Annotated in this window: 216 protein-coding genes, 1 tRNA gene and 1 pseudogene (2 of these 218 only partly in view); 115 read left to right on the forward strand and 103 right to left on the reverse strand. The window is 70.5% G+C overall.

Features of this window, described 5'->3' with window-relative positions:
* On the reverse strand, window positions 1–330 hold the 5' portion of the coding sequence (locus Hbl1158_RS11360) for a nascent polypeptide-associated complex protein (RefSeq protein WP_234297367.1). It extends 72 nt beyond the left edge of the window; 330 of the gene's 402 nt are visible here — the first part of the coding sequence; the start codon lies at window positions 328–330; the stop codon falls past the left edge of the window.
* Between the two features lie 113 nt (window positions 331–443).
* Here Hbl1158_RS11360 and Hbl1158_RS11365 point away from each other — a divergent pair, with 113 nt between their 5' ends.
* Both Hbl1158_RS11365 and Hbl1158_RS11370 read left to right on the forward strand, forming a co-directional pair.
* Complete coding sequence (locus tag Hbl1158_RS11365; protein WP_234297368.1) at window positions 444–1,238, forward strand: creatininase family protein; 795 nt, start codon at window positions 444–446, stop codon at window positions 1,236–1,238.
* Complete coding sequence (locus Hbl1158_RS11370; protein WP_234297369.1) at window positions 1,235–2,017, forward strand: fumarylacetoacetate hydrolase family protein; 783 nt, start codon at window positions 1,235–1,237, stop codon at window positions 2,015–2,017. Before Hbl1158_RS11365 ends, Hbl1158_RS11370 begins: the two co-directional genes overlap by 4 nt.
* A 193-nt stretch (window positions 2,018–2,210) precedes the next feature.
* Here the strand turns inward: Hbl1158_RS11370 and Hbl1158_RS11375 are convergent, their stop codons facing one another.
* The 4 genes from Hbl1158_RS11375 to Hbl1158_RS11390 all read right to left on the reverse strand — a co-directional run bounded on the left by Hbl1158_RS11375 (window position 2,211) and on the right by Hbl1158_RS11390 (window position 5,699).
* Complete coding sequence (locus Hbl1158_RS11375) at window positions 2,211–2,909, reverse strand: O-methyltransferase (protein WP_234297370.1); 699 nt, start codon at window positions 2,907–2,909, stop codon at window positions 2,211–2,213.
* A gap of 58 nt (window positions 2,910–2,967) precedes the next feature.
* Window positions 2,968–3,909 carry a hypothetical protein gene (locus Hbl1158_RS11380; protein ID WP_234297371.1) on the reverse strand — a complete coding sequence of 314 codons (942 nt, stop codon included), beginning with the start codon at window positions 3,907–3,909 and terminating at the stop codon, window positions 2,968–2,970.
* 2 nt (window positions 3,910–3,911) lie between these two features.
* Window positions 3,912–5,054 carry a hypothetical protein gene (locus Hbl1158_RS11385; protein WP_234297372.1) on the reverse strand — a complete coding sequence of 381 codons (1,143 nt, stop codon included), beginning with the start codon at window positions 5,052–5,054 and terminating at the stop codon, window positions 3,912–3,914.
* A 174-nt stretch (window positions 5,055–5,228) separates the two neighbouring features.
* Window positions 5,229–5,699 carry a CopD family protein gene (locus Hbl1158_RS11390; protein ID WP_234297373.1) on the reverse strand — a complete coding sequence of 157 codons (471 nt, stop codon included), beginning with the start codon at window positions 5,697–5,699 and terminating at the stop codon, window positions 5,229–5,231.
* Between the two features lie 142 nt (window positions 5,700–5,841).
* Between Hbl1158_RS11390 and Hbl1158_RS11395 the strand changes: the two genes are divergently transcribed.
* The gene (locus Hbl1158_RS11395; RefSeq protein ID WP_234297374.1) at window positions 5,842–7,521 is read left to right on the forward strand and encodes a methylmalonyl-CoA mutase family protein; all 1,680 of its coding nucleotides are present in this window, start codon (window positions 5,842–5,844) and stop codon (window positions 7,519–7,521) included.
* A 75-nt stretch (window positions 7,522–7,596) separates the two neighbouring features.
* On the opposite strand, the gene Hbl1158_RS11400 is transcribed toward Hbl1158_RS11395, so the two are convergent.
* Window positions 7,597–9,237: a hypothetical protein gene (locus tag Hbl1158_RS11400; RefSeq protein ID WP_234297375.1), complete on the reverse strand. Its 1,641-nt coding sequence runs from the start codon at window positions 9,235–9,237 to the stop codon at window positions 7,597–7,599.
* Window positions 9,234–9,725: a DUF4112 domain-containing protein gene (locus tag Hbl1158_RS11405; RefSeq protein ID WP_234297376.1), complete on the reverse strand. Its 492-nt coding sequence runs from the start codon at window positions 9,723–9,725 to the stop codon at window positions 9,234–9,236. Before Hbl1158_RS11405 ends, Hbl1158_RS11400 begins: the two co-directional genes overlap by 4 nt.
* A 207-nt stretch (window positions 9,726–9,932) precedes the next feature.
* Between Hbl1158_RS11405 and mce the strand changes: the two genes are divergently transcribed.
* The 6 genes from mce to Hbl1158_RS11435 all read left to right on the forward strand — a co-directional run bounded on the left by mce (window position 9,933) and on the right by Hbl1158_RS11435 (window position 18,290).
* Window positions 9,933–10,319, forward strand: coding sequence for a methylmalonyl-CoA epimerase (gene mce, locus Hbl1158_RS11410; protein ID WP_234297377.1), 387 nt, complete (start codon window positions 9,933–9,935; stop codon window positions 10,317–10,319).
* Window positions 10,320–10,414: 95 nt separating this feature from the next.
* On the forward strand, window positions 10,415–12,616 hold the full coding sequence (locus Hbl1158_RS11415; protein ID WP_234297378.1) for a DUF4350 domain-containing protein: 2,202 nt from the start codon (window positions 10,415–10,417) through the stop codon (window positions 12,614–12,616).
* A gap of 58 nt (window positions 12,617–12,674) precedes the next feature.
* On the forward strand, window positions 12,675–14,570 hold the full coding sequence (locus Hbl1158_RS11420) for an AMP-binding protein (RefSeq protein ID WP_234297379.1): 1,896 nt from the start codon (window positions 12,675–12,677) through the stop codon (window positions 14,568–14,570).
* A gap of 108 nt (window positions 14,571–14,678) precedes the next feature.
* Window positions 14,679–15,839 carry an acyl-CoA dehydrogenase family protein gene (locus Hbl1158_RS11425; RefSeq protein WP_234297380.1) on the forward strand — a complete coding sequence of 387 codons (1,161 nt, stop codon included), beginning with the start codon at window positions 14,679–14,681 and terminating at the stop codon, window positions 15,837–15,839.
* A gap of 162 nt (window positions 15,840–16,001) precedes the next feature.
* Window positions 16,002–17,066 (forward strand): glycosyltransferase family 4 protein, encoded by a 1,065-nt coding sequence (locus Hbl1158_RS11430; RefSeq protein WP_234297381.1) that lies wholly within the window; start codon window positions 16,002–16,004, stop codon window positions 17,064–17,066.
* A 96-nt stretch (window positions 17,067–17,162) separates the two neighbouring features.
* Entirely contained in the window at window positions 17,163–18,290 is a 1,128-nt protein-coding gene (locus Hbl1158_RS11435; RefSeq protein ID WP_234297382.1) for a glycosyltransferase, read from the forward strand.
* Between the two features lie 43 nt (window positions 18,291–18,333).
* On the opposite strand, the gene Hbl1158_RS11440 is transcribed toward Hbl1158_RS11435, so the two are convergent.
* Window positions 18,334–18,642 carry an antibiotic biosynthesis monooxygenase gene (locus tag Hbl1158_RS11440; RefSeq protein ID WP_234297383.1) on the reverse strand — a complete coding sequence of 103 codons (309 nt, stop codon included), beginning with the start codon at window positions 18,640–18,642 and terminating at the stop codon, window positions 18,334–18,336.
* A gap of 294 nt (window positions 18,643–18,936) precedes the next feature.
* Window positions 18,937–19,359 (reverse strand): hypothetical protein, encoded by a 423-nt coding sequence (locus Hbl1158_RS11445; RefSeq protein ID WP_234297384.1) that lies wholly within the window; start codon window positions 19,357–19,359, stop codon window positions 18,937–18,939.
* Between the two features lie 89 nt (window positions 19,360–19,448).
* On the opposite strand from Hbl1158_RS11445, the gene Hbl1158_RS11450 reads away from it, so the two are divergent.
* The gene (locus Hbl1158_RS11450; protein ID WP_234297385.1) at window positions 19,449–20,987 is read left to right on the forward strand and encodes a CRTAC1 family protein; all 1,539 of its coding nucleotides are present in this window, start codon (window positions 19,449–19,451) and stop codon (window positions 20,985–20,987) included.
* A gap of 134 nt (window positions 20,988–21,121) precedes the next feature.
* Window positions 21,122–22,240, forward strand: a complete 1,119-nt coding sequence (locus Hbl1158_RS11455) for an AIR synthase family protein (RefSeq protein ID WP_234297386.1) — start codon at window positions 21,122–21,124, stop codon at window positions 22,238–22,240.
* Between the two features lie 2 nt (window positions 22,241–22,242).
* On the opposite strand, the gene Hbl1158_RS11460 is transcribed toward Hbl1158_RS11455, so the two are convergent.
* On the reverse strand, window positions 22,243–23,256 hold the full coding sequence (locus Hbl1158_RS11460) for an alpha/beta hydrolase (RefSeq protein ID WP_234297387.1): 1,014 nt from the start codon (window positions 23,254–23,256) through the stop codon (window positions 22,243–22,245).
* A gap of 130 nt (window positions 23,257–23,386) precedes the next feature.
* On the opposite strand from Hbl1158_RS11460, the gene Hbl1158_RS11465 reads away from it, so the two are divergent.
* Together Hbl1158_RS11465 and kynU are read left to right on the forward strand one after the other, a co-directional pair.
* On the forward strand, window positions 23,387–24,697 hold the full coding sequence (locus tag Hbl1158_RS11465; RefSeq protein ID WP_234297388.1) for an MFS transporter: 1,311 nt from the start codon (window positions 23,387–23,389) through the stop codon (window positions 24,695–24,697).
* 122 nt (window positions 24,698–24,819) lie between these two features.
* On the forward strand, window positions 24,820–26,208 hold the full coding sequence (gene kynU, locus Hbl1158_RS11470; RefSeq protein ID WP_234297389.1) for a kynureninase: 1,389 nt from the start codon (window positions 24,820–24,822) through the stop codon (window positions 26,206–26,208).
* Window positions 26,209–26,276: 68 nt separating this feature from the next.
* Here kynU and Hbl1158_RS17180 read toward each other — a convergent pair whose 3' ends face one another.
* From Hbl1158_RS17180 to Hbl1158_RS11485, 4 genes are all read right to left on the reverse strand, one after another.
* A complete protein-coding gene (locus tag Hbl1158_RS17180) occupies window positions 26,277–26,402 on the reverse strand; it encodes a hypothetical protein (protein ID WP_255764078.1) in 126 nt (41 codons plus the stop codon).
* A 135-nt stretch (window positions 26,403–26,537) separates the two neighbouring features.
* The gene (locus Hbl1158_RS11475) at window positions 26,538–27,416 is read right to left on the reverse strand and encodes an SDR family oxidoreductase (RefSeq protein ID WP_234299522.1); all 879 of its coding nucleotides are present in this window, start codon (window positions 27,414–27,416) and stop codon (window positions 26,538–26,540) included.
* Between the two features lie 200 nt (window positions 27,417–27,616).
* A complete protein-coding gene (locus Hbl1158_RS11480) occupies window positions 27,617–29,251 on the reverse strand; it encodes a lipopolysaccharide biosynthesis protein (protein WP_234297390.1) in 1,635 nt (544 codons plus the stop codon).
* Window positions 29,252–29,308: 57 nt separating this feature from the next.
* Window positions 29,309–30,220 carry a diacylglycerol kinase family protein gene (locus tag Hbl1158_RS11485; RefSeq protein WP_234297391.1) on the reverse strand — a complete coding sequence of 304 codons (912 nt, stop codon included), beginning with the start codon at window positions 30,218–30,220 and terminating at the stop codon, window positions 29,309–29,311.
* A 185-nt stretch (window positions 30,221–30,405) separates the two neighbouring features.
* Between Hbl1158_RS11485 and Hbl1158_RS11490 the strand changes: the two genes are divergently transcribed.
* Complete coding sequence (locus tag Hbl1158_RS11490; protein WP_234297392.1) at window positions 30,406–31,962, forward strand: ATPase domain-containing protein; 1,557 nt, start codon at window positions 30,406–30,408, stop codon at window positions 31,960–31,962.
* A gap of 61 nt (window positions 31,963–32,023) precedes the next feature.
* Here the strand turns inward: Hbl1158_RS11490 and Hbl1158_RS11495 are convergent, their stop codons facing one another.
* The gene (locus Hbl1158_RS11495) at window positions 32,024–32,629 is read right to left on the reverse strand and encodes a class I SAM-dependent methyltransferase (RefSeq protein ID WP_234297393.1); all 606 of its coding nucleotides are present in this window, start codon (window positions 32,627–32,629) and stop codon (window positions 32,024–32,026) included.
* 193 nt (window positions 32,630–32,822) lie between these two features.
* On the opposite strand from Hbl1158_RS11495, the gene Hbl1158_RS11500 reads away from it, so the two are divergent.
* The 4 genes from Hbl1158_RS11500 to Hbl1158_RS11515 all read left to right on the forward strand — a co-directional run bounded on the left by Hbl1158_RS11500 (window position 32,823) and on the right by Hbl1158_RS11515 (window position 36,717).
* Entirely contained in the window at window positions 32,823–33,281 is a 459-nt protein-coding gene (locus Hbl1158_RS11500; protein WP_234297394.1) for a hypothetical protein, read from the forward strand.
* A 125-nt stretch (window positions 33,282–33,406) separates the two neighbouring features.
* The gene (locus tag Hbl1158_RS11505) at window positions 33,407–34,831 is read left to right on the forward strand and encodes an MATE family efflux transporter (protein ID WP_234297395.1); all 1,425 of its coding nucleotides are present in this window, start codon (window positions 33,407–33,409) and stop codon (window positions 34,829–34,831) included.
* 87 nt (window positions 34,832–34,918) lie between these two features.
* Entirely contained in the window at window positions 34,919–35,890 is a 972-nt protein-coding gene (locus Hbl1158_RS11510) for a 3-hydroxyacyl-CoA dehydrogenase family protein (protein ID WP_234297396.1), read from the forward strand.
* Window positions 35,887–36,717: an enoyl-CoA hydratase-related protein gene (locus Hbl1158_RS11515; protein ID WP_234297397.1), complete on the forward strand. Its 831-nt coding sequence runs from the start codon at window positions 35,887–35,889 to the stop codon at window positions 36,715–36,717. Before Hbl1158_RS11510 ends, Hbl1158_RS11515 begins: the two co-directional genes overlap by 4 nt.
* Before the next feature lie 104 nt (window positions 36,718–36,821).
* On the opposite strand, the gene Hbl1158_RS11520 is transcribed toward Hbl1158_RS11515, so the two are convergent.
* The 3 genes from Hbl1158_RS11520 to Hbl1158_RS11530 form a co-directional block, all read right to left on the reverse strand.
* Entirely contained in the window at window positions 36,822–37,337 is a 516-nt protein-coding gene (locus Hbl1158_RS11520; protein ID WP_234297398.1) for a hypothetical protein, read from the reverse strand.
* A gap of 39 nt (window positions 37,338–37,376) precedes the next feature.
* Window positions 37,377–37,847: a hypothetical protein gene (locus tag Hbl1158_RS11525; RefSeq protein ID WP_234297399.1), complete on the reverse strand. Its 471-nt coding sequence runs from the start codon at window positions 37,845–37,847 to the stop codon at window positions 37,377–37,379.
* Window positions 37,848–37,945: 98 nt separating this feature from the next.
* Window positions 37,946–38,434: a dihydrofolate reductase gene (locus tag Hbl1158_RS11530; RefSeq protein WP_234297400.1), complete on the reverse strand. Its 489-nt coding sequence runs from the start codon at window positions 38,432–38,434 to the stop codon at window positions 37,946–37,948.
* Between the two features lie 185 nt (window positions 38,435–38,619).
* Here Hbl1158_RS11530 and Hbl1158_RS11535 point away from each other — a divergent pair, with 185 nt between their 5' ends.
* The 4 genes from Hbl1158_RS11535 to Hbl1158_RS11550 all read left to right on the forward strand — a co-directional run bounded on the left by Hbl1158_RS11535 (window position 38,620) and on the right by Hbl1158_RS11550 (window position 41,142).
* Window positions 38,620–39,795, forward strand: a complete 1,176-nt coding sequence (locus Hbl1158_RS11535; protein WP_234297401.1) for a hypothetical protein — start codon at window positions 38,620–38,622, stop codon at window positions 39,793–39,795.
* A 46-nt stretch (window positions 39,796–39,841) separates the two neighbouring features.
* A complete protein-coding gene (locus tag Hbl1158_RS11540; RefSeq protein WP_234297402.1) occupies window positions 39,842–40,111 on the forward strand; it encodes a hypothetical protein in 270 nt (89 codons plus the stop codon).
* Between the two features lie 374 nt (window positions 40,112–40,485).
* Window positions 40,486–40,716 carry a hypothetical protein gene (locus tag Hbl1158_RS11545; RefSeq protein ID WP_234297403.1) on the forward strand — a complete coding sequence of 77 codons (231 nt, stop codon included), beginning with the start codon at window positions 40,486–40,488 and terminating at the stop codon, window positions 40,714–40,716.
* 9 nt (window positions 40,717–40,725) lie between these two features.
* The gene (locus tag Hbl1158_RS11550) at window positions 40,726–41,142 is read left to right on the forward strand and encodes a PIN domain-containing protein (RefSeq protein WP_234297404.1); all 417 of its coding nucleotides are present in this window, start codon (window positions 40,726–40,728) and stop codon (window positions 41,140–41,142) included.
* A 154-nt stretch (window positions 41,143–41,296) separates the two neighbouring features.
* Here Hbl1158_RS11550 and Hbl1158_RS11555 read toward each other — a convergent pair.
* Window positions 41,297–41,371 (reverse strand) — tRNA-Arg (locus Hbl1158_RS11555).
* 350 nt (window positions 41,372–41,721) lie between these two features.
* Between Hbl1158_RS11555 and Hbl1158_RS11560 the strand changes: the two genes are divergently transcribed.
* From Hbl1158_RS11560 to Hbl1158_RS11570, 3 genes are all read left to right on the forward strand, one after another.
* Window positions 41,722–42,567 carry a geranylgeranylglycerol-phosphate geranylgeranyltransferase gene (locus Hbl1158_RS11560; protein WP_234297405.1) on the forward strand — a complete coding sequence of 282 codons (846 nt, stop codon included), beginning with the start codon at window positions 41,722–41,724 and terminating at the stop codon, window positions 42,565–42,567.
* 153 nt (window positions 42,568–42,720) lie between these two features.
* A complete protein-coding gene (locus Hbl1158_RS11565; protein WP_234297406.1) occupies window positions 42,721–43,329 on the forward strand; it encodes a recombinase RecA in 609 nt (202 codons plus the stop codon).
* A gap of 329 nt (window positions 43,330–43,658) precedes the next feature.
* On the forward strand, window positions 43,659–44,081 hold the full coding sequence (locus Hbl1158_RS11570; protein WP_234297407.1) for a CoA-binding protein: 423 nt from the start codon (window positions 43,659–43,661) through the stop codon (window positions 44,079–44,081).
* A 30-nt stretch (window positions 44,082–44,111) separates the two neighbouring features.
* Here the strand turns inward: Hbl1158_RS11570 and Hbl1158_RS11575 are convergent, their stop codons facing one another.
* The gene (locus Hbl1158_RS11575) at window positions 44,112–44,396 is read right to left on the reverse strand and encodes a hypothetical protein (protein ID WP_234297408.1); all 285 of its coding nucleotides are present in this window, start codon (window positions 44,394–44,396) and stop codon (window positions 44,112–44,114) included.
* A gap of 162 nt (window positions 44,397–44,558) precedes the next feature.
* Between Hbl1158_RS11575 and menD the strand changes: the two genes are divergently transcribed.
* The 4 genes from menD to Hbl1158_RS11595 all read left to right on the forward strand — a co-directional run bounded on the left by menD (window position 44,559) and on the right by Hbl1158_RS11595 (window position 50,360).
* The gene (gene menD, locus Hbl1158_RS11580) at window positions 44,559–46,367 is read left to right on the forward strand and encodes a 2-succinyl-5-enolpyruvyl-6-hydroxy-3-cyclohexene-1-carboxylic-acid synthase (RefSeq protein ID WP_234297409.1); all 1,809 of its coding nucleotides are present in this window, start codon (window positions 44,559–44,561) and stop codon (window positions 46,365–46,367) included.
* A 125-nt stretch (window positions 46,368–46,492) separates the two neighbouring features.
* Window positions 46,493–47,512: a 1,4-dihydroxy-2-naphthoyl-CoA synthase gene (locus Hbl1158_RS11585; RefSeq protein ID WP_234297410.1), complete on the forward strand. Its 1,020-nt coding sequence runs from the start codon at window positions 46,493–46,495 to the stop codon at window positions 47,510–47,512.
* 788 nt (window positions 47,513–48,300) lie between these two features.
* Window positions 48,301–49,248: a 1,4-dihydroxy-2-naphthoate polyprenyltransferase gene (locus Hbl1158_RS11590; protein WP_234297411.1), complete on the forward strand. Its 948-nt coding sequence runs from the start codon at window positions 48,301–48,303 to the stop codon at window positions 49,246–49,248.
* On the forward strand, window positions 49,245–50,360 hold the full coding sequence (locus Hbl1158_RS11595; RefSeq protein ID WP_234297412.1) for an enolase C-terminal domain-like protein: 1,116 nt from the start codon (window positions 49,245–49,247) through the stop codon (window positions 50,358–50,360). Before Hbl1158_RS11590 ends, Hbl1158_RS11595 begins: the two co-directional genes overlap by 4 nt.
* A gap of 82 nt (window positions 50,361–50,442) precedes the next feature.
* Here Hbl1158_RS11595 and Hbl1158_RS11600 read toward each other — a convergent pair whose 3' ends face one another.
* Window positions 50,443–50,958 (reverse strand): halocyanin domain-containing protein, encoded by a 516-nt coding sequence (locus Hbl1158_RS11600; RefSeq protein ID WP_234297413.1) that lies wholly within the window; start codon window positions 50,956–50,958, stop codon window positions 50,443–50,445.
* Window positions 50,959–51,118: 160 nt separating this feature from the next.
* Here Hbl1158_RS11600 and Hbl1158_RS11605 point away from each other — a divergent pair, with 160 nt between their 5' ends.
* The 4 genes from Hbl1158_RS11605 to Hbl1158_RS11620 all read left to right on the forward strand — a co-directional run bounded on the left by Hbl1158_RS11605 (window position 51,119) and on the right by Hbl1158_RS11620 (window position 55,206).
* Window positions 51,119–52,675 carry a long-chain fatty acid--CoA ligase gene (locus Hbl1158_RS11605; protein WP_234297414.1) on the forward strand — a complete coding sequence of 519 codons (1,557 nt, stop codon included), beginning with the start codon at window positions 51,119–51,121 and terminating at the stop codon, window positions 52,673–52,675.
* Window positions 52,676–52,762: 87 nt separating this feature from the next.
* The gene (locus Hbl1158_RS11610; RefSeq protein WP_234297415.1) at window positions 52,763–53,572 is read left to right on the forward strand and encodes an enoyl-CoA hydratase-related protein; all 810 of its coding nucleotides are present in this window, start codon (window positions 52,763–52,765) and stop codon (window positions 53,570–53,572) included.
* A 100-nt stretch (window positions 53,573–53,672) separates the two neighbouring features.
* A complete protein-coding gene (locus tag Hbl1158_RS11615; protein WP_234297416.1) occupies window positions 53,673–54,017 on the forward strand; it encodes a 2Fe-2S iron-sulfur cluster-binding protein in 345 nt (114 codons plus the stop codon).
* Window positions 54,018–54,135: 118 nt separating this feature from the next.
* Window positions 54,136–55,206, forward strand: coding sequence for a HAMP domain-containing sensor histidine kinase (locus Hbl1158_RS11620; protein WP_234297417.1), 1,071 nt, complete (start codon window positions 54,136–54,138; stop codon window positions 55,204–55,206).
* Window positions 55,207–55,228: 22 nt separating this feature from the next.
* Here Hbl1158_RS11620 and Hbl1158_RS11625 read toward each other — a convergent pair whose 3' ends face one another.
* From Hbl1158_RS11625 to Hbl1158_RS11635, 3 genes are all read right to left on the reverse strand, one after another.
* A complete protein-coding gene (locus Hbl1158_RS11625; RefSeq protein WP_234297418.1) occupies window positions 55,229–56,032 on the reverse strand; it encodes an AAC(3) family N-acetyltransferase in 804 nt (267 codons plus the stop codon).
* A 44-nt stretch (window positions 56,033–56,076) separates the two neighbouring features.
* Window positions 56,077–57,228 carry an MBL fold metallo-hydrolase gene (locus Hbl1158_RS11630; protein WP_234299523.1) on the reverse strand — a complete coding sequence of 384 codons (1,152 nt, stop codon included), beginning with the start codon at window positions 57,226–57,228 and terminating at the stop codon, window positions 56,077–56,079.
* A gap of 123 nt (window positions 57,229–57,351) precedes the next feature.
* Window positions 57,352–57,666, reverse strand: coding sequence for an ASCH domain-containing protein (locus Hbl1158_RS11635; protein WP_234297419.1), 315 nt, complete (start codon window positions 57,664–57,666; stop codon window positions 57,352–57,354).
* Between the two features lie 59 nt (window positions 57,667–57,725).
* Here Hbl1158_RS11635 and Hbl1158_RS11640 point away from each other — a divergent pair, with 59 nt between their 5' ends.
* The 4 genes and pseudogenes from Hbl1158_RS11640 (at window position 57,726) to Hbl1158_RS11655 (ending at window position 61,364) form a co-directional block, all read left to right on the forward strand.
* The gene (locus tag Hbl1158_RS11640) at window positions 57,726–58,406 is read left to right on the forward strand and encodes a rubrerythrin family protein (RefSeq protein ID WP_234297420.1); all 681 of its coding nucleotides are present in this window, start codon (window positions 57,726–57,728) and stop codon (window positions 58,404–58,406) included.
* A gap of 294 nt (window positions 58,407–58,700) precedes the next feature.
* Window positions 58,701–59,600: pseudogene (gene pyrB / locus Hbl1158_RS11645) on the forward strand (aspartate carbamoyltransferase); the annotation flags it as partial.
* 146 nt (window positions 59,601–59,746) lie between these two features.
* Window positions 59,747–60,217: an aspartate carbamoyltransferase regulatory subunit gene (gene pyrI, locus Hbl1158_RS11650; protein ID WP_234297421.1), complete on the forward strand. Its 471-nt coding sequence runs from the start codon at window positions 59,747–59,749 to the stop codon at window positions 60,215–60,217.
* Window positions 60,218–60,512: 295 nt separating this feature from the next.
* Complete coding sequence (locus Hbl1158_RS11655) at window positions 60,513–61,364, forward strand: hypothetical protein (RefSeq protein WP_234297422.1); 852 nt, start codon at window positions 60,513–60,515, stop codon at window positions 61,362–61,364.
* Window positions 61,365–61,554: 190 nt separating this feature from the next.
* On the opposite strand, the gene Hbl1158_RS17185 is transcribed toward Hbl1158_RS11655, so the two are convergent.
* On the reverse strand, window positions 61,555–61,680 hold the full coding sequence (locus tag Hbl1158_RS17185) for a hypothetical protein (RefSeq protein WP_255764080.1): 126 nt from the start codon (window positions 61,678–61,680) through the stop codon (window positions 61,555–61,557).
* Window positions 61,681–61,754: 74 nt separating this feature from the next.
* On the opposite strand from Hbl1158_RS17185, the gene Hbl1158_RS11660 reads away from it, so the two are divergent.
* From Hbl1158_RS11660 to Hbl1158_RS11675, 4 genes are all read left to right on the forward strand, one after another.
* On the forward strand, window positions 61,755–62,111 hold the full coding sequence (locus Hbl1158_RS11660; RefSeq protein ID WP_234297423.1) for a hypothetical protein: 357 nt from the start codon (window positions 61,755–61,757) through the stop codon (window positions 62,109–62,111).
* A gap of 31 nt (window positions 62,112–62,142) precedes the next feature.
* Window positions 62,143–63,549 carry an HAD family hydrolase gene (locus Hbl1158_RS11665; RefSeq protein WP_234297424.1) on the forward strand — a complete coding sequence of 469 codons (1,407 nt, stop codon included), beginning with the start codon at window positions 62,143–62,145 and terminating at the stop codon, window positions 63,547–63,549.
* 156 nt (window positions 63,550–63,705) lie between these two features.
* Window positions 63,706–64,890 carry a cell division protein gene (locus Hbl1158_RS11670; protein WP_234297425.1) on the forward strand — a complete coding sequence of 395 codons (1,185 nt, stop codon included), beginning with the start codon at window positions 63,706–63,708 and terminating at the stop codon, window positions 64,888–64,890.
* A 136-nt stretch (window positions 64,891–65,026) separates the two neighbouring features.
* On the forward strand, window positions 65,027–65,362 hold the full coding sequence (locus Hbl1158_RS11675; RefSeq protein ID WP_234299524.1) for a hypothetical protein: 336 nt from the start codon (window positions 65,027–65,029) through the stop codon (window positions 65,360–65,362).
* Window positions 65,363–65,470: 108 nt separating this feature from the next.
* Here Hbl1158_RS11675 and Hbl1158_RS11680 read toward each other — a convergent pair whose 3' ends face one another.
* From Hbl1158_RS11680 to Hbl1158_RS11705, 6 genes are all read right to left on the reverse strand, one after another.
* On the reverse strand, window positions 65,471–66,811 hold the full coding sequence (locus Hbl1158_RS11680) for a hypothetical protein (protein ID WP_234297426.1): 1,341 nt from the start codon (window positions 66,809–66,811) through the stop codon (window positions 65,471–65,473).
* Window positions 66,812–66,813: 2 nt separating this feature from the next.
* Complete coding sequence (locus tag Hbl1158_RS11685; protein WP_234297427.1) at window positions 66,814–67,461, reverse strand: hypothetical protein; 648 nt, start codon at window positions 67,459–67,461, stop codon at window positions 66,814–66,816.
* The gene (locus Hbl1158_RS11690; protein ID WP_234297428.1) at window positions 67,462–67,983 is read right to left on the reverse strand and encodes a signal peptidase I; all 522 of its coding nucleotides are present in this window, start codon (window positions 67,981–67,983) and stop codon (window positions 67,462–67,464) included.
* A gap of 49 nt (window positions 67,984–68,032) precedes the next feature.
* Window positions 68,033–69,064, reverse strand: coding sequence for a TasA family protein (locus tag Hbl1158_RS11695; RefSeq protein ID WP_234297429.1), 1,032 nt, complete (start codon window positions 69,062–69,064; stop codon window positions 68,033–68,035).
* An 82-nt stretch (window positions 69,065–69,146) separates the two neighbouring features.
* Window positions 69,147–70,316, reverse strand: coding sequence for a TasA family protein (locus Hbl1158_RS11700; RefSeq protein ID WP_234297430.1), 1,170 nt, complete (start codon window positions 70,314–70,316; stop codon window positions 69,147–69,149).
* A 15-nt stretch (window positions 70,317–70,331) separates the two neighbouring features.
* The gene (locus Hbl1158_RS11705) at window positions 70,332–71,552 is read right to left on the reverse strand and encodes a TasA family protein (protein ID WP_234297431.1); all 1,221 of its coding nucleotides are present in this window, start codon (window positions 71,550–71,552) and stop codon (window positions 70,332–70,334) included.
* 457 nt (window positions 71,553–72,009) lie between these two features.
* Here Hbl1158_RS11705 and Hbl1158_RS11710 point away from each other — a divergent pair, with 457 nt between their 5' ends.
* Together Hbl1158_RS11710 and Hbl1158_RS11715 are read left to right on the forward strand one after the other, a co-directional pair.
* Window positions 72,010–72,468 carry a hypothetical protein gene (locus tag Hbl1158_RS11710; protein ID WP_234297432.1) on the forward strand — a complete coding sequence of 153 codons (459 nt, stop codon included), beginning with the start codon at window positions 72,010–72,012 and terminating at the stop codon, window positions 72,466–72,468.
* Between the two features lie 151 nt (window positions 72,469–72,619).
* Window positions 72,620–73,858, forward strand: coding sequence for a mandelate racemase/muconate lactonizing enzyme family protein (locus Hbl1158_RS11715; RefSeq protein WP_234297433.1), 1,239 nt, complete (start codon window positions 72,620–72,622; stop codon window positions 73,856–73,858).
* 91 nt (window positions 73,859–73,949) lie between these two features.
* Here Hbl1158_RS11715 and Hbl1158_RS11720 read toward each other — a convergent pair whose 3' ends face one another.
* Window positions 73,950–75,059, reverse strand: coding sequence for an ATP-binding protein (locus tag Hbl1158_RS11720; protein WP_234297434.1), 1,110 nt, complete (start codon window positions 75,057–75,059; stop codon window positions 73,950–73,952).
* A gap of 177 nt (window positions 75,060–75,236) precedes the next feature.
* On the opposite strand from Hbl1158_RS11720, the gene Hbl1158_RS11725 reads away from it, so the two are divergent.
* Window positions 75,237–76,226, forward strand: a complete 990-nt coding sequence (locus Hbl1158_RS11725) for an acetamidase/formamidase family protein (protein WP_234297435.1) — start codon at window positions 75,237–75,239, stop codon at window positions 76,224–76,226.
* Here the strand turns inward: Hbl1158_RS11725 and Hbl1158_RS11730 are convergent.
* The 8 genes from Hbl1158_RS11730 to Hbl1158_RS11765 all read right to left on the reverse strand — a co-directional run bounded on the left by Hbl1158_RS11730 (window position 76,184) and on the right by Hbl1158_RS11765 (window position 85,097).
* Window positions 76,184–76,837, reverse strand: a complete 654-nt coding sequence (locus Hbl1158_RS11730) for a hypothetical protein (protein WP_234297436.1) — start codon at window positions 76,835–76,837, stop codon at window positions 76,184–76,186. The genes Hbl1158_RS11725 and Hbl1158_RS11730 overlap by 43 nt on opposite strands.
* On the reverse strand, window positions 76,827–77,906 hold the full coding sequence (locus Hbl1158_RS11735) for a DUF3179 domain-containing protein (RefSeq protein WP_234297437.1): 1,080 nt from the start codon (window positions 77,904–77,906) through the stop codon (window positions 76,827–76,829). Before Hbl1158_RS11735 ends, Hbl1158_RS11730 begins: the two co-directional genes overlap by 11 nt.
* Window positions 77,907–78,004: 98 nt before the next feature.
* The gene (locus Hbl1158_RS11740) at window positions 78,005–78,589 is read right to left on the reverse strand and encodes an MOSC domain-containing protein (protein WP_234299525.1); all 585 of its coding nucleotides are present in this window, start codon (window positions 78,587–78,589) and stop codon (window positions 78,005–78,007) included.
* Window positions 78,590–78,845: 256 nt separating this feature from the next.
* Window positions 78,846–80,006 (reverse strand): Brp/Blh family beta-carotene 15,15'-dioxygenase, encoded by a 1,161-nt coding sequence (locus Hbl1158_RS11745; protein ID WP_234297438.1) that lies wholly within the window; start codon window positions 80,004–80,006, stop codon window positions 78,846–78,848.
* A gap of 4 nt (window positions 80,007–80,010) precedes the next feature.
* Window positions 80,011–80,829, reverse strand: a complete 819-nt coding sequence (locus tag Hbl1158_RS11750; protein ID WP_234297439.1) for a lycopene cyclase domain-containing protein — start codon at window positions 80,827–80,829, stop codon at window positions 80,011–80,013.
* A gap of 248 nt (window positions 80,830–81,077) precedes the next feature.
* Complete coding sequence (locus Hbl1158_RS11755) at window positions 81,078–81,824, reverse strand: bacteriorhodopsin (RefSeq protein ID WP_234297440.1); 747 nt, start codon at window positions 81,822–81,824, stop codon at window positions 81,078–81,080.
* Between the two features lie 47 nt (window positions 81,825–81,871).
* Window positions 81,872–83,656, reverse strand: coding sequence for a PAS domain-containing protein (locus Hbl1158_RS11760; RefSeq protein ID WP_234297441.1), 1,785 nt, complete (start codon window positions 83,654–83,656; stop codon window positions 81,872–81,874).
* A gap of 181 nt (window positions 83,657–83,837) precedes the next feature.
* The gene (locus Hbl1158_RS11765) at window positions 83,838–85,097 is read right to left on the reverse strand and encodes a Glu/Leu/Phe/Val dehydrogenase (protein WP_234297442.1); all 1,260 of its coding nucleotides are present in this window, start codon (window positions 85,095–85,097) and stop codon (window positions 83,838–83,840) included.
* Between the two features lie 404 nt (window positions 85,098–85,501).
* Between Hbl1158_RS11765 and gdhB the strand changes: the two genes are divergently transcribed.
* Complete coding sequence (gdhB, locus tag Hbl1158_RS11770) at window positions 85,502–86,818, forward strand: glutamate dehydrogenase GdhB (RefSeq protein WP_234297443.1); 1,317 nt, start codon at window positions 85,502–85,504, stop codon at window positions 86,816–86,818.
* A gap of 43 nt (window positions 86,819–86,861) precedes the next feature.
* Here the strand turns inward: gdhB and Hbl1158_RS11775 are convergent, their stop codons facing one another.
* Entirely contained in the window at window positions 86,862–87,728 is an 867-nt protein-coding gene (locus tag Hbl1158_RS11775; protein ID WP_234297444.1) for a CoA ester lyase, read from the reverse strand.
* Between the two features lie 224 nt (window positions 87,729–87,952).
* On the opposite strand from Hbl1158_RS11775, the gene Hbl1158_RS11780 reads away from it, so the two are divergent.
* From Hbl1158_RS11780 to Hbl1158_RS11795, 4 genes are all read left to right on the forward strand, one after another.
* The gene (locus Hbl1158_RS11780; RefSeq protein WP_234297445.1) at window positions 87,953–88,432 is read left to right on the forward strand and encodes a MaoC family dehydratase; all 480 of its coding nucleotides are present in this window, start codon (window positions 87,953–87,955) and stop codon (window positions 88,430–88,432) included.
* Between the two features lie 157 nt (window positions 88,433–88,589).
* On the forward strand, window positions 88,590–89,297 hold the full coding sequence (locus Hbl1158_RS11785; RefSeq protein WP_234297446.1) for a hypothetical protein: 708 nt from the start codon (window positions 88,590–88,592) through the stop codon (window positions 89,295–89,297).
* A 49-nt stretch (window positions 89,298–89,346) separates the two neighbouring features.
* Window positions 89,347–90,027, forward strand: a complete 681-nt coding sequence (locus tag Hbl1158_RS11790; protein WP_234297447.1) for a PH domain-containing protein — start codon at window positions 89,347–89,349, stop codon at window positions 90,025–90,027.
* Complete coding sequence (locus Hbl1158_RS11795) at window positions 90,024–90,608, forward strand: PH domain-containing protein (protein ID WP_234297448.1); 585 nt, start codon at window positions 90,024–90,026, stop codon at window positions 90,606–90,608. The genes Hbl1158_RS11790 and Hbl1158_RS11795 overlap by 4 nt, the downstream gene beginning before the upstream one ends.
* A gap of 164 nt (window positions 90,609–90,772) precedes the next feature.
* Here Hbl1158_RS11795 and Hbl1158_RS11800 read toward each other — a convergent pair whose 3' ends face one another.
* Window positions 90,773–92,569, reverse strand: coding sequence for an acyl-CoA carboxylase subunit beta (locus Hbl1158_RS11800; RefSeq protein ID WP_234297449.1), 1,797 nt, complete (start codon window positions 92,567–92,569; stop codon window positions 90,773–90,775).
* A 130-nt stretch (window positions 92,570–92,699) separates the two neighbouring features.
* Between Hbl1158_RS11800 and Hbl1158_RS11805 the strand changes: the two genes are divergently transcribed.
* On the forward strand, window positions 92,700–94,631 hold the full coding sequence (locus tag Hbl1158_RS11805; RefSeq protein WP_234297450.1) for a prolyl oligopeptidase family serine peptidase: 1,932 nt from the start codon (window positions 92,700–92,702) through the stop codon (window positions 94,629–94,631).
* A gap of 253 nt (window positions 94,632–94,884) precedes the next feature.
* Here the strand turns inward: Hbl1158_RS11805 and Hbl1158_RS11810 are convergent, their stop codons facing one another.
* From Hbl1158_RS11810 to Hbl1158_RS11825, 4 genes are all read right to left on the reverse strand, one after another.
* Window positions 94,885–95,112, reverse strand: coding sequence for a hypothetical protein (locus Hbl1158_RS11810; RefSeq protein WP_234297451.1), 228 nt, complete (start codon window positions 95,110–95,112; stop codon window positions 94,885–94,887).
* A gap of 48 nt (window positions 95,113–95,160) precedes the next feature.
* A complete protein-coding gene (locus Hbl1158_RS11815) occupies window positions 95,161–96,036 on the reverse strand; it encodes a class 1 fructose-bisphosphatase (protein ID WP_234297452.1) in 876 nt (291 codons plus the stop codon).
* Entirely contained in the window at window positions 96,036–96,851 is an 816-nt protein-coding gene (locus Hbl1158_RS11820; RefSeq protein WP_234297453.1) for an aldolase, read from the reverse strand. The genes Hbl1158_RS11815 and Hbl1158_RS11820 overlap by 1 nt, the downstream gene beginning before the upstream one ends.
* A gap of 88 nt (window positions 96,852–96,939) precedes the next feature.
* Window positions 96,940–97,674 carry a helix-hairpin-helix domain-containing protein gene (locus Hbl1158_RS11825; protein ID WP_234297454.1) on the reverse strand — a complete coding sequence of 245 codons (735 nt, stop codon included), beginning with the start codon at window positions 97,672–97,674 and terminating at the stop codon, window positions 96,940–96,942.
* A gap of 159 nt (window positions 97,675–97,833) precedes the next feature.
* On the opposite strand from Hbl1158_RS11825, the gene Hbl1158_RS11830 reads away from it, so the two are divergent.
* From Hbl1158_RS11830 to Hbl1158_RS11850, 5 genes are all read left to right on the forward strand, one after another.
* The gene (locus Hbl1158_RS11830) at window positions 97,834–98,691 is read left to right on the forward strand and encodes a 3-hydroxyacyl-CoA dehydrogenase NAD-binding domain-containing protein (protein WP_234297455.1); all 858 of its coding nucleotides are present in this window, start codon (window positions 97,834–97,836) and stop codon (window positions 98,689–98,691) included.
* Between the two features lie 94 nt (window positions 98,692–98,785).
* Window positions 98,786–99,787 carry a phosphomevalonate decarboxylase MvaD gene (gene mvaD, locus Hbl1158_RS11835; RefSeq protein ID WP_234297456.1) on the forward strand — a complete coding sequence of 334 codons (1,002 nt, stop codon included), beginning with the start codon at window positions 98,786–98,788 and terminating at the stop codon, window positions 99,785–99,787.
* Between the two features lie 307 nt (window positions 99,788–100,094).
* Window positions 100,095–101,234 (forward strand): FAD-dependent oxidoreductase, encoded by a 1,140-nt coding sequence (locus tag Hbl1158_RS11840; RefSeq protein WP_234297457.1) that lies wholly within the window; start codon window positions 100,095–100,097, stop codon window positions 101,232–101,234.
* Window positions 101,235–101,399: 165 nt separating this feature from the next.
* Window positions 101,400–101,549 carry a rubrerythrin-like domain-containing protein gene (locus Hbl1158_RS11845; protein ID WP_234297458.1) on the forward strand — a complete coding sequence of 50 codons (150 nt, stop codon included), beginning with the start codon at window positions 101,400–101,402 and terminating at the stop codon, window positions 101,547–101,549.
* A gap of 235 nt (window positions 101,550–101,784) precedes the next feature.
* Entirely contained in the window at window positions 101,785–104,622 is a 2,838-nt protein-coding gene (locus Hbl1158_RS11850; RefSeq protein WP_234297459.1) for a DEAD/DEAH box helicase, read from the forward strand.
* Window positions 104,623–104,649: 27 nt separating this feature from the next.
* On the opposite strand, the gene Hbl1158_RS11855 is transcribed toward Hbl1158_RS11850, so the two are convergent.
* Window positions 104,650–105,039 carry a hypothetical protein gene (locus tag Hbl1158_RS11855; protein ID WP_234297460.1) on the reverse strand — a complete coding sequence of 130 codons (390 nt, stop codon included), beginning with the start codon at window positions 105,037–105,039 and terminating at the stop codon, window positions 104,650–104,652.
* 127 nt (window positions 105,040–105,166) lie between these two features.
* Here Hbl1158_RS11855 and Hbl1158_RS11860 point away from each other — a divergent pair, with 127 nt between their 5' ends.
* Both Hbl1158_RS11860 and Hbl1158_RS11865 read left to right on the forward strand, forming a co-directional pair.
* Entirely contained in the window at window positions 105,167–105,922 is a 756-nt protein-coding gene (locus Hbl1158_RS11860) for a class I SAM-dependent methyltransferase (RefSeq protein WP_234297461.1), read from the forward strand.
* A gap of 72 nt (window positions 105,923–105,994) precedes the next feature.
* A complete protein-coding gene (locus Hbl1158_RS11865) occupies window positions 105,995–106,504 on the forward strand; it encodes an NUDIX domain-containing protein (RefSeq protein WP_234297462.1) in 510 nt (169 codons plus the stop codon).
* A 75-nt stretch (window positions 106,505–106,579) separates the two neighbouring features.
* Here the strand turns inward: Hbl1158_RS11865 and Hbl1158_RS11870 are convergent, their stop codons facing one another.
* Window positions 106,580–108,895, reverse strand: coding sequence for an AAA family ATPase (locus Hbl1158_RS11870; protein WP_234297463.1), 2,316 nt, complete (start codon window positions 108,893–108,895; stop codon window positions 106,580–106,582).
* A 193-nt stretch (window positions 108,896–109,088) separates the two neighbouring features.
* Here Hbl1158_RS11870 and Hbl1158_RS11875 point away from each other — a divergent pair, with 193 nt between their 5' ends.
* Window positions 109,089–109,502 carry a hypothetical protein gene (locus Hbl1158_RS11875; protein WP_234297464.1) on the forward strand — a complete coding sequence of 138 codons (414 nt, stop codon included), beginning with the start codon at window positions 109,089–109,091 and terminating at the stop codon, window positions 109,500–109,502.
* A 125-nt stretch (window positions 109,503–109,627) separates the two neighbouring features.
* Window positions 109,628–109,828 carry a hypothetical protein gene (locus tag Hbl1158_RS11880; RefSeq protein ID WP_234297465.1) on the forward strand — a complete coding sequence of 67 codons (201 nt, stop codon included), beginning with the start codon at window positions 109,628–109,630 and terminating at the stop codon, window positions 109,826–109,828.
* On the opposite strand, the gene Hbl1158_RS11885 is transcribed toward Hbl1158_RS11880, so the two are convergent.
* Complete coding sequence (locus tag Hbl1158_RS11885; RefSeq protein ID WP_234297466.1) at window positions 109,829–110,461, reverse strand: hypothetical protein; 633 nt, start codon at window positions 110,459–110,461, stop codon at window positions 109,829–109,831.
* A gap of 257 nt (window positions 110,462–110,718) precedes the next feature.
* On the opposite strand from Hbl1158_RS11885, the gene ileS reads away from it, so the two are divergent.
* The 3 genes from ileS to Hbl1158_RS11900 all read left to right on the forward strand — a co-directional run bounded on the left by ileS (window position 110,719) and on the right by Hbl1158_RS11900 (window position 115,018).
* On the forward strand, window positions 110,719–113,892 hold the full coding sequence (ileS, locus tag Hbl1158_RS11890) for an isoleucine--tRNA ligase (protein ID WP_234297467.1): 3,174 nt from the start codon (window positions 110,719–110,721) through the stop codon (window positions 113,890–113,892).
* Between the two features lie 179 nt (window positions 113,893–114,071).
* Entirely contained in the window at window positions 114,072–114,476 is a 405-nt protein-coding gene (locus Hbl1158_RS11895; RefSeq protein WP_234297468.1) for a metalloregulator ArsR/SmtB family transcription factor, read from the forward strand.
* Window positions 114,477–114,562: 86 nt separating this feature from the next.
* The gene (locus Hbl1158_RS11900; protein ID WP_255764211.1) at window positions 114,563–115,018 is read left to right on the forward strand and encodes a low molecular weight phosphatase family protein; all 456 of its coding nucleotides are present in this window, start codon (window positions 114,563–114,565) and stop codon (window positions 115,016–115,018) included.
* A 76-nt stretch (window positions 115,019–115,094) separates the two neighbouring features.
* Here Hbl1158_RS11900 and Hbl1158_RS11905 read toward each other — a convergent pair whose 3' ends face one another.
* The 5 genes from Hbl1158_RS11905 to Hbl1158_RS11925 all read right to left on the reverse strand — a co-directional run bounded on the left by Hbl1158_RS11905 (window position 115,095) and on the right by Hbl1158_RS11925 (window position 121,418).
* Window positions 115,095–115,535 carry an acyl-CoA thioesterase gene (locus Hbl1158_RS11905; protein WP_234297469.1) on the reverse strand — a complete coding sequence of 147 codons (441 nt, stop codon included), beginning with the start codon at window positions 115,533–115,535 and terminating at the stop codon, window positions 115,095–115,097.
* A 136-nt stretch (window positions 115,536–115,671) separates the two neighbouring features.
* Window positions 115,672–116,913, reverse strand: coding sequence for an anaerobic glycerol-3-phosphate dehydrogenase subunit C (locus Hbl1158_RS11910; RefSeq protein ID WP_234299527.1), 1,242 nt, complete (start codon window positions 116,911–116,913; stop codon window positions 115,672–115,674).
* Between the two features lie 164 nt (window positions 116,914–117,077).
* Complete coding sequence (glpB, locus tag Hbl1158_RS11915) at window positions 117,078–118,355, reverse strand: glycerol-3-phosphate dehydrogenase subunit GlpB (protein ID WP_234297470.1); 1,278 nt, start codon at window positions 118,353–118,355, stop codon at window positions 117,078–117,080.
* A complete protein-coding gene (gene glpA / locus Hbl1158_RS11920) occupies window positions 118,345–120,138 on the reverse strand; it encodes an anaerobic glycerol-3-phosphate dehydrogenase subunit GlpA (protein ID WP_234297471.1) in 1,794 nt (597 codons plus the stop codon). The genes glpB and glpA overlap by 11 nt, the downstream gene beginning before the upstream one ends.
* A 101-nt stretch (window positions 120,139–120,239) precedes the next feature.
* On the reverse strand, window positions 120,240–121,418 hold the full coding sequence (locus tag Hbl1158_RS11925) for an AAA family ATPase (RefSeq protein WP_234297472.1): 1,179 nt from the start codon (window positions 121,416–121,418) through the stop codon (window positions 120,240–120,242).
* Window positions 121,419–121,636: 218 nt separating this feature from the next.
* Here Hbl1158_RS11925 and glpK point away from each other — a divergent pair, with 218 nt between their 5' ends.
* The 3 genes from glpK (at window position 121,637) to Hbl1158_RS11940 (ending at window position 125,175) form a co-directional block, all read left to right on the forward strand.
* On the forward strand, window positions 121,637–123,169 hold the full coding sequence (gene glpK / locus Hbl1158_RS11930; RefSeq protein ID WP_234297474.1) for a glycerol kinase GlpK: 1,533 nt from the start codon (window positions 121,637–121,639) through the stop codon (window positions 123,167–123,169).
* Window positions 123,170–123,172: 3 nt separating this feature from the next.
* On the forward strand, window positions 123,173–124,249 hold the full coding sequence (locus Hbl1158_RS11935; protein WP_234297475.1) for a hypothetical protein: 1,077 nt from the start codon (window positions 123,173–123,175) through the stop codon (window positions 124,247–124,249).
* Between the two features lie 206 nt (window positions 124,250–124,455).
* On the forward strand, window positions 124,456–125,175 hold the full coding sequence (locus tag Hbl1158_RS11940) for a molybdopterin-binding protein (protein ID WP_234297476.1): 720 nt from the start codon (window positions 124,456–124,458) through the stop codon (window positions 125,173–125,175).
* 18 nt (window positions 125,176–125,193) lie between these two features.
* On the opposite strand, the gene Hbl1158_RS17190 is transcribed toward Hbl1158_RS11940, so the two are convergent.
* The 5 genes from Hbl1158_RS17190 to Hbl1158_RS11960 form a co-directional block, all read right to left on the reverse strand.
* Window positions 125,194–125,322 (reverse strand): hypothetical protein, encoded by a 129-nt coding sequence (locus Hbl1158_RS17190; protein ID WP_255764083.1) that lies wholly within the window; start codon window positions 125,320–125,322, stop codon window positions 125,194–125,196.
* 132 nt (window positions 125,323–125,454) lie between these two features.
* Window positions 125,455–126,252 carry a 5'/3'-nucleotidase SurE gene (locus Hbl1158_RS11945; RefSeq protein ID WP_234297477.1) on the reverse strand — a complete coding sequence of 266 codons (798 nt, stop codon included), beginning with the start codon at window positions 126,250–126,252 and terminating at the stop codon, window positions 125,455–125,457.
* Between the two features lie 100 nt (window positions 126,253–126,352).
* Window positions 126,353–126,781, reverse strand: coding sequence for a PRC-barrel domain-containing protein (locus tag Hbl1158_RS11950; protein WP_234297478.1), 429 nt, complete (start codon window positions 126,779–126,781; stop codon window positions 126,353–126,355).
* A 48-nt stretch (window positions 126,782–126,829) separates the two neighbouring features.
* Entirely contained in the window at window positions 126,830–127,819 is a 990-nt protein-coding gene (locus Hbl1158_RS11955; RefSeq protein WP_234297479.1) for a hypothetical protein, read from the reverse strand.
* Entirely contained in the window at window positions 127,816–128,340 is a 525-nt protein-coding gene (locus Hbl1158_RS11960) for a hypothetical protein (protein WP_234297480.1), read from the reverse strand. The genes Hbl1158_RS11955 and Hbl1158_RS11960 overlap by 4 nt, the downstream gene beginning before the upstream one ends.
* Window positions 128,341–128,440: 100 nt before the next feature.
* On the opposite strand from Hbl1158_RS11960, the gene Hbl1158_RS11965 reads away from it, so the two are divergent.
* The 3 genes from Hbl1158_RS11965 (at window position 128,441) to Hbl1158_RS11975 (ending at window position 130,754) form a co-directional block, all read left to right on the forward strand.
* Window positions 128,441–128,782, forward strand: coding sequence for a DUF5798 family protein (locus Hbl1158_RS11965; RefSeq protein ID WP_234297481.1), 342 nt, complete (start codon window positions 128,441–128,443; stop codon window positions 128,780–128,782).
* Window positions 128,783–128,859: 77 nt separating this feature from the next.
* Window positions 128,860–129,840, forward strand: a complete 981-nt coding sequence (locus Hbl1158_RS11970; RefSeq protein ID WP_234297482.1) for a PLP-dependent cysteine synthase family protein — start codon at window positions 128,860–128,862, stop codon at window positions 129,838–129,840.
* Between the two features lie 89 nt (window positions 129,841–129,929).
* Window positions 129,930–130,754, forward strand: a complete 825-nt coding sequence (locus tag Hbl1158_RS11975; RefSeq protein ID WP_234297483.1) for a hypothetical protein — start codon at window positions 129,930–129,932, stop codon at window positions 130,752–130,754.
* 20 nt (window positions 130,755–130,774) lie between these two features.
* Here the strand turns inward: Hbl1158_RS11975 and Hbl1158_RS11980 are convergent, their stop codons facing one another.
* The 3 genes from Hbl1158_RS11980 to Hbl1158_RS11990 form a co-directional block, all read right to left on the reverse strand.
* The gene (locus tag Hbl1158_RS11980; protein ID WP_234297484.1) at window positions 130,775–131,176 is read right to left on the reverse strand and encodes a DUF4112 domain-containing protein; all 402 of its coding nucleotides are present in this window, start codon (window positions 131,174–131,176) and stop codon (window positions 130,775–130,777) included.
* Entirely contained in the window at window positions 131,176–131,454 is a 279-nt protein-coding gene (locus tag Hbl1158_RS11985) for a UPF0058 family protein (protein ID WP_234297485.1), read from the reverse strand. Before Hbl1158_RS11985 ends, Hbl1158_RS11980 begins: the two co-directional genes overlap by 1 nt.
* Window positions 131,455–131,568: 114 nt before the next feature.
* Window positions 131,569–131,784 (reverse strand): ribbon-helix-helix domain-containing protein, encoded by a 216-nt coding sequence (locus Hbl1158_RS11990; RefSeq protein ID WP_234297486.1) that lies wholly within the window; start codon window positions 131,782–131,784, stop codon window positions 131,569–131,571.
* Between the two features lie 198 nt (window positions 131,785–131,982).
* On the opposite strand from Hbl1158_RS11990, the gene Hbl1158_RS11995 reads away from it, so the two are divergent.
* From Hbl1158_RS11995 to Hbl1158_RS12010, 4 genes are all read left to right on the forward strand, one after another.
* Entirely contained in the window at window positions 131,983–132,585 is a 603-nt protein-coding gene (locus Hbl1158_RS11995) for a sulfite oxidase-like oxidoreductase (protein WP_234297487.1), read from the forward strand.
* A gap of 343 nt (window positions 132,586–132,928) precedes the next feature.
* Complete coding sequence (locus tag Hbl1158_RS12000) at window positions 132,929–134,281, forward strand: isochorismate synthase (RefSeq protein WP_234297488.1); 1,353 nt, start codon at window positions 132,929–132,931, stop codon at window positions 134,279–134,281.
* Window positions 134,282–134,384: 103 nt separating this feature from the next.
* The gene (locus Hbl1158_RS12005; RefSeq protein WP_234297489.1) at window positions 134,385–135,563 is read left to right on the forward strand and encodes a M24 family metallopeptidase; all 1,179 of its coding nucleotides are present in this window, start codon (window positions 134,385–134,387) and stop codon (window positions 135,561–135,563) included.
* Between the two features lie 107 nt (window positions 135,564–135,670).
* The gene (locus tag Hbl1158_RS12010; RefSeq protein ID WP_234297490.1) at window positions 135,671–137,371 is read left to right on the forward strand and encodes a rhomboid family intramembrane serine protease; all 1,701 of its coding nucleotides are present in this window, start codon (window positions 135,671–135,673) and stop codon (window positions 137,369–137,371) included.
* Window positions 137,372–137,392: 21 nt separating this feature from the next.
* Here Hbl1158_RS12010 and Hbl1158_RS12015 read toward each other — a convergent pair whose 3' ends face one another.
* Window positions 137,393–138,115: an METTL5 family protein gene (locus Hbl1158_RS12015; RefSeq protein WP_234297491.1), complete on the reverse strand. Its 723-nt coding sequence runs from the start codon at window positions 138,113–138,115 to the stop codon at window positions 137,393–137,395.
* 4 nt (window positions 138,116–138,119) lie between these two features.
* Window positions 138,120–138,578 carry a hypothetical protein gene (locus tag Hbl1158_RS12020; protein WP_234297492.1) on the reverse strand — a complete coding sequence of 153 codons (459 nt, stop codon included), beginning with the start codon at window positions 138,576–138,578 and terminating at the stop codon, window positions 138,120–138,122.
* Between the two features lie 273 nt (window positions 138,579–138,851).
* Between Hbl1158_RS12020 and Hbl1158_RS12025 the strand changes: the two genes are divergently transcribed.
* Window positions 138,852–139,808: a transcription initiation factor IIB gene (locus tag Hbl1158_RS12025; RefSeq protein WP_234297493.1), complete on the forward strand. Its 957-nt coding sequence runs from the start codon at window positions 138,852–138,854 to the stop codon at window positions 139,806–139,808.
* A 235-nt stretch (window positions 139,809–140,043) separates the two neighbouring features.
* Here the strand turns inward: Hbl1158_RS12025 and Hbl1158_RS12030 are convergent, their stop codons facing one another.
* Entirely contained in the window at window positions 140,044–141,714 is a 1,671-nt protein-coding gene (locus Hbl1158_RS12030; protein WP_234297495.1) for a flippase activity-associated protein Agl23, read from the reverse strand.
* A 143-nt stretch (window positions 141,715–141,857) separates the two neighbouring features.
* On the opposite strand from Hbl1158_RS12030, the gene Hbl1158_RS12035 reads away from it, so the two are divergent.
* The 3 genes from Hbl1158_RS12035 to Hbl1158_RS12045 all read left to right on the forward strand — a co-directional run bounded on the left by Hbl1158_RS12035 (window position 141,858) and on the right by Hbl1158_RS12045 (window position 144,248).
* The gene (locus tag Hbl1158_RS12035; RefSeq protein ID WP_234297496.1) at window positions 141,858–142,169 is read left to right on the forward strand and encodes a hypothetical protein; all 312 of its coding nucleotides are present in this window, start codon (window positions 141,858–141,860) and stop codon (window positions 142,167–142,169) included.
* Window positions 142,170–142,293: 124 nt separating this feature from the next.
* A complete protein-coding gene (locus Hbl1158_RS12040) occupies window positions 142,294–142,728 on the forward strand; it encodes a universal stress protein (protein WP_234297497.1) in 435 nt (144 codons plus the stop codon).
* Window positions 142,729–142,967: 239 nt separating this feature from the next.
* The gene (locus tag Hbl1158_RS12045) at window positions 142,968–144,248 is read left to right on the forward strand and encodes an amidohydrolase (protein ID WP_234297498.1); all 1,281 of its coding nucleotides are present in this window, start codon (window positions 142,968–142,970) and stop codon (window positions 144,246–144,248) included.
* A gap of 127 nt (window positions 144,249–144,375) precedes the next feature.
* On the opposite strand, the gene Hbl1158_RS12050 is transcribed toward Hbl1158_RS12045, so the two are convergent.
* The 3 genes from Hbl1158_RS12050 to Hbl1158_RS12060 all read right to left on the reverse strand — a co-directional run bounded on the left by Hbl1158_RS12050 (window position 144,376) and on the right by Hbl1158_RS12060 (window position 147,185).
* Window positions 144,376–145,407 (reverse strand): phosphate uptake regulator PhoU, encoded by a 1,032-nt coding sequence (locus tag Hbl1158_RS12050; protein ID WP_234297499.1) that lies wholly within the window; start codon window positions 145,405–145,407, stop codon window positions 144,376–144,378.
* A gap of 112 nt (window positions 145,408–145,519) precedes the next feature.
* Window positions 145,520–146,614, reverse strand: a complete 1,095-nt coding sequence (locus tag Hbl1158_RS12055; RefSeq protein WP_234297500.1) for an ATP-NAD kinase family protein — start codon at window positions 146,612–146,614, stop codon at window positions 145,520–145,522.
* Window positions 146,615–146,738: 124 nt separating this feature from the next.
* A complete protein-coding gene (locus Hbl1158_RS12060) occupies window positions 146,739–147,185 on the reverse strand; it encodes a DoxX family membrane protein (protein ID WP_234297501.1) in 447 nt (148 codons plus the stop codon).
* Window positions 147,186–147,454: 269 nt separating this feature from the next.
* Between Hbl1158_RS12060 and Hbl1158_RS12065 the strand changes: the two genes are divergently transcribed.
* From Hbl1158_RS12065 to Hbl1158_RS12080, 4 genes are all read left to right on the forward strand, one after another.
* Entirely contained in the window at window positions 147,455–147,895 is a 441-nt protein-coding gene (locus Hbl1158_RS12065; protein WP_234297502.1) for a hypothetical protein, read from the forward strand.
* A gap of 236 nt (window positions 147,896–148,131) precedes the next feature.
* A complete protein-coding gene (locus Hbl1158_RS12070; protein WP_234297503.1) occupies window positions 148,132–148,851 on the forward strand; it encodes a DICT sensory domain-containing protein in 720 nt (239 codons plus the stop codon).
* 123 nt (window positions 148,852–148,974) lie between these two features.
* Window positions 148,975–150,525, forward strand: a complete 1,551-nt coding sequence (locus Hbl1158_RS12075; RefSeq protein ID WP_234297504.1) for a COG1361 S-layer family protein — start codon at window positions 148,975–148,977, stop codon at window positions 150,523–150,525.
* Window positions 150,522–153,068: an MMPL family transporter gene (locus Hbl1158_RS12080; RefSeq protein ID WP_234297505.1), complete on the forward strand. Its 2,547-nt coding sequence runs from the start codon at window positions 150,522–150,524 to the stop codon at window positions 153,066–153,068. The genes Hbl1158_RS12075 and Hbl1158_RS12080 overlap by 4 nt, the downstream gene beginning before the upstream one ends.
* Window positions 153,069–153,140: 72 nt before the next feature.
* Here the strand turns inward: Hbl1158_RS12080 and Hbl1158_RS12085 are convergent, their stop codons facing one another.
* Window positions 153,141–153,446, reverse strand: coding sequence for an acylphosphatase (locus Hbl1158_RS12085; RefSeq protein ID WP_234297507.1), 306 nt, complete (start codon window positions 153,444–153,446; stop codon window positions 153,141–153,143).
* 263 nt (window positions 153,447–153,709) lie between these two features.
* On the opposite strand from Hbl1158_RS12085, the gene Hbl1158_RS12090 reads away from it, so the two are divergent.
* The 7 genes from Hbl1158_RS12090 (at window position 153,710) to Hbl1158_RS12120 (ending at window position 163,017) form a co-directional block, all read left to right on the forward strand.
* Window positions 153,710–155,080, forward strand: coding sequence for a phosphomannomutase (locus Hbl1158_RS12090; RefSeq protein ID WP_234297508.1), 1,371 nt, complete (start codon window positions 153,710–153,712; stop codon window positions 155,078–155,080).
* Window positions 155,081–155,163: 83 nt separating this feature from the next.
* Window positions 155,164–156,348, forward strand: a complete 1,185-nt coding sequence (locus Hbl1158_RS12095; RefSeq protein ID WP_234297510.1) for a BMP family protein — start codon at window positions 155,164–155,166, stop codon at window positions 156,346–156,348.
* Window positions 156,349–156,493: 145 nt separating this feature from the next.
* Complete coding sequence (locus Hbl1158_RS12100; protein WP_234297512.1) at window positions 156,494–158,203, forward strand: ABC transporter ATP-binding protein; 1,710 nt, start codon at window positions 156,494–156,496, stop codon at window positions 158,201–158,203.
* Window positions 158,196–159,434 carry an ABC transporter permease gene (locus tag Hbl1158_RS12105; RefSeq protein WP_234297514.1) on the forward strand — a complete coding sequence of 413 codons (1,239 nt, stop codon included), beginning with the start codon at window positions 158,196–158,198 and terminating at the stop codon, window positions 159,432–159,434. Before Hbl1158_RS12100 ends, Hbl1158_RS12105 begins: the two co-directional genes overlap by 8 nt.
* An 80-nt stretch (window positions 159,435–159,514) precedes the next feature.
* Entirely contained in the window at window positions 159,515–160,552 is a 1,038-nt protein-coding gene (locus Hbl1158_RS12110; protein WP_234299528.1) for an ABC transporter permease, read from the forward strand.
* A 69-nt stretch (window positions 160,553–160,621) separates the two neighbouring features.
* Window positions 160,622–161,392 carry a nucleoside phosphorylase gene (locus Hbl1158_RS12115; RefSeq protein ID WP_234297515.1) on the forward strand — a complete coding sequence of 257 codons (771 nt, stop codon included), beginning with the start codon at window positions 160,622–160,624 and terminating at the stop codon, window positions 161,390–161,392.
* A gap of 254 nt (window positions 161,393–161,646) precedes the next feature.
* Window positions 161,647–163,017, forward strand: coding sequence for a geranylgeranyl reductase family protein (locus Hbl1158_RS12120; RefSeq protein ID WP_234297517.1), 1,371 nt, complete (start codon window positions 161,647–161,649; stop codon window positions 163,015–163,017).
* A gap of 107 nt (window positions 163,018–163,124) precedes the next feature.
* Here Hbl1158_RS12120 and Hbl1158_RS12125 read toward each other — a convergent pair whose 3' ends face one another.
* Both Hbl1158_RS12125 and Hbl1158_RS12130 read right to left on the reverse strand, forming a co-directional pair.
* The gene (locus Hbl1158_RS12125; protein ID WP_234299529.1) at window positions 163,125–163,523 is read right to left on the reverse strand and encodes a hypothetical protein; all 399 of its coding nucleotides are present in this window, start codon (window positions 163,521–163,523) and stop codon (window positions 163,125–163,127) included.
* A 152-nt stretch (window positions 163,524–163,675) separates the two neighbouring features.
* Window positions 163,676–164,941, reverse strand: coding sequence for an LEA type 2 family protein (locus tag Hbl1158_RS12130; RefSeq protein WP_234297519.1), 1,266 nt, complete (start codon window positions 164,939–164,941; stop codon window positions 163,676–163,678).
* Between the two features lie 144 nt (window positions 164,942–165,085).
* On the opposite strand from Hbl1158_RS12130, the gene Hbl1158_RS12135 reads away from it, so the two are divergent.
* The 4 genes from Hbl1158_RS12135 (at window position 165,086) to Hbl1158_RS12150 (ending at window position 167,005) form a co-directional block, all read left to right on the forward strand.
* Window positions 165,086–165,271 (forward strand): hypothetical protein, encoded by a 186-nt coding sequence (locus tag Hbl1158_RS12135; RefSeq protein WP_234297520.1) that lies wholly within the window; start codon window positions 165,086–165,088, stop codon window positions 165,269–165,271.
* Window positions 165,272–165,371: 100 nt separating this feature from the next.
* Window positions 165,372–165,596, forward strand: coding sequence for a FaeA/PapI family transcriptional regulator (locus Hbl1158_RS12140; protein WP_234297521.1), 225 nt, complete (start codon window positions 165,372–165,374; stop codon window positions 165,594–165,596).
* 165 nt (window positions 165,597–165,761) lie between these two features.
* A complete protein-coding gene (locus Hbl1158_RS12145; RefSeq protein ID WP_234297522.1) occupies window positions 165,762–166,190 on the forward strand; it encodes an SRPBCC family protein in 429 nt (142 codons plus the stop codon).
* On the forward strand, window positions 166,187–167,005 hold the full coding sequence (locus tag Hbl1158_RS12150) for a nitrilase-related carbon-nitrogen hydrolase (RefSeq protein WP_234297523.1): 819 nt from the start codon (window positions 166,187–166,189) through the stop codon (window positions 167,003–167,005). Before Hbl1158_RS12145 ends, Hbl1158_RS12150 begins: the two co-directional genes overlap by 4 nt.
* A gap of 30 nt (window positions 167,006–167,035) precedes the next feature.
* On the opposite strand, the gene Hbl1158_RS12155 is transcribed toward Hbl1158_RS12150, so the two are convergent.
* From Hbl1158_RS12155 to Hbl1158_RS12165, 3 genes are all read right to left on the reverse strand, one after another.
* Entirely contained in the window at window positions 167,036–167,290 is a 255-nt protein-coding gene (locus Hbl1158_RS12155; RefSeq protein WP_234297524.1) for a hypothetical protein, read from the reverse strand.
* A 317-nt stretch (window positions 167,291–167,607) separates the two neighbouring features.
* Window positions 167,608–168,666 carry a D-xylose 1-dehydrogenase Gfo6 gene (gene gfo6 / locus Hbl1158_RS12160; RefSeq protein ID WP_234297525.1) on the reverse strand — a complete coding sequence of 353 codons (1,059 nt, stop codon included), beginning with the start codon at window positions 168,664–168,666 and terminating at the stop codon, window positions 167,608–167,610.
* Between the two features lie 513 nt (window positions 168,667–169,179).
* A complete protein-coding gene (locus tag Hbl1158_RS12165; RefSeq protein ID WP_234297526.1) occupies window positions 169,180–170,709 on the reverse strand; it encodes an aldehyde dehydrogenase family protein in 1,530 nt (509 codons plus the stop codon).
* A gap of 180 nt (window positions 170,710–170,889) precedes the next feature.
* Here Hbl1158_RS12165 and Hbl1158_RS12170 point away from each other — a divergent pair, with 180 nt between their 5' ends.
* Window positions 170,890–171,351, forward strand: coding sequence for a DUF4112 domain-containing protein (locus tag Hbl1158_RS12170; protein WP_234297527.1), 462 nt, complete (start codon window positions 170,890–170,892; stop codon window positions 171,349–171,351).
* Window positions 171,352–171,473: 122 nt separating this feature from the next.
* Here Hbl1158_RS12170 and Hbl1158_RS12175 read toward each other — a convergent pair whose 3' ends face one another.
* Window positions 171,474–172,325 carry an RIO1 family regulatory kinase/ATPase gene (locus tag Hbl1158_RS12175; RefSeq protein ID WP_234297528.1) on the reverse strand — a complete coding sequence of 284 codons (852 nt, stop codon included), beginning with the start codon at window positions 172,323–172,325 and terminating at the stop codon, window positions 171,474–171,476.
* A gap of 132 nt (window positions 172,326–172,457) precedes the next feature.
* Here Hbl1158_RS12175 and Hbl1158_RS12180 point away from each other — a divergent pair, with 132 nt between their 5' ends.
* Both Hbl1158_RS12180 and Hbl1158_RS12185 read left to right on the forward strand, forming a co-directional pair.
* Window positions 172,458–173,597: an acyl-CoA dehydrogenase family protein gene (locus tag Hbl1158_RS12180; RefSeq protein ID WP_234297529.1), complete on the forward strand. Its 1,140-nt coding sequence runs from the start codon at window positions 172,458–172,460 to the stop codon at window positions 173,595–173,597.
* Between the two features lie 135 nt (window positions 173,598–173,732).
* Window positions 173,733–176,006 carry a histidine kinase N-terminal 7TM domain-containing protein gene (locus Hbl1158_RS12185; protein WP_234297530.1) on the forward strand — a complete coding sequence of 758 codons (2,274 nt, stop codon included), beginning with the start codon at window positions 173,733–173,735 and terminating at the stop codon, window positions 176,004–176,006.
* A 35-nt stretch (window positions 176,007–176,041) separates the two neighbouring features.
* Here the strand turns inward: Hbl1158_RS12185 and Hbl1158_RS12190 are convergent, their stop codons facing one another.
* Window positions 176,042–176,419 carry a hypothetical protein gene (locus tag Hbl1158_RS12190; RefSeq protein ID WP_234297531.1) on the reverse strand — a complete coding sequence of 126 codons (378 nt, stop codon included), beginning with the start codon at window positions 176,417–176,419 and terminating at the stop codon, window positions 176,042–176,044.
* Between the two features lie 183 nt (window positions 176,420–176,602).
* On the opposite strand from Hbl1158_RS12190, the gene Hbl1158_RS12195 reads away from it, so the two are divergent.
* Window positions 176,603–177,550, forward strand: coding sequence for a carbohydrate kinase (locus Hbl1158_RS12195; RefSeq protein ID WP_234297532.1), 948 nt, complete (start codon window positions 176,603–176,605; stop codon window positions 177,548–177,550).
* A 24-nt stretch (window positions 177,551–177,574) separates the two neighbouring features.
* Here the strand turns inward: Hbl1158_RS12195 and Hbl1158_RS12200 are convergent, their stop codons facing one another.
* Window positions 177,575–178,933 carry an MFS transporter gene (locus Hbl1158_RS12200; protein ID WP_234297533.1) on the reverse strand — a complete coding sequence of 453 codons (1,359 nt, stop codon included), beginning with the start codon at window positions 178,931–178,933 and terminating at the stop codon, window positions 177,575–177,577.
* A 274-nt stretch (window positions 178,934–179,207) separates the two neighbouring features.
* On the opposite strand from Hbl1158_RS12200, the gene Hbl1158_RS12205 reads away from it, so the two are divergent.
* Together Hbl1158_RS12205 and Hbl1158_RS12210 are read left to right on the forward strand one after the other, a co-directional pair.
* The gene (locus Hbl1158_RS12205; RefSeq protein ID WP_234299530.1) at window positions 179,208–180,329 is read left to right on the forward strand and encodes a Xaa-Pro peptidase family protein; all 1,122 of its coding nucleotides are present in this window, start codon (window positions 179,208–179,210) and stop codon (window positions 180,327–180,329) included.
* A gap of 145 nt (window positions 180,330–180,474) precedes the next feature.
* Entirely contained in the window at window positions 180,475–181,287 is an 813-nt protein-coding gene (locus tag Hbl1158_RS12210; protein ID WP_234297534.1) for a ZIP family metal transporter, read from the forward strand.
* A 169-nt stretch (window positions 181,288–181,456) separates the two neighbouring features.
* Here the strand turns inward: Hbl1158_RS12210 and Hbl1158_RS12215 are convergent, their stop codons facing one another.
* Window positions 181,457–181,741, reverse strand: a complete 285-nt coding sequence (locus Hbl1158_RS12215; protein WP_234297535.1) for a hypothetical protein — start codon at window positions 181,739–181,741, stop codon at window positions 181,457–181,459.
* Window positions 181,742–181,823: 82 nt separating this feature from the next.
* Window positions 181,824–182,876 (reverse strand): FAD-dependent oxidoreductase, encoded by a 1,053-nt coding sequence (locus Hbl1158_RS12220; protein ID WP_234297536.1) that lies wholly within the window; start codon window positions 182,874–182,876, stop codon window positions 181,824–181,826.
* A gap of 107 nt (window positions 182,877–182,983) precedes the next feature.
* Between Hbl1158_RS12220 and Hbl1158_RS12225 the strand changes: the two genes are divergently transcribed.
* Window positions 182,984–183,271 carry a DUF357 domain-containing protein gene (locus tag Hbl1158_RS12225; RefSeq protein WP_234297537.1) on the forward strand — a complete coding sequence of 96 codons (288 nt, stop codon included), beginning with the start codon at window positions 182,984–182,986 and terminating at the stop codon, window positions 183,269–183,271.
* 56 nt (window positions 183,272–183,327) lie between these two features.
* Window positions 183,328–184,254: a universal stress protein gene (locus Hbl1158_RS12230; protein ID WP_234297538.1), complete on the forward strand. Its 927-nt coding sequence runs from the start codon at window positions 183,328–183,330 to the stop codon at window positions 184,252–184,254.
* Between the two features lie 44 nt (window positions 184,255–184,298).
* Here Hbl1158_RS12230 and cysS read toward each other — a convergent pair whose 3' ends face one another.
* Window positions 184,299–185,822, reverse strand: a complete 1,524-nt coding sequence (gene cysS, locus Hbl1158_RS12235; protein WP_234297539.1) for a cysteine--tRNA ligase — start codon at window positions 185,820–185,822, stop codon at window positions 184,299–184,301.
* Window positions 185,823–185,912: 90 nt separating this feature from the next.
* Window positions 185,913–186,488, reverse strand: coding sequence for a hypothetical protein (locus Hbl1158_RS12240; RefSeq protein ID WP_234297540.1), 576 nt, complete (start codon window positions 186,486–186,488; stop codon window positions 185,913–185,915).
* Window positions 186,489–186,738: 250 nt separating this feature from the next.
* On the opposite strand from Hbl1158_RS12240, the gene Hbl1158_RS12245 reads away from it, so the two are divergent.
* The 3 genes from Hbl1158_RS12245 (at window position 186,739) to Hbl1158_RS12255 (ending at window position 189,371) form a co-directional block, all read left to right on the forward strand.
* On the forward strand, window positions 186,739–186,999 hold the full coding sequence (locus Hbl1158_RS12245; protein ID WP_234297541.1) for a hypothetical protein: 261 nt from the start codon (window positions 186,739–186,741) through the stop codon (window positions 186,997–186,999).
* A gap of 158 nt (window positions 187,000–187,157) precedes the next feature.
* Entirely contained in the window at window positions 187,158–188,036 is an 879-nt protein-coding gene (locus Hbl1158_RS12250; RefSeq protein WP_234297542.1) for a CbiX/SirB N-terminal domain-containing protein, read from the forward strand.
* On the forward strand, window positions 188,037–189,371 hold the full coding sequence (locus tag Hbl1158_RS12255; protein ID WP_321169939.1) for a DR2241 family protein: 1,335 nt from the start codon (window positions 188,037–188,039) through the stop codon (window positions 189,369–189,371).
* Between the two features lie 72 nt (window positions 189,372–189,443).
* Here the strand turns inward: Hbl1158_RS12255 and Hbl1158_RS12260 are convergent, their stop codons facing one another.
* The 3 genes from Hbl1158_RS12260 to Hbl1158_RS12270 form a co-directional block, all read right to left on the reverse strand.
* On the reverse strand, window positions 189,444–190,064 hold the full coding sequence (locus tag Hbl1158_RS12260; RefSeq protein WP_234297543.1) for a hypothetical protein: 621 nt from the start codon (window positions 190,062–190,064) through the stop codon (window positions 189,444–189,446).
* 202 nt (window positions 190,065–190,266) lie between these two features.
* On the reverse strand, window positions 190,267–190,458 hold the full coding sequence (locus Hbl1158_RS12265) for a methytransferase partner Trm112 (protein WP_234297544.1): 192 nt from the start codon (window positions 190,456–190,458) through the stop codon (window positions 190,267–190,269).
* A 78-nt stretch (window positions 190,459–190,536) separates the two neighbouring features.
* Window positions 190,537–191,871, reverse strand: a complete 1,335-nt coding sequence (locus Hbl1158_RS12270; protein WP_234297545.1) for an adenylosuccinate synthase — start codon at window positions 191,869–191,871, stop codon at window positions 190,537–190,539.
* 260 nt (window positions 191,872–192,131) lie between these two features.
* On the opposite strand from Hbl1158_RS12270, the gene Hbl1158_RS12275 reads away from it, so the two are divergent.
* Window positions 192,132–192,437 (forward strand): hypothetical protein, encoded by a 306-nt coding sequence (locus tag Hbl1158_RS12275; RefSeq protein WP_234297546.1) that lies wholly within the window; start codon window positions 192,132–192,134, stop codon window positions 192,435–192,437.
* A 225-nt stretch (window positions 192,438–192,662) separates the two neighbouring features.
* On the opposite strand, the gene Hbl1158_RS12280 is transcribed toward Hbl1158_RS12275, so the two are convergent.
* The 4 genes from Hbl1158_RS12280 to Hbl1158_RS12295 all read right to left on the reverse strand — a co-directional run bounded on the left by Hbl1158_RS12280 (window position 192,663) and on the right by Hbl1158_RS12295 (window position 197,509).
* Complete coding sequence (locus tag Hbl1158_RS12280; RefSeq protein ID WP_234297547.1) at window positions 192,663–195,101, reverse strand: hypothetical protein; 2,439 nt, start codon at window positions 195,099–195,101, stop codon at window positions 192,663–192,665.
* 105 nt (window positions 195,102–195,206) lie between these two features.
* Complete coding sequence (locus Hbl1158_RS12285) at window positions 195,207–195,563, reverse strand: hypothetical protein (protein WP_234297548.1); 357 nt, start codon at window positions 195,561–195,563, stop codon at window positions 195,207–195,209.
* Window positions 195,560–196,954 carry a hypothetical protein gene (locus Hbl1158_RS12290; RefSeq protein ID WP_234297549.1) on the reverse strand — a complete coding sequence of 465 codons (1,395 nt, stop codon included), beginning with the start codon at window positions 196,952–196,954 and terminating at the stop codon, window positions 195,560–195,562. Before Hbl1158_RS12290 ends, Hbl1158_RS12285 begins: the two co-directional genes overlap by 4 nt.
* Before the next feature lie 63 nt (window positions 196,955–197,017).
* Window positions 197,018–197,509: a DUF488 family protein gene (locus tag Hbl1158_RS12295; protein WP_234297550.1), complete on the reverse strand. Its 492-nt coding sequence runs from the start codon at window positions 197,507–197,509 to the stop codon at window positions 197,018–197,020.
* A 132-nt stretch (window positions 197,510–197,641) separates the two neighbouring features.
* Between Hbl1158_RS12295 and Hbl1158_RS12300 the strand changes: the two genes are divergently transcribed.
* Window positions 197,642–198,508 carry a heme-copper oxidase subunit III gene (locus Hbl1158_RS12300; protein ID WP_234297551.1) on the forward strand — a complete coding sequence of 289 codons (867 nt, stop codon included), beginning with the start codon at window positions 197,642–197,644 and terminating at the stop codon, window positions 198,506–198,508.
* A 15-nt stretch (window positions 198,509–198,523) separates the two neighbouring features.
* On the opposite strand, the gene Hbl1158_RS12305 is transcribed toward Hbl1158_RS12300, so the two are convergent.
* On the reverse strand, window positions 198,524–198,835 hold the full coding sequence (locus Hbl1158_RS12305; RefSeq protein ID WP_321169940.1) for a CDGSH iron-sulfur domain-containing protein: 312 nt from the start codon (window positions 198,833–198,835) through the stop codon (window positions 198,524–198,526).
* 105 nt (window positions 198,836–198,940) lie between these two features.
* Between Hbl1158_RS12305 and Hbl1158_RS12310 the strand changes: the two genes are divergently transcribed.
* A complete protein-coding gene (locus Hbl1158_RS12310) occupies window positions 198,941–200,578 on the forward strand; it encodes an NAD-binding protein (protein ID WP_234297552.1) in 1,638 nt (545 codons plus the stop codon).
* Between the two features lie 39 nt (window positions 200,579–200,617).
* On the opposite strand, the gene Hbl1158_RS12315 is transcribed toward Hbl1158_RS12310, so the two are convergent.
* Window positions 200,618–201,217, reverse strand: a complete 600-nt coding sequence (locus Hbl1158_RS12315) for a DUF998 domain-containing protein (RefSeq protein ID WP_234297553.1) — start codon at window positions 201,215–201,217, stop codon at window positions 200,618–200,620.
* Between the two features lie 108 nt (window positions 201,218–201,325).
* Here Hbl1158_RS12315 and Hbl1158_RS12320 point away from each other — a divergent pair, with 108 nt between their 5' ends.
* The 5 genes from Hbl1158_RS12320 to Hbl1158_RS12340 all read left to right on the forward strand — a co-directional run bounded on the left by Hbl1158_RS12320 (window position 201,326) and on the right by Hbl1158_RS12340 (window position 204,354).
* Complete coding sequence (locus Hbl1158_RS12320; RefSeq protein WP_234297554.1) at window positions 201,326–202,129, forward strand: aldo/keto reductase; 804 nt, start codon at window positions 201,326–201,328, stop codon at window positions 202,127–202,129.
* A 107-nt stretch (window positions 202,130–202,236) separates the two neighbouring features.
* Entirely contained in the window at window positions 202,237–202,737 is a 501-nt protein-coding gene (locus tag Hbl1158_RS12325) for a metal-dependent hydrolase (protein ID WP_234297555.1), read from the forward strand.
* A gap of 61 nt (window positions 202,738–202,798) precedes the next feature.
* A complete protein-coding gene (locus tag Hbl1158_RS12330; RefSeq protein WP_234297556.1) occupies window positions 202,799–202,999 on the forward strand; it encodes a PLDc N-terminal domain-containing protein in 201 nt (66 codons plus the stop codon).
* A 91-nt stretch (window positions 203,000–203,090) separates the two neighbouring features.
* Window positions 203,091–203,657 carry a peroxidase-related enzyme gene (locus Hbl1158_RS12335; protein ID WP_234299531.1) on the forward strand — a complete coding sequence of 189 codons (567 nt, stop codon included), beginning with the start codon at window positions 203,091–203,093 and terminating at the stop codon, window positions 203,655–203,657.
* Window positions 203,658–204,153: 496 nt separating this feature from the next.
* Window positions 204,154–204,354, forward strand: coding sequence for a hypothetical protein (locus tag Hbl1158_RS12340; protein WP_234297557.1), 201 nt, complete (start codon window positions 204,154–204,156; stop codon window positions 204,352–204,354).
* 171 nt (window positions 204,355–204,525) lie between these two features.
* Here Hbl1158_RS12340 and Hbl1158_RS12345 read toward each other — a convergent pair whose 3' ends face one another.
* A complete protein-coding gene (locus Hbl1158_RS12345; protein ID WP_234297558.1) occupies window positions 204,526–204,723 on the reverse strand; it encodes a heavy metal-associated domain-containing protein in 198 nt (65 codons plus the stop codon).
* Window positions 204,724–204,898: 175 nt separating this feature from the next.
* Here Hbl1158_RS12345 and Hbl1158_RS12350 point away from each other — a divergent pair, with 175 nt between their 5' ends.
* The gene (locus tag Hbl1158_RS12350; RefSeq protein ID WP_234297559.1) at window positions 204,899–207,499 is read left to right on the forward strand and encodes a heavy metal translocating P-type ATPase; all 2,601 of its coding nucleotides are present in this window, start codon (window positions 204,899–204,901) and stop codon (window positions 207,497–207,499) included.
* 64 nt (window positions 207,500–207,563) lie between these two features.
* On the opposite strand, the gene Hbl1158_RS12355 is transcribed toward Hbl1158_RS12350, so the two are convergent.
* Window positions 207,564–208,556 (reverse strand): hypothetical protein, encoded by a 993-nt coding sequence (locus tag Hbl1158_RS12355; RefSeq protein ID WP_234297560.1) that lies wholly within the window; start codon window positions 208,554–208,556, stop codon window positions 207,564–207,566.
* A 100-nt stretch (window positions 208,557–208,656) separates the two neighbouring features.
* Here Hbl1158_RS12355 and Hbl1158_RS12360 point away from each other — a divergent pair, with 100 nt between their 5' ends.
* Entirely contained in the window at window positions 208,657–209,055 is a 399-nt protein-coding gene (locus Hbl1158_RS12360; protein WP_234297561.1) for a ribbon-helix-helix protein, CopG family, read from the forward strand.
* A gap of 10 nt (window positions 209,056–209,065) precedes the next feature.
* Here Hbl1158_RS12360 and Hbl1158_RS12365 read toward each other — a convergent pair whose 3' ends face one another.
* The 4 genes from Hbl1158_RS12365 to Hbl1158_RS12380 all read right to left on the reverse strand — a co-directional run bounded on the left by Hbl1158_RS12365 (window position 209,066) and on the right by Hbl1158_RS12380 (window position 212,913).
* Window positions 209,066–210,607 carry a cryptochrome/photolyase family protein gene (locus tag Hbl1158_RS12365; protein ID WP_234297562.1) on the reverse strand — a complete coding sequence of 514 codons (1,542 nt, stop codon included), beginning with the start codon at window positions 210,605–210,607 and terminating at the stop codon, window positions 209,066–209,068.
* 156 nt (window positions 210,608–210,763) lie between these two features.
* The gene (locus Hbl1158_RS12370) at window positions 210,764–210,931 is read right to left on the reverse strand and encodes a hypothetical protein (protein ID WP_234297563.1); all 168 of its coding nucleotides are present in this window, start codon (window positions 210,929–210,931) and stop codon (window positions 210,764–210,766) included.
* Entirely contained in the window at window positions 210,932–211,156 is a 225-nt protein-coding gene (locus Hbl1158_RS12375; RefSeq protein ID WP_234297564.1) for a zinc ribbon domain-containing protein, read from the reverse strand.
* A gap of 104 nt (window positions 211,157–211,260) precedes the next feature.
* The gene (locus Hbl1158_RS12380; protein WP_234297565.1) at window positions 211,261–212,913 is read right to left on the reverse strand and encodes an AMP-binding protein; all 1,653 of its coding nucleotides are present in this window, start codon (window positions 212,911–212,913) and stop codon (window positions 211,261–211,263) included.
* 188 nt (window positions 212,914–213,101) lie between these two features.
* Between Hbl1158_RS12380 and Hbl1158_RS12385 the strand changes: the two genes are divergently transcribed.
* The 3 genes from Hbl1158_RS12385 to Hbl1158_RS12395 all read left to right on the forward strand — a co-directional run bounded on the left by Hbl1158_RS12385 (window position 213,102) and on the right by Hbl1158_RS12395 (window position 216,298).
* Window positions 213,102–214,079 (forward strand): aldo/keto reductase, encoded by a 978-nt coding sequence (locus tag Hbl1158_RS12385; protein ID WP_234297566.1) that lies wholly within the window; start codon window positions 213,102–213,104, stop codon window positions 214,077–214,079.
* Window positions 214,080–214,247: 168 nt separating this feature from the next.
* Entirely contained in the window at window positions 214,248–215,594 is a 1,347-nt protein-coding gene (locus Hbl1158_RS12390) for a S8 family serine peptidase (RefSeq protein ID WP_234297567.1), read from the forward strand.
* 458 nt (window positions 215,595–216,052) lie between these two features.
* Window positions 216,053–216,298: a hypothetical protein gene (locus tag Hbl1158_RS12395; RefSeq protein WP_234297568.1), complete on the forward strand. Its 246-nt coding sequence runs from the start codon at window positions 216,053–216,055 to the stop codon at window positions 216,296–216,298.
* Window positions 216,299–216,387: 89 nt separating this feature from the next.
* Here Hbl1158_RS12395 and Hbl1158_RS12400 read toward each other — a convergent pair whose 3' ends face one another.
* The 7 genes from Hbl1158_RS12400 to Hbl1158_RS12430 all read right to left on the reverse strand — a co-directional run.
* Window positions 216,388–217,218, reverse strand: coding sequence for a CBS domain-containing protein (locus Hbl1158_RS12400; protein ID WP_234297569.1), 831 nt, complete (start codon window positions 217,216–217,218; stop codon window positions 216,388–216,390).
* Between the two features lie 115 nt (window positions 217,219–217,333).
* Window positions 217,334–218,791 carry a DHH family phosphoesterase gene (locus tag Hbl1158_RS12405; protein ID WP_234299532.1) on the reverse strand — a complete coding sequence of 486 codons (1,458 nt, stop codon included), beginning with the start codon at window positions 218,789–218,791 and terminating at the stop codon, window positions 217,334–217,336.
* Between the two features lie 117 nt (window positions 218,792–218,908).
* Window positions 218,909–220,417 (reverse strand): NADH-quinone oxidoreductase subunit N, encoded by a 1,509-nt coding sequence (locus Hbl1158_RS12410; protein ID WP_234297570.1) that lies wholly within the window; start codon window positions 220,415–220,417, stop codon window positions 218,909–218,911.
* Window positions 220,417–221,955: a NuoM family protein gene (locus tag Hbl1158_RS12415; protein WP_234297571.1), complete on the reverse strand. Its 1,539-nt coding sequence runs from the start codon at window positions 221,953–221,955 to the stop codon at window positions 220,417–220,419. Before Hbl1158_RS12415 ends, Hbl1158_RS12410 begins: the two co-directional genes overlap by 1 nt.
* The gene (gene nuoL, locus Hbl1158_RS12420; protein WP_234297572.1) at window positions 221,952–224,003 is read right to left on the reverse strand and encodes an NADH-quinone oxidoreductase subunit L; all 2,052 of its coding nucleotides are present in this window, start codon (window positions 224,001–224,003) and stop codon (window positions 221,952–221,954) included. Before nuoL ends, Hbl1158_RS12415 begins: the two co-directional genes overlap by 4 nt.
* Window positions 224,004–224,006: 3 nt before the next feature.
* Window positions 224,007–224,312, reverse strand: a complete 306-nt coding sequence (gene nuoK / locus Hbl1158_RS12425) for an NADH-quinone oxidoreductase subunit NuoK (protein ID WP_234297573.1) — start codon at window positions 224,310–224,312, stop codon at window positions 224,007–224,009.
* On the reverse strand, window positions 224,312–224,344 hold the final stretch of the coding sequence (locus Hbl1158_RS12430; RefSeq protein WP_234297574.1) for a proton-conducting membrane transporter. Its footprint extends 348 nt past the window's final position; 33 of the gene's 381 nt are visible here — the last part of the coding sequence; the start codon falls outside the window, past its right edge; it ends in the stop codon at window positions 224,312–224,314. Before Hbl1158_RS12430 ends, nuoK begins: the two co-directional genes overlap by 1 nt.

A 224,344-nucleotide genomic window follows, 5' to 3' on the forward strand; every position in this document is an offset into this window, starting at 1 on the left:
GCTCACGCCGGCGCGGGTCGCGACCAACTGCACGTCGTCGTCCGGGACGCCGTCGTCGTCGCCGGCGGCATCGTCGCTCCCGCCGGCGTCGCCAGCGGACGCGTCCGCGTCGTCGCCCTCGCCGAGCGCTCGCGTCGTCGGCTCCCCGACGATCTGATACGTCTCCTGGCCCTGGGCGTCCATGCGCGTGACCTGCGCGCCGTCGAACACGAGCTCCTCGTCGTCCGTGCGGATGACGACCTCCTCGGCGTCGATCTCGGTCACGTCGATTCCCATCTGCTTCATCATCTGCTGCATCTTGCGCGGGTTCATCCCGCCGCCTCCGAACATACCCGAGGCGTCGCTCGCGGCGAGCAAAAGCGTGGCGAACGGCGTCTCGACCCGGTCGGGCCGCGTCGCCGCGATCCCGGCGTTTCATCACGCCGCCGGCCCTCCGAGTCGGCGTGTATCTCTCCCATCAGACCTGGCCGGAACTCGGCGAGTACGTCGCCGAGGAGTCGCTGGCGGTCGTCCCGCTCGGGTCGACCGAACAGCACGGCCCGCACCTGCCGCTGGCGACGGACCACCTCATCGCCGAGGCGCTCGCGCGCGAGGCGACCGACCGAACCGGATTCCTCTGTACGCCCCCCGTCAGGATCGCCGTCTCCGAACATCACCGGCAGTTCCACGGCACGATGTGGGTCGACTCCGGGGTCTTTCGCGACTACGTCGAGAGCCTCTCGCGCAACCTCGCGTACCACGGCGTCGACCGGATCGTGTACGTGAACGCCCACGGCGGCAACGCTCAACACCTCCGCGAGGTGGGTCGTCGCCTCCGACGCGACGAGACGGCGTACGCCATCGAGTGGATGTGGGACGAGTCCGTCCCGGATCTCGTCTCGGAGCTCTTCGAGCACAACGGCCCTCACGGCGGCCCGAAGGAGACGGCGATGGTTATGCACATCGCAGAGGTGCTCGTGCGGACCGACCGGTTGGAGTCGGCCCGAGACGGCGGCGTCGTCGACCTCGCGGACGCCGATCCTCGGGCGTACGGAGCACGGACCTTCTACGACTCCGCTGACAACTCCGAAAACGGCGTCTTCGGCGACCAAACGGACGCCACGCCCGAGGCGGGCGCGGAGCTGTTCGAGGCGGCCACCGATCAGCTCGTCCACCTGTTGGAGTGGCTCGACGACCAGCCGTTCGCGGACCTCATGCCCGAGTCGCACGTCGACCCGCAGCCGGGCAGCCGGCGATGAGCGACCGCGACGGCGGCGACTTGGCGGCGGCGCTCGCGGCGGCACACGCGAACGCGTCGGCGGTCGACCCCGCGGCGCTCGGCGGGTCCGGCCCGCCGGCGACGCTCGCCGAGGGGTACCGCGTGCAGACACGGCTCGTCGACCGCCTCGCCGCCGACCGCGGCAACCCGGTCGGATACAAGATCGGGTTCACAAACGAGCGCGTTCGTGCGGATCTCGCGGTCGGCGAACCGGGATACGGCCGTCTGCTCGGGGGAACGGTCCGCGACGCGACCGCCGTCGACGGCCCCGTCTCGGTCGCCTCCGAGGAGTTCGTCGGCCTCCGGATCGAACCGGAGATCGCGTTCCGACTCGGCGGTGACCTCCCGTCGGACGCCGACCGCGACCGCGCCCGCGACGCGGTCGCGACGGTTCACCCCGCGATCGAGTTGGTCGACAGCCGAACCGGGTGGGAGTTCGACGCGCCGCTGGCGGTCGCGGACAACTGCCTCGACGCGGGACTCGTCCTCGGCGACGGAACCGACCCCGACGGGCTACCGCTGGGCGAGGAGTCGGTGACGCTCCGGATCGACGGCGAGCGAGTCGACTCGGGCGTCGGTGCCGACGTACTCGGCCATCCACTTGCGGCGCTGGCGTGGCTGGCGGACGCCGTCGACGGGCTCCCGGCGGGCGCGCTCGTCTCCACCGGATCGCTGACAGCGCCGCGGTCGGTCGCCCCGGGGGAGACGGCGACCGCGACGTTCGCGTCGCTCGGGCGCGTCGGACTGCGCGTCCGGTAGTGGCGAACAGGCGACCCCGCTCTCGGCGTCGCGTCCGGCGTGTGCCGGGCGCTTGCTGCGGTCTCCTCGGTCGACCGCGCGCGCCGTCGGGTCGCACACCCGCGTCCCGGCGCGCCGTCGTCGTCAGTACACACCGCGGGTGGTCCCGCCTTCGGGTATAAACTCTCGTCTCGTGTGACTCACTCGACGCGACTCACTCGACGCGCGTGCTCACCGCCAGCCCGGAGCCGACGGGCAGCACCGCCGTCTCGAACGCGTCGTCGTCGCGAACGGTGTCGAGGTAGTCGGCGATACCCCGGGTCTGATCGTTCGCCGTCGCCAGCGCGGCCCCGGGGTTCTCGGCGTCCTCGGCCGTGTCGTCGCCGGCGGCGACGCCCTCGGCGTGCGCCAGCAGCGCGTCGAAGTCGATCGGCCCTCGCATGACGTTGTCCGCGGCGACGACGCCGCCGGGCGAGAGTTTGTCGCGGACGGCGCGAAAGGCGTCGGCGTAGCGCTCCTTCTGGTGGTCGATCAGGACGGCGTCGAACGGCCCGTCGTAGCGGTCGATCGTCTCCATGGCGTCGCCGTCCTCGAAGACGCACCGGTCCGCCAGCCCCGCTTCGGTCATGAACTCCCGGCCCTGGTCGAGTTCGTCGGCGTCGAACTCGGTGAGGATCACGCGGTCCGCGCCGCCGCGGAGGAACCACGACGCGGAGTAGCCGAACCCCGATCCGAACTCGAAGACGGTGTCGGCGTCGGTGAGTCGCGCGAGCAGTCGGAGCACGGCTCCCGATTCGGGGCCGATGTTCGGGAAGTCGTGGTCGGCGGCGAACGCGGCCATCCGTTCTTGTACCTCGATGTGTCCGGGTCCGGACGCGCGGACGAATCGGGAGACATCCTCGGGGAGCACCATGCCGACAGGTGGTGTTGCCGACACGGTATGTCTTCGGGAGGGCCGATCCAGTTTCTCGTCAGGGCCTCCGTGGGTTGGTCTTGTTCACGTGACCCGGTCTCGTACCTTGAAACAGGAGATCGACCGGACTAGCCGTGAACGGGACGAGCCCGCGCGTTACCACGCCGGAGAAGGCCGCGATCGTCACGAGCGACTCGCTCGCGTCGAACGGCGCGAACAGCAGCACGATCACGGACACCGGGAGGAGCCACACGAACATGTGCCGACGGACGGACTGACCGTTCAACGGGTCCGATATCATGACCAGGAGTCCAGTTAGCGGTGTCCACACGCCGGCGTTGGAGACGAACCCCGCGCCGCCGAACAGGGTCGCCACGCCCGCCGGGACAAGGCCGATCGCCGCCCCGAGGAGGAAGAACCCGAACAGGAACGCGCTCGATCCGAGCCGCCAGATCACGATCGCAGGGCCGATCAGCACGGCCGGGAGAAAGAGACTGGAGCCGTACGCGTACGTCTGTGTGATCGCGAGAGCGACGATACCGATGACGACGACATCGATCACCGATCGCGTCGGTGCGGCCGCGAACAGGCGTGGCAACGTCCCAACGAACGCCGCCGCCGCAGCCACGAGCATGACGCCGGCACCGGACCGGATCGCAGGCTGTTCGATCAGGGGAAACAGGACGGCCATGAACGCCGCGACGACGGCGAACAGGACGAACGTCTGAACCGTGACCCGGAGCGGCGGAACGGCGTCGTCGGGAGGAAGCGGATACGTCCGGTACAGCGCGATGGCGAAGACGACGAGCGGAACGACGAGGATCGTCCCCAGGAGCGACGTGTCGTCGAACACGGCCGAGACGGTCGCAGCCGGGGGCGTCCCCGGCAGTCCCGTCGCGACGAGCGCCGCCACGGCGATCGCGACGAATCCGAGGACACGCCCGTACGCCCTCGCCAGTTGGCCGGCGATCCGTTTCCACCCGGGCTGTCTCGAATACATGGTTATCTGAACGCCGGTGGGTGCTGGAACAGGGTGGCAACGAACGCCGCGATCCCGGCCATGACGACCGTCGATACGCCGTGGATCTCCCCCGTCGCGTGGCGACGCTCCTCGAATCCGGCCATGAGCGTCGACTTCCGTTCGCCGCTTCGTTCGCTTGCCCGTGAGAGGGGATCGGTCGTCGCACGGACGCTGTCACGGAACGACGCGATCGGATCGGCGTACGAGACGAGGGTGTCGAGGAGGTCGTCGAATCCGGACTCGACCGTGTCGACGACCTCGACCAGGTCCTCCTCGGGCACTCCGGAGGGTGCCTCCTCGATGAGCGCCTCGATCCCGCCGGCAACCACGTCGATCGCCTCCCGTGTTCGATCCCTCGCCTCGATGATCTCCCCGTAGATCGCTCCCGTCTCGCGTGCGAGTGAGTTGGTCGTCGTCGTCTCCTCCCGGAGCCGACGGGAGAACGACTCCGAAAAGTAGTCGTCCGGCCGTTCGGAGAACGGACCGACTGGACTGAGCAACGACGCCAGCGACGTGAGCGCGTCGATGGCCGCCTCCGCCGCCTCCGTCCACGGTTCGACTCGCTCGTGCACCGCCTCGATCAGTTCGTACGCTCGCTGGACGTTGGGATACGCTCGCGTCAGGAGTTGCCACGCGTCGACGCTCGCGTCTCCGCTTCCGATCCGAAGCGATCGGAGTCGCTCGCGGACGTCGAGGACGGTCTCCAGCGCGGCCTCGACCCGCACGAACACCTCGGCAGTCTCGGCGGTCCGGTCCCGAAATGCGGCGAGGTCTTCGGAGATGTCCGGAGAAAGTTCCGTTTCGACGCCGACGCGCCAGGCTCGACGGTGGATGTACGGCTCGACGGACTCGGCGTCGCGGATCTTCCCGTCCGGGCCGTACAGTTCGATCCCGGCGAGGCCGGTCAGCCCCGTTTCGCTCTCGATCCGATAGATGCTCGCGGTCGTCCCGTCGTGAGTCACGTCGGCGACGTGAACGGGCGAGCGATCGAGGAACTGCTGCTGTGGGGGGTACGCCGGCGTGCTCGACTCGGCGGGCGTGGTCGGTGTCGACCCGCCGTCCTGACTGGCGACCGCCGGGGTGGCAGCTAACGCCCCCACGGCGATGACACCGGTCGTCGTCACGACTCCCCGACGTGTCGTTGCTGGCGGGGAGTTGCCGGCCGCGGAGGGACTGTCCTCGAGAGGCCGGCCTCGGTTACCCTCGCCCTTCGATCCTGTCATTCCGGATCACGTCGACTCGGGTCTGCTCGTCGAGTGTTCGGCACTTGAACGTATCGGGCGAACCGGACGGCGCGGTTACGTCGAGGGACCGACCAAGTATCCACCCAACACGAGCAGGACGAAGCCGATCACGGCGGCGGCGGTGTAGAACGTTCCCGCGTCGCGTCCGGCGGTCCGGACCTTGTTCTGTTCGAGCGCCGACCGGACCTTGCTCCCGGCGACCTCGACGAGCCCGGTCATCACGACCCACAGCGCGAGCATCGTGAGCACGACGTGCCCGCGCGGCGGCGTGAACAGCCCTTCGGCACCGTACACCGTCGCGGCCATGTGGCCGCCGGTGGCGAGGAACACGAGCGCGCCGACCCGCGTGATCGTCGAGACGCCCGAGACGACGCCGCCGAGGAGTTCGGAGCTCACGTCGCCGGCTTTCGCGAGCGGGATCACCTTCCAGGCGGTGAGGACGACCGCGCCGACCCAGAGGCCGGCAAACAGCGTGTGAAAGACGTACGCCGCGGTGAGCGCGGCCTGCATCGGAGCGACTTGCATGGACAGTTCCAGCGGCGGGACCCACATAAATCCCGACACGACGCGGCGTCGCCGCCGCGGCGACGCCGGGTGCGGTGCCGTCCGCCCCGCGGTCGGGGTCGCCTCCAGTCCGCTTAAGCCCGGGGCGCGAGATGTATCGGTCATGTTCGACCCGGACGATCTCGAAGCGATCCGCGAGGGGAAGCGGGAGTGGGAGGAGGAGACCCTCTCCCCGACCCTCGACCGGTTCGGGGAGCGCGAGGAGGAGTTCAGGACCGACACCGGGGGACAGGAGGTAAAGCGGCTGTACACGCCCGACGACGTGTCCGACCTCGAGTACGAGGAGGACGTGGGCTTCCCCGGCGAGGAGCCGTACACCCGCGGCGTCTACCCGACGATGCACCGCGGCCGGCTGTGGACCATGCGGCAGTACGCCGGGATGGGCACCGCCGCCGAGACGAACGAGCGGTTCCAGTACCTCATCGATCAGGGCTCCTCCGGGCTGTCGATGGCGTTCGATCTCCCGACGCAGATGGGCTACGACTCCGACGCCAAGATGGCCGCCGGCGAGGTCGGGAAGTCCGGCGTCGCCATCGACTCGCTGGAGGACTTCGAGCGCGTGTTCGACGACATCCCGCTGGACGAGGTCTCCACGTCGATGACGATCAACGCGCCGGCCGCGGTCCTGCTGGCGATGTACGTCGCCGTCGGGGACCGACAGGGCGTCGACCGCGAGGAGTTGCGCGGCACCATCCAGAACGACATCATGAAGGAGTACATCGCGCGCAACCTCTACATCTACCCCCCCGAAGAGTCCATGCGGCTGATCACCGACATCTTCGCCTTCTGCGCCGAGGAGACGCCGAACTTCAACACCATCTCCATCTCGGGGTACCACATCCGCGAGGCCGGCTCGACCGCGGCCCAGGAGATCGCGTTCACGCTCGGCAACGGCATCGAGTACGTGCAGGCGGCCGTCGACGCCGGCCTCGACGTGGACGAGTTCGCGCCGCAGCTGTCCTTCTTCTTCAACGCCCACAACAACATCCTTGAGGAGGTCGCGAAGTTCCGCGCGGCCCGCCGGATGTGGGCGACGATCATGGAAGAGCGCTTCGGCGCGGAGAACCCCAAGTCGAAGCAGCTGAAGTTCCACACCCAGACCGCCGGCTCGACGCTGACGGCCCAACAGATCGAGAACAACGTCGTCCGCGTCGGCTACCAGGCGCTGGCGGCCGTCCTCGGCGGCACCCAGTCGCTCCACACGAACGGGAAAGACGAGGCGCTGTCGCTGCCGACCGAGGAGTCCGTCCGCACCGCTCTCCGGACCCAGCAGATCCTCGCGCACGAGTCGGGCGCGGCCGACACCATCGATCCCCTCGCCGGGAGCTACTACGTCGAGAGTCTCACCGACGGCATCGAGGAGGACGCCTTCGAGATCCTCGAGGAGGTCGACCGTCGCGGCGGAATGCTCGACGCCGTCGACAGCCAGTGGGTCCAGCGCCAGATCCAGGACACCGCGTTCGAGCGTCAGCGCGAGATCGAGGAGGGCGAACGGATCATCGTCGGCGTCAACGAGTTCGAGGTCGAGGAGGAGGAGAAACACGTCGACCTCGAGGACGTCTCCGAGGAGGAGGAGCAGGCCCAGATCGACCGCGTCGATGCGGTTCGCGACGACCGCGACGACGAGGCCGTCGAGGACGCGCTCGCCTCGCTGCGCGACGCCTGTCGCGGCGACGCGAACGTGATGCCCCCGATCATCGACGCCGTGAAGGCGTACGCCACGGTCGGCGAGATCTGCGACGTGATGCGCGAGGAGTTCGGCGAGTACAAGCCGGGGCAGTAGGTCGGAGACGCCGACGGCGACGACGGTACCGCCGACCGCGACGGCGACGACGCCGCTCGGTCCGGTCGCCCCCGGTCAGTATCCGCCTCTGACCAGCGTGTACAGCCCGTAGATGATGATGCCGACGCCGACGAGGCCCGCGGCGATCCGACCGTTCCAGAGGACGCTCTCCATCGTCGGGCCGATCGCCGAGTCGAACACGGTAACGAGCAGCGCCTGTACGGCGGCCCCGCCGAACCAGACGACGAACCCGAGCAGGCAGATTCCCACGGACGCGAGCCGACTCCCGCCGTCGTCGGTGTCAGCGCTCTCGTCCGTCTTGGTCGTCGCGTCCGCAGTATCCGTCTCCGTCGCCTTCCCCGTCTCCGTCGCCTTCCCCGTCTCCGTCGCCTTCCCCGTCCCGGCGGCTCCGGTAGCCGTACCCGGACCGCTGCCGGTCGCTGTATCGGACGACCACGGATTCGACGTGTCCGTCCCGGTCTCGGCCGCGGCGGCGTCCGCCACCGGGGCGTCGCCCGCGGCGGTATCGCCGACGGCAGCGCCGCCGTCGTCCGTGCTCACGACGGAGTCCATCGCTGCGGTGCCCGCGCCGTTCGCGGTGTCTGCGGTGCCTGCGGTGTCGGCGGTGTCCGCGGCATCCACCGTATCGGCGGTATCTGCGGTGTCGGCGGTGTCGGCGGTCTCCGCGTCGACACCGGCCTCGGATTCGGAGACGCGGATCTCCGCGTCGCTGCCGGCGAGGTACACGACGATGTCGCCGTCGACCGAGGCGGCTCCCTCGAACGATCGGAGCGCGCTCTCGCCGCCGTCGGGGACGACGCCGACCTCGAAGGACTCCTCCGCCGGGAGATCGGTCCACTCCGCGTGCTCGCCGCCCTCGAGGCGGACGTCCTCGCGGAACAGGGCCTCGCCGCCGCTTCGACAGCCGATGCGTGCCTCGACGGGCGAGCGGGTGTGATTTCGGGCGACGAGCGCCGTCTCCTCCGGCTCGTCGTCCACGAGCCAGGCGGGATCCGTATCCTCGCCGGCTCCCTCCTCGACGCCGACGCTTCCGCCCGGATTCGTGTTCGTATTCGTATCCGTATCCGCATTCGAATTCGGATTCGTCTCCGTGTCCGCGTCCGGGGCCACACCGTCGCCCGCTGCCGGCCCGGCCGAGGTCGTCGATCCCGCGGAGGCGGCGACCGGCTCGCGGTCGGCGGGCGAGCTATCGGCCGCCGTCGCGGCGGGCGGACTCCCCTGCCCCCCGGCGTCGGTGTGCGCCGCGATCAGTCGCGCGAGCGCCTCGTGGCGCTCGCGGTCGCTGCCGCGGTTTCGCCACCCCTCCCCGAGCTGGACGAGCAGCGACCCGTCGACCGTCGTCGCCGCGACCCGGACGGCGTACCGGTCGTCGCCGCCGGCGTCGCCGTCCCACGAGACGGCGTCGACGGCGACCACGGCCTCCGGAGACACCTCGACGGTGGCCTCGCGCCCCAGCGCCGCCTCGCGGTCGAACTCCTGGAAGTCGCGCACGCCGCCCAGGAAGCGCCTGACCGTCGATCCCGCGTGGTCGTCGACGCGGGCGACGACGCCCTCGCGGGACGCCGCGTCGCCGGCCCCGCAGGTCAGTCGGTCCTCGTCGAGGAAGATCCGCCCCTCGGTGCAGGCGTCCGCGCTGACGGGCGCGTCGGGGTCGTCGGTGACCGCGAAGTACCCCGGTGCCTCGATCGCCGTCATAGGGCGCTCACCACCGCGAGCACGAACAGGATGAACGGCGACAGCAGGAGGAGCAAGAAGACCCAGTTCATCGACCCGTCGATGGCGTCGCGGTCGGCGCGCAGTCGCTCGACGTTGTTGACGTTGGCCGTCCATACGAGACCCACGGCGTCACCGACGACCGGAATGACGCCCACGATGCCCTCGATGAGCACGATGAGCGACATCCACGCAAGCGTCGTCGTCGACGCCCCGATCCGCATCCCGTGGTAGATGATCGTCGCCGACAGCACCAGCGCCCCGCTGTCGCCCGCCCCCGGAAGGAAGCCGATGATCGACGCGACGCCGACGCGAACGTCCGTGAACGGCAGTCTGAACTCCTCGTCGAGCCACTCCGCGCGGCGCTCCAACATGTCGAGTTTCGCGCCGATCGCCTGAGCGTGCTCGAACTCCGCCCGTGCGGCCGCAGCCTCCACCTGTTCCCCGCTCGGGTCGGCGATGACTGACATGTCCGCAGAGCGTGACTCCCACGTCATAAAACCGATCGTGTCCACGTAGTGAACTGTCAGGCGAGCGGCGTCGAGTCGTCAGGCGACGGCCGCGGAGCAGACGGCTGCGACGCGCCGCCCCGGGCTCGACGACCGAGTCGATCGAATTCGCCGACGCCGTTCGCGACGACTACAACCGTTTTCAGCCCGGCGGGCGACCGACCGAGTATGCACGTCGATCACGCCGGCATCGCGACCGACGACGCCGCCGCCCTCGCCGCGCTGTACGCCGACCTGCTCGAGTGCGAGGTCGCCCACGAAGAGGAGTTCGACGGGATGGACGTGGTCTTCCTCGACGCGGGCGGCTCGTACCTCGAACTGCTCGAGCCGCTCGACGACGAGGGGGCGATCGCGAGCTACCTCGACCGGCACGGACCGGGGATCCACCATCTCGCGTTCGCGACCGCCGACATCGAGGGGACGCTCGAGCGCGCTCGGGGCCTCGGGATCGACCTGATCGACGAGGAGCCGCGACCGGGGGCGTGGGGCCACGAGGTCGCGTTCCTTCACCCGCGGGACACCGGTGGGGTGCTGGTGGAGTTCGTCGAGCACTAACCGCTCGGTGTGAGTCAGTTTGTCACAGTCGAGATGGTGAATATTCTATCGAGATATTCGATAGAATTATGCACCTCCTATCGTGGATCCTCCCCGTGGAACGACGTGACTTCCTGGCCGGCGTCGGTGCGAGCGCGGGGGCGCTCGCCGTCGGTACGACCGGTGTGCGTGCGGAATCGACCGAGAGCGACCGAATCGATCGACTCGCCTTCGACTCGACGGCGAGCCTGTTGGGGGCCGACGGGGAGCCGGCGGCCGCCGACGCCGGCTTCGCGGCGGTGCGCGCGGAGCCGACGGCGACGAACGTCGACGAGGACGGCGAGGGCGACGCCGTCGAGTACCCGGAGGACCGACCGATTCCGCTCGCGGGCCTCGACGGCGACGTGGCGGCGTTCGGCGCGCCGATCGTCCAGAACGGCACCGACTTCGGCTACGGCAACGAGGAGTTCGTCCTGAACGTCCTCGACCGAGTCGCCGGCGGCGGCACCGTGTTGTGGGACGAGGGGCACGGCCAGTTCTACGACGCCGCGGCCCATACGGCGTTCATCGACTACGCCGAGCTCAACGGCTACGACTTCGAGGCGACCGACGACCTCGCGGGCGACCTCGCGGACGCGGACGCCGCCGTGATCACCTCGCCGTCGACCGCCTTCACGGACGGCGAACTGGACGCGTTGGCGTCGTTCGTCGCCGGCGGCGGCGGACTGCTCGTGTTCGACCAGTCCGACTTCCGGAACTTCGACGCCACCGACAACCTCAACGAGATCGCGGCGGCGCTGTCGCTGTCGTTCCGGTTCAACGACGACCAGGTCATCGACGAGACGAGCAACGCCGGGATCGGGTTCGTTCCGACGACCGACCGCTTCGACGACGACTACGCCGACCTGTTCGCCGACCGCCAGGGACTCGGCTTCGAGATCGACCCCTCGCGGACGTACACGGCCGAGGTCGTCGACGTGACCGACGGCGACACCGTCGACGTGCGGATCCTCCGGGAGGGCGCGCCGGACTACTTCGACACCGTGCGCCTGCTCGGCTTCGACACGCCGGAGACGTACGACCCCGAGGAGACCGACCCGATCGAGAGCCCCGAACTCGCCGAGGAGTGGGAGGGTATCGACTCCTACGAGTACCTCTTGGAGAAGGGCCGCGAGTCCGCCGAGTGGGCCGTCGGAGAGCTGGCGGGCGCGACGATCGATCTCTCGTTCGACCCCGAAGAAGGCGTCCGCGGCGACTTCGGCCGGCTGCTGTGTTACGTCCGGTACGACGCCGACGGCGACGGCGGCCGCGACGACCTGTTCAACCGCCGCATTCTCGAGCGCGGGTTCGCCCGGGTGTACGACTCGGGGCTCACCCGTCACGACGAGTTCATCGAACTGGAGCGGAAAGCCCGCAAGCGCGGCCTGGGTCTGTGGGCCGACAGCGACATCGACGCCCGCGAGCCGACTCGGCCCTCGCGGGTCGCGGACGTGCTGTTCCCGCGGGCCGCGCCCGTCGACGCCGGCGACGCGACGGTGCTGGCGCGCGCGGGCGACACCGCCTCGGTCCCCGGCGCGCCGCTCGCGGCCGCCGACCCCGACGCCGGCGTCGCGCTCGTCGGCGCACAGACCGTTCAGGAGGACTACGACGGCCCGGACGCGCCCGTCGACGACCCCGAGGCGTACGACGCCTACCAGTTCACCGCGGGCGTCGTCGACCGGCTGACCGCCCGCTCGGGCGAGGTGCTGATCGACGGCGGGCACGGCCAGTTCGCCGCCGACGAGTCCGCCAGCGCCGAGGACGCCGCCTACTTCAAGCGCTACCTCGAGGGGCTCGACACCGGATTCACCCAGTACAACGACCTCGCGTCGATGGGGAAGCTCGCTCGCGAGCGAGCGATCGTCGTCTCCGCCCCGACCGAGGAGTACACCGACGAGGAACTCGCCACGCTCCGGCGGTTCGCCGGCGGCGGCGGCGCGGTCGTCGTGCTCGCCGGCCGCGCGGCCGACCGCGGGCGGGTGAACGACCTGCTCGACGCGCTCGGCACCGGCCTCCGCCTCGGGGAGGGCGTCGTCGACGACCCCTCGGTGAACGCCGGCCGCCCGGACCTGCCGGTCACGGACGACGTCGCCGTCGACCCGCCCGTCCTCGCGAACGAGAGCGACAACGGACGCGGCAAGGGACGAAGCAACGGCAACGGTACCGCTGGCGAAAACGGAAACGGGAACAGTAACGGAAACGGAAACGGGAACGGCAACGGGAATGCGAACGGAAACGGAAACGGGCCGTCGAGCCTGGTGACGGGCTACCTCGACTGACCTGACTCCCGCTCGGGCGATGGAAAGAGCGTAGTGGGCAGAGGTCGTTCGCTGGGCCATGCGCGATCTGCTCTCTCACCGGATCGCCGCGACGCCCGACGCGGAGGCGCTCGTGCTCGCGGCCACGGGGGAGACGCTGACGTACGCCGACCTCGACGCCAGCGCGGAGGTGCTCGCCTCGCGCCTCGCCGGCGTCGGCGTCCGTCCCGGCGACCACGTCGCGGCCGTCATGTCGAACCGGGGCGAGTACGTCGCCCTGGTCCACGCGGGGATGCGCCTCGGCGTCCGACTCGTGTTGTGCGGCGCGGACCTCACCGCCCCGGAGTTGGCCCCTCGGATCGACGACGCGGACGCGGACGCCGTCGTCTGCGGGAGTGACACCGAGGAGACCGTCGTCGCGGCGACGCTGGACCGCGACGAGCGGACGGACTTCGACTGGACCGGTCCCAGCGAGGGGAAACCCGACGACACCGGGCCGGCCGTCGGCGACGAATCGACTGTCGGCGACGAATCGACTGTCGACGACGAATCGACCGACAGCGACGAACCGGCCGTCGATGAGGAACCGATCGACGGCAACCAGTCACTCGACGGCGATGACGGATCCGCCGACCGCGATCGGCCGCCGAGTCGGATCGTCTCGATGGATCCGCCGGCGGACGACCGCGTCACAGACATCGACGCCGCGCCCGACGGAGCCGTGCCGTCGGTCCGGTGGGGACGCGGGGACCCGCTGGTCATGCTGTTCACGTCCGGGACGACCGGGACGCCGAAGCTCGTCACGCTGACGCTCGGGAACGTCCTCGCGTCGGCGACGGCGTCGGCGTTCCGCCTCGGCGTGCTTCCCGACGACCGCTACCTCGCGACGCTGTCGCTGCACCACACCGGCGGCGTGATGCCGGTCTACCGCGCGGCGCTGTACGGCACGAGCGTCGTCCTCCGGGAGGGATTCGACGCCGGCGGGGCCGTCGACGACATCCGTCGGTACGACGCGACCGGCGTGTCGCTCGTGCCGACGATGCTGCGCCGGATGCTCGACGCCCGCGGGACGCTCCCGAGTTCGCTGCGGGCGGTCCTGCTCGGAGGCGCGCCGGCACCCGACTCGCTGATCGAACGCTGTCGCGACTACTCGGTGCCGGTTCACCCGACGTGGGGGATGACCGAGGCCGCCTCGCAGATCGCCACAGCGACGCCCGAGGAGGCGTTCGAGCGCGTCGGCACCGTGGGTCGGCCGCTGTTCTGGACGGACGTGGCCGTCCTCGGGGACGACGGGGAGCCGCTGCCGCGGGGCGAACGCGGCGAGCTCGTCGTCTCGGGGCCGTCGATCGCGTCCGAGTACTACGGCGATCCCGAGGCGAGCGACGCCGCCTTCACCGACGACGGCGCGCTGCACACCGGCGACGCGGGCTACCGCGACGACGACGGCTACGTGTACGTGTTGAACCGCCTCGACGACCGGATCCTCTCGGGCGGCGAGAACGTCGACCCCGGCGAGGTCGTCGCCGCGCTCCGCGAGCACTCCGGCGTCGCGGACGCCGCCGTCGTCGGGGTCCCGGACGAGGAGTGGGGCGAGCGCGTCGCCGCCCTGGTCGTCCGCTCGGACGAGGACCTCGTGCGCGACGACCTGGAGGCGTTCTGTCGCGACCGCCTCGCCGGCTTCAAGATCCCCCGAACGATCGCGTTCGCGAGCGAGTTGCCCCGGACCGCCTCCGGCACGGTCAGCCGTCCGGACGTGCGCGAGCGCCTCGTCGACGACGAGAGGGAGGACGACGGACGCGAGGCCGTCGGAAGCGACGGGGCCGATACCGAGGGCCGTGGCGAGGTCGCCGAGGACGACGCGGGTGACGACGACACGGACAGCGACCGTGACGGCGACACCGACAATGACCGCGACGGCGACACCGACACCGACGGCGACACCGACACCGACGGCAGGTCGACCGGGGCGCGGTGAATCGCCTCGGGGTCGACTCCGGGGTGCACTCCTCGACCGCCTGTAAACGCGAATCCCGGGGTTCGCGGTTCCACCGACGTTATGGTGTGCGGTTCCCGATACTCGATCATGAACACCGATCTCGGTCTGCTCGACGAGTCGCTGGTTCCCGAACACGCACGCGACGTGAAGCGGGAGGCGAGAGAGTTCGCCGAGGAGCACATCGCCCCGGTCGCACAGGAGCACTTCGAGGCCGACGACTACCCGTGGGAGGTGCTCGAGGCGGGTCAGGAGGCGGGGCTCGTCGGACAGGACATCCCCGAGGAGTACGGCGGCCGCGGCCTCGACATCTACCAGATGCTCGCCATCGCCGAGGAGTTCTACCGCGCGGACGCCGGCATCGGCCTGACGATGATGCTGGCCTCCTTCGGCAACGAACTCGTCTACGACTACGGGACCGACGAGCAGTGCGAGGAGTACGTCCGCCCGGTCGCCGAGGGCGACCAGATATCCGGGCTCGCGGTGTCGGAGCCCCAGACGGGGTCGGACCTCGCGGGCATGACCACGAAGGCGGAGAAGGTCGACGGCGGCTACGAGATCACCGGCGAGAAGTACTGGGTCGGCAACGCCGTCGAGGGCGACTGGCTCACGCTGTACGCGAAGACCGGCGACTCCGAGGACCGCTACGGGAACTACTCGCTGTTCATCGTCGAGACGGACCGCGACGGCTACGAGGCCGAGCACATCCCCGAGAAGATGGGGATGCGCGCCTCGAAGCAGGGCCACATCGTCATGGAGGACTGCTTCGTCCCCGAGGAGAACCTCATCGGCGCGGAGGGCGGCGGCTTCTACATGCTCGCGGACTTCTTCAACCACGGCCGGGTCGTCGTCGGCGGCCACGGCATCGGGCTCGCCGCCGCGGCCATCGAGGAGGCGTGGGAGTTCGTCCACGACCGCGAGGCGTTCAGCCGAAACATCTCTGAGTTCCAGTCGGTCCAGCACGACCTCGCCGACATGCGCACGGAGTTCGAGGCCGCGCGGTCGCTCAACTGGCGCGCCGCCGAGAAGCTCCACGAGGGCGACAACGCCGGCCTCTGGGCCGCGATGGCGAAGCTCAACTCGACGGAGACGGCCGTCGACTGCGCCGAGCGCGGGATGCAACTGCACGGCGGACGCTCGATCCTGACGGAGCGCCGTATCGCACGCGTCTACCGCGACGTGCGCATCCCCGTCATCTACGAGGGGGCCAGCGAGGTCCAGCGCAACCTCGTGTACCGGCAGAGCAACTAACGGGCGCATCCGAGACCCGATGGCGTCAGGTCGCCGTCGCGGTCGCCGATGCCGTCGCGGTCGCGGTCACCGGTGCCGTCGCGGTCGCGGTCGCCGACGCTGTCGCGACGGCGGATCCGGCACGGTGAAAGGCACCCCCGGCGAATCGAACGATGACAGACCGTGCGCGTCCTCGACTACCTCGAACTGTCGTCGCGGCTCGACCGCGCCGGCATCGGTACCGCCCACGACCAGCAGGTCGCGGCGCTGGAACGCGCCCGCGAGGCCGGCGCGGACGTGCGGGTCGTCACCTCCCCGTGGTCCGGCGGCGACCCGGTCGCCGGCGTCGAGTCCGGCCTGCGCGGTCGGGGGTTCCTCGTCGACGCCGACGTGATCCACCTGAACCTCATCGGCCCCGCGAGCGTCGCGCTCGCCCGCCACGCGAGGCGCACGGACACGCCGCTGGTCCTGCATTGTCACGTCACGAGCGAGGACTTCCGCGAGAGCTTCCGGGGGTCGAACGCCGTCGCGCCCGCGCTCCGACGGTACCTCCGGTGGTTCTACTCGCGGGCGGACCTCGTGCTCACGCCCTCGGAGTACACCAAGCGCCGGCTGCTCGAGTACCCGGTCGACGCGCCGATCCGGGCGATATCCAACGGCATCGACCGCGACTCCGTCGCCGACCACGAGGCGTACCGCGAGGCGTACCGCGAGCGGTTCGACCTCGACGGGGTCGTGATGTTCGCGGTCGGCTCCGTCTTCGAGCGCAAGGGCCTCACGGACTTCTGCGAGGTCGCGAGGCGAACCGACCACGACTTCGCCTGGTTCGGCACGGTCGACTCCGGGCCGCAGGCGTCGCCGACGGTGACGCGGTGGACGAGCGACCCGCCCGAGAACGTCACATTCACCGGCTGGGTCGACGACAAGCCCGGCGCGTTCGGCGCGGGCGACGTGTTCTTCTTCCCGTCGAAGGAGGAGAACCAGGGCATCGTCGTGCTGGAAGCGATGGCCTGCGGGAAGCCCTGCGTGCTCCGGGACATCCCGGTGTTCCGCGAGTACTTCGAGCACGGTCACGACTGCCTGCTGTGTGACTCTCGCGAGGAGTTCGTCGGCGCTTTGAACCGCCTCGCGGACGATCCCGACCTCAGAGAGCGACTCGGCGAGAACGCCCGCGAGACGGCCGCCGAACACTCGCTGGACCGCGTGGGCGAGGAGCTCGTCGCGATCTACGATGACCTCCTGGCGTGACCGTCTCACTTCTGGCGTGACCGTCTCACTCGAGCCGACCGGGTCGCGGCCGCGAGACGCAAACGGTTTGAACGCCACCGGAGAAGGCCTCGGCGAGTGACTCCCCGGACCGTCGCCGCGTTCACCGACACGTACCTGCCCACGGTGAACGGCGTCACCTACACGCTGGAGTCGTGGCGCGAGTGCTGGCGTGACCGCGGCGGCCGCATGGACGTGGTGTTCCCCGGCGCGCCCGGCCACGAACCGGGCGACGGCGAGTACACCACACGGAGCGTCGGCTTCCCGTTTTACGACGGGTTCCGACTCGGACTGCCCGGGGTCCCGGACGCCGTCCGCGACGCGGACGTGGTACACGCGCACACGCCGTTCGCGCTCGGCCTCTCGGGGTGGTATCTCGCCCGACGGATCGACGCGCCGCTGGTCGCGTCCTACCACACCCCGACGGCCGAGTACGCCGACTACCTCGCCAACGGCGCGGCCGCGACCGTCGTCGAGGGGGCCGCCCGACGCTACGAGCGCCGGTACATGAACGCCGCCGACGCCGTGGTGGTCCCCAGCGAGCCCGCCGGCGAGCACCTCCGCGACATCGGCGTCCGCTCGCGGATCGAGGTCGTCCCCAACGGGGTCGACACCGAGTTCTTCTCCCGGCCCGGTGAGGACGCGCTCGCGGCCTTCCGCGAGGAGTACGACCTCCCCGAGTGCGGGACGGGGGCCCTCGTCGGGTACACCGGCCGGCACGGCTTCGAGAAGGACCTCCCCGAGATCCCGCCGGCGGTCGCCGCCGCAGACGCCGACGCGACGCTCGTGTTCGGCGGCGACGGCCCCGCCCGCGACGCCCTCGAGGACGCCTGCGAGGAGGCCGGCGTCGACGCGCGCTTCCTCGGGTTCCTCCCCCGTGAGGACCTCCCCGCCTTCTACGCGAGCCTCGACGCCTTCTGTTTCCCCTCGCCCGTCGAGACGCAGGGGCTGGTCGCGCTGGAGGCCAACGCCTGCGGCACGCCCGTCGTCGGCGTCGACGACGGCGCGCTCGCCGACACGGTCCGCGAGGGCGAGACGGGCTACCGCTACCCCCGCGGCGACACCGCCGCCTTCGCCGACGCCATCGACCGAACCCTCGCCGAGCGCGAGGCGCTCTCGGAGGGCTGTCTCGCCCGTCGCGAGGCGACGAGCGTCGAGCACGCGGTCGACCGACTGGCGGAGGTGTACGACGCGGTGGACGACTGAGCCGAGATCGGTTCCGGTGGGTCGCGGTCTGCGTCGGTCCGCGTCAGTCGCCCGTGGCCGCGATCACGTCCACGTTGGCGTCGATGTCGGGCTCTTCGACGAACAGTTCGTCCGCCCGTTCGAGGAGTTCGGTGGCGATCTCCCCCTCCAGGTGCGCCTGTCGCCCCGCCTCGTCGGGGAAGGTGTCGAAGATGCCGAAGCGCGTCTCGTCGAACCGGACGGCGTACCACGTCGTCATCCCCTCCTCGGCCTCGGCGGCCTCGCGCGCGTCGCGGAGGAACTGTGCCACCGTCTCCGCCTCGTCGGGCTTCGCCTCGAACCGTGCCAGGATCGCGAGTTCGGAGTCTCCCATGCGAACGGATTCACGGACGAAACACACAAGTAGTCGCCACAGGCGGCGAGTGCCCCGGATCCGAAGGGACCATACGGCTGCCTCCGCGGTCGCCATCGCCGTCGCGGTCGCAGTCCGCCTCACGGTCGCGGTCGGCGTCGCCATCGCGGGCGACTGGGACCCGGGCGGCTCGGCCCACGGACCTCGCCGTTCACGAGACCCGCGGTCTCGTGAGCTCGAAAATCGCGACGCGATTTTCGAACGCCGACGTTTCGAGGCCTCTCCCGCTTCGCTCGGTCGGCCTCGCTAGCCTCGCTAGTCCTCGAGCGCCTGCGCGATCCGCTGGAGCTGCCGGGTCGCGTCGCGGACCTCGTCGCGGAGCTGTCGGACCTCCCTCACGAGTTCCTCGTTGCCGACCGACTCCTCCTCGCCGCCGGGACCGCCGCCCATGCCGGGCGGACCGCCGCCCATCCCGCCGGGGCCGCCACCGCCGCCCATCATGCCGCCCATCATCTGCGCGAAGGGGTTGCCGCCGCCGCCCATCCCGCCGGGACCGCCGCCACCGCCCATCATCTCCTCCGGGGAGGGCGCGCCGCCCTCGCCCTCCTCGCGCTCCTGCTCGCGTCGCTCGCGGATCTCCTCGACCCGCTCGCGGAAGGACTTCTCTTCGCCGTCGTCCCCGTTGGTGTCACCGCCCTCGGCTCCGTCGCCGGCGTCGGTCGGGTCGTCGTCTGCCATGGACCGCGGTTCGGCCCGCCCGCCGAAAAGGGTTGTTCCTCGGAGGGCGGAACCGAGCCCTCTTATGCGGCGGACCCGGATGGAGGCGCGTGTTCGCGGACCGGTCCGACGCGCTCGTCGACGACGCGCCCCACCGCGGATACGGGGTCGCCGTCACGCCCGGCGTGAGGGGGCCCTGCGCGCTCGTGACGGGCTACGGACCGGCGAACCGGCTGCTGACGTGGCGCGACGGCGCGCTCCGGGACGTCGCCACGCCCGCCGTGGCCGACGAGGGGCGACACGCCATCGGCGTCGTCGCGGCCGACCTCGACGCCGACGGCGACGAGGAGCTGTACGTCCACAACACCGACGCCTACGAGGGGGAGTGCCGGGACACCGACCTCCTGCTCGACCCCGTGGAGGTGCGCCCGGACCACCCCGAGGTTCGCTGGCGCGACCTGTTCGGGCTCGCGGCCAACGCCGACCGCGGCAACTTCCGGGCTGGGCGCTCCGTCGCCGCGCTCGACCGCTACGGCACCGGCCGCTACGGCGTGTTCGTCGCCTGCTACGGCGTCCCCTCGCGCTTCTACGAGCTCGGAGACGACGGTCAGCTCTCGGACATGGCCGAGGCCGTGGGATTAGACCTCGACGCCGGCGCGCGCTCGCTGTACGCCGGCCCCGTCGCGAGCGACCGCATGGACCTGTTCGTCGGCGTCGAACGGGGCCCCAATCGGCTGTTCTACAACGACTCCGGCCACTTCCGGGAGGTCGCCGCCGACGCCGGCGTGGCCGACCCCGAGACGAACGCCCGCGGCGTCGTCCTCGCCGACGGCGACCTCGCCGTCGGCAACTGGGAGACCGAGAGCCGGCTGTACTCCCGGGCGAGCGCGCCGGTCGGATCCGCCGCGACCGCGACCGCGACGGGCGAGGCGACCGAAACCCCCGCGACCGGGGGACCGACCGGCGACGACGCGAACGCGGGCGACCCGGACGCCGTCGCGAACGGCGGGTCGCCGTCTCCGGAGGACGCGACCGCCGCGGGCGACCGGCTCTCGATCGAACGGTTCGTCGACGCCGCGCCCGCGTCGTTCGCCGAGCCCACCCGGATCCGGAACGTCGTCGCCGCCGACTTCGACAACGACGGCCGGATCGAGCTGTTCTGCAACACGATGGGGGCGCGAAACCGCCTGTTCCGACGCGGTGCGGACGGCTGGCGGGCGATCGACCCGGGCGACGCCGCCGAGGCGCGCGGGCTCGGCACGGGCGCGGCGGTCGCCGACTTCGACGGCGACGGCGCGCTGGAACTGCTCGTCGTCCACGGCGAACTCGCCGCCCAGCCGCTGTCGCTGTACGGCGTCGACGACGCGGCCGAGCGCGGCTGGATCCGCGTTCGGCCGACGACCCAGTACGGCGCGCCCGCCCGGGGTGCGACCGTCACCGTCGAGACCGCAGAGCGGAGCCGCACGGCGGTCGTGTGCGCCGGCTCGGGCTACCTCTGTCAGATGGAACCGGTCGCGCACTTCGGCCTCGGCGACGAGCGGCCCGAGCGCCTCACCGTCCGCTGGCCCGACGGTCGCGAGGCGACGCTGGAGCGACCCGCCGAGCGCACCGAACACGAGGTGTCGCACCCGATGGCCCCGCGCTTCTGACCGTCGTCGCCGGCGACGTCCACACCACCGATACCGACGCCGTCGACGACATCGACGACATCCATACCGCGACACCGTCGACACCGACGGATGCAACGACAACCGCTTTCCGACCGCCCGACGGAGTCGACGCCATGAGCGACGACGCCCCCCGCCGCGGCAAGGTCGACCGCGAGGCGTTCGAGTCCGTCGTGCGTCCGAACCTCGGAGCCGACCGGGACGACGTGCGCCTCGGCCCCGCCCACGGCGTCGACTTCGGGCTCCTCGACGTGGGCGGTCGGGCGGTCGTCTGCGCGACTGACCCGATCTCGATGCTGCCGGCGCTGGGGCCCGAGCGCGCCGGGCGCTTCGCCCTCTCGTTCGCCCTCGGCGACGTTGCCGTCTCGGGGATTTCGCCCTCGCACTTTTGCCCCTCGTTCGCCCTCCCGAGCGGCGTGAGCGACGACGAGTTCGCCGCGTTCTGGACGGCGATCGCCGACGAGTGCGAGGACCTCGGCGTCGCGATCCCGACGGGGCACACCGCCCGCTACCCCGAGGCGTCGCTGCCGTGGGTCGGCGCGGCGACCGTGCTCGGCGTCGGCGACCCGGCCGACGTGATCCGACCCGACGGCGCGCGCCCCGGCGACCGCCTGCTCGTGACGAAGGGGCCCGGCATCGAGACCGCGGGGCTGTTCGCGTCGCTGTTCCCCGACGCGCTGGCGGCCGAGGGCGTCGCCGAGGCGACGATCGACGAGGCCGCCGGCCTGCTCGAGGAGACGAGCGTCGTGCGCGACGCGCTCGCGGCCGCCGAGGCCGGACGCGGCCCGGAGAGCGGGGACCCGTCGGAAGTTGCGGGGGCCGCCGACGCCTCCGACGCCACCGACGCCTCCGACGCCACCGACGCCGGCGTCACCGCGATGCACGACGCGACCGAGGGCGGGCTGGCAGGCGCGCTGTGCGAGGTAGCGGCCGCCGGCGGCGTCGGACTCGAGGTCGACGGCGACGCCGTGCCGACCGACTCGGCCGCGCTGGCGACGTGTGCGGCGCTGGGGATCGATCCGTGGGCGTGCACCACCTCGGGGACGCTCCTGCTGGCGGTCGATCCCGCCGCCGTCGACCGCGTCGTCGACGCCGTGCGGTCCCGTGGGACGCCCGCCGGCGTCGTCGGCGACGTGGTCGATGGGTGCGGCGTCAGCGTCGACGGCGAGGCGATCGATCCCCCCGCCGAGGACGCTTCCTGGGCGGTGTACGAGCGACTGGCGAGAGACGGGTAGCGTCAGTCGGCGTCGCGGGGTCCGCCGCGCTCGGCGCTCTCGCCCGCGGCCGCGCTCGCCAACCGCTCGCGCGTCGCCGCCGCGAGGTCGTCGAAGGCCGCGTCGGCGGCGGCGACCTCGTCGGCCAGCGAGAGGAAGCCGTGACACATCCCCTCTCGGTCGAGGTGGTCGACCGCAACGCCGGCGGCTTCGAGGCGCTCAGCGTACGCCGCGCCGTCGTCGCGGAGGGGGTCGCACTCGCCGGTGACGACGACCGCCGGGGCGGCGTCCTCGAGGTCGCCGTCGCGGGCTCGCAACGGCGCGGCGTGGGGGTTGGCCGCGTCCACGTCCGATCGGAGGTACTCGCGCCAGAAGCGACGCATGTCCGCGCGAGTCAACAGCGGGCCGTCGGCGTTCGTCTCGTAGGAGTCGGTCGTGAAGTCGCGGTCGGTGATGGGGTACAGCAGCGTCTGGACCGCGGGCGCGGTGCCGTCGGGCGTCGCGAGCGCGGTCGCGGCCGCGAGGGTGCCCCCGGCCGAGGAGCCGGCGACGCCGACGACGCCGTCGCCGCCGAGGCTCGCGTCGTGCTCGCGGGTCCACCGGAGCGCGCGGACCGCGTCGTCGACGGCGGCGGGGAAGGGGTGTTCGGGCGCGAGTCGGTAGTCGACGGAGACGACGACCGCGCCGACGCGGCGGCACAGTCGGCGCGCGAGGTCGTCGGCCGAGTCGAGCGTCCCCAGGCACCAGCCGCCGCCGTGGAAGAACACCAGCGTCGGCGCTGGCGTGACCTCAGGGCGGTAGATCCGCAGGGGGAGGTCGTCGCCGTCCGGCCCGTCGATCGCGAGGGTCAGCGTCGATCCGACCGGCAGGTCCGCGTCCGAGGAGAACAGGTCGTCCTCGATGCGGCGGGCGCTCTCGACCGAGAGGGCGTGCCACGGCGGTACCCCAAGCGACTCGATGTCGGTGACGGCCTCGCGGAGCTCCGAGTCGAGGTCGGCGAGTCGGCCGGGCAGGTCGCCGCCGTCGGCGTCGCTCATGCGACCCCGGTCGGCCGCCGGTGGTATCAACCCACCGCGGCCGCCTCGACCGCGTCGCTCTCGACGGCGGCGGTTCCGGGACCGCGGCCGAAACCGTGTGGCTCTTGCGGGACCGCCACCCAGCACGGCCGTGTCGCTATCGCTTCGGGGCCTCGTGGGCACCGACGCCGACGTGCTCGACGACCGCGACTTCCGGCTGCTGCTTTTGGCGTCGCTCATCTCACCGATGGGGGCCTCCGTCGTCTCGCCGGTCGTCGAGTCGCTCGCCGCCGGGCCGTACGGCGTCTCCGCGACCGAGGCCGGCCTGCTGCTGTCGGCGTTCACCGCCCCGGGGATCGTCTGTATCCCGCTGTCGGGCGTGCTCGCGGACCGGTACGGCCGCAAGCCGGTGCTCGCCGCAGGGCTGGCGCTGTTCGGGCTCGCGGGGGTCGCGCTGACGCTGACGACGGCGTTCCGGGCCGCGCTCGCGCTGCGGCTGCTGCAGGGCGTCGGCTACACCGGCATCGGACCGATCCTGATCACCGCCACGGGAGACCTCTTCACGGGCCCGCGCGAGTCGACCGCACAGGGCGTTCGCTTCACCGTCGTCGGGGTGTCGCTGACGGTGTTCCCGTTCCTCGCGGGCCTGCTCGTCGCGCTCGCGTGGCAGTTCCCGTACGCGCTGTACGCCGCCGCGCTCCCCGTCGCCGCGGTGGTGTGGCTGCTGTTCGACGAGTCCGCGGACCTGAGCGGTCGCGACGGCGCGGTCGGCGACGGTGCGGCGGCCGCCGACGGGGAGACGGAGGCCGATGGACCTGGCGGCGTGCGCGCGCTGCTGGCGCTCGCGTCCCGCCCGCACGTCGTCGCGACCCTCGTCGGGCGGGCGGTCCCGGGGTTCCTCTGGTTCGCCTTCCTCGCCTACAACTCGATCGTCGTCGTCCGACTGCTGGGCGGGTCCCCCGGTGCCGCGGGGGCGCTCGTCGCGGTCGCGTCCGTCGCCAGCGCGGTCGCGACGACGCAGGCCGGCCGGCTGACCGCGCGGTTCGGCCGCCCCCTCCCGACGTTCGCGGCGCTCGTGGTCGGAGCGGTCGGCCTGACGGCCCTCGCGCTGGCCCCGTCGGTCCCGGTCGCGATCGCCGCCGGAGCGCCGGTCGGCGCGGGCTTTTCGCTCTCGCTGACGCTGTACCGATCGACGATCACCGGCCTCGCGGACGACGACCTCCGGGGCGGCCTCGTCAGCCTCGGCGAGTCGGTCGGCCGCGTCGGCTCGACGGGCGCGCCCGTCGCGATGGGAGCGGCCGTCGCGTTCCTGGCGGGGCCGCTCGGCTACGACGCCGCCGTCCGGAGCGTCTCGATCGCGGTCGCCGCGGGCGTCGTCGTCGCCGGCGGCGCGCTCCTGTTCGTGAGCGCTCGCGGGACCGCAAGCGAGGGCGGACGGACGCGGGCCGCGAGCGACGAGTGACGCGGCGGCGATCCCGGGCGGCGACCCTTCCGGGCGGCGACCCCTCCGGGCGGCGACCCTTCCGGGCGGCGACCGCCATCCGCGAGGCCAACGCCTAACTCCGCGGGCCCGAACCGGCAGTCATGACCGACACGGACGGCGGGGCGGGCCGCAGCCAGAGCGGCGGCGACCGCACGCTCGCGGCGGCGCGCGAGCGCGACGCGGCCGACCCGCTGGCGGAGGCCCGAGAGCGGTTCGCGGTCCCGGACGGCGAGCGCTACATGGACGGCAACTCGCTGGGACTGGCCCCTGACGCCGCGCTGGCGACGCTCGAGCGCGTCGTCGACGAGTGGCGCGAGCTGGCGATCCGGGGGTGGGAGGAGGCCGACCCCGACTGGTTCCACTACGGCGAACGCCTCGGCGACCTGCTCGCCCCGCTGGTGGGCGCGAGGGAGTCGGAGGTGGTGGTCGCCAACTCCACTACGGTCAACATCCACACCCTGATCGGGACGTTCCTCGACACGCTCGCGGGGACCCCGGCGGGGCCGGATCCGGCGGCCGAGTCGCCGGCGGTGCTCGTCAACGACCTGGACTTCCCGACCGATCACTACGCGATCCGCGCGCAACTGCGACAGCGCGGGATCGACCCCGACCAGAAGCTCGTCGCCGTCGAGTCGCGCGACGGAAGGACGATCGACGCGGCCGATATCGAGGCGGTTCTCCGCGAGCGCGACGACGTCGGCATCGTGTTCATGCCCTCGGTTCTCTATCGGTCGGGCCAGTTGCTCGACGTCGACCGGATCACCCGCGCGGCCCACGACCACGGGGCGCTCGTCGGCTTCGACTGCGCGCACTCGATCGGCGCGGTCGACCACGACCTCCGAGGAGCCGGCGCGAGCGACGACGCGGACGACGGCGACGACTCGACCGGCGGCGTCGATTTCGCGGTGTGGTGTTCGTACAAGTACCTCAACGCCGGCCCGGGCGCGACCGCGGGGCTGTACGTCCACGAGCGCCACCACGGGACGACGCCCGCGCTGGCTGGGTGGTGGGGAAACGACAAGGACACCCAGTTCGAGATGCGCCACACCTACGAGCCGGCCGACTCGGCCGGCGCGTGGCAGATCGGCACCGTCCCGATGCTGTCGTCTGCTCCGATCGAGGGGGCCGCCGAGGTGGTCCGCGAGGCGGGCATCGAGCGCGTCCGCGAGAAGTCGCTGGCGCTCACCGACTACCTGATCGGGCTGGTCGACGACCGCCTCGGCGACGACTTCTCGGTCGGGACGCCCCGCGACCCCGAGCGCCGCGGGGGCCACGTCGCGATCGAGCATCCCGAGGGGTATCGCCTGAGCGAGGCGCTGCGCGACCGCGGCGTCGTCGTCGACTTCCGCCCGCCGAACGTCGTCCGAGTGTGTCCCGCACCGCTGTACACCCGCTACGAGGACGTGTGGCACGTCGTCGAGACGCTCCGGGAGATCGAGGCGGCCGACGCCCACCTGGAGTACGATCCGCGCGGCGGCGGCGTCACCTGATTTGCCGGGTCGCGCCTCGCCGGATACCGTCTCGCGGGCGACCGTCGACACCTGGTCCCCCGCGCGAGTCACTCACCGAGGTACCTGAGCGCCCCGCCGATCAGGAGGACGAGACCGCCGGCGATGAACGTCCCCGGGATCGGGAGCACGAACAGTCCGAGTCCGACCAGCAGCACGATCGTCGATAGACGCATGCCGCAGGGTCGACGCCCCAGACGCTTATCTTCGGTGGCGCTTCTCGACCCGTCGGAGACGCACGCGGGCGGCTCTTGCCGATGTGATTCTCGTCGGGGTGGTGCTCGTCGGGGTGATGCTCGCGGAGGCGTCGCTCACGACCGCTCGAACTCGGGGTCGAACATCTGCGCCGACGTGGGACCGGGGTCGCCCTCGGTGAGGTTGTACGCCGAGATGTCGGCGTCGCTCGCGCCGGCCGCCCGCAGGAGGTCCTCGTCGTAGGCGGCGTGGCCGGTGTACTCGTCGGGGTCCCGATCGAGGATCGACAGCACGGCGTCGGCGACGACGTGTGGGGTGCGCCAGTCGTCCTCGGAGCCGAGCCCGAAGTAGCGCGTCGCACGGGTGTCGACCGCCGTCACCGGCCAGAACGTGTTGCAGCCGATCCCGTCGCCCGCGAGCTCCGCCGAGAGCGACAGCGTCACGAACGACATCCCGAGCTTGGACCAGGCGTAGGCGGCCTTGCCGGGCGCGCGGTCGACCGTCACCGGCGGGGCGTTCGTGAGGATCCACCCGCCGTCCCGCTCGCGCAGGTGCGGGAGGAACGCCCGCGAGACGAGGTACGTGCCGCGGACGTTCACGTCGGTCATGAGGTCGAAGCGGTTGGCCGGGAGGTCCGCGACGTTCGCCAGTTGGATCGCGCTGGCGTTGTTGATCACGATGTCGATCTCGCCGAACTCCTCGATGGCCTCCTCGACGGCCGCCTCGACGGCGTCGGCGTCGCGTACGTCCAACTGGATCGCGTGGGCGTCGACGCCCCGCTCCTCGCATTGGGCGGCGGTCGTGTGGATCGTCCCCGGGAGGTCGCCGCCGGGCTCGACGGTCTTGCCCGTCGAGACGACGTCGCAGCCGTGCTCGGCCAGCGTGAGCGCGATCCGCTTGCCGATCCCTCGCGTCGTTCCCGTGACGAACGCCGTCGAGCCCGAGAGGTCGGGGGCGTCGAACGGCGGGTCCGCGCGGTCGGGACCCGCTGGCATCGCGTCGTCGGCGTCGTCCGTCGCGGTGGGTTCGTCTGCGGTCATACCGCACCGTGTGAGCGGGCCGACGTGTAACTACCGCCTCGCGGCGCGAGCGACGGTGCGGCGGCGCGGCGGCGCGGCGGCGCGGCGGCGCGGCGACACCTCGCCGGGCACCCGTCGGTGTCTCCTCCGAGGGACGCCGAGACGCCGCCGAGGGATTATTCGGAGCCGTCGCCGACGCGGTCGCGGAGGCGGACGGCGGCGGCCCGGTAGCGCTCGGCAAGCGACGCGAGCAGGCGTCGTTCGACCGGCGAGACCCCGAGGACGCGAAGGACCGCGACGTACGCAGCGAGGCCGACGGCCGTTCCCGCGAGCGCCCCGGGAAGCCGCGGGAGCAGTTCGCGAGTCGCCAGCGCGAGCGCGAGGAACGGGACGGCCGCGAGGAGGGGCTTGCCGTGCGCGAGCGTGAATGGCTGGAGCCCCTCGACCCGGTACAACACCGCCACCTCGAGTCCGTTGTTCACCCCGAGCATGAGGAGGTAGCTCGCGACGACGCCCGCGAGCCCGAACTCGATCGTGAGCGGGATCGCCGTCACCGCGAGAAACAGCGTGATGACGGTGTTGACGACCAACAGCGCGCGTTGGTGGTCCGTCATGCGTAGCAGGATGCCGACGCTGCCGGCCGCACACGCCAGCACCTGCGCGAGCACGAACCCGGGCAGCAGCGGCGCGTACGCGACGAACGCCGGACCGAACAGCGACATCACCGCCTCGCGGTAGACGATCGCCGGCACCGACAGGCCGACGACGCCGACGAGCACCAGCCGACTCGTGACGTGGTACAGTCGCGAGAGCGCCGCGGGGTGACCGTCGTCGTTGAGCGCGGCCGCCACCGGGGGGATGAACTGGTTGATCGCCATCAGCGGCAGGCGGACGAGGCTCCCCACGAGCACGCCGACGGCGAAGACGCCGCCGGCCGTGCCCGAGAGGAACACCGCGATGAGCGGGTAGAAGCCGAGCCGCTGGGTCGTCGTCGCGAAGCCGCTGAGGAACAGCGGGGCGGTGTAGCGGACGTACCGGCGTCGGATCGCGTCGCCGTCGCCACCGGGCACCCGGATCCGCGGTCGGATGCCCCGCCTGCGGGCCAGCCAGGCGGCACCGCCGACCGCGACCGCGCCCATCGCCAGCGGCACAGCGACGGCGACGCCCGTCAGGTCCGCGAGCGCGACCGCGCCGACGACGCCGACCGCCAGCTGCGCGACCGGGAACGCCACCCGCTGGAGGAGGTTCAGCGCGGTCACCTCCTCGGTGGCGCGCAGGAGCCGCGCGACGCCGAACAGCGCGACCGACGCCGGGAGTCCGGCCGCGAATATCCGGAGGAACAACGCGAACCGGGACCCCTCGCCGGCGACCGCGGCGACCCGCGGGGCGGCGAGAAACAGCGCCGCCGCGAACGAGAGCGACACAGCCGCGAGCAGCGCCGCCGCGACCGTCGCGATGGCGTCGCGCTCGGCCGCGCCGTCGGCGCTGGGGACGAACCGGCTGAGTCCCGCGGCGACGCCCAACGCGAGCCGCCGGAGGAACCGCGCGATCCGCCGGGCCAGCGCGAACAGGCCGTACGGACCCGCCGAGAACGTGTTCGTCAACAGCGCGGTGAACGCGAGCGTCAGCCCGCGCTGGAGGACGATGCTCGGCGTCGAGACGACCGCGCCGTGGGCGACGCGCTCGAGCGCGTCCGCGAGTTCGGCGTCGACGGGGTCCGTCGGTCCGTCGCCTGCGGTGTCGGGGGCGGTGGCGGTGCTGTCGGCGTCGCCGGCGGCGTCCTCGTCGTTCGGTCCCTCCCCGCAGTCCATCGGATCGCCGGAGCCTACTGGCGGGGAAAAGCCCAGCGAACCGCCCCGGTTCGGCGGTCACTCGGGGTGGGGGACGTAGCCGTCGCCGACGCGCACGTCGAGCGCGCCGGAGAGCGTCCGGAGGTCGAGCCGCCGGTGGGACGCGAACTCGCCGTCCCGGCTGAACGCGATCGGCTCGTCGTCCCCGCTCTCGACGTGGAGTTCGCCGGCGCGAAAGTGCGTGACGCCCTCGGTCTCCTCGCCGAGCAGTCGGTGGACCGCGGCCTCGACGGCCAGCCCCGACGCCGGCATCGCCTCGACGACGACCACGTCGAAGCGGCCGTCCTCCATGTCGGCCTGCCCGCCCTCCTCGACGAACTTCCGGGCGTTGCCGACGAGGACGCAGGTGGCCGTGCCGGCCCACGACGACGACGGCGACTCGACGCGCACGTCGAGTCCGTCGAAGGCCATCGTCTCGCGCGCGCCGGCCACGAGGAACGCGAGGGTGCCGAAGCGCTCCTTGAGGTCGTCCGAGGTGGCCGTGCTCGCGTCGGCCGGTAGCCCCGCGATACAGGAGACGAGGAACGGCTCCGTCGACTCGTCGTCGTCGCCGGCGGCGACGCCCACGTCGAGGGCGCGAACCGTTCCCGTGTCCGACAGCTCGATGCCGTGATCCAGGGAGTCGATGCCGAGCGTGCCCGCGAGGAGGTTCGCCGTCCCCGCCGGCAGCACCGCGAGCGTCACGTCGCCGAGGGCGTCCGCCCGGTGGAGGCCGGCGAGCGCGTCGTTGATCGTACCGTCGCCGCCGCAGACCGCGAGCGTGGAGACGCGCTCGCGCCCCGCACGAGCGGCCAGCTCGACGGTGTGGTCGGCGCTGTCGGTCTCGGTGACCGCGAACCCCCGCGCCTCCATGTGACGGCGCACGCGGTCGGCGTGGTCGGCGGTGCCGCTGTGGGGGTTGATCAGACATCGACGCGACCCGATCTGCATGGATCGACGGACGCCGTGGCCGTACTTCAACCCCAGGCGGCCGTCTCCCGCACGCGGATCGGCGACGGCCCGGCGACGCCCCAGCGACGGCGACGGGTCGGTCGGCGCGGCCGACGGCGGCGAGGAATCGGCCGGCGCGGCCGGCGGAGGTACGATTAAGTCGGTCGGGCGACGCGTCACAGTCGATGACCGACGAGCACGCCGAGTCACCCGCGAGCGTCGGCGACGAGGTACTCGACCGGATGCTCCGGGGCGGGCTCCCCCGCGGACAGGCGATGCTGGCCCGCGGCGGACCGGGGACGGGGAAGTCCACGCTCGCCATGCAGTTCCTCGACGCCGGGGTGCGCGCCGGTGAGGAGTGTCTGTACGTCACGACCGAGCAGACGCTCGACGACGTGGGCGACTCCTTCGCGGCGTTCCCCTTCGCCCTCGACGACGACCGGCTCGACGTGCTCTCGCTGCACGCGACGCCCGGGGTGACCCTCGAGGATCCCGACGGGGCGAGCGAGACGCTGACGCTCCAGCGACTCGACGACGACGCCGCCGTCGGCGGCGACCTCACCTTCGGGGAGTACACGCGCGAACTCACGCCGGCGACGCTGCGCGAGGAGTTCGAGCGCTACGCCGAGTACGACCGCGTCGTCGTCGACTCCGCAAACGGCCTCGCGGGGTTCACCGACACCCACACCTACCGGCGTGTACTGCTCGACGTGATCGCCACCCTCACCGACGAGGGGTCGGCGACGGTGCTGTTCACCGCCGAGGAGGGCGGCCAGGACTCCGTCGGCGACCTGCTGCAGTACGCGGCCCACGGCGTGCTCGCGCTGTCGCGCGAACACGTCCGCGACGACGACCACCGCTTCATCGAGATCGCGAAGCTCCGGGGCGTCGACCACGACACCCGGCGGCTGGAGCTCGAGATCGACGCCGAACGGGGCGTGCGCGCGACGCCCGCGCGCCGCAGCCAGCCCCCGGCGGTGAAGACCCACGGCCACCGGCCGATCGGCGTCTCCGGGTTCGACCGGCTCGTCGGCGGCGGCATCGTCGCCGGCGCTGGCGTGCTGTTCGAACACGACGGGATGGCGAACGTCTCGACGTTCCTCGGGTCGTTCCTCGATGCGGCGCTGGCGCGTGGCGACCGCATCGCCGTCGTCCCGACGATCCACCTGCGCCCGCACGGGCTGGACACGATCCTCTCGGGGTTCGGTCACGACGCCGACGATCTGTTGTCGTCGGGTCGCCTCCACGTGGTCGACCTCATCGGGACGTGGGACGGCGACCGCGAGGGCGTCCACGTCCCCGAGTCGGGGGCGGGCGTGCGCGCCGCCTTCGAGTCGATCCGCCCGGCCGACGACGAGGCCGACCTCACCTCGGTCGTGAACGCCGACGCGTACGTGAACGCGCTCTCGTCCGAGGAGGCCCGGGACCTCCGGTACTTCGAGGAGTCCCAGCACATGCGGCCGGCGGACACGCTCGTCCACGTCCACAACCCGCGTATCGCCACCGACCAGGTGTCGGCGTTCTTCGAGAACACCGCAGAGCAGGTGATCGAGACGTGGCTCTCCGAGAGCGGCCTCCAGTACGTGCAGCTTCGCAAGTCGCCGTGCGGCTTCGTCGGCACCACCTCGCTCGTGGAGTACCTCGAGGAGGAGCCGTTCGTCGCCGTCCAGGGACCGCCGACCGACCGCGAGAACCCCATGGCCGACGAGTCCTACCCCGAGGAGTACCCCTCCGGAGAGTAAGCGGCGTCGCGACCGGGTCGTCGCCCGCTCGACCGCCGCGATCGATCGACCGGTGTCGCGATCAGTCGACGCGCCGGAACGTCCGAGCCGTGTCGTTCCCGAGCGTTTCGACGGTCGTCGCGTCGACCCCGCGGGGCTCGAAAACCGCCCCCCAGTCGTGACGGTACAGCGGGAGGTCGTCGTCGACCTCGACGATGCCGCCGCTCCCGTCGCCCTCGAGTTCGACGGTGACGAGCACGTCGCCGGCGACGCGGGCGACCTCGTCGAACGTCGCGGACATCTCCTCGGGGTGGACGTGTTGGAGGGTCTCCACCGAGTAGACCGCGTCGAAGGCGCGGTCGTCGAACCGCGGGAGCACGTCCGCGATCGCGCCGACGTGGAAGGAGCCGGCGTCGGCGAGGTCCGGGTACTCCTCGCGGAGCACGTCGAAGGAGTCGGGGTTGATGTCGACGCCGACGAGGTCAGTGAACCCGTCGTCGTGGAGGTGCGCGAGGTGGCGGCCCGACCCGCAGCCGAGTTCGAGCACGCTCGCGTCGCGGCCGACGGCGTCCGCGAGGCGTTCGGCGAGGTGGCGGCTCACCTCGTTGGGGCCGTAGTGCGCGTAGTACCGCGGGGAGAACTCCCCGGTGCGGTCCGCCCAGGCGTCGCGTAGTTCGTCGGCGTTCACGATCGACGGTGACGGCGCACACGGAGAACCCTTCCGACCCGCGGACGGGCCGTCGTCGGCGGCCGTCGCGGTCGCCTTCCATCCGGGCCGTCGTCGACGCGGACGCCCCCGCACCGGACGCCGAATGACTCCGCACCGGACGCCCCCACACCGGACGCCGAACGCCTATCCCCGTCGGGCGGCTACGTCGACCGTGTCCCCGATCGGACGGGCGCTCGTCGCGGTCGCCGTGCTTCCCCACGAGGCGGCCCACGCCGCCGCCGCCAGAGCGATCGGCCTCGACGCCGAGGTCGAGGTGTTGCCGACGTGGGACGGGCCGGGGCGGCCGCTCGGGCAGTTCGACGCGCGCGTTCCGGAGGCGACGCCGACGGCGGCGATCCGGGCGATCGCGCTCGCGCCGCTGGCGTACGTCGGCGCGGCCGCGGCGCTGGACGCTGTGTTGCCCGCGGAGTCCGGCCTCCGATTCCTCGCCATCGCGCCGCTGGCGTACTGGGCGGCGCTGTCGAGCGGCGACCTCGCGGTCGCGGCCGACCCCCACGCGGTCCGCGAGCGCGGCCGGTTCCTCGTCGACGACGAGGGGTGGAGCGGTCCGACCGCCGACGCGCTGACCGTGCTGACGACCGGCGCGGTCGCGGGGCTGTTGCTCGCGTGAGCGTCGCCGGCGACGCCCGAACGGCCGGACGCGGTCTCACTCTCTCACGGACGGTGCCTCTCACTCCGCGGGCAGGTCCACGAAGTAACGGAACCGATTAGCCGCGGGAGATCATCCGGACAGCCGTGTCACGGCTCCGCCGCGCCGGGTCGGCGCTGGCTCGGGCGCTCGCCAGCGCCGGGGTCATCGACGAGGCGCGGCTGCGCGCGACGACGGACCTCGCCTGGCCGCGCATCGTCACCGGCTTCGCCATCATGTCGAAGCGGACCGTCGACCTGGCGCTCGTCGGGCTGATCATCGGCCCGACCGCGGTGGCGGGACTGACGCTCGCGAACGCCTTCTGGATGCTCGCGAAGTTCCTCGCGATCGGGCTCGCGGGCGGGACGGTCGCGCTCGTCTCCCAGAACTACGGCGGCGGCGAGGGCGACCGCGCGGCCGCGGTCATCCGCCTCAGCGTGCTCATCGCGGTCGCGCTGGCGGTGCCGGCGGTGGCGACGTACGCGTTCGCGGCCGAACCCCTCGTGGGGCTCCTCGGCGACGACCCCGACAGCGTCCGCCACGGCGCGACGTACCTCGCGGTCGTCGCGCCCGGCCTGCTGTTCGAGTTCCTCAACCTCGTCGCCAGCCGAACGTACGCTGGGATCGGCGATACTGTGACGCCGATGGTCGTGCGCGCCGGGGGCGCGCTCGCCAACATCGCGCTGTCGGCGACGTTCGTCCTCGGCTTCGACATGGGCGTCGCGGGCGCGGCGCTGGGCACAGCGCTGGCGACGGGGCTCGTCACGGTCGTCTTCGTGTGGGGAATGACCGGCCACAGCTACCTCCGGGGGCGCGGCGCGAGCCCCGTCCCGTTGCGGCTCCGGGGCTCCGAGGAGGACCGCGAACTGCTGGTCCAGATCGGCCGCGTCTCCGCCCCGCTGGTCGCCCGCCGGGCCGCACAGGGGCTCGTGGTGTTCCCCCTGCTCGCTATCGCGGCGACGTTCGGCCCCGTCGCCGTCGCCGCGATCGGCGTCGGGCGACAGGTGCGCCAGCTGGTCGGCAGCTTCTCGTGGGGCTTCTCTATCGCCGCCTCGACGCTCGTCGGCCAGGAACTGGGCCGGGGCGGCGAGACGGAGGCCGAGGCGTACGGCTGGGGGATCGCCCGCCTGTCGCTGGTGGTGTACGTCGTCGCCGCCGCGGTCGTGCTCGCGCTCGCTGAGCCCGTCGCGGGCGTGTTCGTGGACGACCCCGCGAACCTCGCGCTGTCGGCCGACTTCGTCCGCGTCGCCGCGGTGTCGGTCGTCGCGCTCGGCGTCGACGGCTCGATCACCGGGGCGCTACGCGGGGCCGGCGACACCCGCGTTCCGTTTCTCGCGACGCTCGCGGGGGCGTACCTCGCGGCGCTCCCGCTGGCGTGGGCCGGCACGGTCGTCCCCGCGTTGGGGGTCGCCGGCCTCCTGCTCGCGCTGGTGGCGGAGACGGCCGTGCCGATGGTCGTGAACCTCCGGCGGTTCCGGTCGAACCGCTGGAAGGCGGTGAGTCGCGAGTACCGTCCGAGCACGGGCGACTGAGCACGCTCCGAGCGGGTCCGCGGCAACCGGGACCCCGACTCGGGTCGCACCACCCACCCTTATGCCGCCGGCCGGAACGTTCCAGCCATGCGAGTTACGGTGCTTGGCGCGGGGACGATGGGCGCGGGGATCGCGCGGTCGGCCGCGGCCGCCGGCCACGAGGTCGCGCTCCGGGACATCGAGGAGTCGCGCGTGGCGGACGGTCTCGCCGACATCGAGGCCACCCTCGAGGAGGGCGTCGCCCGCGGGGCGGTGACGGAGGCCGAGCGGACGGCCGCGCTCGACCGGATCACGGGGACGACATCGCTGTCGGAGGCGGCCGGGGGGGCGGCGCTCGTGATCGAGGCGGTGCCCGAGGACGCCGATCTGAAGCGGGACGTGCTCGGCGCGGCGGAGTCCCACGTCGCCGCCGACGCCGTGCTGGCGTCGAACACCTCGGCGCTGTCGGTGACGGGGCTGGCGAGCGCCCTCGAGCGTCCAGAGCGCCTGCTCGGACTGCACTTCTTCAACCCGGTGCACGTGATGGAGTTGGTGGAGGTCGTCGTCGCCGAGCGCACGAGCGAGGCGACGCTCGCGACGGCACGGGAGTTCGTCGACTCGCTGGGGAAGACGGCCGTGGAGGTGCGCGACTCGCCGGGGTTCGCCTCCTCGCGGCTGGGCGTCGCGCTCGGCGCGGAGGCGATCCGGATGTACGAGACCGGCGTCGCGGGCGTCGCCGACATCGACGCCGCGATGGAGTTGGGGTACGACCACCCGATGGGCCCGCTCGAACTGACGGACCTGATCGGGCTGGACGTGCGCCTGGACGTGCTCGAGCACCTCCGCGAGGAGTTAGGCGAGCGGTTCCGGCCGCCACAGGCGCTCAAGCGGAAGGTCCGCGCCGGAAAACTGGGGAAGAAAACCGGCGAGGGCTTCTACGTCTGGGAGGACGGCGAGGCGGTGAGACCGGCGGACGAACCGTCGCCGGCGGCAGACGAGACGCCGGGGTCGGACGACGAGACGCCGAGAACGAACGACGAGACGCCGGGATCGGCAGACGGGGCCGGAGGCGGGCGATGAGCGACGACTGCGGGGACCCCGAGGCCGCGGCCGACGACTGCGAGTTCGTCGACTGCGCGGTCGGCGACCGCGCTGCCGCCGTGGCGACCGTCACGCTGAACCGCCCGGACGCGCGCAACGCGCTGAACGCGCAGCTTCGCGAGGAGCTGATCCGGGTGCTCGCCGCGATCGACGACCGCGAGAGCGGCGTCCGCGTCGTCGTGCTCACGGGTGCCGACGGGGCGGGGGCGTTCGTCGCCGGCGCGGACGTGACGGAGCTTCGCGAGCGCGACGCGCTGGAGCAGCGCCGCGCGAGCGAACGGCCCCGCGTGTACGAGCGCGTCGCCGACCTCCGCCAGCCGGTGATCGCCCGGATCAACGGCCACGCCCTCGGCGGGGGCTGCGAGCTGGCGCAGGCGTGCGACGTGCGGATCGCCCACGAGCGCGCGAAGCTGGGCCAGCCGGAGATCGCGCTGGGACTCATTCCCGGCGGCGGCGGCACGCAGCGACTGGCCAGGCTGGTCGGCGAGGGACAGGCGATGAAGCTGATCTTGTCGGGCGAGGTGATCGACGCCACGGAGGCGGCCGAGATCGGGCTCGTCGAGGAGGTTCACGGCGACGAGGGCTTCGACGAGCGCGTGGACGACCTCGCGGCGGCGATGGCCGACAAGAGCCCGCTGGCGCTGGAGCACGCCAAGACGGCCGTGCGGGCGGCCTCCCGGCTGGACCTCGATGCCGGCCTCGAGTACGAGTCGGAACTGTTCACGGCGCTGTTCGCGAGTCGCGACAAGGACGAGGGGATCGACGCGTTCCTCGAGGACCGCGATCCCGAGTGGGAGGGCCGGTAGCCGAGCGCGGCGGTCGGCGGACACCGGGTCGCCGTCGGGGGTCGAAACGTCGGCTGCGCGGTCCGTCGCCTGCGCGGTCGCTAATCGGCCCCCGCGACCGGTGCTCAGTACCGAACGACCGCGTCGACGATGCCGACGGTCTGGCCGACGCCGACGATCGCGAGCCCCGCGACGGCGACCGCGACGGCCGGGTCGCCGGCGACCACCGCCCCGAGGTACGCGGTCGCCCCCGCGAGCGACAGCGCCGCCGCGACGGCGTTGACCGGGCGCGCCGATCCCGCAGACTCGCGGGCGGTGTACCACAGCGCCGGGGCCGGGAGAAGCGCCCAGCCGACGACCGAAACGAGCAGGGGGATCGGTCCGAGGTCCGCGGCCGCCCCGGCGGCACCGGCCAGCGTGACGGGGATCCCCGCAAGGATCACGAGCCGCCAGGCGCGGAGGACGCCCGAGCGCATGTCGCGCCACGAGAGGACGACGAACGCGACCAGCAGGACCGACATCACGACGTGGGCGATCAGGACGGCGCGGTCGCCGACGCGGTCGAGGTGGCCGGTGATCGCGAAGATCCACGCGAGCGGGACGAGGCCGGCGGGAGCGGTCTCGCGGACGCGTCGGAGCACGGGAGCGAGACGGCGGTCGTGCTGAAAATCGTTTCCCCGCTACAGCGCCGCGATGGCGACGCCTACGAGCGGGACCAGCACGAGCAGATACGCCACCGCTTCGATCGCCCAGGCCCGTCGGATCCGGCGGAGTCGCTGTCGGGCCAGCCCGCGGGACCGCGGAAGGACGACCAGCGCGAAGAAGCCGACCATGAGCGGGTACAGCAGGATCCCGGCGACGCCGACGGCGAGCCAGCCGACGCCGAGGACGGCCCCGACGGCGAACACAAGCCACACGAACAGGGGACCTGTGAGACCCCCGGCGACGTAGTGGACGACCGAGGCGAGCCGGCGCGGGGAGTCGTCTGGATGGACCCCCGTGAGCACGCCGCTGGCGATCCGCGGTGGCGTCTCACCCTCGTCGATTCGGCCCATCACGAGGTCCATCGCGAGCGTTGCGATCACGCCGGCCACGACGCCGACGAGGATCGACGCCGTCACCGTGACCGGGACGGACGTTTGCAGGATCACGGAGGACCGAACGGGCCCGTCCCACCTATCGGTTTCCCCGGTCGGACGGGCGGAACAGGCTGTCGACTCGGCGGCGGTGACCCGGCGTCAGGCCGGTCCTACGACTCCCCGACCCTCACCCACGTCTCCAGCGTGAAGCGGTCGTGCTCGGTGGAGTCCGAGAGCGTCCACTCGTCGGTGTTCCACTCCGGATAGCGGGTGTCACCATCGTACTCGCCGTGGACGCGCGAGAGCACCATCCGATCGAGGTGGGGTTGAAACAGCTCGTAGATCGCCCCGCCGCCGAGGACGTACGCCGTCTCCGCGCCGAGCGACTCGGCGACCGCGACCGCCTCCTCGACGCCGGCGACCGCGTGTGCGGTGTCGGTGTCGACAGAGCTTCGGCTGCGTGAGACGACGATCTGGGCGGCTCCCGGAAGGTCGTCCAGCATCGACTCGAACGTCTTCCGGCCGAGGATGACTGTCTCGCCGGCGACGCGGTCGCGGTACTGGCGCTTGTCCGCCGGGATCGACGGCCACGGGAGTTCGCCGTCGTCGCCGATGACGCCGTTTTCCGAGACAGCCGCGACGGACACGAGTTCGACCATATCGAGGGATCGGGCGGCCGGACAATACCGCTTTCCCCGTACCGAGAATTCCGGGATTCCGAGAGTGCTGAGAGTGCCGAAGATGCCGAGAGTGCTGAGAGTGCCGAGGCTGCCGGGAGTGCCGGTGCCGCGTCGACGACCCGGCGCTCCGCCACGGTTATGAGCCAGCGCTGCGGCCCCGAACTATGGAGATCGGAGTCGTCGGCGTCGGTAGGGGCGGCACAGCGCTGGCGACCGCGCTGGCCGGGGACGAGGCCGACCGCCGCGTCGACTACCTCGCCGGAACGGTCGCCGTCGACACCGACGCGGCCGACCTCGCGGCGGCGACGAGCGTCGCCGAGGACGACCGCCACCTGCTGGGCGCGGTCCACACCGACGGGGCGGGCACCGGCGGCGACGTGGAGTTGGCCGCCGAGATCGCCCGCGAGCAGCGCCCCGAGTTACAGGCGGCCGTCGACGGCCTGCCGGTGGGACGCGTCGACGCGACGCTCGTGTGTGCGGCTCTCGGCGGCGGAACCGGCGCGGGCGTCGCGCCCGCGGTCGCGGACCTGCTGGGGCAGATCACCGGAACGCCGGTGTACGGGGTCGGGATCGTGCCGGGCGTCGCGGAGGTCGGCGGCGACGGCGACGCGGCGGGATCGACGGAACCGCGACGGGATCGCGAAACCCGCGGCGACGCGGACGGCGACCGACCGCTGTCGTCGAACGCGGCCGGCGGGGTACGGGCGCTGTCGGCCGCCTGCGACGACCTCGTGCTCGCGGACCTGGACGTGTGGCGGGCCAACGGCGAGGCGTACGCCCCGGCGTGGGATCGCCTCGACGCCGCCGTCGCCGGGCGACTGGGCGCGCTGTGCGCCGCCGGCGAGGCGACCGACCCGACGCCCGAGCGCGTCCTCGACGCGAGCGAACTGACCAACACGCTCGGTGCAGGGGGCGTGACCGTCGTCGGCACCGCCGGAAGCGGCGTCGACAACGGCCGACGCGAGGGAACGGTCGGCGGCCTGCTCGACCGCCTCACCGGCGAAACGGGGCCGGAAGTGGACGCCGGCGAGGCGGTGTCGATCGCGACCAACGCCTCACGGAAGGCGGTGACACATCGGCTCTCGCTGCCGTGTGCCGTCGACAGCGCTCGCCGCGCGGCGGTCGTCTTTCACGCCCCGCCGGAGTGGCTGAACCGGCGGGGACTCGAACGCGCGCGGGCCCTCATCGAGGAGGAGACCGCGGTTCCGGAGATCCGGTGGGGCGACCGGCCGGACCCCTCAGCCGAGGAGTTCCGCGTGACCGTGGCGCTGTCGGGCGTCGCCGAGAGCGACCGCCTCACGGCCCTGGGCGCGGGGACCGATCCCGGCCGACTCGGGTGAGCCGCCGATCGACCCGTTTACCGCCGTCCCCGATCGAACGGTTGCCATGGCCACCGACGGCGACACGACCGACACCGGCGACGGCGAGGGCGACGACAACCACGCCGGCGACGCCGGCGACGAGCCCTCGGTACCGATCGTCTGTACGGAGTGCGACACCCGAACGCGAGTGCCGCTTTCGAAGGTCGGCGACCTCGTCGACCGCCACAACGACACGCGACACGACGGCGAGTCCGTCGCACAGGTCGACCCGGCGCTCGCCGACCGTATCGCCGACCTCGTCGCGGAGGACATGGGCCTGCTCGAGGGGGAGTAGGCCGGACGCGACGGAGCATCTCCGACGACTGGTCGGGGCGTAGAGGCCGCTCGCGGGAACGAACTACAGCCAACACAGGGCCGATCACCCCTGGTTTGCGAACGCAAACCCCGACTGTAAGGGCCGCAACGGGGTTCCTGTGTAGTTCCTCAGAAAGGGACAGTATCCCGACTCCTGAATCTCTGTTTTTCGGTCGTGAGAAGGTCGCTACGCGGTTGTAGGGGTTGGAACCGATTCGGCCTACAAAAGTATGGGCGCTGCGGGCTCCGGTTCGACTATCGAACGAATTGATCTTTCAGGCGTGAGGCGGCCGAATACGGGAGATCGGAGGTACACCGAAAAGCACAGTAATCTGTGTGATCATAGAATATTATATGCCTAGCATCACCGTCAACGTGGACGACGACCTCAAAGAGCGCATGGAAAAGCACCCGGAAATCAACTGGAGTGAAGTCACCCGACAGGCCATCCAAGAGAAGATCGAGACGCTCGAAGTGATGGACGAACTCACTAGCGAGAGCGAACTTACCGAGAGCGATGTACAGGATATCGCTGACAAAATAAACAAGAGCGGACGCAAGCGCGTTGACGAGGAATCGGCGTAATCACGACGAATGGAGCTGGTCATCGACGCCAACGTCGTCATCTCTGCACTCATCGCTGATTCGAAAACGCGGGAACTCATCGTCACGCTCGAACCGGATTTACTGACACCTGCGTTCGTTTACGACGAAATCGAGAACTACGAGGACCTAATCGTGGAGAAATCTGGAATGAAACCGGCCCGAGTGGCACAGTTCATCGACCTTCTGTTCCAATACGTTGACGTTGTCCCCTCCAGCGAGTTCTATCCGGCTATCGAGAAAGCAGACGAGGCAATCGGTGACACCGATCCGGACGATGTACTGTATCTAGCATGTGCGATAGCCTGCGATGCGGCTATCTGGAGTGACGACTCCGACTTCGACGAACAGGATCTGGTTGAGACGTACCCGACGAGTGAGGTAATCGACTCGTTCGACACGCGCTAACTCAATGTGCGATTGAGTTTTGAACGGGCACCTGTTTGGCCGTACGCGAATCACGGGACACTCACTAGTCAAATCGAGTATCGAACGAAAGCAAGATCTCGACCGTTGGACCGATGACCGCCACGCTGTCTGGCGATTGTTTCACCTGAAATTATGGGCGCTGCAGGATTTGAACCCGCGGCAGCTTGGTCCGAAGCCAAGTACTCTGTCCAGGCTGAGCTAAGCGCCCGTACCCGATTATATCGCCCTCGGTCTCATAAGTCCCGCGTTTCCGGTCGCGATCCAGAGCCGAACCGATCGCGACCACACGCGGTTGTGGCCGACTGGCGACGACGGTCGTAGACGGGCGAGATGGAAGACCGGCAGGTGGCCGGACACGACTTCAGATTCAGGTAGACCCCCATCTCAGGTTGGTCGTGCGTGTCACAGTTCACGGCGGGGACGTAGCATCGGATCATCCGGGCGTTCACCCACTCCCTCGGACAGTTCACCTGAAGGACGCAAGTACAGTACCCTTGGACAGACGGTAGCGCCACCGTCCCGCGTCATTTATGACCGGGCGGGCGGTGGACGGGAACGATGGACCCGACTCGAACGCTCGAGGGGTACCTCGAGCTGGCGCGACCCGGGAACGCGGTCGCCGCGGGCGCGCTGACGTTCGTCGGGTCGTTCGTCGCGGGGGGGCTGGACGCGCCCGTCGCCGTCGTGTTCGCGGTGGTGGCGACGGCCGCGGCGACGGCTGCCGGAAACGCGGTCAACGACTACTTCGACCGCGAGATCGACGCGGTGAACCGACCGGGCCGTCCGATCCCGAGCGGCCGAGTACCGGCGCGGGGAGCGGCGGCGTACGCGGGCGTGCTGTTCGCCGTCGCGACCGCGGCGGCGGTGACGCTGCCGCCGTTGGCGCTCGGGATCGCGGTGGCGAACCTGCTGGCGCTGCTCGCCTACACGCAGGTGTTCAAGGGGTTACCAGCCGTCGGGAACGTCGTGGTCGCGTATCTCACCGGGTCGACGTTCCTGTTCGGAGCGGCCGCCGTCGGCGGGTTGTCGGGACCGACGTGGACGCTGTTCGGGCTGGCGGCGACGGCGACGTTCGCGCGCGAGGTCGTGAAGGACGTCGAGGACGTCGCGGGCGACCGCGAGGAGGGGCTTCGCACGCTGCCGATCGTGGCGGGCGAGCGACCGGCGCTGGCGCTGGCGACGGCCGCGATGGCGGTCGCGGCGCTCGCGAGCGCGCTCCCGTACCTCCGAGGCACCTTCGGAGCGGCGTACCTCGCGGTCGTAGTGCCGGCGGACGCTGCGATGCTCGGGGCGACGGCGTGGGGCTTTCGGGATCCGGCGACGGCGCAGCGATGGATCAAACGCGGGACGTTCCTCGCGGCGATCGCGTTCGTCGCGGGACGCGCCACGGTGGTGGTTGCGTGACAGGAATCCGTCCGCCGGAGGGTAATCCAATCATAAAGAATAATACCGGCTCACGGTAAGGACACGGTAGTTGGATGACCCCCGGCGAGACGGAGGCGAACACGAATCCGCGCGAGCACACCGTCCGCGTCGGGACCGCTGCGGGGGACCCACATGTATGATGTCGAACCGCTCGGGAGCGAGATCGAACCCGGGTCGAACGTTCTCGTCACCGGACCGCCCCTGAGCGGCAAGCGCGAACTCGCGCTCGACGTGCTCGCGGAAGGGACCCGAAACGGCGAGGGGGCGATCATGGTGACGACCAAAGACTCCGCCGACCGACTGCTCAAGCAGTTCGAAAAGCGGGTCTCCTACGAGGGTCGCCCCGTCGCCGTCGTCGACACCGTCACCCGCCAGCAGGGCGTGAGCGACGTGCGTGAAAGCGACCGGATCAAGTACACCTCCTCGCCGGTCGACATGACGGGGATCGGGATCAAGCTCTCGGAGTTCCTGGAGGCGTTCTACAAGGACCGCGGGATCAAGCGCAACCGCGTGATGGTCCACTCGCTGTCCACCCTCCTCATGTACTCGGACCTGCAGACGGTGTTCCGGTTCCTCCACGTGTTCACCGGCCGGATCCAGAGCGTCGAGGGGCTCGGGCTGTACTGCATCGACTCGACGGCCCACGACGATCAGACGATGAACACGCTGAAACAGCTGTTCGACGGCATCATCGAGACGCAGGAGGACGGCGAGCCGACGGTTCGGCTGGCGAACGCGTAGTACGTCGCCTCCGAGGGGTCGGTGGGGTCGCTGCCGCCGGTTCAGTTCGGGTCGTACCACGGCGAGGTCCGCGGCCGCCGCCCGCGGCGATCCCAACGGCGGTCCCCGGGGTCCCTCTCGATCCCGCCCGCGGCGACCGCACCGCTCCTCGTCCTCCCCAACCGGCTCGGTGCTCGCCCCGGCTCGCACCTCGCCCCCTCGCGCGCGTCCGGCGGGCACAGAGGCCCGCCGCCGCGCGCCGACGCGCCTTCCTCGTTCGTCGCATCCCTCTTGTTCGTCTCCCGTCCCTCGCACGAACTCTTTTCCCCGATGACGGTGGACTTCCGGGTATGCCAGTCACCGACGACGACGGCCTGCGCGAACTGCTCTCGATGGACCCCGTCGCGGTCGTCGGCTGCTCGAGCACGCCCGGCAAGGCCGCCCACGACATCCCCGAGTACCTCCAGGAACACGGCTACGAGGTGATCCCAGTGAACCCCTACGCCGACGAGATTCTCGGCCGCGAAGCGTACGACGCGCTGGCGGACGTCGAGGAGGAGATCGGACTCGTCGACGTGTTCCGTCCGAGCGAGGAGGTCGCGGGCATCGTCGACGACGTGCTGGCGCGTCGCGAGGACCGCGGCGACGTGGCGGGACTGTGGCTCCAACTCGGGATCACCGACGACGAGGCGCTCGCTCGCGCCGAGGACGCCGGCCTCCTGACGACGCAGGACACGTGTATGAAAGTCGAACACGGGCGTCTCGTGGGGTGAGCCACCGGTACGTCCGCGGGGCCTCGACAGTCAGAACGACTGTTGGTCGTTCTCCATCCCGGTCTGGCCCCCGCGGTCGTCGTAAAACTTCCGACCGATGAACGCGTCGTCGACCAGGCCGACGAGCGTGTCGTGGAGTTCCTTCGCCGAGTCGAACTCCGCGGTCTCCGCTCTGGCGAGCACCGCCGCCACGGTCGTGTCGTCGCCGTTCGGTGCCTCCAGCGTCACGTCGCCGACGCGTTCGACGGCGGTCTCGCGGTCCGTCGGGAACGACAGTTGACGGCTGAACTCCGCGCGTAGCTCCGAGAGTCGCATGGCTTACTACTCCGGGCCCGGAGAGAAGTGTCTGGTTTCGCGATACGTCCCCGTTGGATACGTGCGTCCGTGCGTTCGTGCGGCGTCGCAGCACGTCGGCGACGACGGCGGTGACAGCCGCGGGACGCGCCGTTTATCCGCGCTCCGGTCGAAGCCGGGCGCATGACTGCCAGCGCGCCCAACCGAAACACGCTGTGGGGTCGCGCCGTCGCCGACGAACTCGCCGCGGCGGGCGTCGACGCCGTCTGCGTCACTCCCGGCTCGCGCTCGACGCCGCTGACCGTCGCGTTCGCCGAGCACCCGGACATCCACGTGTTCTCGCATCTCGACGAACGCGCGTCCGCGTTCTTCGCGCTGGGCCGCGCCCGCCGCACCGGCGCGGTGACGCCGCTGGTGTGCACCTCCGGCACCGCCGCCGCGAACTTCCACCCGGCGGTGATGGAGGCCGCGAACTCGCGGGTGCCGATGCTCCTCCTGACCGCCGACCGGCCGCCCGAACTCCGCGACTCGGGCGCGAACCAGACGGTCGACCAAGAGAAGCTGTACGGCGACGCCGTCCGCTGGTACAGGGACCTCCCCGAGCCGGAGGCCGACGACCGGAAGCTCCGATCGCTTCGCACGGACCTCGCGCGCGCCGTCTCGACGGCCGAGGGCACGCCCGCGGGCCCGGTCCACCTGAACGTCCCGTTCCGCAAGCCGCTGGAGCCCGTCGAGGTCGAGGGCGACGTGCCCGCGGAGCTCCCGGAACTGGCCGCGGAGGGCCGCGACGACGGTCGGCCGTTCGTCTCGACGACCGCGGGCCACCCGATGCCCGACGAGCGCGACCTCCAACGGATCGCGGGGGCGCTCGAGGCCGAACGCGGCCTGATCGTCGCCGGTCCCGCGGATCCGCCGGGTCCGGATCCGCAGGCAGTGACGGCGCTGGCGCACGCGACCGGGTTCCCCGTCCTCGCGGACCCGCTCTCCGGGCTGCGGTTCGGTTCGGCGACCCGAGTCGCGCCCGTCCTCGGCGGCTACGACGGCGTGCTCGCCGGCGGGCCGCCCGACGACTGGCCGGACCCCGAGGTCGTCCTCCGGTTCGGGGCCTCGCCGACCTCGAAGCCGCTGCGCAAGTATCTCGCCGGCACCGACGCCCGCCAGTTCGTCGTCGACCCCGCGGGCGGGTGGCGCGAGGCGGAGTTCGCCGCCACCGACCTCGTGGTCGCCGACCCGTCGCGGCTCTGTGGCGCGCTCTCGCGGCAGGTAGGGCAGGTCGGCGGGGCCGGGGGCGCTTCCGGCTCCGACTCGACGGCGTGGCGCGAACGCTGGGAGGCCGCCGAGGCCGCTTACTGGGGGACGGTCGCCGACGAGGACCGCTTCTTCGAGGGGCGCGTGCTCGCGGACGTGGTCGACCTCGCGCCCGAGCCCTCGACCGTGTTCGTTTCCAACTCCATGCCCGTGCGCGACGCCGACCGCTTCGTCGCGCCCGCCGCCAAGGGACTCACGATGCTCGGCAACCGCGGTGCCTCCGGCATCGATGGCATCGTCTCGACGGCGCTGGGGGCCGGATCGGCCACGACCGACCACCTGACGCTCGTCACCGGCGACCTGGCGTACTACCACGACATGAACGGCCTGCTCGCGCTGGAGCGGTGTGACGTGGACGCGACGGTCGTCCTGATCGACAACGACGGCGGCGGCATCTTCCACATGCTCCCGATCGAGGACTTCGATCCGCCGTTCACGAGCCAGTTCAAGACACCCCACGGTCTCGACTTCGAGCCCACGGGCGACCTCTACGACCTGTCGTTCGCCCGCGTCGCCGGCGAGGACCGCGAGGGCTTTCGCGATCTGTACCGCGAGAGCGTCGCACGCGACGGATCCGACGTGATCGAAGTCGCGAGCGACGCCGAGGCGAGCCATCGCGTGCGCGAGGAAGTGACCGAGGCGGTCGCCGACGCTGTGGCCGAACGCGCGACCGAGGGCGAGTGATCCGGTGTTCGTGACCGGGAGCGAGTGACCTCGCCGGGACGCCCCCGCGATCGACGCCGAACACGAGGGAGTGCGTCGCCGTCGCGACGCGCACCTTTTTGCGCGCGCCGGCCGCCGGTTCGGGTATGAGCGACAGCGACGACGCGGACGACGCCAACGACGCGGACGACGCGGGCGACGCGACCGACGCGGGCGACGCCAACGACGCCGGCGGGGACGACAGCAGCGCTGTCTCCGATATCTTCGACCCCGAGCGCTGGGAGCCGGTCGACGGGAGCGACGCGTTCGACGACATCACCTACCACCGCGCGGTCGACTCCCCGACCGTTCGGATCGCGTTCGACCGCCCGGAGAAGCGCAACGCGTTCCGCCCCGGCACGGTCGACGAACTGTACGCCGCGCTCGACGACGCCCGCAAGCGCGCGAACGTCGGCTGCGTCCTGCTGACGGGGAACGGCCCCTCCCCGAAGGACGGCGGCTGGGCGTTCTGCTCGGGCGGCGACCAGTCCGTCCGCGGCGAGTCGGGGTACGAGTACCGCGACGACGACGAGGCCGACGAGTCCGACGACCGGTTGGTGCGGGAGGCGAAGGCCGGCCGCCTCCACATCCTCGAAGTCCAGCGACTGATTCGATTCATGCCCAAACCGGTCGTCGCGGTCGTCCCGGGCTGGGCCGTCGGCGGCGGCCACTCCCTGCACGTGATCTGCGACCTCACGCTCGCGAGCGACGAGCACGCGAAGTTCCTCCAGACGGACCCCGACGTGGCGAGCTTCGACGGCGGCTTCGGTTCCGCCTACCTCGCCAAGCAGGTCGGCCAGAAGAAGGCCCGCGAGGTGTTCTTCCGCGGGAAGACCTACTCCGCCGAGGAGGCCGTCGACATGGGGATGGCGAACGAGGCGATCCCGCACGAGGAGTTGGAGGACGTGGCGCTGGAGTGGGCCGACGAGATGACGAGCAAGTCGCCGACGGCGATGCGGATGCTGAAGTACGCGTTCAACATGACCGACGACGGCATGGTCGGCCAGCAGGTGTTCGCCGGCGAGGCGACCCGGCTGGCGTACATGACGCCGGAGGCACAGGAGGGTCGCGACGCGTTCTTAGAGGGTCGAGAACCGGATTTCTCCGACCACCCGTGGCACTACTGACCGACCACTTTTCACGGGGCCTCGCGCCCACCGGGCGCTCGACCCCCGCCAAAACCCGTCGATGCTGCAGGAACGCTTCGCGTTCCTGCTGCTAACCAGACGCCTGCGGCGTCTGGTGATGCGGTCGGATTCGAAGAATCCGACTGCTAATCCGAATCGCGAAGCGATTCTGATGATGCTCAAAAGGCCGCTCGCTCGGGCCTTCCGGCCCTCACTCGCGGTACGACCCCCCGGAACTTCCGCACCGCCACCGCGACAGCAACGCTACCGTCACCGCGACAGCAACGCTACCGCCACCGCGACAGCAACGCTACCGCCACCGCGACAGCAACGCTACCGCCACCGCGACAGCAACGCTACCGCCACCGCGACAGCAACGCTACCGCCACCGCGACAGCAACGCTACCGCCACCGCGACAGCAACGCTACCGTCACCGCGACAGCAACGCTACCGCCACCGCGACAGCAACGCTACCGCCACCGCGACAGCAACGCTACCGCCACCGCGACAGCAACGCTACCGCCACCGCGACAGCAACGCTACCGCCACCGCGACAGCAACGCTACCGCCACCGCGACAGCAACGCTACCGCCACCGCGACAGCAACGCTACCGCCACCGCGACAGCAACGCTACCGCCACCGCGACAGCAACGCTACCGCCACCGCGACAGCAACGCTACCGCCACCGCGACGGCGCGGCCACGTTCACGGGCCCGCCGCGGGCGAGGGGAGACGACCCGCGCTCGTAACCCATCCTTCATACTCCGTCCGCTCCGAGTGCCGCCAATGAGCACGGAGACGAGTCAGGCCGACATCTCCAGGCGGCGGGCGTGGGTGATGGCCGCGCGGCCTCAGACCATGCCGGCGGCGCTGGCTCCCGTCCTCGTCGGCACGGGGCTGGCCGTCCGCGACAGCGTGTTCGCGCCCCTGCCGGCGCTGGTGGCGCTGGTGGGCGCAGCGCTGATCCAGATCGGGACGAACTTCGCGAACGACTACTACGACGCCGAGCAAGGCGCTGACACCGAGGACCGCGAGGGATTCACCCGCGTCACGGCGGGCGGGCTCATCGAGCCCGCGGCGGTGAAGCGCGCGATGTGGCTCACGTTCCTCGCGGCCATCCTCGTGGGCGCGTACCTCGTCGCCGTCGCCGGGCTGCCGATCCTGATCGTCGGGCTCGTCTCGGTGGCGATGGGCGTCGCCTACACCGGCGGTCCGTACCCCCTCGCGTACCACGGCCTCGGCGACGTGTTCGTCTTCCTGTTCTTCGGGCTCGTCGCCGTCACGGGCACCTACTACGTGCAGGCGGCGGCGACGGTAGGGGTCGCGTTCGGCACGCTCGTTCCCGGTCCGGACCTCGTCCCGCTCGCGGCCGTCGTCGCCGCCCTTCCGGTGGCGGCCATCGCGACGGACATCCTCGTCGTCAACAACCTCCGCGACCGCGAGGAGGACGCCGCGACCGGCAAGAACACCCTCACGGTCCGCTTCGGCTACGGCTTCTCGCGGGCGCAGTTCGTCCTCCTGCTCGGGATGGCGTACGCGATCCCGCCGGTGTTCTTCGCGTCGACGGGCGATCCCACGGTCCTGCTCCCCCTCCTGACGCTCCCGCTTGCGGTGCCGCTGACGCGGACCGTCCTCACGGAGACCGCCGGCGACGCGCTGAACCCGGCGCTTGAACGGTGCGGAAAGCTCCACGCCGCGTTCGCGGCGCTGTTCGCCGTCGGACTGGCGCTGTGACGGTCCGCGCGCTCCGGGAGTTCGCGCTCGAACTCGCCGCGCCGCTGTCGACGGCCCGCGGCGACATCGAGCGACGCGAGGGGCTGCTCGTCCGGGTCGACCTCGCCGGCACGCCGGGTGTCGGCGAGGCCGCGCCGCTGCCGGGGTGGACCGAGTCGCTCGCCGACTGCCGGCGCGCCCTCGAACGCGCCCGCGACGAGGGGACCCCACCGGGCTCCGATTCGCCCGCCGCGCGCCACGCCGTCGCGCTCGCGTACCGCGACGCGTTCGCCCGCCGGCGCGGGGAGTCGCTCGCGGCGTCGCTGACGCGGGCGGGCGAGGACGACCGGGAGCCGGCGGCGTCGGTCCCGGTCAACGGCACCGTCGGCGACGCCGACCGCGACGAGGCGGTCGCCGCCGCCCGGGAGGCGGTGACGGCCGGCCACCGGTGCGTGAAACTGAAGGTCGGCGCGCGGTCGCTGGAGGCGGACCTCGCGCGGGTCCGGGCGGTCGCCGACGCCGTCGGGGCGGGAGCCGACGGGACCGATCCGGCCGCCGATCGTGATGGGACCGACGGGACCGACGGCACCGGCGGCGTCGCGCTCCGGGTCGACGCCAACGGCGCGTGGGACCGGCCGACCGCCCGGGAGGCGGTGTCGGCGCTGGCGGGCGTCGTCGAGTACGTCGAACAGCCGTTGCCCGCCGGCGACCTCGCGGGACACGCGTCCCTGCGGGGCGTCGGCGCGCCCGTCGCGCTCGACGAGTCGCTGACGCGCCACGGCGTCGGCGACGTGCTCGCGGCCGGTGCCGCCGACGCGGTCGTCCTGAAGCCGATGGCGCTCGGGGGACCGTCCCGGGCGCTCGCGGCGGGCCGGGCGGCGGCCCACGCCGGCGTCGCGCCCGTCGTCACCACCACCGTCGACGCCGCGGTCGCGCGAACCGCGGCCGTTCACGTCGCCGCCGCGCTCCCCCGCGGAGCCGCCCGCGCGCACGGCCTCGCCACCGGCGACCTGCTCGCGCTCGACCTCGCCGGCGACGACCCCGCCCCGGTCGCGGACGGTCGGATCGCCGTGCCGTCCGGGCCGGGTCTCGCCGGCGACGCGTTCGACGACCTGTTCGCGGACGGGACGTGAGCGCCGCCGGCCCGTCGCCCCTCGACGACCGCTCCCGCTCGACGACCGCTCCCGCTCGACGACCGCTCCCGCTCGACGACCGTTACCCCTCGGCGACCTCGATCACGCCCTTCATGCCGAGATTCTGGTGGGGCGTGCAGTAGTACCTCGTGACGCCGGAGTCGGTGAACTTCCGAGAGAACGTCGCTCCCTCGGAAGCGTAGTAGTCGCTCTCGAAGTCGCCGCCGTCGGCGACGACGTTGTGGCGGTTCCCCATGCCCGTCCACTCCCAGACGACCGTCGTGTCCGGAGAGACGCGGACCGCCGGCGGATCGAACGCGTAGCCGCTGCCGCCGGCCCCGACGACGACGGTCACCTCCTCGGCTCCCCTCTCGTCGGCGACGGAGCCGTCGAACCCCCGGGCGTCCGAGAGCCACCCGTCGTACGGTTCGGACTCGCCGTCTCCGTCGGCGTCCGTGTCGTCGCCGCCCGCACCGCCACCCCCGCCGCCGGAACAGCCCGCAAGCGCCGCGACCGTGGCGGCCGCGACTGCCGTGGTAACCCGTCGGCGCGTCGTCGCCCCGCCGGCGTCCGCCGGCGACTCGGTGGGATCGCTCATGTCGACACGAAGGGATGGGTGTGGTTTTACGGCACCGACTTCCGCGCCGGAACCGCGCCAGAACTACGCCGGAACCGCACCGGAACCGCGCCGGCGACTCGGCGAACCTACGTGAACGACCGGGAAAGACTTTAGCCGGGACCGGTCGACTCAACACCGTATGACGAACCTCGTCACGAACGTCGGTTCGACGGTAGAGGAACACCCCGAGGAGACGGCGGTGTCCTACGACGGCACGGACATCTCCTATCGGGAGCTGTGGGGCCAGACCGGGGCGTTCGCCGCCGGGCTGGCGGACGCGGGCGTGGCGACCGGCGGGCGCGTCGGGATCTACCTCCCGAACCTCCCGCAGTTCGTGATCGGCTTCCACGGGACGCTGCGGGCCGGAGGCGTCGTCGTCCCGATGAACCCCCAGTACAAGGCCCGCGAGATCGAGCACATGCTCACCGACTCGGAGGCGGAGGTGGTCGTCACCCTGCCGGACCTGGCCGAGCACGTCGCGGAGGTGCGCGAGGAGACGGACGTTCACACCGTCGTCACGATCGGCCAGGCGGTCGAGGGAACCGTCTCCTTCGAGGAGTTCTGCGGTCCGCCCGAGTACGACACCGTCGACCGCGCGGACGACGACGTGGCCTGCCAGCCGTACACCTCGGGGACGACCGGTACCCCGAAGGGCGTCCTGTTGACCCACGACAACCTCGCGTCGAACGCGGAGATGTCGGCCTCGCTCATGCCCGGCGGGATCACCACAGACGACAAGCAGCTGGGCGTGCTCCCGCTGTTCCACATCTACGGCATGACCGTCGTGATGAACGCGACGCTGTTCGACGGCGGGGGCTACTACCCGCTGCCCGCGTGGGACGCCCAGGAGGCGTTCGATCTGATCGAGACCGAGGAGCTGACGATCATGCACGGGGTGCCCGCGATGTACAACGACGCGATCAACCAGCCCGACGCCGCCGAGCGCGACCTCTCCAGCCTCCGGCTGTGCGGCGTCGGCGGCTCCGGCATCCCCGTCGAGGTGCTCCGGCGCTTCGAGGAGCTGTTCGACGCGACGGTCTACGAGGGGTACGGCCTCACCGAGACCAGCCCGGTGACGCACTTCAACACGCCCGAGAAGGGTCGCCGGGTCGGCTCGATCGGCAAGACGCTTCCCGGCGTCTCGTCGATGATCGTCGACGACGACTTCGAGGAGGTCGCACCGGTCGAGGAGGGACCGGTCGACGAGGAGGAGACGAGCCTTGACGACATCACCGGGGAGGTCGTCGTCAGCGGCCCGAACGTGATGAAGGGGTATCACGACCGCCCCGAGGCGAACGAGGAGGTCTTCACCGAACACGGCGGGAAGCGGTGGTTCCACACCGGCGACATCGGCTATCACGACGCGGACGGCTACTTCTACATCGTCGACCGCGAGAAGCACATGATCAACACCGCCGGGTACAACGTCTACCCGCGCGAGGTCGAGGAGTTGCTCTTCGAACACGAGGCCGTCGCCGACGCCGCCGTCGTCGGCATCCCGGACGACCGCCGGGGGGAGACTGTGAAGGCGTTCATCGTGCCCAAGCCGGGCGCGGACGTGACGCCCGACGAGATCAGGCAGTTCTGCCTCGACAACCTCGCGGAGTACAAACACCCCCGCGAGGTCGAGTTCGTCGAGGAGCTCCCGCGGACGACGACCGGAAAGGTCCAGAAGTTCGAGCTTCGGGGGGAGTAGCGGCCCACTCGAGGCTCGAGGCGCTCGCGTCGCCGCCGGCGACGTGACGGGGGAAACGGCCATACCCCGGGGCTCCGTTACACCGCCATGGCAGACGTAACGGAGTTCTCCGACGGCGTCGTGCGGCTCGAACGCGACGACGGCATCGCCCGGATCGTCCTCGCGGACCCCGACCGGCGCAACGCGCTGTCGACGGCGATGACCGACGGGATCGGGGCCGCCCTCGACCACCTGGAAGGCGGCGACGCCCGGTGTGTGGTGGTCGCGGGCGAGGGTCCCGCCTTCTGCGCCGGCGGCGACGTCGACTCGATGCTGGAGCGCCAGGAGTCGGACGCGCCGACCGACGACGCCGTCCGCCACATCGTCCAGGAGATCGGTCGGTGCGTGAAGCGCGTGTACGAGTGCGAGTTCCCGACGGTCGCGCGCATCGAGGGACCGGCTTTCGGCGCGGGCGCGAACCTCGCCGTCGCCTGCGACGTGACCGCGATGCACGAGGACGCCCGGATCGGCTTCGGCTTCCGAGAGGTCGGGCTCGCGGTCGACTCCGGTACCTCGTATCTCCTGCCGCGACTCGTCGGCGAGAACGTCGCCAAGGAGCTCGTGTACACCGGCGAGCTCCTGACGGCCGAGCGCGCCGAGGAGTTGGGCGTCGTGAACCACGCCGTCGCGGACGACGAGTTCGAGGGGCGGTTCTCGATGCTCGTCGACCGGATCGCCTCGGGGCCGACGGTCGCGCTCAGGACGTCCAAGCGACTCCTGCGCTCGGAGTTCGCGACGCTCGGGGAGGCGATCGAACACGAGGCGGGCGCGCAGGCGGCCGTCCTCGAGTCGGACGACCACGCGGAGGGGGTGGCGGCGTTCACCGAGGACCGGTCGCCGGCGTTCGAGGGGAGATAGACCGGAGCCGTCGCCGGTGTGGCCGGGCTGCCCGCGTCGCCGTCGGGGGCGTCACCCGCGGAGCGAAACGTAGAAGGGAGAACCCGAGAACCGTGGGTGCATGACCGAGTACACGGTGGAGTTCGTCGGCACCGGCGACGAGATCACGGTGTCGGACAAACAGACCATCCTGAACGCCTGCATCGAGGAGGGGATCGCCCAGGAGTACTCCTGCCGCGTCGGGATGTGTCTGGCCTGTACCGCCGAGATCGTCGAGGGCGAGGTGGCCCAACAGGCCGCCGTCGCCCGCGCGCTCACCGAGGAGGAGGCGGAGGACTACGCGCTCACCTGCATGGCGCGCGCGCAGTCGGACCTGAAGCTCGACCGCGGGAAGTACCCCCCGAGCATCGAGGACGAGGCCGCCGCGAGCGGCGACGCCACCGGGGCTGCGGCCGACGACGACTGATCGGCGACCAGCCTCATCCGTCCCACGAACGCAGCGAACGCCGTGAGCGTCGGATCGGCCGCGAGCGATCGGGTCTCTCGCCGCAAACGTTTCAACGGACACGGGCGAACCGGGGGTCGTGAATCGAACGGGGGCGATCCGAGCCCTCCCGGCGCTCCTGACCGGATCGGTCCTCGCGCTCGCCGCCGCCCACGTGGTGTTCGACGACGACCGACTCGTCATCGACCTCGCCGAGGCGTCGATCCTCGTGGTGTTCGCCGTGGCGCTGGGGTTCGTCGCGGTCCGGGTGGCTCGCGACCGGTTCGCGCCCGACCGCGTGAGCCGGGTCGTGCTCACGGGACTGGGATCGGGAATCGTCGTCGGCGCGCTCGCGGCGCTGTATCTCGCCACGCGGATCGCCGACGGCGATCCCACCACCGAGCCGATGATCGTCCTCTCGATCGGGTGGAGTCTCGGTGTCAGCGCCGGCGCGCTCGTCGGCTACTACGTCGAACGGGTTCGCCGCGAGCGCGCCGAGCAGGCGCGGTTGACCGGGCGACTCACCGTCCTCCAGCGGGTGCTCCGGCACAACATCCGCAACGAGGTCGCGATCATTCGCGGGATCGCCGCCACCGCCGCCGAGTCGACCGACGACGAGGCGCTCACGGGGAGGCTGCGGACGATGACCGACCACGTCGACCGAGTCCACGGCCTCTCCGAGAAGGCGAACACGCTGACGGAGCTGTGGAACGACGACGAGACCGTCGAGGCCGACCTCGCGGCCACCGTGCGCGCGGAGGTGTCGCGCTTTCGCGAGACCCACCCCGGAGTCGACGTGACCCTCTCGACGCCAGAGACCGCCCCGGCGACGGCACATCCCTCTGCGGCGCTCGCTGTGCGCGAGGCGCTCGACAACGCCGCCACACACAACGACGCCGGCGAACTCGCGGTCGACGCGTCAGTCTCTACCGGCTCCGAGTGGGTGACCGTCGAGGTCGCCGACGACGGGTCGAGCGTCCCCGAGGAGGACCTGGCGGCGCTTGCGGCCTCCAGGGAGTTCCCGCTTCAGCACGTCACCGGGCTCGGCCTGTGGGTGATATTCTGGGTCGTCGAGCTGTCCGGGGGACGGTTGGACATCGACAACGTCGACCCGGCCGGCGTCCGGGTCCGGATGCGATTCCGGCCGGTCGACGTCGCGACCCGGTCGTGAGCCGTCGCCGTTTGGCGGAGCCTCAGCGGTTCGCCTCCATCCACTCGACGGCGAAGTCGACCAGCGGTCGCATGCGACAGACGACGGCCTCGGCGTCGCCGACGCGTCCGCGCCACACCCGGTCGGGATCGGCCGCCTCGAACGCGGCCTCGACGTCGCGGAAGTCGTCGCGGGAGGTCGGCTCCTCGAAGGTCACCCACCGCGGCTCGCCGTCGACCAGCGCCCGCCCGCCGCTCCGTTCGGGCGGGTCGTCGAGGTCGGCTCGATACTCCGCGAGATGGAGGGAGGTGTTCGCGTCGACGCCGATCCGGACGATCAGCGCGTCTCGCTCGTACAGCCGCGCGAGCGGCGATTCCTCCCCCATCGGGGAGTCGTACGCGTGGTCCGCGACCACAGCCTCGGCCGCCGCACCCCACGCCGAGAACGACGTGGTCGGGTGGCGGCTCCGGACGGCGTCCGGGTAGGTCCGCAGGCACTCGGGGATCGCTCCCATCCCCCGCGACGGCGTCACCGCCGGTCGGTAGGGGGCCGCCTCTGCGCGGATCGTCTCGACCCAGTCGTCGGGGACCGACGGGTTCTCCCACGCCGTCGGCTCGGACAACTGCGTCGAGTGGGTCGGCACCGCGACCGTCCCGGCAGCCGTCACCGCCTCGAGCAGACCGTCGACCGCTGTCGGCGCGCCGCCGGCGACCCACCCCATCGCCGACAGCGACGAGTGCACAAGGGCGGTCTCGCCGGCGTCGACGCCCAGGTCGCGCAGGTCGGCACGGATCCGGTCGGCCGTCAGCGGCTCGTCGGTGCGCTCGACGACGTCGTGTTCGCCCATGCGACGGCGGCGGGTGCCTCGGATAAAACCCCTCGGACGGTGAGTCACTCGATCGCACAGTTGTTCGGGCCCAGCTCCGCCTCGAACGCCGTCTCGTCGTCCATCGTCGCGGTCCCGAGGTTAGCGGCGACGATCCGCTCGTGGTTCGCGGGCCGCGGCGGCAGCGACGAGGCGACCCGGTCGAGGAACGACTCGCGATCGAGCGCGAGCACGTCGAGGTCGCGAACCGCCGACAACGGGGCCGCGTAGACCGCCGGCCGTCCGTCGAGGCCTCCGGCGTCGGCGACGTCCGCAACGTGGCCGGGCGCGAGGATCGTGTCGTCGGGGAGCGCGAGCAGTCGGTCGTGGAGCGTCTCGTAGGCCCGCTCGGCCAGCCCGCGCGCACCGGACTCGCCCGCCTCCAGGTCGGGCCGGCCGACGCTCCCGAGGAACAGCGCGTCTCCGGAGAACAGCACGCTCGGGGCGTCGCCGGCGCGGTCGAGTCGAAGGCAGATCTGCTCGCTCGTGTGTCCCGGCGCGTCGACCGCGGTCAGCGTCGCGTCGCCGACGCGGATCTCGTCGCCGTCGGCGACGAGGTCGGCCGCGAACGCGAGGCCGCGCTCGCGCGCCCCCGCCGGCACGGTCGCGCGTGCGCCGGCCGCGTCCGCGACCGCACGGACGCCCGAGACGTGGTCGGCGTGGACGTGGGTGTCGACGGCGCGAACGATGGTCGCGTCGCGGGCGGCCGCGTCGGCGACGTACCGGTCGGCGAACGCCCGGAGGGGATCGATCACGACCGCGTCGTCGCCGGCGACGACCAGGTACGCGAGACAGCCGGAGGAGGGGCGCTGGTACTGGATCACCGCCAGGTCGTCGTCGTCGACGACCGGCTCGGCGAGGTACGTCTCGGCCCACGCGTCCATGCCGCCCGCGAGGTTCACAGCGTCGACGCCGGCGGCCGCGAGGTCGCTGGCCACCTCGGCGCTGGCCGCGCCGCGGCCGCAGACGACGACGATCGGCTCCGAGAGGTCGTCGGGCAATGGGTCGGTCGCGTCGCCGGTCGCCCCGGCGGCGACGAACTTCACGTGCGGCACCTGTCGGGCGGTCACGCGCCGCCCGTCGACGTGCCACGACTCGAACTCCGGGCGGTCGCGCACGTCCAGCACCGACGCGGCGTCGCCGGCGCGGAGGCGACGCGCGAGCGCCTCGGGGGCCAGTTCTCCCCCCGGCTCGACCCCGTCGAACGCGGGGGGAGCGTCGCCGGTGAGGTCGCCGCCGGGGTCGCCACCGGCGGAGTCGTCGCCGGTAGCGTCGCCTGCGCGGTCGCTCATCGAACTACCTCACTCCCGCGGCTCGAAGGCGTGTCTGACGACCTCGCTGTCGTCGTCCCACTCGAACTCGTCGTGGACGTGCTCCAGTCGGCGCTTGTACGCCTCGAGGTCCTCGGAGCCCTCAGCGCGGGCGTCCTCGTCGGTGAGGTCGCCGAGGGTTCGGCGCTCGATCGCCGTCACCTCGAACGTCGTGCCGTCGATCTCGAAGGTGTCGCCCGCCTCGGCGTAGGCGTGTCCGCGGTGCAGTTGCGTCACCTCGCCCGCGGCGGCCAGCTGCTGGACGTGGTCGTTCGGAAGGATCTCGCCGGCGTCGATGTGTGCCATGGGAGATCGATGGTGTCGCTCGGGGGAAACGTTAACGCCGCCGTGACCGACCGTCGAGTATGGACGGCGAGGCCTTCCGCGAGCGCGTCGAGTCGGCGAAGTCGACCGAGTTGGAGCGACTCGGCTCGAACAAGCTGCTCATCGCGCTCACGGACGCGACGCTGGAGCCCGAGGCCGTGTTGCGGGCGGTCGCCGACTCCGAACACGCCGCGCACGTCACCTTCTCGCAGTGGGCCGACGACGCGACCGAGGCCGGCGGGGAGAACGGCGCGGACGGCGGCGGCGACGCCGCCGCGGAGCTGTTCGGGTGGCTCGCCGACCGCGAGCGCGACCACCGCGAGCGCGTGCTCGACTCGCTGTCGGACCTCGGGGTCGAGCACGATCCGGCCGACGGCGGCACCATGCACGAGTACCTCCGCGCGCGGGAGGATCCGGTAGAACGGATCGCCGCCGGCACGGTCGGCCGCGGGCTCGTCAGCGACCGCTCGCACCTCCAGATCGTCTCCCTGTTCGTCAACGAGGGCGACGAGGCGCGCGCGGACCTCTTTCGCGACCTGCGCGCCGAGACCGAGGAGGAACTGGAGCGCGGACTGGCGCTGCTGGAGGACCTGTGCGGAGACGAGGACGGCGACGACTGGGAGCGCGCCCGGATGGTCGCGGAGTACGTCGTGCAGGTCGCCTACGACGACTACGCCGACGCGCTGACCGGGATGGGGATCGACGTGAAACCGGTGTGTTGAGCGCCGACGCCGACGAGACGCTGGAGGACATCACCGGGGTCGAGATCGCCTCACGGACGGCGACCGTCGCAGCCGGGTGGATCGACCGGTAGACCACCGTGCTGCACGTGACGTTCCGGTTCCAGCGGTGACGGGGCGGGAGCGCTGACACGCCGGTTCCGATCGCTCCCGCCTCGCCGCTTCGAATCTCGAAACCGCGTCGCCCGCGCGGTGCACCTCCGTGCAAAACCGCATGACTGCGGCCGGATAGCCGAGGCGAGCGATTGAAGGGAGGCGGCGACGGCGTATTCGGTGATGCGACACGACCACCTCCTCTCGGCGGGCCAGCTCACCCGGGAGGACATCGAGGCCGTCCTGGACCGAGCGGCCGACCTCGCGGACGACCCGGGCGCGGTCGGCGACCGCCACGCCGACCAGTTGCTCGCGCTGTGCTTCTTCGAGCCGAGCACGCGCACGAAGATGTCGTTCGACACCGCGATGAAGCGGATCGGCGGCGACACCGTCGACATGGGCACCGTCGAGTCGTCGTCGGTGAAGAAGGGCGAGTCGCTGGCGGACACGATGCGCGTCGTCGAGGGGTACGCCGACGGGATCGTCCTCCGGCACCCCAGCGAGGGCGCGGCCAAGCTCGCCTCCCAGTTCGTCGACGTGCCCGTCGTCAACGCCGGCGACGGGGCCGGACAGCACCCCAGTCAGACCCTGTTGGACCTGTACACGATGCGCGAACGCGCCGGCCTCGACGACCTCACCGTCGGGATCATGGGCGACCTGAAGTACGGGCGGACGGTCCACTCGCTGGCGTCGGCGCTCACCAACTTCGACGCGCGGATGCACTTCGTCAGCCCCGAGTCGCTGCGGCTGCCCCGCGGGGTCCAGTTCGACCTCCACGACGCCGGGGCCCGACTCAGGGAACACACCGACCTCGACGAGGTGCTCGGGGAACTGGACGTGCTGTACGTCACGCGGATCCAGCGCGAGCGCTTCCCGGACGAGAACGAGTACCAGCAGGTCGCCGGCGAGTACCAGATCGACGCCGAGACGCTCGAGCGCGCCCGCGACGACCTCACCGTGATGCACCCGCTGCCGCGGGTCGACGAGATCGCTCCGGACGTGGACGCGACCGAACACGCCGCCTACTTCGCGCAGGCGCACAACGGCGTTCCCGTGCGGATGGCGCTGCTCGACGAACTGCTCGGCGGTGATCACGGCGACGGCGACAGCGACCGCTACGGCGACGGCGACAGCGACAGCGACCGCTACGGCGACGGCGACAGCGACAGCGACCGCTACGGCGACGACGAGGACGACGGTCCCGCCGCGGCCGACGGAGGTGAGTCGCGATGAGCGACGCCCCCGACCGGGAGCTTCGCGTCTCGAAGATCCGCGACGGCACGGTCATCGACCACGTCGCCGGCGGGCAGGCCCTGAACGTCCTCGCGGTGCTCGGGATCGACGGCGACGAGGGACTGGGCGTCTCCATCGGCATGAACGTCCCCTCGGACAAACTCGGTAAGAAGGACGTGGTGAAAGTCGAGGGGCGCGAACTGAGCCAGGGAGAGGTCGACATCATCTCGCTGCTCGCGCCGGAGGCGACCGTCAACATCGTTCGGGAGTTCGCGGTGGTCGAGAAGAACCGCGTCGAGCGTCCCGAGCGCGTCGTCGGCCTGCTTGAGTGCCCCAACCACAACTGCATCACGAACGCCGACGAGCCCGTCGAGTCCGCCTTCGAGGTCGTCGAGGACGGCGTCCGCTGCGAGTTCTGCGGAGAGATCGTCCGCGAGGACATCGGCGACCACCTCGCGGTCCACTAACGTCGAGACCGATCGGAGCGACCGACCGGCTTCCGCCGGTGGGTCCCCCGCGGTCGGAAACGATTAGTGCCCGCCCGGAGAACGGACGCCCATGTCCGGAAAGTCCAAGCTGGTCGTGTTGTTCGGCGTCGTCGTCCTCCTGTACGTGCTGTTCAGCTCCGACACCGAACCGGTCGAGGTCGAAGTCGAGAGCGAGGAGTAGCGACCCCCTCCCCCGCTCGCCGGTATCGCCCGTCCGACCGCCCCGCGACCGTTTCTTCGAAACACGTACCCACACGAGCGACCAAGCACGGCCATGACCGCGTACGGCGTCGTCACGCGCAACGCCGAGGAGGTGGAGTGGACCGAGTTCGATCTGGGCTTCTACGAGGTGAAGGACGTGACCGGTCGCTCGGCGGAACCGCTCGCGACGGCCGTGAACATGGTGTCGTGTTTCGGCGACACCGCCGCCGCCGAGTCGAACCCCGATCTCGTCCCGGTCGACGGCGAGGGTCGCCCCGCCACCCGCGACCGCACCTACTTCGACTGGGCCTACATCTGTCCCACCCACGAGGAGTACCGCCGCGGGCTGCTGGAGATCGTCGACGACTGCGCGGCCGTCAACGGGGACGTTCGCCTCGACGACGTGGGGTTCCCTCGACAGGGCTACTGCCGGTGTGACCGGTGTGAACGACGGTTCGGAGACAGCGATCACGACGACTGGGAGGCGTGGCGCGCCGAAGTCATCACCGAGTTCGTCGCCGACGCGGCCGACAGGATCCCCGGCCGCGTCTACCTCACGCTGTACCCGGACCCGTACCCCGGGCACCTGCACGAGCGCGCCGGCCTCGACCTGGAGGCGCTGGCCGAGCACGTCGACGAGTTCGTCGTTCCGCTGTACGACACCCACTACGGGACGACCTACTGGCTGGAGACGATCGCGAAGGGATTCGAGAGTCGGCTTTCGGACCTCGACGTGACGTTCTCCGTCGAGCTGTACGCCGTGGACGTGGACATCGACGACCTGAACCACGCCGCCGAGGTCGCCGCCGAGTACGGGGAGGACGTGTTCTTCGGCTACGACGCGAGCCAGGCCGTGGCGGCCCTTCGGCGGTTGAAGGCCGACGAGCGCGAGGGGAGAGAGTACGGGGCGAGCGAGGACGGGTGAGGAGCGGAGTGAGGAACGAGTCCTCGGGTGGGCGGCAAAGCGGTCCTCGTGCCGCTCCGCCCACGAAGAGCGAGAACGACGACCGGTAGCGAGGCGGACTCGGGCGGTGGTGAGGTGGTCGCGGGCGGTGGTGAGGGGGTCGCGGGCGATCCAGAGAGCCCGTATCGGCATGCGTCGTCCGGGTAGCTGACTACCCGAGCGGCCCGTACGACAGCGCCCAGATCACGACGATCGCGAGGGAGAACACGATCGCGGCGATCCCTCCGAGCACGAACAACAGACGTCCAGTCTCGCGTTTCTGCCCTGCGTCTGCCATACCGCTCACACGGCCTGCGGGCACATATGTCCCTCGGCGGGCCGTTTTTGTCGGTCGAGTCCTCGACGGCCGTCGTGTCCGAGTCGTCGCCGCCGCCGTCGATGCTCCACCCCGAAGACCGGCCCGACCCCGCCGACGAGACCGGCCCGTGGGCCGCGCTCGCGCTCGGGGGGACGCTCGCGTGGGTCGCGCTCGTCGCCGTCGAGTCGACGTACCTCGCCTCGGGGAGTTCCCCCTGGGCGCTCGTCCGGAGCGCGTACACGCTGATCCTGGCCCCCGGAGTCGCCGCGGTCCTCCTGCAGGACGCCCGGGTCAGAGACGCGACCGTCGGCGGGATCGGCGTCGTCCGATGGCTGTACGCGGCGGTCGCGCTCGGGTTCCCGCCGGTGTCGGTGGCGTACTTCACGCATCAGTATTCGCGGCGCGAGTGATCCTTTTGGGGCGTCCCCCTGTATCCTCGGTATGACCCGCTACGATCGCCTCTACGAACTGTACGCGGAGTTCGACACGGAGACGCTTCGCGCGTACCGCGAGTTCGTGGACCTGTTCCCGCCGCTGGACTCCCGTGTCGCGCTCGACCGATGGGACGAGGCCAACGCGGAGTTGTTCCAGCGCCGGGCCCGGATAGAACGGACGTTCATGCTCGAGACGGACACCGACCGCGACGACAACGTCGACCGCGACGCTGACCGCAACAGCAACGTCGACCGCGACCGTGACGCTGACCGCGACGGCAACGCTGACCGCGACAGCAACGTCGACCGCGACGGCGACACCGACCGCGCCGACAGCGAGATCGGGGGTGCGGCGCTGGCGGAGGTAGCGTCGATGGCCGACCGCGAGGCGGCGTTCACGGCGCTGGACCTCCACGGGAAGTACGGTCGCGCGCCGAACGCGCTCGTGCTCGACGTGGACGAGACGCTGCGCTCGGCCGGCGACACGGACAACGAGATCCCCCGCGAGACGCTCCACCTGCTCACCGAGTTCGCCGAGCGCGACGTGCCGCTGGTGATCTGCACCGGGCAGACCCTCGAGAACGTCAAGGGGTTTCTCATCCAGGGGCTCGGGAACGAACTCGTCCACTCGGGCGACGTGTCGGTCGTGTACGAGGCCGGCGCGGGCGTGTTCACGCCCGGCAACGGCGCGGACACCAAGCGCCTGCTGTACGAGGGGCTCGACGACGACGTGCGCGGCGTCGTCGACGACGTCCGTGGGAGCGTGCTCCGCGAGGCCCCCGAGGGCGTCCGACGCGGCTGTCACCTCCAGGGCAACGAGTTCAACGTCACGCTCAAGCCCAACTACGAGACCGGCAGCGACGACGCGGAGGCCGTGATCGACGACGCGATGGTCCACCTCCTGGGGCTGGTGGGGGAGGCGGTCGCCGCGCGCGTCGACGGCCTCGAGAACGGCCCCGCGGCCGCCCGGGCGTTCTACGGCGACGCCGACCCGGAGATCGCGGCCGCGGTCCGCCGGGCCGGGGCGGGCGTCCCCGAGTCGGTTCCGGCGGCGGCCGTCCCGCTGTTCGAGCGGATCGAGGTGGCGCTGTACCGCGCCGACGCGGCGGAGTTGGCCGCCGGCGACCTCCACAAGGCCGCCGGCGTCGAGGCGTCGCTGGACGTGCTCGGCATCGCCGAGCCGTTCGTCTGCGTGATGGGCGACTCCAAGTCCGACCTGCGGGTGATGGAGTGGGCCGCCGACCGCGACGCCGGCGTCGCCGCCGCGCCCGAGCACGCCTCCGAGCGCGTGCTCGAGCACGTCCGCGCGAGCGACGACCTCGTGTTCGCGCCCGGCGACGCGGCGGGCGTCCTCCGGACGGTGTACGCCTGGCGCTGTCTCGCCGGCGCGAACGGCGACGCGCGCGGCGAGTGAGTCGCCGGCGGGGAGAAACGCCGGCATACACCGAGGCCTCGGCCGGTCGACCGGTCCGCTCGGGACCGCGGGCGCAACGGTGCCGTAGTGCGGTAACGTGATCGTGTGGCGCGTACGGAGAGTATTACAAACCGTCGCGGGTCCGGGGGCCGACGCATGGAAGTCACGGCCATCGGCGTCGGGAACGGCGGGAGCAAGATCGTCGACGCGTTGGTGACGGTCGACGAGGAGGTCGGTCGCGGCGTCGTCGCCGACGCGTACGCGCTCAACACGGCCGAGTCCGACTTCCGGGCGCTGGATCACCTGCCCGAATCGAACCGACTTCTGCTCACCTCGCCGGAGATGCGCCCGTCGGGAACGGGGAACAAGCCCGAGTTGGGCGCGGACCTGCTGGGAGAGAATCTAACGCTCGTGAAGAACGCGATCGCGTCCGCGCCGTGGCACGCGACCGACGCCCTGGTCGTGGTGGCCGCGCTGGGCGGCGGCACCGGGAGCGGCGGAGCCCCGATCCTGGCCGATCACCTGCGGGCGTGGTACGACGTGCCGGTGTTCGGGCTCGGGGTCCTCCCGAACGAGCGGGGCCACATGGAACTCAACGCCGCCCGCTCGTTCATGGAGTTCGGCCAGGCGACGGACAACCTGTTTCTCGTCGACAACGCGGTGTACCTCTCGCCCGACGAGTCGATCCGCGAGAACTACGGCCGGATCAACCGCGACATCGCCCGCAAGTGGGTGACGTTCCTGAGCGCCGGCGAGCGAGCCCCAGACAGCGCCGAGATGTACGTCGACGTCGCCGACCTGTTCGCAGTCCTGGAGATGGGCGGCGTCTCCGTGCTCGGATACGCCTCCCGCGAGATCGACGAGCGCCACGACGGCCTCTTGGACCGGTTCCGGACGAACGGGCAACCGGTGGAGCGCGACCGGGCGACGCGCGCGCTCGTCGACACAGTCAAGACCGCCTCGCGGAGCCTCACGATGGACGTCGACCCGGAGACCGCCGAGGGCGTCGCGCTGCTCGTGACCGGTCCCGCCGACCGACTGACCCAGCGCGGCATCGACGAGTCGCGGCAGTTCCTGCAGGACCTCACCGGCGCACAGCGGATCGCCCACGGCGACGACCCTCGCGAGGGCGCGCGAGAGGTCTCGGCGGCGGTGCTGTTCTCGAACGTCGGCGCTGCCCGGCGGATCGACGAGCTGAAACAGCGCGGAAAGGAGGCGAAACGCGAGATGGAACGACGGCGCGAGGAGCGCGCTCGCAAGCAACAGGAGCTGTTCAGCGACCCCGACGGGGAGCTGGGCTCGGTGACCGGGTCGGAGCGACCGCGCCCCGAGGACGGCTGAGTCGCCCCGGCGACGCGGGACGAAAGGGGGATGCGTCGACCGGCGTCTCCGCATCCGGCGGGGTTTTATGCGCGGGGGTTGATCCGCCCCCATGTCTCGGGACGGGGAGGAACGTCGCGACGACGACCCTGGAACGATGGGGTCACTCGCCTCGTTCGATCCGGGTGAGTTCTCCCGGCTGTGGTTTCTCGCGACGCTCACCTACGGTGTCGGCGACATCGTGACGACGCTCGCGCTCATCGGCTACTCCGACCGGATTCGAGAGGCGAACGCGCTCGTCGCCGCCGCCGTCAACGCCTTTGGGGAGTTCGGCCTCGTCGGACTCAAGCTTGCCGTCTTTGGCGTCTGTCTCGGCATCAGCCTCGCCAGCGCCCGCGCCGGCGACCGTCTCGGCTACTACCTCCCCCCCGCAGTCCTCGCGGTCGTCGGGGCATTCACCACCGCGCTGAACCTTCGTCTGCTGGTCGGGTGATCATCCCGTACCGGAGGCACCGAGCGCGCGTGCGCGGCCGAGGCCGTCCGAGCGATCGAGCCTTTGCAACCGAGCGACCGCGTGCAACCGATCCGACGCGTCCAGCGATCAGGCCGTTCCGTCGACGGTTAGGGTCGCCCGGAGATCGAATGTCACGACATCGGTCATGATCTCGTTGCCGGCCGACCGCGGCACGCGCCACTCCACAATTACGGTTCGTTCTCGGCCGGCCTGGAGATCAACGGAGCCCAGAGCGTCGCCGACAGTAGTGTAAGCAATGAACTCATCGGGGCCACCGACGAGGTACGTTCGGCCGCCGTCAGCGTCCGGCGTCGTCACGGAGACCCGAACCGAAAGCTGGCGGCGAAGCTCAACGACGCCCGCGCGGTCGACCGGGCGCTCCGGCTCGGCCAGCCCGTTCTCCGCGGCCGATCGGTTCTCGAACGCGAGTTCGAGGACACCGTCCGCGTCTCCCGGGTTACGGACCGTCAAACGACGTTCGGTGACCACGCCCGGCGCAGCGTCGTCGACGGTGAGTCCCCGGGAGGTCCGCGTCGACGTTTCGAGGTTGACTGGGCCGGTGTTGACCACCTCGAACGAGTAGGTGGCCACGCGGTTCACCTCGCCGACCGGACTCCCGTCCGCGAAGAACACGGCCGTTACCGCGACCGACCCCGTCCGGGTCACGGTCGATCCGTTCTCAGGGTTGTCGAGCGCCGAAGCGTTCGCCGCGTCGACGTAGGTGAACGACGACCGATCCAGCGCCGACGCCAACGTCGCGCTCCCGTCGACCGTCCTCGTCGCGCCCCTGTCGATTTCGACCCAGTTGCCGTCCGGCGTCCGGGCGCTGACGACGAACACGACCGAGTCGACCTCACCGGTCCAGGTCGCCCGCGCGGTCACTACCCCCTCGACGGAGCTGACCGACCCCGTCGGGTTTCGGACGTCCGACGGCGACGAGGCCGACAGCGACATCGTCGGTGACAGCGCCGGGGCGTCGTTCCCGCCGCCGGCGTCGCTCCCGGTGTCACCGTCGGGTTCGCCCGACTCGCCGTCGGTGTCGCTGCCGTCGCCGTCACGGTCGGACGAGTCCGTCGCGTTTGCGGTCCCCGTCGCCGTCAACGGCCCCGGCGTGGCGGTCGTCGCCGACGCGGTCGCGGTCGTCGTCCCCGTCGTCTCCGTTATTCCGTTATTGTCGTCCACCATACCGTCGTCGCCGTCGGCCGTCTCCGCGTCGGGGGCGGACGTGGACGTTGCCGGCGGCGTCACCGTCACCGGCGGGGGGGATGGGCTCTCGGACGGCGTCGCCGAGACGGAATCCGTCGAGTCCTCTAGGGGCGTGAACCCGAGTTCGGGCCCGACGAGGCCCAGTCCCGCGCCGCTGAACGCCAGGAGCGCGACGAGCGCGATGAGGACCGTTCGTCTAGTGATCCGCACGCCGCCGCGCACCGTCAGTCACCTCCGAGTCCGAGGCGGCCGAGTGGATCTGGATCCCACGGAGGGACCGGCGGTTCCGACGCGACGGCCGGCGGCGAATCAGCCGGGTCTTCCGCCGGCCCGCCGGCGAGCGCGCTCGCCCCGTCGCCGTCGTCCGTTTCGTTGCCCGAGACGGGTGGCGTCGCCGTCTCCGTGTCGTTCGGTGTTGCCGTCTCTGTCGGAGTTCCTGTCTCGTTCGGTGTCGCCGTCTCTGTCGGAGTCTCTGTCTCGTTCGGTGTCGCCGTCTCTGTCGGAGTCTCTGTCTCGTTCGGTGTCGCCGTCTCTGTCGGAGTCTCTGTCTCGTTCGGTGTCGCCGTCTCTGTCGGAGTCTCTGTCTCGTTCGGTGTCGCTGTCTCCGTGGGTGTCTCTGCTTCCTTCGGCGTCGACCCGTTCGATGTCGTCTCCGACTCGTTCGGCGGCGGCGTCACGGTGGCTGTCGGCGTCGCGGAGCCGGTGGCGGTCCTCCCGGGCGAGTCGATGCCGTCGGTGCCAGCAGCCTCGACATCGACGGTCACGGGCTCGGAGTCAGAGAGGGCTGCGTCGGTACCGCCGGATGGGACGACGACCATGGCGGCCGCGATCAGAAGCGCCGCGATCGCGACGGCCCGAAGCGCTCCGGCCATTCAGTCGTCACCTCCGTCTCCCGACGTGTCGGCGGTCGCATCGCGGTAGAGGTCGTACACCTCGCCGACCGCGAGCAGGACCGACGGGACGATGACGAACGCGACGATACCGAGGTCCGAGCTCCCGAACGAGATCACGTGCCCGATCAGCGGGATGTGAAACGCGACGACGCCGACGACGTTGTCGGGCGGCACCGGGGCGGGGTCGGGTTCCTCGTTCGCGTCGCCTTTGGTTCGGAACCGCCGCTCGCCGTCGTCGACGACCTCGACGACGCGGTGGGTGATGAGTTGGCTCCCCCCGGGGCGTTCGTAGGTGATCACGTCGCCCTCGCCGATCGTGGCGGGATCGGCGTCGTCGACGATCACGACGTCGCCCGCGCGGATTTCCGGCGACATGCTGTCCGAGAGCACGACGTACGAGTGGCTCGCGCCCGCCGCCTGGGGGACCGCGAAGACGGCGAAGGGCGCGACGGCGACGATCAGCAGTATCGCTCCGATCGTCCGCGCGGCGTCGCGGTTCATTCGTCTCTTCCCTCCGGCGTCGTCAGTTCCGTGTCGAGTCGTGCGTGTGTCACGTGTACACCTCCGGGACCAGCGTGAGACGGGCGGACTCGCCGGCGACCTCGTCGTCGGGGTCATCCTCGACCGACCACGCGACGTACAACACCGCCGTGTCGTCGCCGTCGCCCGCTCCGGCCGGCGCGAGCGTGCGATCGAGGTCGACGGTTCGGGGAGCGTCGATCGATCCAGCCTCGGCGGGACCGATCGCCGGCGACGACGCGTCCACGGGTTCGCTGTCGTCGACGCCGATTCGGAGGGTCAACGCCTCCGCGAGTCCGTCGCCGTCCTCCCCGTTCGAGCCGCCTCCGGCACACGGCGAGGGATTCTCCCACGTACGGCCGCCGACGGTCACGGAGACGACCCGGCCACCCCTCGGCGTGAAGGCAAACGTCGGGCGTGTTCCGTCCGACCCCTCGTCGTTTCCGTCTCCCTTCCCTTTCGACTTGCCCGTTCCGCTCCCGCGGTTCACGTCGTCCGCTCGCACCTTCCGTTGGACCGCTTCGTCGTCGCCGCCGCGGCGAACCGTCGCGACCACGTCGACTGGGAACGAGAAGTCTCGGTCGAAGGTGATTTCGACTCGACCACATCCGTCGAACTCGATTCGGTGGACCCCATCGCCTCGAGACGAGTCGCCGTCATCGCCATCATTCTCCTCGTCGATCTCATTCCCGTCGTCTTCATCGCTGTCTACGTCCTCTTTCGACTTGTTTCCCTCTCTTTCATCGTCGTTCTCGTCCCCCTGCGAGAGGACAACGTCGCGAAGAGTCAGTCTGAGTTGTCCGGGGACGTTGCCCCGATTCGCGATCGGAATCGCGGCAACCCCGGAATCACCGGGGTCGACCGGGCCGACGTCGAGGGTCGCGCCCGACCCGCCGTCGACGACCAGATCGAGCGTGCCCGCCGTGACCCGTCCGCGAGTCGGTTCGGAATCGGAAAACAGCGCCCACGTCCCGACGCCGGCGGCGGCGCTGGCGGCCCCGACGGCCGCGATGCTCGACAGCAGTCGGCGTCGGCCGAGCGTCGGCGTGTCCTCGCGTGTCATGTGGTCGGTCGCGTCCGCGATGGCCCATCGACGGAATCGAACCGCCGCGAGACACCAGTATGGACCGTCGTCGTGGGAGCGCTCAGTCGGGCGTCATCACCAGCGGGATGAACGTCTCCGTTCCGTCCGCCAGCGTCACGTCGAGCGTGACGCGGACCGGTTCGTCGGTCATGTCCTCCTTGTTCCCGCTGCGATTGCGGAACGCGTAGAGGTTGACCGTGGCCGTCTCACCCGCCGGGAGGACGGCCTCCCGGTCGGCGCTGTCGGTCCGACCGTCGTCGCCGAGGTCGACCCACCCCGGCACCGCGAACTCACCGCTGCCGCCGTCGACCCAGCCGTCGGTGCCGGCCGAAGGTGTCTCGACGTGCACGTCCGAGTCGTACGTGAACTCGTCGTAGCTCGTCCCGCCGACTCGGTCGCTAACGAGCGTCAGGTCGGTGTCCTCGGGCTGGATGTGGACGGCCGTGACGGTCGCCTCCTGCCCCAGCGAGTTGGTGTAGTCGAAGCGAACGCCGGCGTCGTTGGTGTCCGCGTCGCGACCGACGGCGCTGGCGTCGACCTCGGTGGTCTCCGGGAGCGTGATCTGCCCGGGCTCCTGGGTGAGGGCGAACCCGGCTTCGATCTCCACGCTGTCGCTTTGGATCTCGTTGCCGGCGTTGAACACCCGGTAGTCAGTCACGAACTCGATCGACTGCCCGGAGGACAGTTCCAGTCCTCCAAGGTCGTACGGACCGAGCCGAATCGCCGCCGCCAAGACGTAGCCGTCGTCGCCGTCGACCGGCTCGTGGCCGATCACGTAGCGGTCGGAGCCGTCGACGACGAGCTTCGCGCGGATCTCCAGGTTCTGTGCGAGTTCACCCGTGTGCGACCCGCCGGCGTCGGGACCGAGCGGATCCGTCTCCTGGGGCGCGTCGCTCTCGGGGTCGTTGACGCCGTTCTCCGGCGTTCGAAAGCCCGTGATTCCGAACGTCAGATACCCCGGAAGCGACCCGGCGTTGGTGAGCGTCGTCGAGTCGCGGCCGGTCTCCTCGGGCACGACGTTCGACACGTCGATGACCGCGTTCGAGCCGCTCCCGTTCACCGTCAGGTCGAGCGTGCCCGCCTGCACCGTGTTGTTCGTGCTGGTCTCCTCGTCGCTGAACAGCGCCACCGTCCCCGCACCCGCGGCTGCCGACGCCGCGCCCATCGTCACGAGGCCGCCGAGCACCCCGCGGCGGGAGAGCTCGAACGAGCGACCGGGGTCGTCGCGCATCGGTGGTGTTCCCGTCTACAGCACACTCTGTCCGCTGTTCTGTGCGAGCCCGAACGTGAACTGGATGTCGACACCGTCGCCCTGGAAGTCGTTGCCCGCGAGCCGGTCGAGTTCGAACTGCGCTTCGAACCTGCTCGTTCCGCTGAGCGATGCGAGAGAGTCGAACTTGCCACGGCTGGCAATGTCGTCCAGGGAGACGGGCCGGAACTCGTAGCTCGTTCCGTTCACGACGAGGTTGTCGTAGTACGTCTCGATGGTATCACCGCCACCAGTCGTACCACGTCCGAACCCAACTGCCTCGATCGTTCCGTCCAGGTCGGATGAGAGTCCACCACTACTGGGATCCGAATACGTGGTATCACTCGGAGCGACCTCAAACCAGTTGAAGTTCTCTCCCGGGATACCCATTGCGCCTGCGATCTCCGCACCCACGTCACGGGTCTCCCACTGTTGCGATGCCGGGGAATCAGTATTTCCGGTGGTGTACACGAGGCGATTCGTTCCCCCGGAGTCGTTCACCACCACGTACACCTCGTCCGGTGCATTGGAGTTCCCTGCACCGCCGTAGTAGTCGAACGTGATATCTCCGGCGGAGATACCGTTGATGTTCGTGCTGGGCACACTCCTCATCGAGATAGCGTAGTCGTCCGTCGAACTCCCGTTGGAGGTCGCGAGCACGACGTCCTCCCGGGATCCGCCCGCCGGATCCGGGACACGGGAGAGTTGCACGTCCGAGACTCCGTCACCTCCGATGTCGATAACTGCTGCTCCCTCCGGTTCGGAGGTGAACGTTTGGAACGCGCTCGGGCCCAGCCCGATTCCGTCTCCAGCGTAGTCAAGCGTCGAGACGAACAGCCGCTCTGCGAACTCCTCGGCCGTGACGTTCGCCGAGAGGCTTCCGTCGCTGGGCTCGGATCCGTCGTTCTGACTGTAATCGACGGACACCTCGACGTGATCACCGGAAACCGTACCGGCGTTGCTGAGGTCGATTTGAATAGGGTTCGTAGAACCACCGGGTGCGAGGTCGGTAGCTGAGGCGTTGAAGCTCTGAGTGCTGGTAGTGGTCAGATTCAGCGTCCCCGCCTGCACGCTGTTCCCACCGCTCGTCTCGGTGTCGCTGAACAGGGCGAACGTTCCCGCGCCCGCACCCGCGGAGGCCACACCGACCGTGCCGAGCGCACCGAGCACCCGGCGGCGATTCAGTTCGATCGTCGAGCCGCTGTTGTCGTCGGACATTGGTTGCACACCGCGCGGCACCTCGCCGCGCACATGATAGGGCAGGGTCTCGGGGGTACTATTCATGATTCGATTACACGTCTGTATCGATGGGCATACACGATCGAACGCTCCGGGAGAACGCTGTATCGCCGACCATACAGACTGTATTGCAGTGCTTACAGCCGGATCGTGGTCGGTGTTTCGCCGGCACTTCTTTGACAGGATGCGGATGCATTGCCGGGTCCATATATTTCAATAGAAATATATTCTAAAACAAAGTCAGACGGATGGCAACCGAGAGACAAGTTTAATGAATGGACAATGAAACTACTATGCGATGTCAACAGGTGTGAGGGGGTCATCGAATTCGGCCGGACCGACAGGGCCGGGGGACGACGAATCCGCGAGACTCACACAAACCGAGGCGTTCGAGTTACTCGGCAACGACCGGCGTCGGTACGCGCTCCATCACCTGATGGACGTCGAGAGCGCCGAGATCGGCGAGCTCGCCGAGCACGTCGCCGCCTGGGAGAACGGTGTCGACCCGGCGGAAGTCGACTCGACACAGCGGCGACGCGCGTACGTCTCGCTCCACCAGACACACCTCCCCAGACTGGACGACGCGGGGGTGCTCACCTACGAGTCTACACGCGAGGAGATCGAGCTCACCGAGACCGGCGAGAACCTCAGCGTCTACATGGACGTGGTCCCCGGAGACGACATCCCGTGGAGCGAGTTCTACCTCGGACTGGCGGGCTTTTCGGCCGCGCTCATGACCGTCGCTTGGCTGAACTACTATCCCTTCTCGATCGGTCCCGACGCCGCCTACGGGCTCGGGATCGTCGCGCTGTTCGCCGTGACCAGCCTCGTTCACGTCGTCCGCGCGCGACGGACACGCCTCGGCACCGGCGACGCTCCGCCGACCACACGGTAGCCCGGGGCTTACACGGCAACGTTGAACCCCTCCCTCGGTGTCCGTCTCAGCCGACTGTACATCGAGAGCGATCTGTCTCCCTCATCGTCGACGATCCCGTCGACTTGAGGGTTCTCACAACCTTTACACCGATTCGAGTAAACGACTCAGTATGAGCAGGAACTACGACTCGCTGCACGATCCCAACGCGGAGTACACGATGCGGGAGCTCTCCGGGGAGACGATGGGCGTGGCGGCGAAGCGCGGCGGCGGCCGCGACGTGGAGATCACGGACGTGCAATGCACGATGGTCGACGGCAACTTCCCGTGGACGCTCGTGCGCGTGTACACCGACGCGGGCGTCGTCGGCACCGGCGAGGCGTACTGGGGCGCGGGCGTTCCCGAACTCATCGAGCGCATGAAGCCGATGATCGTCGGCGAGAACCCCCTCGACATCGACCGGCTGTACGAGCACCTCATCCAGAAGATGTCCGGCGAGGGGTCCGTCGAGGGCGTCACCGTCACCGCAATCTCGGGCATCGAGATCGCGCTGCACGACCTGGCGGGCAAGATCCTGGAGGTCCCGGCCTACCAGCTGCTGGGCGGGAAGTACCGCGACGAGATGCGCGTCTACTGCGACTGCCACACCGAGTCGGAGGCCGACCCCGAGGCGTGCGCCGACGAGGCCGAACGCGTCGTCGACGAGCTGGGCTACGACGCCCTCAAGTTCGACCTCGACGTGCCGTCGGGCCACCAGAAGGACCGCGCGAACCGCCACCTCCGGCCGGGCGAGATCCGCCACAAGGCCGAGATCGTCGAGCGAGTCACCGAGCGCGTGAAGGACAGAGCCGACGTGGCGTTCGACTGCCATTGGACGTTCTCGGGCGGTTCCGCGAAGCGCCTCGCGGACGCCATCGAGGAGTACGACGTGTGGTGGCTGGAGGACCCCGTCCCGCCCGAGAACCTCGACGTGCAGGAGGAAGTCACGAAGTCGACGGTCACGCCGATCACCGTCGGCGAGAACAGGTACAGGGTCACCGAGGAGCGCCGCCTCATCGAGAACCAGGCGGTCGACATCATCGCGCCCGATCTCCCGAAGGTCGGCGGGATGCGCGAGACCCGCAAGATCGCTGACGTGGCGAACCAGTACTACGTCCCGGTCGCGATGCACAACGTCTCCTCGCCGGTCGCGACGGTCGCGAGCGCCCACGTCGGCGCGGCGATCCCGAACTCGCTGGCCGTCGAGTACCACTCCTACGAACTCGGGTGGTGGGAGGACCTCGTCGAGGAGGACGTGATCGAGGACGGCTACATCACCATCCCCGAGGAGCCCGGTCTGGGCGTCACGCTCGACATGGACGCCGTCGAGGCGCACATGGTCGACGGCGAGACCCTGTTTGACGAGGCGTAAGCCGAAGTCAAACTCGAAAATCTCCGATTTTCGTAGTTCGATCCGGCGTAGGCGGATCGAACTCACGGCCCAAAGCGCCGGGGGATTCGACTCAGTCCGTCGCCTCGGCGGCCGGCAGCGACATCGTCACCTGCCCGCCGCCCGTCGCCTCCGACTCGACGGCGAGTCGGCCGCCGTAGTGCTCGACGATCCACTTGGTGAGCCACAAACCGAGCCCGTCGCTGTGGTCGAGTTGCGTCTCAGTACGGTCCTCGTTGATCAGTTCCCGCTCCAGTTCGGGGAGACCGTCGCCGTCGTCGCGGACCGCGATTCGGACGACGTCCCCCCGGCGCTCCCCGCGAACGGTCACGCGGGGGGACTCGCCCGCGTGTTCGAGCGCGTTCTCGATCAACTCCGCCAGCGCCGTGTCGAGGTGATCCCCGGCGGCGACCCGGAGGTCGTCGTCGACCTCGACCGTGAGGCTAGCGTCCGGGTAGTCGCTCTCCCACCGCTGGCGACCGTCCTCGAGGAGGTCCGTCACGTCCACGGTGCGACGCTCGTCGCCGTCGTCGAGCAGGTCGTCGATGACCCCGATGCGCTCGTTCGTCTCGGCCAGTTCCGAGCCGACCTCCATGACCGCGTCACCGACCGCAGCCAGGTCCGTCGAGGTACCGCCGTCGGCGACGGCGGCATCGTCGGCGTCCTCGCGGGCCGCCGCGGTCTCTGTGACCTGTCGGCCGTAGCCGAGCAGCAACTGCGCGTAGTGTTTCAGGTCGTGCCTGACGAACCGATTCACGACCGCGGCCTTCCGTCGCTGTCTGGCGACCGTCCGAGCGCGGATCCGGCGCACGTCGTTGAACCCGATCAGGACGTGCGCGAACGCGCTCACGCCAACGACGACGCCCGCGGTCAACAGCGGCGCTGTGACGCGACCACCGCTTGCGGCCTGGAACGCCGCCACGAGCCCGAGTACGGCGATCGTGACGACGACGCCCAGCGTGTTCCAGCCGGCGACGCGGAGGAGGTGGTCCGAGTCCACGTCCGTCCGGTACATCGCGGGGCCGCCCGCGGCGAAGGCGACGCCGAGCACGAGCGTCGCGCCGGCGACGAGGGAACCGGCGACGCCCGAGACGCCGAGCCACAGCTGTCGTGCGGCGACGGCGACCAGTCCGACGCCGGTCGCGGTGACGATCGCCGCCGCGGTGATCCGTCCGGTGTCCATGCGCGGTGCGAGCCGATCGACGGGTAAAACCGCGCCGGTCGGAGTATCAGCGTCGAGAACGGCCGACTCGTCGGGAGCGGCCGCCTCGACGCGGCGGACGGGTCCGTTCCGACCGGGTACCGGTGCTGTCGACCGGAGGGCTCGTGTTTTTGGGGTGTGCGATTGTACGGTGGTATCATGCCACAGCACGGCCGCGACGACGACGACTACACCGTCGACCACCGGCTCTCGGACGCCGACCGCAACATCCACTCGGCGTGGGACAACTCGCTGGAGCCGGCGCTGACCGTCGAGGACGGCGACGTGGTCCGGTTCGAGTGCCGCGACGCCGTCGACCGCCAGGTCGACGTGGAGACGACCGCCGAGGACGTGATGGACGTGAGTTTCGATCCGGTCCACCCCCTGACGGGACCGGTGTACGTCGAGGACGCCGAACCCGGCGACGTGCTCGAGGTGGAACTGCTCGACCTCCAGCACAAGGGCTGGGGCTACAACCTCTACTTCCCGGGCGAGATGGAACTGGGCCTGCTCCCCGAGGACTTCGACGAGCCCGGCATCCACATCTGGGACCTCGAAGGCGACGTGGGCACGTTCGTGAACGGCATCGAGGTCCCGCTGGACCCGTTCCCGGGAACGATCGGCAACGCCCCCGCCGAGGACGGCGCACACGACACGCTCCCGCCTCGCGACGCGGGCGGCAACATGGACGTGAAACACATGACGGCCGGCTCGACGGTCTACCTCCCGGTGGAAGTGGACGGCGCGATGTTCTCGACGGGCGACTGCCACGCCGCACAGGGCGACGGCGAGGTGTGTGTCACCGGCATCGAGGCCCCGATGTTCGTCACCGCCCGGTTCAACGTCCGAAAGGACATGGACATCGAACAGCCCGAACTCGCCACCTCCGGGCCGTTCACGGCCACAGGCGTCGACGAGCCGATGTACGCGACGACGGGCATCGACTCCGACCTCATGGAGGCGACCAAGAAGGCCACCCGGCACATGATCACCCACCTCTCCGAGCACCGCGGACTGACCCGCGGGGAGGCGTACCTGCTGTGCTCGGCGGCGATGGACCTGAAGGTCAGCGAGGTCGTCGACGCGCCCAACTGGACGGTGACCGCCTACATTCCCGAGAGCATCTTCCCGGACGACGACGGCGACTGAACGTCCAGCCGCCAGGCAGCCCACAGGAGCGAGATGACGAGCAGAGCCGCAGCGACGGGACGAAGCCACGCCACGGCCGTCAGCGCGGCGCTCGACGCCTGCAGTCCGAGCACGATGAACACCAGCGGGCCGCAGCAGGCGGTGCCGGAGAGCAGCGCCGGGACCCCCGCTGCGACCCCCGACGCCGGCGAGACCGAACAGACTCTCGGGCGACGCCACGCCAGCGCCGACAGCGCGAGGTTCGCTCCCACGAGACCCCCGAGAGCGCCCGCAACGGAGAGGGTCGCCGGCGCGAGCAACGTCTCGACCGGACCGACGGTCACGAGCGCGACGGCCTCGCCCGACAACGTCCGGGAGAGCGGTGCGGCCGCGAGCGTCACGTCGACCGCGGGCGTGTCGCCGCCCGCGACCGCCGACCGGGAGCCTCCGAGGTCGCCGGCGGCGACGAGGTAGGCGAGTACGTACAGCACCGCCGACGCGACGCCGACCGCGACGGCGACGCGGTCGCCGAGGGCGGCCGAAAGCGCCCGCCGCGTCCGGCCGGTCGCCTCGACCGCCACCGCCAGCGGCGACGGGACCGACTCGCCGCCGTCGTCGGTCTCACTCGACATACTCGACCTCGGGGTAGAAGCCGCCCACCGCGTGCCACATCGCGTCGAATCCGTACACTCGCTCCAGCGGGAGGTCGGCCGCCGGGTGCGCCTCGCCGTCGACTCGAACGCGGCCGTCGCCGTCGCCGGCCGCCACGTCCGCGCCGTCGGTTCGGTAGGCCCACGCCGTGTCCAGGTCCGGGTCGTGGACGGCGACGACCGCGCCGTCGGCGCTCGCGAGGTGGCCGCGCTCGCGCAGCGCCGGGTCGTCGAACGCCAGCGCGCGGTCGGCGGTCCGGACGCCGAACACGACGCGTTTCGCGTCGGCTCCCGTCTCCTCCCACGCGTCGCCGAGCGGGTCGAACAGCGGTCCCCCGCCGCCGTAGTAGCCGCTTGTCGGGTTGTAGTTGCCGTAGGGGTCCGAGCCGTATCGCTTCGCGTACCCGGTGTCCTCGGTCATGACGAGGGTGTCCGGGTGGGCCGCCCGCCACCGGTCCCAGGTGGTCCACACGAGGCGGAACTCGCGGAGCTGATCGCCCTCCATCGACCCGTCCACGGCGGTCGCGAGCACCTGCGGCCACCGGGAGTCGGTCGCCCGGTCGTACATGACGAGGTTGTTGTTCACGAGCCGACCCGAGACGCCGAAGGTGGTGGTCCCCCGCTCGAACCCCATCGCGGTGCCCGTGAGCGGACAGTAGGTGACGGCGACGGGCGTCCCGTCGAGCACGTCGTTCGTTATCTCGTGCCAGACGAGCACGTGCTGGGGGTACGCCTTCACGTCATCCTCGCCGGCGTAGCCGAACACGACGTCGTCGCCGGCCAGCGAGACCTCCGCCGCCGGCGCGAACTGCGGGTCGTCGACCGAGGGGATGCCGTCCTCGTCGGGTCCGCCGTCGACGGTCGCCTCGCGGACCGCCGAACGGTCCCACGGCTGGTACAGCGGCGCGTCGCGCGTCGGCGGTCCCTCCCCGCCGACCGCGGACGATCCCCCGCCGCTCTCGAGGACGCCGCCGGTGCACCCCGACAGCGCCGCCGCGCCGCCGATCCCGGCCGCTCGGAGCAGGGTCCTGCGCGTGGGATCTGGTGACATAGGATCCGGTACGTCGACCACGGGGAAAGCGGTGGCTCGGTCGTGCGATCCGGTCGCACGGTGTCGGCGACGCCCCGGCGACCGCCTCCGAGCCCGTGTCAGCCCCCGAGTGCATCACGGAGACGGTCGACGATCTTCCGCCCCTCCGAACGGGAATCGCCCTCCACGACGGTGAGGCCGTCGCCGACGGCGACCGCCCCGGGTTCGACCACCTCCGCACAGATCCCGCCGCGTCGGTTCCGGAGGGCCGCCGCGACGCCGTCCTCGCCGGCGACCGCCTCGACGTGCGCACAGGGTGGTCGCGGACGGGTGCCACGCAAGAGCGCGCCGGTACCGTCGTCGCTGCCGCGGGTGCTGTCGCCGCCGGGGGCTCCATCGCTGGCGGGGGTACCGTCGTTGGCAGGCGTACCGTCGCCGGTGGAAGTGTCGTCGCGAGGGACGTCGCCGAGGCGGAACGTCGCGCCCAGCAGGTCGTCGAGGTCGACGCCGCGGACGACGACGTTGCGCCGGTGGCGGCCGTCCGCGAGGTCGATCCCGGTCTCCGCGCGGATCGTCTCCAGCGCCTCGGCGGCGACGAGCGTCACCTCGCACACGTCGAACGGCGAGTAGTACCCCCGCCCGGTCAGGTAGCGGTCCCCCTCGACGCCGCCCTCGACGAGGCGGACGCGGTCGTGCTCGACCATCGGAGCCGAGTCCTCGGGGGCGGTGAACAGCGCCTCGACGCGTGGGGTCACGACTGATCGCCCGATAGTCGGTGCTCGACGCGCTTGAATCCGGCCCCGTCGCGTCGCCGCGGCCGTCGTGTCGGGGGTGTCGCGTGGAGTATTGCGCGGGGTATCGCGTGGAGGTGTCCCGTGGAAGTGTCCCATAGAGGTGTCCCGCGGAAGTGTCCCATGGAGGTATCGCGTGGAGGCATCGCGTCGTGGACCTCCGGGAGAGCTACGTCGGCGGCCCGGCGAGGCCCGCGCCCTGCGCGCGGTCCATCCACGCGACGACCGCCACGTGCGGCAGCGTCAACACCGCGATGAAGACGAGGTACAGCGCCGCCAGCGTCGCCGGGGCCGTGGCGACGCCGACGACGACCGCCACCCCGGCGAGCATCGCGAGCGAGACGAGGGTGAGGGGAAGCGCGTCGCGACCGACCCGCGCCAGCGCGCCCAGGTACTCGCCGTCGGCGGCGCGGCGGCGCGCCCGGGGGTCGACCTCGACCAGCCGGGCGACGTGGCGAAGCGAGTGCCACGCGCAGAAGTAGACGCCGACGGCGAAAAGCGGCGGCACGAGCAGGAAGTACGCCCACAGCAGCAGCGTCTCGGCGGCGTCGCGTCGCCAGCCGGCGCGGCCGCCGGCGTCGGAGTCGTCGCCCGCGGACGCCCGCCGCCACCCCGCGAGCAGGGTGACGACGGTCACGGTCGCGAAGGCGGCGGCAAGACCGCTCCTGACCTGCGTGGAGAGGAGCCACGCCACGCCCGCCTCCCCGCCGAACAGCCCCACCCACGCGTCGACCACCTGTCGGTAGCGCTCGGGAAATCGGAGCAGCGGGACGAGCATCGGGAGTCCGCCCCGGACGAGCACCGTCCCGAGGCGAACGCCCGCGCCGTCGAGGTGTCGGCTCCCGACCGCGTCCAGGGCGTAGAGGTCGCCCTGCCCCCAGTGGAGCCACGTCAGCGCGATGAACAGCGCCGCCGAAGCGACGGGAGCGAGCGCCCAGAGGGCGGCGTACGCGACGCCCAACGCCAGGTACGTCCCCCCGACCGCGAGCAGCCACCGCGGGGTGGGTGGTCGGCCGACCGTCCGTGCGGGCGCGAGGTGGTCGACCGCGCCGTGGGGAAGCCCGAGGACGAGGACGCTGACCGCCAGCGGGGCGTACCGAACCCACGCCGGTACCGCGGGGGCGACCCCGAGTACGGCCGCGAGCGCCGCCGCGGCGGCGATCGTGCCCACGGCGACCCACCCGGGGCGACACCCGAGCGCGAGCATGACGCCGCGAACCGGCGAGTCTCCGGCGGCGGAGGCCGTCGGTCGGGCCCTGACGCCGTCGGTCGTCCGGCTGTCGGTCGTCCGGCCGTCGATCGGCTCGCCGCCGTCGACCTCCCCCGTCATCGCGTCAGTTCCCCCCGTCGTCGGATCCGAGGGCGGAGCGGCCCGGCAGGGACGGGAGAGACGAAGCGGCTCCGCGGCGGTCGAGCACCCACCGGAACAGCACCAGCCCCTGGACGACGAACAGGTTCGTCACGAGGAAGAACACCGCCTCCTCGACCGGGAGGCCGGCGACGTGGATCCCGGTCGTGTACCGCTCGGAGAGGATCCAGATGCCGTACTCGATCGCGATCCGGTCGACGAGACACAGGTACAGCGCCGGGACGAGCGTCCCGAGGGCGACGAGTCGCCGCCGGGCCCACAGTTGGGGTGCACCGACCGCCCACTGGAGCGCCAACACCGGAGCGGCCCACGCCGCGATCGCCCCGAGGTACAGCGTCGCGTCGGTCCCGAGCGCGAGCCACCCGCCGACGCCGATCGCGGCCGCGAGAGCGACGCCCGCCGCCCGGGACGCGACCGGACGGTCGACCGTCGGCCACGTCGACGGGAGCGACAGGTGCGCGAGCCACAGCGCCGTCAGCCACGGCTGGACCAGGATGAACAGGTACTCGCCGACCGGGGCGTAGCCGACGGTGGCGACCGTCGCGTCGGGGCCGTACCACCACACGCCCCTCGCGATGAGGTAGTTGTCCCACGGGATCGTGTACGCCAGCGCGATCCCGGTGACGATCGCGACGCCGGTCCAGTAGCGCCGGTCGGCGAGCGACCCGAGGACCTCCTCTCCCTGGATCCGCGTGCGGCTGACGAAGCCGGTGGCGACCAGGAACAGCACGAGCGGGACGAGGAACGCGAGGTGGAACTGGAGATACGTGAGGACGGTCGTCATCGGGGGGTGGTGTGTGTCGTCGGTCGGATATCGGTTCGGTCGCGGGTCCCGGGAGCGGTCCCGAGGCCTGTCGCGACCGGGCGGTCCGGCGGGGTGCGGGCGACGCGGTCGCCCCGCGGGGCGGTTCCTCGCGGGCACGGCGTCGACACCCTCAGCGAGGGGGTCGAGCGTCGCCGGCGACACCCGTCGGCGGACCGGCCGTCCGCGTCACGCGGGTCGCAAGCGGCGTGGCGAGGCCGCGGCCGAGATCAGTCGGCCGTGGCGGCGTCGCCAGTCGCGCTGCCCGCGGCGTCGAGCACCTCGCGGCTCGACAGCAGGATGATCCCGAAGCCGACCTTGGCTACGAGGTCGAGGACCATGAAGCCCGCCGTCTCGATGTTCAGCGAGACGATGCCGAGGCCCTCGGTGCCGACGATCCACCAGACCGGATACACGAGCCAGACCACGACGATCAGCGTGCGGAGCGTGCTGAACGTCGAAGCGGCGTCGCCGCTGAGCTGGCTGGCCTTCTCTCCGAGGGAGCCGTACAGCATGTACAGCAGCACCAGCAGGAAGCCGGTGGAGACGCCCCACCACACCAGGCGACGGGCCCCCGCGCCGAGCGCGCCGGGACCGGCCGACAGCGTCGCCACGGCACCCGTGCCGATCATCAGCATGTCGAGCCCGACGAGCGAGGACAGCTCGTTACGGTTTGCCCCCGCGAGCAGGCCCAAGTCGATGAGCAGCAGCGGTGTGGTGAAGAACCAGTCCGTGTATCGCGCCCAGTAGATGGGAACCTCTTCGCCGCCGAGTTCCACCATCGTTAGGCCGAACCCGAGTGCCATCGCCAGATAGTTCACGAACGCGATCGCCGTGATGAATATCGTGACGATGTAGAACTCTTGGCGGCGTCTGTCCGTTTCGCCCCAACCCCTGGCGATGAAGTACAACATCCCCAGGAACATTCCGAGCGTCCCGATCCACAGCCAAATGCCTTCGCTGCCAGGTTGTGGCATGATGCATGTGTCCTTTAGGACGTTAAACGGGTAAGTGAACTACACAACTAGTTTGGATCTGCGGGAGCCGTCGGCGATTCTGTCCGGTCGGGATCGACGAACGCACCCACGAGCTTTCGCTGTGCGGCCCGGAGGTGCTGATGGAACGTCGACCGACACACGCCCATGGACTCCGCGAGGTCGTCGCCGTCGACGTCGCGGGACCACTCGAAGTAGCCCGTCGTGTACGCGCGCACGAGGGCGGCGCGCTGGCGCTCGGTCAGGTCGCGCTCGACGGCGGCGACGAACTCCGGCCGGGTCCGACCGCGACGCTCTCGGCGACGGTAGCCGGTCAGCTCGGCCGACTCGAACCGCTCGGTGACGGCCGCCACCAGCGACTGCGCCAGCGCCTCGCGCGCGACGACGACCGTGACGCGGGCGGTGTCGCCGTCGACCGTTACGGCGTCGAGTTCGCCGCCGTGCTCGGCGACCAGCGGCCGGAGCGGCGGCGCTTCGATCGACACCTCGACGACCGAGCTCTCGCCGTCCGTCTCGAGTATCGAGTGGACGGCGACCCCGTCGACTCCCACGGATTCGAGGCTGTCCGCGGTCGAGGCCGACCCGTCGAGCGAGGTCTCGAACAGCATCGACGGCCGAGCGCGGTCGCTGAGGCCGCCGAGATACCGCATCGTGCGGCCCGCGTCGCCGGCGAGTTCGACCAGCGGATGGTCACCGATTCCGAACCGCAGTTCGAACGCCCCCTCCTCCTGCAGCGTCCGCCGGCTCTCGATGGCGTTGATCCCGGTGGCGACCGAGCGTCCCAGCGCCGTCAACACGGCGTGTTCGTCGCTCGCGAAGCCGTCATTGGATCGGGTGTACACCCCGATGGCCCCGTACGTCGCGTCGCCGTAGTGGAGCGGGATCGCCGCGATCGCCGTCGCCTCGGTGTCCGCGTCCTCGACCGACGCCGTCCGGACGAAGCGCTCCTCGAGCGCCGCCGACGCCGCCGCGGAGGTGGGATCGTCGACCGCCTCACCCTCGGTCGCGCTCCCGTCCGTCGCGTCCCCCTCGGTCGGGGCGTTCCCCTCGGTCGGGGCGTTCCCGACGGGGATCCGGTCACGGTCGCCGTCGCCGTCGGATCCCCCGGTGGCGGCGGTGACGGTCAGTTCCTCCGTCCGGGGATCGTACCTGCCGATCCAGGCACCGGCGTACGTCCGCTCGATTCGCTCGACCACGGTCCGTTCGAGCCCCTCCCGCGAGGACGCGCCCGTCACCGCCTCGGTCACGTCGACGACGACCCCGTCGAGCCGCTGGAGCAGGCGGCGCTGGGCGACGCGCTCGCGCTCGATCCGCCCGGCGCGTTCGGTGGCCGCACGCTCGGCGCGCTTGCGTCGGGTCACGTCCTGCTGGAAGCCGACGTAGTTGACGACGCGTCCCTCGTCGTCCCGCAGCGGTGCGATGGTGACCTCGTTCCAGAACAGTTCGCCGTCGCGACGGTAGTTGCGGATCTCGACGGTCGTCGCCTCCCCGTTCCGGATCGCCGTTCGCATGCGCTCGACCGGCTCCTCCCGGGTGGCCTCGCCCTGGAGGAACCGGCAGTTCCGGCCGACCGCATACTCCGGGGGATATCCCGTGATCCGCTCGAACGCGGCGTTGGCGTACACCAGCGGCATCTCGGGTTCGGTCGCGTCGGCTATCGTGATGCCGACGGGGGCCTCGTCCATCGCCCGCGTCTTCAGTAGCTCGTCGACCGCCTCCGTGCTCGCCGGGTTCGAGGGGCGCGACGCCGCCGACTGCGTCGGCTCCGGTGAGTCGGATCCCGCGCTGCCGCGACCGGACCCATGAGATGTCATAGCCATCCAAGGGGACGGAATCATAAAACGACCGGGGCGAATCCGGCCGACGACTCCGGTCAATCCGACCGCCGTGAGCGTCCGTTTCGGGCGTTTTTGGCGACCGCGAGCGGGCGTTCAGGTGTTCAGCGTCCGCGAGCGGGCGTGTCGAACGTCGCGATCGGCCGCGACCGGCCGATCTTCAGGGCCAGTTGCCGTTGTCCATGAACGCGTTCACCACCCGCTGGATGGCGACGACGTACGCGGCCGTTCGGAAGTTCGGCACGTCGAGCGACTCGTAACACTCCGTCAGGTCGTCGAAGGCGTTCACGATGTGACGCTCCAGTTCCTCGTTGACCTTCTGTTCGCTCCAGTAGAAGCGCTGGCGGTTCTGCACCCACTCGAAGTAGCTGACGGTGACGCCGCCGGCGTTCGCGAGGATGTCCGGGAACACGTGCACGTCGGCCTCGGTGAGCACGTCGTCGGCGTCGGGGGTGAGGGGGCCATTCGCGGCCTCGACGATCACGTCGGCCCGCACGTCGCGCGCGAGGTCCTCGTCGATGGCGTTCTCCAGCGCGGCGGGCACGAGCAGGTCCACGTCGAGCGTCAGCAGGTCCTCGTTGGAGAACTCCTCGTCCGCGTCGGGGTATCCCGAGACGGACCCGGTCTCGTTCTTGTGCGCCTTCACGGCTCGGGTGTCGAGTCCGTCCTCGGCGTACACCGCGCCCGAGGAGTCCGAGACGGCGACGACGTTCGCGCCCAGGTCGTCGATGAGGTCGGCGGCGACGTGGCCGGCGTTCCCGTAGCCCTGGACGGCGACGCTGGCGTCCGCAACGTCGGTGCCGAGGTAGTCAAACGCCTCGCGGGCGGTGAGCATCACAGAGCGGCCCGTCGCCTCGACGCGCCCCTCAGAGCCGCCGGCCTCCAGCGACTTTCCGGTGACGACGCCGGGTTCGGTCGTGTGCTCCAGCGTCTCGTAGGTGTCCTTGATCCAGTTCATCTCCCGCTGGCCCGTATTCACGTCGGGTGCGGGGATGTCGCGGTCCTCGCCGATCAGCGGTCTGAGCTCCTCGGCGAACGATCGGGTGACGCGTTCCAGTTCGGCCGCCGAGTACTCCGAGGGGTCGATGACGATCCCGCCCTTGCCGCCGCCGTAGGGGATGTCGACGACCGCGCACTTGTACACCATCCACCCCGACAGCGCCTTCACCTCGTCGCGCGAGACCCCCGGGTGGTACCGGATCCCCCCCTTGTACGGTCCGCGGTCGCCGTTGAACTGCGAGCGGAACGCGCGGAAGCGTTCCAGCGATCCGTCGTCCATATCCACCGAGAGGTTGAGCTCCAGTACCCGTTCGGGGTTCTTGAGACGCTCGACGACGTCGTCGTCCGTGTCGAGATACGCCGCGGCGTCGTCGATCTGCTCCTGGAGGCTCTCGAAGGGATTTGCCTCGTCACCGGACATGCCTGATGCGCCGGCATCACCGCTCTTAATCGCATCGAATCAATACCATTGATATTCCTTATAGTGCATTATATATCTGGATCCGCGACCGTCGCGTCCGGGCGAGCGACCAGTTCCGTGGACCGGGAGATGGCCGATCCGGGACGACGGGGCGTGATCGGTCCGGGGGACGGCGATAGGGGGCGACGACACGCCGACGGCGGACGACCGCGATCGACGACACGCAGACGGCGGACGACAACGCATCGACGGCGAGCGCCGCCGCTCGGAGCGACGGTCGTGTCGTCGTTCACCATGGCGTTGTGATTATATCCCTTAGATCGGTGCATATCATCAATACTATATCGGTCAACGGTCGAGGCGTCGGTATCGACCCCGCCGAATGCGGCGGGCGACACACAATCATGTCTACCGGAACCGCAGACTCCGCCGAGAAGCGCGCGAACTCCGAGCAACAGCAGGAGCCGGAAACAGCGTTGGAGACGGCGCGGCGACAGTTGGAGCACGCCGCGGCGCACCTCGACGTGGACTCGGGCGTTATCAAGCGTCTCAAGCACCCGACGACGGTTCATCGGGTCGCGGTTCCGCTGGAGCGCGACGACGGCTCAGTCGAGGTGTTCACGGGCTACCGTGCCCAACACGACGACGTCCGCGGGCCGTACAAGGGCGGCCTCCGGTTCCACCCCGACGTGAGCGAGGAGGAGTGCGTCGGACTGTCGATGTGGATGACCTGGAAGTGCGCCGTGATGGATCTGCCCTTCGGCGGCGGGAAGGGCGGCGTCGTCGTGAACCCGAAGGAGCTGTCGACCGACGAGAAAGAGCGACTCACCCGGCGGTTCGCCGAGGAACTGCGAAAGTTCGTCGGCCCCAAGAAGGACATCCCCGCGCCCGACATGGGAACGGACGCCCAGACGATGGCGTGGTTCATGGACGCGTACTCGATGCAGGAGGGCGAGACGATTCCGGGCGTCGTCACGGGCAAGCCTCCGGTCGTCGGCGGCTCCGAGGGCCGCGAGGAGGCTCCCGGTCGCTCGGTCGCGATCGTCACGCGCGAGGCGGCGGAGTACTACGACTACGACCTCGACGGCCTCACCGTCGCCGTCCAGGGGTACGGCTCGGTCGGCGCGAACGCGGCGCGCCTGCTCGACGACTGGGGCGCGGACGTGGTCGCCGTCTCCGACACCGGGGGCGCGGTTCACGACCCCACGGGGCTCGACACCCACGCGATCCCGAGCTTCGCCGAGGAGCCGAACGCCGTGACCGACCGCGCCGACGAGGTCGACGGGGTCGACCTGCTCGACGACGGGAGCGACATCCTCGAACTCGACGTGGACGTGCTTATCCCGGCGGCCGTCGGCAACGTCATCACCGTCGACAACGCGAACGACGTGCGCGCCGACGTCGTCGTCGAGGGGGCGAACGGCCCGACGACCTCTGCCGCCGACGGGATCCTCGCCGAGCGCGGCGTCCACGTCATCCCGGACATCCTCGCGAACGCCGGCGGCGTCACCGTCAGCTACTTCGAGTGGCTTCAGGACATCAACCGCCGCACGTGGACGCTGGAGCAGGTCCACTCCGAGTTGGAGTCGGAGATGCTCTCGGCGTGGAACGACGTGCGCGCGGAGGTCGAGGCGAAGGAGATAACCTGGCGCGACGCGGCGTACGTCGTCGCGCTCGACCGCATCGCGGACGCGAAGAGCGTCCGCGGCCTGTGGCCCTGACGCGGTAGCGACGCGCAGAGCGACCGGGATCGACCGCCGACCCTCACTCGTCCGCCCCGTCCTCCCACACGCCCGCCAGCCGCGCGTACTCGCGGATTCGCTCGGCCTGCGCGACCAGCGGCGCGTCGATCATCTCGCCGTCGACCTCGAAGACCCCCCGATCCGCTGCGGCGGCGTCCTCGCGGGCGGCGAGCACTCGCCGAGCCCACGCGATCTCGTCGTCTTCGGGAGTGAACGCGTCGTTGATCACGGGCACCTGCGACGGGTGGATCGCCATCTTTCCGTCGTAGCCGAGCGTCGCCGCGAACCGCGTCTCCTCGGCGAGCCCCGACCCGTCACCGAAATCGGTGTACACGGTGTCGATCGCGTCGACGCCGGCGGCCGCGGCCGCGGCGACGACCGTCTCGCGGGCGTACAACACCTCCGTCCCCTCGTCGGTCCGAGTCGCCCCCAGGTCCGCCGCGAGGTCCTCCGCGCCGAAGGCGACGGCGTCGGTCGGGCCCGCGTCGGCGACGGACTCGGCGTTGAGCACCCCGCGCGCCGTCTCGATCAGCGCGATCACCGGGACCGCGCGGCCGTGCTCGCGGAGTTGAGTTCCGAGGTGTTCGACCGCGTCGCCCGACTCCGCCTTCGGAAGCATCACCGCGTCGAAGGCCGCATCCCCCTGGTCGGCGAGCACCCCGAGGTCGCGATACGTCTCGGTCCCGGTAACGCGGACGCACACCTCCGCGGCGGGATCGAAGTCGGGGTCGGCGAGCACGTCGCGGACGGCCGCCCGCGCCTCCGCCTTGCGGCCGGGGGCGACCGCGTCCTCGAGGTCGAAGACGATCGTGTCCGCGCCGGTTCCGGAGGCCTTCCGCATCAGCTCGGGCCGGTCGCCCGGCGAGAACATGACGCTGCGTCTGGGCATGGCTCGAGGTTCGTTCGACTGGCGTATCAATCCAGCCGACTCCCCGCCGACGGTCACCCGCGGTGTGGACGCGGTCGCTACCCGCGGTGTGGACGCGGTCGCCACTCACGGTGTGGAGGCGGTCGACCCGTCGCGACGGGTCGGACGGTCGCCCCCGACGGACCCGTCGATCCCGCCGCGGCGCTTCCCGTACGGTTTTCATCGACCCCGGCTACGGTCGACCCATGGCCGGCACGTATTACGAGGAGTTCGAGGTCGGCGAGACGATCGCTCACGGGAAGCGCCGAACCGTCTCCGAGCGGGACAACCAGGTGTTCTGCGACATGACGATGAACCAGCAGCCGCTGCACTTAGACGCGGAGTTCGCCGCCGACACGCAGTTCGGCGAGCGCCTGGTGAACGGCATCTACACGATGGCGCTGGCGACCGGGCTGTCCATCCCGGATACCACCGACGGCACCATCGTCGCGAACCTCTCGTACGACGACGTGGAACACCCGAACCCGGTCTTCCACGGAGACACGATCCGGGCGGAGTCGACGGTGCTCGACAAGCGCGAAACCAGCGACGGCGAGCGCGGAATCGTGACGATGCGCGTGGACGCGTACAAGCTCGCGGACGACCGCGAGGGACCGGAGGACGACACGCTCGTGTGCACGTTCGAGCGGACGGTGCTGTCGCAGAAGCGGGCGAACGCCGAGTAGGGTCCGACGGCTCACGCCCGTTTCCCGTCACCGTCGCGACGAACGCCCCGACGTGTCGTTCGCACGGATTCGAATCGTCTGGTGAGACGAAAAATCATCTCCGGAACAGTAGCATACTACTATGTGATCGGGGGACGGAGAGAGCCATGACCCACGCGTGACGACGGACGAGTCGGAAGACGACGGGAGCGACGAGGGACAGATGACGACCGTGGACGGGCGAGCGGACCGGGTCGCTGATGTCGGTCGAGCGGACGAACACGACGACGACGCGCTCGACCGGGTCGCGAACTACATGGCCCGGGAGCTGTGTGCGGGGTTCCGGTACCACGACGAGGGGGAGCGGGACGCAGCCGTCGAGTCGTTCCTGGCGGTCGACCGGCGGCAGTTCGCACACCTCGGGGACGACCGTGCGCGACGAGCGGCCGAGGGGTACGTCGACGCCCTGTGGGCGAAAGACGCCGTCGAGGACGACCACGCCCGTGCGGACACCCTCGACGCCGACGCCGTCGCGTTCGGCGACTGGGTGCCCGTCCGCGAGGCTCTGCTCGACCGGGCCGACGCCGTCGGGATGGACCGCGCGTACGCCGACGCGACGACGCGGGCGTGGCGCGAGCACAAATCCGGCGGCGACTACTGGACGCCGATGCTGCGCGCGCAGGCGATCGAGTACCGGGCCGCCACCGGACGGGAGACGTATCCGGAGAAGCCGAGCGACGGCCAGTCGGGGTACGGTGCAGCGCCGGTCCGATATCTCCTCGGAGTCGAACTTCACGACCTTCACGACGAGTCCCGCTGGGCGGAGGCGCGACGGGTGATGCGCCCCTACTACCGCCGGATCCTCTCGGCACACCGGGAGGAGTGAACTCGCGGCGGGTGCGGGCTTTATTCCATCCCGGGGAGCACTACCGCGCATGGCAACACCCTCCGCGGACGACGCGCTGCCCGACGGCTTCGACTGGCTTTCGTTGGATCCCGAAGAAGAGGTCGTCTGGACCGGCAACCCTCACTCGATGAGTCTCGTCCCCGCGTTCGTCGTCGGGATCCCGCTGTCGCTGGTGCTCGTCGGACTGTTCGTCATCGCTTCCGCGTACCTCTCGCGCGAGAACACGGAGTACGTCATCACCACCGAGGCGCTGTACAAGAAGCGCGGCGTGCTCTCCCGGGACGTGAAGCGCGTCGGCTTCGAGAAGGTGCAGGACACCTCCTACACGCAGGACTTCTTCGGCACGCAGTTCGGCTATGGCACCGTCGAGATCTCGACGGCCGGCGGCTCGGGCGTCGAACTCAGCTTCGACAACGTCGAGGAGCCCAAGCGGATCCAGGAACTCGTCAACGAGCGCATCCGCGCTCGCGACGGCCGTGGCTCGCGCGAGGAGTCGAAAGGCGACGTACTGGACGAGATCCTCGCCGAGTTGCGCGCTATCCGTGCGGCCGTGGAGGCGGATCCGCCGACCGTGACGGCCGGGGCGAGAGACGCCGGTGCGACCGCCGGCGACGACGACGGACCGACCGAGTCACCGCCGACGGAGCCGAGTCCGACGGGAGATGCGGAGCCGACGGCGGACGACGACGCGTCGGCCGACGACCGATGACCGCGCACGCGACCCGCGAGGACGTTCCCGAGGCCGTCACGCTCGCCGACGACGAGACGGTACTGTGGACCGGACGGCCGCGGCTCTCGGCGTCGATACCGGCCGCCGTGGTCGGCGTCGCGGTCGCGGTCGTCGGCCTGGGCGTGGCGGTCGGCCCGGCCGCGACCGCGACGGCCGCCCCGGCGCTGGCCGCGCTCGCCGTGCTGGTCGGCCTCGCGATCCCCGGGCTCGCGGTGCTGTCGCTGGCGAACACCCGATACGTCCTCACAGACCGCGCGGCGTCGGTGAAGCGGGGCGTGGTCGGCCGCCGCGTCGCTCGCGCGCGACTCGCGACCGTCGAGAACTCCGCCTACGAGCAGTCGATCACCGGATCGCTGTTCGGCTACGGAACGGTGACGTTGGAGACCGCCGCCGCCGGCGTCTCCTTTCGTCGCGTCGACGACCCGCAGGCCGTGCGGGCGCTCGTCGACGAGCACGCGGGGAACGACGGGGACTCCCGCGAGTCGATCCCGGGATCGATAGACGCCTGGCGGGCCGTCCGCGAGGAGGTCGGACGGCTTCGAGCGACGATCGAGCGGTGAGTTCCGTCGGCGTCGGCGGCGTCGCTCGGCGGGAGATATGGCTGACAGACGGTGCGGTCGGCCCGGACGGCGGGGCACCGTGCGCCCGCTGACCGCCGTCCGTCGGGTGGTCAGGTCACGGCGATCGTGGCCCCGTTATCGGACTTGAAGCTGATCCCGTCCGATCAGAGAACGGTTCCGTGCTTCTTGTCCGGGATCGACTTCTCGATGCCCTCGTAGAAGTCGAACCGCTGGGTGAGTTCCTCGCGGAGCTTCGAGGGCGGGACGATCTCGTCGATGACGACCTCGCTCGCCATCCGGTGGATGTCGATGTCGCGGCGGTACTCCTCGCGGAGTTCGTCCTCGCGTTCGGCGCGCTCTTCGGGGTCGTCGATCTCCGCGAGCTTGTTCGCGTACACAGCGTTGATCGCGGCCTCGGGGCCCATGATCCCGATCTCGCCCGAGGGGAGGCCGATCACCGACTCCGGCTCGTAGGCCGGCCCGCCCATCGCGTAGATACCTGCGCCGTACGCCTTGCGGACGACGACCGTCTGCTTGGGGACCGTGGCCGAGGACGTCGCGTAGATGAACTTCTTGCCCTTCTCCAGGATCGCGTCCCTTTCGACCTGCGACCCGGCCATGAATCCGGGGGTGTCACAGAGGTAGAGGAGGGGGATCTCGTAGGCGTCGCACGTCCAGATGAACTCCGCTGCCTTCTCGGCGGCGTCGGGAAAGATCGCCCCCGAGCGCTCGGTGGGTTGGTTCGCGACCACGCCGACCGGCCTGCCGTCGATGCGGGCGAACGCCGTAACGATCTCTTTCCCGTACTCCGATTTCAGCTCGAAGACCGACTCCGCGTCGCAGATCCGCTCGAGGAGATCGTGAACGTCGTACGGCCGGTTCGGGGCCTCCGGGATCAGTTCATCGATGCCGTCGGGGGAGTACGTCGGCGGCTTCGGATCGCTTCGGGGGGGCTTCTCGCCGGCCTTGTCCGGGAGGTAGCTCATCAGATCCGCGACGAGATCCCGGGCGTGTTGCTCATCCTCGGCGACGAGGTCTGCGCTCCCGGAGTGCTTCGCGTGCACGTCCGGGCCGCCGAGGTCGTCCATCTCGATCTCCTCGCCGGTGACCATTTTCACCATCCGCGGCGACGCGATCGCCATCGCGGACATCCCCTCGACCATGACCGTGAAGTCGGCGAACACCGGGGTGTACGCCGCGCCGGCGATACAGGGGCCGTAGAGCACGCAGATCTGCGGGACGCGCCCCGAGAGCATCGAGTGGTTGTAGTAGTACTTCCCGATCCCCTCGCGGTTGGCGAAGAAGCCGGTCTGCTGGTCGATCCGGCCGCCCGAGGAGTCCATCAGGTAGAGGACGGGCTTGCCGTTCTTCAGGGCTCGCTGTTGCATCCGGAGGAACTTCTCGACGCCGCGGCCGGCCATCGACCCGGCCTTCACGGTGAAGTCGTTGGCCATGAAGTGCAGGTCGCGCCCCTCGAACTCGGCCGCGCCGGTGATGAGACCGTCCGCGGGGAGGCGGTTCCCCTCGTCGTACTCGTCCACGTCGGGAGAGTTGGGGTGCCACTCGTCGAAGTGCGCGAACTTCCCGTCCTCGAACCGGACGCCGTCGGCGGCGTCATCGGTACTCGCGTCGCCAACGCCGCCGTCGCCGCCGTCACCGAACCACAGGTCGAGCCGGTCCCGAACGAACAGCTTTCCCTGCTCGGAGAGCCGGTCCTTGTACTTCTCCGGCCCGCCCTGGAGGATGTCGTCGATCTCGTCGCGCAGGGCGGCCTCTCGGTCGGTCGGCCCGCGGTCGTCCTCGAGCGGGTACTCGACCTCCGGCGGCTCGGCGCTCGCCAGCGGCTCGTCGGCGTTCTCCCCGGCGTACACGTCGACGGCGACGCCGAAGTGCTCGGCCATCGCCTCGGCGATGGCCGCGGCCTCCTCGTCGGTCGCCGCCGCGCCCACGTGGACTCTCATGGTGAGACGTGCGCAAGAATTGCGGAAAGGGTTTTCCATGATCGACCGGCGGCGAGACGCAACCCCGTTCGCGGCGTCGCGGAACGAACGTTCAGGACAGACTGAAGTCCCCGGGGTCGAACGGACGAACGTGACCGACGACCCCGACGACACCCTCCGAGCCCTCGCCGAGTTGCCGACGATGGCGCACCCGACGCCGACGCCCGACGGCGACGAGGTGGCGCTGTACTACGACATCGACGGCCGTAACGAACTGTACCGCCTCGACCCCGGAACCGGAGACCTCGAACGGTGGTCCGACGGCCAGGTTCCCAAGGACGCCCGCCACGGCTTCGCGTGGGACGCCGACGGCGAGCGCGTGTTCTTCCACCTCGACGAGGCCGGCAACGAGCAGAACGACGTGCACGCCATCGACCGCGACGGCGTCGCCGAACCGGTCGTCGAGATGGACGGGCAGGTGACGCTGCAGTCGGTCGGCGACGACGGCGAGACGCTGCTGGTCGGATCCAACGCCGGCGGCCAGATGAACGTCTACCGGCACGACCTCCCGACCGGCGAGACGACGGCGCTCACCGACTACGACCGCGCCGTCTGGACGGCCGAGCTGTCGCCCGACTGCGAGCGGTTCGCGTTCATGACGAACACCTCGGAGGACTACGACAACGCCGACGTCTTCGTGGCGAGCGTGGCGCGAAGCGCCACGGAAAGCCGGCCGGCGGCCGGCGACGCTGTCGACGGCTCGAACGCCCGGAACCTCGAGGTCGGAGAGACCGGCGCGGAGGCGGCCCCCGCGGACTGGCACCCCGCCGGCGACGCGCTGCTCGTCTCCGACAACACGCCGGATACGGGTCGCTGTGGCGTGTACGACCTCGAAACCGACGAGGTGGCGTGGTACGGCTCCGGGGAGTACGAGGAGACGCCCGGGTTCTTCCTCCCGGACGGGGACCGCTTCCTCGCGACGCGCTCGCGCGACGCCGAGGCCGTCCCCGTCGTCTACGACGTCGAGTCCGGCGACGGTCGCGAACTCGACCTCCCGGGCGGCGTCGCGTCGCTGGCGGACGACACGCCCCTCGACGACGGGCGCGTCCTGATCCAGCACACGACGCCGACACGCCGCCCCGAGCTGATCGCCTACGACATCGACACCGACGACCACGAGACGGTGCTCGAGGCCGAGTACGGCCCGTTCGCTCCCGAGGACTTCGTGGACGCGGAGTACCTCACCGTCGAGTCCGACGGCGTGCCCGAGACGCCCCAGCGCGCCGTCGAGCACGACCCCTACGAGGAACTGGAGATCGGCGCGATCCTCTACGACTCCGGCGAGCGTCCTTCGCCGCTGATCGTCAACCCCCACGGCGGCCCGCGCGCTCGAGACACGCTCTCGTTCGGGTACCGCACGCAGTTTCTGCTCTCTCGCGGCTTCTCCGTGCTGCAGGTGAACTACCGCGGCTCCACGGGTCGCGGCCGCGAGTTCGTCGAGGAACTGTACGACGATTGGGGCGGGGCCGAACAGGGCGACGTGGCGACCGCCGCCGAGCACGTCCTCGCGGAGTACGACTGGCTCGACGAGGACCGCGTCGTCGTCTACGGCGGCTCCTACGGCGGCTACTCCGCGAACTGGCAGCTCGTCCAGTACCCGGACCTCTACGACGCCGGCATCACGTGGGTCGGCGTGAGCGACCTGTTCGACATGGCCGAGAACACGATGCCGCACTTCCGCTCGGAGCTGATGGTGAAGTACCTCGGCGAACCCGAGGAGAACGAGGCGCTGTACGAGGAGCGCTCGCCCGTCACCCACGCCGACAACCTCGCGGCCCCCCTCCTGATCGTCCACGGCGTCAACGACCGCCGTGTTCCGGTGTCGCAGGCGCGGCTCCTCCGCGACGCGCTCGCCGAGACCGGTCTCGAGGAGGGCGAGGACTTCGAGTACGAGGAACTCGGCGAGGAGGGCCACGGCTCCTCGGACATCGAGGACAAGCTCCGGAGCCTCGAACTGCTCGACGACTTCCTCGACCGCCACATCGGCACGGTCGACGCCGCCGTCGCCGCGAGCGACGACTGAACGGGCGGGAGAGAACCATCCGACGCAGGTCGGCTCCACCACCAGTCTTCTCCACCGTCGTCGAATCTCCGCGGTCGCGGTCGGTCACGCACATCTCGCCGCCGCGGTTCCGTCGTCTCACTCGCTCCCGTCGTTCGCTCGTTCGACGACGCTAAGCTTCTGGGCGGCTCGGTCGCTCACTCCGTTCGCTTCCTCGCTTGTGATTGGCTTTGGGCGGCTCGGTCGCTCACTCCGTTCGCTTCCTCGCGCCTCGCTAGTCGAACATCTTGTCGTCGAACTCCGGCACGTCGAAGCCGCCCTCGCCGCCCCAGCCGTCCATCACCCGGCTCTGATACAGCATCACCGCCACCTTCGGCACCGCCTGCGGGGGAACCGGCGAGGAGTCGTCGAAGGCCCCCTCCGCCCAGGTGTTGTACTCGTCGACGATGTCCATGGCGTCCTTGAAGCTCCGCAGCATCAACGCCTTGTACCGGTCTCTCATTACTCGCGTTCGCGGCCGGCGACGTGTGGGTTTATCGGTTCCGAGCGGTCACGACAGCGCCGCCTCCAGCCGCTCGATCAGCGCCGGGTTCCCGACGTGGACCGGCACGCGCTGGTGGAGTTCCGTCGCCGGCACGTCCAACAGCGAGCCGTCGCCGTCGGAGGAGCGCCCGCCCGCCCCCTCGACGAGGTACGCGACGGGATTCCCCTCGAACTGGAGCCGGAGCTTTCCGTCGGGAGCCGACTCCAGGGCGGGGTACGCGAACACGCCGCCGTAGGTGAGCACCTGGCTCACGTCGGCGATCATCGCGCCGCCGTACCGGAGCTTCAGTTCGTCCTCGATCGCGTCGACGTAGGCGGCGAAGTCGGCGGGCCAGTCGGGGACGCGCCCGCCGAAGCCGTACACCGTCGGATCGGTCGGGAGCGACACCGGACCCAGGTCCTCGCGGTCGCCGTCGGCGACGAGGTACTCGCGGACCGTCGCGTCCTCGGGCGACCCCGTCCCGGCGACCATCGTCGTCACCGGCCCGTACAGCACGAACCCCGCGCCGACGAGGTCCCGTCCCGACGCCGGCAGGTCGCCGTCGTAGACCGCGACGACCGTCCCCATCGGGTTGTTCGACGCGAGGTTCGAGGAGCCGTCCAGCGGGTCGACCGCCACCGACACGTCGCCGCCGCCGAGGTCGACCGCCGACTCGCGCTCCTCGCTGGCGTACGCGCCCGCGCCGGGCACGTTCGAGAGCGCCGACTCCACCAACTCGTCGGCGTACACGTCCGCCGCGAGCACGTCCTCGCCCGAGGGGTTCTCGTCGTCGAGATAGCGCCGCCTGCCGGGCAGTCCCTCGCGGATCTCCGGGGCGACCTCGGCCACCGCGTCGAGAACGCGTTCGGCGACGGCGACCGGGTCCCGGTCTCGGTCGCTCATCAGTCGTCCGCGACGGCTGAGGTCGTCGTGTGCTCCAGCGCCTCGTCGACGCTCGCCTCCTCGAAGATGACCGCCTCGAGCGCGTCGAGGATCTCCGTGGGGTTCTCCCGCTGGAAGACGTTCCGACCGACCGCGAGTCCGCGCGCGCCGCCCTCGATGGCACCGGCGACCGTCTCCAGGAACGCCCGGTCGTCGGTCTTCGACCCGCCCGACATCACGACCTTCGTCGGCCCGGCCATCTCGGCGGCGTGGGCCATCGCATCCGGCGATCCGGGGTACTTCACCTTCGCGATGTCCGCGCCCAACTCCAGTCCGAGGCGGGCCGCGTACGCGATGGTGTCCGCGCTGGTGTCGTTCTTCAACCCCTGCCCGCGCGGGTACGACCACATGACGACGCCCATGTCGTGCTCGCGGGCGGCCTCCTGGGCATCGCGGAACTCCTCGGCCATCTCGACTTCGTTGTTCGAGCCGCCGTACAGCGTGAATCCGATCGCGTCCGCGCCCAACTCTGCGGCGTACTCGGGCGACCAGTTCACCGCCGAGTCCGGCTCGCCCATCCAGAGGTTCGAGGTGCCGTTGAGCTTCGCCAGCAGCGACACGTCGTCATCGTACTCGGGGTAGTACGCCTCGGCGACGCCCTTCCCGACGGCGAGCGCCGTCACCGCGTCGTGGGTCGCGAGCTCGAACACCCGCTCGGGGTCGGCCGTCTCTGGGTTCGGTTCGAAGTCCACGGGACCGTGCTCGATGCCGTGGTCGTACGCGAGGATGAGTACCTTGCCGTCCCGGCTGATGGCGTCGACCGCATCGGGGAGCATGTACCAGAATCGGCAACGCCATCGCTCATAAATCGAATGGTGTACGGGAACTGATATTTACTCGGTGGCGAGTATCGGCTTCGTTCAGTCAGTCGACGTGCTCGGCGGCCGCCTCCCGCAGCGCCTCGACGCGGTCGGGGTCGCGGCCGAGCGCGTCGGCGACCGCGTCGGCGTCGGCGCTGGCGAGGCTCCGGGCCGACGTTATACCCGCCTCGGCCAGGTCCGCGGCGTCGGCGGAGGACACTCCGTCGACGGCGTCCAGCGGCGTCGGTCGCGAGCGCTCGCGCCAGGCGGACTCGGCGGCGACCGGGTCGCCCGAGCCGTCGGCCTTCGGTGCCGACTCGTCGGCGTTCGACGGCGAGGCGGCCACCCACGCGGCCTCCGCGTCGGCGGCGTCCTCGCTCGATTCCCCGGCGTCACCGGATCCGCCGGCCTCACCGGATCCGCCGGCCTCACCGGATCCGCCGGCCTCACCGGATCCGTCTGCGTCGTCGGACCGGTCGACTTCGCGGGCGTCCTCTGAGTCGTCGCCGTCCTGCCAGTCGCCGGAAGAGGCCGCCACCCACGCCCGCTCCTCGTCGCCGAGCCCTCGGATCTGTGAGGACCGCCGGCGGAGGTCCTCGCCCTCGGATTCGAACGACCACGCCAGCGAGTGCTCGCGACGGATGCGCGCGGCGACGCCGGGGTTCACTCCCGCGTCGATGAGCATCCGATACGAGACGCTCTTCGCGCGGACGTCCTCGGCACCGAACGGCGCGTCCGCGAGCACCGCCGCGGTCGCCGGCCCCACGAATTTCAGCTCTCTGATCGGTTCATCCCCCACGCGGTCTCACCTGTGGTGAGCCTCGTGACCGAACCCTTTAACGTTTCTGCGGCGATTCTCGACTCTGGATAATTCGTCGCCTCGGCGACGCGTTCGGTCGGCGTCCCCGTCTCGCCGATCTCCGCTAGGCTTACGGTGGGCGACGGGGGAGTCGACCGTATGCGCGAACTCTCCGCGGTGGAAACCGTCGGCGTCGTCGGCGCGGGAACGATGGGCAACGGCATCGCCCAGGTCGCCGCGACCGCCGGCTACGACGTGGTGATGCGCGACATCGAACCCGAGTACGTCGAGAACGGCTTCGATTCGATCGAGTCGTCGCTGTCGCGACTCGACGAGAAGGACGCGCTGGAGGAGGACCCGGAGACGATTCGCGGACGGATCGCCGGCACGACCGATCTCTCGGATCTGGCTGACGCGGACGTGGTCGTTGAGGCGGCGCTCGAGGACATGGAGGTAAAACAGGACATCTTCGGCGACCTCGAGGAGGCCACCGACGACGACGTGGTGCTCGCGACGAACACCTCCACCCTCTCCATCACGACCATCGCGTCGGCGACCGACCGCGAGGACCTCGTGGTCGGACTGCACTTCATGAACCCCGTCCCGATCATGGAGGGCGTCGAGATCGTCACGGGCGAGAAGACCGCCGACGGGACCGCCGACTTCGCCCACGCGTTCGCCGAGGATCTCGGCAAGGAGACGTGGGAGAGCGACGACAAGCCCGGATTCGTGACGAACCGCGTGCTCATGCCGTGGATCAACGAGGGCATCCGCGCGTTCGACGAGGGCGTCGCCACGAAGGAGGACATGGACAAGGGGATGAAGCTCGGCACGAACGTCCCGATGGGCCCCCTCGAACTCGCCGACCATATCGGACTCGACATCTGTCTCGACGCCAGCGAGACGCTACACGAGGAACTCGGCGACCGCTACAAGCCCGCGTACCTCCTGAAGCGGAAGGTCGACGCCGGCGACCTCGGGAAGAAGACCGGGAAGGGGTTCTACGAGTACGAGTGACGCGAGCGGGCCGCCGTCGGCCTTGCTGCCGGCGGCGACGGCCCGGGTACGACCATTCGGAACGACTAACCCCCGGCCCGCCCGTTCGGCGGGTATGAAGGCCACCGCGACGGCCCACCCCATCCAGGGCCTCGTGAAGTACCACGGGATGCGCGACGCCGAGCGTCGGCTCCCGTATCACGACTCGATCAGCCTCTGTACCGCGCCATCGCGGACGACGACGACCGTCGAGTGGGAGCCCGACGCTGCCCCCGCGGACGACGAGTACCGGATCGGGGGCGAGGTCGTCGACGGCCGCGGTGCCGAGCGCATCGAGATGGTCGTCGATCACGTCCGCGAGATCGCGGGACTCGACGCCGCCGTCCGCGTCGAGTCCGAGAACTCCTTCCCGTCGAACGTCGGCTTCGGCTCCTCCTCGTCGGGGTTCGCCGCGCTGGCGACCGCGCTGGTGGAGGCGGCTGGCCTCGAGATGACCCGCCCGGAGATATCGACGGTCGCGCGTCGCGGGTCCTCGTCGGCCGCCCGCGCCGTCACCGGGGCGTATTCGGTGCTGTACGCCGGGATGAACGACGAGGACTGCCGCGCCGAGCGCCTCGACGTCGGCGTCGGTCCCGACGGGTTCGACCCGGAGGAAGACCTCCGCGTGGTGACGGCTCTCGTTCCGGCCTACAAGGAGACCGAAGAGGCCCACCGGGAGGCGGAGGCCAGCCACATGTTCGACGCCCGGATGGCGCACGTCCACGAGCAGCTTCAGCGGATGCGCGACAGCCTCCGAACGGGGAAATTCTCCGGGATCTTCGAGATCGCCGAACACGACTCGCTATCGCTGACGGCGACGACGATGACCGGCCCCGCCGGGTGGGTGTACTGGCAGCCCGAGACGATCGCCGTGTTCAACGCCGTCCGGGAGCTCCGCGAGGAGGAGGACATTCCGGTGTACTTCTCGACGGACACCGGCGCGAGCGTCTACGTCAACACGCCGGCCGAACACGCAGAGCGCGTCGAGGAGCGCGTCTCGGCGGTCGGCGTCGAGACGAACATCTGGGATGTCGGCGGACCGGCACGGGTGCTCGGGGAGTCGAAGTCGCTGTTCTGATCGCCGGAGCGCAGCGCGAACCGACGCGTAGCCGTCGCTGCGCCCGCGATTGACAGGCGGCGCGGGTGCGTCCGCGAGGGAGTCGTCGTCGGCCGGAACACGGCCCGGCGGGTTGCCGCCGGCCGGTCGCCGTCGCGAGCGTCGGATCCCTCGCCGTCCCGAGCGGTGCGCCGCACGCCCGCTTCTCGCTCGGGACCGGGGTCACGTCATCGTGGACGCTGGCCGCGCTTTCGTATATGAACGTTCGCACGTTCCCCGTCGGGGTCGCCGTCACGTCCTTACGCGCGGGCCGCGTAACCGCGATCGAATGCACGTCGCCGTTCTCGGAGCCGGCTACGCCGGCGTCGCCGTGACCCGGAAGCTCGAGTCCCGACTCCCGCCGGAGGTCGACATCACGCTCGTCAACGAGGGAGCGGATCACGTCCTCGTCCACGAGATCCATCGAGCGATCCGCCGACCGGCTGTTGCCGACGCGGTGTCGGTCCCCCTCGTGGATCTGCTGGACCGTGCGGAACTCGTCGTCGACCGCGTCGACGACATAGACGCCGAGGCCGGACGCGCGGAGCTGGCCTCCGGCGACGCCGTCGAGTGGGACTACGGGGCGGTGTGTCTCGGCTCCGAGACTGCGTACTACGGGATCGACGGGCTGCGCGAGCACGGGACGCCGCTGAAGTCCCTGGACGACGCCGCCGCGATCCGCGAGGAGTTCCTCGACGTGGTCGCCGAGGGAGACCGGGCCGTGGTCGGCGGCGCGGGCCTCTCGGGCGTCCAGGTCGCGGGCGAGCTCGCCGCGCTCGCCCGCGAGGAGGGCGCGGCGGGTCCCGACGACGTAGAGGTCAAACTGGTCGAGCAGCTCGAGGAGGTGGCTCCGAACTTCCCCGCGAACTTCCGGCGGGCCGTCCGCGATCAACTGGAGGAGCGCGGCGTCAGCGTCGAGACGGGCACCACCGTCGAACGCGTGACCGACGACAGACTCGTCACCGACGCGGGCGAGATCGCGTACGACCAGCTCGTCTGGACCGGCGGCATCGCCGGCGACGACGCCCTCGATGGCGACCGACCGGTCGTCCGAGCCGACCTGCGCCTGACCGATCGCACGTTCGCGCTGGGGGACGCCGCCCGCGTCGTCGACGCCGACGGCGAGGCCGTGCCGGCCTCGGCGTCGGCGGCGGTCCGCGAGGCCGAGACCGCCGCCGAGAACGTCGCCCGCCTCGTCGAGCACGACCGGGCCGACGACGACGACTTCGCGCCGCGGCTGGCGCGGTATCGGTTCGATGTCCCCGGATGGCTGGTCTCCGTCGGCGACGGCGCGGTCGCGCAGTTGGGACCGACCGTGCTCACCGGGGTGGCCGCGAGGGCGTCGAAGGCGTCCGTCGGCGCGGGGTATCTCACCGGCGTCGGCGCTGTCGACAGGGCCATCGACCTCGTCGAGGAGGAACTGCTGTGACGGCAATCGTCGCGTCCGCCGTGTCACTCGCGTAGCGGGTCGGGGACGCATTTCGAAATAGCGAATAAAACCGATCGATCGGTCACCGCTAGTGTTTAAGGAACTAGGAATATTGTGATGTGTTCGTAGAAAACGCTTACAACGGATACCGCGTCACGTATACACATGCCAGCCATCGACATCGATCCCCACAGCTCGACGGAGGGGCTGTTCGAGTGCATCGGCTGCGGGAGTCGCGTCCGATCGGCGAACCACCCGGGCACCTGTCCGAACTGTGAGGCCGACCTCCGGAACATCGCCGTTCCCCGGGAGTAGCCGACCCGACACGACCGATCGCTGCAGCCGGTCGTGATGCGATCGCCTCGACACCGCGGTCGCCGACGCCGGTTCTGCTCCGGTCCCGCCGCCGACGGCGTTGCCGTCGCTGTCTCCGTTGTCGTCGCTGCCGCCGTCTCTGTCCCCTCGTGTCGCAGCCGAGTTCGTCGTCTCGCGTGGCTTCAGATCCCCCGCGAGCGCGACGCTTAACACGCTCGCACCGCTAGCGACGCCGATGAGCGAACCGCCGCGAGCGACCGGGATGGACGCGTTCGCGGCGCTGGGGGAGGAAGTGCGGTCGGCGCTGTCCGAGCGCGGGTTCTCCACGCCGACGGCCCCGCAGCGCCGGGCGATCCCGCCGATCGCGGACGGCGACGACGCTCTCGTGATCGCACCGACCGGGACGGGCAAGACCGAGACCGCGATGCTCCCGGTGCTGTCTGCGCTCGCGGAGTCCCGCCCCGAGGGGCTGGGGGCGCTGTACGTGACGCCGCTTCGGGCGCTGAACCGCGACATGCGCGAGCGCCTGGAGTGGTGGGGCGAGTACCTCGACCTCGACGTACAGGTCCGCCACGGCGACACCTCCGACTACCAGCGGGGCAAGCAGGCCGACGACCCGCCGGACGTGCTCGTCACGACGCCGGAGACGCTCCAGGCGATGTTGACGGGCGAGAAGCTCCGGGCGGCGCTGTCGGACGTGGAGCACGTCGTCGTCGACGAGGTCCACGAGTTGGCGGCCTCGAAACGGGGCGCACAGTTGACCGTCGGGCTCGAACGGGTCCGGCGGCTCGCCGGCGACTTCCAGCGGATCGGCCTCTCGGCGACCGTCGGCGACCCCGAGGAGGTGGGGAAGTTCCTCACGGGCGACCGCGGCTGTGAGATCGTCGAGGTCGACGCGGGGAGCAAGATCGAGTTCGACGTGGTGTCGCCCGAGGTGACGACGGAGGACGAGCGCCTCGCCGGAAAGCTGGCGACCGATCCCGAGATCGCGAGCCACGTCCGGTTCATCCGTGACCTCGTCCGCGAGCACGAGTCGACCCTGATCTTCGTCAACACTCGCCAGACCGCGGAGGCGCTCGGTTCGCGGTTCAAGACGCTCGACGAGCCGATCGGCGTCCACCACGGCTCGCTGTCGACGGACGCTCGGATCGAGGTCGAGGACGCGTTCAAGTCCGGCGAGATCGACGGCCTCGTGTGCACCTCCTCGATGGAGTTGGGGATCGACGTGGGGAGGGTGGACCACGTCGTGCAGTACAACTCTCCCCGCGAGGTCGCGCGCCTGCTCCAGCGCGTCGGCCGTGCCGGCCACCGCCGCGACGAGGTGAGCCACGGCACCGTCGTCACCGACGCACCGGATGACACGATGGAGGCGCTGGCGATCGCCCGCCGGGCCGTCGCGGGCGAGGTCGAGGAGTCCGGAATCCACCACGGCAGCCTCGACACGCTCGCGAACCAGATCGTCGGCCTCCTCATGGACATGGGCGAGGTCGACGCCCGCGAGGCATACGAGCTGATCACCCGGGCGTACCCCTTCCGCGACCTCCCCGAGGAGACGTTCCGGGAGGTCGCCCGCGAGCTGTCCGGGAACCGGCTGCTGTGGATCGACGAGGAGCGCGACGTGCTGGAGACCTCCGGCGGGACGTGGCAGTACTACTACCGGAACCTCTCGATGATCCCCGACGAGGAGACGTACGAGGTGTACGACATCTCCTCGCGCCGGCAGATCGGCACCCTCGACGAGCGCTTCGTCGTCAACTTCGCCCAGCCGGGCGAGGCGTTCATCCAGCGGGGGGAGCTGTGGCGCATCAACGACATCGACGAGGAGGAGTCGGAGGTGAACGTCGCGCCCATCGAGGACCCCGCCGGCGAGGTGCCCTCTTGGACCGGCCAGGAGATCCCCGTCCCCCGCGCCGTCGCGAGCGAGGTCGGGGAGATGCGGGGCGTCGCGGAGCCGCAGTTAGCGAGCGGTGCCGACGCGACGGCCGTCGGCCGGGAGTTCGCCGGGCGCTATCCCGCCGACGCGGACACGATACGCGTCGGCCTGGAATCCGTCGAGCGCCACGTCGAGGGCGGTCACCCGATGCCGACCGACGACCGGATCGTAGTCGAGGGGAGGGGGCGCTCGATCGCGGTCAACGCGGCCCTCGGCCACCGGATGAATCGGACGCTGGGTCGCCTGCTCTCGGCGCTGATCGGCCAGCGCACCGGATCGTCCGTCGGGATGGAGGCCGACCCCTACCGCGTCGAGTTGGAGGTGCCCAACGGCGTGACGCCGGGGACCGTCATCGAGGTTCTCGAGGAGACCGACCCCGCACACGTCGAGGCGCTGTTGGAGTTGGCACTGAAGAACTCGGACACCCTCAAGTTCACCCTCGCGCACGTCGCCGCGAAGTTCGGCGCGCTCAAGCGCTACCAGGGGAGCGAACGGTTCGGCGGCGACCGCCTCATGGCGGCGCTGGAGGACACTCCCGTCTTCGAGGAGGCCGTGCGGGAGGTGTTCCACACCGAGTTGGCCGTCGAGGAGACGGCGGACCTGCTCGGCGCTATCGACGACGGCGACGTCGAGGTCGTCGCCGCCCGCGAACGCACCCCGCTGGGCACCGACGGCCGCTCGTCGGGCCGGGAGTTCCTCGTGCCCGAGAACGCCGACGCCTCCGTGATCGAGACGATCCGCGACCGGATCATGGACGACCACGTCATCCAGTTGTGCGTCCATTGCGGCGAGTGGAACCAACGGACGAAGGTGCGTCGCGTCCGTGACACGCCGGAGTGTCCCGAGTGCGGGTCCACCCGGATCGCCGCGCTGAATCCGTGGGCCGATGAGGTCGTGAAAGCGGTCCGCGCGAGCGACAAGGACGACGAGCAGGAGAAACTGACCCGCAAGGCGAACCGCGCGGCGAACCTCGTGCAGGCGCACGGCAAGCAGGCGGTGATCGCGCTGGCTGCCAGGGGAGTGGGACCGCACAACGCCGCCCGGATCATCGGGAAGCTTCGCGAGAACGAGGACGACTTCTACCGCGACATTCTCAAACAGGAGCGCCAGTACGCCCGAACCAAGAGCTTCTGGGAGTAGTCGTCGCCGGCGCGGCTCGTTCGCGACTCAGTCCTCTCCCTGCCACTCCTCCAGCGTCGCCGCCACGGCGCTGGCGAGGTGGTTGAAGTCGCGCAGCGCCATCCCGTCGCTGGTGACGAGCACGCCCTTGTCGCCGCCGTCGATGCGGACGGCGTAGCCGTTCTCGAACACCCGAAGCGTGTAGCGGTACTCGCCCAGTTCCGTGCCCGAGTAGCCGTCGCTGGCCATCGCGAAGTCCTGGCGTTCGGTGCCGATGAACGCCATCAGGTCGGCGTCCTGCTCCAGGTCGTCACGGAGGTACAGCTGTTCGTGGTCGGTCCGCGAGAAGTACGTCACCGACCGGGCGTTGTCGCCGACCGTGGTTCGACACGTCGAGACGAGTCGCTCCGCGGCCTCGTCGGGAAGCAGTTGGGACATACTCGCCACGCGCCGTCCGCGTCGGTAGTCGGTGTGGTAGGTGCCATCCTTGCCGGTTCCTGTGCGTCGGTGCGTGCGGTACCATCTCTCACGAACCGTTTTCGGGAGCACCTCCCTCGTGGGCGGTATGTCGACAGGCGATCCCGGCGGCGGCGCGACGGACACCGACGGAACGGACCCATTCGGTCGCGCGATCCGCGACTTCCGCCGGGGCGAGCAGGACGAGCCGCTGTGGTGCGTCGACGGCGACGAGCGGCTCGAACACCCCATCGAGCGCTTCTACTTCGCCGAGCGCGACGAGTCCGTGTACGAGGCGCTCGACGCCGACGGGCTGGCGACGCCGCTGCTCGACCTGGGTGCCGGCGCGGGCCGCGACGCGCTCCGGTTTCAGGAACGCTACGAGGGGGAGGTTGTCGGCCTGGAACCCTCCGCGCACCTCATCGCGACGATGCGCGAGCGCGGCGTCGAGTCGGCCGTCGAGGGCGACATGTTCGCGCTCCGGGAGTCGTTCGAGCGCGACCGCTTTCGCGCCGTCTACGCCCACGGCACCCAACTGGGGCTCGCGCGACCGCCACACCGCCTCCGGGAGTTCCTCGGGGATCTGGCGTTCGTGACCGACGACGACGCCGTCGCCGTGCTGGACAACTACGACCCCGAGGCGGCGGCGGCGCGCGACCTACTGGGCTGGCGGCCGGACCCGACGCCGGGGATGGGCTACCGCGTGATGCACTTCGAGTACGAGGGCGACGTGGGCGAGTCGCTGCTGTTCCGGCCGTTCACGCCCGAGGTGCTGCGGGAGGCGTGCGTGGGGTCGGCGTGGACCGTCGGGGAGGTTCGATACACGAACGCCCACCACTACGAGGTGGTGTTGCAGAAGGCGTGACGCGGCGCGGATCCGGTGTGGGACCCGTCGGACGGCCGACAGAGCTACCCGGGACGGACCGGGGTGATCTGCATGGTCGCCGTCGAGCCGTACTACTGTCATCAGTGCGGTACCGAGTTGATCGAGCGCCGGATACACGGTCGCGATCGGAAGTCGTGTCCCGAGTGCGGCCACCGCCACTTCCGAAACGCCGTCGTGTCCGTCGACGTGATCGTCCGCGACGGCGAGGAGGTCGTCCTGCTCGACCCGGCGGCCGGGGGACCGTGGGAGCTTCCCGGGGGCCATCCCGAATTCGACGAGGGCCCCGAGGTCGCTGCCGTCCGAGAGCTTCGAGAGGAGACCGGGCTGGAGGCGCGGGCCCCCGACTTGGACCTGCTGTCGGTCGTTCACAGCGTCCACGGGGAACGACACTACCACATGGTGACGTACGTGCTCGACCGCGCCGAGACAGCCGGCGAACCGACGCCGGGCGAGGAAGCGACGGCGGTCGAGTGGTGGTCGGTCGACCGGGCGCTCTCGTCCCCAAGCGAGACGAGGGAGATAGACAGAGAGGCGTTGCGTTCCGTGTTCGTCCGGGAATAGAGACCCCATCCGTGAACGGGTACTGACCGGGGGCAGGGAACGGTCTCGTTCCCACGGAACCGACACCTGTCCCAGTCAGTCGGCCGCCTCGGGCGGCGTCACCCGCTTCAGCGCCGCCTCGAAGTCGTCCGCCGTCACCGACAGCGCGTCGGCGTGGTCGTTGGCCGCCTCGCCGAACTCGTCGGCGACGCGCTCGACCGACCGCATGGTCGCCTCGCGCACGACCGCCGTGAGTTCGGCACCCGAGTAGCCCTCGCTGTGCTCGGCCACGTCGTCGAGGTCCACGTCGTCCGCGAGCGGCGTTCGCTCGGTGTGGACGGCGAGGATCTTCCGGCGACCGTCCACGTCCGGGAGGGGGACCTCGACGTGGCTCTCGAGGCGGCCCGGCCGGACGAGCGCGTCGTCGAGCGCCTCCCGGCGGTTCGTGGCGGCGATCACCGCGAGGTTGGGGTTGTCGCCGGCGCGATCCAGCTCCGTCAGGAGTTGGGAGACGACGCGCTCGCCGACGCCCGAGGAGCCGCCCATGCCGTCGCGGTCGGTCGCGATGGCGTCGATCTCGTCGAAGAAGACGATCGACGGAGCCGCCTGGCGGGCGCGCTCGAACACCTCCCGCACAGCTTTCTCGGACTCGCCGACGTAGCGGTCGAGCAGTTCCGGTCCGGCGACCTCGATGAAGTTCACCTCCGACTCGCCGGCGATGGCGCGCGCGAGCAGCGTCTTCCCGGTTCCCGGCGGCCCGTACAGCAGGACGCCCGTCGGCGGGTCCGCCCCGGCGGCGTCGAACAGCGGGGCGTAGGTGAGCGGCCACGTCACCGCCCGCGAGAGCGTCTCCTTCGCGTCCGCGAGTCCGCCCACATCGTCGAAGGTGGTATCGGGCTGTTCGGCGACGTACTCGCGCATCGCCGAGGGCTCGACGGTCGCGAGCGCCGTCTCGAAGTCCGCGCGGGTGACCTCAACGGCGGCGAGGTCGACCGCGCTGTCCTCCCGGCGCGCCCGGCGCAGCGCCGTCAGCGCCGCCTCCGTCGTCAGCGAGTCGATGTCGGCCCCGACGAAGCCGTACGTGCGAGCGGCGAGGCGGTCGACGTCCACGTCGTCGGCGAGGGGCATCCGGCGGGTGTGCACCTCGAGGATCTCCCGGCGGCCCGCCTCGCCCGGCACCCCGATCTCGATCTCGCGGTCGAAGCGACCGCCCCGTCTGAGAGCGGGGTCGATGGCGTCCACGCGGTTGGTCGCGCCGATGACGATCACGTCCTCGCGGGCGTCGAGCCCGTCCATCAGCGAGAGCAGTTGGCCGACGATCCGGTTTTCCATGTCGCCGCCGTCGCCGCGCTGGCCGGCGATGGAGTCGATCTCGTCGAAGAAGACGATGCTGGGTGCCGACTCGTTCGCCTCCGCGAATATCTCCCGGAGCTTCTCCTCGCTTTCCCCCTTGTACTTCGAGGTGATCTCCGGCCCCGACACCGAGATGAAGTTCGCCGCCACCTCGTTGGCGACGGCCTTCGCTATCAGCGTCTTGCCGGTCCCGGGCGGCCCGTGCAGGAGGACGCCCTTCGGCGGGTCGATGCCGAGGCGGGCGAACACCTCCGGCTCCGACAGCGGGAGCTCGATCGTCTCGCGCACGAGCTCGAGCTCCTCGTCGAGGCCGCCGATGTCCTCGTAGGTGACGTCGGCGGCCGTGGGCGTCGGCGTCGCGGGCGCGTCGCCGCCGGCGTCGGGCGCGCCGGTTCCGGGCGCACCGTCGCCGCGGTCGCCGCCGGCGCGTCGATCGCGCGTCGGAAGATCGACCGACGCGCCGGTGCCAGAAGACGTGTTCACCCCTCCCCCGCCGTCAGCGTTGCCGCCGGACTCCGCGCTGGCTCCGTCGGTCGCGTCGCCCGCGCGGTCGGTCGAGTGCCGGACCGTCATCCGGGTACCGTCGTGGACCCGAACCGGGCCCTCCGGCGTCGTCTCGGCGACGACGAACACGTTGCCGCCGAGGTGTGAGAGCCGCACCTGCTCGCCCGCGCTGACGGGGCGGCCGTCGAGGTCGCGCGCGGCGTACCGTTCCAGCGTCTCGGCGTCGATGTCGACGCCGTCGAGCGCCGCCGGCGCGGTCAGCGTCACGGCGTCGGCCTCGTCCACGCGCTCCTTGTGGACGCGGACCCGCTCGCCGATCTTCGCGCCGGCGTTCGATCTGGTCTCGCCGTCGACGAGCACCTCGTCGTCGCCGGCGTCGGTCCCGGCCGGCCACACCTTCGCGGCCGTCTCGCGCTCGCCGGCGATGATCACCGTCTCGCCCGACAGCACGCCGAGGCGATTCATCGTCGCGTCGGACAGGCGGGCGATGCCGCGGCCGGCGTCGCGCTTGGCCGCGCCCCGGACCGTCAGCGGGAGGCCCTCGTCGTCGCTCATGTCACCGGCTTTGGAGTCCCGGGGCTTACCGCTTTCCACGTCCGCCTGCCGAATCTCGTCCCACCCCTATCCCTCGGCTCCCGTCTCCCCGCGCTCGTCTCTCAGCCCCGTCTCTCGTCTCCCGCCCGTCGGCTCGCGACGTGACGGACAGAAACACTTATCAACAACACCGACAGTCGGTGGTGATGAATCTATGACACGTGCGCTGAAAGGATCGGGATTCCTCGGCCTCGCGGTGATGATGGCCGTGGGGCTGCATCAGTTCGTGATACTGTCGGGCGGGAGCGCGGTCCCGCCGTGGATGATCGGGGGTCACGCCCACCTCGGCGTGCTGTCGATCCTCGCGATCGTGATGGGCTTTGCCGTCCCCGCCCTCGGCGTGACCGGGTCGCTGCGGACCGCAGTGACCGGCCTGTTCATCGCCGGCCAATGGGGGATCCCGGGGATCGTCTGGCTGGGCGAGGGGTTCGGCCTCACGTTCCTGATGCCGACAGGGTTCCTCTGGGGCGGCGCGCTGATCGTCTCGATGCTGATCATGCTCTACAAGTCGGTGACGGTGCCCGACGACGACGTCGGCGGTCCCGCGGCCGCGCCCGCCGACGACTGAGCTACCCGGAGATACGGCGTCCGGTCCCGTGAACACGGCGTCTGCTCCCGGAGACGAAGCGCGCGATCCCGGGTGACGGCGTCGGATCGCAATCGGTTTCAGCCGCCTTCTCGTCGCCACGCGCCATGTCAGAAGGGGCGTCCACGGCCTCGGCGGTCGCGTACCGATTCGGCATCCAACTCCCGGCCGTGCTCGTCGCCGCCGGCGCGGTCGGCGTCCTGTCGTTGTATTTCCTGACGGCCACGGCGGTCGTCGTCGGGGCGGCGCTGGGGCTCGCGACCGCCGCGGTCGTCGCCGGCGTCGCCGGCGTGATCGCGACTCGGTAGCTATCCGAGATCGATATCCGAATCCGCCAACAGCGACCGGATCGTCTCCTCCGGCGGCGCGCCCGGATTCACGCGTCGAGCGTACCACCGCAGCGCCGTCTCCAGCGTGTCCGTCGGGTCGCCGGCGGCGACGCGGAGCGTGTCGGTCTCCCCGCCGGCGGCGACCGCGAGCGCGAAGCCGTGGGGAGCCGCGAGCGCGTCGAGTTCCGTCGCGACCGCAGCCAGCGGGTCGTCGTGGTCGGCGTCGACCCCCTCGCCTCCGGTCGACTCCCCCCCGTCGGCCGAGTCGTCGCCGACGGCCGGACCGTCTCCGGTGGCTGACGGCTCCTCGGACCCCGAGATACCCGCGTCGGCGACGGGTCGGTCGTCCGTTCCGTTCGGCGCGGTGGACGACTCTGAGTCGTCGGCGCGTGCGGCGGCCGTGGTGATGACGTATCGGCCGTCGTCGGTCTCGTCGACGCCGTCGCGGTCGCGGATGTCGAGGTCCTCCGGGTCCATCACTCCCTCGCGACCCGGCGGTCCGTCGGCGTCCTCCGCGTCGCCGTCGGTCGGCTCCTCGCCGTCGACGCGGACCACGTCTCGAACCGGATCGTCGTGAGCGTCCTCGGATTCCGGGCCGTCTGCGTCGCTCATCGTCGAGCGGTTTCGGGGCCGGCGGTATCAACGCTCCCCCGTGGTTCTCACGGCTGAGAGCGCGGCGGGGTGGGGCGGCTCGGCCCTTCGGACCTCGCCGCCGTGGTCCGTGTGTCTCAGTCGTTCGCCTCGCTCACTCACGGGTCACTCCGTTCCCCGTTCGCTATCGCGGTCTCACTTCGTTCGACCGCGCACTCCTCCGACACACGCTCTGCCAGACCACCGACTTGATAACCTCCCGCCGGTTTCTCCCGTTCATGGACGACAGCGACATCTCGGACCAGTACACGCCGGAGGCGGTGGAGACCGCCGTCTCCGAGCGCTGGGACGAGACGAACGCCTACGAGGTGACGAAGGAGGCCCACGCCGACGACCCCTCGTTCTTCTTCGTCGACGGCCCGCCGTACACGACCGGGCAGATGCACCTGGGGACGGCCTGGAACAAGACCCTCAAGGACACCGTCATCCGGTACACCCGGATGCAGGGCCACGACGTGACCGACCGCCCCGGCTACGACATGCACGGGCTCCCCATCGAGACGAAAGTCGAGCAGGAACTCGGCTTCGACACCAAGCGAGACATCGAGGAGTTCGGCATGGAGAACTTCATCGACGAGTGCCGGGAGTTCGCCCTCAGGAACAGAGAGAACATGGACGAGGACTTCCGGTCCATCGGCGCGTGGATGGACTGGGACGACCCGTACCAGACCATCGAGCCGGAGTACATGGAGGCCGCCTGGTGGGCGCTCCGGCAGGTTCACGAGCGTGGACTCGTCGAGCAGGGCAAGCGTTCCATCTCGCAGTGTCCCCGGTGTGAGACCGCCATCGCCAACAACGAGGTCGAGTACGAGGAGATCGAGTCGCCGTCGATCTACGTGAAGTTCCCCCTCTCCGACCGCGAGGGGAGCCTCGTCATCTGGACGACGACCCCGTGGACCATCCCCGCGAACACCTTCGTCGCCGTCGGGAGCGACCTCACCTACCAGGAGGTCGAGGCGACGAGGGACGGACAGACGGAGACGCTGTTCCTCGCGGAGTCGACCGTCGAGGACGCCCTCCGCCGGGGCCGCTACGACGACTACGAGGTCGTCGCCGAGTATTCCGGCGACGAACTGGTCGGCTGGGAGTACGACCACCCGCTCGCCGAGGAGGTGCCCGACCACCCGAGCTTCGACGGCGCGGGAGAGGTCTACACCGCCGAGTACGTCGAGGCCGACCGCACGGGGCTGGTCCACTCCGCGCCCGGCCACGGCCAGGAGGACTTCGAGCGCGGCGAGGAACTCGGCCTGGAGTCGTTCTGTCCGGTCGGCGGCGACGGCGTCTACACCGAGGCGGCCGGGAAGTACGCCGGGGAGTTCGTCCGCGACGCCAACGACGACATCATCGCCGACCTCGACGCGGGAGGCCACCTGCTCGCCAGCGAGACCCACGAGCACAGCTACGGGCACTGCTGGCGGTGTGACACCCCCATCGTCTTCCTCGCGACCGACCAGTGGTTCATCCGGATCACCGAGATCAAAGACGAGCTGCTGGACAACATCGACGACGCCGAGTGGCACCCCCACTCCGCCCGAGAGGGCCGCTTCCGCAACTTCGTCGAGGAGGCACCCGACTGGAACGTCTCCCGGCAGCGTTACTGGGGCATTCCCCTCCCGATCTGGGTGCCCGAGGACGCCGAGACGTACGACGCTGACGAACTGATCGTCGTCGGCACGCGCGAGGAGCTCGCCGAGCGCGTCGACCAGGAGATCGACCCCGAGACGATCGACCTCCACCGCCCCTCGGTCGACGATCTGACCATCACCGAGGACGGGACCGTCTACGAGCGCGTCCCGGACGTGTTCGACGTGTGGTTCGACTCCTCGGTCGCCACCCTCGGAACGATCGGCTACCCGAGCGACGAGACGGACTTCGAGGAGCTGTGGCCCGCCGACCTCATCATCGAAGCACACGACCAGACCCGCGGGTGGTTCTGGTCGCAGCTCGGCATGGGCACCGCCGCGCTCGGGGAGTCCCCGTACGACGAAGTCCTGATGCACGGGTTCACGACGATGGGCGACGGCTCGAAGATGTCCAAGTCGAAGGGCAACATTGTCGAGCCCGAGGAGGCCATCGACGCCGCCGGCCGGGACCCCCTGCGGTGTTACCTCCTCAGCCACGAGCAGCAGGAGAAGAACCTCGCGTTCGAGTGGGACGGCCTCCACGAGATGCAGTCGACGCTGAACATCCTCTGGAACGTCTTCCGGTTCCCGCTGCCGTACATGCGGCTGGACGGCTACGATCCGGCCGAGCCCGACCCCGAATCGGCCGATCTGGAGGTCGTCGACGAGTGGGTGCTCTCGCGCTTGCAGACCGTCAAGGCCGAGATGGCCGACGCGTGGGAGGACTACGAGGTCGACGACGCGCTCAACGCCCTGCTCGACTTCGTCACGGGCGACGTGTCGCGCTTCTACGTGAAGGCGATCCGCGAGCGGATGTGGGAGGACGAGGACAGCGCCAGCAAGCGCGCCGCCTACGACACGATGGCGACCGTGCTCGGCGAGGTCACCCGGCTGCTTGCCCCGTACGCACCGTACCTCACCGAACGGATGTACCAGCACCTCGACGGCGAGGCGACGACGGTCCACCAGCTCGCGTACCCCGAGGTCGACGAGAACCTCCGCGACGAGCAGCTCGAAACCGACATGGCCGTCCTCCGGGACGTGGAGGAGGCGGCCGCGAACGCCCGACAGCGCGCCGAGCGCAAGCTCCGCTGGCCCGTCACCCGCGTCGTCGTCGAGAGCGGCGACGAGGCGACGCGCGACTCCGTTTCGAACCTCCGCGAGCTGCTTGCCGATCGCGTCAACAGTCGGTCGGTGGAGGTCGTCGACTCCTACGGCGAACTCGTCGAGGTCGCCGAGCCGGTGATGTCGGAGTTGGGTCCCGCCTTCGGCGGCGACGCCCAGGAGGTCATGGCGGCCATCGAGGGCGCGACCCGCACGGAACTGGAGGCGAGCGGCCGCCTCGCGGTCGAGGTCGCCGGCGAGGAGTACGAACTCGAGGAGGGGATGGTGACGTTCCACTCGCAGGCCCCCGAGGGCGTCGTGAGCGCCGAGTTCGACTCGGGGACCGTCTACGTCGACACCGAACTCACCGAGGACGTCGAGTCCGAGGGGTACGCGCGCGACGTGGTCCGCCGGATCCAGGAGATGCGAAAGGAGCTCGACCTCGACGTGGACGAGCGGATCCGCGTCTCGCTGGACGTCGCCGACGACCGCGTCGCCGACTTCGTCGACGAGCACCGCGAGTACGTCGCCGAGGAGACCCGCACCGACGCGTTCGTCGACCGGACGGCCGCCGACTTCGATCTCATCGAGGAGTGGACCGTCGAGGGCGTCGCAGTCACCATCGGCGTCGCGCGCGCCGAAGCGGAATCGCCCGCGGACGACTGACGCGGACGACCGACTGGCGGACGGCTGACGCCGGCACGGTGGACGCCGCGGCGGTGGGCTCCGCGTCCCCCCGCTCGGCCCGAAGCCACCGCAGCGTCTCACGCACTTTCTGGCGACGGGAACCGTCCCCGGAACCGTTCGACCGACACACTCATCTGAACAGTTTTACAATCGTTTGTATGGCAACGACAGATCGGTTGGAGCGCCTCATCACCGACGAGGTCGGCGAGTGCCGTGCGAGCGACGTCGACGACCGGCTCGACGACCTCCGCGCGCTGGAGGCGCGGGCCAGCGTCGCCGACGGCGACGAGTCCGCCGACCTCGACGCGCTGTCGGCGCTCAGGAGCGACACGCGCTACCGACTCGCGCGCCTGCTCGCCGCGGCCGACGGCGACCTGTGCGTCTGCGAGTTGGAGCCGCTGATGGACGTGAGTTCCTCGGCTGTCAGTCACGCGCTGTCGACGCTCGCGGACGCCGGCCTCCTCTCGCGCCGCAAGGAGGGGAAGTGGCGCTACTACGACGCCACCGAACGCGCGGACGCGGTGCTCGAGGCGCTGGATGCGACCCGCGGGGGAGACGCGTGAGCGACGACGGTGCGGACGCGGTCGGAGGCGGAACCGCCGACGCGGCGGACGCCGCCGCCGACCCCGTTCGCCTCGCGTTCGTCTGCGTGCAGAACGCCGGGCGCTCGCAGATGTCGTACGCGTTCGCGGAGCGCGAGGCCGATCGTCGCGGTCTCGGCGACCGCGTGCAACTGCTGACCGGCGGCACCCGCCCCGCCGACCGCGTCCATGACGAGGTGGTCGGCGCGATGGCCGAGGTCGGGATCGACGTGTCCGACCGCGCCCCGCGGGAGGTGACGGACGCCGAGTTGAACGCCTGCGACTACGTCGCGACGATGGGGTGTTCGACGCTCTCGCTTTCGGACTCCGTCGAGGCGCGCGACTGGGCGCTCGCCGACCCCGACGGGAAGTCCCCCGAGGCGGTCGCCGCGATCCGCGACGAGATCGAATCGCGGGTCGTCGCGCTGTTCGACGAGGTGTTCGGGAAGCGCGAGAGTCCGGACGCGACCTGTCGCGACGACGGGCGAGGAACGGCCCCGACCGACTCGCCGACCGACGACTGAGCCTGCCGACCGCGCCCCCTTCGTCCGATCGACTGACCCGCGTCGGCGACCGCTCCGTCGGTCTCGCGGCCGCCGGTCAGTCGTGCTCGCCGTCGAGCGCCTCCTCGCGGAGGTCGCGACCGCGGTCGGACTCGACTGTGATGTCCGGCACCTCGGTCGGGCGCATGTCGTCGTCGACGGCGACGAACACGAAGTACGACTCCGTCGTCTGCTCGCGCACGCCCGTCCGCGGGGCCTCGCGGTAGGCGCGAAGGCGCACCCGGACGGACGTGCGGCCGGTCGCGTACGCGTACGACTCGATGACGCAGATGTCCCCGCGGGGGACGGGTCGATCGAAGTCCAGCCGGTTGATCCGCGCGGTGACGCACGTCTCGCCGGCGTGGCGCATCGCCGACATCGCGCCGACCTCGTCCATCCACTTGGCGACGTTCCCTCCGTGGACGGTGCCGTAGTTGTTCGCGTCGTCGGGCTGCACGCGTTCGCGGTTCTCGATGTACGTGTCGCTGACCGTCGCCATGCGTGCGGGACGCGAGCGAGACGGGTATGCCTGTTCCCCGGGTCCAGTTCCGGTGCCGGTTCCGGTGTCGACGTGCCCGACCGCGTCCCCGTCTCAAGTCGGGATCCGACGGCAGTCGGACCCGACTGCGGGACCATCACACCTCCACGTCGGTGTCGACTAACGCCGCCTCCAGCACCTGCAGCGGGTGATCGATCTCGTAGCCGGTGCCGTGCTCCATCTGCATCGAGCAGGTCGGACACTCGGTCATGCCGGTCTCGCCTTCGGCGTGCTCCATGTGCTCGAACATCTCCTCGCCGATCTCCATCGAGTACTCGTACTTCTCCTCCTTCCAGCCGTAGGTCCCCGAGATCCCCGAGCAGGAGTCGCCCACGTCCTCGACGTTCACGCCGTCGAGGTGGCGGAACAGCTCGACCGCCTGGCGGTCGAGGCCCTGGTTCCGGGAGTGACACGGGGCGTGGTACGCGAAGTCGGGGATGTCGTGGTCGCCGGCGTCGACCTCGCTCAGCGGGTCGATCACGTTCTCGTTGATCAGCAGGTACTCCAGGGCGTCGTAGGTGTTGGCGGCGACCGTCTCGGTGCCCTCGAAGTCGAACAGCTCGGGGTACTCCTGTCGGAGCGCCATCGAACAGGAGGTACAGGAGGCGACCACGTCGTACCCCTGCTCGATGGCGTCGCCGAGGCTCTCGACGTTGACCTCCGCCGAGCGCCGGGCGTCGTCGAGCATCCCGTTGGCGAACATCGGCGTGCCCGAACAGCGCTGGTCGGGGACGAGGATCTCGTACCCGAACGCCTCGTACACGCGGACGAGCGCCTTCGCGACCTCGACGGTGTTGTAGTTGGCGTAGTCACCGTGGAAGTACGCGATCCGCTTGTCCTCGCTGTCGACTCTCGGTCCGCCCCGCTGCTTCCACCAGCTCCGGAACGTCTGGTCGGCGAACTCGGGGAAGTCGCGCTCGGCGGTGATGCCCAGCAGCTTCTCGTTGACTGTCTGGACCAGCGAGTTGCCCATGATCGCGTTCGTCAGCCGGGGCACCTTCGAGCCGAGCCCGGCGAGCGTGCCGTAGTTGGCGAGGATCCGGTTGCGGAGGTACTCCCGCGAGAGCGTCGGCTGCTGGTTCTCGACGTACTCCGCGCGGGCGGTGTTGTGCATCTGTGACAGCGGCACGTCCGAGGGACACGCCCCGTCACAGCGCATGCAGTTCGAACAGCCCGTGATCGAGTCGTCGATCTCGGTGTCCTCCTTGCGCTTGAGCCGCCATTGCTCGGGGCCCTGGAACTTCGGCCCCGGGAAGGAGTCGTCGACCTCCGCGACCGGGCAGGAGGTGTCACAGGAGGTGCACTTGTAACAGGAGTCCGCGCCGGGGCGGAGGTCCATGTCGGACCCCTCGAACACGTCGACGGGCTCGAACTCGCCGCCCGCGTCCGCGGCGGTGCCGCCGTCGGCGACGGGCTCCGCGCCGGCCGCCGTCCGCTGGTTCTCGTCACGCTCGCGGTCACAGCCGCAGTCGTCGTGGGTGTCGTGAGTGTCGTCCATGTCGGTCATACCTCCTCGGCCGCGGTGCGTCCCGCGACCGCTCCGGTGGCCAGCGAGACGCCGCTGGCCGACTTCTCGCGCGCCACGTCAGCGCCGCCGACGACGCCGCCGGCGGCCGTCAGGTTCTCGAACTCCGGGTCCCCGGCGGCGTCGAGCGGACGCGCCCGTCCGTCGATCCGGACGCCGAACCGGGCGAACGCGTGGTCGGCGAACGCGCCCGCCTCCGACCACGCCGTCCGGTCGTCCGGCTGGGGGACGTGACAGCCGAACAGGTCCTCGCGCGCGGCCTCGCGGCCGGAGTCGAGCCCTTTGCCGACTAGCCCGCCAGTCGCGAGGACGAACGCGCCCGCCGAGTACGGTATCCGCGCGCCGTTGCGGTCGATGGTCACCGACGCGATCCGACCGTCCGGGTCCGTCTCGAAGTCGACCACGGGCGTTCCGGTCGTCATCGACACGCCGGCCTCGTCGAGCGCCTCGAACAGTCGGTCGGAGAGCCGGATCCCCGGCAGGCTCGGCGGCCCCGTCGGCACCTCGAACACGTCGACGCCGAGGCGGTCGGACAGGTCCGCGCGTACCTCCTCGACGCGACCGTCGCCCAGCATCGCCGGGAAGCCGACGCGCCCGGCGTCGTCGAGGTGTGGACGCACGCGGTCGGCGAGCCGCTGCCGGGTCGTCCGCCCATCCCCTGCGTCCTCGTCTCTCTCCAGCGCGTGCGCCAACCGCGTCACGGCGGCGTCCGCGCGGTACTCCCCGGGGAACGCGATCGTCGTGCCCGCAACGGCGAACGGGACGCCCGCGGCCGAGAGGCGCTGTGCGGCGAGCGGCGCGTCGAAGTCCGTCGCGGCTTCGAAGCCCACGAGGAGCATCGGGCGCTCGTCGCTCGCGAGGCCGGGCGCGACGCTTCGCGGGTATCTGGCCGTCGGCTTCACCCGCCCCGAGGTCGTCGTCGCGAGCGCGTTGCGGTCGGTGTGACTCCCGCGGTACGGGTCGCCGACGGCGTCGTCGAACAGCGCCAGCCCCTCCCGGAGCGCGTCCCCCCCGAGGGTCCGATACGGGTGGGTCGACGGGAGGTCGTCGACGGCGTCGAACGGGTCCGCCGCCGGCGTCGCTCCCGCGTCCGGGTCCGGATAGCCGAGCGCGTCGACGAGGCCGCTCGCCTGCCGAAGCGTGCTCTCGTTCGCCGAGATCAGGTGGACGTGTGCGCCCTCCCGGGCGGCCGACAGCGCCGCCGTCGCGCCGGCGAGGCCGCCGCCGACGACGACCACGTCAGCCTCAATCGCCACCCGCGTCACCTCCCGGGTCGCGGGCGGGCACGCCGCCGTCGGCAGCCGCCGGTCCGGATTCCCCGTCGGCGTCGTCCGCGGTCGGGTCGTCCGCGGTCCCCTCGCCCGTCGCCGAGTCGGCCGCGCCCGCGTCGAACGCCGAGAAGTCCTCGGGCGTCGCCCCGTCGCGGTTGAACGTCGTCGCGTGCAGCAGGTGGTTGAGCATCGCCTGCGAGAGCTGTTCGCCCCACAGCGCGTGGCGCTGTCCCTTCCAGCGCTCCTGCCACAGCTCGTCGAGCGCGGCGTCGACGGTCGGGCGGTCGAACGCCTCGTCGGCGTCGTGGAGCTCGTTCGCCATCCGGTGGGCACAGAAGCCGCCCTGGCAGTTGCCCATCGACGCGCGGGTCCGCAGGCGGACCGCATTCAGGTCCGACCCCGAGCCGTCGATGGCGTCCCGGAGTTCCGCGCGGGTAACGGCCTCGCACTGGCAGACGACCGGATTCGGCTCGTCGGTGTCGAGCACCTCGTCGGCGCGGGAGCCGAGCCGCTGGACGCTCCGGCGTCCGATCGGCGAGCGCAGGCCGAACTCGTCCATGTAGTCGCGCAGCACCGAGAAGTCCTCGCTGCCGGGAAGGGGTCGGTCCGCCGTGGTGCACTCGGCGTTCACGCCGAGGAGGTCGCAGACGTGATCGGAGATCTGCTCGGCCATCAGGCGGTAGGTGGTGAACTTCCCGCCGACGATGGAGGTCATCCCCGGCAGGTCGTCGCGCTCGGCGTGATCCAGCAGGAAGAAGTCGCGCGTGATGTCGGTGGGGTCCTCTGTGCCGGTGCCCGGCGGCTCGTACAGCGGGCGCACGCCCCAGTACGAGCGGATGGTGCGCGCGTCCTCGAGCATCGGCACCAGCTTCGACAGCTCCTCGATCATCAGGTCGACCTCCCACGCCTCCTCGGGGTAGTCCTCGGGGTCGTCGACCTCCTCGTCCGTCGTCCCCAGGATGCAGGTGGTCTCGTGGGGGACCACGATGTCGGCGTCGCCCTTCGGCTTGCACCGGTTGATCACCGTGTCGACCTCGCGGACGTTCATCACCGTCATCACCCCCTTGCTCGGCCGCACCTCCACGTCGACGCCGGCCATGTCGCCGACGCGGCCCGCCCACGCGCCCGTCGCGTTGACGACGTGGTCGGCGCGTATCTCCTCGGTGCCGCCCTCGCGACCGTGGATCCGGTTCCCCGACCCCGATTCGTGGGTCACCTCGCACCCGACGACCTCGCCGTCCTCGACGAGCACGTCGGTGACGGGCGAGTGCGTCTCGATACGCGCGCCGTGTGCCTCGGCGTCGGCGGCGTTCGCGACGCACAGGCGGAAGGGGTCGACCGCGCCGTCGGGAACCCGGATCGCCTTGTCGATGTCGCCCGCGAGGAACGGCTCCGCCTCGCGGGCCTCCTCGGCGGTGAGCACCTCCGCGGGAATGCCGCAGTCGCGACACCCCTCCAGCTTCTCCCGAAAGTACTCCTCGGTGTCCTCCGGGCGCTTGACGAACAGCCCGCCCGTCAGCTCGACGCAGTGGCTCGCGATGTCGCGCAACACCCGGTTCTCCTCGATACACTCCCGGGCGCTGGCCTGGTCGGAGACGGCGTAGCGTCCGCCGCTGTGAAGCAGCCCGTGCATCCGCCCCGTCGTCCCGTGTGTGAGGTTGCCCTGTTCGACGAGCGTCACGTCGACCCCGCGGGTGGCCAGATCGCGCGCCACGCCGCAGCCGGTCGAGCCGCCGCCGATCACGAGCACCTCCGTCCGGTCGCTCATAGTATGACTCCGTGTATCACACCCCACGGACGCCGGGAGTATTACGCTATCGATCACCCCCTAGTGATCGTAGATAACAGTTCACCGACGGTACCGCGGATTCAGGCGGGGACCTCCTCCACCTTCCGCCGGACGAGCCGACGGAACGCGAGCGTCGGGAACCGGGGATCGATCCGGCTCGGCGGCCGTCCCGGACCGTCCGTGCCCTCGACGCGCACGCGCTCGACGACGCCCGTCTCCGCGAGTTCGTAGAGGAACCGCTCGACCGTCGAGGCCGTCAGGTCCATCCGATCGGCGATCCGGGCGGCGCAGTCGCCGACGGGCGCGCGCTCGGCCGGATCCAGGTCGACCAGGTGCGCCAGCGTCCGCACCCGGTTCGTCGGGAGCGCGAGCACGCGCCCGAGCGGGACGCACGGCCACGGGACCGCCGCCATCCCCGCGTCGACGGCGTCGTCGCCGACGCCGTCCTCGCCCGCGCGGGAGGCGACCTCGACCGCCCCGAGCAGCGCCGACAGCGCGATCCCCGCGTTTCCTTCGGCCCACTCCGCGAGCCGGCGAACCGCGCCGTGAGCGAGCGCGCCCTGTCCCAGTCCCGCGTCCGCGCGGGTCGCGAGCAGGTCGGTCAGCGCCGCCCGGGAGTACGGCTCGACGCCGATCGCCTCCGTGCCCGTCGGGAGGTCCGCGTCCTCGGGCGACGTGCGGCCGATCGCGAGCCAGGCGAACGCCCCGTCGACGGCGTCGAGGCGCTCGGCGACGGTCCGCGCGTCGACGGTCTCCGGTTCGCCCACGTGGTCGGCGACGACCACGACGGGACCCGTGCCCCGCACCTGTCGCTCCAGCCGATCGCGGAGTTCGTCGGTGCCGACGCCGCGCCGTGGCACCGGCTCGGCGGTCAGCGCGTCGAGCACCGCGTGGAGGAACTCGAACGTCGAGTCCGCGCGCCGGAGGTCGACCCGGACGAACGAGACGCCCGGGGCGCTGGCCCCGCGAGTTGTCGTGTAGAGGGCGTCGCCTGTCGAGGACAGCGACTCCGAGAGCCGGTCCGCGAGCGCGACGGTCACCGCGGACTTCCCGACTCCCCCCGGCCCGTGGAGGTAGCCGTTCGGCGGCGTCCGTCCGTCGAAGACGGGATCGAAGTGGTCGAGCAGTCGCTCGACGAGCGAGCCGCGGCCGACCGGCTCCTCGGGGTGCCAGACGGGGCTCAGCGGCTCCTCCTCGAGCACGACGCGCTGACGGTCACCGGTACGCTGTCTGCGTGCGATCCTGTCCTCGATGTCCATGAGTCGTTGGCGTCGGACGGCGCGCCCGCCGGCGTGCCGCCGTTCGTGCGCCGTCTACGGGGGCGGGGGTTCTAATCGTCTCGGAACCGTCAGTCGAGGCCGGTCTCGTCATTGTTTACTCTCACTACCCTGTCCGTTAGTAACGTTTATAATAGTTCACTATGTTACTGAGTAGCGAGGGAACTCGTGGGAGCGAGCCCGACACGGAGGACACACGAATGGCCAACACGTACGTCGGCGCGATCGATCAGGGAACGACCGGGACGCGGTTCATGGTGTTCGACCACGCGGGACAGGTCGTCGCCAACGCGTACCGGACGCACGAACAGATCTATCCCGAACCCGGGTGGGTCGAACACGACCCGACGGAGATATGGGAGAACACGAAGGCGGTCGTCACCGCGGGGCTCGAGGAGGCGGGCCTCGACGCGACCCAGTTGGAGGCGCTCGGGATCACGAACCAACGCGAGACGACGGTCGTCTGGGACGAGGCGACCGGCAGGCCCGTCCACAACGCGCTCGTGTGGCAGGACCGTCGGACGACCGATCGAATCGAGGAGCTGGAGGCCGAGGACAAGATCGAGTGGATCCGCGAGACGACCGGACTCGAGGCCGACGCGTACTTCTCGGCGACGAAGACGGAGTGGATCCTCGACAACGCCGAGCCGCTGAAGCTGCAGGCGTCCCGGAGCGAGGACGTTCGCGACCGCGCCGAACACGGCGAGCTCCTGATGGGCACCATCGATAGCTGGCTCATCTACAACCTGACGGGCGAGCACATCACCGACGTGACGAACGCCTCGCGGACGATGCTGTACGACATCCGCGGGCTGGAGTGGGACGACGACCTCCTCGCGGAGTTTCGCGTCCCCGAGTCGATGCTTCCGGAGGTGCGCCCCTCCTCCGACGAGGCGTACTACGGCCACACCGATCCCGACGGGTTCCTCGGGGCGGAGGTGCCGGTCGCGGGCGCGCTGGGCGACCAACAGGCGGCGATGTTCGGCCAGACGTGCTTCGACGCCGGCGACGCGAAGAACACCTACGGCACCGGCTCCTTTTACCTGATGAACACGGGCACCGAGGCGGTCGAGTCCGACCACGGCCTGCTCACGACGATCGGCTTCCAACTGTCCGGCGAGCCGGTGCAGTACGCGCTGGAGGGGTCGATCTTCGTCACCGGCGCGGCCATCGAGTGGCTGGAGGACGTGGACCTGATCAACAACGCCGCCCAGACGGCCGAGCTCGCTCGATCGGTCGACTCAACCGACGGCGTGTACATGGTCCCGGCGTTCACCGGCCTGGGCGCGCCCCACTGGGACGGTCGCGCCCGCGGCACCATCGTCGGCATGACCCGAGGGACGCGCAAGGAGCACGTCGTCCGCGCGACGCTGGAGTCGATCGCGTATCAGACGCGCGACGTGGCCGAGGCGATGGAGGCCGACTCCGGCGTCGAGACCACGAGCCTGCGCGTCGACGGCGGCGCTGTGAAGAACAACTTCCTGTGTCAGCTCCAGTCGGACATCATCCAGACGGACATCGCCCGCCCGCAGGTCGACGAGACGACCGCGCTCGGCTCGGCGTACGCCGCCGGGCTCGCGGTCGGCTACTGGGACTCCGTCGACGACCTGCGCGAGAACTGGCAGGTCGACCGGGAGTTCTCCCCGGAGATGGACGCGGACGACGCCGACCGGATGTACGGTCGCTGGGACGACGCGGTCGAGCGCTCGCTGGACTGGGCGAGGGAGGACTGACCGATGACCGAGCTGCTCCTGCAGGTACCCCTGCTCGGGATGGAGTGGGAGACGTTCCTGCTGCTGTTCATCACGGCGCTCGCCGGCGGGGCGTTCGGCGCGGCCATCGGCGCGCTCCCCTCGTTCATCTTCACGGGCTTCGTCGTGTTTCTCGGCGAGGGGCTCGCGATACTCCAGCGGGAGATCGGCACGCTCCCGAACGTCAACGGCGGCGAACTCGCCGCCGGCGTGACCGGCGTGATCGGCTTCGGCGCGGTCACGGGCCCGCACATCGCCTTCGCCGGCGGCGTCGCCGCCTCGGCGTACGCGGGCAAGAAGTACCCCGAGATGGAGCCCGAGGGATGGGACTACCACTTCGGGAAGAACATCCTGTACGCGTTCGGCACCAAGCCGGACATCCTCGCGGTCGGCGCGGTCTTCGGCCTCCTGGGGATGCTCATCAATCAGGTCGGCGCGGCCGTCGGCACCCCCACCGACACGATCGCGCTGTCGGTCGTGCTCACGGCGCTGATCGCCCGCGTCGCGTTCGACTACCCGCTCGTCGGGACGGCCGCCGGCGGGAGCCTGTTCGACATGACGCCGTTCGAGCGCGAGGAGCCTCGCGCCGTCGGCGACGGCGGCGAGGTGCCCGAGGAGCACGCCGGTCGCCTCGCGACCGAGCCGTGGCTGCCACACCAGTACAAGTGGGGCGGCGTGGCCGCGATCGGCCTCGTCGGCGGCATCCTCGGCGGCTACATCTGGATCCGGACCGGGAGCATCTTCCTGGGCTACGCCATCTCGGCGATGAGCCTGCTGTTCCTCCAGTTGGGCGTCGAGAACATTCCGGTGACCCACCACATCACCCTGATCGGGGCGGTCGGCGCGGTCGTCGTCGACCCCGTCGCCGGGAGCGTCGTCGCGCTGCTGGCGGCGGGCGCGTTCGGCGTCGCCAGCGGCCTGCTCGGCGAGGTGACCCAGCGGCTCCTGTACGCCCACTCGGGGACCCACGTCGACCCGCCCGCGATGGCCATCGCGATCGCGATGCTCGTCGTCGCCGTGCTGGCGCTGTTCGGCGTGCTTCCCAACGCGGGCTATCTCTGAGTAGCCCCCCGCAGTATCCCATTTTTCGAGCTCCTTCACCGCCGACCGCACGGGCGACGCATCCCTCACGGACCGTCCGGGCGACCCACCCCTCACGGACCGCCCGGGCGACGCATCCCTCGCCGACTGCGTCCGCCACGGACCGCGTCGGCGACGACGCGGGCTCGCCGCCGAACTTAAGCCCGCGACAGCCGTCGGGTCCGTCGATGCACGTCGCGCTCGTCACCGTCGGCGACGAACTGCTCGCGGGCGACACCGTGAACACGAACGCCTCGTGGCTCGGCGAGCGCCTCACCGCCCGCGGCGTCGCCGTCGAGCGCGTCACGACCGTCCCGGACCGCGTCGGCGACATCGCGGCCGTCGTTAGCGAGTACCGCGACGCCTACGACGCCGTGCTCGTCACCGGCGGGGTCGGTCCGACCCACGACGACGTGACGATGGACGGCGTCGCCGCCGCGGTCGGCGTCGACCTCGTCTCCAACGGCGAGGCGCTGGCGTATCTCACCGATCACGGGGGGTACGCCGCCGAGGACCTTACCGAGGGCACGACCCACCTCCCCGCCGGCGCGCGCGTCGTCCACAACGAGGTCGGCGTCGCGCCCGGCTGCGTGATCGACTCGGTGTACGTGTTCCCCGGCGTGCCCGCGGAGCTCCACGCGATGTTCGAGTCGGTCGCCGACGAGTTCGCCGGCGAGGAGCCGCACACCGCCGTCGTGGAGACGCCGGAGCCGGAGTCGCGCCTGCTCGACCGGCTCGCCGAGGTGCGCGAGCGCTACGACGTGGCCGTCGGCTCGTATCCCGGCGAGCACGTCCGAGTGAAATTCACGGCCACCGACGAGGCGCTCGTCGAGGAGGCGGCCGCGTGGTTCCGCGAGCGCGTCGAGTCGGTCGACGGCGGCGACGACAGCGGCGACGCCGCCGAGTGACGTGCGCGTCCGCGACGCTCAGCGGTAGAGGTACGCCAGCCAGCCGGCTGTGATCAGGAGACTGACGACCAGCACGACGACCGCGACGGGCGTCGTCGGCAGCGCGACCTCGGCACCGGACTGGGCGAGGATCGAAACCGGATTCATGTCCGTGGCTGCGGGCGAACGGGGTATAAACGTGTATATCCCTCGCGGCGACGGCGGTGGTGGCGATGCCGCCGGTGACCGCGTCGGCAACGGCGACGACGACGCGCCGGGATCGGCGACGCAATCGGCGACCTATTCGTAGTCGGCGGCCAGTCCGTCGAGCGCCTCGTGGTGTCTGACCGAGTGGGGCGCAGTCAGCGGCGACACCGACACGCGTCCCTCGACGATGGCTCGACGGTCGGTGCCGACCGGGTCCGGGATGTCGCCCTCGAGCATCCGGTCCCAGGTGCGATCGAGCAGTTCCACGCGGTCGCCGTCGCGCTCGGCGGTCATGTCGTACAGCGTCGAGGGGCGGGTCACCTCCATGCGCGCGGGGGCGTCGTCGCCGGCGTCCCACGGCGCGTTCACGTTCAGGTAGTCGGCCTCCTCGAACACGCCGGCCTCGGTGGCGCGCTCGGCGAGGTAGCCGGCGGCCGCGACCGCGCCGCGGTAGTCGTCGGCGTCGGTCGCCTTCTCGCGCCAGGCGTCGCCGGTGCCGCCGGGGACGTACAGCGACACCGCCATCGCGGGCACGCCGAAGAAGGCCGCCTCGACCGCCGCCGAGACCGTGCCCGAGCGCCCGAGGACGTACGCCCCGATGTTCGCGCCCTTGTTACAGCCGGCGACGACCATGTCGGCGTCGGGACACAGCGACCCCAGTCCGACGACGGTGCAGTCGGCCGGCGTCCCCTCGATGGCGTAGCCGAGTTCGTGCTCGCGGACCTCGACGCCCCCCGAGAGCGCCCGCCCGACCGCCGACTGATCGTCGGCGGGCGCGACCCCGACCACCTCGCCCAGTTCCGCCAGTTCGTCGTACAACGCGCGAAACCCGGGGCTGTCGATGCCGTCGTCGTTCGTCAACAGGAACCTGGGTCCGTCGCTTGCGCTCATCGTCCATCGCTGGGACGGCGGGTGCAAAAGCGCGCCGCTCCTCGGTCGTTCGGTCTCCGGTGTGAGTCGGGCGGTCGCCGCGCGACCCGAGCCACGCGACTCAGACGATGGGATCGTCGTCCGCGGCGTCGTCGTCGCGGGGTGAGTCCGTTCGGCCGCCGGCGGAGCCCTCGCGTGCGTCGCCGTCCGGTGCCTCCGCCCCGAGGCCCGCATCGCCGTCCACGTCGGGACCGGCGTCGCCGCCTCGGTCGCGCGACCCCGGGAGCGGGAACGCCGCCTCGCGCGCGGAGATGCGTAACACGACCGCGTCGTTGACGCCCCTGACGTAGCGGAACGGGATCGTGAGTCCCGCCGACTCGCTCGGGAGCGTTCCCAGCGTCCGGCGCTCGACGTCCGCGAGCGCGAGCGACACCTCGCCGGCGTCCATGAGGTCGACGACCACGTCGACGACTCGGCCGACGCGCTCGCCGTCGGCGGTGTACACCTGCTTGTCCGCGAGCGCGGTGACCGGGGTGGAGTCGGACGCCATGACGGTCGAACGCTTCGCCGCCTGTCACTTAACGTCTTGCGCATCCAATCAGTACGTCGAGAGGTCGTGCGCGAGCGCGGCGAGCCGGTCGCGAAGCGCGGGGCCGCCCAGGAACGAGCCCTGCGGACTGCCGCCGTACTCGCCGTCCGGGCGGGGGGCGGCGGCGTCGCCGTAGCGGTCGAGTTCGGTGACGAGGCGCATCCGGACGGTCCGGACCTCGCGGCGGTCGACGCCGACGTCCGCGTTGAGGTGCCTGTCGTCGACGACCCGGAGGAGGCGGCCGGTGTCGCGGTCGAGCGTCGCCCGAACCGCCGCGTCGTCGTGGATCGCCTCGACGGACACGAACGGCAGGGGAACCGCCCGGGCGTACGCGTCGGGGCCCGACAGGCGGTAAGTGACCGTCGCGTCGTCGCGGTCGTGTTCGGTCCATGAGCCGCGGTGAGGACGGATCGACTCGCCGAACATCGGGCGCTCGAAGTCGTCGACCGGAAACGTTCCGGCGTCGCCGCCGTCGACGGTGACGGGATCGCCGACGGCCTGTTCGGGGGCGTCCCGGTCGTACGCGAGGCTGCCGTCACTCACGTGGAACACGAACCGCTCGGGGAGGGTTTCGGGGTCCGCCAGCGTCGCGTCGACGAAGTGGACGTACGCGTTGAGCGTCGCGTACGGCGAGAGCGTCCGCGGGTCGATCCCGTCGCGCTCGCGGTCGGCCAGCACCAGCCCGTTTCCAAACGTCGTGAGCGCGTGGGTGTGTCGCCGCCGGGAGTGCTCGTGGAGTTCGCGGTGGCGCGTCAGCCGGTAGGGCGCGTCGCCGGTCCAGTCGTCGAGCACCCGAACGCGCGTCACCGCCCGGTGGTCGGCCGCGAACCGGTGTTCGACCGCCGCCAGCACGCGCTCGCGCGGCGTCGGATCGGTGCCGAGGTCGTCGGCGGGGACGCCCGGGTCGTACGGGCGCACGTCGGCGACGCGGACCGCGCCGTAGCCGGTCGCCGTCGCCGCGGCCGCGCCGACGCCCGCGAGGAAGGCGCGTCTGTTCACGACCCCTCGCCCCCGGGCGTCGCCGTGGCGGTCCCCCCGGTCGGGGTTCCCGCGGTCGACCCGTCGCCGGTCGCCGTCGCGGCCGACTGACTCTCCCGACGCCACCGGCCGACCGCCCGCGAGGAGTCACCGTCGGGGGCGACCCACACCACCCGGACCGTCCCGGGCGACTCGACCGGCACGCGCAGCGTCGCCCCCGGCGACAGCGGGAACTCCCGTCGCGGGTCGCCGAGGTCGTCGCCACCGACGCCGTCGACCGCGCCGACCCACGGCGTCGCCACGGCGTCGCCGCCGGGCGCGCCCCCGTCGACGCGGACCAGGAGTCGGCCGGTGTTGTCGGCCGCGAGTCGGTTCCCGCGGGCGAACGTCACCTCGTAGGCCGGGCCGTCGGCGTCCCACTCGAACGCGAAGAACGCGTTGGGGGGCGTCTCGGGGTAGCCGTCCGTCGTCGGCGGGGAGGGGGCGAGGCCGCATCCGGCGAGCGTCGCCGTCGCGGCCGCGAGGACCGTTCGTCGGTACACGATCCGCGAGACGACCACCGGCGACATAACGGTCACGCCGCGGCGTCGACGCGCCCGCTCGGACCGCAACGCACAGGGGCGACCGCCGAGACGGACAGATATGGGACTCGGAAGCACGGCGAAGAAGCTCCAGACGGTCGCCGACCTCGCCGAGAAGCTGTACGCGAAGGTCAACGAGATCCGCGAGCGCGTCGAGGCCATGCAGGGGGCCGTCCAGACCACCGAGGAGCGGGTGAAGACGCTCGAGCGCGACCTCGCCGAACAGCGCGCGATCGTCGAGGCCATGGCGGAGGCCGAGGGGATCGACGTGGCCGCCGTCGTCGACGACGTCGACCACGACGGCGACGAGCCGACCGACGAGACCGCCGGCGACGCGGGCGAGAGCCCCGCCGACACGACCGCTGACGGCGACGACAGCACGACCGTCGACGGCGACGCCTGAGGGATCGACCGCCGACCCCGTCGTCGGGTCGCGCTCGGATGGAAAGATACGTGTTCGTCGGCAAGAGTTGCGAGCGTATGACCACGCACCGCGAGCCCCTCGACTCCGTGCTGGAGACGATCGGGGAGACGCCGCTCGTCCGGGTACACGCCGCGCCCGACGAGGTGCCGGTGTACGCGAAGCTGGAGACGTTCAACCCCGGCGCGTCGGTGAAGGACCGCATCGGGAGGCACATGCTCGAACGCATGCTCGAGGAGGGGACGATCTCCCCCGGCGGCACCGTCGTCGAGCCGACCGCGGGCAACACAGGCATCGGCTTCGCGGTCGCGGCCGGACAGCTCGACGTGAACGCGGTGTTCGTCGTGCCCGAGCGCTTCAGCGTCGAGAAGCAGCAGCTCATGCGCGCGCTCGGCGCGGAGGTCGTCAACACGCCCAGCGAGGACGGCATGGGCCGGGCCATCGAGCGCGCCCACGAACTCGCCGACGAACTCGACGACGCGGTCGTCCCACAGCAGTTCTCGAACCCCCTGAACGCGGAGGCGCACTACGCGACGACCGGACCGGAGGTGTTCGACGCGCTCGACGGCGAGGTCGGCGCGATCGTCGCCGGGATGGGCACCGGCGGGACGCTGATGGGGATGGCCGACTACGCCCGCGAGCAGGGCTCGGAGGCGCGGATCGTCGGCGTCCAGCCCGAGGGGTCGACGTACGGCGACCTGTTCGGCGAGGACGCCGAGGAGGGCGAGTACAAGACCGAGGGGATCGGTACCCACGACGTGTCGACGAACGAGCTCGTGGACCCCGAGACGCTGGACGACCTGAAGACGGTCCCCGACCGTGCCGTCCACGAGGAGATGGCCCGGCTCGCACGCGAGGAGGGGCAACTCGTCGCCTCCAGCGCGGCCGCGAACTCGCTGGCGGCGGTCGAGGTCGCCGAGGCGATCCGCGACGGCGACGTGGACGCCCCGCACGACGCGGTCGTCACTGTGTTTTGCGACTCCAGCGAGCGCTACCTCTCGAAGGGCGTCTACCGCGAGTTCGAGGAGTGGCAGGGCTGATCCGCTCCGGGCGATCACGGCTCGGGGTTACTCACACGCCCGTTTGACCCTACACGAGATACTTGTCCCAACTCCGGCAACGGATCGGTATGGATCGACGGACGGTTCTCGCGGCCATCGGCGCGGGAGCGGCGTCGCTCGCGGGGTGTACGGCGGATCCCGGTTCGGCGGGAACAAACGACGAGACGTCCGCGGGCCGGAGTTCCGAGGGGGACCCGTCCGAGCGCTCGAGGAGCGAAGACGGGAGCGCCTCGGCGGACTGTCCGACGTCGCAAGACCTGGGCGTCGACTGGCCCGAGGACCTCGACCGGTCAACCGTCGAGTCGTTCGTCGAAGCGTACGAGCGCGTGTACTACCGGGAGCGCGTCGTCGAGTACGAGCCCGAGTCCCCGCTCGATTCCTACGATCTGGCCGGGAGCGTGAACGAGTCACCGACGCGCGTCGGCGACGGGTGGGAGGTGACGTACTCCGGAAGCGGCGGGGTGTACAGGCCGACGCTGTTCCTCGAGGCCGCGACGACGGACCCCGACGACGGAGAAACCGAGTTCTCCGTGGACGAGGTCGACGACGAGGCCCTCGCCGACCTGCTCGAACGGGCCGCGGAGACGGGAGACGCCGAGTTGCACGTCGACTCGCCGGGCGAGGAGGTGGAACGATACGTCGATCTGCTCGTGTCGCTGTCGACGGAGTTCGAGTCGCTCTCGGGTCGGGGCGACAGCGAGGCGGTCCGCGTCGACGTCGATGGAACCACGGTCGAACTGACCGCACAGGCGTCCAGTCTCCACGGCGACTACTGGTGGGAGGCGCGGTACTACGTCACCGATCGGGTCGTCCGGCGGACCGACGACGACGAGACCGATCCCCGCGACGGAACCCTCCTCGAGTGTCGATCGGGCGAGGGGTCATCCGGATAGGCTCGATAGATCGCCCCCGCTTACGCCCGTCGCGCCAGATCCCGTTCGAGCAGTCGGACGTTACGGCGATTGAGCTTCACGACCGCGTCGAGCACGTCGCCGACGACGGGGACGGAGCCGACGACGAAGTCGACGCCGACGGAGACGAGCATCACCGCGAGCGTCCGTCGGCGCGCGCCGAGTCGGAACGCCTCCCAGACGACGAGAAGCGAGAGGAAGGCCGCAAAGAGGTCGCCGGCGACGGGGAGCAGTCCCGCGATCGCGTCGACGCCGACGCGGTAGCGGATGACGGGGAGTCGAACCGCGTCGTCGAGCAGGTGAGCGAGGCGGCGGGCGCGCCGCAGGCGACGGACGGCCCCCGGCGTCGACACCAACGACTCCGCCGGTCGGTCGGCGAGCGCGGTCGCCTCCGGATCTCCCATCAGAGCTTGGACTCGGCGTCGTCCGCGAGCTCCTCCATGCGCTTGCCGACGCGGCCGGCGTTGGAGAACTCGTCCTCGGACATGGCGCTCGCGAGCGCGTTGCCGAGGACGAACACCGCGTGTTTGTGTTCGCTCTTCGACTTGTGGACGTGCGAGGGGTCGACGCTCAGCTCGTGGTACGGCTCGAACAGCTCCTCGTCGACGCCCTCTCGCGCGGCGAAGTTCTCCATGATGGTGACCATCTGCTCGTGGAGTTCGAGGAGTTCGTCCTTGTGCATACGGCAGGCTTGGCCACTCTCCGAGTTAAGCGTTGTTCGTGCACCGGTCGCACGGACGCGTCGCGGAGGGATATCGGTCGAACCGGGCGATTCGGCACCGCAGACCGACGATCCTCAGAAAACGTACTCGTCCTCGTGGCCCATCATTCCGTCGTCCTCGAAGTCCGGATCCGTGTCGCTGTCCTGCGGTCCACTCGTCTTGTACGCCTTCATCCCGGTCGATACCAGTTCCTCTATCGCCTCCTCGCGATTGACGAACTCGCCCTGTTCGACCATCTGGGCGATCTGCATCTCCAGGTGCTCCGGGACCGTGATCTCGACTTTCGGCATCTACGCGGGGCTTGACGGACGGACTATTTAAAACCTGTGGGGGTTGTTTATCGCTGAGAAAACTGTAGCTTCGCCAATGCCGCATCTACGTTTTCGAACAGCCAATAAATAGTGTCGAAACCGCGAATCGTGCGCGCGCCAGCGACGGCGACGTCCGAAGTCGACAGTCTCAGGTGACAGCGCCCGTTTCACTACAACATGAGCAGCGAGCCGTCCGATCACACGGATCTGTACGAGGAGTTTTCGGACGAGCGACTCCCGCCGGGGCAGCGCAAGACCGACCGGTTTCCGGTGTTGTCGAAGTCGGGGACGCCCGACTGGCACCGCGAGGACTGGCGCTTCGAGGTGTGGGGGGCCGTCGAGGAGGAGTTGACGTTCGACTACGACGAGTTCCGCGACCTGCCCGCCGAGACGCAGCGGCAGGACTTCCATTGCGTCACCGGCTGGTCGAAGTTCGACTGCGAGTTCACCGGCGTCACGTTCCCGCAGTTGGCCGAGCTCGCCGGCGTCCGCGACGAGGCCGAGTGGGTCATGTTCCACGCGCTCGACGGCTACACGACCGACCTCCCGCTCTCGGAGTGCGACCGCGAGGAGGTCATGTTCGTCTACGACTACGACGGCGAGCGGCTGCCGGACGACCACGGGGGGCCGCTGCGGGTCGTCACGCCCCACAAGTACGCATATAAGGGTGCGAAGTGGGTGACCGGCGTCGAGTTCCTCACCGAACCCGAGCGTGGGTACTGGGAGAAGCGGGGGTACTCGGACACCGCGAACCCGTGGGACGAAGAGCGGTACAGCTAGAGCGAGGCCGAGTGAGCGAAGCGAACGAGGCCTCGGATGACGGCGGCGAGGTCTCCGTGCCGAGCCGCCCATGAAAAGAGCGAGACGCGATCGAAGCGAGCATCTCGACCGCCGGCGAAGCGGTCTCGTGCCGCTTCGCCCACGAAAACAGCGAGGCGGGAGAGAGCGAAGCGACCGACCGCCTCGGATGACGGCGTTCACAAATCGCTCCGCGATTTGTGCGCTCACGAGACCTGCGGTCTCGTGAACGGCGAGCCGAACCGACCCCGCATCGTCGCCCGCTCAACTACCGACGAGACCCGGAACCAACGGCGTAAAGAACGACCCGCCCCAATCGGGACTAATGAATCCGCCGGACGGCGAGGCCGGGGCCGCGCTCGCCCCCGACGCGGACGCGGCGCTGGTGAGTCGCAGCTGTGAGGTGTCGGACGTGTCGTTCGGCTCCTTCCTCGCCGCGGGCGACCGCCACCGGGTCCATTGGGCCGCCCCGGACGGACTGGAAGTCGCCGGCGGCGGCGCGGCCGCGCGGCTGGTCGCCGACGGCCCCGACCGCTTCGAGACGCTCCGCGAGGACGCCGAGACGCTGTTCGCGACGGTCGATCACGAGGGCCCCGCGGCGACGCGACCGCGCGTGTTCGGCGGGCTCTCGTTCGGCTCCGATCACGACGCCGACGGCGTCTGGGCTGGCTTTCCCGCCGCGTCGTTCACCCTCCCGGCGATCCAGCTCACTCGCGCGGACGACGCCACCCACCTCACGGTCACGCGCCACGGCCCCGACGCAGACGCCGACGACGCCGAGTTGGCGCTCGCGACCGCCCGCGAGCGCCTCGAGGACCTCCCGATGATGCGCCCGCATGGCGAGAAACCGGGCGTCGTCGACACCGAGTGGCTCGTCGACCGCGACGCCTGGACGGCCCAGGTCGCGAGCGTGATCGACCGCATCCGCGAGGGCGACCTCCGGAAGGTGGTGTTGGCGACGGCGCTTCGGGTCGACCTCACCGACGACGTCGACATTCCCGACACGCTGGGTCGGCTGCGGCGCACCTACCCCGAGTGCTACCGCTTTCTCGTCCAGCCGACCGACGGCAACGGGTTCTTCGGGCCGCCGCCCGAGCGGCTCGTCCGCCGCGAGGGCGAGGTCGTCGAGACGGAGGCGCTCGCGGGGTCGGTGCCCCGCGGCGACACCCCGGAAGCGGACGCAGAGCACGCCCGCTCGCTGCTGGAGTCCGAGAAGCTCCAGCACGAACAGCGGCTCGTCGTCGACACCATCTGCGAGCAGTTGGACGCGTTCGGCACCGTCGGCGAGGGCGAACAGGGCGTCCGCAAGCTGACCAACATCCAGCACCTCGAGACGCCGATCACCGCCGTCCTCGACGACGACACGCACGTCCTCGAACTCGTGGAGGCGCTCCACCCGACGCCCGCGGTCGGCGGCCTCCCGCTGGATCTGGCGCTGGAGACCATCCGCGAGACGGAGACGTGGGACCGCGGGTGGTACGCCTCCCCCGTCGGCTGGTTCGACGCCGCCGGCGACGGCGAGTTCGCGGTCGGCATCCGCTCGGGCGTCGCCGGCGGCCGCGAGGCGACGCTGTTCGCCGGAAACGGAATCGTCGGCGACTCCGACCCCGCCGACGAGTGGGACGAGCTCCAGCCGAAGGTGCGGCCGATCATGGACGAACTGGAGCGTGAGACGTGACCGGAGCGAGCGAAGCGACCGCGAGCGAACGGGACGAGTGATCTCCCCGGCCTCCGCTCGCCGCCTGCCGAACGACTAACACCGCCGCCCGCGACCTGTCCCCATGAGCGACGCAGGCGAGGTCGAGGGAGTCGACGCGGCGGTCATCGAAGAGAAGGTCGCGGCGGCGCGGGAGGCGGTCGCCGCCAGCGACGACGCGGACGCGTGGCTGTCGATCGGCCGCGAGACGGACGTGAGCCCGGAGCCGTGTTTCCCGTACCTGCTCGGGTTCGACGTGGTGTGGCCGACGGCGGTCGTCGTCGGCCCCGAGTCGTCGGCGGTCGTGCTCGGTCGCCACGACGCGCCGACGGCCCGCGACCTCGGGATTCACGAGGTGCGCGCGTACGACGAGTCGATCGCCGAGCCGCTGCGGGAGGTGCTCGACGAGATGGACGCCGAGCGCGTCGCGCTCAACTTCGACCGCGACGATGTCGTCGCCGACGGGCTCTCACACGGGCTGTTCCTCCAGCTTCGCGAGTACCTCCCGGACCGCGAGTTCGTGTCGGCGAGCGCCCTGATCCGTCGCCTGCGCGGAGTGAAATCCGAGACCGAGTACGATCGGATCCGCGCGGCCGCCGCCGAGACCGAGGAGTTGCTCCAGACCGCGACGGCGACGTGGACGCCGGCGACGACCGAACGCGAGTTCGTCGACTTCCTCCACGAGCGGATGGTCGAGCGCGGCCTCGACTCGGCGTGGGCGTGGGACTACTGCCCGACCGTCCACATGGGCGACCGCGAGGTCGGCCACACCCTCCCCGCCGATCACACCGTCGACGAGGGGGAACTGCTGCACGTCGATTTCGGCGTCCGACGCGACGGCTACGCGTCGGACATCCAGCGGCTGTGGGTCCGCGGGGAGGCGAGCGACGGCCTCCGAGAGGCGTTTCGGGACGTGCGCGCGGCCATCGACGCCGGCCACGACGCGCTCGAGGCCGGGGGCGTCGGCCACGAGGTCGACGCCGCCGCCCGCGAGGAACTCACCTCGCAGGGGTGGCCGGCGTTCGAACACGCCTTCGGCCACCAGGTCGGCCGGGCCGCCCACGACGGAGGCACCTTGCTCGGCCCGGAGTGGGAGCGCTACGGCGAGGCACCGCGCCACGAGGTCCGGTCGGGGGAAGTGTACACGATGGAGTTGGGCGTCGCCACCGAGTGGGGGTACGTCGGGCAGGAGGAGATGGTCCGGGTCACCGGGACGGGCACCGAGTGGGTGGTGCCGCCGCAGACCGAACTCCGGACGCTCTGAGCCCCGATCCGCCGGCGTGACGGGGGAGTGCTCGGCAACCACCGGCGACCGCCGACGGCGGCTCCCCGGAGCGGCACGGTGAAGTGCGGCGGGGTCCGACCCCCTGTGTGATCCCCGACCTCGTGACCGCCTCGCGTGCGGCGGTCGTCGTCGCCGCGGTCCTCGCCGTCGCGGTCACGGTCGCGCTCGATCGACTCGCCGGTGGCGAGCGCGTCGCGGTCCTCCGGCGACGGTTCGTCCTCGGCGTCCCGTGGGGGACCCTGACCGTCACGGGACTCGTGCTCGCTGTGTACCTGTTCGTCCAGGGCGGGTGGACGAACTGGTACAGTCCGGTCGTGACGCCGTTTCGCGCGTGGTCGTACCTCGCGCCGCTGGGCGTCGCCGTCTCGGGGTTCGCCCACGCGGGACCGGGGCACCTCCTCGGCAACTTGTTCGGCACGCTCGCGGTCGCGCCGCTCGTCGAGTACGCCGTCGGCCACTTCCCCCGCGAGCGCGGGTCGTCCTCGTTCGGGTCGGCCCGCGACAATCCCTACGTCCGCGCGTTCGTGCTGTTCCCGGCCGCGACGGTCGCCGTCGGTCTCGCCTCGGGCGCGTTCGCGCTCGGGCCCGTCATCGGCTTCTCCGGGGTCGTGTTCGCGTTCGTCGGCGCGGCGCTGGTGTACCGCCCGCTCGGCACCGTCGTCGCGCTGTCGGCGTCGGGGCTGATATCGACGGCGTACCGGGCGCTCGCCTCGCCGGTGGTCGAGGCAAGCGGGCGTCCGGCGTACATCACCCCGTGGTGGGCCGACATCGCCATCCAGGGGCACGCGCTGGGCCTGCTCGTGGGCGTGCTCGCGGCGGCGTGGCTGGCGGCCGCCCGCGGCGACGACCTCCCGCGACCGCGACGGCTGGCGCTGGGGGCGCTGTTGGTCGCCGTCGAGCAGTCGCTGTGGGCGGTGTACTGGTACCGCGGCGGCGAGACGTACGTGCTCTATCGGGGGGTCGGCCTCGCGCTCGTCGCGGTCGCGGCGGTGCTCGTGGCCGCGCTGGCGGTCGACCGCGACGCGCCTCCCGCCGACACCGTCCGGGAGGCGCTCCGGGACCTCACCCCCCGTCGGGGGTCGGTCGCGGCCCTGCTGGTCGTGCTCGCGGCGCTGTCGGGGCCCGCCGTGGTCGTGAACCTCGCGGCCGTCGACGACGACCCCCTCCCCGGCGATCCCGTCGAGGTCCGCGGGTACACGGTCACCTACGCCGAGGGCGTCGAGAACGGGATGGTGTCGGTCGTCGACGTGGAGGCGTTCGGCGAGACGACGAGCGTCACCACCTCCGGAGTGCTCGTTCGCAACCCCGACCGGGGCGTGTGGGCGACGGCCGTCTCGAAGGGGCGGCTGGCGTTCGCCGGGCGACAGCGCGTCGTCGTCGGCGGCCTCGGCTGGCGGGAGGTCGTCACCGTCACCCGACGCGGGTGGACGACCGTCGGCGGCGACGGGCCCGCCTACCGGGTGACGCTCTCGCACGACGGGGAGACGACGCTGGCGTACCTGTCGAACGCCTCGACGGCGGGCCCGCGGATCGACGGCCGTAACGTCTCAGTCGCCCCCACGGGCTCCGGCTTCGAACTCGTCGTCGCCGGCGACAACGACACCGTCCGGGCTCCGATCCCCGGGGAGAACGAGACCGTCACGGCCAACGGCCTGACGTTCGTCCGCGAGGGCCGCGCGGTGGTCGCGCTCGCCGGCGAGGTGACCGGCGACCCGGCCGCGGGGAACGTCACCGCGCCGACGCGCGTTCGGGTGGCGACGCGGGAACGCTACGGCGGCGAGAACTGAGATCCGGGCGACCGCGAGTCGTCAGTCGTCGCTCGCGCGGCTCCACTCGATCCGGAACACCTCGGCGTCCACGTCGGCCGACTCGTTCGTCTGATGGCCGTACGTCCGGTCGAGCGTGAGCGTCGCCGCGAAGGCGTCGGTCACCGCGCCGCCCTCGTCGGCGGCGAACGACTCGACGAACTCCCGGCTACCTGCGTTGTGCACCGAGTAAGACACGTCCGCGAGGTCCGCGACCGTCGCGAGAAACGCGCGGTCCGCATGCTCGTTGCCCGTCTGTGCGCCGAACGGGGGGTTCATGATCGCCGTGACCGCCCCGTCGCCTCCGGTGTCGGTGTCGCCTCCGGCGTCGCTGTCGCCTCCGTCACCGCCGCGTTCCCCGTCGCCGACGGCGACGAGTCGATCGCGCGTCAGGGGCGGCCGAGTCGCGTCGGCGTTGACCCAATGGACGGCGGTGCGCGCGCCGACTCGACGTTCGTTGTCGCGGGCGACCGCCAGCGCGCCGGCGTCGAGTTCCACGCCGACGACGCGGTCGGCCCCCCGGAGGGCGGCACCGAGCGCGAACATGCCGGTTCCGGCCCCCAGGTCGACGACGGTGCGACCGTCGAGGTCGCCACGGAGGTCCGCGAGGTGGACGACGTGGGCCGCCACGTCGGCGGGCGTGGGGTACTGTTCGAGGGCGGCGGTGGGATCGGCGAAGCCGGCGACGACCGCCAACTCGCCCTCCAGCGCGCGACGGGTGTTCACCGGCTCAGTCGTCGCCGACGCGGTCGGCGGTGTCGGCGACGACGGTGCCGGCGGCGCTGTCAGTCGCCGCGGTGATCCCCCCGCCGGTGACCGTCAGCGAGACGCCCTCGCGGTCGGCCCGCTCGTCGAGCGCGTCGAGCGCCGGAGCGACCTTGCCGGGAGCGGCCACGTCGCCGGGATCGACGACGAGCTCGCCGGCACCGAGGTGCGATGCCGCCCGCAGCAGCGAGCGCAGACGGTCGGCCTCGCGCTGGGTCTCGATCGAACAGTCCGTCCCGAAGTCCGCCTCGACCCGCAGACCGGCCGGGACGTACCCCTCGTCGGCGAGGGCCGCACGGAGGTTCCGGAGGTCGCCGGGGGCCGTCGACTCCAGCGCTGCCGCCTCGACGATCACCGGCTCCGCGTCGACCGACTCGGCGCTGGCGACCGCCCGCTGGACGTGTGATGCCGCGTGTGTGCTCATGGCTGTCTCCTAGAGACGGTAATACAAAAGCGTTTGTGAATAATTAGTAGTTATTCCGCAGCGATCTCCACGGGCGATCGACGGCCGTCGGTCGCCGACGCCGGGAGTGGCGCGGGCGCGTCTGACGCCGGCGATTCGGGCATCACATACCTATCGATCCGGTTGAGACCCCCGAATCTTCCAAAAACCGGTGACTCGACCGATGTCGCTCGCAGATGCTCCTGGTCGAGCCGCCCCAATAGTTAAATACGAGCGGCGACACAAGACTTATCAATGGAAGGTCCGAGCCGACAGCGACAGCGGGAGAGCGACGAGTCGGAGACCCAGTCGGACGAGACGCTCACGTGCCCGGAGTGTTCCAGCGACGACGTCGTCATGGACGCCGACCAGGGGGAGTTGGTCTGTGACGACTGCGGGCTCGTGCTGGACGAGCGCCAGATCGATCGGGGACCGGAGTGGCGGGCGTTCAACCACTCCGAGCGTCAGTCGAAGTCCCGCGTTGGGGCCCCAGTCACCGAGACCATGCACGACAAGGGTCTCACCACCACCATCGACTGGAAGGACAAGGACGCTTACGGTCGGTCGCTCTCCTCGGAGAAGCGCTCGCAGATGCACCGCCTCCGCAAGTGGCAGGAGCGCATCCGCACCAAAGACGCCGGCGAGCGCAACCTCCAGTTCGCCCTCTCGGAGATCGACCGCATGGCGAGCGCCCTCGGGGTTCCGCGGTCGGTCCGGGAGGTCGCCTCCGTGATTTATCGGCGTGCGCTCAAAGAGGACCTCATCCGCGGGCGCTCCATCGAGGGCGTCGCAACCGCGGCGCTGTACGCCGCCTGCCGCCAGGAGGGCATCCCCCGGTCGCTCGACGAGGTCGCGGAGGTGTCGCGAGTCGAGCAGAAGGAGATCGGTCGGACCTACCGCTACATCTCCCAGGAACTCGGCCTGGAGTTGAAGCCCGTCGACCCCAAGCAGTTCGTTCCCCGCTTCGCATCCGCGCTCGGCCTCAGCGAGGAGACCCAGGCCAAGGCGACGGAGATCATCGACGTGTCCGCCGAGCAGGGACTGCTCTCGGGCAAGTCACCCACGGGCTTTGCGGCCGCCGCCATCTACGCGGCCTCCCTGCTGTGCAACGAGAAGAAGACTCAACGCGAAGTCGCCGACGTCGCCCAAGTCACCGAAGTCACCATCCGAAACCGGTATCAAGAACAGATCGAAGCCATGGGCTTCCGCTGACGGACGGCGAGAACCGACGATACCCCGCGAACCCTTTTATCCGATACCGGGACCAGCCCCGTCGTGACCGGAGTGCCGCCACGCGACGGTCAGCGAGTGCGAGGTCGACGAACCGGAGACCTCGATGCGAACGGCGCAGCCGTGAGCGAGTGCGGTCATCCGTCGCGTGTGCTGTGCGCCGAACCGGAGCCCCGTTCGGCGTCGACCGCCCGACAGCCAGTACCCAGCGTCCCGCTCACTCCTCGACGAACACGACGACCGTCCGGTCCCACAGCCCCAGACGGAGGTCGTACTGCTCGTAGCCGTCGAGCGTCGTGGTGACCGTGACCCGCTGGTCCGGGGTCGTGACGACGACCGGCGGCGGGTCCTCCGCGAGTTGGCCCGCCGAGAGGACGCTCGACGACTCCGCGCCCATCCGCTCGAAGTACCACTGCAGCGGGAGCCGCGCCCCCCAGGCCTCGCGGTCGCCGCGTTCGACCGGCGGAAGCGCGTACTCCTGGCCGGTGTGGAGGTCGCGACCGACGTACACCACGTCGCTGCCGTCCCCGTCGCCGGCGCGGTCGTCGATGGCCGCCTCGGCGGCCGCAATCATCGGGTCGAGGTCGTCCGACGGTTGGGCGAACTGCGCGTACGGCGAGCCCGGCTCCGGGGCCGCGTAGACGCCGGCCGCCGTGCCGCCGTAGCCGACGAGACCGGCGGAGGCGACGAGCAGCACCGCGAGCAGCAGCGCCGGGTCGGCGGGCGTCGCACGCGCGCCGGCCCAGCGGGCGACCCGAGCCAGCCCCACAGCGCCGGGGAGCGCCAGTAGCGGGACGACGTGGACGACCGACCACGGGGCCACCGGCAGGGCGACGACCGGGAAGACGAGCAGCCCGAACCCGGCCGCGTAGCCGCCGAAGGCGACGACGCCGCGGGTGTCGGAACGGTACCGCTCTACGAGGAAGCCGAGGATGCCGAACCCGAGCGCCGGCCAGGCGGTGGCGACGAGCGTCCGGGCGTAGCCGACGACCGCGGGGATGAACGACTCGCCGTCGGCCGGCGGGTCGAGCCGGTGGGCGAACCGGAGGGAGACGAACCGCTCGGGGGCCTCCGAGACCGCGAACGACACCGCCGTCGGGAGCGTCGACGGGTCCCACAGCCCGGGAGCGACGCCGCCGCCGCGGGGCGCGAACAGCAGGAGTGCGACGCCGAGAAAAACGAACGCCGCGCGCGCCAGCGGCGTCGCGGTGGCGCGGAGCCACGCGAGTCCCCGGGTCGCGCGAGCGAACGCCGCGGCCGGGACGCCGCGGACCCGGGCCTCGTCGAAGACGAACGCGGCGGCGACGAGCCACACGACCGGGTACGCGACGGCGAACCCCGACGAGCCGAGCGCGAGCGCGAAGGCGGCCGCCGAGAGGTACAGCGGCCAGCGCGCGCCGGTGTCGCGGTGGCGGACGACGCCGCCGACCGCGACGAGGCCGAACGCGGCCGCGGGCACGTCGCCGCGGAGGAACCGCGAGTAGTAGATCAGAAGCGGCGACCCGGCCAAGAGCGCCGCGAGCGCGACGGTCTCGTCGTCGCGAAGCGTGCCGCGGAACAACAGCGCCGCCGCGGGGAGGAGCCCGCCCACGACCGCGACGAACGCCCGAGCGGCGGCGTCGGAGCGTCCGAGCGCCGCGATCGTCCGCGCGGTCCCGAGGTGGACGAGCGGTCCGCCGAGCGCCGGTCGGTAGGAGTAGACGCCGGTGTCGAGGTAGCGGAGGCTCCAGTAGCCGGCCCGACCCTCGTGCCAGTGGAACGGGCGGGCGTCGAGGAAGACGGCCCGCGCGAGCAGCGCGAGCGCGACGACGGCCGCGACCGCGACCGCGACGCGGGAGCCGTCGAGACGCCCCGGTCGCGATCGGTCCTCTCGGTCGCCGTCGGACATACCCGGCCGTGCCTCCGCCGCGGTAGTATGTCTTCGGGTTTCCAGCGCCCGCGGCCGCGTCGCGACGGCGGCCCGCGCGCGAACCGGACCGGTGTCCACGGGCGAGACGACACGCTCTTTCGGGCTCGGCGTCGAACGCGGGTATGTCGCTGGTCGCGTCGCTGCCGGGTCGTCCGCTCACCGACGGGGAGATCGCCTCGCTCAACCGCGCCGACGCCGTCGAGCTCGCCGTCGCCGTCGACAGCGAGACCGCGTCCGAGGCCGCCGAGGCCAACGCCGCCGCCGACGGGGCGGAGGGGTTGCTCCTCGCGACCGACGCGTGGGTGAAGGGCCTGGACTTCCTCGGTGGCGCGTGGGAGGTCGTCGAGACCGTCCCCATCGACGGGGAGGGCGACCGCTACGACGCGCTTCGCGCCTGCGAGGACGCCGTCCGCGCGAACCGCGAGCGCGAGTAACAGACGTGGAGTAGCCGGGAGCCGACGACCGGACGCGATCGTCCGACTCGACTCCCGTATACGGCCGGCGGACGCACCCGTCGGCCGCCGGTTTTTTCGCGTGGCTCGCGTATGACGAGGTGACATGTACGACGAGATCCTGGTTCCGACCGACGGGAGTCCCGCCGCCGACGCCGCCGTCGAGCACGCCGTGACGATCGCCGACCGATTCGACGCCACGGTCCACGCGCTGTACGTCGTCGACGCGACCGCGTACTCGACGCTGGAGGCCGGCGGCGAGGTCGTCGTCGACGCCCTAGAGCAGGAGGGGGAAGACGCGGTCAAGCGGATCGCCGAGGCGGCCGACACGGAGGACCTCCCCGTGATCGAGTCGGTCGTCTCCGGCACCGCCTACCAGTCGATCACGGAGTACGCCGACGACGAGGGCATCGACATGATCGTGATGGGGACGCACGGTCGACAGGGGCTCGACCGCTACCTGCTCGGCTCGGTCACCGAACGCGTCGTCCGGTCGGCCGACCAGCCGGTGCTCACGGTCCGCCAGCCCGACGACGAGTAGATCGCCGCTCCGCTGTTCTGTCGGTGGTGTCGGCGCTGTCGGTGTCACCGTCGCTGTCGCTGTCGCGGGAGCCGTCGCGATCCTCGTCGCTGCCGCCGGTGTCGCAATCCCCGTCGCTGCCGCCGGTGTCGCAATCCCCGTCGCTGTCGCCGGTGTCGTCGTCGCGGCAGCCGTCCCGATCGTCGGTCCACGCTTCCGCGAGGCCCGGGTTTATCACCGCAGACGCGGACCACTCGGGTATGAGCCGAACCGTCGCTCACGAGGACCTGACCGCCGTACGTCGAGACCTCCACCGCCACCCCGAGCCCGCGTGGTGTGAGTTCTACACCACCGCCCGCATCGTCGACGAACTGGAGGCGCGCGACCTCACCGCGGTCCACTACGGCCCCGAGATCCTGGGGTCCGAGCGGATGAACGTCCCCGACGACGACGAACTCGACGAGTGGTTCGAACGCGCCCGGGCGGCCGGCGCGCGCGAGGACGTGCTGGAGGCGATCGAGGGAGGATACACGGGCGCGGTCGCGGTACTGGAGCGCGGGGACGGTCCCGTGGTCGGCGTCCGCGTCGACATCGACGGGCTCCCGATCCTCGAGTCCGAGGACGGTGAGCACGTCCCGGCGGCCGAGGGGTTCCGCTCGGAGCACGAGGGGTACATGCACGCCTGCGGCCACGACGCGCACGCGACGTTCGGCCTGGGCCTGATCGACGAGGTCCTCGCGTCCGACTTCGAGGGGACGCTGAAGGTGTTCTTCCAGCCCGGCGAAGAGCAGATCGTCGGCGGCGGGCCGATGGCCGAGTCCGACCTCATCGAGGACGTGGAGTACTTCCTGGCGGCCCACGTCGGCCTCGACCACCCGACCGGCGAGGTGATCTGCGGCATCGACGGCTTCCTCGCCGTCTCGCACTTCCTCGCGGAGTTCGAGGGCGAACCCGCTCACGCCGGCGGTCACCCCGAGCAGGGCCGCAACACCGTACAGGCGGCCGCGGCCGCAATCCAGAACCTCTACGCGATCCCCCGTCACGCGGACGGCCCGACGCGGGTGAACGCGGGCATCGTCGGCGGCGGCACGGCGACGAACATCATCCCCGAGGAGTGCTTCATCGAGGGCGAGGTGCGCGGCGGAACCACCGACCTGATGGAGTACATGGACGGGAAGGCCGAGACCGTGATCCGGTCGGCCGCCGAGATGCACGAGGTCGACGTGGGCGTCGAGCGACTGGGACGTGCGCCCTCGGCGACGAGCGACGAGGAACTGGTCGAACCGATCGCCGCGATCGCCGGCGATATCGAGGGCGTGACGACCGTGACCGAGCGCGACGAACTGGGCGGCAGCGAGGACGCGACGTACATGATGCGGACGGTCCAGGAGAACGGCGGCTACGCGACGTACGTCGGCATCGGCACCAGCCACCCCGGCGGCCACCACACCAGCACGTTCGACGTGGAGGAGGAGTCGCTCGACATCGGCGTCGACTTCCTCACCGCCGCCGTGCTGGAGATCGCCGAACAGCGACCCTGAAACGAAGCGAGGCGAGACGGGAGCGCACTCGAACCGGGTTTCTCGCCCCTCGGACCCGTCACGTGGGCGATCGTTCGCGCCCGGGAGGAGCCCGGCCCAGTCAGCAGATCCCCGCTCGGGTGTCGTCCTACTCGATCGTCACGAACTCGTTCTCCTCGTTGAGCGCGAGGTTCGCGGACACCTCCGCGATCCGCATCGCGTACTGTGCGGTCTCCTGGAGGCTGACGAGCACCTCGCGGACCTGGAGCAACTGCGCGTTCGACATCTCCGGCAGGTCCGTGAGGATGTCCTCCTCGCGGTCCTTCAGCTCCCGAAACAGGAACTTCACCTCGATGGTCAGCGCGTAATCGCGCTTGACGGCCGCCTCGACGGCCATCTCGGTGACGTCGTCGACCTGGTCGGTGAAGTCGCGGATGCGACGCATCGTCGAGTCGTCGACGTCGAGGGTGTTGCCGTCGGCCTCCATCACGATCTCGGCGATGTCCTCGGCGTTGTCCGCGATGAGTTCGAGGTTCTTCGCGATCGACCGGTAGCCGATGAGCGGGAACCCCGAGTCCAGCCCGACCGCGCGCGCGAGGTTCGGGTTCTGGTAGGCCGTGAAGATCAGTCGCAGGAGGAGGACGAAGATCTTGTTGGCCTGCCGCTCGCGGTTGAGCGCGCGCTGTGCGAGGTCGGCGTTGCCGTGTGCGAGCGCCTTCACGGCCTCCCCGCGCATCGTCGAGCCGGTGTTCTCCAGGCGCTCGAGGAGGTTGTCGAGCGTGAAGTCCTCCGGGTCGACGGAACACCGGATGGCGATGTTCTCGGGCGTCTCCTCGATCACGCCCAGTCCCATGAGCTGCGTCTCGGCCTTGTACACCGCGTTGATGTGGTCCGATCCGAGCGCGCCGTCCTCGGTCGTGATGTTGATCACGCGCCGTCCGAGCACGTACTGCGCGAGGATCGCCCGCTCGAGGGCGTCGGCGTCAAGGTTGTCGGCGTGCAGCGTCGCCTCCGCGTCCTCCGTACTCGCGGACTCGGGCAGCACGGTCAGCGTTCCCTTGCCGCCCATCCGCAGCGACACCTCGTCGCCCTTCTCGACGTGCTGTTCCTTCGCCCACTCGGCCGGCAGCGTCATCGCCAGCGTCGAGGGGCCCAGCCGCTGGACCTTCCGCGTTTCCATGGCTAACCGCAGGATCTATACGACCTTAACGTTGACCCCATGGTGATTATACCCTACCGCTGGTATGTAAGGACTACCCCGTCGGTTCAAATACCCGGCCCGATATCGAGGGTCACACGATCTTCATCATCCGGCGCTCGAAGCGGCCGACGCGCACCTTCACCCAGCCGCGGAGCGCCTCGTCCAGTTCGGGGTCGTCGGTGTCGACGCGAAGCACCCGGAGGTCGTCGAGCTTGTCGCGGGAGGCGACGATCTCCAGGTCGCACTCGCGGATCACCGCCGGCGACAGCTGCGGGTTGCCGCGGCCGAACACGAACCCTTGGCCGCCGATCGGCGTGACGACGATGACGTTGTCCTCGCCGAGCGCGTCGAGGATCTCCGACTCGGCGACGTCCGTGGCCACCACCTCGCCGTCGCGATACACGTCGACGCCGATCGGCGACCCCTCGAAGCACAACGCCGCTTTCACCTCGCCGACGGTCGAGCCGGGCCCGAGCACCCAGGTCGTCTCCGGACGCGCGCGAACGTCGTCGGCGACACCCTCCGCGAGCGACTCGACGGTGCCGGCGCTCGTCTGTTTCCCCGACTGCAACCGTTCGGCGACGGGCACGTGCGCGACGGCGCGCAGTTCGGGGGTGACCTCGCCCTCCCGATACTCGTCCTCGTCGATGTCCATCACCTCCCGGCGCTCCGTGCGCTCGAACGTCGCGGCGACGTACGCCGCGTCCTCCGGTGAGACCCCGAACACCGACGAGTACACCTTCACCCCCGCGGGGACCCCGAGCATCGGGACGCCGCTTCCGGCCAGCGACCCCGCCACGTCCGCGGCCGTGCCGTCGCCGCCGACGAACACCACCAGGTCCGCGTCGGCCTCGCGAAACGCCGCGACGGCCGCCCGAGTGTCGTCGGCGTCGGTCTCCTCGTCGTCGGTGCTATCGGCACCCCCGTCGTCGCCGGCGGGCGATCCGAGCACCTCGGGATCGAAGCCGGCCTCGCGGACCAGGCTCGCGCCCATCGGGTCGCCCCACGCGAGGAGGTCGGCTTCCGGGGCGCGCTCGGCGAGCGCGGCGAGCGCGCGGCGTGCCCGGTCGGGGGCGCGCGGCTCCGCCCCGCGGGCGCGAGCTTCAGCGACCTTCCCGTCGGTGCCCTTCAGCCCGACGCGGCCGCCCATCCCCGCGACCGGGTTGACGAGGAAGCCGATTCGCATGCTCGGAGACGACGCGTCGGCGGCAAAAAGAGCGCCGACTCGCGGACGGGTCTGAGGACGAGGACCGCGGAAACACCGCAAAAAACGCGACTATCGCCGGCTCGGGAGTCGTGACGGTCGTCGCTTACAGGACGCTGTAACCTAGCGCGTACGGCCACGACACGCCCGAGAGCGCGAGGAACGCCAGCGACGCGCCGGCCATGACGACGTTCTTGAGGAACTGCGTCATCTGGTCCTGCTGCTGGTCCTCGGGCACCGCCCAGAAGTCGTGAATGGTGACCGCCGAGAGCAGGAGGAACACCGCCAGCCCACCGGCCGCGAGCGCGACGAGCGCGCCCGCGGCGACGCCGAGGCCGCCGAACAGGAGCAGGCCGCCCGAGAACAGCGTCGCCGCGCGGGGCGCGGGGAGCCCCTTCGCCTCGGAGTAGCCCGCCAACGCGTCGGTCTGCATGAAGTGGTTCAGGCCCATGAACGCCAGCGTGAGGCCGAACAGCAGCCGCGCGAGGAGGAACACCTCGGCGGAGCCGGCGGTCGCGAACAACTCTGACTGCAGCAGGATCGTATCGAGCATCGAGTCGTCCTACACGCCGGCCGAAGTTATAATTTTCCTGATATTGGGGTAACCGGGTGGCACAGTTGTTACTGGCGTCTAAATTCGGCTGAAACAGCTAAAATCGTTCCGTACGGGCGATCGGAGTCACCGATTCGGATCTGAGACGGTTACTATCATCAGCTATTTGTTAACTGATTCTCGCGGTCGCGTCGCCGTCGATCCGGGTCGGGACCCGGCGACCGCCGGTGGCGACGGACGTTTCCCCGACCGACCCCTGGTACGATCGCATGTACACGGGGCGGACAGAGCAGCCGTGTTGTCTGTGTGGCTCCACCGAGACGACGCGGCGGGTGGACATCCCGCCGCGTGCGGTCCGACTGATGAAGCACGCCGACCCGATCGCCTGGCGCGACATCGTCGGCGAGGTGTCGATCCACTTCTGTGAGTCAGACTGGGAGACGGTCGCGGACCTGGTGATCGACCTCGGGATGAACCCGCTGTCCCGGTGTAACGTCGCCAGGGCGTCGTTCGACCTCAGGGAAGACTTCGAGGCGCTGTTGAACGACACCCGCGAGGAACCCGACCAGACCGAACTTGAGGGGCGGATGCTCGCGGACGCCGAGGAGACGGTCGCGAACGCCGACGCCCCCATGACCGAGCGCCGCGACGTGGTGGAGGCGCTCATCGTCGTCCGGTCGTTGGAGGAACTCGGGGTCACGCCCCCGTAGCGAACGGCGGGTGGCGTCGGGCCGGAACCGTCACCGGCGGGGTGGGCCGGGACCGTCACCGGCGGGGTGGGCCGGGACCGTCACCGGCGGTGCGGTCGACCGTGTCGCCGGCGGCGGGATCAGCGATGTCACCGACGGCGACGCAGTCGACCGATCGTGTCCGTCGCCCGTTTCATCGCCGATCTCACGGGGTGGAAGGCTTTTACGTGCACCGAGTGTACGTCGGTTGAGACCAGATGTCACTCGGGGCAGTTATCGACTCCGTCGAGGGTCGTGAGAAACGCCTGACGGTGTTCGACCCGCCGAACGAGGCGGTCGTCGACGACCTTCGGGAGTACTTCAGGTCGCAGGCGGTCCGGATCGAGCGCGGGACCACCGACAGCGGCCTCTCGGGTTACGTGGTGCTGTCGGACGAGGACGGCGACGAGGTGCTCGCGGCGGTCGACCTCCGGCACGTCGAGGGTGACCTCACGGCCGGGCCCGGCGAGGAGCGCGCGTTCGCCCCGATCCTCGAACACCTCGACGAGACCACGTTCACCTCCTACGACCTGGGGCAGATGATGGCGGCCACCCGCGAGATGGAGGACCGCGCGTGGCGCGCCGGCTCCGGCGAACTCCACGCGGGGTTCCAGCGCGTGGGGGCGATCCGCGCCCAGAAGGGCGTCTACGAGGACCTCGCGACGAAGGAACTCGACATCCACGCGTACTGCGCGCCCGGCGGCGCGCTTCCGGAGATCGAGGGCGTCACGCTTCACGCCGAGGACACCGAGGAGATCCGTACCTCCTGGTTCGTCGTCTTCGACGGCGGCGGCGATCCCGGCGACGCGTGCGCGCTGCTGGCCGAAGAGCGCGGCGACCCCGACGAACGCCGCTTCTACGGCTTCTGGACGTACGACCCCGCCACCGTCGCGACCGTCGTCGACCACCTGAACGAGCGGTACGCGGTCACCGCCTGACGCCGCCGACTCACACCGGTATCCGAACGTGAGATCTATCGACCGGCCCACAAACGCGCCGGCGGTTTTCCGACGTTCCGCATTCGTTATATGCGTCCCTGACTGAACGGTTAGACAACTCAGATGGCACACCGATCGCTTTCCGTTTTGCTCGCCGCGTTGCTCTGCGTCTCGGCCGTCGGCGCGGGCTTCGTCGGCGTCGCCGCCGCCGACGAGGACCCGCGGTTCGAAGCCGAGGTCGCGGAGCCGGTTCTCGAGCCCGGGGCGACACAGGAGTTGACGATCGAACTCACGAACGACGCCGCCGAGTACGACGAGGACGTCGAGCCGGCGCTCGACGTTCGCGCCACCGTCGAGGACACCGCCGGCATCGACGTGCGGTCGAACACCCGCGACCTCGGTCGGATGGGCGACGGCGAGACGCGGGCTGTGTCGGTGACCATCGACGTGCCCGCCGACATCCCCGGCGGCACCCACGAGGTGCCGATCACCGTCGAGTACCGCGACCGCGACGACGAGGACGAGGTGCTTGCGACGACCGTCTACGCGACCGTGCGCGTCGAGGAGCGCGCCCGCTTCGCCGTCGAGGACGCCGAGTCCGCCGCCCCGATCGACGGGTCGGGTCCCGTGTCGCTGACGGTGCGCAACGTCGGTGAGGCGACCGCTCGAAACGCGGTCGTCTCGTTCCAGTCGGGTAACTCGGACCTCACGTTCGGCCAGTCGTCGAGCGCCCGCCGGTTCGTCGGCGAGTGGGCCCCCAACGAGACCCGGACCGTCGAGGTCGACGCGACGGTCGCCGCGTCGGCCGAGACGCGCGAGTACGCCGTCGACGCGACCGTCGAGTACGAGACGCCCGGCGGGACGCCCGTCGCCTCCCGGACGCTGTCGTTCGGCGTGACGCCGCTCCCCGAGCAGACGTTCGACGTGAGCGGGCTGGAGAGTTCGCTTCGCGTCGGCGAGGAGGGGCAACTCACCGGGACTGTGACGAACACCGGCGACCGCCCGATCGACAACGCGGTCGTCCTGTTCGAGACCTCGAACCCGAACGTCTCGCCGCTCGAACCCGAGGTCGCCGTCGGCTCGCTCGCCCCCGGCGAGTCGGCCGACTTCGCGTTCGACATCGAGGTGTCGAGCGCGGCCGAGGCCGGCCCCAGGCAGTTCTCCCTGCGTGTGCAGTACCGCGACGACGAGGACACTCGACGGACGAGCGATACGATCGACGCGCCCGCGTCGGTTGCCCAACAGCGCGACGCCTTCGGCGTCAGCGGGGTCGACGCGAGCTTCGAGGTCGGCGGCGGCGGCACCCTCACGCTCGAGGTGACGAACAACCTCGAGGAGCCCGTCAGCGACGTGTCCGCGAAGCTGTTCCTGGACTCGCCGCTGTCGTCGGGCGACGACGAGGGGTTCGTCTCCGAATTGGAGCCCGGTGAGTCGGACGAGGTCGTGTTCGACATCTCGGTCGCCGGGGGTGCCGTCGCCGGCAAGACGTACCCGGCGAGCGTCGACTTCCGCTACGAGACGAGCGACGGCGACACGCTCATCTCCGACACCTACCGCGTCCCGGTCGAGACGACGGCCCCCGAGGACGACGGGATCCCGCTGGGCGCGATCGGCGTCGGGGCGGCCCTCGTGCTCGGCCTCGTCGGCGCGGTGTACTTCCGGCGAAGCAGATGAACCACGAACGGGTCGTCGAGGCGGTCGCGAAGGAGATCACCGAGCGTCCCGGTCGTCTGGTGATCGCGTTCCTCCTGTTAACCGTGGTGTTCGCCGGCGGCCTGGCGAACGTGTCCACGGAGGCGGGAACCGAGCAGTTCACCTCGGGTATTCCCGCCGAGGAAGCGCTGTCGGACATCCAGCGCGAGTTCGGTCCGTCCTTCACGGCCGACACCGGATCGACACAGCTCGTTCAGCGCGACCGGAACGTGCTCTCGAAGCCCGCCCTGTTGCGGCTGCTCGAGGCGCAAAATCGGCTCCAGGAGACCGACGGACTGCGCGTGACGGCGGTCTCCTCGCCGGGCGCGACGATCGCCCGGACGATCGACCCGTCCGCGACGACGACGGAGGCGCAGATCCGCGTCATCGAGCGGTCGACGCCGACGGAGATCGACGAGGCGGTTCGCGAGAACGCCGACGACCCCGCCTTCACCGGCTCTGTCTCGGACGACTTCAACGCGGAGGCGGCGTCGGCGTCGGCGGCGATCGGGGTCGTCACCCACGAACTCCCCGGTGCCGGCGGCGGCGGCGCTGCCGCCGGACAAAGCGGCTCGAGCCCGCTGACTGACATCCAACTGCGGAGCCAACGGGTCGTCGACACGGTCGGCGGGGACATCACCGTCTTCGGCTCAGGGATCATCTCCGAGGAGTTCTCCTCGGTGATCACCGACTCGCTCCTGATCGTGACGCCGGCTGCGGTCCTCCTGATCACCGGGTTCCTGATCGTCGCGTACCGCGACCTCCTCGACCTGCTGCTCGGGTCGTTCACGCTGCTGCTCGCGGTCGTGTGGACGTTCGGGTTCCTGGGTCTCGCCGGGATCCCGTTCAGTCAGATGATGATCGCCGTCCCGCCGCTGTTGCTCGCGGTCGGTATCGACTTCGGCATCCACGCTGTGAACCGCTACCGCGAGGACAGAGCCGACGGCCACGGCGTCGACGAGGCGATGAACATGGCGGTGCGCCAACTCCTCGTCGCCTTCTTCATCGTCACGGGGACGACCGTGATCGGGTTCCTGGCGAATCTCACCTCCGACCTCGCCCCGATCCGCGAGTTCGGGCTCGTCGCGGCCGCGGGAATCGTGTTCACGTTCCTCCTGTTCGGCGTGTTCCTCCCGGCGGCGAAGGTGCTGCTCGACCGGCGGCGCGACCAGCTTCCCATCCCGACGTTCTCGCAGGCTCCGTTGGGGGCGGAAGGAGGCTCCCTCGACGGTGTGCTCCGGATCGGCGTCTGGATCGGCCAGCGCGCGCCGCGGGTGTTCCTCGCGTCGATCGTCGTCCTCACCGTCGCCTCCGGCAGCTACGCGGCCGGTATCGACACGTCGTTCTCCCAGGAGGACTTCCTGCCGCCCGAGGACACGCCTGACTACCTCCAGGAGCTCCCCGAACCGTTCGCACCGAGCGACTACTCCGCCGTCGGGACGCTCAACTTCCTCGAGGAGAAGTTCACCGCCAGCCAGGGCGGATCGGTCACGATCTACGTCGAGGGCGACATGGAGGACCCGACCACTCTCGAGGAGATCCATCGAATGGGCGATGATCCGCCGAGCACGTTCGTCGCAGAGGGCGGCCACGCCGACGAACAAAGCATCGTCACGGTCATCCAACAACGCGCGGCCTCCGACCCCGAGTTCCGCCGACTCGTGGACCGAAACGACCGGAACGCGAACGGGATCCCCGACGACAACCTCGGCGAGATATACGACTACCTGCTGTCGTCGTCCTCCCGGGATCAGGCGCTGCAGTACCTGGCCGAGGACCGGCGGAGCACGCAGGTCGTCTACTCGACGGAGGCGGACGCCGATCAATCCGCGGTCGCGGCCGACGGCCGCACCGTCGCCGATCGCTATCGGACCACCAGCGGGACGACCGTCGCGACCGGGAGCACCGTGGTCTTCGCGGCGGTGTCGGACCTGATCTTCACCTCCGCGGTCCAGAGCCTCGCGGTCGCGCTGTCGCTGACGGTCGTGTTCCTGGTCCTCATGTACGGACTGCTGGAGGGGCTCCCGTCGATGGGGATCGTCAACACGATCCCGATCATCGCGTCCGTCGCGCTCGTCGCGGCGACGATGCGGCTCGCCGGCATCGCGTTCAACGCCTTCACCGCGACGATCCTCTCGTTGACGATCGGGTTGGGGATCGATTACTCGGTCCACGTCGTCCACCGCTTCGTCGACGAGCGCCGCGAGCGCGACCTCGTCACCGCGCTGGAGCGGACCGTCCGCGGCACAGGCGGCGCGCTCCTGGGGAGCATGCTCACCACTACCACGGGGATCGGCGTCCTCGTGTTCGCGGTGTTGACGATCCTCGGACAGTTCGGTGTCCTCACCGCAGTATCGATCTTCTACTCGTTCGTCACGTCGATACTCGTGCTCCCGTCGGCGCTCGTCGTCTGGGACCGACTCAAGGGACACGATCCGGATCAGCCGGTCGACGCGGAGCTATCGCTGTCGGTGCCGCTCCTCGGGGACGACGACCGTCGAGGCGATCCGGCTCACACCGACTGAGCGTCCCTCGACGAATGCGTCGGTCGTCCGTGTGGGTGTCGACGGTCTGCCGACGGATCGCCGGCCGCGTCGCTATCGGCGGACGCTGAAGCCGTCGAGTCCCTCGGGATCGCCGTACTCGACGGTCACGTCCTCGACGACCGCGCGCGGGCTGCCGGTGTGGCACCACTCGACCATGCCCTCGACGGCCTCGCGCGGCCCCTCGAAGGCCACCTCGACGCGCCCGTCGTCGAGGTTTCGGACCCAGCCGTCGATCCCACGCTCTCGGGCGGTCTCACGCGTGGTGTTCCGGTAGTAGACGCCCTGTACTCTCCCGGAGACGAACACGTGCGCCCGGACCCGGTCCTCGCCGTGCTCGTCGCGTGCGCCGTCGCTCACGGCGGGTCGGTTCGTCGTCCTCGACCGAAAGTGCGGCGGCGGTCGGCGTCGCCGCCGGTCGACCGGCCGGGCAGGAACGGCGGGCGGATGGCTGACAGGCGACGGCGCTCGGCGGTCCGGTCCCTCGGCGCGTGCCGTCGCTCACCCGCGAGCGCGCCGAGACCACGTTCAGTACACGGGGGGTGTGGTCCCCCCATCCGGTTTGAACGTTCGCGGGCGGTCGGGACCGAGGGAGTCTTGAGCGCTCCGCCGGACGGTCGGGTATGGACCTGTTCGGAACAGCCGGGATCCGCGGCGACGCGACCGAGCGCGTCACGCCGGGGCTCGTCCTCGACGTGACCCGCGCGCTCGGAGCACACGCCCGCGAGGCCGGCGACCGCGAGTTCGTCGTCGGCCGCGACGGGCGCGTCACCGGGCCGGCGCTGGCCGCCGCCGCCGAGGCGGGCCTGGAGTCCTCGGGGGCGACCGTCCGTCGGGTCGGTCAGGTGCCGACGCCGACGCTGGCGTTCGCGTCCCGTGGCCGGCGCGGCGTGATGCTCACCGCCTCGCACAATCCCCCGACCGACAACGGCCTGAAGGCGTTCGTCGACGGGCTGGAGTACGGCGCGACCGCCGAGACGGCCATCGAGGAGCGCGTCGCCGACGGCGACACCCCCGCCGACTGGGACCAGTGGGGCGACGGCGCGCGAGAGGACGTGCTCGCCGACTACCGGACGGCGGTCGCCGACTACGCCCGCGAGTTCGGGGACGACCCCGACGGCGTCCGCGTCGCCGTCGACTGCGGCAACGGGATGGCGTCGGTCGCGACGCCGCAGGTGCTCCGAGAACTGGGCGCGGACGTGGTGACGCTCAACGCCACCGTCGACGGCCACTTCCCCGGCCGCGAGTCGAAGCCGACCGCCGAGTCGCTCGCGGATCTGCGGGCGTTCGTCGCCGACGGGGGGGCGGACTTCGGCATCGGTCACGACGGCGACGCCGACCGGATCGTCGTCGTCGACGGCGACGGCGAGGTCGTCCACGAGGACACCGTGCTCGCGATCCTCGCGGAGCGATACGTCGCCGCTCGCGACGCCGCCGACCCGGTGGTCGTGACGACGCCGAACGCCTCTGGTCGGATCGACGAGCGCGTCGCGGCCGCCGGCGGACGCGTCGAGCGCGTCGCGCTCGGCTACCTCCACGACGGCATCGCCTCGGTTCGGGACGCCGGCGGCGACGTGGCGTTCGCGGCCGAGCCCTGGAAGCACGTCCACACCGGTTTCGGCGACTGGATCGACGCCGTCGCCAGCGCGGCCGTGTTCACTCGGCTCGTCGCCGACGAGGGGCTCGACGGACTTCGCGCGCCGGTCTCCGAGCGCCCCTATCGCAAGGTGAGCGTGGCGTGTGCCGACGACGACAAGGCGTCCGTGATGGACCGCCTCACCGAGACGCTCCCGGCGGCGTTCCCGGACGCCGAAGTCGACGACGAGTACGGCGTCCGGCTCTCGTTCGCGGACGGCTCGTGGACGCTCGTGCGCCCGTCGGGGACCGAGCCGTACGTCCGCGTGTACGCCGAACACGACGACGTGGACCGGTTCGTCGAGGAGGTCGCCGGCGTCGTCGAGTCCGCGGTCGACGCCGCCGACGGCGACGGATAGGGATCCGGTACTGTCAGATACGCTCGAGAATCTGACCGCTCGAACGCGACGTTTTTAACCCACTCAGCGTTCCGTACGCACGTATGGACGATACTGAGCGGTTCGACAGGCGGACGATCGTGAAGGGCGTCGGTGCGGCCGGACTCGCGGGACTCGCTGGCTGTACGGGCGGTCCCGAGTCGGGCGGGTCCGACACCGAGGAGTCGACGCCGGAGGCCGGGGACGGCGGGTCGGACGGCTCCGAAACGGAGTCCTCGGGCGACGGTTCCGTCGATGTCGGGATGGTGTACGCGACCGGCGGACTGGGCGACGGGTCGTTCAACGACCAGGCCCAGGCCGGGATTCAGCAGGCGGCGGACGAGTTCGGCCTCTCGTACGACGAATCCGAGCCCGACTCGGTCTCGCAGTTCGCCACGTACCAACAGCAGTACGCGCAGTCGACCGACCCCGACTACGACCTCGTCTCGTGTATCGGGTCGCTGCAGGCGGATGCGCTCTCGGAGACCGCGCCGGACTACCCCGAGCAGGACTTCCTCGCGGTCGATGCGGTGCCGATGGCCGACACCGACGACGACGGCGAGGCGGACAGTCAGTTCGACAACGTCGCCTCCTACACGTTCAAGGAGCACGAGGGGTCGTATCTCGCGGGACAGCTCGCGGCGCTGCTCACGTCGCAGTCGTTCTCCGCGGGGGCGGGATCGACCGCCGGCGACTCGACGAACGTCGGCTTCGTCGGCGGCATCGAACTGGACCTGATCCGGAAGTTCGAGGCGGGCTTCACCGCGGGCGTGAAGTCGATCGACTCCGACGTCGACGTGCAGACGACGTATACTGGGAGCTTCTCCGATCCTTCCGCCGGTCAGGAGGCCGCGCTCTCGATGTACAGCTCCGGCGCGGACATCGTCTACCACGCCGCGGGGAACACCGGAACCGGCGTGTTCCGCGCCGCACAGGACGAGGGGAGGTTCGCCATCGGCGTCGATGCCGACCAGTCGTTGACCGCCTCTAGCTACGCCGACGTCATCCTCGCGTCGATGGTCAAACGCGTCGACACAGCCGTCTACAACGCAGCCGAGGCGGTCGTGAACGACGACTTCGAGACGGGGACCGCGACGACGCTCGGACTGGCCGAGGAGGGCGTCGACCTCGTATACGGCGACCAGCTGGGCGGCGACATCTCCGAGGACGTCCGCTCTGAGATCGAGTCGTCCCGCCAAGGGATCATCGACGGCGACATCTCCGTCCCGCAGGACCCCGACGAGGTCTGAGCCGCACCGGCAGCCGTCTCTTCGTTCCGACGGGATCCCGCAGACGCTCTGTTCCGACGAGTAGCCGGCCTGACACGCGGATTTACGAACGTCGCTTCCGTCGAAACGCGCCGTTTATCCCGTCCCCGCCGAAACGGCCGGTGACATGACGGAGGCCGTCCGCCTCGACTCGATCACGAAGCGCTTCCCCGGCGTCGTCGCCAACGACGACGTCACGCTCTCGGTCGAACGGGGGACGGTCCACGCCCTGCTCGGCGAGAACGGCGCGGGCAAGACCACCCTGATGAACGTCCTCTACGGGCTGTACGAGCCGACCGAGGGCGACGTGTACGTCGACGGGGACGGTCTGACGTACGAGGAGGACGGCGGGGGCGACGGGGACGGCGATGCCCCCGCCGGCGACGACGGGCTCGCCGCGATCGCCGACGCGCCGCGGCGGTTCGACTCCCCGCGCGACGCCATCGACGCCGGCGTCGGGATGATCCACCAGCACTTCATGATGGTCGACCCGATGACCGTCGCCGAGAACATCACCCTCGGCAACGAGCCTCGGAAGTGGGGCGGTCTCGCGGTCGACCGCGAGGCAGCACACGAGGCCGTGATAGAGCTCTCCGAGCGCTACGGCTTCGACGTGGAGCCGGAGGCGACCATCGAGGACGTGGGCGTCGGCATCCAACAGCGCGTGGAGATCCTGAAGGCGCTGTATCGCGGCGCGGAGATCCTGATCCTCGACGAGCCGACGGCCGTGCTCACGCCGCAGGAGGTCGAGGATCTGTTCCGGGTGCTCGAGGAACTCACCGACGCGGGCAAGACGGTCATCTTCATCACCCACAAGCTCGGGGAGGCGCTCTCGGCCGCCGACGAGGTGACCGTCCTCCGCGACGGGCGCAACGTGGGCACCGTCGAGACGGCCGGGACGACCCGCGAGGAGCTGGCCGAGCTGATGGTCGGGCGCGAGGTCGTCCTGGAGACGGACACGCCGCCGGCCGATCCCGGCGCGCCGTCGCTCGCCGTCGAGGGCGTCACCGCCCGCGACGACCGCGACGTGGTCGCCGTCGACGACGTGTCGTTCACAGTCCGCGAGGGCGAGGTGTTCGGCGTCGCCGGCGTCGACGGTAACGGCCAGTCTGAGTTGGTCGAAGTGATCACCGGGCTGCACGACCCCGACGAGGGCCGCGTCGCGCTCGGCGGCCGTGACGTGACCGACGCCTCGCGGCGCGAGCGCGCCCGCGCCGGCATGGCGTACGTCCCCGAGGACCGCCAGGATCGCGGCCTCGTGATGGAGTTCGACCTGACCGAGAACGGCGTGCTCGGCTCCCAACACGACCCGCCGTTCGCCAGTGGCGGCCGCCTCGACTGGAACCGCGCCGGCGACCACGCCCGTGAGATAATCGACGAGTACGACGTGCGCCCGCCGGACGCGACCGCGTCGGCGAGGTCGCTCTCGGGCGGTAACCAGCAGAAGTTCATCGTCGGGCGGGAGTTCGCCCGCGACCCCGCCTGTATCGTCGCCTCCCACCCCACCCGCGGGGTCGACATCGGCTCGACGGAGTTCATCCACGACCGGCTCATCGACCTGCGCGACGACGGGCGGGCCGTGTTGCTGGTCTCCTCGAAGCTCGACGAGGTGCGCGGGCTCGCCGACCGCCTCGCGGTGATGTACCGCGGCCGCATCGTCGACGTGGTCGACCCCGACGAGGTGACCGAGGAGCAACTCGGGCTCATGATGGCCGGCGAGGACCCCGACGACGTGCCGCGGGCGACGCGTGTCGCAGGCAGCGACGAGGACGGCGACGACGGGATCGGTTCCTCGACTCCCGCCGGCGTCGACGACGGGGTGGCGTCCGATGAGTGACGCCGGCCGGTCGCCGCGCGACCGGCTGTTCGACGCGCTCGACCGGCTCGTCGCCGCGAGCGCGACCGAGCGCCTGCTCATCTCGGGGTCGGCGCTACTGCTGTCGATCGCGATCGGGTTCGTGCTCATCCTGCTGGCGGGCCGGATGACCTCTTGTGAGACCGCGGCGTACTCGCTGCTGGGCGTCGGCTTCTGTTACGACCCGTTCGTCGTGTACGACAGCCTCTTCTTGGGGGCGTTCGGCGACGTGGCCGCGAACCCGCTGAACGGGCAGCTCGCGACGACCGTCTCGGAGACGACGGTGCTGGTGTTCACCGGCATCGCCGTCGCTGTGGCGTTCAAAGCGGGCGTGTTCAACATCGGCGGACAGGGACAGCTCGTGTTCGGCGCGCTCGCGAGCGCCCTGGCGGTGTACGCCCTCTCCGGGGCGGTCTCCGGCCTCGTCGGGACGCTCGTGCTCGTCCCGTTCGGGCTGGCGGTGGGCGCGTTCGTCGGCGGCGTCTGGGGGGCGATCCCGGGGGCGCTGAAGGCCTACGCCGACGCCAACGAGGTGATCACGACGATCATGCTCAACTTCGTCGCCACCTCCTTCGCGCTGTATCTCGCCTCGGGACCGTTCAAGGACCCCGACAGCTTCGCCAACCAGACGCGGGGGCTCCCCGAGTTCGCCCTGTTCCCGCAGCCGGTGTTCCCCGGGCGGACCGACGCCTCGGTGGTCGCGCTCGTGTTGGCCATCGCCGTCGCGGTCGGGCTGGCGTACCTGCTTCGCCGGACCTCCTTCGGCTACGACGTGCGCACGAGCGGGCTCCAGCCGGAGGCCGCCGAGTACGGCGGCGTCGACGCCGCCAAGACCGTCGTCGCCTCGATGGCGCTGTCGGGGGCGCTCGCCGGGCTGGGCGGTGCCGTGTACGTGCTCACCATCGCCGGCAACTTCCAGACGGGCGTGCCCGACTACGGCTTCGACGGCATCACGGTCTCCATCCTCGCGGGCAACAACCCGGTGGGCGCGCTCGCGGCGGCGCTGCTGTTCGGCGTGCTGAAGTCGGGCTCCATCGTCGTCGACGTGAGCACGGACGTGCCGCCCCAGCTCGTCGGCGTGCTCCGGGGACTGATCGTCCTGTTCGTGGCGATGCCGGAGTTCTTCCGGATGGTCGGCGCGCGCGTCGACGTGCGCGACCGCTTCGGGGGGAATCGCGACGCCGTCGCGACCGACGGGGGTGAGGAGGCGTGAACGGCTCGCCCCTCGCCGAGCGCGTCGATCGGCTCGGGACCCGCGCACGGCTCGCGCTCGCGGCCGTCGGGATCGCACTACTGGGGCTCGGCGGACTCGCGCTCGCGGGGGCCGGCGACGTGGTACTCGCGGTCGGCGGCCTGCTGTTCCAGCGGTCGACGCTTGCGTCGGCGCTTCGGCTGTCGGTCCCCATCGCCTTCGCGGCGCTGGGAGGGATCTTCGCCGAGAAGGCGGGCGTCATCAACATCGGCCTGGAGGGGCTGCTCATCGTCTCGGCGTTCGGCGGCGTGTACGCAACGTACCTCACCGGGTCGGTGTGGATCGGGCTGTTCGGCGGCGTCCTCGCCTCCACGCTGTTGGCGCTGTTGTTCGCGATCGTCTGCATCGAGTTCCGCGCCGACCAGATCATCGCGGGACTCGCGATCTGGCTCATCGCGCTGGGGCTCGCGCCGTTCGCCTCGCAGATCGTCTTCGGGTCGAAGAACTCCGCGACCGTCGCGACCGTGCCCGGCCTCCGTCAGCTCGTCGCGAACAGCGGGGTGCCGTTCGTCGCGACCGCCGGCGGCGACGCCCTGGACGCGCTGGCGTCGATCCCCTTCTTCGGCGCGCTGTTCGACGCCTCGCCGATGGTGTACCTGATGTTCGTCGCCGTCGCGGGCTCGTGGTGGACGCTCAACCGCACCTCCTTCGGTCGCTGGGTGCGCGCCTCCGGCGAGAACCCCCGGGCGCTCGACACCGCCGGCATCAACGTCTCCAGAGTCCGCTATGCGGCCGTCCTGCTGTCGGGCGTGCTCGCGGGGCTGGGCGGCGCGGCGCTGTCGCTGTCGCTGGGGCAGTTCGTCGGCAACGGCCCGACGATGGTCAACGGCAAGGGGTTCATCGCTATCGTCACCTACCTGCTGGGCAACTACAACCCGATCGGGGCGCTGCTGTCGACGCTGCTGTTCGCGGGGCTTGACGCGCTCCAGCTCACGCTGCAGGGACAGGACGTGCTCTCGATTCCCCGGCCGCTCGTGCGGACCATCCCGTACGTGTCTGTCGTCGTCGTGTTGGCGCTGTTCGGCCGGACGCGACTCCCCGAGGCCGCGGGCGACCACTACGAGTCCGGCGAGGAGTAGCGTCCCCGCCAGCGAGTCCCTCCCGCACACCGGGACGACGTTTTTTGTCTCCCGCGTGCACACCGAAGCGTGACCGTTCCCCAGTTCCCGGACAAACACGACCACGACCCGATCACCGGGCCGGACGACGACCTGGCGTACTATCGCGACCTGAACGGGGCGTTCGACGCGCTCCCGGAGGCGGTGATCCTCACGTACTCCGAGTCGACGTTCGAGCGGGCCGTCGCGGAGGCGGGCGCAGAGGACGGAGCGCTCGACGCGCCGGGGATGGCGAGCCTCCACGTGCTCGCGGGCACCGACGGGCGCGTCGCGGTCGCCGGCGGGTTCGGGATCGGGGCCCCGGCGACTGCGATGGTCGTCGACGTCCTGGCGACCGCCGGCGTGGAGACGGTCTGCATCGTCGGCTACGCCGGGGCATTGACCACCGATCTGGACGCCGAGACGGCCGTCGTCGCCGACGGCGCGCTCCGCGACGAGGGAACCTCCCACCACTACCTTCCCGACGGCGAGCCCGCGGAGGCGACCCCGGCGGTGACCGACGCGCTCGAGGCCGAGTGCGAGGCCGCCGGTCGGCCGGCGACGGTGGGGCCGACGTGGTCGACCGACGCGGCGTTTCGGGAGACGGCGTTCGAGGCGCGCCGACTGGCCGAACGGGGGTATCTGACCGTCGAGATGGAGGCGGCGGCCCTCTTCACCGTCGCGGCCGTCCGCGGGATCGACGCGGGCGCGGTGTTCGCGATCAGCGACTACGTCACGCCGGAGGGGTGGGACCGGCAGTTCCACGAGGCCGCCGACCGGCTCTACGACCTGGTCCCGATCGCCAGAGACGCGCTCGGGTGAGAATCGGCGGCCGACCGTTCGCGTCACCCGCGGCGTTCGTCGCCGTGTACCGAGGCCTCGCTACGCTCGACTGCGCGCCGCTCGCGGGTCGTTCCTCCCCGCTCGCCGTTCGCATCGGGACGGTCGGTCGTGGTTCGAGACGGCGGAGCCGTCTCGTCCATCACGAGAGAGCTTCGCTCTCTCGAACGACTTCACTCCCTCCCGTCCCGCATGGAACGACTGGCTTTTTCACCACCCGCGAGTGACTCATGGCAATGACCACCTACGAGCCCGACATCGTCGTCGTCGGCGCGGGGACGGCGGGCTGTTATGCGGCCGCGACGGTCGCCGAGGCCGGGCTGGACGTCGTCGTCGTCGAGCGCAAGGACGAGGAGGAGGCGGGCCACATCGCCTGCGGCGACGCCCTGAAGGGAGCCGACAAGTTCCCCGAGTCGATCCCGAAATCCGAGATCGACTCGGCGTTCACCAACACCGGCGTCGACCACGGGCGCTTCGAGATCCCGAGCCACGACACCGTGCTCGAGATCCCGATCCCCGGGGAACTGGCGGTCATCGACCGCTGGGAGTACGGCCGGAACATCATCGACGGGGCGACGCGCCGCGGCGTCGAGTTCCACTACGACACCGTCGTCCAGGACGTGCGACAGACCGACGCGGGTCGCGTCACGGGCGTTCGCGGGAAGCGGAACGGCGAGGTCGTCGAGTACGAGGCGGAAGTCACCGTCGACGCAGCCGGCGCGCTGTCGATCCTGCAGGACAAGGCCGACCTCGCGGGCGCGACGTTCGACACGAACGTGTCCTTCTCGCAGTTCTGTTCGGCGTACCGGGAGGTCGTCGAGGTGCCCGACCCCGTCGAGTGGGACGACGCGCTCGTGTTCAAGCCGACCGAGCGCGCGGCGGGATACCTCTGGTACTTCCCGCGCACGGACACGGAGATCAACGCCGGCCTCGGCTTCCAGATGAACGAGGAGCCGATGAAGCTCGTGGACGACCTGAAGCGCGACCTCCGGAACCGCCCCGAGTTCGAGGGCGGCGAGGTGACCGACAAACTGGGCGCGGCGCTGCCGACCCGCCGGCCGTACGACTCGGCGGTCGCGGACGGATTCGTCGCCGTCGGCGACGCCGCCGGCCACGTCAACCCCACGACGGGCGGCGGCATCGCCGGCGCGGCCTACGCCGGGAAGTACGCCGCCGAGCAGGCGGTCGACGCCATCGACGCCGGCGACGTGAGCGAGGACGCGCTGTGGCGCTACAACGAGCGCGTCATGAGCCACTTCGGCGCGCGGTACGCCGCCCTCGACGTGTACAACATCCTCTCGACGGCGGTCGACGTGGACGAGCTGATGGGTCTGCTCGCGTCCCTACCCGGGGAGAGCCTCGCGGAGGCGCTGTACGAGGGGAGCGCGTCGGTGAAGCCGCGGCTCGTCGCCGAGGTCATCAAGGACAGCTACGGCCATTGGGGGCAGATCTGGGAGTTCTACAAGACGAAGCGAGTCGCGGACGACCTGATGGACCACTACGGTCGCTACCCGTCGCGCCCCGGCGGCTTCGAGGGCTGGCGCGAGGAGCGCGACCGGCTCATGGAGCAGGTGTACGACGTTACCGGCGCGGAGCCGAAGTACTGAGGAGGGATCTGAAGCACTGACGAGCCGCGGTCCCGACGGACCGGAGGCGAACCCGGGTCCCTCGACACGAACGGCGAGACGCGAGTCGTCGGAGCACCCGGCCGCCTCTACTCTTCGGCCTCGCCGACCTCGGCTTCCGGGTCGTCCGCCGACTCCCCGGCGGCTGGCTCCTCCTTGCGCGCGCTCAACGGGTTACGGCGGTGGATCGAACAGTCGAACGCCGGATGCTCCGCGAAGTGGCGGATCAGCATGTGCCGGCGCGAGCCGGTGATCCCGGTTCGGCCCACGTCCTCGGCGTCGAAGCGTTCGGGCAGTCGGTCGTACAGCCGACCGAGCGCCTCGAAGGAGTCGAACACCTTGGCGTTACCCGCCGAGTCGGCGGCCTTGCGAGAGACGACGTAGCTGCCGTCGGCGCGGAACTCCCCGGCCGTGCGGAAGAACTCCCGGCGCTCGGTCAGGGCGTCGGCTATCGACTCCCGCAGCTCGGCGGCGTCCTCTCGACTCAGTTCGTGTCGGACTCCGTCGACCGCGACGACGATGGCATCGCCGTCAGGTGACGCGGCTACGTTACCGTCCGAGAACTCGATCAGGAGCGGTCATACTCCGGAACATACCCACACGTCCGTCCGGGGGAGTAAAGCCTTGTCGGCGCGGGCGATTACCGCGCCGCGGGCGGATCGGTCGACGAGTCGGCTCCGGGTTCGAGCGCGAAGAGCCCGTCGTCGGTGCTCGTCCCGTCATCTGGAGTCGAAGTCGGCGACTCGGTTGGCGTCGCGGTCGGCGACTCGGTGGGCGTCGCGGTGCCGTCGCCCGATCCGTCGTCCTCCGGCGTCGCGGTCGCGGTGCCGTCGGCGGCGTCCCCGTTGTCCGAGTCCTCGTCGCCGGCGTCCGCGGAGCCGTCCTCGGACCCGTCGTCGCCGGACCCGCCGTCGGCGTCGTCACCGGCGGACTTCGTGCCGAAGACGTCCGTCTCGACGGTCCGCTGGTAGCTGTCGAGTTCGATCCGCTGCTCGCCGCCCCCGGCCTCGCCGAGGTCGACGACGAGGTAGAACGGCATCGTGAGGTTCGTCACCTGGTCGCGCTGCAGGTGAGAGACCCACCACTCGTCGAGTCGCTGGGTCCGGATCTCCGTCGTGGCCTCGACCGGTACCGTCTCACCCGGGGGGATCGTCGTCGTCCGGCCGGCCTCGCCGCCGCCCATCGTGACGTTGTTCATGTAGATGTCGTAGCCGACCTCCGAGAGGGTGATCGGGTACGACTTGGGATTGTGGAGGTACAGCGTCATCTCGACGCCGGTCGTCTCGTCGTTCACCTCGCCCCACTCGGCCTCAGTGCGGTTGAGATAGAGGACGGGATCGGAGACCACCGGCGCGTCCGCGTTCAGCGGCGTCGGCTCGCTCGTGCGGAACGCCTCGACGATCGAGGTGTCGATCTCTCGGGTCACCTGCGTCGAGTAGCTCCGATCCACCAGCGAGGAGTGAACGTCGGCGTTCACCCGGAGCTCGGTGTGCTCGTCGTTCTCGACGTGACTCACCCACCACGCCGGGATCTTCGAGTTGTCGAGGGCCGTGGAGAACGGGATCGAGGTGTTGCCCGTGCCGAGGTCGACGCCCTCCTTCGTCCCGTTGGCCATCGCGATGCCGTTCATCGTGACGCCGTACTCCGCCGTCACCCCGGCGAGTCGCGCGCCGATCGGGTTGGGGTTGTTCACCGTCAGTTCGCTCTCGATCGTCGTCGTCTCGTTGGTCACCTCGCCGAATCGGTTCTCCACGCCCTCGACTGCGGGCGCGCCGACGACCCCGAGCGCGAACGCGCCGCCGACGGAACCGACGACCACGACGGCCGCCAACGCGATCGCCCGCAGCGTCGATAGCCCGCGGTCGTCCGTCCCCCCGAACGACCCCGTACCGCGTGTGCCTGTCATCGCGCCCGGCTACTCCGGGGCCCCAAAAAGTCCTGTCGGGTCGGATCGAGCACGTCGGCTCAGCCGCTGACGGAGTCGTCATCCTCGCCGTCGCGCCGTCGGCGACTCCGCAAGCGTTAGGTGCGTTCCCTCGGAGCCACGGGTATGGCAACCGAGACGGTCGAAAGCGACATGTCCGTCGGCGTCGCGCTCGCGTTCGGCGCGCTGGCGACGGTCGGCGCGGGGTTCATGCTGGTGGGCGCGTCCCAGACGGTAATGGCGTGGGGGTTCGCGCTGGCGATGGTCGCGGCGATGCTCGCGGTCGTGGCGGTGCAGGCGTTCGACGCCTGATCGGGAGCGACCGGGATCGGAGGACGGAACCGAGCGGGCGATCGGCGCGTCCGCCGAGGGAAGCGTTAAGAACGCGCACACCGTAGTATCGGTAGGACAAATGACGGAGTACACCGACGAGGAGAAACGCATCCTCGCGTACCTGCGGGACAGCGTCTCCCGGGGAGAGGAGTACTTCCGCGCGAAGAACATCGCCGACGCGATCGGCCTCTCGGCCAAGCAGGTCGGCTCGCGGCTGCCGACGCTCGCCGAGAAGGCCGACGAGGTCGACATCGAGAAGTGGGGACGCGCGCGCTCGACGACCTGGCGCGTCGAACTCCCGTAGCCCGGTTGCGCGTCGGTTCCGCACGCCTCGACCGCCGAGCCGCGCCACAGACGCCAAGATCCCGTCAGCAACCGGGCCCGCCGACGCACCCGACAGGGTCGGTCGCCTCCCCCGTTCGATCGTGAACCACCCCGTTTTTTCGCCTTCCGGCCGTACCTGCTGTCGATGACCGTGCGTGTACGTCGGGAGCTGATCTTCGACGCCGAGCCGGAGGACGTGTGGGCCTTCATCTCGGATCCGGCGAAGCGTGCCGGCGCGATCAGCGTCGTCGACGAGTACGAGGTGACCGGCGACAGGACCGCGACGTGGCACGTGAGCCTCCCGATCCCCGTGATCCGGTCGACGATCACCGTCGACACCGAGGAGGTCCGCGTGGACCCCCCGGAGTACGTGAAGTTCGTCGGGAAGTCGCGGGCGTTCCGCGTCACGGGCGAACACACCGTCTCCGAGACCGAGGACGGACGCACCCGCCTCGTCAACGAGTTCGTCGTCGACGGCCGACTTCCGGGCGTCGAGTCGTTCTTCGAGCGGAAGTTCGGCGACGAGTTGGACAACCTCGAACGGGCGCTCGAACGGGACCTGGGGCTCGCATGAGACTCGCGCTGGCGCAGATCCGGGTCCGCGGGGCCGACCGCGACGGCAACCGCGAGCGCGCGCTCGCGGCCGTCGCCGACGCCGCCGACCGGGGCGCGGACCTGGTCGCGCTCCCGGAGCTGTGGAACGTCGGCTACTTCGCGTTCGAGACGTACGAGCGCGCCGCCGAACCCCTCTCGGGACCGACCCTCGCGGCGGTGCGGGAGGCCGCCGCCGACCACGGGATCGCCGTGCTCGCGGGCTCGGTCGTCGAGGACCTCGCCGGGAGCGCCGCCGACGGCGAGGACGTGCCCGCCGAGGAGGGACTCGCCAACACGGCCGTCCTGTTCGACGCCGACGGCGAGCGCCGGGCCGTCTACCGGAAGCACCACCTGTTCGGGTACGAGTCCGCCGAGACGCGACTGCTCACGCCCGGGGAGGCGCTGCCGGTCGTCGACCTGCTCGGCTTCCGGGTCGCCGTGACGACCTGCTACGACCTGCGATTTCCCGAGCAGTTCCGCGCGCTCGGCGAGCGCGGGGCGGACCTCGTGCTCGTGCCGAGCGCGTGGCCGTACCCCCGCGTCGAGCATTGGCGGACGCTCCCGCGGGCGCGGGCCATCGAGAACCTCTCGTACGTCGCGACCGCCAACGGCTCCGGGAGCTTCGAGGACGCGGAGTTGGTGGGGCGCTCGACGGTGTACGACCCGTGGGGGACGACGCTGGCGTCCGCCGGCGACGACCCCGCGCTCGTGACCGCGGAGGTGGAGCCCGAGCGCGTCGCGCGCGTCCGCGAGGAGTTCCCGGCGCTCCGGGACGGACGCGAGTACCGGTCTTGAGCCGGGGACGCTCGACGGGTCCGAGCGACGCTACTCGACGTAGTGAACGAAGACGGTCCGGTCGTTCCCGAGGAGGTGGCACAGGCGTTCGCGCACGTCGGGGTCCACGTCGACGTGCGCGAGCGGAACCTCCTCGACCCGACTGAGTCGGCCGACGGCTCCGCCGTCGCCTCCCGTGATAGACTCGCCGGGCTCGCCGAGACGGCGGTGATCGACGATACGGCGCGGTCGTGACAGCAGGCCCTCGGCACCGCCAAGTAGTGCCTCGGCCCTGAGGCGGACCATGTTCGAGTGCTTCGGTCGCGACGACATAACCGTTGCGTCGCCGCCGGCGTTTGCCGCCGGCGCTCGTTGCCGCGAAACGAGTCCCGGAGCCTTTATCCCGATCACGCCGATACGGTGTATCGCCGGCAGACCGACGCTTTTCTCGTCGCAAGCTGGCGAATCCAAATCCGCGCCGCCACACCCGATGCGCACGTCCGCTCCGCGATCAGGGGTCCATCGCGCCGGACGCGCGCACCACCGCCTCCCCACTCCCACCTTCGTTTCCGCCTTCCCGAGTTCTCGAGTCGCTCCCGACTGACCGCGAGTGCGAGTCCCGACTACAGCTCGACTCGCGCCCCCGAAGCGGCCGACTCCTGGATCGCTTTGAGCGTCCGCATGTCGACGAGACCGTCGGCCCCGTCGGGCTCGATGTCGCCGTCCGAGAGGACCGCGTGCGCGAAGTAGTCGAACTCCTCGACGGTCTCGTCGGCCCCCGCGTCGGCGACGGCGACGCGACCCTCGGCCGTCTCGACGGTCACGTCCCGGGCGACGCCGGGCTGGAACGCCGACTCGACGGCGACGCGCCCGTCGCTTCCGAGCAGCTCCAGGAACGTGTGTTCGCGCCCGGAGAACGCCGCCGAGAAGCCGCCGACCCAGTCGTCGAACTCGACGCGGAAGTCGGCGTACTGGTCGACCTCGTCGAACGCCGGGTCGGGCGAGCGCGTCGTCGCGGAGACGGCGACCGGGTCGTCGCCCGCGAGGAAGCGCGCGGTGTTGAGCGGGTACACGCCCACGTCGTACAGCGCACCGCCCCCGGCCAGTCGGCCGTCGAGCCGCCATTGGTCGGGGTCGCGACCGCCCCCGAGCACGGGGAACGCGAAGTCGCCGGTGGCGCGTCGGAGGTCGCCGATCCCGCCGTCGGCGACGAACTCGCGAAGGCGTCGCATCACGGGGTCGGTCTGCATCCGGTAGGCGGTCATCAGGCGGACGCCGGCGTCCTCGCAGGCGGCGACGAGTTCCTCCGCGCGGGCGACGGTCGCCTCCAGCGGCTTCTCGCAGATCACGTGCTTGCCGTGGGACGCGGCCGTCCGGACGTGCGGCAGGTGCAGGCGATTCGGGGTGGCGACGTAGACGGCGTCGTACTCGTCGGTCGCCGCGCCCGCCTCGTACTCGTCGTAATCGACCGCTGTGACGCCGAACTCGTCGGCGAGGCTCGCGCGCTTGTCCGGGTCACCGCTGACGGCGACTGTCGCCTCGGCGTACCGCCCCTCGACTATCGCCGGGATGGAGACGCTGCGAGCGTAGTTGCCACAGCCGACGATCGCCAGCCGGAGCGTGCCGGTCGCGTCGCCGTCCCAGTCGCGTCGTCGTGTTTCCGAGAGCGTCGTGTCGTACACGCGCGTCCGATCGGCGCGTCCGGTGGTAAAACCGACCGTCCTCGTCTCACCCGCGCGCCCGGGAGTATCGAATTCGATATCTCGGAGGGAGCCTTGAAGTGGAGACCGCGCAGTCGTTTCGGTACCGCGGGACCGAACCAGGCTCGGACACATCCCCCCAGCGTGTCCGGGCGTCCGACCCTTCGGGTCGATCCGGTTCGGCTTCGCGGGTCACGGGGCCTCGCGCCCCGCGCGAACCGGGGGCCGTCCGGGCGACGGCGACTTCGCCCATCCGCCCGGGGGGCCGGGGCAACTCCCGCTCCCACTCCCGTCCCCGGCCCGACGCTCCCGGCACCGCACCGAACGCACACCAACCGCACCACACCACACACGCCGCGTCCGCGTCGCTGTCGGCGTCTCACACCGCGCCGAGATCGCCGCGGAGCGGATTCCCGGCGGTTCGCCGGGGCGTCACGGGAGCGGATCTCCCCGCCAGGGGATCGACGCTACGATCCGGAGCGACCGCCGCGTCCCTCAGTCGTCTTTCGTCTTGATGTCGGCCGAGAGGCCCTGCGCCATCTCGATGTCCTTGGAGTTGTTGAGCGTCCAGGCGGTCCGCTCGGTGACGGCCTCGATGACCTCGCGGGCGCTCGGGTAGCCGTTGCCGGACTTCTTCACGCCGCCGAAGGGGAGCTGGACCTCCGCGCCGATGCAGGGGAGGTTGCCGTACGCCAGCCCGACCTCGGCGTTGTCCCGGTAGTAGTTGATCTGGCGGTAGTCCTCGGAGATGACTGCGCCAGCCAGCCCGTAGTCGGTGTCGTTGTGGATCTCGACGGCCTCCTCGATGTCGCCGCTGTACTTCAGCAGGGCGACGTGGGGACCGAACACCTCCTCGTGGGTGCACCGCAGGTCCTCGTGAGGGTCGGCCTCGTACACGAACGGCCCGACCCAATGGCCGTCCTCGTGCCCGTCGGGGATCTCGTCGTCGTCCAGTTCCTCGCGGTCGACGAGCACGTTCACGCCCTCGTCCTTCGCGAGCTGGTTGTACTTCGAGACCTTCTCTTTGTGTTCCGGTTCGATGAGCGGCCCCATGAACGTATTCTCGTCGAGCGGGTCGCCGACGGCGACGGACCTCGCGTTGTCGACGAACCGCTCTTTGAACTCGTCGTACACGTCCTCATGGACGATCAGCCGCTCGGAGGAGACGCAGCGCTGGCCGGTCGTCTTGAAGCTCGACATCACGGCCGAGTGGACCGCCACGTCGAGGTCGGCGTTCTCCGTGATCACGATGCCGTTCTTTCCGCCCATCTCGCAGGCCGCGAGCTTGCCCGGCTCCCCGCCGACCTTGCCGGCGATCTCGTGACCGACCTCCGCCGAGCCCGTGAACAGCACCGTGTCGACGCGGTCGTCCTCGACGATCGCGTTGCCGGCGTCGCCGTACCCCTGCACGAGGTTGAACACGCCGTCGGGGACGCCCGCGTCCTCGAACATCTCCGCGAGGATCTGCGCGCACCACGGCGTCTGCTCGGCGGGCTTGAACACGACCGTGTTGCCCTCGACGAGCGCGACGGCCATGTGCCAGAACGGGATGGCGACGGGGAAGTTCCACGGCGTGATACACCCCACCACGCCCCGGGGTTTCCGCCGCATGTAGGCGTCCTTGCTCGGGATCTCCGAGGGGACCACGTCGCCCTTGGGGTGGCGGGCGTCGCCGGCGGCCCACTCGACCATGTGCCACGCCTCGGTCACGTCGGCTTTCCCCTCGGAGATCTCCTTGCCGCACTCCATCGTCACGATCTCGCCGAGCTCCTCGTGGCGCTCCTTGAGCTCGTGGTAGATGTCCCAGAGGTACTCCGCGCGGTCGATGTGAGAGAGTTCCTTCCACTCCTCGAACGCCTCGTCGGCGGCCGCGACCGCGCGCTCGACGTCGGCCTCGGTGCCGCGGCGGAACTCGCCGAGCTCCTCGCCGTTGGCGGGGTTCTCGCTGGCGAACGTCTCGTCGCCCGTGCCGTCGGTCCACTCGCCGTCGATGTAGTGCTGGTAGACGCCCTCGTCTCGACTCATGGGCAAATCTTGCGCCACCGGCGTGATATAGGTGCGGGAAAGCCGGCGGTCGCCCGCGACGATCGCGTCTCCTGCCCCGTATCTCGCGATACCACGTCCGCCGGCGCTGTCGCCGCGGCGGATTTCCGTCGGTCGGCGACCGCCGTAAGAGTCTTTCGTCGCCGCGGCCTCGACGCGACCATGCCCGGCACCGACGCGGAACCCGAGTCGCTCACCATGGATCTGCCGGAGTCGGTCGACGAACCGGCGCTCCGGCGCGTGAAGACCGTCGCGCGCGTGATGGACGAGGCCGTCCGGATCCCGGGAACGAACACGTGGGTCGGTCTCGACCCCGTGTTGGGGGTCGTTCCTGGCGCGGGCGACGCGGTCGCCGCCGGCGTCTCGCTGTACGTCGTCGCGGAGGCCGCGTACCTCGGCGTCCCGCTGACCACGGTCGTCCGCATGCTCGCGAACGTCGCCGCCGACGCGGCGCTCGGGTCGGTCCCCGTGGTCGGCCCGCTGTTCGACGCGGTGATCAAGGCGAACACGTGGAACGTCTCCTACCTGGAGGAGTTCGTCGCGAACGAGTCGACCGACCGGTCGGGCGACTCCGGCCGGGAGGACGACCGCGACCCCGTCACGATCGAAGTCACCGAGGGGTAGCGGTCGCGGTCACGGTCACCCGTCGACCGCACGCTGCTGGAGCCTCGTTGCACCCGTCCTCGCTGCACCCGTCCTCGCCGCACCCGTCCTACCTACACCCGGCCGCCCTGCTCGCCCGCGCTCTACGGCTCACGACGGTCGACGTTCGCGTCCGCGGTCCCGCCCCGTTCGACCGCCCGTTTCTCGATCTCCCCCTTCAGCGTCGGCGCGTCGAAGTCGTGGTCCGGGCGGATGGCGACGAAGTCGAGGTACTCGCGCGCGGCCAGCACGTCCTCGGGCGGGTACGCCGACAGCGCCGCCGCCACCGCGTCGCCCGCGCCGATCAGCGGCTCCAGCGCCGCGAGCCCGCACGCCAGGTCGTACTCGCGGGCGTCGAGCGCGCCCGGCTCGCGGACGCTCGTCGCGTCGATGAAGTAGAGCTCGTCCTCGAGGATCAGGACGTTCTCGGCCCGGAGGTCGCCGTGGGCGAGTCCGTGGTCGTGAAGGCGAGCGAGCGCGCGAAACAGCTCGGACGCGAGGCCGCGCTCGGTCCCCGGGTCGAGTTCGTCGAGCGGACGGAACGCCGGGAGGTACTCCACGACCAGCACGCCGAGGCCGTCGATCGACAGCGCCTCCACCGGCTCGGGGGCGTTGACGCCGATGGCGCGCATCTCCCGGGTCGCCTCCAGTTCGTGGCGGGCCATCTCCGCGGGCGTCCCGAAGTGCTCGAAGAACCCCTCGGTGCCCGAGGAGAACGCCCCGACGTTGCGGCCGGCGGTGAACAGCGCGTGCACGACCGAGTTCTGTCGGCTCACCACCTTCACGAAGTAGTCGTCGCCGCCGGCGTGCAGGATGAACGGCGTCGACAGCCAGTTGTCGGCGTCGAGGAACTCCACGCGCGCGCTCCCGTCGCCGTAGCGGCCGGCGAGGTCGCGCGCGACCGTCTCCAGGCGATCCCACTCGACGGTGCCGCGGAGGAGACGCTGGAGGTCCATGCCGTGATGCGTAGGCGAGCGACGCTGATAAATCGTTGTGAGCGAACGCCGCCTGGCGGGACCCGGGCGCGGATATTGCACCAACCGCAAGCCATCGAAACAGGTATTCCGGACGCCGCCCGTGCATCGGACATGAACTTCGATCTGCCCGCGGAACACCGGATGATCCGCGACCAAGTCCGCGAGTTCTGCGAGGAGGAGATCGCCCCCATCGCCCAGGAGATCGAGGACGAACACCGCTTCCCGGCGGAGATATTCGATCAGCTCGGGGGGCTCGACGTGATGGGCGTCCCGATCACAGAGGAGTACGGGGGCCTCGGCGGCGACACCCTCATGTACTCGGTCGTCGCCGAGGAACTCGGCCGCGTCTCCGGCGGTATCGGACTCTCGTACGTGGCACACACCTCGCTCGGCTCGAAGCCGATCGAGCTGTTCGGCACCGACGAACAGAAGGAGGAGTGGCTTCGCCCGCTCGCGACGGGTGAGGGGATCGGCGCGTGGGCGCTCACCGAACCCGACTCGGGGTCGGACGCCTCCGACATGGACACGACGGCCGAGAAGGACGGCGACGAGTGGATGCTGAACGGCACGAAGCAGTTCATCACGAACGCCAGCGTCGCCAACTCTGTGCTCGTGAAGGCCGTCACCGACCCCGAGGCGGGTTACGACGGCATCTCGACGTTCATCGTCGACCCCGACGACGACGGCTTCGAGGTGACGACCGTCTGGGACAAGATGGGCCTGAACTGCTCGCCGACCTGCGAGATCCAGTTGAGCGACGTGCGGATCCCCGAGGACCGCCTGCTCGGCGAGGAGGGCGAGGGGTGGACGCAGACGATGAAGACGCTGGACGGCGGCCGGATATCCATCGCCGCGCTGTCGACGGGGCTCGCGCAGGGGGCCTACGAGGCGGCCGAGGAGTACGCCGGCGAGCGCGAGCAGTTCGGCCAGCCCATCTCGAAGTTCGACGCCGTCCGCGACATGGTCGTCGACATGCACCGCAAGACCGAGCGCGCGCGTCTGCTCACTCACAAGGCCGCGACGATGTACGACGACGGCGAGGACGTGACGCGCGCGTCGGCGCTCGCCAAACTCGACGCCAGCGAGGCGGCCCGCGAGGTCGCCGAGGACTCGGTACAGGTCCACGGCGGCTACGGTTACACCACCGACTTCCCGCCCCAGCGGTTCTACCGCGACGCGAAGCTGATGGAGATCGGAGAGGGAACCAGCGAGATCCAACACCTCATCATCGGTCGCGAACTCGGCCTCTAGCTCGCCCGACCCGGCGGAGCGAGACGGGCCGGATCGAGCGGTTGATCCTCGTGAGGGCGGTTCGAAAATCGGGGCTGATAATTTCATCAGCGTCTTTTTGCGTGGTACTGCAGCAGCATACGAGGACGACCGGTAATGGATCACATATCCGACATCGTGGTCGGGGTCACCTTCGCCGCGGCGCTGGCGTCCACAGCGACGGGAACGGTCGCGTATCTTCGGACTCGCGAACGCGCGGACCACGCCGGGACGGCGTTCGTCGCCGTCATGTACGGGGCGGCGCTGTGGGCCGCGCTGCTTGGGGCTCAGCTGCTCGCCGGGACGACACCGCTCGGGCGGGCGCTGTTTCGACTCAAGTGGGCCGCGGGAGCGCCCGTCGTGACGACCGCCCTGCTGTTCGCGCTGTACTACACGGGCCGCGGTGGGTGGGTGACCCGCCGACGGGCGGCCCTGCTGGCGGTCGAGCCCGCGGCGGCGGCGGCCCTGTTCGTGCTCGACCCTGGCGGGGTGATGTTCTCGTCCGTCGCCGAGCGGACGGTCTACGGCATGGCGATGCTCGTCGAGTCGCCGGGGGTCGGCTTCCTGGTCCACTTCGGGTACTGCCTGCTGATCGGCACAGCTTTCGTGATGCTGTTGGCGGAGGCGGCGTTCACCTCGTCGGGACCGTACCGACTGCAAGCGATGACGCTCGCGGCGGGGGCGACGATCCCGCTGTCGACCGAACTCGCGTTCATCCTCGACCCCCCGGGCGTGCCGCCGTTCGACATGACGCCGATAGCCTTCGGGGCGGTCGCCGTGCTCCAGTTGATCGCGATGTATCGATTCGCCCTCTTCGACGTGGCACCCGTCGCCCACGAGACGGTGTTCGGCGGCCTCGACGACGCCATCGTCGTCGTCGACGAGTCCGATCGGGTGCTCGAGACGAACCCGGCCGCGCGCGAGGCGTTCGACCTCGCGGGCGACGGCGTCGGTCGCGACGCGCGAGCGGTGCTCCCCGACGATCCCGGCACCGAAGATCTCCTCGACGGCGACGACGCGGAGGTGACGCTCGACGACGGCGACGGCGAACTCGTCGTCGCCGGCGACCGCGACCCGACCTACTTCGAGGCGACGTGTGAACCGCTGGGCCGCGAGGGCGTCAGGCTCCTCGTCTTTCGCGACGTGACCGAGCGCACGCGCGTCGAGCGCCGCTACCGGGCGTACGTCGAGCACGCCGACGACATCGTCGCCGTCGCGGACGCCGACGGCGTGTTACACTACGTGAGCCCGGCGGTGGAGGGGGTCCTCGGCTACGACGCCGACGACATCGAGGGGGAGGTCCTCACCGAGTACATCCACCCCGACGACCGCCGGAGCGTCGCCGAGCCGTTCGTCGCCAGCCTGGAGAACCCCGGCGGGACCGTCCGGATGACGTTCCGCGTCCGGCACGCGAACGGCGGCTGGCGGACGCTCGACGGGGTCGCCGTCAACCGGTTTCACGACCCTCACGTCGGCGGCTACCTCATGACGCTGCGCGACGAGACGCGCCGCGACAGGTACGAACAGCGGCTCCGGGTGCTCACTAGGGTGCTTCGACACGACCTGCGCAACGAACTGAACGTCGTGCTCGGCTACGCAGACGTGATCGGCGCGGAGGCCGACGACCGGACCGGCGAGCACGTCGAGAGCATCCGCCGGGCGGCCGAGCGGCTGGCGTCGCTGGGCGAACGCGTCCGCGGCGTCGACCAGACGCTCAGAAGCGCCGACCACGGCGGCCGACCCGTTTCCGTGACCGCCGTCGTCGAGCGCGTCGCCGAGCGCGCCCGCGACCGGTTTCCAGACGCCGAGGTGCGCGTCGACGGCGACGACGGCGACGACGGCGACGCGATCGCGTACGCCGACGAACTGCTCGCCACGGCCGCCTGGAACGCCGTCGAGAACGCCGTCCGTCACCACGACGGCGACCGACCGCGGGTGCTGTTGTCGACCCGTCGCGACGGCGACGCCGTCGAGCTCCGGATCGCCGACAACGGATCCGGCATCCCCGACGAGGACCGCGAGGCGGTCGAGTCGGGCCACGAGACGCAGCTGCAACACGCCAGCGGGATCGGGCTGTGGCTCGTCCGGTGGATCGTCGACGGCGTCGACGGGGAGCTGGCGTTCGCCATCGACGACCCCGACCCCGACCCGTTCGACGACACCGGGACGGTCGTCGTGCTTCGGTTCCGAGCGGTCGAAGACGGCCGCGAGCCGGACCCGGCCGCCGAGCAGATCGACCCGTGGGGCGTGGCGAGCGCCGGGGCGGGACACGCCGATGGCGGCGACGACGGGTGGCACCCCCCGACAGAGAGCCAACGGGACGGCCCGACCGGCGACGTGCGTGAGGCCCCGATGCGGAACGGTGAGCCGACCGGCACACGCGACGACTGACGCGCTCGGGGGCGTCCCCCCGGTCGTCCGTCCACCTACTCCGATTTCTCGGCGACGAACACCAGCGGCTCCCAGTCCCCGCGCTCCTCGGGGACCAGGTCGGCCGCGTCGGTGAACGCCCGGTCGTGGGTCGCCCGCGCGGCCGCCAGCACGGCCGCGGAGGCGTCGAGCCTCGCGGCGAACTCCCGCCACACGCGGGGCGGCACGAGGAGGTGATAGACGCGCCCCTCGCGCCTGACGAGCGGGTCGTAGTCGAAGGCTCGTCGGTACTCGAAGACGAGGTCGGCGACCCCCGGGTACGCCCGCACGTCCGACTGCATCCGCGCGAGCGCCTCGCGGAGCGCCGCCGGGTCGACGCCGGCGTCCGCGGCCGCCTCGTCGACGTATCCCTCCAGGGGTCCCAGCCCGTCCATGTCCCGGGATGGCCCCGGGGCGGCATGAGCGTTCGGTCGCAGGGAGCCGACCCCGCCGACGGCTCCGGCGACCGGTCCGAGGGCGGGTCGGAGGGTCGAAGTACCGGCCGGCCGGATCGCGGGTATGCAGCACGGAACGGTCGTCGGGTCCGCGGGCTCGGTCGCACGGGAGGGGCCGGGAGCGTGAGCCGACTCGTGGTCGGCGAGTGTATCGTCGACCTCCACCCTGCGGGTGGCGAGCGAGGGGACGACGAGCACGCCTATCTCCGCCGCCCGGGCGGCGCGCCCGCGAACGTCGCGGTCGGACTCGCGCGCCTCGGGGAGCCGCCGGCGCTGTGGACCCGCCTGGGCGACGACGCGCTCGGCGACTTTCTCGCGGCGACGCTCCGGGAGGCGGGGATCCCGGAGACGCACGTCGAGCGCGACCCGGACGCCCCGACGGGGCTGTCGCTCGTCTCGCTGGACGCCGACGGCGACCGCTCGTTCTCGCTGTACCTCGACGGCACCGCGAGCACGCGGCTGGAGCCGGGGCGAGTCGACGACGCGGCGCTTGCGTCGCTCGACTGGCTCCACGTCGGCGGGGTCGAACTCGCCCACGAGTCGTCGCGCTCGGCGGTGTTCGACCTGCTCGATCGCGCCCCCAGCGAGGTCACCGTCTCGTTCGACCCGAACGCCCGGCCGTCGCTGTGGACGACGTTCGACTACGCGGAGACGCTCTCGCGGGCGCTCGAGCGCGTCGACGTGTTCGTCGCCAGCGTCGAGGACCTGCGCCCCGCCGGCTACGAGGGCGCGCCGCCCGCGCTCGCCGACCGGATCGTCGCCGGCGACGACGGCCCGCACACGGCGCTCCTCACCCGCGGCGCGGACGGCGCGTGCGCCCGGTCGAGCGCCGACGCGCCGTGGGGGGCCGGGCGAGCCGACCACGCGGGCTTCGAGGCGTCCGTCGTCGACACCACGGGAGCCGGAGACGCCTTCACGGCCGGCGCGATCGCGGCGCTGGACGGGGGGGCCGACCTCCCGGCGGCGCTTCGCTTCGGAAACGCGGTCGGCGCGCGGGCGACGACCGCGCGAGGCGCGATGGCCGCGCTCCCGACCCGCGCGGAGGTCGAGGCGTTCCTCGACGACCGATAGCGACCCCGGCGTCGCGCCCCCGGCTCACCTGCCGGCGAGCACGACCGCCGTTCCGGCGAACACGAGCGCCGCACCGACCCCGAACGTCGGAAGGTAGCCCGCGGCTCCGGCGACGACGCCCCCGAGCGCCGAGCCGACGGCGGTCGCGAGTCCCGCGACGGCCGCCTGTATGCCGAGTGCGGCACCGCGGGTCGCGTCGTCGGACAGTCGGGCGACGATACCCGCGGTCGTGACGGCGATGAACGCCCACGTCGCGCCGACGAGGCCGAACGCGAGCGCGTACCCCGCGAGCGCCGAGGGGGCGGCCGCGGGGAGGATCACGCCCACGAGGGCGACGCCGGGGAACAACGCGCCCCGGACCGCGAGCGCGGCCGCCTGCACGGTCCGCGGAGCGTACCGCCCGGCGAGACGACCCGCCGGGGTGTAACAGACCGCCGAGCCGAGGTTGCCCGCGAGGTACACCGCGAACACCGCGCCGTCGTCGACGCGCTCGGCGAGGAACGCCGGAACCGGACCCCAGAAGACGGCGAAGCCCAGCGAGAACACGATCACCGCGAGGAGGTACCGCCGCAACGACGGGGACAGACGGGCCGGCGACGCGGCCGAACGGGCGGACGAGGCTGAACGAGCCGGCGTCGACCCCGGGCGGGACCGCCCGCTGTCGCCCGTTCCACGCCCCCGCCACGCCGTCCGCAGGCCCCAGTACACCCGCGTCGGGCCGTAGGCGCTCGCGCGGAGGTACCGGCCGGCCCCCCAGTTCGACCGCGAGAGCCGCGCGTACACCCGGCGGAAGCGCTCGGCGGAGACGGTCGAGGGCTCGGGATACCAGACGCGTGCGAGCGCCGTCGCGACGGCGGCGACGGCCGCCAGCAGGAGGAACAACAGGCGCTGACCGACGAGCGGGGCGATCCCGATCCGGGGCGCGAGAAGCGTCCACGCGGTGCCGACGAGGAGGCCGGCGACCCAGCCGTACCCCTGCCAGGCGTTCAGGGTCGCGATGCGGCCGTCCCACTCGTCGACGGGCGCGCCCTCGACGACGATCAGGTTCAGGACGGGGACGGCCGCGGAGACGACGAACCACAACGCGGCGTTGAGCGCGAGCACGGTGACGGGAGTCCTCGCCAGCGGAACCAGCGCGAGCACGCCGGCGGTCGACCCGAGCGCGACGAGCACGAACGGTCGCCGACGGCCCGTCCGGGCGGCGAGGGCGGCCCACGCGACGGCACCGGGGACACCGACCAGCGCTGCGGTGGCCGCGATCAGCCCGACGAACGCGAGGCTCGCGTCCAGCGCGATGGCGTACAGCGGCACCAGCACGGACGCGCCGCCGACGGCGGCGTACCCCGCTCCCCACGCGAGGAGCCACCGGCGATTCGGGTCCACGGCCGGCGGTGTCGCCGGCGGGTGATATCCGTTGTGCTCTCGTCACCTCTCCCTCCCGTCGTCCCGCCCCCTCGCCTCCCCCTCCCGCCGTGGCTTCGGGTCCGGTCCGGTCCGGTCCAATCCGGTCCGGTCCGATCGCAGCTCCGACGCGTTCTTCTCGTCGGCGACCACACCGACTGCCGTGACCGACGCAGTCGCCACCGACGACCCCCACGCCCGCCGCCTGCGCGCCGTCCGCGACCGCCTCGGCGACGCCGGCGACACGACCGACGACATCGACGAGGTCCCCCCCGACGCGGCCGCCGCCGACGCGCTGGTGCTGTTCCCGAGCACGAACCTCCGGTACCTCACCGGCTACACCGAAGAGCCCGGCGAGCGCCACTTCCTGCTGTTCGTGACCGCCGACGCCGACCCGGTGTTCCTGGTCCCCGAACTGTCCGGCGAGCAGGTGCGCGCCGAGTCCGTCGTCGACGACGTGCGGACGTGGGCCGACGACGAGGACCCCGTCGCGGCCGTCGAGTCCGTCCTCGCGGAGTTGGGTCTGGCGGGCGACGACCGCGACGACCGCGACGCCGATGACGCTCCCCCGCACGTCCTCGTCGACGACGCGATGCACGCGCGCTTCACCCAGGACCTCCGGCGGGCTCTCCCGAGCGCGACGTGGGGCCTCGCGAGCGAGGTGCTCGCGGACTTGCGGGTGGTCAAGGACGACGCGGAGATCGCCGCCCTCAGACGGGCGGGCGAGGCCGCAGACGCCGTGGTCCGCGAGCTCCGTCGCGACGGCGACGACCTCGTCGGGACGACCGAGGCGGAGCTCGCGACCCACATCGAGGAGCGCCTCGTCGCCAACGGCGGCACCGGCGTCTCCTTCGAGACCATCGTCGGCTCGGGGCCCAACGGCGCGATGCCCCACCACACCCACGGCGACCGCACCGTCGAGGCGGGCGACCCGGTCGTCCTCGACTTCGGCACGCGCGTCGACGGCTACCCCTCCGACCAGACGCGGACGCTCGTGTTCGGCGACGACTCGCCCCCGGAGGGCTTTCGCGAGGTCCACCGCGTCGTCCGCGAGGCCCAGGACGCGGCAGTGGAGGCGGTCGAGCCCGGTGTCACGACCGGCGCGGTCGACGCCGCCGCCCGCGAGGTCATCGAGGAGGCCGGCTACGGCGAGGCGTTCATCCACCGCACGGGCCACGGCGTCGGCCTCGACGTGCACGAGGAGCCGTACGTCGTCGCCGACGGCGAGCGCGAACTGGAGCCGGGGATGGTGTTCAGCGTCGAACCCGGGATCTACCTGTCGGGGGAGTTCGGCGTTCGGATCGAGGACCTCGTCGTCGTCACCGACGACGGCTGCGTCCGGCTCAACCGCACCGACCGCGACTGGCGGACCGACTGACCGGCCGCGTTCCCGGCACGTGTAGCGGTGGTGATGTATCCGTCTCCGCTTTCGGTTCGGATACGGAAGCGTAGTCTGAGAGTTTTGGTTCGCCGAAAACGTCAGCCACGTGAGAGTTATCCGCGCGGGACGAGTAGGATCGAGCATGGCGGATCCGAACGCGTACGTCTTCGTGTTCGTCGCGGGGTCGATCACCGCGCTCGCGACGGGGCTGGGCGCGATCCCGTTTTTCCTCGTCGACGACATCAGCGACCGCTGGAACGTCGTTCTGTGGGGGCTCGCGTCGGGGATCATGCTCGGCGCGTCGCTGTTCGGACTGGTGAGCGAGGGGCTGGCCTACGGCGGTCCCCTGGATCTGGGTGTCGGCGCGCTCGCGGGCGTGCTGCTGGTGGTCGTCGCCCACGAGGTGATCGAAGACGTGGAGGTGCACCCCCGGAAGTACGAGGAGGCGGACTTCAAGAAGCTCCTGCTCATTCTCGGCGTGCTCACCGTCCACAGCTTTCCGGAGGGGGTCGCCGTCGGCGTCTCCTTCGCGGAGTTGGGCTTCGACGCGTCCGGCGGGCCGGTGGTGTTCGGAACGGCGGTGCCGCTGCTGGCGGTGTTCATGACCGTCGCCATCTCGATCCACAACGTCCCCGAGGGCGTGGCGGTGTCGATCCCGCTGCGCTCGATGGACGTGTCGCCCCCGCGGATGGTCTGGTGGGCGGTGTTCTCCAGCCTCCCGCAGCCGATCGGGGCCGTGATCGCGTTCTACTTCGTCACGCTCGCCGAGCGCTTCCTCCCGGTCGGCTTCGGCTTCGCCGCCGGCGCGATGGTGTACCTCGTGCTCACGGAGTTCATCCCGGAGGCCCTGGAACTGGGCGAGGGGCTGGCGGGCGGCGGCAGGCGCGAACTGGTCGCGGGCGTCCTCGTCGGGGTCGGCGCGATGGTGCCGCTGCTGTCGGTCACTTCGGTATAGCGGTCGAGGGTGTATCGGAGGGCGGAGGAGTCGGTAGTATCGGTACGGCCGCCGTCGCCGACGCGGTCGCTGTCGCTGTCGTCGAACTGGCGGCTCCGCGAGAAGCGGGTCAGCGCGGGAACGCGGTCGTCGACGTCCGGGTCGGGCCGGGTCGAGTCGAGTCGCGACGTTAGTGCGAGTGGCCCATGGCGTCCGAGAGGCTCCGTCCGAAGCGCTCCTCGAACAGCCGCTCGGCCGTCTCGTTGATGTCGAGCACGTCCTGGGGCGGCTCGCCCTCGCTGTGGTGGGCGATAGCGTGCGCCTGCTGGGCGAACGCCTGCAGGATCACGTCGCTGACGACCTGGCTGGGATCCTCGCCCTGTTCGGCGAGCATGTCGACGAGCCCCTCGGGGAGGTCGACCTCGTCGCTGTCGCCGTCGGGTCCGGTGACTGTGTAGGTTTCAGTTTCGGCCATGCCCCGACGGTGGCGTGGCGGACGTAAAGGTCCGTGGGTCTGGGTACATCGCGGGCTCAGGTGTCGGTCTCGACGGATCGGATCAGTCGTCGGCGGCGGCCGTCTCGCCGGCGGTCGCCTCCGCCCGCTTCAGGTCCTCCAGGTAGTCGTCGGCGTCGATCGCCGCCTTGCAGCCCATCCCGGCGGCGGTGACGGCCTGCTGGTAGTGGTAATCGACCACGTCGCCCGCGCCGAACAGGCCGTCGACGGCCGTCTCGGTCTGGCCCCCGCCGTGGCCGCCCGTCGTCCGGACGTATCCCTCGTCGTCGAGGTCGACGCCCGTGTCCTCGAGGTAGTCGGTGTTGGGCGTGTGGCCGATGGCGTAGAACGCCGCGCCGACCTCGAACTCCCACTGCTCGGTCTCGGGGTCGTCGAGCTTCTCGGTCGGGTGGCCCTCGGGGTGGCGCACCAGCGTCGCCGACTCGACGCCGTCTTCGGGGGTGCCGTGGAGCTCGGTGACCTCGGTGTTTCGCATGATCTCGATGTTCCCCTCGTCGACGTGCTCCATCACGCGGTCGATCCAGTAGTCCTCGGCGCGGAACTCCTCGCGTCTGTGGACGATGTACACCGTGTCGGCGAACTTCGTGAGGAAGCTGGCCTCCTCCATGGCGGCGTCGCCGCCGCCGACGACGAGCATGTCCTCGCCGCGGAAGAACGCGCCGTCGCAGGTCGCACACGTCGAGAGGCCGTAGCCCATCAGCTCGTCCTCCCCGGGGATTCCCAGGGTGCGGGCCGACGCGCCCGAGGCCGCGATGACGGCGTCTGCGGTGTACACGTCGCCGTTGGTGAGTTCGACACGGAACGGCCGCGCGGAGTCGTCCACGCGCTCGACGACGCCGTTTTGCACCTCCGCGCCGAAGCGCTTCGCCTGCGCTTTGGCGTCGTTGATGAACTCCGCGCCGCCGATCCCCTCGGGGAAGCCGGGGAAGTTCTCGACCTCCGAGGTGAGCGTGAGTTGGCCCCCGGGTTCGTCGCCCTCGAAGACGAGGGGGTCGTTGTTCGAGCGCGCGGCGTAGATAGCGGCCGTGAGGCCCGCTGATCCGGTCCCGGCGATTATCAGCGGACGGTGTTCGACGATATCGGCTGAGTCGGTCATTACCGCTCGGTAGGCCGCTGTCCGGTTTGTACGTTGTGCTGTCGTGTCCGCCCGGCGGCCGCCCGAGAGGCGACACGCTCAGGGGCCGGGCGCGTGCATCGACGCGCATGACCGCCGATCTCGAGGAGAAGACGACCCGGTACGGGGAGATGCTCGCGGACGCGCTCGCGGCGGCGGAGGTGTGCGTTCCCGAGGGGACGCCCCTGCACGAGATGGCCCTCGAATGCGAGGAGATGGCCGTCTCGTACCTGGAGGACGGGCGGCACTTCCGCGCGAACGACGACCCGGTGAACGCGCTGGCGTCGTACTCGTACGGCTACGGGTGGCTCGACTGCGGCGTCCGCCTGGGGTTGTTCTCGGTCCCCGACGACACGGAGCTGTTCACCACGGAGTGAGTCGATAGTGGGAACGGGCAGCCCGTTTTTTCAGGATCGCCGATCGACGGTCGCGTATGGACGGGTACGAACTCTCGGAGATCGTGGTCGCGACCGACGGCAGCGATCCCGCGGAGGCGGCCGTCGGAGAGGCGATCGCGCTGGCGGCGGCGGTCGGCGCGCGAGTGCACCCGTGTGCGGTCGTCGACCCGTACCTGACGGGCCAGCGGGTGACCGACGTGGCGAAACTGCGGTCGGACGCGAGCGAGCGCGTCGAGGCCGCCGCCGAGCGCGCCCGCGAGGCCGGCGTCGACGCCGACCCCGTCGTCCGCGAGGGGACGCCCCACGAGGAGATCGGCGCGCACGTCGAGTCGGTGGGCGCGGACCTGCTCGTCGTCGGGACGCACGGCCGCCGCGGCGCGCGGCGGGTGCTGCTCGGCAGCGTCGCCGAGAAGGTGATCCGTACCGCGACGGTGCCGGTGCTCGCGGTCCACGGCGGCGACGAGCGCCCGACGTGGGGGGACGGGAGCCGCCTGCTCGTCGCGACCGACGGCAGCACCGCGGCCGTCCCGGCCGAGCGCGTCGGCGTCGGTCTCGCGGCCGCGCTGAACGCCGACATCACGGCCGTCAGCGCCTTGGACGAGGCGGAGGCGCTCGCTGGGGCCTGCGGAGGTGCGCTCAGCACGGAGGTCGTCGAGTCGGTCCGGTCGGCGCTGGCGGAGCGGGCCGAGCGGGCGGTCGACCGCGTCCGCGACCGCGCCGAGGCCGCCGGCGTCGACGCCGAGGGCGAGGTGATCGGCGGCGAGCCGATCGGCGCGATCCGCGACCACGCCGCCGACGTCGACGCCGACCTCGTCGTCGTCGGCACCCACGGGCGAACCGGCGTCCGGCGAGTCCTCCTGGGGAGCGTCGCCGAGGGGATCGTCAGGTCGGCGGACCGGCCGGTGCTCGTCGTCCCGTCGGCGATGGACGAGGACGCCGACGAGAACGTCGACGGGAACTGAGAGGATCGGACGCGCCGGCGACGGCGTCGCCGTCGGCGACCCCGCTACTCAAGTCGGACCTCGGAGCCGTCCGGGCCGTCCTCGACGGCGAGTCCGAGCGCCTCCAGGTTGTCGCGGAGGCGGTCGGCGCGCTCGTAGTTTCCGGCCTCGCGCTCGGCCTTGCGCACGTCGAGCACGAGGTCCGCGAGGTCGCCGACCAACTCGGCGTCGCCGTCGGCCTCGCGCCCGAGTTCGAGCCCGAACACGTCGCCGCCGAACTCCTCGAACGTCTCGACGGCGCGGCGAAGCCCGCGGTAGTCGTACCCTGGAGCGTTACCGGCGTCCCCGGTATCGCCGGTGTCGGCGAGATCGACGGCCTCGAGGTGGCGGTTCACCGCCGTTCCCAACTCGAGCAGCGCGCCGAACGCCTCCCGGACGTTCAGGTCGTCGTTCATCGCCGTCACGAACGCCTCGCGAGCGTCGTCGACGGCCGCGCGGAGGTCGTCGTCGGTCTCCTTCGCCCGGGCGTCGACGGAGTCGCAGGCGTCGACGGCCGTCTCGTAGGCCCGTTCGAGCCGGTCCCAGCGCTCCTCGGCCTCGGCCATCGCGTCCGCAGAGAAGGTCTGGTCGCCCCGGTACTGCGCGCCCAGATAGAAGGTGCGCAGGACGTTCACGCCGAACTCCTCGAGCGCGTCCGAGACCGTGAAGAAGTTGCCGAGGCTGGAGGACATCTTGTCCTCGGCCGTCTCCAGCAGTCCGTTGTGGAGCCAGTAGCGCGCGAACGTGTCGCCCGTGGCGGCCTCGCTCTGGGCGATCTCGTTCTCGTGGTGGGGGAACACCAGGTCGCGCCCGCCCATGTGCACGTCGAGGGTGTCGCCGAGGTGGGTGGTCGACATCGCCGAACACTCGATGTGCCAGCCCGGGCGACCCTCGCCCCACGGCGAGTCCCACGTCTGCCCCGTCGGAAGGTCGCTGTCGTGGTCGTGCTTGCGGTGCTCGCGGACCGCCTCTTCGCTCACGCCGTCGGCCTTCCACAGCGCGAAGTCGGCCGGGTGGCGCTTCTCGGCGAGCGCGTCCTCGTCCTCGTCGGCCTCCAGTTCCTCGGGGCGTTGGTTCGAGAGGTCGCCGTAGTCGTCGAAGCTGGTCACGTCGAAGTAGACGGAGCCGTTCGCCTCGTAGGCGTGTCCCGACTCGATCAGGCGTTCGACGATCCGAACGATCTCGGGGACGTGTTCGGAGACGCGGGGGTACACCTCCGCGCGCTCGAGGTTCAGCCCGCGCATGTCCGTGAGAACGGACTCTGTGTAATGGCGGGCCACGTCCGCCTCGGTGTCCCAGCCCTCGCGCTCGCCGACGCGGGCGGCGATCTTCTCGTTCACGTCGGTGACGTTCTCGACGTGGCGCACGTCGTAGCCGAGCCACGAGAGCCACCGGTGGAGGATGTCGGCGTGGAACCACAGCCGCGCGTGCCCGAGGTGCGCGTCGTCCGAGACCGTCAGCCCGCAGACGTACAACAGGACCTCGTCGTCACTCGCCGGCTCGAACGCCTCCCGTTCGCCCGTCAGGGTGTTGGTCACGGACAGACCCATATCGGGCGACGGTACGCGGGCCTCCGTGTTAAACGGTCGAAAACGTCCTCGGCCGATGTGGGGACGGACCGGCGCGTTCGGTCGACGCGGTCAGCCGACGACGGCCTCAACGACCCGGAGCGCGCTCGCGCCGTCGCGGCGGCCCACGACGACCGCGAGCCCCTCGGGCGTCGCGCCGGCCGCCTCGACGGCGACGCCGGCGGTTCGGAGCCGCCCGAGCACCCGTTCGAGGACGCCGGCGTCGACCGACCCGCGCGCCAGCACGGCGGTCGCGTCGCCCGCGTCGAGCGCGTACGCGACCCCGCCGACCCGGAGCACGGGGCCCGAGTGGTCGGTCGCGTCGGCGTCGAGGGTTTCACCGTCGAGGGTGCCCCCGTCGGAGGCGTCGTCGGCGACGGCGACGCGACCGACTCCGCGGTGCATCGTCACGCGCGCGCCCCCGTCTGCGGTCGGGTCACCGTCGGCGGTGACGGCGTCGCCGCGGGCGGCCCGCTCGTCCCGGAGGTCGTCCCCGAAGCGCCGCAGCGCCGTCGCGACCGCGTCGGCGTCGGCATCGAGGTCGAGCAGCGACGCCGCGGCGGCGTAGTTCACCACGCCGGCCCGAAGCGCGTCGAGCAGGAACGGGCGCTCGCGGACGGCCTCACGGGTCTCCTCGGCGACGGTCATGTCCGAGGGCGCGGCGGCCGCGGGCATAACGCCGACGGTTCGCGAGGCGGTCGCGGCCGGGTCGACCGTCAGGCTGGCGGCGCTTGGCGTCGCGTCCGGCCTGGCTGTCCCGCTTGGGGAGGTCAGCCGCGCTCGACGCCGAGCGCCTCGCGGCGACCGCTCGCGTCGCTGAAACGACCTTCAGTAAGCCGCCGGACAGAAACATCATTCAGAATATCATTTAGTGCGTCGGGGCCGATCGTTCACGTGCATGAGACGACCCGCACACGGGGGACACCACGCCCCCGAGACGGACGTACCGGTCGGTCCGACGGCGGCGCTGGCGGCGCTGGCGGCGCTCGCGCTCGCGACGTTCCTCGCCCACGCGGTCCCGCTCGTCGTCGCAGGAGCCGCGGGCGCGACGCTCGCGCTCGGCGGTCGACGGTTGCTGGCGACCGTTCGGACTCGGAGGACGCGTCGTCGCCGGGGACGGCTCTGTCTCCCCGGCACGCGCGCCTGCGTCGAGGTCTGAACCGAACCGGATGCAGTCCCCGCTGACGCCCTCTGATCCGAACCGGATGCAGTCCCCGCTGACGCCCTCCCGCCCTCGAACGGATCGGGAGGAACCGCCGGCCGCAACGGCCCTCCTCCGTCGAAGGCGATAAGGTCGCTCCGGCCCTCGATTCGATCATGAGCCAGGCGCTGGTTATCGTCGCCCACGGGTCGCATCTCAACCCCGGGTCGAGCGCGCCCACGTACGAGCACGCGGACACCATCCGCGCGGCCGGCGCGTTCGACGAGGTCCGAACCGGATTCTGGAAGGAGGAACCGAGTCTCCGGGAAGTGCTGCGCACCTGCGAGGCCGACGAGGTGTACGTCGTCCCGATGTTCATCTCGGAGGGGTACTTCACAGAGCAGGTGATCCCGCGAGAGCTCCGACTCGACGAGTGGGACGTGGCCGACTGGGACTCCGACGGGCTCTCTGCGGACGTTGCCACCTACACCGCCGAGGACACCGGCCAGACGGTCCACTACTGCGGGCCGGTCGGCACCCACGAGTCGATGACGGACGTGCTGGTGCGCCGTGCCGAGAGCGTCACCGGCGACCCCGACGTGGGCGAGGGGTTCGGCTTCGCCGTCGTCGGCCACGGCACAGAGCGCAACGAGAACTCCGCGAAGGCCATCGAGTACCACGCCGACCGCGTCCGCGACACGGACCGCTTCGACGAGGTCCAGGCGCTGTACATGGACGAGGAGCCGGAGGTCGACGACGTGACCGACTACTTCGAAAGCAAGGACGTGGTCGTCGTCCCGCTGTTCATCTCCGACGGCTTCCACACCCAGGAGGACATTCCCGAGGACATGGGCCTCACCGACGACTACCGGACGGGCTACGACGTGCCCGCCGCGGTCGACGGTCACCGGATCTGGTACGCCGGGGCGGTCGGCACGGAGTCGCTGATGGCCGACGTGGTGCTGGAGCGGGCGGCAGACGCCGGCGCGGACGTGGGCGCGGCCATCGAGTCCGTCCGCGAGACGACCCGCGTCGCCCCGGAGGCGGACGACTGAATGCTCGCGCGACAGTTCGACGCGCTCCTCGAGGCCGCCGAGAGCGACGGCGGCGTCGACTTCGACGGGCTACACGTCGCCCGCGGTGACGACGGCGGCTACACCTTCGCGACGCCCGAGCACGAGGCGACAGACCTCTCGGAGTCCGAACTTCACGCCCACGCCGACGGGAGCCCGCACGTCACCAACTGGTACTTCTGGGAGCGGGAGGTGCGGCGACACGGCTCCCCCCGTCGGGCGTTCCTCCGGCACGCGGAGGCGGCCGACGACCACGCGGTCCACGAGCGGTACGACGCGCTCGCGGACGGGATGGTCACCGAGTGGGGCCAACTCCGGATCGAGGCGACCGTCGTCGACGACGGCGACGGGGGCGAGGTCGCCGGCGACGATGCCCCACTCGACGGCTCCCGTCGCTACGACGTGCGCCACGTCGCCGACGCCGACCACCAGGTCGAGGAACTGGAGACGTACGACGACCCGCTGGAGGCCCGCGAACTGTCGAAACACGACGACGACGGGATGTACCGCCCGCTGAAGACCGGCGCGAACATGCCGACCGGGTGGGTGTTCACGGACCTCGATTGGCGCGACGCGGTCGAGACGGTCGAGTTGCTGTACCCCGCGACGGTCGCGAACTGGTACCGCGAGCGCGAGGGGACCCTCGACATCGACCACTGGACGGACACGACCGACCGCCAGACGGGCATCTACGGGGTCGTCTCCGAACTGCCGCGCGAGGCCGTCGAGTGGGTCGCCGAGGCCGCCTGCGACGACTCCCAGTGCGTGAAGCGCCGCGAGTGGGAGTACGACGCCGGCGACGAGTTGGCCGCCGACGGCGGCACGGGCGCGTTCCCGTGCCGGGAGCCGTGCTCGCTGGTGATCGCCGCCGCGCGCAGGTGGACGAAACTCGAGGAGGAGGAACCGCGGGAGTACACGTTCCACCTCACGCCCAGCGAGAAAGAACAGATCGAGGGGATCGTCGACGCCGTCGCCGACGGCCGCGTCGACGAGATCCGCGAGGCCGACGTGTACGAGGACGCCAACCGCTACCGGACGCGATACCTCCGCGCGAAGCTGTTCGACGACGACGGGAACCTCGGCGGCGTCGCGACCGAGCCGGAGACGCACGGTCACGACGACCACGACCACGACGACCACGACGGCGACGCTGACCACGACCACGACGGCGACGGCGACCACGACGACCATGACGACCACGACGGCGACGCTGACCACGACCACGACGGCGACGGCGACCACGACGACCATGACGACCACGACGGCGACGGCGACCACGACGACCACGACCACGACCACGACAGCGACAACGAGTAGCCGGGGATCAACCCCGTCGCCGACGGGTCACGTCGCGCGACCGGAGTCAGCGCCGGCGTCGGCGTCATCGGATCACGCGACGAGCAGGTACAGCGCCGCGGCGACGGCGATCACGACGGCTCCAGCACCCAGGAGGACGGCGACTCCGTCGAACGTCGCGACGACCACGGCCGCGAGCGCCAGCACGGCAACCACGAGCGCGCCGACCGCGACCGCGCCAGCGTCGACGCCGCCCTCCGCGACGAGAGGGGAGAGGACCGCTCTCCAGCCCGTCGGGGACCGAGCGTCGGCCCCGCCGTGGGGGTCCCGGGAGCCGCCCGCCGGCGGCGACGCGAACGACTCGTCGACCGGTACGTCGTCCTCCTCGGGCGGCTCGAGGCGTACCGCGACCTCCGCCGTCTCCGCGCCGTGGCCGGTGACGACCTCCAGCACGCCCTCGACGGGCTCGTCGACCGAGGCGACCGACGCCCGAACGGTTCGACTCGCCCCGGCGTCGACGTAGTGGTTCGACTCGGGCAGCGACGCCGCGGCCGCGAGCGGGCCGTCGAACCGGAGGTGGACGTGGACCGGCTCGCCCTCGTTACGGAGCTCGATCTCGAAGGACCCGTCGACGACGAGGGAGTCGGGCGCGATCGCCTGATTCAGTCGGTCGCGGTTCAGCGCGACCGCCAGGGTGATCGCCTGTGAGGACACACATCCGACTCTCCCAGCGACGCGATAAAAAGGTTCGTTGCGGCCGTACGGCGCTCGGGCGCACAGGAACGGCTACGGCGGTGCGAGCGCGGCGGTCGCGACCACGGCGGCGGGGTCGTCGGTGCTCGCGGCGGGGTCGTCGGTGACGGCGACCGCAACGACACGTCGCTGGCGACGGCCGGCGACCGGGAACTCCGTGCGACTACTCCCGCATGTCCGGCGGCAGGAGGTTCGGGATGCCGTCTTCGATGGGGAACGTCTCCCCGCAGTCGGTGCAGGTGAGCGTCCCCTCGAGGATCTCGCCGTCCTCGCCCTCCTCGCGCTCGGTCACCTCGAGGTCGAGGTCGTGCTTGTCGAGCGGACAGCAGACGATGTCCAACAGGGACTCTTTCATTGGCCGAATCGTGGCGCGGGCCGGTCAAAAGCGTGCGGGTTCGATGCGTCCGGCCGCCGATCGATCGGGACTGGGAACTTACTCCCAGGGGTTCGTCCGGACGACCGTCTGTTCGCGGTCGGGACCGACGCCGACCGCGTGGACGGGCGTGTCGAGTTGGTCCTCCAGGTACTCCAGGTAGTCGACGGCGGCAGCGGGGAGCGCGTCGAACCCCGCCTCGGCGACGGCGTCGGCGTCGAACTCGGGCCACGGCTCGAGCTCCCGAAGCACCGGGTCGCACTCGTCCCACCGCTCGGTCGTCGCCGGCAGCGACAGCCGCCGTTCGCCGTCGAGTTCGTAGGCGTGCCCGACGTTCAGTTCGTCGAGGCCGGCGAGCACGTCGAGGTGGTTGACGGCGATCCCGGTGTAGCCGTTGACGCGGGCGGCGTGCCGGAGCATCGGCACGTCGAGCCAGCCGATCCGCCGGGGTCGACCCGTGACCGTGCCGAACTCGCCGCCCTTCTCGCGGATGTCGCTCGCGAGCGACTCCTCGCGGTCGTCGCCGTCGAGTTCGGTCGGCATCGGCCCTTCGCCGACGCGCGAGAGGTACGCCTTCACGACGCCGACGACCTCGCCGCGACCGGTGACGGTCGGGCCGGTTCCGGAGCCGATGGCCGCTCCGCCGGCGGTCGGGTTCGAGGAGGTGACGTACGGGTAGCTCCCGTGGTCGATGTCGATGAGGGTGCCCTGCGCGCCCTCGAACATGACGTTCTCGCCCGCGGCGCGGCGCTCGTGGAGGAACTGCGAGCAGTTGACCGTCATCCCCTCCTCGCGGAGGCGTCGACCGAACTCGGCGTACTCCTCGTGGAGCGCGTCGACGTCGCACTCCTCGCCGGCCTCGAGGCCGTACACGTCCTCGATGACCGCTCGCGTGTACGGGACGACGTACTCGAGGCGGTCGCGCAGCACCTCGGGGTCGAGCAGGTCGCCGACGCGGATCCCGCGGCGACCGGCCTTGTCCTCGTAGGTCGGCCCGATCCCGCGGCCGGTGGTGCCGACCTCGAGGCCCGACTCGGAGTCGGCCTTCGCCTCCTCCTCGATCCCGTCGAGCCGCCGGTGGTACGGCATGATGACGTGGGCGCGCTGTGCGACGCGCACGTCGGGGTCGAGTCCGCGCTCGCGCAGCGTCCCGATCTCGTCGAACAGCGTCCGCGGGTTCACGACGCAGCCGTTGCCGAGGACTCCGATCTTCCCCCGGACCGCGCCCGAGGGGACGAGCGAGAGGGCGTACTCCTCGCCGCCCTCGACGACGGTGTGGCCGGCGTTGTCGCCGCCCTGATACCGCACGACGACGTCGGCGTCCCCGCCCCACAGGTCGACGAGGGCACCCTTACCCTCGTCTCCGAGCTGGGAACCGACGATGGTGACAGTCATACCGGACGCCAGTTCCGCGCCGCCCGGTAAACAGATTACGGTCCGGTCGCGAGAGGATCCCAAGAATGTGGATCGCTCTCGACACACCACAAACTCGATATCCGCGTCCGCGCATTGGTCGGGGCGGTTCCAGGCGTAAGCGTTAACCACCCCCACGCCGCACTATTGGATCCGATCGCCCGACGACGTGCCGACCGACCCTCCGGTCGGCGATGCGGAGGAGAACTTTTAAAAGGAGGACACACGAGTTAACACGTGCCATGATAGATAGACTGGAGAAGGAGGTCGACATGCTCGAGCGGCACCTCCAAGTCCTCCGAATGGTCATCGAGAGCGAGCCGATCGGCATCGTCAAGATGTCCAACGAGACGGGCTACCCCCATCACAAGGTCCGGTACTCGCTGCGCGTGCTCGAGGAAGAGAACCTCATCGAGCCGTCCAGCCAGGGTGCGATCACGACCGAGCGGACCGCGGAGTTCGTCGACGAACTCGACGAGAAGCTCGACGAGATCGTCGACAAGATCGGCGGCATGCGGATCGAGGACGCGCCCGAACTGGAGAGCTGATCGGCCCGACCACGTCTCCGATCGATCGACTGCGCGGCTTCGACGCGACGACACCTCCCGAACACGCGCTCGCCGGATTCGGCCCCACGGTGGATCGTCGTCGTGAGCGGCTGCGATGCCGGCGGCGGACCGAGTGATCGCGACCGCGAACGGACGACGGCGAAGCCGATCGACGGGAGGAAGGTAAACTGACACCGAGTGGGAGATACTCGTCGCGAGCGACGGCTACAGCTCCGGGACGTTCACGTGGAACTCGCCCTCGCGCGACTCGACGAGACACAGATGGAACCCCCGCTTGCGCGCGAGCCTCACGAAGCTCTTGCGCTTGCCCCGCGAGAGCAGTCCGCCGCCGGTCGCGTCGGCGGCCGCCTCCAGCGCTCCCGGTTCGAAGAAGGAGGCGGTGACGTAGAAGGCGGCCGCGAGGTGGTCGTCGGCCTCCGCGACCGCGCCGGCGTCCCCGACGAGGCCGTCGAGCATCGACTCGGTCGTCGCGTCGCGGCCCTCGGTCACGTCGGCGACGACGAGCGGGTCGCCCATGCGGTCGCGCAACACCACGTCGAAGGTGCGCTCGTCGGCGTCCGCGGCGGCGTCGCCCTCGATCGAGACGGTCCCGTTCAGCTCCGCGCGGTCGATCTCGGGGATCGCATCGAACAGGTCGCGCAGCCCCGACTCGTTGCCGGTGGTCTGGATCTCGTACAGCAGGTCGCGGACGACCCACTCGATGAAGCCGTACTCGATCGTGTCCGTCAGGAACTCGCGGTACGGGCGGCCGTCGACGGCGGCGTCCTCGCTCTCGAAGTCGGTGTGCAGTTCCAGTCGGAGGTTGTCGTTCACCTCGCTCCGGCGCGCGCCGCCGGCGTGGGCCGTCTCCAGGGTCGCCTCTCCCTTCGAGTCGTAGCGGATGAACAGGTTCGTGCCGTCGAGCGCGCGGTCGGCGGGCACGGGTCGCCCCGCCGCGTCGGCGTCGCCCTCGGCGGCTCCCTCCGCCGCCTCCGCGGCCGCGCGGGCCTCCTCGAGTTCCGCCTCGAGGTCGTCGACCCGGTCGGCCAGCCGGTCGTTCTCCTCCCGGAGTCGTCGGATCTCCTCCTCGGCGGCCTCCAGTTCCGCCCGCGTCTCGGTGACGGCCTCGGCGGCGCGGTCACGGTCCGCACGCGCCGACGCCAGCTCCTGGCGTACGGCCGCCAGCGACTCCTCGTCGGTCGGCGACTCCGCGGCGTCATCGGCCGTCGGCTCCGCCGACGGCGACGACGAGGTCGACGCCGAGTTCGCGTCCGCGTCCGCGTCGGCCGACGCGCGCTCGTCTTCCCGGTCGCCTCCGCGGTCGCTCCCGCGGTCGTCGCTCCGATCGGTGCGCGAGGAGCGGCTGTCGCGACGGTCGCGCTCGCGGGGCGCTCCCGGTTCCGTTCCCCTCTCCGCCTCCGGTCCGCTGTCGGCCGGGGCCGCGGTCCCGGCGTCCTCGGGGGCCAGCGACGGGATCGACCGCGTCTCGCGCCATTGCGCCTCCGCGGAGAAGGGGTCGCCGTTGGCGTCGGTTTCCTCAGGGGCGGCGGAAACGCCGTCCGCGCCGTCGCCGGCGCGGCCCGTCCCCACCTCTGACGCCGACGACGACGCGGCACCGACGCCCGAGTCGCCGGCGTCGTCGCCCGCGCGGTCTCCGGGGGTCGACGCGTCCTCGTCTGCGGCGCGTGGACCGCCGCGTTCGTCGGCGTCCTCCGGCGATTCGTCCGGGGGCGCGGCGGAGTCGGCGTCGGACGCCGATGTCGGCTCCGCGTCGGCGACGGTGCCGTCGACGGGATCGTCCTCCGCGTCGGCGACGGTGCCATCGACGGGATCGTCCTCCGCGACGGAGTCGGTCTCCGTCCTCGGGTCAGTCTCCGTCGTCGCTTCGGTCTCCGCCGGGGGAACGGAGTCGTCCCCGCCGCCGGAGCCGAAGGTGATACTGTCGTGTGAGGGACCGTCAGGCTCGCCCGCACCGCCGTCGTCGGACGCGCCGGTCCCGGCGGGACCGGCGTGTTCGTCGGGCGCATCGTCGGCCTCTCGACCAGCCGCGACGCCCGCCGCGCCGGCGGTCGACGAGGAGTCCCCGTCGGCGGCGGGACCCGGGTTCGGTTCGGGCTCCGGCTCCGGCAGCTCGACGACCTCGATATCGACGTCGACGACCTCGTAGATACCGACCTCGTCGTCGGCGGCCTCGAACGCCTCGTCGCCCGTCTTGATCTGCTTCTGTTCGCCGGTGCCGACGAACGCGCACGCCAGCCGACGGCCGCCGTAGTAGACCGCGTAGTAGTCGCCGGAGAGGACGTTCTCCGACAGCTCGACGTAGCCGGTGAAGCTCCCCGCGGAGAGCTTCGCGTCGGCCGCCGACAGCGCCGTGTCGTTCGTGTAGTAGCGCGCCTTCGTCTCGCCGCCGGTCTCCCGCATCGCGAACAGCAGCGGGAGCGACGGGTCGGGCGCGGCGTAGGCCGTGCCGTCGGCGTCCGCGAACGATTCGATCGAGCCGTCGAACACGCCGACGATCCGGCCGTTCAACACGAACAGCCACGCGCGCCCGTCGGTGACCGCGCCCGTGAACTCGCGCGATGCGAGCTCGCGGAGCCCGTCGATCCCCCCCGAGAGCGGCTCGGACTCCCACCCGGTCACCGTTTCGACTGTTTCGCCGTCCATCGGCGGTACATCGCTGCGTCCCACGCAAATACTTTCCGCCACGTCCGACGGTCGTCCGACGAGCGGCGCGTCGAGCGGCGGGAGGCCGCGACGGCGACCCGTCCGTCAGCCGACGAGCGCGTACACGAACAGGAACCCGAAGTACAACAGCACGAGCAGACCCAGCGAGAGGATCCGGAACCGACGGAGGTCGGCGGTCTCCTCCTCGCGGGCGGCCTCGAACGCCGCCCGCTCGTCGGCTGTGAGGTCGGCGTGGTCCACCCCGAGGTGGAGGTCCCGCTGCCGCCGACCGGCGAACGGCCGGCCGCACCGCGGGCAGGCGATCGCCTCGGCGTCCGGCGGCACGTCGTATCGGTCCGCGTCGCCGCCGCGGTCTCCGTCGCCGCCGCGATCTCCGTCGCGGTCGGCGGTGGCGACGCGGTTGTCATCGGAGTCACGGCCGGGGGTGCCGTCGCGGGTCATACGAACGGCGGCGCACCTCCGGGGCGGGAGACGATCCACAGGCTGATCATCGTGTACGCCACCATGGCGACGGTGACGCCGTACTGGCTCCGGACCGCCTGGAGTCGGTCGGGAAACAGCTCGTAGGCGGTCGCGTGGGCGACCCAGACGGCCAGCAGATGGCCGCCCAGCACGGCGGCGACGCCGACCCCGCCGACCCAGTCGGGGACGATCAGCCGCACCGGGGCGTCGGGCGGGGCGAGCGGCGACGCGAGCACGACCGCGAGCGTCGGCGCGAGCGTCAGCGCCGTCGTGAGGTTGTGCGCGAGGTGGTACCCGGCGGCGATGGCCAACAGCGACGGCGCGAACCGTCGCGCGAGCGTTCCGGGCGCGAGGTACGTCCCCGCCGTGCGACGCGCGGCGGCCGCGGCGGCGAGATACAGTCCGAGGAAGCCGAGGTAGCCCGCGACCATCGCCAGCAGGTACACCGCGGGTGCCGGCACGCCGAACTCGACGACCGGGCGGGCGATATCGGCCCACAGCGTCGTCCCGACGAAGCCGTCGTAGGTGGTGACGAACACCACAGCGACGACGAACCCCACGTCGTCTCGACCCCCGACCGGGTCGGCGTCGGTGAGTCCCATCCCCGGCAGTCGCAGTCGGAGGCCGTCGTCGGTCCGCGCTACCGGCGCGACGCGTCCGTACGCCGCCAGCAGCTTCGAGACGGGGTCGGCGTTGGCGAACCAGTCGTCGACGCCGACGACGGCGCTGCCGAGGACCGACACCGCGAGGTAGCCGACGACGAGCAGGGTGAGGGGCCGGGGATCGTCCGCCAGCGGCGTCACGACCTCCAGGTACACCAGCGCGAGCAGCCCCGCGACCGCGGGCCACGACCCCAGTCGTTCGGGGTACGTGCGGTCGAACGAGGGGACCGCGCCGGCGACCGTCCGGAACGGGTCGACGGCGGGCCAGCCGTCGCCGACGAGGTACGCCGACAGCACGAACAGCCCCCACCAGCCGACCCACACGATCAGCACGGCGGCGTTACGGAGGGGGTCCGAGGGCCCGAACAGGCCCGCGACGACGGTGACCGCCAGCGCGACGACGCCGACGGCGCGAGCGAGGAGCCGCGCGAGCCGTCCCGGGGCCGGGACCGCCCGGCCCCACCCGTCGATGCGGGCGATGTACGCCCGGTCGGTGACGGCCGACGCGAGCAGGAACGACGCCCCGACGACCGCGCCCCCGGTGGCGAGAAACAGCCACGTCGGGACCGTGACGGCGGCGCTCGCGCCCCGAACGCCGCCAGCGTGGGCGGCCGCGCGGGCGACGAGCGCGACCGACGCGACGGCGGCGACGACGGACGCGAGGAGGACGCGCCGCACGCGACCGCGTGGGCGGGAGGACCGATCCATCACTCGCGGTTGGGCGAGGCCACCCGAGTAGCTTCCGGAACGGAACCGCCGACCGCGACGGAGTCAGTCGCACCGGGCGTCGTCGCGCTCGGCGGTTCCGGGGGAGTCGAGCGCGTCGGCCGCGTCGTCGACGGCCCCGTCGCCGGCGACGACCTCCCGGAGGACGGTCCGGTGACACCGGCGCTTGTCGGTGTTCTCGACGCACACCAGCGCCACGTCGTCGCCGTCGGCCAGCGCCGACCTGAGGTCCGCGACGGCGGCCCGGGCGTCAGCGTCGCCCGCGAGGTACGCGCGGTAGCGGTCGTCGACGCCGACGCGGTCCCAGGCCGCGTTGTGCGCCCCGGCGGCACACAGCCCGTCGATGCGGAACGACTCGGCGGCGTCGGCGTGATCGGCGAGAAGTTCGGCCGGCGGCGCGAGCGCCGGACGACGCTCGTCGACGACCCCGCGGACGCCGCTCGCTCCGGGCGGGGCGACCCCGACGAGCCGCGTTCCCTCGGGCAGATCGGCTCGACCGCGGGTCAGCGCGTCGGCGTGCACGTCGAACAGCGGCACGTGTCCTCCTGGGCGAGCGGCGAGCAAAAGCGCGTCGCCGGGGCGGCGGCGTCGAGGAGGGGGTAGCGACCGCCCGCGGGCCCGCCGGCGCAGGTGGGAGGATTTTTGTCTCCGCGTCGGCTACCGGCGCGCATGGCTACAGAAACGGAGGACGCCCACGACGACGGGCACCACCTGCCCGCGGTCGAGGACTGGCCGCGAGGGTTCGGAGAGGCCTCGTGGTGGCCGTTCGTCACGGCGCTGGGCGCTGCGGGCATCTACATCGGCGCGGCGCTGTACCTCATGGCCGTCGGCGACCGCAACCTCGTCGGACCGATGGTCGGTCCGGGGGTCGTCGTCGGCAGCATCGGGCTGTTCCTGGTCGGCATCTACGGCTGGATGTATCACGCGTTCGTGGTCCACTTCTGGGAACGCGGCGCGGACGAACACAGCGCGAGCAAGCTCCGGTGGGGGATGATCGCGTTCCTCGGCTCGGAGATCGCCACCTTCAGCGCCGGCTTCACGTACTTCTTCTTCATCCGCTCGCAGTCCGGATGGGCGGAGGTCGCGAGCGACCTCCCGACGCTCGTCGGGTCGCTCGTCGCGATCAACACCGCGATCCTGATCGTCTCGTCGGTGACGCTGCACTTCGCCCACGGCGCGATCCGCCGCGACGAGCGCAGCAAGTTCATCGGCTGGCTCGCGGTGACGCTCCTGCTCGGAGTCGTGTTCATCGGCGGCCAAGTGTACGAGTACTACGAGTTCATCGTCCACGAGGAGTTCACCCTCACCTCCGGGCTGTTCGGCTCGGCGTTCTACGGCCTCACCGGGCTCCACGGCCTTCACGTCTCGATGGGCGCTGTGCTGCTCGGCATCGTGTTTGTCCGCGCCCTGCTCGGGCAGTACTCCGCCGAGCGACACGTCTCCGTGACGACCGCCTCGATGTACTGGCACTTCGTCGACGCCGTCTGGATCTTCCTCGTCGTCGCCCTGTACGTCGGCGCTGCGGTCGGCGCGTAGTCGGTCGCTACCCGTTCAGTCCGCGTTTTCGTTCTCGTTTCCGTTCGCGTTCCTGGTTCCGTTCGCGTTCTCGGTTCCGGTTCCGCCTGAGGGATCGATCGCGTCCCCGTCCGCGAGGCGGATCTCCTCGACCTCGCGTCGCTCGCCGTCGACGTACTTGTAGTGGACGCCCTCCGCCTCCTCCTCGGTCTTCCGGTGTGAGCCGTCGCACAGCGGGAACTCCTCGCTCAGCCCACAGCGACACACCGCGATGTCGCCGTACTCCTCGTCGAGGTCGTCCTCGTCCAGCCGGATCGGTCCGGTATCGGTGAGCGTGACTTCGCGCACGCGTGGCCCTTGAGGGCCGGGGGGTATCACTTCCGTCCCCGGACGGCGCGAGCGCACGCTGGTTGCGTCCGCATCCGTTATCACTGTGCCGCCGCAGGGCGGGATATGGGAAAGTGGCGACGGCGGACCGCGGCGTACCTGATCGCTATCACCGTCGTCGTCCTGCTGTTCGCGATCGCGTACCACCACGGGATGCGGACGTTCGAGGGGAGCGAGCGGTCGTTCCTCCATCACCTCCGGGTGGTCGTCGAGACGTTCACGACGACCGGCTACGGCTCGGACGCTCCCTGGGAGACGGACGTGATGAACGCGTTCGTCATCGTGATGGACATCACCGGGGTCGTGTTGATCTTCATGGCGCTGCCGGCGTTCGTCTTCCCGCTGTTCGAGGAGACGCTGTCGACGACGCCGCCGACGGCCGCCGAGGAGGCCGAAGATCACGTCCTCATCTGCGGGCACACGCCCCGGGGGCGGGTCCTCCGCGAGGAACTCCGCGCGCGCGACGTGCCGTACCTGTTCGTCGTCGGCGACGGCGACGAGGCCGCGGACATCTACGACGCCGGCGAGGAACACGTCGTCCACGGCGACCCCGAGGACGTCGAGACGCTCCGGAACGCGAACGTCGGGGCCGCGACCGCGCTCGTCGCCGACGCCGACGACGAGACGAACGCGAGCATCGTCCTGTCGGCCCGCGAGGCGGTCGACGACGCCGACGGCCTCCGGGTCGTCAGCCTCGTCGAGGACGAGGACGTCGCCGACTACCACCGGTACGCCGGGGCAGACGAGGTGCTCTCGCCGCGGCGACTGCTCGGCGAGAGCCTCGGGGCGAAAGCGACCGCGAGCGTCTCCGACGAGGTGGGCGACGGCGTCGAGATCGGCGAGGACTTCCAGATCGCGGAGTTGCTCGTCCACCACGGCAGCCCGCTGGTGGGCGAGACGGTCGCCGGCTCGGGTATCGGCGAGCGCACCGGCGCGAACGTGCTCGGCGCGTGGGACGACGGCGAGTTCGAGTCCCCGCCGCGGCCCGAGCGCGTCATCGACGAGCACACCGTCCTGCTCGTCGTCGGCACCGAGGCCGAACTGGAGGCGCTGAAGGAACTCACCCTCTCGGAGACCCGCAACCGTCGCCGCGGGTCGGTCGTCGTCGTCGGCTACGGGATGGTCGGACACAGCGCCGCCGCCGAACTTCGCGGGCGCGACGAGGTGATCGTCGTCGACGAGCGCGACGACCCGGGCGTCGACGTGGTCGGCGACGCCACACAGCGCGAGACCCTCGAGAAGGCGGGCGTCGAGGACGCCCGGGCGGTCGTGCTCGCGCTCGATTCGGACACGACCACCATCTTCGCGACGCTGGCGGTGAAGCAGGTCGCCCCGCGCGCGGAGGTGATCGTCCGCGCCAACGACGCCGAGTCGGTCCCGAAGCTCTACCGGGCGGGCGCGGAGTACGTGCTCTCGCTGTCGACGGTCTCGGGTCGCCTGCTGGCCTCGCACCTGCTCGACGAGGAGGTGCTCCGGCCCGAGACGCAGGTCGACCTGATCCGCACGCGAGCGCCCGGCCTGGAGGGGAGGACCCTCGCCGGGGCGAACGTGCGCGCGGCGACCGGCTGTACGGTCGTCGCCGTCGAACGCGACGGCGACCTCCGCACGGACCTCGGCCCGGACACGCGGATCCTAGCTGGCGACGCGCTCGTCGTCGCCGGCACCGACGACTCGGTCAACCGGTTCAACGAGCTGTTCTGTTGAGGGAGTCGCGAAATCCCGAGTCCGGGAGTTCCCACGCCCTCACGGGTCGTCGCCGAGGAATCGTCCGGCGAGCGGCGCGACCGGCGACCACGCGAGCACCCACGCCGCGAGCAACAGCGCCCCGACCAGCTCCGGGATCGCGATGCCGTCGCCGAGATCCAGCGCCGCCAGCCACGCCCACCACGCGCCGAGGTGGACGACCGGCGAGACCACCAGCAGTCGACCGACGAGCGTTTCGCGTCGCCGAAGGCCGTCGATCCCCAGCGTCGCCGTGAGAACGAGGAAGAAGGCGACCGCCACGGGGGCGTGCGCGGCGGTGTCGGAGGGGAACGCCCCGACGCCGGCCATCGAAAGCGTCGTGACCGCGAACAGGGCCGCGACGAGGCGGCCCGCGCGGTCGGGCGCGTCCGTCCACAGCGCCCACGCGTACGCGACCCCGGCGATCCCGCCGACGATCAGCCCGCCGTTGAACGCCGTCGCGACCGCCGGGTCGCCGGCGACGCCCAGATCCGAGAGGGCGTTCGCGCGCCAGGCGAACCACGGCGCGAGCGCGACGGCGAGGGCGATCCCGCCGAGCGACGGGACCGTCGAGGCGACGCCGGCGATCGCGGCGACGCGGCGGGGGCGGTCGGGTGACACGGACGGGGATCGCGCCCGCGGCGACATGGTCGTTTCCCAACCGCGGTGAACGGGCGAGGCGTGTCCCCGACCCGAACCCTTTCCTCGCCGACGGCCCCACCTCCGCCGATGACCGACCTCGACCTCCCGGCGCTGGGACTGGGCACCTCCGCGAACGACGACTTCGAGGAGTGCGCCGAGACCGTCCGCACGGCCCTGGAGGTGGGCTACCGCCACGTCGACACCGCACAGATGTACGACAACGAGGCCGCCGTCGGCGAGGGCATCCGCCGCGCTGACGTGGACCGCGAGGACGTCGTGGTGGCGACGAAAGTCCACCCGGACAACCTCGCGTACGACGACGCGAAACGCACCACTCGCGAGTCGCTGGAGCGCCTCGAACTCGACGCCGTCGACCTGCTGTACGTCCATTGGCCGATCTCGGCGTACGACCCCGAGGAGACGCTGCGCGCGATGGACGAACTCCGCGCGGAGGGGCTGTGCGACCACGTCGGCCTGTCGAACTTCACCCCCGATCTGCTCGACGAGGCGCGGGGGATCCTCGATTCGCCGGTCGCGGCCCATCAGGTGGAGTGTCACCCGCTGTTACCGCAGGAGGGACTCCGGGAGTACGCCGTCGAGCACGGCCACTCCCTCGTCGGCTACTCGCCGCTCGGTCGAGGCGAGGCGCTGGACGACCCCCTGCTGACGGAGATCGCCGAGAAACACGACACCTCCACGGCGGCGGTGTGTCTCGCGTGGGCGTTCGCACAGGAGGCGCTCGTTCCGATCCCGAAGGCGACCGGCGACCACGTCCGCGCGAACTTCGAGGCGCAGGAGGTAGAGCTAGACCGGGAAGACCTCGACCGCATCGCCGAGTACGACGTGCGCGAGCGCGTCATCGACCCCGACGACGCCGCCTGGAATCGGTAGTCGCGCCGGGTACGTCGCGTGCGGTCGCATCGGGTCGTCACGTCAGGTCGTGTCGGCGACGATGTCGATCCCGTGCGTTCTTCACCGAGGCCGTCCCACTCCCGTGCGTGTATAAACGGGGGCACCTCGGCGTCGCGATGCTCACGCTCGCGCCGATCACGTTCTGGCTGTTGACCGCCGGCTACCCGGTGTTCGCCGTGCTCGTCGCCGGCACGGTGCTGTACCTCGCGATGCTGCCCGACGTGGACCACCGGATCCCCGGGATCCCCCACCGGGGGCCGACCCACTCGCTTTTGTTCGCGGGCGTGGTCGGCGGCGTCTTCGCCGGCGCGGCGTCGCTCGTCGAACCCGTCCTCTCGGTCGCCGTGCCCGGCGGCGTCTCGATGGTCGCGTTCGGCTTCCTGCTCGGATTCGGGAGCGTCGTCGCGCACCTCCTGGGCGACGTGATCACCCCCGCCGGCGTCAACTTCCTGTGGCCGTACCCCCGGGAGTGGTCGCTGTATCTGACGACCGCGGACTCAACGCTCTGGAACTGGGGGCTGTTCGTGCTCGGCGTGTTCGCGATGGGGGCCTCGGTCGCGTTCGCCGTGCGGGGACTGCCGATCTGAACCGTCGGGGGGCGCGGATCGCGCCACAAGACCTATTCCATCGGCGTCTGCGGTTCGAGCCATGGTCCCCCTCCAGAACGCCGCGGGCGGTCTCGCCCTCCTGATCAGCCTCCTGTTCTTCGCCCTGTTCATCTACATGGTGTACTGGACGTACACCGACGCCCAGCGGAACAGCCCGCATCCGGCGTTCCTGTGGGCCATCGTCGTGTTCCTCGCACCGCTGCTCGGACTCGTCCTGTACGTGCTGCTCGGCCGGCGCTGACCAGCTCCGGCGACGACGACGACCCGGGGACAGGGATTTATCCCGCGTCGCCGAACGCCGTCACATGAGCGAGGAGTCCCCCCGACCCGACCTGCTCGACGACGCCCAGCGACGCTTCCCGGTCCCCGACTACGACGAGGTCCCCGAGGACGTCCGCGAGCGACTCGACGAGGAGACCGAGCGCGCGGGCTTCACGCCGAACGTCATGTCGGCGCTCGCGTACAAGCCGAGCCACTTCCGGGCGTTCATGGCGTTCCACGACGCCCTCGTCGAGGACACCGACCTCGACCGCGAGGAGGTGGAGATGATCGTCGTCGCCGTCTCCGGGCGGAACAACTGCCTGTACTGCAACGTCGCCCACGGCGCGCTCGTCCGCATCTACGCCGAGGACCCGCACCTCGCGGACCAGCTCGTGTCCAACCACCGCACCGCCGACGTGAGCGACGAGCGCATGGCGATGCTGGAGGTGGCGGTGAAGCTCACGGAGGACCCGGACGCCGTGACCACGGAGGACCTGGATCTGCTGTACGAGGCGGGGTACTCCGAGGAGGAGGTGTGGGACATCGGAATGGTCGCCGCCTTCTTCAACCTCTCCAACCGGATGGCGACGTTCGCCGACTGGCGACCCAACGACGAGTTCTACGGGATGGGCAGGTAGAATCAGTCGTGCGAAATCGATGCGGTGTTGAATAATATAAATACTATCCCGCAATGAGGACTCATATGGCCTCCTCGGACGAACCCTCGTGGGCTTTGCTCCTCCGAGCGTTGTATGAGGGGGAACGGTCGTCACTCAAGACATCTCCTGGGTCAGGTCAGACAATCAGCCGATCTGATGCAGTACACCAGAGAATAGAGTTGGACCCAGATGCAGTCGACGAAGCGGCGGAATATCTGATCGCGACAGGGCTGCTCAAGCAGGAATCCGACCGGGGACTGCCAGAGCAATACGAGTTGACGAGAAGAGGGTTCGATGTCGCACACCAGAGAGCGATACAACGTTCGCAGCCGAGAGAGAAGACAGGAGGTCCAGCCGACAGACGGACATAAATGCGATTGTTGCGCTCGTCACGTACGGGCTGCTGATTGTCGGGTTGTTTGAGTTACTGGTAACCGTCTACACGACGATTGGCGTTTCCGATTGGAAATTAGTGATGGCGTTCACTCTGGCCGCACTACTGGTCATCCGTATTATATTGGAGGTTCACCAGCAGGGAGATATATTTACGGATTTGATAATAAAAAATGGTATTGATATACCAATTTTAGACAGTTTCGAGAATGCTGATTACAATGAGCCCGATCGCGAACAAACCGACCAACAAGGGAAAGACATCGAGGAAGAGACGGAATAGTCCTGAAGCAGGGATCGAGTTACCCAACGCCTGAAATACTGGAATCAGAGCCAGCGCAATAACTCCAATAATAAGCGCGCTCGTGAGTGACTGTACTTGCGACCCGACGCTCATGTTAGCGTGTTTTGTCGCGTTGTGGTATAATCTATCGGGTTGGTCGAAGCTTAGTCTCTAAGACGTGGACTCGACCTCGTACTGATCGGGCACGGCCGCGATGAGGTCGAGGGGGTCGGCGTCGCCCTCGACGACCGCCTCGTTCGCCTCGTGGTCCGCTGACGCCTCGTCGACGCCGTCGACGCCCTCCAGCGCCTCCACGACGTTCGCCTCGCAACCGCCGCAGGTCATCCCGTCGATCTGCATCGTCGTCATACCTCACGATAGCGGACTCGACGACATGGGGATTTCGGTCGCGGACGACCGATCCCGCGAGGTTTTCTCATCGGTTTCAGATCCGATTTCGCTTTGGTTTGTTAGATTCGAGCGGGAGAGAGCCGAACGATCGAAGGCACAAACCGCATGAATACGGACCCCGTACGTACACCCAATGAGTGACTCGAACCGCGTCCGGATCGACATCGGTGGCATGACCTGCGCCAACTGCGCCGCCACCATCGAGGACGCCGTCTCGGAGGTGGACGGCGTTGGCGAGGTGAGCGCGAACTACGCGACCGACGAGGCGACCGTGGCGTACGACCCCGAGCGCGTCTCGCTGGCGGCGGTGTTCGAGGCGGTCGAGTCGGCCGGCTACGACCCGATCGCCGAGACGGTGACCGTGGGGATCACCGGGATGACCTGTGCGAACTGCTCTGCGACCATCGAGGACGCCGTCGGCGACCGTCCCGGCGTCGTGAGCGTCGACGCCAACTTCGCGACCGACGAGGCGACCGTCCGCTACGCGCCGTCGGTGACGACGCGCGAGGAGATCGACGACGCGATCGAGTCGGCCGGCTACGAGCCGATCCGCGAGGAGGGCGGCGGCTCCGGTGGCGACGGCGGCGAGTCAGCGAAGGACGCCGCCCGGAGCGCCGAACTCGCCCGCCAGCGTCGCCTGACGCTGTTCGGGGCGGCGCTGTCCGCGCCGCTCCTGGCGATGCTCGCGCTCGAACTGCTCGCGCCCGGCACGCTCCCCGAGGAGATTCCCGGGACCGGGCTCCACGTCGGCTGGGTCGCGTTCGCGCTCGCGACGCCCGTGCAGGTGCTGCTCGGCCGGGAGTTCTACGAGAACTCCTACACGGCGCTCGTGGTGAACCGGCGGGCCAACATGGACGTGCTGATCGCGCTGGGGTCGACCACCGCGTACGGCTACTCCGTGATCGCCTTGCTCGGCGTGTTGCCGCAGGCGGGGCTGTACTTCGACACGGCCGCGCTCATCCTCGTGTTCATCACCCTTGGCAACTACCTGGAGGCGCGCTCGAAGTCGCAGGCGGGCGAAGCGATCCGGTCGCTTCTGGAGCTGGAGGCCGACACCGCGACCGTCGTCGAGGAGGACGGGAGCGAAGCGGAGGTCCCGCTCGAGGACGTCGAGGTCGGCGACCGCCTGAAGGTGCGCCCGGGCGAGAAGGTGCCCACCGACGGCGTCGTCGTCGACGGCGAGTCGGCCGTCGACGAGTCGATGGTCACCGGCGAGTCGGTGCCCGTCGAGAAGAGCGAGAACGACGAGGTGATCGGATCGACGGTCAACGAGACGGGCGTGCTCGTGGTCGAGGCGACGAAGGTCGGCGAGGAGACGGCGATCCAGCAGATCGTCGAGCGCGTGAAGGAGGCGCAGTCGCGACAGCCCGACATCCAGCGCGTCGCGGACCGCATCTCGGCGTACTTCGTCCCCGCGGTGATCGCCAACGCCCTGCTGTGGGGGGCTGTGTGGTTCCTCGCGCCCGAGGCGGTCGCGGGCGTCGTCTCGGCGCTCCCGCTGTGGGGCCTCGCCGCGGGCGGGCCGGCCGCCGTCGGCGTGACGGAGTTCGCGGTGCTGGTGTTCGCCTCCGCCGTCCTCATCGCGTGTCCCTGCGCGCTGGGGCTCGCGACGCCGGCGGCGACGATGGTCGGCACGAGTATCGGCGCGCGACACGGCATCCTCTTCGAGGGCGGCGACGTGCTCGAGCGCGTCCGCGACACGGACACCGTCGTCTTCGACAAGACGGGCACCCTGACGCGCGGGGAGATGACGCTCACCGACGCCCGGCCCGTCGCGCCCGCGACCGACGGCGCGGCGGTCGCCGAGGACGCCGCCGACGGCGACGCGTCCGGCGACGAGAGCGCCGAACGGCGTCTGCTCCGGGTCGCCGCCACCGCCGAGCACGGCAGCGAGCACCCCATCGCGGAGGCGGTCGTCGCCGGCGCGCGCGAGCGCGGCGTCGACCCCGGCGACCTCGACGTGCTCCAGAACGTATCCGGGCGAGGGATCCGCGCGCGCACCGAGCACGGCACGGTCGTCGTCGGCAAGCCCGACCTGCTCCGCGAGGAGGACGTCGACCCCGAACCCGCGATGGAGGCGATGCGCGAGTTGGAGTCCGAGGGCAAGACCGCGATGCTCGTCGCCGCCGACGGCGAACTGCTGGGCGTGCTCGCGGTCGCCGACGAGGCCCGCGAGTCGGCCGTCGCGGCGGTCGCGGCGCTTCGCGAGCGCGACATCGAGGTCCACATGATCACCGGCGACAACGAGCGCACAGCCCGCGCGGTCGCCGACGAGGTCGGGATCGACCCGGACAACGTCCGCGCCGGCGTCCTTCCCGAGGACAAAGCCGACGCCGTCGAGGCGATCCAGTCGGACGGCTCGCTGGCGATGATGGTCGGCGACGGCGTCAACGACGCGCCCGCGCTCGCCTCGGCGTTCGTCGGCGTCGCCATCGGCTCCGGCACCGACGTCGCTATCGAGGCCGCGGACGTGACGCTGATGCGCGACGATCCGATGGACGTGGTGAAAGCCATCAACGTCTCCGAGGGGACGCTCGCGAAGATCAAGCAGAACCTCTTTTGGGCGCTCGGCTACAACACCGCGATGATCCCGCTTGCCTCGCTGGGGCTGCTCCAGCCCGTGCTTGCGGCCGGCGCGATGGCGTTCTCCTCGGTGTCGGTGTTGGCCAACAGCATGCTGTTCCGGACGTACGACCCGGACGAGCGTTACCGGCTGCTGGGTCGGTTCCGCTGAGGCCGGTCCAGTCGGGTCGGGGCGGGGCGGTCGTTCCCGCGTCGGCGCTCCCCGTCCCGCCACGCTACACCACCCCGAACAGGAACCCGACTCCCAGCGCGACGAGCACTATCGCCGACACCGTCGGGAAGTGCTCGGCGTAGCGCTCCATCCGCTCCTCGAAGCGTTCGTACCCCGCGACCAGCGCGAGCGTCAGCGCCGTTATAACGACGACGACTGTGCCCGCGTACGCGAGCATCAGTTCGAGACAGTGGTCGGAGCCCGCGCAGATAGCGATGATCTCGAACTCCTCCTCGTGGGCGAATCCCAGTACGAACGCCGACACGGCGATCCCGTACAGGCCGTCGTCGGCCGAGAGCTCGTGATCGTGGGTGTGGCCGTCGCCGTGAGAGTGACCATGAGAGTGGGAGTGACCGTGGGAATGGCTACCCTCGCCGTCGGTGCCGACGAACGGGATCGCGTTCCGAATCCGCCCGACGACGCTCGATCCGTCGGCGTCGTCCGCGTCGTCCGCGTGACCGTGGCCGGGATCGGTCCCCCGCGCGTCGACCGTCGCCGTCACGTCCACGCCGGCGTCCAGCCGCCCGGGTCCGTCCGCGTCGCCGACGGCGTCTGCGTCCGCGTTGGAGTGCTCGTGGCCGTCGTCGTCGGCGTCCCGGTGGTCGTGATCGTGCCCGTGTTCGTCGCCGGGATCGCTTCCATGCGAGTGCCCGTGTCCGTCGCCGCGGTACTCGCGGATCCCGAGCAGGATCAGGAGGACGCCGGCGACGACGCCGATGGGCGAGCCGATCGCGACGCCGGCGACGGTCATCGGCTCGGAGAGCCCGTCGATGGGAACCTGCGTCTTCAGGAGAAAGAACGCGCCGACGACCGCGAGACTGGAGATCAGGTGGCCGATGCCGATGACGAGGCCGGCCGCGAGGCCGGCCAGCCAGGCGTTCGCGCGGTCGAACGCGTAGGCGGCGGCGATCGGCCAGCCGTGGCCCGGCTCGGCCCCGTGGAGCGCCCCGAGAGCGAGCGATCCCGCGAGCAGGCCGGGAGCGACGTCGTGAAGCACGACCGACGGTCGGCGACGCCGACCGAAAACGCCTGTTATGACCCGATCGGGGCGGCCGTAATACCGAAACGCCGAACCGCCGGGGGCGACGACTTCGGGTATGCGAACGAGCCTGAACGTCCCCGACGACGCCCTCGCCGAGTTCGACGCCGTCGCCGAGGCCGAGGGGTTCGACTCCCGGTCGCGGGCGCTCCGCGAGGCGATGGCCGAGTACGTCGAACGCCACACGCGCCTGGAGGACGCAACCGGCGAGGTCGCCGCCGTCGTCGCGTTCGACTACGTTCACGACGAGGTGATCCGCGCCCTCCACGGCGTGCAACACGACTACCAGGACGTGATCACGACCACCTCCCACGTCCACCAGGGCGAGTGGTGTCTGGAGACGGTGTTCTGTCGCGGCGACGCCGGGCGCGTCCGGGAGTTGGTGTACCGCCTGCGGGACTTCGACGCCGTCCGCCGGGTCCGGGTGCTGTCGCTCGTCGGCGGCGGCGACCGCTGAGCCGCCGTTCTTACAGCGTCCCGTCCTCGGCCATCTCCCGTATCTCCGCCGCGCGCTCCTCGATGGCCGCCCACTCCTCGTCGTCCTTGTCGTCGACGTGCGAGTACATCAGCCCCATCCGTCCGGTCCCCCTGAGGACCTCCTCGTTGCGCTTCAGGAAGTCCCAATAGAGGGCGTTGAACGGACACGAGCGCTCCCCGGTCGTCTTGGTGTGGTAGTACGGACAGCCCGAGCAGTAGTCGCTCATGCGGTTCACGTAGTTCGCGGAGGAGGCGTACGGCTTCGATGAGAGCGCGTCCGTCGCGAACGTCCCCATGCCGACGACGTTGGGCGTCGTCACCCAATGGAAGGCGTCGACGAAGCCGAGGTGGAACCAGCGGTTCAGCTCGTGGGGGTCCGCGCCGTAGATCAGCGCGAAGTTCGAGAGCACCATCAGCCGCTCGATGTGGTGGGCGTAGCCGCGCTCGCGGACGTGGCCGACGGCCTCCGAGAGGCAGACCATGTCGGTGTCGCCGCTCCAGTACGCCTCGGGGAGGTCGCGGTGCTGGCCCAACTGGTTCGCCTCGTCCATCGCCGGCATCGACTCGCGGTACACGTGCCGCATGAACTCCCGCCAGCCGATCACCTGGCGGACGAACCCCTCGACCGAGTTCAGCGGCAGGTCGGTGTCGCCGTCGCGGTAGGCGTCCACGACCGCCTCGACGACCTCCCGGGGACCCAACAGCCCGAGGTTGATCGCCGGCGAGAGAAGCGAGTGGTCCAGCGCCCACTCGCCCTCGACCATCGCGTCCTGATACGGCCCGAACTCGGGGAGGCGGACCGCGACGAAGTGCTCCAGCGCGTGCAACGCCTGCTCGCGGGTCACCGGCCACGCGAAGTCGTCCAGGTCGGCGTTCCCCCAGGCGTCGTCGTAGCGCTCGGTCACGAAGGCGTGAACGTCTCGGGTGACCTCGTCGGGGTCGAACTCGGGGACCGACGGGGGCGACCAGTCGTCCGGCGGCGTCTCGCGGTTCTCGTCGTCGTAGTTCCAGTCGCCCCCCACCGGGTCGCCGTCGTCCGTCATCAGGAGTCCCGTCTCGCGGCGGACGTGGCGGTACCAGTGTTCCTGTCGGTAGGTGTCGTCGCCTCCCGCCGGCGACCCGTCGTCGTTGCGAGATTCGACCCAGGCGTTCCAGTCGTCGGGCGTGGTGAGGAAGCCGTCGTTGGCGACGAGGACGCAGTCGCCGCCGCGCGCCTCGACCAGTTCCCGGAGTCGCTCGCCGGCCCCGTGGCTCGGCGGACGCTGGAGCACGAGCGAGTCGCCGGGGTTCGCCTCGAAGTAGCGATCCAGCCCCGCGGCGAACGACTCGGCCTCGACGTACGTCACGTCGTAGCCGTCGTCGCGGAGCGAGTCGCGGGCGTGACGCATCGCCGAGAACACGAGCACGAGCTTCTGGGGGTGGTACGACATGCGCTCGGCGAAGCCGTGCGCCTCGATCATGAGGACGTGGTCGTCGGACTGCAGCGGTGCGGCGTCGGGGTGAAGTTGATCGCCGAGGAGCCAGACGGTCATACGGAGGCGATGGGACGGAACGGCGTCGGTCGGGCGTCGAATCGTGGTCCGGCCGAGTGGCCGAACGTGCGGTGTGGCTGGATGGACACAGTCAGGGCCGCCGGGCAAAAGGACGTTACGGCGGGTCGATCTCGTGATCGACCTTCTGCGGCCGACCTACGGCTCCTCGTCGGTGTCGCGGCGGGCGGCCCGTTCGGCCGACTCGCGGTCGGCGACGCGGTCCGCGTCGCGCTCGCGTTCGTCCCTGACGAGCGCGTACAGCACCAACGGCGCGATCACCGCCAGCGCGACGAACAGGACGAAGACGACGCCGACGCCGGCCATCTACCCGAGGAACACGTCGACGAGGTCGCTGCCGGCGGAGCCGGTGTCGCGGTACAGCTCCGAGTAGCCGCAGTTCGTGCACGAGACGACCCGGAAGCTGTTCGTCTGGATGTCGAACATCTTCGAGAGGCCACCGCCCGTGGTGGATATTTTCCCGACTTCGGCGTCGGTGTGACCGCACTTGGGACAGCCGTCGTCGCTGTCGGTGGAGGGCGCGGATGCCATATGCCGGCGTTCTCCGGGATGCAGAATAAGTCTTGGGCGGAAGGGGTGCGGCGGGAGCGATGTTCCCGCAGCCCGTCAGCCGTCCCGCCGGCGTCGCTGCCGCGTTATTCGCCGAACTTCTCCTTCTCGCGCTCGCGCAGTTCGATCCGCCGCGTCTTGCCCGAGGAGGTCTTGGGGAGTTCCTCGACGTACTCGATCCGGCGGGGGTACTTGTACGGTGCCGTCTCCTCTTTCATGTAGTTCTGGAGTTCGTCGGTCAGTTCCTCGCTCCCCTCGTGGCCGTCGGCGAGGACGATGTACGCCTTCACCACGTCGCCGCGCTCCTCGTGGGGCGAGCCGACCGCCGCCGCCTCCGCGACCGCCTCGTGGGAGACGAGCGCGTCCTCCACCTCGAACGGACCGATGCGGTAGCCCGCAGAGAGGATGATGTCGTCGGCGCGGCCCTCGAAGAAGAAGTAGCCGTCCTCGTCCTCGCGGGCCAGGTCGCCCGTGCGGTAGTACTCGCCCGAGAACGTCTTCTCGTCGAGGTCGGGCTTCTCGTAGTAGCTGTCGAAGGTGCCGGGGTTGCCGACCGGCACCGCGATCTCGCCGATCTCGCCCGGCTCGACCTCCTCCTCCTCGGTGGTGTCGATGATGGTGGTACCGAGTCCGGGCGTCGGCTTCCCCATCGACCCCTCCTTCACGTCGATGCCGGGGTAGTTGGAGACGAGACACACCGTCTCGGTCTGCCCGTATCCGTCGCGGGGCGTGATGCCGTAGGCGTCCTGGATCGCCTCGATCGGCTCGCGGTTGAGCGGCTCGCCCGCCGACAGCGCCTCCGTCAACTCCAGGTCGTACTGGCTCAGGTCCGTCTGGGTGAACATCCGGTACTGCGTCGGCACGGCACACAGTCGGGTGACGCCCTCCTCTTCCATCACCGAGAGGAACTCGTCGGCCTCGAAGTCCCCCTCGTACAGCAGTTGGCGCGCGCCTGTGGTGATCCCGACGCCGACGGGCGACCAGAACCACTTCGCCCAGCCGGTTCCCGTCGTCGCCCACAGCAGCTCCTCGTCGAGGTCCGGGTCGTCGTCGACGCCCGGCGCGTCCGTCCCCTCGGCGGTGACGCCCCACCAGTACGGCGCGTTCACCAGCTCGAAGGCGCGCATCCAGCGGTGGCGGTGGAGGACGGGCTTCGGCTGGCCCGTCGTCCCCGAGGTGTAGTTGATGCTCATCGGGTCCTGCGCGCCCACGTCGGGACCGTCGTGTTCGGTCCCCTCGCCGTCGATCAGGTCGTCGAAGGAGTGCCAGCCTTCGGGACTCCCGTCCAGACAGATCAGCGTCTCGATCGGCGTCTCGTCGACGATCGGCTCGACCATGTCCACGAGCGACTCGTGGGCGACGACGGTCGTCGCCTCGCAGTCGTTCGCGCGGAACGAGAGGTCCTTCGGCTTGAGCATCGCCGAACACGGGACGACGAGCGCGCCGCGTTTGAGCGCCCCCAGTTGCACCGCGAACACGTCCGGGTGGCGCGGGAGCAAGTGCATCACGCGGTCGCCCTCGCCGACGCCCAACTCCTCCAGGGCGTTCGCGAAGCGGTTCATGTCGCCGTGAATGTCCGCGTACGTCCGCTCGGCGCGCGTTCCCTCGTCGTCCAGGAAGGTGACGGCGACGCGGTCGCCGAACGCCTCCGCGTGGCCTTCGATGACCGAAGGGAGCGTATAGTCCTCCGGGATGTCCCACTCGAAGTCGGTGACGGCGGTGTCGTAATCGACCGGCATACGCGGACCGTGGACAGTATAGGGAATAATCGTTTGGGTACCGTGGCCGGGTGTCTGGGAGTAGTGCGGGATCGGTGCGGGATCGGTGGACTCATGACGGCGTTTGCGGTCGGTCGGCGACGCCGGCAAAGCCGCGTGTGGCGCGCTCGCCACCCGGGTTTTTGTCGCCGCCCGACGACCCAATCGACATGGAGTACACCACCCTCGGCGACACGGGGATGACCGTCTCGCGGATCTGTCTGGGCTGCATGAGCTTCGGCGACTCGGACTGGCGCGACTGGGTGCTCGACGAGGAGGACGGAACCGAGCTCGTCGACCGCGCGATCGAGTTGGGAGTGAACTTCTTCGACACCGCCAACATGTACTCCGACGGCGCGTCCGAGCGGGTCCTCGGTGACGCGCTCGCGGAGTACGACCGCGACGAGTTCGTCGTCGCGACGAAGGGGTACTTCCGGATGCGCGAGGACGACCCGAACTCCGGCGGCCTCTCCCGGAAGGCGATCCAGCAGGAGTTGGACAACTCGCTGGGTCGGCTGGGAATGGACACGGTCGACCTGTACCAGACCCACCGCTGGGACGACGACACCCCGATCGAACAGACCGTGCGAGCGCTCGACGAGGCCGTCCGCGACCGGAAGGCGCGCTACGTCGGTGCCTCCTCGATGTGGGCCCACCAGTTCGCGGAGGCGCTCCACGTCGCCGACGACCTCGGCCTGGAGCGGTACGCGACGATGCAGAACCACTACAACCTCCTGTACCGCGAGGAGGAGCGCGAGATGCTCCCGCTGTGCGAGCGCGAGAACGTCGGCGTGATCCCGTGGTCGCCGCTGGCGCGCGGCTGGCTCGCCCGCCCCGTCGACGAACTCGACACCACCACACGCGGAGAAAGCGAGGAGCACGCCCGCCGGCACCCGTACCTGGAGGGCGGCGGCGAGGAGATCAACGCCCGCGTCGAGGAACTGGCCGAGGAGAAGGGCGTGAAGATGGCCCAAATCGCGCTGGCGTGGCTGTTCGAGCAGGACGCCGTGGACGCGCCCATCGTCGGCACCACGAGCGTCGAACACCTGGAGGACGCCGTGGAGGCGCTCGACCTCTCGCTGTCCGACTCGGACATGGAGTACCTCGAGGAGCCGTACGAGCCGGTGCGCGTCTCCGGTCACGAGTAGGCCGCCACGATGACCGTCGCGTAGAGACGACACGTCTCGTGTATTCGTCCGTTCAGAGCCTATCGAAGTGGATACTCCCGTCCAGATTGTTTCGATCCGCGAATAAATCCTATTTAACAGCTATATCGTTTATCAATGTTTATATCGAATGAATTCATGTGGTATGGTATGTCCCAGCACGGAAGACGGACGTTCCTGAAGTTGAGCGGCGGTGTACTGGGCGGCATCTTCGCCGGAACGACCGTGACGGCGGCCGAGCGGACCGACCGGTTCATCGTGGAGACGAGGGGGAAGCGCCTGCCCTCGGACCTGACGGTCGTCCACGAGATGCCTGGCGTGAAGTTCGCCGTCGTCGAGGGAAGCGAGTCCGACGTGAAGCGATCGACTGCAGTAAAGGGGTATGCGGCCGACATCGAGGTCGAACTGGACGAACCCCCGGTGAACGACGAGGTGCCCGCGTTCGACGCCTCCGACTACGAGGGACAGCCCGGCGATTTCCTCCAGTGGGATAAAGAAATACTCAGCGTCCCCGAAGCCCACGAAGTGACCGAGGGCGAGGGCACGCGCGTGTCGATCATCGACTCCGGAGTGCTGGAGACTCACCCGGACCTCGCGGGCCCGCTCAACCTCGATCTGTCCCGGAACTTCACGGACGACGGCGGCGATCACAACCCCGTCGGCGGCGACGACCACGGGACGCACGTGGCGGGTATCGTCGCCGCTGACAACGGCGGCGGAATCGGCGTCAACGGGACCGCGCCGAAGACTGACTTGGTCGACTGTCGGGTGTTCTCCTCTGGAGGAGGTGCCTCGTTCGCAGACATCCTCGCGGCAGTCGTCTACAGCGCCAACATCGACGCCGACGTGGCGAACCTCTCGCTGGGTGCCTACCCGGTTCCGCGGCAGGGACAGGGATCGTTCTACGGGAAGGTGCTCAACAGTACGATGACGTACGCGAACAACGCGGGCACCCTGCTCGTGATCGCCGCCGGCAACGATTCGGCGGACCTCCAGCACGACAAGAACGTCATCAGCCTCCCCAACGAGGGCGCGCAGGCGGTGTCCGTCTCGGCAACCGGCCCGATCGGCTACGGCTGGGACGCCGATGGGGATGGCGCGGTGTCGGATCTCGCGTCGCCGCCCGAGAGCCCGGCGTTCTACACGAACTACGGAACGAACGCGATCACGCTCGGTGCCCCCGGCGGCGACGCCGACCTCGACGCCATCGGCACCGGCGTCCCGTATTATAACGACCTGGTGTTCAACGCGGTGTTCACCTACGAGGACATCGACGAGGATGGCGAACCCGAGCAGGTGCCCGGATACGGCTGGAAGGCCGGTACCTCGATGGCCGCGCCGAACGTCGCTGGCGCGGCCGCGCTGGTCAAGAGCGCCAACCCCGACTACAACGCGAACCAAGTCGAGAGCGCACTCAAGCGGGCCGCCGAGGTGCCCGACGGCTACGACAAGGCGTACTACGGCTCCGGCTTCTTGAACGTCGTCGACGCGCTGTAGGCCGAGTAGACCGGCGATATCGGTTCCCGGATCTCGACGTTTTACGACTGTCGTCCACCCCGGCCGACGCGTTCGGTCGACAGAGTCCCGCACTCTCTCCCGAAAACGCCGGACTGCGTCGGACGAGCATATCGTGAACGCACTCGGTTATCTCTCGAGTAACGTCTGACAGGCGGCATACAACTAAGTGAGATACCACCGAAGCACGTGACATGGTGCCAGCGGAGACAGCGACGTTCGAGTGTGGCGAGTGCGGGGTGCGTGCGCCGTCGACCCAGATCGGGTACGACCGGCTGGGGTATGCAGTCTGTCCGGCGTGCTCGCAAAGCGAGAGTCCGCTCCGAGATCGCCTCGGGGCACGGAAACGGCTCGCGTAGCGGCCGGGTCGACGCGGCGCGACCGGTCGGGTGTGGACCGCGAACCGCCGCGTTGAGGACGGCCCGTCCCCACCGACCGGTATGGCCTGGACGCGCACGGAGACGCCCGAGGGGTACGAGGAGTGGGAACGCGACGACGGCGACGCGACGCTGCGGGTGCGCGAGCGCGTCGACGGGAGCTACGTGGTCAGGCTCGACCGACTCGAACAGGCGAGCGACGGCCGCGACTACCGACGCGAGCGGGTCGCCGACCGCGGGGCCGCCGACGCGCTGCTCGCGGAGTGGAAACGGGAGTTCGACCGAGCGGACGGACGAGACGAGGAGTAACGCACGCTAAATAGCGGCACGGACACGGCGGCTCCGGCGGACGACCGCGAACGCGACGGGACCGCGTCGGCGACCGCGAACGCGGCGCGCTACTCCTCGCTGAATCGCTGGGTCGTCTCGACCAGCGGGTGTCGGGTGTAGTCGATCACCTCGATGTCGGTGACGGATTCCAGACCCTCCTTGCGCGCGGTCTCCTCCATCCCGAGTGCGACGTGGTCGGCGATGGCGATGACGTACGCGTCCATCTCCTCGATGCCGAGGCGGCGGGCGGCCATCACCCGGTGGTGGCCGTCCGCGAGCACGAGCGTCCCGTCGTCCTCGAGTTCGCCGCTGGCGCTGGGGTTGTCGATGACGACGAGGGGTTCGGCCAGTCCGCGCTCGAGTTCGTAGCGCCGTCCCTCCAACTCGTCGGCGTACACGCGCGCCTGCGTCGGCGTGAGATCCGCCAACCGGACCGTCCGCCGCTCCTCGCTGGTGCTCACGCCGTGGATCTCCTCCAGCGTCCGCCGCAGTTTCCCCACCTTCTCGGGCGTCGCGCGCTCGATCTGCGAGCGGATCACGTCCGTGTTCGAGATGATCCCCACGAGGTTGTCGGCGTCGTCGACGACGGGCAGTTTCTGGATCCCCGACCGGAGGATCACTCTGGCGGCGTCGGTCACGTCCATCTCCGGGTGTGCGACGATGATGTCCTCGCTCATCACCGTGAACAGCGAGGCGTCCTCGTCGGCCAACAGGAGGTCGCGCGCGGAGACGAACCCGACGACCGTGCGCCCGTCGGTGACCGGAAAGCCGTTGTGGTCGCTCTCGAGGATCCGCCGGGCGACGTCCCCGACCGTGTCGTCGGGCGACACCGTCGACACGTCGCGGGTCATGTACGACTTGACCTTCGGCCGCAACGCGTCGCCGTGATCGTCGTTCATTCGGGGTCAGTTCGAGCGGGCGCGAGGTAAGGGTTGCTCTCGGCGGAGCGACCGACGAGCGCCGGCCGCGTGCGCCGACTGCGACGCCGAGGCAGGCACTCCCGCGCCCGCGGGGTCAGTCCTCATCGGGGAACGTGACGCTCTGGTCCGTCGTGCCGACTGGCGCGGACGGCGCGTCCGCGAGGGTCTCGAAGAACCGTTCGGCGACCGTGTCCCGGACGATGTCGGTGAGCGACTCCGTCGAGTCGTCGCCGGCGGCACCGAGGATGCCCAGCGGGATCTGCGCGCCGGCCATGTCGGCGTGGCCGCCGGCCGAGCCGATCTGTCCGAGGGCGTCCCGCAACGTCTCGCCGAGGTCCACGTCGCCGCCGCGAGCGCGTCCCGAGACGTACACCACGCCGTCGCGGTAGCCGTACACCAGCGTCGTGTCGATCCCCTCTAAGGCGAGCAGTCGCTCGGCCGCCTGCGCCAGCGCGTCGCGGTCGCGGATCTCCCCGACGCAGGAGGCGACGGCCGTCCCGCGTCGCTGCCGGTTCTCGATCGCCGCCGCCAGCACCGACAACATCTCGGAGTTCACGCTCGGCGACTCCACCCGGTCGAGGACGCTCGCGTCCGCGTGCGCGAGGAGGTACGCCGCGGCGTCGAAGTCCGCTTCCGACACCTCCCGGGTGAAGTCCTTGGTGTCGATACGGATGCCGTACAACAGCGCGGTCGACACCTGCTCGTCGGGCGTCAGCCCGAACCGGTCCAGGTACTCCGCCAGCAGCGTCGACGTGGAGCCGACGCCGTCTCGGAGGTCGACAAACCCCGCGTCGACGGGCTCTCGCGGCGGGTGGTGGTCGACGACGACCACGGGTTCGATGTCCGACGGGAGACTGTCGTTGACGCCGGGACGGGAGTGGTCGACCAGCGCGAAGGCGGCGAACTCCTCGCGGGGGTCGACCTCGGGATCGAGCGTTCGCATCTCGATGTCGAGGAGGTTGACGAGCGCGCGGTTCTCCTGGTGGGATATCTCGCCGTAGTAACACGCCTCCGCCGTCACGCCCGCGAACTCCGCCACGCGTACGAGCGCCACAGCCGACGCGATCGCGTCGGGGTCGGGGTTGTCGTGGGCGACCACGGCGAGCGTCCCGTCGACCGAGCGCAGCGCCCGGAGCATCTGCCGCAGGCGGTCGGCCGTCTCTCCGGTCGCGACGCCGAGCACGCGGGCGGCGGTGACGCCGATGGGGTCGATCACGCGATCGGCGATCTCCCGAAGCGCCTGGAGGTCCGCCTCCGTCGCGTCCTCGCCCGCGTACGCGACGATCACAGCGTCGGGGAAGCTGTCGCGGGCGCGGTCGGCGACCGTGAGGTTGGTCGTCGTCGACTCGCCCGCGACGACGACGAGGTCGGCGCTGTCGGGGTAGCCGGCGGAGTTGCGGGGGTCGGCCTCTGCGGCCGCGACGTTCTCGTCGCGAAGCGCGGTCGCGCGACCGCTGTCGTCGGTTATCACGTGGAGAGTGCCGGGGCGGGCGGCGAGCTCGTCGACGATGGCGTTGCCGACGGTTCCGCAGCCGAGCACGAGCCGACGCATCACACACGCCGCTGGAGCCGTGTCCGGAAAACCCTGCCGTCCTTCGGCGATCGCGAGCGACCGGCGTTCCCACGGCGATCGCACCTCGGTCGAGGACCGGGCGGTGTGCGGTCCCGGTTACGGGAGCAGCGCCACCGCGGCCGACTGCGCCGTCTCGATGACCGGGGCGAATCCGGGCAACAGCAGCACCGTCGCGACGCCGGCGAACACGACCGCGGCGTACAGCGCCGTCGGCGTCGACCCGAGCTCGAACTCGGTGGTCGCGTCGTCGAGCCACAGCGCCTTCACGACGCGGCTGTAGTAGAACAGCGACAGCGCGCTGTTGACCGCGCCGACGGCCGCGAGCCACCAGAAGCCGGCCTCGACCGCGCCGGCGAACAGGAAGTACTTCGAGAAGAACCCGCCGAAGGGCGGCAGCCCCGCCAGCGAGAACATGAACACGGTCATCGCGACCGAGGCCAGGGGTGCCCTGCTCGCCAGGCCGGCGTAGTCCTCGAACGTCCGGCCGATCCCCCAGCGCTCCGCGAGCGCGACGAACAGGAACGCGCCGGTGTTCATGAAGCCGTACACCAGCAGGTGCGCCATCGACGCTCCGAGGACGTTGCCGCCGTCGCCGGCGGTGAACGCCGCGAGACCGATGAGCGCGTAGCCCGCGTGGCCGATGGAGGAGTACGCCAGCATGCGCTTGACCTCCTCTTGGGTGGCGGCCGCGAAGTTGCCGAGCGTCATCGTCACGACCGCGAGCACCTGGAACAGGAGCACCCAGTCGACGGCCCCCTCCAGCGGGAAGCCGGTGACGAACACGCGGAACGCGAGCGCGAACCCGGCGGCCTTCGAGGCCGACGAGAGGAACCCGGAGACCGGCGCGGGCGCGCCCTCGTACGCCTCCGGGGCCCAGAAGTGGAACGGCACGGAGGCGGTCTTGAACGCGAAGCCGCCGGCGACCATCAGGATGCCGACGCCCGCGACGCCCGCGAGGCCCTCACCGCCCTCCGACAGCGCCGCGTACACGTCCGGAAGCAGGAGGCTCCCGGTCGCGGCGTACACGAGCGAGATGCCGAACGCGAACACCGCAGACGACAGCGCGCCGATGAGGAAGTACTTCATGCCGGCCTCGACGGAGCCGGCGTCGCGCTTCAGGTACGCGACCAACGCGTACGAGGGCAGCGACGCCAGTTCCAGGGCGATGAACGCCGTCGCCAGGGAGTTGGCCGCCGCCATCAACGCCATCCCGGTCGCCGCGAACAGCACCAGCGAGTAGAACTCCGCCTGGTACTCGCGGTCGTGGAGGTAGTCGTAGCTCGCGACCACGACGAGCGCCGTGACGGAGGCGAACAGCGCCTGGAAGAACAGCGCCATCCCGTCGACGATGAGCGCGTCGCCGAACAGGCTGATCGCGCCGTCGGTGCTCGGTTGGCCGGTGCCCGCCGAGAGGAACCAGCCCGCGAGCCCCAGCGAGGCCAGCGCGCCGACGGTTCCGATCCCGGCCAACAGCGCCGGGCGGCCGTCGTCGGGGTCGACGCTGTCGACGACTATCAAGAGCAGTCCCGTCACAGCCAGCGCCAGCGCCGGCGCGAGCGCGGTCCACTGGGGAAGCTGGTCGCCCTGCAGGAGCACCGGCTCCATCAGGCACCACCCCCGACGACCGCGACCACCGGCTCGATCGCGTCAGTGATCATCTCGAAGAAGATGCTCGGCGCGACGCCGAGCGCGATGGTGCAAAGCAGCAGCACCGCCAGCGGTGCCACGTCGTGGAACGCCGCTCGGTGCACCTCGTAGTCGGTCTCCAGACGGAACTCGCCGAACAGCGTCCGCTGCATCGCGAACAGCAGGTAGCCCGCCACGATGACGATGCCGAACATCGACGCCGCGGTGAAAAGCGGTGCCGACGGGATCACCGTCGAGGCGAACGCCCCCTGGAAGATGAAGTACTCGGCGGCGAAGCCGGCCATGAGCGGGAGGCCCATGTAGCCGAACGCGCCGGCGACGAGGATGCCGACCGTGATCGGCATCCGGTCGGCCATCCCGGACATGTCGCCCACCATGCGCGTGTGGGTGACGTTGTAGATGACGCCGACCGCCATGAACATCAGCCCCGAGATGAGCCCGTGAGCGACCATCTGGAACGTCGCGCCGCCGATGCCCAGGCCCGTGTAGGCGACGAGCCCGAGGATGACGTACCCCATCGAGGAGACCGAAGAGTACGCGACGATGCGCTTGAGGTCCTGCTGGGCCAGCGCGAGCATCGCGCCGTAGATGACCGATATCACCGCGATCGCGGCGATGACGGTCGCCACCAGCGGGCGCGTCGCCACGTCCGGCAGCATCGTGAAGTTGAATCGCAACAGCGCGTACGTCCCCATCTTCAGGAGGACGCCCGCCAGCATCACCGACACCGGCGTCGGAGCCTCGACGTGGGCGTCCGGCAGCCACGTGTGGAACGGAACCACGGGCACCTTCACCGCGAAGCCCGCGAACATGGCCGCGAACGCCGCGAGCTTCAGCGCGTCGGCGGACAGACCGAGGTAGTTCAGGTCGGCCAGCCCGCCGTTCTGCAGCGACTGTGTTATCTCCGGTAGCCCGAAGGAGCTGACGGGGAGGTTGAACACCAGCGCCATGAACCCGATGAACATGACGAGGCTGGCGATGTTCGTGTACACGAAGAACTTGATCGCGGCGTACTTCCGGCGCGGGCCGCCCCACACGCCGATGAGGAAGTACATCGGGACCAGCACGGCCTCCCAGAAGACGAACCACAGGAAGAAGTCGAGCGCGGTGAACACGCCCAGCAGGTTCGCCTCCATGAACAGCATGAGGCCGTAGAACTGCGACTGGCGCGTGTCGATGGGCGTCCACGCCGACACGATCGCCAGCGAGGACAGCACCGTCGACAGCACGACCAACGGGAGGCTGATGCCGTCGACGCCGACGAACCACTGGAGCTCGTAGCCGGCGACGGTCAGCCAGTCGAGTTGCGTCTGGTAGGCGATGCTCCCGGCCATGAGCGCGTTCCCGCCGCCGTCGAAGCCGGCCCACATGTACAGGCTCCCGACGACCGGCAGGAGGCTCAGCGCGAACGCGAGCCTGCCGGCGTACTCGTCGGGCGCAAGCATGACGACCAGCGCCGCGAGGAACGTCACTCCGATGAGTGCTTCGATTATCACAGTAACCACCCCCCGAGGAGGCCGAAGACCACAAGCAGCACCGTCAGTCCCAGCGTCACCATCGCCGCGTAGTTACTCACGACGCCCGTCTGGATGCGCCGGATGCGCGACCCGGAGAACAGGCTCACGCTGGAGACGGCGTTGACCGCGCCGTCGACGACGCCCTGGTCGAAGGTGTCGGCGGCGCGAGCGAGCGGGAGGGCGACCCGCTCGGCGATGTACACCTGGTACTCGTCCTGATAGTAGTTGTCGTACAGCAGGTCCTTGAGGGAGCCGAGCTTGTCGGTGTGTTCGACGGGCTCCGGAACCGCGTACAGGCGGTAGGCGAGCCCCAGGCCCGAGAGCGCCAGCCCGAGCGACACCGCCGCGCCCAGCAGGACCGTCGTCACCTCCCCGCCGATGTACGCCGAGGAGTACGGGTCGATGTCGGCGTAGTGGTGGACCGACAGGTCCGTGTACCCCATGTCGAGCCACGTGTGCAGGAAGTCCACGTGTGCGCCCGTGAGCGCGCGGACGGGGGCGAGGTTGACCACGCCCGCGCCGGCCGCGAGCACGCCGAGCACAGCCAGCGGCAGCTTCACGTTCCAGCGAACAGCCTCCGGCGACTCCGCCTGCTCGGTTCGGGCGTCGCCGTGGAAGGTGAGGAACACCATCCGGAACGTGTAGAACGCGGTGACCGGCACGGCGAGCAGGCCGAAGACGTAGCCGAGCAGCAGGAGCGGCTGACCGTCCAGTCCGTGGATCAGCGTCTCGTAGAGGATCTCGTCTTTCGACCAGAAGCCGGCGAACGGGAAGATGCCCGCCAGCGCCAGCGATCCCGCGAGGAACGAGTAGTAGGTGACGGGCATCTTGTCCTTCAGCCCGCCCATGTCCCACATGTTCTCGTTGTGGTGCATCGCGAGGATGACCGACCCGGCGCCGAGGAACAGCAGCGCCTTGAAGAACGCGTGGGTGAGCAGGTGGAACGTCGCGGCCACGTAGCCGCCCGCGCCCAGCGCGAGCATCATGTAGCCGTACTGCGAGATGGTGGAGTACGCGAGCACCTGCTTCAGTTCGCGTTTCACGATGCCCATCGTGCCGGCGAACAGCGCCGTGAAGCCGCCGACCAGCGCGATGACGCCCAGCGCCGTCGGCGACACCGCATAGAAGCCGTACATCCGCGCGACGAGGTAGACCCCGGCGGCGACCATCGTCGCGGCGTGGATGAGCGCCGAGACCGGCGTCGGACCCTCCATCGCGTCGGGGAGCCACGTGTGTAGCGGGAACTGCGCGGACTTACCGATCACGCCGCCGAGCACGAGCAGGCCGACGACGGTGAACCACGCCTCGGTGCCGAGTCCGAGGAACGTGTTCGCGGCGAACTCACCCGCCAGCGCCTGTTCGGCCAGCACCGGGAAGCCGGGGGCGGCCTCGGTACCGACGAACTGCGCGGTGCCGAACGTCGCGAACACGGCGACGACGCCGATCAGGAAGAAGTAGTCGCCGAAGCGGGTGACGAGGAACGCCTTTTTCGCGGCCGACGGCGGGCCGGGCTCGCGGAAGTGGAAGCCGATGAGGAGATACGAGCACAGCCCCACCAGCTCGAAGAACATGAACGCCATGAGCAGGTTGTCGGCGACGACGAACCCGAGCATGGAGGCGGTGAACAGGCCGAGTCCGGCGTAGTACCGCGGGAGCCCCGTCTGCCCGTCGTCGTTCATGTATCCCAGCGAGAACACGTGCACCAGCAGCGCGACGAGCGTCACGATGACGAGCATCATCGACGACAGCGGGTCGATGAGCACGCCGAACGTGAGTTCGAGCGCCCCGTCGTCGGGGACGGCCCCAACGGCCCACGTGTAGATGGTCGCGTCGTACTCGTCTCCGCCCGCGACTGTGGCGGCCATCGCGATCGAGAGGACGAGCGACCCGGCGGTCGCCGCGATGCCGGGGATCGCCCCGCCCTTCGGCAGCAGGTCACGCCCGGAGATGGCCGTCCCGATCGCGATCAGGAACGAGAGGAACGGGAGCAGTACGATGGCCGGCGCGAAGTCGAAGATTCCTGCCATTTGTTACCACCTCATCGTCGTCGCTTCGGTCACGTCGATCTCCTTGAAGTTGCGGTACAGCACGAGGATGATCCCGATGCCGATTGCGACTTCCGCGGCCGCGAGCGCCATCGTGAACAGGCTGAACGTCTGCCCGGTCACGTTCCCCCAGTAGTAGGAGAACGCCACGAGGTTGATGTTCGCGGCGTTGAGCATCAGTTCGACCGACATCAGGAACAGCAGGGCGTTTCGGCGCGTCAGCAGGCCGAACACGCCGATACAGAAGACGGCTGCCGACAGGATCAGGTACGCCTCCGGCGGTGCGAACATCAGTCGTCACCCCCGCGGAGGGTCTCCCTTAT

The organism is Halobaculum sp. CBA1158 (assembly GCF_021431925.1).
Classification (GTDB): domain Archaea; phylum Halobacteriota; class Halobacteria; order Halobacteriales; family Haloferacaceae; genus Halobaculum.

Bases quoted from the DNA above. Each gene is read 5' to 3' on its own strand.
- Hbl1158_RS11705 (WP_234297431.1), bottom strand. From the start codon at position 71,552: ATGTCCGACGACAACAGCGGCTCGACGATCGAACTGAATCGCCGCCGG.
- Hbl1158_RS12290 (WP_234297549.1), bottom strand. From the start codon at position 196,954: ATGGATCGGTCCTCCCGCCCACGCGGTCGCGTGCGGCGCGTCCTCCTC.
- Hbl1158_RS11600 (WP_234297413.1), bottom strand. From the start codon at position 50,958: ATGAGCGATCCCACCGAGTCGCCGGCGGACGCCGGCGGGGCGACGACG.
- Hbl1158_RS12180 (WP_234297529.1), top strand. From the start codon at position 172,458: ATGAACTTCGATCTGCCCGCGGAACACCGGATGATCCGCGACCAAGTC.
- Hbl1158_RS11905 (WP_234297469.1), bottom strand. From the start codon at position 115,535: ATGGCGACGGTCAGCGACACGTACATCGAGAACCGCGAACGCGTGCAG.
- Hbl1158_RS11850 (WP_234297459.1), top strand. From the start codon at position 101,785: ATGAGCGAACCGCCGCGAGCGACCGGGATGGACGCGTTCGCGGCGCTG.
- Hbl1158_RS11775 (WP_234297444.1), bottom strand. From the start codon at position 87,728: ATGCCCAGACGCAGCGTCATGTTCTCGCCGGGCGACCGGCCCGAGCTG.
- Hbl1158_RS12120 (WP_234297517.1), top strand. From the start codon at position 161,647: ATGACCACCTACGAGCCCGACATCGTCGTCGTCGGCGCGGGGACGGCG.
- Hbl1158_RS12320 (WP_234297554.1), top strand. From the start codon at position 201,326: ATGACCGACCTCGACCTCCCGGCGCTGGGACTGGGCACCTCCGCGAAC.
- Hbl1158_RS11990 (WP_234297486.1), bottom strand. From the start codon at position 131,784: ATGCCGAAAGTCGAGATCACGGTCCCGGAGCACCTGGAGATGCAGATC.
- Hbl1158_RS11635 (WP_234297419.1), bottom strand. From the start codon at position 57,666: ATGGCACACATCGACGCCGGCGAGATCCTTCCGAACGACCACGTCCAG.
- mvaD (WP_234297456.1), top strand. From the start codon at position 98,786: ATGAAGGCCACCGCGACGGCCCACCCCATCCAGGGCCTCGTGAAGTAC.
- Hbl1158_RS11605 (WP_234297414.1), top strand. From the start codon at position 51,119: ATGACGAACCTCGTCACGAACGTCGGTTCGACGGTAGAGGAACACCCC.
- Hbl1158_RS11950 (WP_234297478.1), bottom strand. From the start codon at position 126,781: ATGGCGTCCGACTCCACCCCGGTCACCGCGCTCGCGGACAAGCAGGTG.
- Hbl1158_RS12275 (WP_234297546.1), top strand. From the start codon at position 192,132: ATGATAGATAGACTGGAGAAGGAGGTCGACATGCTCGAGCGGCACCTC.
- glpA (WP_234297471.1), bottom strand. From the start codon at position 120,138: ATGAGCGACCGGACGGAGGTGCTCGTGATCGGCGGCGGCTCGACCGGC.
- Hbl1158_RS12385 (WP_234297566.1), top strand. From the start codon at position 213,102: ATGGAGTACACCACCCTCGGCGACACGGGGATGACCGTCTCGCGGATC.
- Hbl1158_RS11875 (WP_234297464.1), top strand. From the start codon at position 109,089: ATGACACGTGCGCTGAAAGGATCGGGATTCCTCGGCCTCGCGGTGATG.
- Hbl1158_RS11405 (WP_234297376.1), bottom strand. From the start codon at position 9,725: ATGTCAGTCATCGCCGACCCGAGCGGGGAACAGGTGGAGGCTGCGGCC.
- pyrI (WP_234297421.1), top strand. From the start codon at position 59,747: ATGAGCGACGCCCCCGACCGGGAGCTTCGCGTCTCGAAGATCCGCGAC.
- Hbl1158_RS11765 (WP_234297442.1), bottom strand. From the start codon at position 85,097: ATGTCCGGTGACGAGGCAAATCCCTTCGAGAGCCTCCAGGAGCAGATC.
- Hbl1158_RS12005 (WP_234297489.1), top strand. From the start codon at position 134,385: ATGAGCGACGCAGGCGAGGTCGAGGGAGTCGACGCGGCGGTCATCGAA.
- Hbl1158_RS11670 (WP_234297425.1), top strand. From the start codon at position 63,706: ATGGAAGTCACGGCCATCGGCGTCGGGAACGGCGGGAGCAAGATCGTC.
- Hbl1158_RS11965 (WP_234297481.1), top strand. From the start codon at position 128,441: ATGGGACTCGGAAGCACGGCGAAGAAGCTCCAGACGGTCGCCGACCTC.
- Hbl1158_RS12330 (WP_234297556.1), top strand. From the start codon at position 202,799: ATGGTCCCCCTCCAGAACGCCGCGGGCGGTCTCGCCCTCCTGATCAGC.
- Hbl1158_RS11380 (WP_234297371.1), bottom strand. From the start codon at position 3,909: ATGTATTCGAGACAGCCCGGGTGGAAACGGATCGCCGGCCAACTGGCG.
- Hbl1158_RS12070 (WP_234297503.1), top strand. From the start codon at position 148,132: ATGTCACTCGGGGCAGTTATCGACTCCGTCGAGGGTCGTGAGAAACGC.
- Hbl1158_RS11910 (WP_234299527.1), bottom strand. From the start codon at position 116,913: ATGGACCTCCGCCCCGGCGCGGACTCCTGTTACAAGTGCACCTCCTGT.
- Hbl1158_RS12000 (WP_234297488.1), top strand. From the start codon at position 132,929: ATGAATCCGCCGGACGGCGAGGCCGGGGCCGCGCTCGCCCCCGACGCG.
- Hbl1158_RS12060 (WP_234297501.1), bottom strand. From the start codon at position 147,185: ATGCTCGATACGATCCTGCTGCAGTCAGAGTTGTTCGCGACCGCCGGC.
- Hbl1158_RS11970 (WP_234297482.1), top strand. From the start codon at position 128,860: ATGACCACGCACCGCGAGCCCCTCGACTCCGTGCTGGAGACGATCGGG.
- nuoK (WP_234297573.1), bottom strand. From the start codon at position 224,312: ATGTTCGCACCGCCGGAGGCGTACCTGATCCTGTCGGCAGCCGTCTTC.
- Hbl1158_RS11840 (WP_234297457.1), top strand. From the start codon at position 100,095: ATGCACGTCGCCGTTCTCGGAGCCGGCTACGCCGGCGTCGCCGTGACC.
- Hbl1158_RS11540 (WP_234297402.1), top strand. From the start codon at position 39,842: ATGGCCACCGACGGCGACACGACCGACACCGGCGACGGCGAGGGCGAC.
- Hbl1158_RS11750 (WP_234297439.1), bottom strand. From the start codon at position 80,829: ATGACGACCGTCCTCACGTATCTCCAGTTCCACCTCGCGTTCCTCGTC.
- Hbl1158_RS12380 (WP_234297565.1), bottom strand. From the start codon at position 212,913: ATGCCGGTCGATTACGACACCGCCGTCACCGACTTCGAGTGGGACATC.
- Hbl1158_RS11895 (WP_234297468.1), top strand. From the start codon at position 114,072: ATGGCAACGACAGATCGGTTGGAGCGCCTCATCACCGACGAGGTCGGC.
- Hbl1158_RS11395 (WP_234297374.1), top strand. From the start codon at position 5,842: ATGTTCGACCCGGACGATCTCGAAGCGATCCGCGAGGGGAAGCGGGAG.
- glpK (WP_234297474.1), top strand. From the start codon at position 121,637: ATGGCCAACACGTACGTCGGCGCGATCGATCAGGGAACGACCGGGACG.
- Hbl1158_RS11475 (WP_234299522.1), bottom strand. From the start codon at position 27,416: ATGCCAGCGGGTCCCGACCGCGCGGACCCGCCGTTCGACGCCCCCGAC.
- Hbl1158_RS11515 (WP_234297397.1), top strand. From the start codon at position 35,887: ATGAGCGACGACTGCGGGGACCCCGAGGCCGCGGCCGACGACTGCGAG.
- Hbl1158_RS11735 (WP_234297437.1), bottom strand. From the start codon at position 77,906: ATGTCACCAGATCCCACGCGCAGGACCCTGCTCCGAGCGGCCGGGATC.
- Hbl1158_RS12130 (WP_234297519.1), bottom strand. From the start codon at position 164,941: ATGACAGGCACACGCGGTACGGGGTCGTTCGGGGGGACGGACGACCGC.
- Hbl1158_RS12025 (WP_234297493.1), top strand. From the start codon at position 138,852: ATGGAAGGTCCGAGCCGACAGCGACAGCGGGAGAGCGACGAGTCGGAG.
- Hbl1158_RS12150 (WP_234297523.1), top strand. From the start codon at position 166,187: ATGAGACTCGCGCTGGCGCAGATCCGGGTCCGCGGGGCCGACCGCGAC.
- Hbl1158_RS11745 (WP_234297438.1), bottom strand. From the start codon at position 80,006: ATGACGGGGGAGGTCGACGGCGGCGAGCCGATCGACGGCCGGACGACC.
- Hbl1158_RS12340 (WP_234297557.1), top strand. From the start codon at position 204,154: ATGGCGTTCACTCTGGCCGCACTACTGGTCATCCGTATTATATTGGAG.
- Hbl1158_RS11700 (WP_234297430.1), bottom strand. From the start codon at position 70,316: ATGCGCGACGACCCCGGTCGCTCGTTCGAGCTCTCCCGCCGCGGGGTG.
- cysS (WP_234297539.1), bottom strand. From the start codon at position 185,822: ATGGGTCTGTCCGTGACCAACACCCTGACGGGCGAACGGGAGGCGTTC.
- Hbl1158_RS11690 (WP_234297428.1), bottom strand. From the start codon at position 67,983: ATGAACCGCGACGCCGCGCGGACGATCGGAGCGATACTGCTGATCGTC.
- Hbl1158_RS11510 (WP_234297396.1), top strand. From the start codon at position 34,919: ATGCGAGTTACGGTGCTTGGCGCGGGGACGATGGGCGCGGGGATCGCG.
- Hbl1158_RS12210 (WP_234297534.1), top strand. From the start codon at position 180,475: ATGGCGGATCCGAACGCGTACGTCTTCGTGTTCGTCGCGGGGTCGATC.
- Hbl1158_RS11420 (WP_234297379.1), top strand. From the start codon at position 12,675: ATGCGCGATCTGCTCTCTCACCGGATCGCCGCGACGCCCGACGCGGAG.
- Hbl1158_RS11625 (WP_234297418.1), bottom strand. From the start codon at position 56,032: ATGGGCGAACACGACGTCGTCGAGCGCACCGACGAGCCGCTGACGGCC.
- Hbl1158_RS12030 (WP_234297495.1), bottom strand. From the start codon at position 141,714: ATGTCCGACGGCGACCGAGAGGACCGATCGCGACCGGGGCGTCTCGAC.
- Hbl1158_RS11480 (WP_234297390.1), bottom strand. From the start codon at position 29,251: ATGGACTGCGGGGAGGGACCGAACGACGAGGACGCCGCCGGCGACGCC.
- Hbl1158_RS12350 (WP_234297559.1), top strand. From the start codon at position 204,899: ATGAGTGACTCGAACCGCGTCCGGATCGACATCGGTGGCATGACCTGC.
- Hbl1158_RS11860 (WP_234297461.1), top strand. From the start codon at position 105,167: ATGTCGACAGGCGATCCCGGCGGCGGCGCGACGGACACCGACGGAACG.
- Hbl1158_RS12230 (WP_234297538.1), top strand. From the start codon at position 183,328: ATGGACGGGTACGAACTCTCGGAGATCGTGGTCGCGACCGACGGCAGC.
- Hbl1158_RS12265 (WP_234297544.1), bottom strand. From the start codon at position 190,458: ATGAAAGAGTCCCTGTTGGACATCGTCTGCTGTCCGCTCGACAAGCAC.
- Hbl1158_RS12215 (WP_234297535.1), bottom strand. From the start codon at position 181,741: ATGGCCGAAACTGAAACCTACACAGTCACCGGACCCGACGGCGACAGC.
- Hbl1158_RS11455 (WP_234297386.1), top strand. From the start codon at position 21,122: ATGAGCGACGACGCCCCCCGCCGCGGCAAGGTCGACCGCGAGGCGTTC.
- Hbl1158_RS12245 (WP_234297541.1), top strand. From the start codon at position 186,739: ATGAGACGACCCGCACACGGGGGACACCACGCCCCCGAGACGGACGTA.
- Hbl1158_RS11865 (WP_234297462.1), top strand. From the start codon at position 105,995: ATGGTCGCCGTCGAGCCGTACTACTGTCATCAGTGCGGTACCGAGTTG.
- Hbl1158_RS12395 (WP_234297568.1), top strand. From the start codon at position 216,053: ATGGCCTGGACGCGCACGGAGACGCCCGAGGGGTACGAGGAGTGGGAA.
- Hbl1158_RS12280 (WP_234297547.1), bottom strand. From the start codon at position 195,101: ATGGACGGCGAAACAGTCGAAACGGTGACCGGGTGGGAGTCCGAGCCG.
- Hbl1158_RS11925 (WP_234297472.1), bottom strand. From the start codon at position 121,418: ATGGACATCGAGGACAGGATCGCACGCAGACAGCGTACCGGTGACCGT.
- Hbl1158_RS12080 (WP_234297505.1), top strand. From the start codon at position 150,522: ATGAACCACGAACGGGTCGTCGAGGCGGTCGCGAAGGAGATCACCGAG.
- Hbl1158_RS11830 (WP_234297455.1), top strand. From the start codon at position 97,834: ATGCGCGAACTCTCCGCGGTGGAAACCGTCGGCGTCGTCGGCGCGGGA.
- Hbl1158_RS12405 (WP_234299532.1), bottom strand. From the start codon at position 218,791: ATGCGTCGGCTCGTGCTCGGCTGCGGAACCGTCGGCAACGCCATCGTC.
- Hbl1158_RS11810 (WP_234297451.1), bottom strand. From the start codon at position 95,112: ATGAGAGACCGGTACAAGGCGTTGATGCTGCGGAGCTTCAAGGACGCC.
- Hbl1158_RS12075 (WP_234297504.1), top strand. From the start codon at position 148,975: ATGGCACACCGATCGCTTTCCGTTTTGCTCGCCGCGTTGCTCTGCGTC.
- Hbl1158_RS11560 (WP_234297405.1), top strand. From the start codon at position 41,722: ATGGACCCGACTCGAACGCTCGAGGGGTACCTCGAGCTGGCGCGACCC.
- Hbl1158_RS12020 (WP_234297492.1), bottom strand. From the start codon at position 138,578: ATGAGCACACACGCGGCATCACACGTCCAGCGGGCGGTCGCCAGCGCC.
- Hbl1158_RS11615 (WP_234297416.1), top strand. From the start codon at position 53,673: ATGACCGAGTACACGGTGGAGTTCGTCGGCACCGGCGACGAGATCACG.
- Hbl1158_RS12255 (WP_321169939.1), top strand. From the start codon at position 188,037: ATGCTCGCGCGACAGTTCGACGCGCTCCTCGAGGCCGCCGAGAGCGAC.
- Hbl1158_RS12055 (WP_234297500.1), bottom strand. From the start codon at position 146,614: ATGCGAATCGGCTTCCTCGTCAACCCGGTCGCGGGGATGGGCGGCCGC.
- menD (WP_234297409.1), top strand. From the start codon at position 44,559: ATGACTGCCAGCGCGCCCAACCGAAACACGCTGTGGGGTCGCGCCGTC.
- Hbl1158_RS12135 (WP_234297520.1), top strand. From the start codon at position 165,086: ATGGCAACCGAGACGGTCGAAAGCGACATGTCCGTCGGCGTCGCGCTC.
- Hbl1158_RS12375 (WP_234297564.1), bottom strand. From the start codon at position 211,156: ATGGCATCCGCGCCCTCCACCGACAGCGACGACGGCTGTCCCAAGTGC.
- Hbl1158_RS11820 (WP_234297453.1), bottom strand. From the start codon at position 96,851: ATGCTCCCCGATGCGGTCGACGCCATCAGCCGGGACGGCAAGGTACTC.
- Hbl1158_RS12360 (WP_234297561.1), top strand. From the start codon at position 208,657: ATGCGAACGAGCCTGAACGTCCCCGACGACGCCCTCGCCGAGTTCGAC.
- Hbl1158_RS12345 (WP_234297558.1), bottom strand. From the start codon at position 204,723: ATGACGACGATGCAGATCGACGGGATGACCTGCGGCGGTTGCGAGGCG.
- Hbl1158_RS11790 (WP_234297447.1), top strand. From the start codon at position 89,347: ATGGCAACACCCTCCGCGGACGACGCGCTGCCCGACGGCTTCGACTGG.
- Hbl1158_RS12155 (WP_234297524.1), bottom strand. From the start codon at position 167,290: ATGGTCCGCCTCAGGGCCGAGGCACTACTTGGCGGTGCCGAGGGCCTG.
- Hbl1158_RS12270 (WP_234297545.1), bottom strand. From the start codon at position 191,871: ATGACTGTCACCATCGTCGGTTCCCAGCTCGGAGACGAGGGTAAGGGT.
- mce (WP_234297377.1), top strand. From the start codon at position 9,933: ATGCACGTCGATCACGCCGGCATCGCGACCGACGACGCCGCCGCCCTC.
- Hbl1158_RS11795 (WP_234297448.1), top strand. From the start codon at position 90,024: ATGACCGCGCACGCGACCCGCGAGGACGTTCCCGAGGCCGTCACGCTC.
- Hbl1158_RS11550 (WP_234297404.1), top strand. From the start codon at position 40,726: ATGGAGCTGGTCATCGACGCCAACGTCGTCATCTCTGCACTCATCGCT.
- Hbl1158_RS11585 (WP_234297410.1), top strand. From the start codon at position 46,493: ATGAGCGACAGCGACGACGCGGACGACGCCAACGACGCGGACGACGCG.
- Hbl1158_RS11370 (WP_234297369.1), top strand. From the start codon at position 1,235: ATGAGCGACCGCGACGGCGGCGACTTGGCGGCGGCGCTCGCGGCGGCA.
- Hbl1158_RS11980 (WP_234297484.1), bottom strand. From the start codon at position 131,176: ATGGGAGATCCGGAGGCGACCGCGCTCGCCGACCGACCGGCGGAGTCG.
- Hbl1158_RS11720 (WP_234297434.1), bottom strand. From the start codon at position 75,059: ATGGACACCGGACGGATCACCGCGGCGGCGATCGTCACCGCGACCGGC.
- Hbl1158_RS11985 (WP_234297485.1), bottom strand. From the start codon at position 131,454: ATGCACAAGGACGAACTCCTCGAACTCCACGAGCAGATGGTCACCATC.
- Hbl1158_RS12035 (WP_234297496.1), top strand. From the start codon at position 141,858: ATGTCGCTGGTCGCGTCGCTGCCGGGTCGTCCGCTCACCGACGGGGAG.
- Hbl1158_RS12145 (WP_234297522.1), top strand. From the start codon at position 165,762: ATGACCGTGCGTGTACGTCGGGAGCTGATCTTCGACGCCGAGCCGGAG.
- Hbl1158_RS11440 (WP_234297383.1), bottom strand. From the start codon at position 18,642: ATGGGAGACTCCGAACTCGCGATCCTGGCACGGTTCGAGGCGAAGCCC.
- Hbl1158_RS11545 (WP_234297403.1), top strand. From the start codon at position 40,486: ATGCCTAGCATCACCGTCAACGTGGACGACGACCTCAAAGAGCGCATG.
- Hbl1158_RS12170 (WP_234297527.1), top strand. From the start codon at position 170,890: ATGCCCGGCACCGACGCGGAACCCGAGTCGCTCACCATGGATCTGCCG.
- Hbl1158_RS11780 (WP_234297445.1), top strand. From the start codon at position 87,953: ATGGCCGGCACGTATTACGAGGAGTTCGAGGTCGGCGAGACGATCGCT.
- Hbl1158_RS11940 (WP_234297476.1), top strand. From the start codon at position 124,456: ATGCACGTCGCGCTCGTCACCGTCGGCGACGAACTGCTCGCGGGCGAC.
- Hbl1158_RS11535 (WP_234297401.1), top strand. From the start codon at position 38,620: ATGGAGATCGGAGTCGTCGGCGTCGGTAGGGGCGGCACAGCGCTGGCG.
- Hbl1158_RS12100 (WP_234297512.1), top strand. From the start codon at position 156,494: ATGACGGAGGCCGTCCGCCTCGACTCGATCACGAAGCGCTTCCCCGGC.
- Hbl1158_RS17180 (WP_255764078.1), bottom strand. From the start codon at position 26,402: ATGCGTCTATCGACGATCGTGCTGCTGGTCGGACTCGGACTGTTCGTG.
- Hbl1158_RS11975 (WP_234297483.1), top strand. From the start codon at position 129,930: ATGGATCGACGGACGGTTCTCGCGGCCATCGGCGCGGGAGCGGCGTCG.
- Hbl1158_RS12065 (WP_234297502.1), top strand. From the start codon at position 147,455: ATGTACACGGGGCGGACAGAGCAGCCGTGTTGTCTGTGTGGCTCCACC.
- Hbl1158_RS17185 (WP_255764080.1), bottom strand. From the start codon at position 61,680: ATGGCAGACGCAGGGCAGAAACGCGAGACTGGACGTCTGTTGTTCGTG.
- Hbl1158_RS11640 (WP_234297420.1), top strand. From the start codon at position 57,726: ATGGACGGCGAGGCCTTCCGCGAGCGCGTCGAGTCGGCGAAGTCGACC.
- Hbl1158_RS11675 (WP_234299524.1), top strand. From the start codon at position 65,027: ATGGGGTCACTCGCCTCGTTCGATCCGGGTGAGTTCTCCCGGCTGTGG.
- Hbl1158_RS11570 (WP_234297407.1), top strand. From the start codon at position 43,659: ATGCCAGTCACCGACGACGACGGCCTGCGCGAACTGCTCTCGATGGAC.
- Hbl1158_RS11740 (WP_234299525.1), bottom strand. From the start codon at position 78,589: ATGGTCGAGCACGACCGCGTCCGCCTCGTCGAGGGCGGCGTCGAGGGG.
- Hbl1158_RS12250 (WP_234297542.1), top strand. From the start codon at position 187,158: ATGAGCCAGGCGCTGGTTATCGTCGCCCACGGGTCGCATCTCAACCCC.
- Hbl1158_RS11755 (WP_234297440.1), bottom strand. From the start codon at position 81,824: ATGCCACAACCTGGCAGCGAAGGCATTTGGCTGTGGATCGGGACGCTC.
- Hbl1158_RS11870 (WP_234297463.1), bottom strand. From the start codon at position 108,895: ATGAGCGACGACGAGGGCCTCCCGCTGACGGTCCGGGGCGCGGCCAAG.
- Hbl1158_RS11880 (WP_234297465.1), top strand. From the start codon at position 109,628: ATGTCAGAAGGGGCGTCCACGGCCTCGGCGGTCGCGTACCGATTCGGC.
- Hbl1158_RS11695 (WP_234297429.1), bottom strand. From the start codon at position 69,064: ATGACACGCGAGGACACGCCGACGCTCGGCCGACGCCGACTGCTGTCG.
- Hbl1158_RS12045 (WP_234297498.1), top strand. From the start codon at position 142,968: ATGAGCCGAACCGTCGCTCACGAGGACCTGACCGCCGTACGTCGAGAC.
- Hbl1158_RS11710 (WP_234297432.1), top strand. From the start codon at position 72,010: ATGGACGTCGAGAGCGCCGAGATCGGCGAGCTCGCCGAGCACGTCGCC.
- Hbl1158_RS11800 (WP_234297449.1), bottom strand. From the start codon at position 92,569: ATGAGAGTCCACGTGGGCGCGGCGGCGACCGACGAGGAGGCCGCGGCC.
- ileS (WP_234297467.1), top strand. From the start codon at position 110,719: ATGGACGACAGCGACATCTCGGACCAGTACACGCCGGAGGCGGTGGAG.
- Hbl1158_RS11400 (WP_234297375.1), bottom strand. From the start codon at position 9,237: ATGACGGCGATCGAGGCACCGGGGTACTTCGCGGTCACCGACGACCCC.
- Hbl1158_RS12370 (WP_234297563.1), bottom strand. From the start codon at position 210,931: ATGGCCGGCGTCGGCGTCGTCTTCGTCCTGTTCGTCGCGCTGGCGGTG.
- Hbl1158_RS12185 (WP_234297530.1), top strand. From the start codon at position 173,733: ATGGATCACATATCCGACATCGTGGTCGGGGTCACCTTCGCCGCGGCG.
- Hbl1158_RS11565 (WP_234297406.1), top strand. From the start codon at position 42,721: ATGTATGATGTCGAACCGCTCGGGAGCGAGATCGAACCCGGGTCGAAC.
- Hbl1158_RS11485 (WP_234297391.1), bottom strand. From the start codon at position 30,220: ATGCAGATCGGGTCGCGTCGATGTCTGATCAACCCCCACAGCGGCACC.
- Hbl1158_RS11590 (WP_234297411.1), top strand. From the start codon at position 48,301: ATGAGCACGGAGACGAGTCAGGCCGACATCTCCAGGCGGCGGGCGTGG.
- Hbl1158_RS12240 (WP_234297540.1), bottom strand. From the start codon at position 186,488: ATGACCGTCGCCGAGGAGACCCGTGAGGCCGTCCGCGAGCGCCCGTTC.
- Hbl1158_RS12090 (WP_234297508.1), top strand. From the start codon at position 153,710: ATGGACCTGTTCGGAACAGCCGGGATCCGCGGCGACGCGACCGAGCGC.
- nuoL (WP_234297572.1), bottom strand. From the start codon at position 224,003: ATGGCAGGAATCTTCGACTTCGCGCCGGCCATCGTACTGCTCCCGTTC.
- Hbl1158_RS17190 (WP_255764083.1), bottom strand. From the start codon at position 125,322: ATGAATCCGGTTTCGATCCTCGCCCAGTCCGGTGCCGAGGTCGCGCTG.
- Hbl1158_RS11375 (WP_234297370.1), bottom strand. From the start codon at position 2,909: ATGGTGCTCCCCGAGGATGTCTCCCGATTCGTCCGCGCGTCCGGACCC.
- Hbl1158_RS11945 (WP_234297477.1), bottom strand. From the start codon at position 126,252: ATGAGCGCAAGCGACGGACCCAGGTTCCTGTTGACGAACGACGACGGC.
- Hbl1158_RS12050 (WP_234297499.1), bottom strand. From the start codon at position 145,407: ATGGAAACGCGGAAGGTCCAGCGGCTGGGCCCCTCGACGCTGGCGATG.
- Hbl1158_RS11815 (WP_234297452.1), bottom strand. From the start codon at position 96,036: ATGAGCGACCGAGACCGGGACCCGGTCGCCGTCGCCGAACGCGTTCTC.
- Hbl1158_RS12285 (WP_234297548.1), bottom strand. From the start codon at position 195,563: ATGACCCGCGACGGCACCCCCGGCCGTGACTCCGATGACAACCGCGTC.
- gdhB (WP_234297443.1), top strand. From the start codon at position 85,502: ATGTCTACCGGAACCGCAGACTCCGCCGAGAAGCGCGCGAACTCCGAG.
- Hbl1158_RS11715 (WP_234297433.1), top strand. From the start codon at position 72,620: ATGAGCAGGAACTACGACTCGCTGCACGATCCCAACGCGGAGTACACG.
- Hbl1158_RS11390 (WP_234297373.1), bottom strand. From the start codon at position 5,699: ATGCAAGTCGCTCCGATGCAGGCCGCGCTCACCGCGGCGTACGTCTTT.
- Hbl1158_RS12040 (WP_234297497.1), top strand. From the start codon at position 142,294: ATGTACGACGAGATCCTGGTTCCGACCGACGGGAGTCCCGCCGCCGAC.
- Hbl1158_RS11725 (WP_234297435.1), top strand. From the start codon at position 75,237: ATGCCACAGCACGGCCGCGACGACGACGACTACACCGTCGACCACCGG.
- Hbl1158_RS11490 (WP_234297392.1), top strand. From the start codon at position 30,406: ATGACCGACGAGCACGCCGAGTCACCCGCGAGCGTCGGCGACGAGGTA.
- Hbl1158_RS11665 (WP_234297424.1), top strand. From the start codon at position 62,143: ATGACCCGCTACGATCGCCTCTACGAACTGTACGCGGAGTTCGACACG.
- Hbl1158_RS11425 (WP_234297380.1), top strand. From the start codon at position 14,679: ATGAACACCGATCTCGGTCTGCTCGACGAGTCGCTGGTTCCCGAACAC.
- Hbl1158_RS11885 (WP_234297466.1), bottom strand. From the start codon at position 110,461: ATGAGCGACGCAGACGGCCCGGAATCCGAGGACGCTCACGACGATCCG.
- Hbl1158_RS12175 (WP_234297528.1), bottom strand. From the start codon at position 172,325: ATGGACCTCCAGCGTCTCCTCCGCGGCACCGTCGAGTGGGATCGCCTG.
- Hbl1158_RS12400 (WP_234297569.1), bottom strand. From the start codon at position 217,218: ATGAACGACGATCACGGCGACGCGTTGCGGCCGAAGGTCAAGTCGTAC.
- Hbl1158_RS11685 (WP_234297427.1), bottom strand. From the start codon at position 67,461: ATGGCCGGAGCGCTTCGGGCCGTCGCGATCGCGGCGCTTCTGATCGCG.
- Hbl1158_RS11530 (WP_234297400.1), bottom strand. From the start codon at position 38,434: ATGGTCGAACTCGTGTCCGTCGCGGCTGTCTCGGAAAACGGCGTCATC.
- Hbl1158_RS12095 (WP_234297510.1), top strand. From the start codon at position 155,164: ATGGACGATACTGAGCGGTTCGACAGGCGGACGATCGTGAAGGGCGTC.
- Hbl1158_RS12410 (WP_234297570.1), bottom strand. From the start codon at position 220,417: ATGGAGCCGGTGCTCCTGCAGGGCGACCAGCTTCCCCAGTGGACCGCG.
- kynU (WP_234297389.1), top strand. From the start codon at position 24,820: ATGACCGACACGGACGGCGGGGCGGGCCGCAGCCAGAGCGGCGGCGAC.
- Hbl1158_RS11445 (WP_234297384.1), bottom strand. From the start codon at position 19,359: ATGGCAGACGACGACCCGACCGACGCCGGCGACGGAGCCGAGGGCGGT.
- Hbl1158_RS12220 (WP_234297536.1), bottom strand. From the start codon at position 182,876: ATGACCGACTCAGCCGATATCGTCGAACACCGTCCGCTGATAATCGCC.
- Hbl1158_RS11460 (WP_234297387.1), bottom strand. From the start codon at position 23,256: ATGAGCGACGCCGACGGCGGCGACCTGCCCGGCCGACTCGCCGACCTC.
- Hbl1158_RS12165 (WP_234297526.1), bottom strand. From the start codon at position 170,709: ATGAGTCGAGACGAGGGCGTCTACCAGCACTACATCGACGGCGAGTGG.
- Hbl1158_RS12190 (WP_234297531.1), bottom strand. From the start codon at position 176,419: ATGGACGGGCTGGGACCCCTGGAGGGATACGTCGACGAGGCGGCCGCG.
- Hbl1158_RS11730 (WP_234297436.1), bottom strand. From the start codon at position 76,837: ATGTCGAGTGAGACCGACGACGGCGGCGAGTCGGTCCCGTCGCCGCTG.
- Hbl1158_RS12310 (WP_234297552.1), top strand. From the start codon at position 198,941: ATGGGAAAGTGGCGACGGCGGACCGCGGCGTACCTGATCGCTATCACC.
- Hbl1158_RS12390 (WP_234297567.1), top strand. From the start codon at position 214,248: ATGTCCCAGCACGGAAGACGGACGTTCCTGAAGTTGAGCGGCGGTGTA.
- Hbl1158_RS11855 (WP_234297460.1), bottom strand. From the start codon at position 105,039: ATGTCCCAACTGCTTCCCGACGAGGCCGCGGAGCGACTCGTCTCGACG.
- Hbl1158_RS12365 (WP_234297562.1), bottom strand. From the start codon at position 210,607: ATGACCGTCTGGCTCCTCGGCGATCAACTTCACCCCGACGCCGCACCG.
- Hbl1158_RS11760 (WP_234297441.1), bottom strand. From the start codon at position 83,656: ATGACATCTCATGGGTCCGGTCGCGGCAGCGCGGGATCCGACTCACCG.
- Hbl1158_RS11845 (WP_234297458.1), top strand. From the start codon at position 101,400: ATGCCAGCCATCGACATCGATCCCCACAGCTCGACGGAGGGGCTGTTC.
- Hbl1158_RS11995 (WP_234297487.1), top strand. From the start codon at position 131,983: ATGAGCAGCGAGCCGTCCGATCACACGGATCTGTACGAGGAGTTTTCG.
- Hbl1158_RS11935 (WP_234297475.1), top strand. From the start codon at position 123,173: ATGACCGAGCTGCTCCTGCAGGTACCCCTGCTCGGGATGGAGTGGGAG.
- Hbl1158_RS11610 (WP_234297415.1), top strand. From the start codon at position 52,763: ATGGCAGACGTAACGGAGTTCTCCGACGGCGTCGTGCGGCTCGAACGC.
- Hbl1158_RS11575 (WP_234297408.1), bottom strand. From the start codon at position 44,396: ATGCGACTCTCGGAGCTACGCGCGGAGTTCAGCCGTCAACTGTCGTTC.
- Hbl1158_RS12300 (WP_234297551.1), top strand. From the start codon at position 197,642: ATGGCTACAGAAACGGAGGACGCCCACGACGACGGGCACCACCTGCCC.
- Hbl1158_RS12105 (WP_234297514.1), top strand. From the start codon at position 158,196: ATGAGTGACGCCGGCCGGTCGCCGCGCGACCGGCTGTTCGACGCGCTC.
- Hbl1158_RS11655 (WP_234297422.1), top strand. From the start codon at position 60,513: ATGACCGCGTACGGCGTCGTCACGCGCAACGCCGAGGAGGTGGAGTGG.
- Hbl1158_RS12140 (WP_234297521.1), top strand. From the start codon at position 165,372: ATGACGGAGTACACCGACGAGGAGAAACGCATCCTCGCGTACCTGCGG.
- Hbl1158_RS12225 (WP_234297537.1), top strand. From the start codon at position 182,984: ATGACCGCCGATCTCGAGGAGAAGACGACCCGGTACGGGGAGATGCTC.